At 65.1% G+C, this 222,524-nt stretch carries 218 protein-coding genes, 5 tRNA genes, 1 pseudogene and 1 riboswitch (1 of these 225 running past the window's edge); of the genes and pseudogenes, 103 read left to right on the top strand and 121 right to left on the bottom strand.

Annotation, left to right across the window (positions count from 1 at the left end; translation table 11 throughout):
• Positions 1-57: 57 nt before the first annotated feature.
• The 3 genes from ASE82_RS19035 to ASE82_RS14335 all read left to right on the top strand — a co-directional run bounded on the left by ASE82_RS19035 (position 58) and on the right by ASE82_RS14335 (position 3,516).
• Positions 58-1,298 (top strand): IS3 family transposase gene (locus tag ASE82_RS19035; protein WP_156348905.1). Its coding sequence is split into 2 segments (ribosomal slippage): positions 58-402 and positions 405-1,298, totalling 1,239 coding nucleotides; the frame shifts between segments, so codons are not numbered across the junction.
• Between the two features lie 477 nt (positions 1,299-1,775).
• Complete coding sequence (locus ASE82_RS19530) at positions 1,776-2,288, top strand: hypothetical protein (RefSeq protein ID WP_156348904.1); 513 nt, start codon at positions 1,776-1,778, stop codon at positions 2,286-2,288.
• A gap of 202 nt (positions 2,289-2,490) precedes the next feature.
• Positions 2,491-3,516, top strand: coding sequence for an IS110 family transposase (locus ASE82_RS14335; RefSeq protein ID WP_056064820.1), 1,026 nt, complete (start codon positions 2,491-2,493; stop codon positions 3,514-3,516).
• 659 nt (positions 3,517-4,175) lie between these two features.
• Here the strand turns inward: ASE82_RS14335 and ASE82_RS20130 are convergent.
• The 6 genes from ASE82_RS20130 to ASE82_RS14310 form a co-directional block, all read right to left on the bottom strand.
• Positions 4,176-4,562 (bottom strand): hypothetical protein, encoded by a 387-nt coding sequence (locus tag ASE82_RS20130; RefSeq protein WP_235524712.1) that lies wholly within the window; start codon positions 4,560-4,562, stop codon positions 4,176-4,178.
• A 348-nt stretch (positions 4,563-4,910) separates the two neighbouring features.
• Positions 4,911-6,107 (bottom strand): MFS transporter, encoded by a 1,197-nt coding sequence (locus ASE82_RS14330; RefSeq protein WP_056064629.1) that lies wholly within the window; start codon positions 6,105-6,107, stop codon positions 4,911-4,913.
• 93 nt (positions 6,108-6,200) lie between these two features.
• Positions 6,201-6,626, bottom strand: a complete 426-nt coding sequence (locus ASE82_RS14325) for a hypothetical protein (RefSeq protein WP_156348903.1) — start codon at positions 6,624-6,626, stop codon at positions 6,201-6,203.
• A gap of 41 nt (positions 6,627-6,667) precedes the next feature.
• Entirely contained in the window at positions 6,668-7,507 is an 840-nt protein-coding gene (locus ASE82_RS14320; protein ID WP_056064623.1) for a hypothetical protein, read from the bottom strand.
• Positions 7,504-7,722 carry a helix-turn-helix domain-containing protein gene (locus tag ASE82_RS14315; RefSeq protein WP_056064619.1) on the bottom strand — a complete coding sequence of 73 codons (219 nt, stop codon included), beginning with the start codon at positions 7,720-7,722 and terminating at the stop codon, positions 7,504-7,506. Before ASE82_RS14315 ends, ASE82_RS14320 begins: the two co-directional genes overlap by 4 nt.
• The gene (locus ASE82_RS14310; RefSeq protein WP_162236752.1) at positions 7,722-8,183 is read right to left on the bottom strand and encodes a DUF2975 domain-containing protein; all 462 of its coding nucleotides are present in this window, start codon (positions 8,181-8,183) and stop codon (positions 7,722-7,724) included. Before ASE82_RS14310 ends, ASE82_RS14315 begins: the two co-directional genes overlap by 1 nt.
• Before the next feature lie 562 nt (positions 8,184-8,745).
• Here ASE82_RS14310 and ASE82_RS19025 point away from each other — a divergent pair.
• From ASE82_RS19025 to ASE82_RS20275, 3 genes are all read left to right on the top strand, one after another.
• The gene (locus ASE82_RS19025) at positions 8,746-9,483 is read left to right on the top strand and encodes a Crp/Fnr family transcriptional regulator (protein WP_082441517.1); all 738 of its coding nucleotides are present in this window, start codon (positions 8,746-8,748) and stop codon (positions 9,481-9,483) included.
• Between the two features lie 220 nt (positions 9,484-9,703).
• The gene (locus tag ASE82_RS19525; protein WP_156348902.1) at positions 9,704-9,844 is read left to right on the top strand and encodes a hypothetical protein; all 141 of its coding nucleotides are present in this window, start codon (positions 9,704-9,706) and stop codon (positions 9,842-9,844) included.
• A 539-nt stretch (positions 9,845-10,383) separates the two neighbouring features.
• Positions 10,384-10,506 carry a hypothetical protein gene (locus tag ASE82_RS20275; protein ID WP_268795433.1) on the top strand — a complete coding sequence of 41 codons (123 nt, stop codon included), beginning with the start codon at positions 10,384-10,386 and terminating at the stop codon, positions 10,504-10,506.
• 231 nt (positions 10,507-10,737) lie between these two features.
• Here ASE82_RS20275 and ASE82_RS20400 read toward each other — a convergent pair whose 3' ends face one another.
• The 3 genes from ASE82_RS20400 to ASE82_RS14300 form a co-directional block, all read right to left on the bottom strand.
• The gene (locus ASE82_RS20400) at positions 10,738-10,944 is read right to left on the bottom strand and encodes a DUF6980 family protein (protein WP_082441516.1); all 207 of its coding nucleotides are present in this window, start codon (positions 10,942-10,944) and stop codon (positions 10,738-10,740) included.
• Positions 10,945-11,475: 531 nt separating this feature from the next.
• Positions 11,476-12,141 (bottom strand): VC0807 family protein, encoded by a 666-nt coding sequence (locus tag ASE82_RS14305; RefSeq protein WP_235524711.1) that lies wholly within the window; start codon positions 12,139-12,141, stop codon positions 11,476-11,478.
• Positions 12,138-13,535: an 8'-apo-carotenoid 13,14-cleaving dioxygenase gene (locus ASE82_RS14300; protein WP_056064612.1), complete on the bottom strand. Its 1,398-nt coding sequence runs from the start codon at positions 13,533-13,535 to the stop codon at positions 12,138-12,140. Before ASE82_RS14300 ends, ASE82_RS14305 begins: the two co-directional genes overlap by 4 nt.
• A gap of 54 nt (positions 13,536-13,589) precedes the next feature.
• Here ASE82_RS14300 and ASE82_RS14295 point away from each other — a divergent pair, with 54 nt between their 5' ends.
• Positions 13,590-14,126, top strand: a complete 537-nt coding sequence (locus tag ASE82_RS14295; protein ID WP_056064609.1) for a TetR/AcrR family transcriptional regulator — start codon at positions 13,590-13,592, stop codon at positions 14,124-14,126.
• Positions 14,127-14,179: 53 nt separating this feature from the next.
• Here ASE82_RS14295 and ASE82_RS14290 read toward each other — a convergent pair whose 3' ends face one another.
• Both ASE82_RS14290 and ASE82_RS14285 read right to left on the bottom strand, forming a co-directional pair.
• Complete coding sequence (locus ASE82_RS14290) at positions 14,180-15,658, bottom strand: S41 family peptidase (RefSeq protein ID WP_056064606.1); 1,479 nt, start codon at positions 15,656-15,658, stop codon at positions 14,180-14,182.
• A gap of 45 nt (positions 15,659-15,703) precedes the next feature.
• On the bottom strand, positions 15,704-16,798 hold the full coding sequence (locus ASE82_RS14285; RefSeq protein ID WP_056064603.1) for an AraC family transcriptional regulator: 1,095 nt from the start codon (positions 16,796-16,798) through the stop codon (positions 15,704-15,706).
• Positions 16,799-17,012: 214 nt separating this feature from the next.
• Between ASE82_RS14285 and bla the strand changes: the two genes are divergently transcribed.
• Positions 17,013-17,939 (top strand): class A beta-lactamase, encoded by a 927-nt coding sequence (bla, locus tag ASE82_RS14280; protein WP_082441515.1) that lies wholly within the window; start codon positions 17,013-17,015, stop codon positions 17,937-17,939.
• An 80-nt stretch (positions 17,940-18,019) separates the two neighbouring features.
• Here the strand turns inward: bla and ASE82_RS14275 are convergent, their stop codons facing one another.
• Complete coding sequence (locus tag ASE82_RS14275) at positions 18,020-18,487, bottom strand: hypothetical protein (protein ID WP_056064597.1); 468 nt, start codon at positions 18,485-18,487, stop codon at positions 18,020-18,022.
• Between the two features lie 402 nt (positions 18,488-18,889).
• Between ASE82_RS14275 and ASE82_RS19015 the strand changes: the two genes are divergently transcribed.
• Entirely contained in the window at positions 18,890-19,627 is a 738-nt protein-coding gene (locus ASE82_RS19015; RefSeq protein WP_156348901.1) for a Crp/Fnr family transcriptional regulator, read from the top strand.
• Between the two features lie 129 nt (positions 19,628-19,756).
• Here ASE82_RS19015 and ASE82_RS14265 read toward each other — a convergent pair.
• Positions 19,757-20,185 (bottom strand): annotated as a pseudogene (locus ASE82_RS14265) (integrase core domain-containing protein); the annotation flags it as partial.
• Positions 20,186-20,261: 76 nt separating this feature from the next.
• On the opposite strand from ASE82_RS14265, the gene ASE82_RS19010 reads away from it, so the two are divergent.
• Positions 20,262-20,702, top strand: a complete 441-nt coding sequence (locus ASE82_RS19010) for a VOC family protein (RefSeq protein ID WP_082441513.1) — start codon at positions 20,262-20,264, stop codon at positions 20,700-20,702.
• Here ASE82_RS19010 and ASE82_RS14260 read toward each other — a convergent pair.
• Complete coding sequence (locus ASE82_RS14260) at positions 20,662-21,177, bottom strand: helix-turn-helix domain-containing protein (RefSeq protein WP_056064588.1); 516 nt, start codon at positions 21,175-21,177, stop codon at positions 20,662-20,664. The genes ASE82_RS19010 and ASE82_RS14260 overlap by 41 nt on opposite strands.
• Before the next feature lie 515 nt (positions 21,178-21,692).
• Here ASE82_RS14260 and ASE82_RS14255 point away from each other — a divergent pair.
• Together ASE82_RS14255 and ASE82_RS14250 are read left to right on the top strand one after the other, a co-directional pair.
• Positions 21,693-22,310 (top strand): lasso peptide biosynthesis B2 protein, encoded by a 618-nt coding sequence (locus ASE82_RS14255; RefSeq protein WP_056064585.1) that lies wholly within the window; start codon positions 21,693-21,695, stop codon positions 22,308-22,310.
• Entirely contained in the window at positions 22,304-24,088 is a 1,785-nt protein-coding gene (locus ASE82_RS14250) for an asparagine synthase-related protein (RefSeq protein WP_056064582.1), read from the top strand. Before ASE82_RS14255 ends, ASE82_RS14250 begins: the two co-directional genes overlap by 7 nt.
• On the opposite strand, the gene ASE82_RS14245 is transcribed toward ASE82_RS14250, so the two are convergent.
• The 4 genes from ASE82_RS14245 to ASE82_RS14230 all read right to left on the bottom strand — a co-directional run bounded on the left by ASE82_RS14245 (position 24,011) and on the right by ASE82_RS14230 (position 31,293).
• Positions 24,011-26,575, bottom strand: a complete 2,565-nt coding sequence (locus ASE82_RS14245) for an alpha/beta hydrolase family protein (protein ID WP_056064578.1) — start codon at positions 26,573-26,575, stop codon at positions 24,011-24,013. The two genes, ASE82_RS14250 and ASE82_RS14245, sit on opposite strands and share 78 nt — an antisense overlap.
• Positions 26,576-26,617: 42 nt before the next feature.
• The gene (locus ASE82_RS14240; protein ID WP_056064577.1) at positions 26,618-29,668 is read right to left on the bottom strand and encodes a TonB-dependent receptor; all 3,051 of its coding nucleotides are present in this window, start codon (positions 29,666-29,668) and stop codon (positions 26,618-26,620) included.
• 144 nt (positions 29,669-29,812) lie between these two features.
• Complete coding sequence (locus ASE82_RS14235) at positions 29,813-30,778, bottom strand: FecR family protein (RefSeq protein ID WP_056064574.1); 966 nt, start codon at positions 30,776-30,778, stop codon at positions 29,813-29,815.
• Complete coding sequence (locus ASE82_RS14230; protein ID WP_056064571.1) at positions 30,775-31,293, bottom strand: RNA polymerase sigma factor; 519 nt, start codon at positions 31,291-31,293, stop codon at positions 30,775-30,777. The genes ASE82_RS14235 and ASE82_RS14230 overlap by 4 nt, the downstream gene beginning before the upstream one ends.
• Positions 31,294-32,104: 811 nt before the next feature.
• On the opposite strand from ASE82_RS14230, the gene ASE82_RS19520 reads away from it, so the two are divergent.
• Entirely contained in the window at positions 32,105-32,671 is a 567-nt protein-coding gene (locus ASE82_RS19520; RefSeq protein WP_156348899.1) for a hypothetical protein, read from the top strand.
• A gap of 81 nt (positions 32,672-32,752) precedes the next feature.
• Here ASE82_RS19520 and ASE82_RS14225 read toward each other — a convergent pair whose 3' ends face one another.
• From ASE82_RS14225 to ASE82_RS14215, 3 genes are all read right to left on the bottom strand, one after another.
• Positions 32,753-35,824, bottom strand: a complete 3,072-nt coding sequence (locus ASE82_RS14225; protein WP_056064567.1) for a TonB-dependent receptor domain-containing protein — start codon at positions 35,822-35,824, stop codon at positions 32,753-32,755.
• Between the two features lie 680 nt (positions 35,825-36,504).
• Entirely contained in the window at positions 36,505-36,831 is a 327-nt protein-coding gene (locus ASE82_RS19515) for a hypothetical protein (RefSeq protein ID WP_156348898.1), read from the bottom strand.
• Between the two features lie 215 nt (positions 36,832-37,046).
• Positions 37,047-37,123: transfer RNA gene (locus ASE82_RS14215), tRNA-Pro, on the bottom strand.
• 434 nt (positions 37,124-37,557) lie between these two features.
• Here ASE82_RS14215 and ASE82_RS19510 point away from each other — a divergent pair.
• Positions 37,558-37,719, top strand: coding sequence for a hypothetical protein (locus ASE82_RS19510; protein WP_156348897.1), 162 nt, complete (start codon positions 37,558-37,560; stop codon positions 37,717-37,719).
• On the top strand, positions 37,716-38,213 hold the full coding sequence (locus tag ASE82_RS14210) for a PAAR domain-containing protein (RefSeq protein ID WP_056064560.1): 498 nt from the start codon (positions 37,716-37,718) through the stop codon (positions 38,211-38,213). The genes ASE82_RS19510 and ASE82_RS14210 overlap by 4 nt, the downstream gene beginning before the upstream one ends.
• 273 nt (positions 38,214-38,486) lie before the next feature.
• Here ASE82_RS14210 and ASE82_RS20270 read toward each other — a convergent pair whose 3' ends face one another.
• The gene (locus ASE82_RS20270) at positions 38,487-38,618 is read right to left on the bottom strand and encodes a hypothetical protein (RefSeq protein WP_268795431.1); all 132 of its coding nucleotides are present in this window, start codon (positions 38,616-38,618) and stop codon (positions 38,487-38,489) included.
• Between the two features lie 147 nt (positions 38,619-38,765).
• Here ASE82_RS20270 and ASE82_RS14205 point away from each other — a divergent pair, with 147 nt between their 5' ends.
• Positions 38,766-38,942, top strand: a complete 177-nt coding sequence (locus ASE82_RS14205; RefSeq protein WP_156348896.1) for a hypothetical protein — start codon at positions 38,766-38,768, stop codon at positions 38,940-38,942.
• Positions 38,943-39,333: 391 nt separating this feature from the next.
• On the opposite strand, the gene ASE82_RS14200 is transcribed toward ASE82_RS14205, so the two are convergent.
• Positions 39,334-39,846, bottom strand: coding sequence for a helix-turn-helix domain-containing protein (locus ASE82_RS14200; RefSeq protein ID WP_235524723.1), 513 nt, complete (start codon positions 39,844-39,846; stop codon positions 39,334-39,336).
• Positions 39,847-40,223: 377 nt separating this feature from the next.
• On the opposite strand from ASE82_RS14200, the gene ASE82_RS14195 reads away from it, so the two are divergent.
• Positions 40,224-41,483, top strand: coding sequence for a tyrosine-type recombinase/integrase (locus tag ASE82_RS14195; protein ID WP_056064552.1), 1,260 nt, complete (start codon positions 40,224-40,226; stop codon positions 41,481-41,483).
• Positions 41,484-41,641: 158 nt separating this feature from the next.
• Here ASE82_RS14195 and ASE82_RS14190 read toward each other — a convergent pair.
• The 8 genes from ASE82_RS14190 to ASE82_RS19005 all read right to left on the bottom strand — a co-directional run bounded on the left by ASE82_RS14190 (position 41,642) and on the right by ASE82_RS19005 (position 46,395).
• A tRNA-Val gene (locus tag ASE82_RS14190) sits at positions 41,642-41,717 on the bottom strand.
• Positions 41,718-41,768: 51 nt separating this feature from the next.
• Positions 41,769-42,710: a hypothetical protein gene (locus tag ASE82_RS14185; RefSeq protein ID WP_056064549.1), complete on the bottom strand. Its 942-nt coding sequence runs from the start codon at positions 42,708-42,710 to the stop codon at positions 41,769-41,771.
• Between the two features lie 101 nt (positions 42,711-42,811).
• On the bottom strand, positions 42,812-44,311 hold the full coding sequence (locus ASE82_RS14180; RefSeq protein WP_056064546.1) for an NAD(P)(+) transhydrogenase (Re/Si-specific) subunit beta: 1,500 nt from the start codon (positions 44,309-44,311) through the stop codon (positions 42,812-42,814).
• Between the two features lie 27 nt (positions 44,312-44,338).
• Positions 44,339-44,656 carry an NAD(P) transhydrogenase subunit alpha gene (locus ASE82_RS14175; protein WP_056064542.1) on the bottom strand — a complete coding sequence of 106 codons (318 nt, stop codon included), beginning with the start codon at positions 44,654-44,656 and terminating at the stop codon, positions 44,339-44,341.
• 19 nt (positions 44,657-44,675) lie between these two features.
• On the bottom strand, positions 44,676-44,891 hold the full coding sequence (locus tag ASE82_RS14170; protein WP_056064539.1) for a type II toxin-antitoxin system HicB family antitoxin: 216 nt from the start codon (positions 44,889-44,891) through the stop codon (positions 44,676-44,678).
• Positions 44,888-45,136, bottom strand: coding sequence for a type II toxin-antitoxin system HicA family toxin (locus ASE82_RS14165; RefSeq protein WP_056064536.1), 249 nt, complete (start codon positions 45,134-45,136; stop codon positions 44,888-44,890). Before ASE82_RS14165 ends, ASE82_RS14170 begins: the two co-directional genes overlap by 4 nt.
• 10 nt (positions 45,137-45,146) lie before the next feature.
• Positions 45,147-46,268 carry an NAD(P) transhydrogenase subunit alpha gene (locus ASE82_RS14160; RefSeq protein WP_056064533.1) on the bottom strand — a complete coding sequence of 374 codons (1,122 nt, stop codon included), beginning with the start codon at positions 46,266-46,268 and terminating at the stop codon, positions 45,147-45,149.
• Positions 46,269-46,272: 4 nt separating this feature from the next.
• Entirely contained in the window at positions 46,273-46,395 is a 123-nt protein-coding gene (locus ASE82_RS19005) for an aa3-type cytochrome c oxidase subunit IV (RefSeq protein ID WP_082441508.1), read from the bottom strand.
• A gap of 140 nt (positions 46,396-46,535) precedes the next feature.
• Here ASE82_RS19005 and ASE82_RS14155 point away from each other — a divergent pair, with 140 nt between their 5' ends.
• A complete protein-coding gene (locus ASE82_RS14155) occupies positions 46,536-47,951 on the top strand; it encodes a sigma-54-dependent transcriptional regulator (RefSeq protein WP_056064530.1) in 1,416 nt (471 codons plus the stop codon).
• Positions 47,952-48,188: 237 nt separating this feature from the next.
• Positions 48,189-48,893 (top strand): hypothetical protein, encoded by a 705-nt coding sequence (locus tag ASE82_RS19505; protein ID WP_156348895.1) that lies wholly within the window; start codon positions 48,189-48,191, stop codon positions 48,891-48,893.
• A gap of 670 nt (positions 48,894-49,563) precedes the next feature.
• On the opposite strand, the gene ASE82_RS14150 is transcribed toward ASE82_RS19505, so the two are convergent.
• Positions 49,564-50,355, bottom strand: coding sequence for a DUF72 domain-containing protein (locus ASE82_RS14150; protein ID WP_056064527.1), 792 nt, complete (start codon positions 50,353-50,355; stop codon positions 49,564-49,566).
• A gap of 41 nt (positions 50,356-50,396) precedes the next feature.
• Complete coding sequence (locus ASE82_RS14145) at positions 50,397-51,062, bottom strand: Crp/Fnr family transcriptional regulator (RefSeq protein ID WP_056064523.1); 666 nt, start codon at positions 51,060-51,062, stop codon at positions 50,397-50,399.
• Positions 51,063-51,157: 95 nt separating this feature from the next.
• Here ASE82_RS14145 and ASE82_RS14140 point away from each other — a divergent pair, with 95 nt between their 5' ends.
• Together ASE82_RS14140 and ASE82_RS14135 are read left to right on the top strand one after the other, a co-directional pair.
• Positions 51,158-51,955 carry a class II aldolase/adducin family protein gene (locus tag ASE82_RS14140; RefSeq protein ID WP_056064520.1) on the top strand — a complete coding sequence of 266 codons (798 nt, stop codon included), beginning with the start codon at positions 51,158-51,160 and terminating at the stop codon, positions 51,953-51,955.
• A gap of 26 nt (positions 51,956-51,981) precedes the next feature.
• Positions 51,982-53,148: an alpha-hydroxy-acid oxidizing protein gene (locus tag ASE82_RS14135; protein ID WP_056064517.1), complete on the top strand. Its 1,167-nt coding sequence runs from the start codon at positions 51,982-51,984 to the stop codon at positions 53,146-53,148.
• A 10-nt stretch (positions 53,149-53,158) separates the two neighbouring features.
• Here ASE82_RS14135 and ASE82_RS14130 read toward each other — a convergent pair whose 3' ends face one another.
• The 6 genes from ASE82_RS14130 to ASE82_RS14105 all read right to left on the bottom strand — a co-directional run bounded on the left by ASE82_RS14130 (position 53,159) and on the right by ASE82_RS14105 (position 60,882).
• Complete coding sequence (locus tag ASE82_RS14130; RefSeq protein WP_056064514.1) at positions 53,159-53,344, bottom strand: Trm112 family protein; 186 nt, start codon at positions 53,342-53,344, stop codon at positions 53,159-53,161.
• A complete protein-coding gene (locus ASE82_RS14125; RefSeq protein ID WP_056064511.1) occupies positions 53,341-53,982 on the bottom strand; it encodes an LON peptidase substrate-binding domain-containing protein in 642 nt (213 codons plus the stop codon). The genes ASE82_RS14130 and ASE82_RS14125 overlap by 4 nt, the downstream gene beginning before the upstream one ends.
• Positions 53,979-54,875, bottom strand: a complete 897-nt coding sequence (locus ASE82_RS14120; protein ID WP_056064508.1) for a tetratricopeptide repeat protein — start codon at positions 54,873-54,875, stop codon at positions 53,979-53,981. Before ASE82_RS14120 ends, ASE82_RS14125 begins: the two co-directional genes overlap by 4 nt.
• Before the next feature lie 440 nt (positions 54,876-55,315).
• The gene (locus ASE82_RS14115) at positions 55,316-58,648 is read right to left on the bottom strand and encodes an error-prone DNA polymerase (protein ID WP_056064505.1); all 3,333 of its coding nucleotides are present in this window, start codon (positions 58,646-58,648) and stop codon (positions 55,316-55,318) included.
• Between the two features lie 13 nt (positions 58,649-58,661).
• On the bottom strand, positions 58,662-60,131 hold the full coding sequence (locus tag ASE82_RS14110; RefSeq protein ID WP_235524721.1) for a Y-family DNA polymerase: 1,470 nt from the start codon (positions 60,129-60,131) through the stop codon (positions 58,662-58,664).
• A complete protein-coding gene (locus ASE82_RS14105) occupies positions 60,100-60,882 on the bottom strand; it encodes an ImuA family protein (protein ID WP_056064502.1) in 783 nt (260 codons plus the stop codon). The genes ASE82_RS14110 and ASE82_RS14105 overlap by 32 nt, the downstream gene beginning before the upstream one ends.
• Positions 60,883-61,047: 165 nt before the next feature.
• On the opposite strand from ASE82_RS14105, the gene ASE82_RS14100 reads away from it, so the two are divergent.
• From ASE82_RS14100 to ASE82_RS14070, 7 genes are all read left to right on the top strand, one after another.
• A tRNA-Gly gene (locus ASE82_RS14100) sits at positions 61,048-61,122 on the top strand.
• Between the two features lie 119 nt (positions 61,123-61,241).
• Positions 61,242-63,449 carry a penicillin acylase family protein gene (locus ASE82_RS14095; RefSeq protein ID WP_056064498.1) on the top strand — a complete coding sequence of 736 codons (2,208 nt, stop codon included), beginning with the start codon at positions 61,242-61,244 and terminating at the stop codon, positions 63,447-63,449.
• A 63-nt stretch (positions 63,450-63,512) separates the two neighbouring features.
• A complete protein-coding gene (locus tag ASE82_RS14090; RefSeq protein ID WP_156348894.1) occupies positions 63,513-64,199 on the top strand; it encodes an ABC transporter ATP-binding protein in 687 nt (228 codons plus the stop codon).
• Positions 64,189-66,735: an FtsX-like permease family protein gene (locus tag ASE82_RS14085; protein ID WP_056064493.1), complete on the top strand. Its 2,547-nt coding sequence runs from the start codon at positions 64,189-64,191 to the stop codon at positions 66,733-66,735. Before ASE82_RS14090 ends, ASE82_RS14085 begins: the two co-directional genes overlap by 11 nt.
• On the top strand, positions 66,735-67,811 hold the full coding sequence (locus tag ASE82_RS14080) for a lipocalin-like domain-containing protein (protein WP_056064490.1): 1,077 nt from the start codon (positions 66,735-66,737) through the stop codon (positions 67,809-67,811). Before ASE82_RS14085 ends, ASE82_RS14080 begins: the two co-directional genes overlap by 1 nt.
• Positions 67,812-67,894: 83 nt before the next feature.
• Complete coding sequence (locus ASE82_RS14075; RefSeq protein ID WP_056064487.1) at positions 67,895-68,779, top strand: type 1 glutamine amidotransferase; 885 nt, start codon at positions 67,895-67,897, stop codon at positions 68,777-68,779.
• A gap of 27 nt (positions 68,780-68,806) precedes the next feature.
• Positions 68,807-69,112 carry a hypothetical protein gene (locus ASE82_RS14070; RefSeq protein WP_056064484.1) on the top strand — a complete coding sequence of 102 codons (306 nt, stop codon included), beginning with the start codon at positions 68,807-68,809 and terminating at the stop codon, positions 69,110-69,112.
• A 44-nt stretch (positions 69,113-69,156) separates the two neighbouring features.
• On the opposite strand, the gene ASE82_RS14065 is transcribed toward ASE82_RS14070, so the two are convergent.
• The 3 genes from ASE82_RS14065 to ASE82_RS14055 form a co-directional block, all read right to left on the bottom strand.
• A complete protein-coding gene (locus tag ASE82_RS14065) occupies positions 69,157-69,507 on the bottom strand; it encodes a response regulator (RefSeq protein ID WP_056064481.1) in 351 nt (116 codons plus the stop codon).
• A 91-nt stretch (positions 69,508-69,598) separates the two neighbouring features.
• The gene (locus ASE82_RS14060; protein WP_056064479.1) at positions 69,599-69,931 is read right to left on the bottom strand and encodes a hypothetical protein; all 333 of its coding nucleotides are present in this window, start codon (positions 69,929-69,931) and stop codon (positions 69,599-69,601) included.
• A gap of 14 nt (positions 69,932-69,945) precedes the next feature.
• Positions 69,946-71,415 (bottom strand): PAS domain-containing protein, encoded by a 1,470-nt coding sequence (locus ASE82_RS14055; RefSeq protein ID WP_235524710.1) that lies wholly within the window; start codon positions 71,413-71,415, stop codon positions 69,946-69,948.
• A 197-nt stretch (positions 71,416-71,612) separates the two neighbouring features.
• Between ASE82_RS14055 and ASE82_RS14050 the strand changes: the two genes are divergently transcribed.
• Entirely contained in the window at positions 71,613-71,981 is a 369-nt protein-coding gene (locus ASE82_RS14050; RefSeq protein ID WP_056064475.1) for a hypothetical protein, read from the top strand.
• Between the two features lie 4 nt (positions 71,982-71,985).
• Here the strand turns inward: ASE82_RS14050 and ASE82_RS14045 are convergent, their stop codons facing one another.
• The 3 genes from ASE82_RS14045 to ASE82_RS14035 form a co-directional block, all read right to left on the bottom strand.
• Positions 71,986-74,403, bottom strand: a complete 2,418-nt coding sequence (locus tag ASE82_RS14045) for a bifunctional diguanylate cyclase/phosphodiesterase (protein ID WP_056064472.1) — start codon at positions 74,401-74,403, stop codon at positions 71,986-71,988.
• 90 nt (positions 74,404-74,493) lie between these two features.
• Positions 74,494-75,888, bottom strand: a complete 1,395-nt coding sequence (locus ASE82_RS14040; protein WP_056064469.1) for a sensor histidine kinase — start codon at positions 75,886-75,888, stop codon at positions 74,494-74,496.
• Positions 75,878-76,543 (bottom strand): response regulator transcription factor, encoded by a 666-nt coding sequence (locus ASE82_RS14035; RefSeq protein WP_056064466.1) that lies wholly within the window; start codon positions 76,541-76,543, stop codon positions 75,878-75,880. The genes ASE82_RS14040 and ASE82_RS14035 overlap by 11 nt, the downstream gene beginning before the upstream one ends.
• 91 nt (positions 76,544-76,634) lie before the next feature.
• On the opposite strand from ASE82_RS14035, the gene ASE82_RS14030 reads away from it, so the two are divergent.
• The 4 genes from ASE82_RS14030 to ASE82_RS14015 all read left to right on the top strand — a co-directional run bounded on the left by ASE82_RS14030 (position 76,635) and on the right by ASE82_RS14015 (position 81,420).
• Entirely contained in the window at positions 76,635-77,711 is a 1,077-nt protein-coding gene (locus ASE82_RS14030) for an ABC transporter substrate-binding protein (RefSeq protein WP_056064463.1), read from the top strand.
• Positions 77,708-79,189 carry an OprO/OprP family phosphate-selective porin gene (locus ASE82_RS14025; RefSeq protein WP_056064460.1) on the top strand — a complete coding sequence of 494 codons (1,482 nt, stop codon included), beginning with the start codon at positions 77,708-77,710 and terminating at the stop codon, positions 79,187-79,189. The genes ASE82_RS14030 and ASE82_RS14025 overlap by 4 nt, the downstream gene beginning before the upstream one ends.
• A 229-nt stretch (positions 79,190-79,418) precedes the next feature.
• Positions 79,419-80,720, top strand: a complete 1,302-nt coding sequence (locus ASE82_RS14020) for a CitMHS family transporter (RefSeq protein WP_056064457.1) — start codon at positions 79,419-79,421, stop codon at positions 80,718-80,720.
• 40 nt (positions 80,721-80,760) lie between these two features.
• On the top strand, positions 80,761-81,420 hold the full coding sequence (locus tag ASE82_RS14015) for an alpha/beta fold hydrolase (protein ID WP_056064454.1): 660 nt from the start codon (positions 80,761-80,763) through the stop codon (positions 81,418-81,420).
• A 251-nt stretch (positions 81,421-81,671) separates the two neighbouring features.
• Here the strand turns inward: ASE82_RS14015 and ASE82_RS14010 are convergent, their stop codons facing one another.
• Positions 81,672-82,709 carry an MBL fold metallo-hydrolase gene (locus ASE82_RS14010; protein ID WP_056064451.1) on the bottom strand — a complete coding sequence of 346 codons (1,038 nt, stop codon included), beginning with the start codon at positions 82,707-82,709 and terminating at the stop codon, positions 81,672-81,674.
• 68 nt (positions 82,710-82,777) lie between these two features.
• Here ASE82_RS14010 and ASE82_RS14005 point away from each other — a divergent pair, with 68 nt between their 5' ends.
• Positions 82,778-83,353, top strand: coding sequence for a DUF4337 domain-containing protein (locus ASE82_RS14005; RefSeq protein ID WP_056064448.1), 576 nt, complete (start codon positions 82,778-82,780; stop codon positions 83,351-83,353).
• Positions 83,354-83,482: 129 nt separating this feature from the next.
• Here ASE82_RS14005 and aguB read toward each other — a convergent pair whose 3' ends face one another.
• The gene (gene aguB, locus ASE82_RS14000; protein ID WP_056064445.1) at positions 83,483-84,331 is read right to left on the bottom strand and encodes an N-carbamoylputrescine amidase; all 849 of its coding nucleotides are present in this window, start codon (positions 84,329-84,331) and stop codon (positions 83,483-83,485) included.
• Positions 84,332-84,507: 176 nt separating this feature from the next.
• Here aguB and ung point away from each other — a divergent pair, with 176 nt between their 5' ends.
• Positions 84,508-85,203: a uracil-DNA glycosylase gene (gene ung / locus ASE82_RS13995; RefSeq protein WP_056064442.1), complete on the top strand. Its 696-nt coding sequence runs from the start codon at positions 84,508-84,510 to the stop codon at positions 85,201-85,203.
• Positions 85,203-85,502, top strand: coding sequence for an alkylphosphonate utilization protein (locus tag ASE82_RS13990; RefSeq protein ID WP_056064439.1), 300 nt, complete (start codon positions 85,203-85,205; stop codon positions 85,500-85,502). Before ung ends, ASE82_RS13990 begins: the two co-directional genes overlap by 1 nt.
• Positions 85,503-85,538: 36 nt before the next feature.
• Here ASE82_RS13990 and ASE82_RS13985 read toward each other — a convergent pair whose 3' ends face one another.
• Positions 85,539-86,393 (bottom strand): hypothetical protein, encoded by an 855-nt coding sequence (locus ASE82_RS13985; protein ID WP_056064436.1) that lies wholly within the window; start codon positions 86,391-86,393, stop codon positions 85,539-85,541.
• 215 nt (positions 86,394-86,608) lie between these two features.
• Here ASE82_RS13985 and ASE82_RS13980 point away from each other — a divergent pair, with 215 nt between their 5' ends.
• Positions 86,609-86,863 carry a type II toxin-antitoxin system Phd/YefM family antitoxin gene (locus ASE82_RS13980; RefSeq protein ID WP_056064432.1) on the top strand — a complete coding sequence of 85 codons (255 nt, stop codon included), beginning with the start codon at positions 86,609-86,611 and terminating at the stop codon, positions 86,861-86,863.
• Positions 86,860-87,126, top strand: a complete 267-nt coding sequence (locus ASE82_RS13975) for a Txe/YoeB family addiction module toxin (protein ID WP_056064429.1) — start codon at positions 86,860-86,862, stop codon at positions 87,124-87,126. Before ASE82_RS13980 ends, ASE82_RS13975 begins: the two co-directional genes overlap by 4 nt.
• Positions 87,127-87,181: 55 nt before the next feature.
• Here ASE82_RS13975 and ASE82_RS19000 read toward each other — a convergent pair whose 3' ends face one another.
• From ASE82_RS19000 to ASE82_RS18995, 8 genes are all read right to left on the bottom strand, one after another.
• Positions 87,182-88,681 (bottom strand): AAA family ATPase, encoded by a 1,500-nt coding sequence (locus tag ASE82_RS19000; RefSeq protein ID WP_162236749.1) that lies wholly within the window; start codon positions 88,679-88,681, stop codon positions 87,182-87,184.
• A gap of 35 nt (positions 88,682-88,716) precedes the next feature.
• Positions 88,717-90,642, bottom strand: coding sequence for a phosphomethylpyrimidine synthase ThiC (thiC, locus tag ASE82_RS13970; RefSeq protein ID WP_056064426.1), 1,926 nt, complete (start codon positions 90,640-90,642; stop codon positions 88,717-88,719).
• A gap of 39 nt (positions 90,643-90,681) precedes the next feature.
• Positions 90,682-90,791, bottom strand: a riboswitch (TPP riboswitch).
• Between the two features lie 373 nt (positions 90,792-91,164).
• Positions 91,165-92,043, bottom strand: a complete 879-nt coding sequence (locus ASE82_RS13965; RefSeq protein ID WP_082441505.1) for an outer membrane protein — start codon at positions 92,041-92,043, stop codon at positions 91,165-91,167.
• A gap of 79 nt (positions 92,044-92,122) precedes the next feature.
• Entirely contained in the window at positions 92,123-93,172 is a 1,050-nt protein-coding gene (locus ASE82_RS13960; RefSeq protein WP_056064420.1) for a ferritin-like domain-containing protein, read from the bottom strand.
• A 49-nt stretch (positions 93,173-93,221) separates the two neighbouring features.
• Complete coding sequence (locus tag ASE82_RS13955) at positions 93,222-94,214, bottom strand: ferritin-like domain-containing protein (RefSeq protein WP_056064415.1); 993 nt, start codon at positions 94,212-94,214, stop codon at positions 93,222-93,224.
• 390 nt (positions 94,215-94,604) lie between these two features.
• Positions 94,605-95,447 (bottom strand): MipA/OmpV family protein, encoded by an 843-nt coding sequence (locus ASE82_RS13950; RefSeq protein WP_056064411.1) that lies wholly within the window; start codon positions 95,445-95,447, stop codon positions 94,605-94,607.
• Positions 95,448-95,537: 90 nt separating this feature from the next.
• Complete coding sequence (locus ASE82_RS13945; RefSeq protein ID WP_056064807.1) at positions 95,538-95,927, bottom strand: DUF2141 domain-containing protein; 390 nt, start codon at positions 95,925-95,927, stop codon at positions 95,538-95,540.
• On the bottom strand, positions 95,824-96,123 hold the full coding sequence (locus ASE82_RS18995) for a sterol desaturase family protein (protein WP_435368538.1): 300 nt from the start codon (positions 96,121-96,123) through the stop codon (positions 95,824-95,826). Before ASE82_RS18995 ends, ASE82_RS13945 begins: the two co-directional genes overlap by 104 nt.
• Positions 96,124-96,303: 180 nt before the next feature.
• Here ASE82_RS18995 and ASE82_RS19865 point away from each other — a divergent pair, with 180 nt between their 5' ends.
• The 3 genes from ASE82_RS19865 (at position 96,304) to ASE82_RS13930 (ending at position 99,034) form a co-directional block, all read left to right on the top strand.
• The gene (locus tag ASE82_RS19865; RefSeq protein ID WP_200910723.1) at positions 96,304-96,741 is read left to right on the top strand and encodes a hypothetical protein; all 438 of its coding nucleotides are present in this window, start codon (positions 96,304-96,306) and stop codon (positions 96,739-96,741) included.
• A 12-nt stretch (positions 96,742-96,753) separates the two neighbouring features.
• The gene (locus ASE82_RS13935; protein WP_056064408.1) at positions 96,754-98,715 is read left to right on the top strand and encodes a glycoside hydrolase family 127 protein; all 1,962 of its coding nucleotides are present in this window, start codon (positions 96,754-96,756) and stop codon (positions 98,713-98,715) included.
• A 118-nt stretch (positions 98,716-98,833) separates the two neighbouring features.
• Positions 98,834-99,034 carry a hypothetical protein gene (locus ASE82_RS13930; protein ID WP_056064405.1) on the top strand — a complete coding sequence of 67 codons (201 nt, stop codon included), beginning with the start codon at positions 98,834-98,836 and terminating at the stop codon, positions 99,032-99,034.
• A gap of 10 nt (positions 99,035-99,044) precedes the next feature.
• Here the strand turns inward: ASE82_RS13930 and ASE82_RS13925 are convergent, their stop codons facing one another.
• Complete coding sequence (locus ASE82_RS13925) at positions 99,045-99,578, bottom strand: GNAT family N-acetyltransferase (protein ID WP_056064402.1); 534 nt, start codon at positions 99,576-99,578, stop codon at positions 99,045-99,047.
• 461 nt (positions 99,579-100,039) lie between these two features.
• On the opposite strand from ASE82_RS13925, the gene crtY reads away from it, so the two are divergent.
• The 4 genes from crtY to ASE82_RS13905 all read left to right on the top strand — a co-directional run bounded on the left by crtY (position 100,040) and on the right by ASE82_RS13905 (position 104,522).
• Complete coding sequence (gene crtY / locus ASE82_RS13920; protein WP_056064399.1) at positions 100,040-101,206, top strand: lycopene beta-cyclase CrtY; 1,167 nt, start codon at positions 100,040-100,042, stop codon at positions 101,204-101,206.
• Positions 101,203-102,681, top strand: a complete 1,479-nt coding sequence (locus ASE82_RS13915) for a phytoene desaturase (RefSeq protein WP_056053615.1) — start codon at positions 101,203-101,205, stop codon at positions 102,679-102,681. The genes crtY and ASE82_RS13915 overlap by 4 nt, the downstream gene beginning before the upstream one ends.
• A gap of 196 nt (positions 102,682-102,877) precedes the next feature.
• Complete coding sequence (locus tag ASE82_RS13910; protein ID WP_056064396.1) at positions 102,878-103,459, top strand: TIGR00730 family Rossman fold protein; 582 nt, start codon at positions 102,878-102,880, stop codon at positions 103,457-103,459.
• A gap of 112 nt (positions 103,460-103,571) precedes the next feature.
• Complete coding sequence (locus ASE82_RS13905; protein ID WP_056064393.1) at positions 103,572-104,522, top strand: phytoene/squalene synthase family protein; 951 nt, start codon at positions 103,572-103,574, stop codon at positions 104,520-104,522.
• A 129-nt stretch (positions 104,523-104,651) separates the two neighbouring features.
• On the opposite strand, the gene ASE82_RS13900 is transcribed toward ASE82_RS13905, so the two are convergent.
• Complete coding sequence (locus ASE82_RS13900; protein WP_056064390.1) at positions 104,652-104,882, bottom strand: hypothetical protein; 231 nt, start codon at positions 104,880-104,882, stop codon at positions 104,652-104,654.
• A gap of 121 nt (positions 104,883-105,003) precedes the next feature.
• Here ASE82_RS13900 and ASE82_RS13895 point away from each other — a divergent pair, with 121 nt between their 5' ends.
• On the top strand, positions 105,004-106,833 hold the full coding sequence (locus ASE82_RS13895) for an ABCB family ABC transporter ATP-binding protein/permease (protein ID WP_056064388.1): 1,830 nt from the start codon (positions 105,004-105,006) through the stop codon (positions 106,831-106,833).
• 354 nt (positions 106,834-107,187) lie between these two features.
• Here ASE82_RS13895 and ASE82_RS13890 read toward each other — a convergent pair whose 3' ends face one another.
• A complete protein-coding gene (locus ASE82_RS13890; protein ID WP_056064385.1) occupies positions 107,188-108,261 on the bottom strand; it encodes a type I restriction endonuclease in 1,074 nt (357 codons plus the stop codon).
• A gap of 96 nt (positions 108,262-108,357) precedes the next feature.
• Positions 108,358-109,329 carry a hypothetical protein gene (locus ASE82_RS13885; RefSeq protein ID WP_056064382.1) on the bottom strand — a complete coding sequence of 324 codons (972 nt, stop codon included), beginning with the start codon at positions 109,327-109,329 and terminating at the stop codon, positions 108,358-108,360.
• Between the two features lie 140 nt (positions 109,330-109,469).
• Between ASE82_RS13885 and recQ the strand changes: the two genes are divergently transcribed.
• The 4 genes from recQ (at position 109,470) to ASE82_RS13865 (ending at position 114,000) form a co-directional block, all read left to right on the top strand.
• On the top strand, positions 109,470-111,239 hold the full coding sequence (recQ, locus tag ASE82_RS13880; protein ID WP_056064381.1) for a DNA helicase RecQ: 1,770 nt from the start codon (positions 109,470-109,472) through the stop codon (positions 111,237-111,239).
• Positions 111,236-111,664: a TIGR01244 family sulfur transferase gene (locus ASE82_RS13875; RefSeq protein ID WP_056064377.1), complete on the top strand. Its 429-nt coding sequence runs from the start codon at positions 111,236-111,238 to the stop codon at positions 111,662-111,664. Before recQ ends, ASE82_RS13875 begins: the two co-directional genes overlap by 4 nt.
• Complete coding sequence (locus ASE82_RS13870) at positions 111,661-112,059, top strand: hypothetical protein (RefSeq protein WP_056064374.1); 399 nt, start codon at positions 111,661-111,663, stop codon at positions 112,057-112,059. The genes ASE82_RS13875 and ASE82_RS13870 overlap by 4 nt, the downstream gene beginning before the upstream one ends.
• A gap of 84 nt (positions 112,060-112,143) precedes the next feature.
• Positions 112,144-114,000 (top strand): AsmA family protein, encoded by a 1,857-nt coding sequence (locus ASE82_RS13865; protein WP_056064373.1) that lies wholly within the window; start codon positions 112,144-112,146, stop codon positions 113,998-114,000.
• 92 nt (positions 114,001-114,092) lie between these two features.
• Here the strand turns inward: ASE82_RS13865 and ASE82_RS13860 are convergent, their stop codons facing one another.
• From ASE82_RS13860 to ASE82_RS13815, 10 genes are all read right to left on the bottom strand, one after another.
• A complete protein-coding gene (locus ASE82_RS13860) occupies positions 114,093-114,752 on the bottom strand; it encodes a cell wall hydrolase (RefSeq protein WP_056064370.1) in 660 nt (219 codons plus the stop codon).
• A gap of 153 nt (positions 114,753-114,905) precedes the next feature.
• Positions 114,906-115,232, bottom strand: coding sequence for a DUF1491 family protein (locus ASE82_RS13855; RefSeq protein ID WP_056064367.1), 327 nt, complete (start codon positions 115,230-115,232; stop codon positions 114,906-114,908).
• Positions 115,229-115,714 carry a PaaI family thioesterase gene (locus tag ASE82_RS13850; protein ID WP_056064364.1) on the bottom strand — a complete coding sequence of 162 codons (486 nt, stop codon included), beginning with the start codon at positions 115,712-115,714 and terminating at the stop codon, positions 115,229-115,231. Before ASE82_RS13850 ends, ASE82_RS13855 begins: the two co-directional genes overlap by 4 nt.
• Positions 115,704-116,171, bottom strand: coding sequence for a PTS sugar transporter subunit IIA (locus tag ASE82_RS13845; RefSeq protein WP_056064361.1), 468 nt, complete (start codon positions 116,169-116,171; stop codon positions 115,704-115,706). Before ASE82_RS13845 ends, ASE82_RS13850 begins: the two co-directional genes overlap by 11 nt.
• Before the next feature lie 101 nt (positions 116,172-116,272).
• On the bottom strand, positions 116,273-116,872 hold the full coding sequence (gene hpf / locus ASE82_RS13840) for a ribosome hibernation-promoting factor, HPF/YfiA family (RefSeq protein WP_056064359.1): 600 nt from the start codon (positions 116,870-116,872) through the stop codon (positions 116,273-116,275).
• A 61-nt stretch (positions 116,873-116,933) separates the two neighbouring features.
• Positions 116,934-117,626 (bottom strand): DNA polymerase III subunit epsilon, encoded by a 693-nt coding sequence (gene dnaQ / locus ASE82_RS13835; protein WP_056064356.1) that lies wholly within the window; start codon positions 117,624-117,626, stop codon positions 116,934-116,936.
• Positions 117,627-117,641: 15 nt separating this feature from the next.
• Positions 117,642-118,217 carry a dephospho-CoA kinase gene (gene coaE / locus ASE82_RS13830; RefSeq protein ID WP_056064354.1) on the bottom strand — a complete coding sequence of 192 codons (576 nt, stop codon included), beginning with the start codon at positions 118,215-118,217 and terminating at the stop codon, positions 117,642-117,644.
• Positions 118,214-119,026 carry a shikimate dehydrogenase family protein gene (locus ASE82_RS13825; RefSeq protein ID WP_056064351.1) on the bottom strand — a complete coding sequence of 271 codons (813 nt, stop codon included), beginning with the start codon at positions 119,024-119,026 and terminating at the stop codon, positions 118,214-118,216. Before ASE82_RS13825 ends, coaE begins: the two co-directional genes overlap by 4 nt.
• A gap of 261 nt (positions 119,027-119,287) precedes the next feature.
• Positions 119,288-119,881 (bottom strand): Maf family protein, encoded by a 594-nt coding sequence (locus ASE82_RS13820; RefSeq protein ID WP_156348913.1) that lies wholly within the window; start codon positions 119,879-119,881, stop codon positions 119,288-119,290.
• Entirely contained in the window at positions 119,875-120,708 is an 834-nt protein-coding gene (locus tag ASE82_RS13815) for a pyruvate, water dikinase regulatory protein (protein ID WP_056064348.1), read from the bottom strand. Before ASE82_RS13815 ends, ASE82_RS13820 begins: the two co-directional genes overlap by 7 nt.
• Positions 120,709-121,036: 328 nt before the next feature.
• Here ASE82_RS13815 and hemE point away from each other — a divergent pair, with 328 nt between their 5' ends.
• From hemE to ASE82_RS13795, 4 genes are all read left to right on the top strand, one after another.
• Complete coding sequence (hemE, locus tag ASE82_RS13810) at positions 121,037-122,086, top strand: uroporphyrinogen decarboxylase (protein ID WP_056064345.1); 1,050 nt, start codon at positions 121,037-121,039, stop codon at positions 122,084-122,086.
• The gene (locus ASE82_RS13805) at positions 122,083-122,544 is read left to right on the top strand and encodes a CopD family protein (protein WP_056064342.1); all 462 of its coding nucleotides are present in this window, start codon (positions 122,083-122,085) and stop codon (positions 122,542-122,544) included. Before hemE ends, ASE82_RS13805 begins: the two co-directional genes overlap by 4 nt.
• Positions 122,545-122,826: 282 nt before the next feature.
• Positions 122,827-124,083: a transcription termination factor Rho gene (gene rho / locus ASE82_RS13800; protein WP_031395107.1), complete on the top strand. Its 1,257-nt coding sequence runs from the start codon at positions 122,827-122,829 to the stop codon at positions 124,081-124,083.
• 248 nt (positions 124,084-124,331) lie between these two features.
• Positions 124,332-125,051: a TerC family protein gene (locus ASE82_RS13795; RefSeq protein ID WP_200910727.1), complete on the top strand. Its 720-nt coding sequence runs from the start codon at positions 124,332-124,334 to the stop codon at positions 125,049-125,051.
• Positions 125,052-125,233: 182 nt separating this feature from the next.
• Here the strand turns inward: ASE82_RS13795 and ASE82_RS13790 are convergent, their stop codons facing one another.
• Together ASE82_RS13790 and ASE82_RS13785 are read right to left on the bottom strand one after the other, a co-directional pair.
• Entirely contained in the window at positions 125,234-125,935 is a 702-nt protein-coding gene (locus tag ASE82_RS13790; RefSeq protein ID WP_056064338.1) for a dienelactone hydrolase family protein, read from the bottom strand.
• Positions 125,932-126,402 (bottom strand): methylated-DNA--[protein]-cysteine S-methyltransferase, encoded by a 471-nt coding sequence (locus ASE82_RS13785; protein ID WP_056064799.1) that lies wholly within the window; start codon positions 126,400-126,402, stop codon positions 125,932-125,934. The genes ASE82_RS13790 and ASE82_RS13785 overlap by 4 nt, the downstream gene beginning before the upstream one ends.
• A 56-nt stretch (positions 126,403-126,458) precedes the next feature.
• Between ASE82_RS13785 and ASE82_RS13780 the strand changes: the two genes are divergently transcribed.
• The 6 genes from ASE82_RS13780 to ASE82_RS13755 are packed head-to-tail and all read left to right on the top strand — an operon-like array spanning position 126,459 to position 132,159.
• Positions 126,459-126,692: a DUF6489 family protein gene (locus ASE82_RS13780; protein WP_056053820.1), complete on the top strand. Its 234-nt coding sequence runs from the start codon at positions 126,459-126,461 to the stop codon at positions 126,690-126,692.
• A gap of 7 nt (positions 126,693-126,699) precedes the next feature.
• On the top strand, positions 126,700-127,977 hold the full coding sequence (gene mnmE / locus ASE82_RS13775) for a tRNA uridine-5-carboxymethylaminomethyl(34) synthesis GTPase MnmE (RefSeq protein WP_056064334.1): 1,278 nt from the start codon (positions 126,700-126,702) through the stop codon (positions 127,975-127,977).
• Between the two features lie 54 nt (positions 127,978-128,031).
• Positions 128,032-129,867: a tRNA uridine-5-carboxymethylaminomethyl(34) synthesis enzyme MnmG gene (mnmG, locus tag ASE82_RS13770; RefSeq protein ID WP_056064331.1), complete on the top strand. Its 1,836-nt coding sequence runs from the start codon at positions 128,032-128,034 to the stop codon at positions 129,865-129,867.
• Positions 129,864-130,484: a 16S rRNA (guanine(527)-N(7))-methyltransferase RsmG gene (gene rsmG / locus ASE82_RS13765; RefSeq protein WP_056064328.1), complete on the top strand. Its 621-nt coding sequence runs from the start codon at positions 129,864-129,866 to the stop codon at positions 130,482-130,484. The genes mnmG and rsmG overlap by 4 nt, the downstream gene beginning before the upstream one ends.
• Positions 130,481-131,263, top strand: coding sequence for a ParA family protein (locus ASE82_RS13760; RefSeq protein ID WP_056064325.1), 783 nt, complete (start codon positions 130,481-130,483; stop codon positions 131,261-131,263). The genes rsmG and ASE82_RS13760 overlap by 4 nt, the downstream gene beginning before the upstream one ends.
• Positions 131,260-132,159: a ParB/RepB/Spo0J family partition protein gene (locus ASE82_RS13755; RefSeq protein WP_056064321.1), complete on the top strand. Its 900-nt coding sequence runs from the start codon at positions 131,260-131,262 to the stop codon at positions 132,157-132,159. Before ASE82_RS13760 ends, ASE82_RS13755 begins: the two co-directional genes overlap by 4 nt.
• Before the next feature lie 335 nt (positions 132,160-132,494).
• Here the strand turns inward: ASE82_RS13755 and holA are convergent, their stop codons facing one another.
• The 4 genes from holA to ASE82_RS13735 are packed head-to-tail and all read right to left on the bottom strand — an operon-like array spanning position 132,495 to position 137,159.
• Positions 132,495-133,514 carry a DNA polymerase III subunit delta gene (gene holA / locus ASE82_RS13750; protein ID WP_056053835.1) on the bottom strand — a complete coding sequence of 340 codons (1,020 nt, stop codon included), beginning with the start codon at positions 133,512-133,514 and terminating at the stop codon, positions 132,495-132,497.
• Entirely contained in the window at positions 133,511-134,041 is a 531-nt protein-coding gene (gene lptE / locus ASE82_RS13745; RefSeq protein WP_056064318.1) for an LPS assembly lipoprotein LptE, read from the bottom strand. Before lptE ends, holA begins: the two co-directional genes overlap by 4 nt.
• A complete protein-coding gene (leuS, locus tag ASE82_RS13740; RefSeq protein ID WP_056064315.1) occupies positions 134,038-136,716 on the bottom strand; it encodes a leucine--tRNA ligase in 2,679 nt (892 codons plus the stop codon). Before leuS ends, lptE begins: the two co-directional genes overlap by 4 nt.
• Positions 136,717-136,727: 11 nt before the next feature.
• A complete protein-coding gene (locus ASE82_RS13735) occupies positions 136,728-137,159 on the bottom strand; it encodes a DUF3576 domain-containing protein (RefSeq protein ID WP_056053843.1) in 432 nt (143 codons plus the stop codon).
• A 290-nt stretch (positions 137,160-137,449) separates the two neighbouring features.
• Here ASE82_RS13735 and ASE82_RS13730 point away from each other — a divergent pair, with 290 nt between their 5' ends.
• Complete coding sequence (locus ASE82_RS13730) at positions 137,450-138,157, top strand: hypothetical protein (protein ID WP_192976718.1); 708 nt, start codon at positions 137,450-137,452, stop codon at positions 138,155-138,157.
• Between the two features lie 129 nt (positions 138,158-138,286).
• Here the strand turns inward: ASE82_RS13730 and ASE82_RS18990 are convergent, their stop codons facing one another.
• On the bottom strand, positions 138,287-138,793 hold the full coding sequence (locus ASE82_RS18990) for a thiamine phosphate synthase (protein WP_235524719.1): 507 nt from the start codon (positions 138,791-138,793) through the stop codon (positions 138,287-138,289).
• A 73-nt stretch (positions 138,794-138,866) separates the two neighbouring features.
• Between ASE82_RS18990 and ASE82_RS13725 the strand changes: the two genes are divergently transcribed.
• Both ASE82_RS13725 and ASE82_RS13720 read left to right on the top strand, forming a co-directional pair.
• On the top strand, positions 138,867-139,541 hold the full coding sequence (locus ASE82_RS13725; protein WP_056064314.1) for a YggS family pyridoxal phosphate-dependent enzyme: 675 nt from the start codon (positions 138,867-138,869) through the stop codon (positions 139,539-139,541).
• Positions 139,538-140,218, top strand: coding sequence for an HAD family hydrolase (locus tag ASE82_RS13720; RefSeq protein ID WP_200910722.1), 681 nt, complete (start codon positions 139,538-139,540; stop codon positions 140,216-140,218). Before ASE82_RS13725 ends, ASE82_RS13720 begins: the two co-directional genes overlap by 4 nt.
• Before the next feature lie 136 nt (positions 140,219-140,354).
• Here ASE82_RS13720 and ASE82_RS13715 read toward each other — a convergent pair whose 3' ends face one another.
• The 6 genes from ASE82_RS13715 to ASE82_RS13690 all read right to left on the bottom strand — a co-directional run bounded on the left by ASE82_RS13715 (position 140,355) and on the right by ASE82_RS13690 (position 147,665).
• Positions 140,355-140,837, bottom strand: a complete 483-nt coding sequence (locus ASE82_RS13715) for a YdcF family protein (protein ID WP_056064309.1) — start codon at positions 140,835-140,837, stop codon at positions 140,355-140,357.
• Between the two features lie 29 nt (positions 140,838-140,866).
• Positions 140,867-141,913 carry a GTP cyclohydrolase II gene (ribA, locus tag ASE82_RS13710; RefSeq protein WP_056064307.1) on the bottom strand — a complete coding sequence of 349 codons (1,047 nt, stop codon included), beginning with the start codon at positions 141,911-141,913 and terminating at the stop codon, positions 140,867-140,869.
• Complete coding sequence (locus ASE82_RS13705) at positions 141,910-142,692, bottom strand: exodeoxyribonuclease III (protein WP_056064788.1); 783 nt, start codon at positions 142,690-142,692, stop codon at positions 141,910-141,912. Before ASE82_RS13705 ends, ribA begins: the two co-directional genes overlap by 4 nt.
• Before the next feature lie 335 nt (positions 142,693-143,027).
• Positions 143,028-143,657 carry a LolA family protein gene (locus ASE82_RS13700; protein WP_056064304.1) on the bottom strand — a complete coding sequence of 210 codons (630 nt, stop codon included), beginning with the start codon at positions 143,655-143,657 and terminating at the stop codon, positions 143,028-143,030.
• A gap of 82 nt (positions 143,658-143,739) precedes the next feature.
• On the bottom strand, positions 143,740-145,128 hold the full coding sequence (locus ASE82_RS13695; RefSeq protein WP_056064302.1) for a carbohydrate porin: 1,389 nt from the start codon (positions 145,126-145,128) through the stop codon (positions 143,740-143,742).
• Positions 145,129-145,352: 224 nt separating this feature from the next.
• Positions 145,353-147,665 (bottom strand): DNA translocase FtsK, encoded by a 2,313-nt coding sequence (locus tag ASE82_RS13690; RefSeq protein ID WP_056064299.1) that lies wholly within the window; start codon positions 147,663-147,665, stop codon positions 145,353-145,355.
• Between the two features lie 143 nt (positions 147,666-147,808).
• Between ASE82_RS13690 and ASE82_RS13685 the strand changes: the two genes are divergently transcribed.
• Positions 147,809-149,023 (top strand): UbiH/UbiF/VisC/COQ6 family ubiquinone biosynthesis hydroxylase, encoded by a 1,215-nt coding sequence (locus tag ASE82_RS13685; RefSeq protein WP_056064296.1) that lies wholly within the window; start codon positions 147,809-147,811, stop codon positions 149,021-149,023.
• A 141-nt stretch (positions 149,024-149,164) separates the two neighbouring features.
• On the opposite strand, the gene ASE82_RS13680 is transcribed toward ASE82_RS13685, so the two are convergent.
• A complete protein-coding gene (locus ASE82_RS13680; protein ID WP_082441501.1) occupies positions 149,165-149,914 on the bottom strand; it encodes a uracil-DNA glycosylase in 750 nt (249 codons plus the stop codon).
• Positions 149,915-149,936: 22 nt separating this feature from the next.
• On the opposite strand from ASE82_RS13680, the gene folK reads away from it, so the two are divergent.
• The 3 genes from folK (at position 149,937) to ASE82_RS13665 (ending at position 151,271) form a co-directional block, all read left to right on the top strand.
• The gene (gene folK / locus ASE82_RS13675) at positions 149,937-150,446 is read left to right on the top strand and encodes a 2-amino-4-hydroxy-6-hydroxymethyldihydropteridine diphosphokinase (protein WP_056064293.1); all 510 of its coding nucleotides are present in this window, start codon (positions 149,937-149,939) and stop codon (positions 150,444-150,446) included.
• 21 nt (positions 150,447-150,467) lie between these two features.
• A tRNA-Lys gene (locus tag ASE82_RS13670) sits at positions 150,468-150,543 on the top strand.
• A gap of 227 nt (positions 150,544-150,770) precedes the next feature.
• Positions 150,771-151,271, top strand: coding sequence for a phosphatase PAP2 family protein (locus ASE82_RS13665; RefSeq protein WP_082441500.1), 501 nt, complete (start codon positions 150,771-150,773; stop codon positions 151,269-151,271).
• Here the strand turns inward: ASE82_RS13665 and galE are convergent.
• A complete protein-coding gene (gene galE, locus ASE82_RS13660) occupies positions 151,268-152,266 on the bottom strand; it encodes a UDP-glucose 4-epimerase GalE (RefSeq protein WP_056064291.1) in 999 nt (332 codons plus the stop codon). The two genes, ASE82_RS13665 and galE, sit on opposite strands and share 4 nt — an antisense overlap.
• Before the next feature lie 59 nt (positions 152,267-152,325).
• On the opposite strand from galE, the gene msrA reads away from it, so the two are divergent.
• The gene (msrA, locus tag ASE82_RS13655; protein WP_056064289.1) at positions 152,326-152,868 is read left to right on the top strand and encodes a peptide-methionine (S)-S-oxide reductase MsrA; all 543 of its coding nucleotides are present in this window, start codon (positions 152,326-152,328) and stop codon (positions 152,866-152,868) included.
• Positions 152,869-152,964: 96 nt separating this feature from the next.
• Here msrA and ASE82_RS13650 read toward each other — a convergent pair whose 3' ends face one another.
• Entirely contained in the window at positions 152,965-154,002 is a 1,038-nt protein-coding gene (locus ASE82_RS13650) for an L-threonylcarbamoyladenylate synthase (RefSeq protein ID WP_056064286.1), read from the bottom strand.
• A gap of 46 nt (positions 154,003-154,048) precedes the next feature.
• Between ASE82_RS13650 and ASE82_RS13645 the strand changes: the two genes are divergently transcribed.
• Both ASE82_RS13645 and ASE82_RS13640 read left to right on the top strand, forming a co-directional pair.
• Complete coding sequence (locus ASE82_RS13645; protein ID WP_056064283.1) at positions 154,049-155,761, top strand: acyl-CoA dehydrogenase; 1,713 nt, start codon at positions 154,049-154,051, stop codon at positions 155,759-155,761.
• A gap of 633 nt (positions 155,762-156,394) precedes the next feature.
• On the top strand, positions 156,395-157,210 hold the full coding sequence (locus ASE82_RS13640; RefSeq protein WP_056064279.1) for an arylamine N-acetyltransferase family protein: 816 nt from the start codon (positions 156,395-156,397) through the stop codon (positions 157,208-157,210).
• A gap of 264 nt (positions 157,211-157,474) precedes the next feature.
• Here the strand turns inward: ASE82_RS13640 and ASE82_RS13635 are convergent, their stop codons facing one another.
• Positions 157,475-157,831 (bottom strand): GntR family transcriptional regulator, encoded by a 357-nt coding sequence (locus ASE82_RS13635; RefSeq protein ID WP_056053547.1) that lies wholly within the window; start codon positions 157,829-157,831, stop codon positions 157,475-157,477.
• 37 nt (positions 157,832-157,868) lie between these two features.
• Positions 157,869-158,444 carry a nitroreductase family protein gene (locus tag ASE82_RS13630; protein ID WP_056064276.1) on the bottom strand — a complete coding sequence of 192 codons (576 nt, stop codon included), beginning with the start codon at positions 158,442-158,444 and terminating at the stop codon, positions 157,869-157,871.
• Between the two features lie 117 nt (positions 158,445-158,561).
• On the opposite strand from ASE82_RS13630, the gene ASE82_RS13625 reads away from it, so the two are divergent.
• The gene (locus ASE82_RS13625; protein WP_056064273.1) at positions 158,562-160,355 is read left to right on the top strand and encodes a peptide MFS transporter; all 1,794 of its coding nucleotides are present in this window, start codon (positions 158,562-158,564) and stop codon (positions 160,353-160,355) included.
• A 75-nt stretch (positions 160,356-160,430) separates the two neighbouring features.
• Here ASE82_RS13625 and ASE82_RS13620 read toward each other — a convergent pair whose 3' ends face one another.
• Positions 160,431-161,423: an aldo/keto reductase gene (locus ASE82_RS13620; RefSeq protein ID WP_056064270.1), complete on the bottom strand. Its 993-nt coding sequence runs from the start codon at positions 161,421-161,423 to the stop codon at positions 160,431-160,433.
• Positions 161,398-162,660, bottom strand: coding sequence for a dicarboxylate/amino acid:cation symporter (locus ASE82_RS13615; RefSeq protein WP_056064267.1), 1,263 nt, complete (start codon positions 162,658-162,660; stop codon positions 161,398-161,400). The genes ASE82_RS13620 and ASE82_RS13615 overlap by 26 nt, the downstream gene beginning before the upstream one ends.
• Before the next feature lie 68 nt (positions 162,661-162,728).
• Between ASE82_RS13615 and glmM the strand changes: the two genes are divergently transcribed.
• From glmM to ASE82_RS13580, 7 genes are all read left to right on the top strand, one after another.
• On the top strand, positions 162,729-164,069 hold the full coding sequence (gene glmM, locus ASE82_RS13610) for a phosphoglucosamine mutase (protein ID WP_056064264.1): 1,341 nt from the start codon (positions 162,729-162,731) through the stop codon (positions 164,067-164,069).
• A complete protein-coding gene (locus ASE82_RS13605; RefSeq protein ID WP_056064261.1) occupies positions 164,069-164,284 on the top strand; it encodes a DUF1272 domain-containing protein in 216 nt (71 codons plus the stop codon). Before glmM ends, ASE82_RS13605 begins: the two co-directional genes overlap by 1 nt.
• 313 nt (positions 164,285-164,597) lie before the next feature.
• Positions 164,598-165,404, top strand: coding sequence for a bifunctional hydroxymethylpyrimidine kinase/phosphomethylpyrimidine kinase (thiD, locus tag ASE82_RS13600; protein ID WP_056064257.1), 807 nt, complete (start codon positions 164,598-164,600; stop codon positions 165,402-165,404).
• A complete protein-coding gene (locus ASE82_RS13595) occupies positions 165,392-166,030 on the top strand; it encodes a ribonuclease HII (RefSeq protein WP_056064254.1) in 639 nt (212 codons plus the stop codon). Before thiD ends, ASE82_RS13595 begins: the two co-directional genes overlap by 13 nt.
• A 176-nt stretch (positions 166,031-166,206) precedes the next feature.
• Complete coding sequence (locus ASE82_RS13590; protein WP_056064251.1) at positions 166,207-167,346, top strand: site-specific DNA-methyltransferase; 1,140 nt, start codon at positions 166,207-166,209, stop codon at positions 167,344-167,346.
• A gap of 126 nt (positions 167,347-167,472) precedes the next feature.
• Entirely contained in the window at positions 167,473-168,522 is a 1,050-nt protein-coding gene (gene folP, locus ASE82_RS13585) for a dihydropteroate synthase (RefSeq protein WP_056064248.1), read from the top strand.
• Between the two features lie 80 nt (positions 168,523-168,602).
• The gene (locus tag ASE82_RS13580; RefSeq protein WP_056064245.1) at positions 168,603-169,487 is read left to right on the top strand and encodes a bestrophin family protein; all 885 of its coding nucleotides are present in this window, start codon (positions 168,603-168,605) and stop codon (positions 169,485-169,487) included.
• A 304-nt stretch (positions 169,488-169,791) separates the two neighbouring features.
• Here ASE82_RS13580 and ASE82_RS20125 read toward each other — a convergent pair whose 3' ends face one another.
• Together ASE82_RS20125 and hemC are read right to left on the bottom strand one after the other, a co-directional pair.
• Complete coding sequence (locus ASE82_RS20125; RefSeq protein ID WP_235524708.1) at positions 169,792-171,450, bottom strand: uroporphyrinogen-III synthase; 1,659 nt, start codon at positions 171,448-171,450, stop codon at positions 169,792-169,794.
• Entirely contained in the window at positions 171,447-172,352 is a 906-nt protein-coding gene (gene hemC / locus ASE82_RS13570; protein WP_156348891.1) for a hydroxymethylbilane synthase, read from the bottom strand. Before hemC ends, ASE82_RS20125 begins: the two co-directional genes overlap by 4 nt.
• 64 nt (positions 172,353-172,416) lie before the next feature.
• On the opposite strand from hemC, the gene tsaD reads away from it, so the two are divergent.
• The 3 genes from tsaD to ASE82_RS13555 are packed head-to-tail and all read left to right on the top strand — an operon-like array spanning position 172,417 to position 174,972.
• The gene (tsaD, locus tag ASE82_RS13565; protein ID WP_056064778.1) at positions 172,417-173,442 is read left to right on the top strand and encodes a tRNA (adenosine(37)-N6)-threonylcarbamoyltransferase complex transferase subunit TsaD; all 1,026 of its coding nucleotides are present in this window, start codon (positions 172,417-172,419) and stop codon (positions 173,440-173,442) included.
• Positions 173,439-174,416: an NAD(P)H-dependent glycerol-3-phosphate dehydrogenase gene (locus tag ASE82_RS13560; protein WP_056064238.1), complete on the top strand. Its 978-nt coding sequence runs from the start codon at positions 173,439-173,441 to the stop codon at positions 174,414-174,416. The genes tsaD and ASE82_RS13560 overlap by 4 nt, the downstream gene beginning before the upstream one ends.
• A 58-nt stretch (positions 174,417-174,474) precedes the next feature.
• Positions 174,475-174,972 carry an MmcB family DNA repair protein gene (locus ASE82_RS13555; RefSeq protein WP_056064776.1) on the top strand — a complete coding sequence of 166 codons (498 nt, stop codon included), beginning with the start codon at positions 174,475-174,477 and terminating at the stop codon, positions 174,970-174,972.
• A 145-nt stretch (positions 174,973-175,117) separates the two neighbouring features.
• Here ASE82_RS13555 and ASE82_RS13550 read toward each other — a convergent pair whose 3' ends face one another.
• Positions 175,118-175,726 (bottom strand): ankyrin repeat domain-containing protein, encoded by a 609-nt coding sequence (locus ASE82_RS13550; protein ID WP_056064235.1) that lies wholly within the window; start codon positions 175,724-175,726, stop codon positions 175,118-175,120.
• Positions 175,727-175,805: 79 nt separating this feature from the next.
• On the opposite strand from ASE82_RS13550, the gene ASE82_RS13545 reads away from it, so the two are divergent.
• Genes ASE82_RS13545 through ASE82_RS13535 form a run of 3 tightly spaced genes read left to right on the top strand, consistent with a single transcriptional unit; the run spans position 175,806 to position 177,508 of the window.
• Entirely contained in the window at positions 175,806-176,387 is a 582-nt protein-coding gene (locus tag ASE82_RS13545) for an SCO family protein (RefSeq protein WP_056064774.1), read from the top strand.
• Positions 176,384-176,818, top strand: a complete 435-nt coding sequence (locus tag ASE82_RS13540) for a YcgN family cysteine cluster protein (protein ID WP_133020171.1) — start codon at positions 176,384-176,386, stop codon at positions 176,816-176,818. The genes ASE82_RS13545 and ASE82_RS13540 overlap by 4 nt, the downstream gene beginning before the upstream one ends.
• A gap of 15 nt (positions 176,819-176,833) precedes the next feature.
• Entirely contained in the window at positions 176,834-177,508 is a 675-nt protein-coding gene (locus tag ASE82_RS13535; RefSeq protein WP_056064229.1) for a M48 family metallopeptidase, read from the top strand.
• Here ASE82_RS13535 and ASE82_RS13530 read toward each other — a convergent pair.
• The 5 genes from ASE82_RS13530 to ASE82_RS13510 are packed head-to-tail and all read right to left on the bottom strand — an operon-like array spanning position 177,484 to position 182,953.
• Positions 177,484-179,658, bottom strand: a complete 2,175-nt coding sequence (locus ASE82_RS13530; RefSeq protein ID WP_056064227.1) for a transglycosylase domain-containing protein — start codon at positions 179,656-179,658, stop codon at positions 177,484-177,486. The genes ASE82_RS13535 and ASE82_RS13530 overlap by 25 nt on opposite strands.
• 44 nt (positions 179,659-179,702) lie before the next feature.
• Positions 179,703-180,113 carry a peptide-methionine (R)-S-oxide reductase MsrB gene (msrB, locus tag ASE82_RS13525; RefSeq protein ID WP_056064224.1) on the bottom strand — a complete coding sequence of 137 codons (411 nt, stop codon included), beginning with the start codon at positions 180,111-180,113 and terminating at the stop codon, positions 179,703-179,705.
• A 31-nt stretch (positions 180,114-180,144) separates the two neighbouring features.
• The gene (locus ASE82_RS13520; RefSeq protein ID WP_056064222.1) at positions 180,145-181,233 is read right to left on the bottom strand and encodes an NAD(P)/FAD-dependent oxidoreductase; all 1,089 of its coding nucleotides are present in this window, start codon (positions 181,231-181,233) and stop codon (positions 180,145-180,147) included.
• Positions 181,212-181,892 carry a methyltransferase domain-containing protein gene (locus ASE82_RS13515; protein WP_056064218.1) on the bottom strand — a complete coding sequence of 227 codons (681 nt, stop codon included), beginning with the start codon at positions 181,890-181,892 and terminating at the stop codon, positions 181,212-181,214. Before ASE82_RS13515 ends, ASE82_RS13520 begins: the two co-directional genes overlap by 22 nt.
• Entirely contained in the window at positions 181,889-182,953 is a 1,065-nt protein-coding gene (locus ASE82_RS13510; protein ID WP_235524707.1) for a type III polyketide synthase, read from the bottom strand. Before ASE82_RS13510 ends, ASE82_RS13515 begins: the two co-directional genes overlap by 4 nt.
• Positions 182,954-183,449: 496 nt before the next feature.
• Between ASE82_RS13510 and ASE82_RS13505 the strand changes: the two genes are divergently transcribed.
• The 6 genes from ASE82_RS13505 (at position 183,450) to ASE82_RS13480 (ending at position 192,287) form a co-directional block, all read left to right on the top strand.
• A complete protein-coding gene (locus tag ASE82_RS13505) occupies positions 183,450-183,911 on the top strand; it encodes a hypothetical protein (protein WP_056064771.1) in 462 nt (153 codons plus the stop codon).
• A gap of 428 nt (positions 183,912-184,339) precedes the next feature.
• Positions 184,340-185,236 carry a hypothetical protein gene (locus ASE82_RS13500; RefSeq protein WP_056064211.1) on the top strand — a complete coding sequence of 299 codons (897 nt, stop codon included), beginning with the start codon at positions 184,340-184,342 and terminating at the stop codon, positions 185,234-185,236.
• An 11-nt stretch (positions 185,237-185,247) separates the two neighbouring features.
• Positions 185,248-185,721, top strand: coding sequence for a DUF11 domain-containing protein (locus ASE82_RS13495; protein ID WP_056064208.1), 474 nt, complete (start codon positions 185,248-185,250; stop codon positions 185,719-185,721).
• 59 nt (positions 185,722-185,780) lie between these two features.
• A complete protein-coding gene (locus ASE82_RS13490) occupies positions 185,781-186,902 on the top strand; it encodes a DUF11 domain-containing protein (RefSeq protein WP_056064205.1) in 1,122 nt (373 codons plus the stop codon).
• Between the two features lie 84 nt (positions 186,903-186,986).
• The gene (locus ASE82_RS13485; protein WP_082441499.1) at positions 186,987-192,017 is read left to right on the top strand and encodes a DUF11 domain-containing protein; all 5,031 of its coding nucleotides are present in this window, start codon (positions 186,987-186,989) and stop codon (positions 192,015-192,017) included.
• Between the two features lie 18 nt (positions 192,018-192,035).
• The gene (locus ASE82_RS13480; protein WP_056064202.1) at positions 192,036-192,287 is read left to right on the top strand and encodes a hypothetical protein; all 252 of its coding nucleotides are present in this window, start codon (positions 192,036-192,038) and stop codon (positions 192,285-192,287) included.
• A gap of 92 nt (positions 192,288-192,379) precedes the next feature.
• Here the strand turns inward: ASE82_RS13480 and ASE82_RS19860 are convergent, their stop codons facing one another.
• Both ASE82_RS19860 and ASE82_RS13475 read right to left on the bottom strand, forming a co-directional pair.
• Positions 192,380-192,532, bottom strand: coding sequence for a hypothetical protein (locus tag ASE82_RS19860; RefSeq protein WP_165886441.1), 153 nt, complete (start codon positions 192,530-192,532; stop codon positions 192,380-192,382).
• 77 nt (positions 192,533-192,609) lie between these two features.
• Positions 192,610-192,696: transfer RNA gene (locus ASE82_RS13475), tRNA-Leu, on the bottom strand.
• A gap of 112 nt (positions 192,697-192,808) precedes the next feature.
• Between ASE82_RS13475 and ASE82_RS13470 the strand changes: the two genes are divergently transcribed.
• On the top strand, positions 192,809-194,173 hold the full coding sequence (locus tag ASE82_RS13470; RefSeq protein ID WP_056064198.1) for an MATE family efflux transporter: 1,365 nt from the start codon (positions 192,809-192,811) through the stop codon (positions 194,171-194,173).
• Here the strand turns inward: ASE82_RS13470 and ASE82_RS13465 are convergent.
• The gene (locus tag ASE82_RS13465; RefSeq protein WP_056064195.1) at positions 194,170-194,937 is read right to left on the bottom strand and encodes an MJ0042-type zinc finger domain-containing protein; all 768 of its coding nucleotides are present in this window, start codon (positions 194,935-194,937) and stop codon (positions 194,170-194,172) included. The genes ASE82_RS13470 and ASE82_RS13465 overlap by 4 nt on opposite strands.
• Before the next feature lie 165 nt (positions 194,938-195,102).
• Here ASE82_RS13465 and ftsE point away from each other — a divergent pair, with 165 nt between their 5' ends.
• The 4 genes from ftsE to ASE82_RS13445 are packed head-to-tail and all read left to right on the top strand — an operon-like array spanning position 195,103 to position 197,922.
• Positions 195,103-195,819, top strand: coding sequence for a cell division ATP-binding protein FtsE (ftsE, locus tag ASE82_RS13460; protein ID WP_056064191.1), 717 nt, complete (start codon positions 195,103-195,105; stop codon positions 195,817-195,819).
• Positions 195,819-196,712: a cell division protein FtsX gene (locus ASE82_RS13455; RefSeq protein WP_056064189.1), complete on the top strand. Its 894-nt coding sequence runs from the start codon at positions 195,819-195,821 to the stop codon at positions 196,710-196,712. Before ftsE ends, ASE82_RS13455 begins: the two co-directional genes overlap by 1 nt.
• On the top strand, positions 196,709-197,245 hold the full coding sequence (locus tag ASE82_RS13450; protein ID WP_056064186.1) for a YdcF family protein: 537 nt from the start codon (positions 196,709-196,711) through the stop codon (positions 197,243-197,245). The genes ASE82_RS13455 and ASE82_RS13450 overlap by 4 nt, the downstream gene beginning before the upstream one ends.
• Positions 197,242-197,922, top strand: coding sequence for a lysophospholipid acyltransferase family protein (locus tag ASE82_RS13445; RefSeq protein WP_056064183.1), 681 nt, complete (start codon positions 197,242-197,244; stop codon positions 197,920-197,922). Before ASE82_RS13450 ends, ASE82_RS13445 begins: the two co-directional genes overlap by 4 nt.
• A gap of 162 nt (positions 197,923-198,084) precedes the next feature.
• On the opposite strand, the gene ASE82_RS13440 is transcribed toward ASE82_RS13445, so the two are convergent.
• A complete protein-coding gene (locus ASE82_RS13440) occupies positions 198,085-198,993 on the bottom strand; it encodes a prephenate/arogenate dehydrogenase family protein (protein ID WP_056064181.1) in 909 nt (302 codons plus the stop codon).
• Entirely contained in the window at positions 198,993-200,102 is a 1,110-nt protein-coding gene (gene hisC, locus ASE82_RS13435; RefSeq protein ID WP_056064178.1) for a histidinol-phosphate transaminase, read from the bottom strand. Before hisC ends, ASE82_RS13440 begins: the two co-directional genes overlap by 1 nt.
• A gap of 228 nt (positions 200,103-200,330) precedes the next feature.
• Between hisC and metX the strand changes: the two genes are divergently transcribed.
• From metX to ASE82_RS13415, 4 genes are all read left to right on the top strand, one after another.
• Entirely contained in the window at positions 200,331-201,497 is a 1,167-nt protein-coding gene (metX, locus tag ASE82_RS13430; RefSeq protein WP_443025112.1) for a homoserine O-acetyltransferase MetX, read from the top strand.
• Entirely contained in the window at positions 201,494-201,928 is a 435-nt protein-coding gene (locus ASE82_RS13425) for a GNAT family N-acetyltransferase (protein WP_056064175.1), read from the top strand. The genes metX and ASE82_RS13425 overlap by 4 nt, the downstream gene beginning before the upstream one ends.
• A complete protein-coding gene (gene metW / locus ASE82_RS13420; protein ID WP_056064172.1) occupies positions 201,925-202,524 on the top strand; it encodes a methionine biosynthesis protein MetW in 600 nt (199 codons plus the stop codon). The genes ASE82_RS13425 and metW overlap by 4 nt, the downstream gene beginning before the upstream one ends.
• Before the next feature lie 93 nt (positions 202,525-202,617).
• Positions 202,618-203,004 (top strand): response regulator, encoded by a 387-nt coding sequence (locus ASE82_RS13415; protein ID WP_056064169.1) that lies wholly within the window; start codon positions 202,618-202,620, stop codon positions 203,002-203,004.
• Here the strand turns inward: ASE82_RS13415 and ASE82_RS13410 are convergent.
• The 6 genes from ASE82_RS13410 to ASE82_RS13385 form a co-directional block, all read right to left on the bottom strand.
• A complete protein-coding gene (locus ASE82_RS13410) occupies positions 202,994-204,526 on the bottom strand; it encodes a sensor histidine kinase (protein ID WP_435368539.1) in 1,533 nt (510 codons plus the stop codon). The two genes, ASE82_RS13415 and ASE82_RS13410, sit on opposite strands and share 11 nt — an antisense overlap.
• A 5-nt stretch (positions 204,527-204,531) precedes the next feature.
• Positions 204,532-205,134 carry a single-stranded DNA-binding protein gene (gene ssb, locus ASE82_RS13405; protein ID WP_056064165.1) on the bottom strand — a complete coding sequence of 201 codons (603 nt, stop codon included), beginning with the start codon at positions 205,132-205,134 and terminating at the stop codon, positions 204,532-204,534.
• 8 nt (positions 205,135-205,142) lie between these two features.
• Complete coding sequence (gene feoB, locus ASE82_RS13400) at positions 205,143-207,017, bottom strand: ferrous iron transporter B (RefSeq protein WP_056064162.1); 1,875 nt, start codon at positions 207,015-207,017, stop codon at positions 205,143-205,145.
• 9 nt (positions 207,018-207,026) lie between these two features.
• A complete protein-coding gene (locus ASE82_RS13395; RefSeq protein WP_056064160.1) occupies positions 207,027-207,302 on the bottom strand; it encodes a FeoA family protein in 276 nt (91 codons plus the stop codon).
• 128 nt (positions 207,303-207,430) lie between these two features.
• Complete coding sequence (locus tag ASE82_RS13390; protein WP_056064157.1) at positions 207,431-208,084, bottom strand: COQ9 family protein; 654 nt, start codon at positions 208,082-208,084, stop codon at positions 207,431-207,433.
• On the bottom strand, positions 208,081-209,073 hold the full coding sequence (locus ASE82_RS13385) for a DMT family transporter (RefSeq protein WP_082441498.1): 993 nt from the start codon (positions 209,071-209,073) through the stop codon (positions 208,081-208,083). The genes ASE82_RS13390 and ASE82_RS13385 overlap by 4 nt, the downstream gene beginning before the upstream one ends.
• Positions 209,074-209,124: 51 nt before the next feature.
• On the opposite strand from ASE82_RS13385, the gene ASE82_RS13380 reads away from it, so the two are divergent.
• Positions 209,125-210,213, top strand: coding sequence for an alkene reductase (locus ASE82_RS13380; protein WP_056064152.1), 1,089 nt, complete (start codon positions 209,125-209,127; stop codon positions 210,211-210,213).
• A 218-nt stretch (positions 210,214-210,431) separates the two neighbouring features.
• On the top strand, positions 210,432-210,920 hold the full coding sequence (locus tag ASE82_RS13375; RefSeq protein ID WP_056064149.1) for a hypothetical protein: 489 nt from the start codon (positions 210,432-210,434) through the stop codon (positions 210,918-210,920).
• A 7-nt stretch (positions 210,921-210,927) separates the two neighbouring features.
• Here ASE82_RS13375 and ASE82_RS13370 read toward each other — a convergent pair whose 3' ends face one another.
• The 11 genes from ASE82_RS13370 to gltX form a co-directional block, all read right to left on the bottom strand.
• Positions 210,928-211,302, bottom strand: a complete 375-nt coding sequence (locus ASE82_RS13370) for a hypothetical protein (RefSeq protein ID WP_056064145.1) — start codon at positions 211,300-211,302, stop codon at positions 210,928-210,930.
• Positions 211,303-211,463: 161 nt separating this feature from the next.
• A complete protein-coding gene (locus ASE82_RS13365; RefSeq protein ID WP_056064142.1) occupies positions 211,464-212,279 on the bottom strand; it encodes a DUF1206 domain-containing protein in 816 nt (271 codons plus the stop codon).
• A gap of 382 nt (positions 212,280-212,661) precedes the next feature.
• Positions 212,662-212,859 (bottom strand): DUF4169 family protein, encoded by a 198-nt coding sequence (locus ASE82_RS13360; RefSeq protein ID WP_056064139.1) that lies wholly within the window; start codon positions 212,857-212,859, stop codon positions 212,662-212,664.
• On the bottom strand, positions 212,852-213,397 hold the full coding sequence (locus ASE82_RS13355; RefSeq protein WP_056064135.1) for a GNAT family N-acetyltransferase: 546 nt from the start codon (positions 213,395-213,397) through the stop codon (positions 212,852-212,854). The genes ASE82_RS13360 and ASE82_RS13355 overlap by 8 nt, the downstream gene beginning before the upstream one ends.
• A complete protein-coding gene (gene ribH / locus ASE82_RS13350) occupies positions 213,394-213,816 on the bottom strand; it encodes a 6,7-dimethyl-8-ribityllumazine synthase (protein ID WP_056064133.1) in 423 nt (140 codons plus the stop codon). The genes ASE82_RS13355 and ribH overlap by 4 nt, the downstream gene beginning before the upstream one ends.
• Entirely contained in the window at positions 213,816-214,970 is a 1,155-nt protein-coding gene (gene ribB / locus ASE82_RS13345) for a 3,4-dihydroxy-2-butanone-4-phosphate synthase (protein WP_056064130.1), read from the bottom strand. Before ribB ends, ribH begins: the two co-directional genes overlap by 1 nt.
• On the bottom strand, positions 214,954-215,565 hold the full coding sequence (locus tag ASE82_RS13340) for a riboflavin synthase (RefSeq protein ID WP_056064127.1): 612 nt from the start codon (positions 215,563-215,565) through the stop codon (positions 214,954-214,956). Before ASE82_RS13340 ends, ribB begins: the two co-directional genes overlap by 17 nt.
• Positions 215,565-216,524, bottom strand: coding sequence for a bifunctional diaminohydroxyphosphoribosylaminopyrimidine deaminase/5-amino-6-(5-phosphoribosylamino)uracil reductase RibD (ribD, locus tag ASE82_RS13335; protein WP_056064124.1), 960 nt, complete (start codon positions 216,522-216,524; stop codon positions 215,565-215,567). Before ribD ends, ASE82_RS13340 begins: the two co-directional genes overlap by 1 nt.
• A 20-nt stretch (positions 216,525-216,544) precedes the next feature.
• Complete coding sequence (locus ASE82_RS13330; RefSeq protein ID WP_056064121.1) at positions 216,545-216,892, bottom strand: hypothetical protein; 348 nt, start codon at positions 216,890-216,892, stop codon at positions 216,545-216,547.
• Positions 216,893-216,947: 55 nt separating this feature from the next.
• Positions 216,948-217,613, bottom strand: a complete 666-nt coding sequence (locus ASE82_RS13325; protein ID WP_056064118.1) for an energy transducer TonB family protein — start codon at positions 217,611-217,613, stop codon at positions 216,948-216,950.
• Positions 217,614-218,142: 529 nt separating this feature from the next.
• Positions 218,143-219,468, bottom strand: a complete 1,326-nt coding sequence (gene gltX / locus ASE82_RS13320) for a glutamate--tRNA ligase (RefSeq protein ID WP_056064759.1) — start codon at positions 219,466-219,468, stop codon at positions 218,143-218,145.
• Between the two features lie 97 nt (positions 219,469-219,565).
• Between gltX and ASE82_RS13315 the strand changes: the two genes are divergently transcribed.
• Positions 219,566-220,504, top strand: a complete 939-nt coding sequence (locus ASE82_RS13315) for a ribose-phosphate pyrophosphokinase (protein WP_056064113.1) — start codon at positions 219,566-219,568, stop codon at positions 220,502-220,504.
• A 183-nt stretch (positions 220,505-220,687) separates the two neighbouring features.
• Here the strand turns inward: ASE82_RS13315 and ASE82_RS13310 are convergent, their stop codons facing one another.
• A complete protein-coding gene (locus tag ASE82_RS13310; protein ID WP_056064110.1) occupies positions 220,688-221,017 on the bottom strand; it encodes a PilZ domain-containing protein in 330 nt (109 codons plus the stop codon).
• Positions 221,018-221,357: 340 nt separating this feature from the next.
• On the opposite strand from ASE82_RS13310, the gene sucC reads away from it, so the two are divergent.
• Positions 221,358-222,524: the 5' portion of an ADP-forming succinate--CoA ligase subunit beta gene (gene sucC / locus ASE82_RS13305; protein WP_056053980.1), read on the top strand. It continues 36 nt past the right edge of the window; only the first 1,167 of its 1,203 coding nucleotides appear in the window; its start codon is at positions 221,358-221,360; the stop codon falls past the right edge of the window.

The following is a 222,524-nucleotide window of genomic DNA, read 5'->3' as shown; positions in this document are numbered from 1 at the left end:
TGAGGTGGCCCCCTAAATGACCTGACAGGGCCCCGCTCTTAGATAAGAGTGAGGCATATGACTGACGGTACGACCAGGCGTTACAACGATGGCGAGGTTCTCTCCGGTGTTCAGCGCCGGAGGCGGTGGACACCGGAGGAAAAGGTCCGGATCGTCGAGGAGACGTATCTACCGGGGATGAGCGTGTCGCTCGTCGCCCGCCGGCACGGCATTGGCGGCAATCAGATCTTCACCTGGCGGCGCCTGATGGCGCAGGGTGCGCTGACCGCCGCGGCAGCTGGCGAGGAAGTGGTGCCGGCGTCCGACTACCGTGCCCTCGAGGCGCAGGTGCGCGAACTACACCGGTTGCTCGGCAAGAAGGCCATGGAGAACGAGCTGCTCCGCGAGGCCGTGTCCCGGGCCGCAGGCCCAAAAAAACTGCTGTTGCGCTCGACCTCGTTGCCACGGGATGGACGGTGAGCGCGGTCGCCGAGGCGGTCGGCATCGCTCGCCCACACCTGTCCGCAATGCGCCATCGCCCAGCGCCCCGGCCACGCGGACGACCACCACTGCCGGATGCTGAGCTGGTCGCCGACATCCGCGCGCTCGTCGCCGATCTGCCAACCTATGGCTATCGCCGCGTTCATGCTCTGCTGCGCCGGGAGGCCGAGAAGACCGGGCGCGAAGCGCCCAATCCGAAACGCGTCTACCGCGTCATGAAGGTGCACGGGCTGCTCCTACAGCGAGGCGGCGAACGCCGCGAGGAACGGCGTCACGACGGCCGGGTCGCCGTCGACCTCCGCAACACCCGCTGGTGTTCCGACGGGTTGGAGATCACCTGCGACAATGGCGAGAAGGTGCGTGTCGCCTTCGCGCTCGACTGCTGCGACCGTGAAGCCATGGGACACGTGGCGACGACGGGCGGCATCACCGCCGAGGACGTCCAGGACCTGATGGTCGCCACGGTCGAGCATCGCTACGGCCAGGTGAACCGCGTGCCCGAACCAATCGAGTGGCTCACCGATAACGGCAGCTGCTACACCGCTCGCAACACACGTGCGTTCGCCCGGGGCATTGGGCTGATCCCGCGCACGACCCCGGTCAGCAGTCCTCAATCGAATGGCATGGCTGAGGCGTTCGTTCGCACCCTCAAGCGCGATTATGTCCGTGTGAACCCCAGGCCAGATGCGCAGAGTGTCATCGACCAACTGCCTGGCTGGTTCGCCCACTATAACGAGGTGCATCCGCACCGCGCTTTGCGCTATCGATCACCCCGCGAGTTCATCGCGCGAACCTGCGAGGCCCTGTCAGGCCTTTAGGGGGCAACAACANAACGAGGTGCATCCGCACCGCGCTTTGCGCTATCGATCACCCCGCGAGTTCATCGCGCGAACCTGCGAGGCCCTGTCAGGCCTTTAGGGGGCAACAACAAGGGCTCCGGCGATGCAAAAGACTGATGCAACTGGGAGATCCGTTCAGAGGTCGGTTTCCTGAAGTGTGGCATCCAAAGCGGAAGGTCCGCTTTCCGCCCATATCGGCCATTCCGCTATCGCCCAAATGCCGGACGCTCGGGTTGCAAAATACGGCTCCCGAAAGCGGTCATCCGTTCAGCGCGATCTTTTCCGTCCGGTCACCCCTGATGCAAAAGTCAGGCTGGATAATCTTGTTTACGGTGGGCAAGGGGTTAGTTTGGGACGATGGAATAAAAATTGCCATATGGCACTCCTTTCCCGGCAACGCCGACCACTCTGAAACGCGTGACGTTTAGATTTATCATGATATTCTAGGGGTAGGTAATGAGAAATATCAGACTATGTTCAGATTTTCTCGTAGTGGAGATGGTTCGCCGTGGTTTTTATACTATTCTAGATGATAGCGAGCCGCTCTTTTTCTATAAATGTGCCAATGGGTTTTATAGATTTATTCAGGTTGAATTCTTGTCTCGTCGTGAAGGAATTCGGGTTGGGGGGTCACTCGGCATCGCCCTCAATCCTTTGGCAACCTGTGAAGAGAATCAAGCGAGGCGCACGCTTGATTCTCGAAATGGCCTATCAATTTCGGTTAGAGTCGAGAATTTCCCTGATGTTATGGTCGCAATGGTCTTCAAGGAAGTTACCACAGCCGCAGCCGCCATGGTGGCCGATCATATATCCGCCCTAATAGAAAAAGAAGTTCCTGCAGATAGGGCGGACGCAAAAGCAAAAATGGAAAGTAACATTGGATGGCTGTCTGCCATTAAAATAAGCAAAATTCATCCCGGGAATGAAAACTGGCATATTGGAGATAAGTTATTTGACGCAATCAGATAGTTCGCCGCCTAAGAGCCCCTAACTATCACGTCGTGCCGTTCCGGCGGTTCCGAGCCGACCGGATTACCCGAAAGCCGACGGACCGCTATCGAGCAGGAAAGCTGCCGGACGGCTCCCGCCCACTTGCGTTGGGGTGGACGCCCCCTGACGGCATCGATGTGCCATAGTGGAGGTGTTGAAAACACCACTGAAGGAGGCGTCCATGGGTGAGGTTAGCACAGTCGGCATCGATCTGGCCAAGTCGGTTTTCCAGGTTCACGGCTCGGATCCGAGCGGTGCTGTCATCTTCCGCAAAAAGCTTCGGCGTGATCAGGTTCTGTCATTCTTCTCGACCTTGCCACGATGCGTGGTGGCAATGGAGGCCTGTGCGAGCGCCCATTACTGGGCTCGCGAGATCGCCGCGGTAGGTCATGACACGCGGCTCATTCCGCCAGCCTATGTGAAGCCGTTCGTGAAGCGACAGAAGAACGACATGGCTGATGCTGAAGCAATCTGCGAGGCAGCACAGCGCCCGACCATGCGGTTCGTGCAAGGCAAGAGCGCCGAAGCTCAGGCATCCGGCGTAATCTTCCGTACGCGCGACCTGCTCGTGCGCCAACGCACGCAGCTGATCAATGCCCTGCGCGGGCACCTTACCGAGTTTGGCTACATCGTTCGGCAGGGCGTCGGACACGTCGCCAAGCTGGTCGATATTGTCGGCGACCCTGCTTCTGAAATTCCGACCGAGGCCCGACCGGTGCTCACCGTTATCGCAGAGAGCTTGCAAGCGATGCAGGCGCAGATCGCTGTGTTGGACCGCGAAATCGCAAGCCGGGCAAAAGCTGATCCCGTGGCGAAGCGGCTTACGACGATACCTGGTGTTGGTCCCGTGATTGCGACGGCGCTGGTTGCGCTGGCGCCGGCCGCCAGTACTTTCCGCCGCGGGCGAGACTTTGCAGCCTGGCTCGGCCTCGTCCCACGGCAGCACTCCAGTGGCGGCAAGGAGCGGCTGGGGCGAACGACCAAGATGGGCGAGCGCAGTTTGCGACGACTTCTGATCCTGGGCGCGAGCTCGGCAACCAAGGTTGCGGCCCGTGACCCCGACAAAGCCGGAGCGTGGTTGGCCGGCATGCTGGCGCGTAAGCCTCGCATGCTGGTCACCGTCGCGCTGGCCAACAAGATGGCGAGAACCGTCTGGGCGCTGATGGCGCACGGCGGCTCCTACAGAGCTCCGGCCGCGGCGGTGTAACCGCCGAGGCTTGAGGCGTCAGGGACGCAAGGAAAGGTCAGTAGAGAGGTATGGCGCAACGGTCAGAAGACGGGGTCGGGAAAACCAGTGAAATGTCCAGGCGCCTCGAGCGCGCACTTGCGGTCTGGACCCGATCCGCGATCTCCATACAGGCCAGCAGCCGTGATGATGGCTGCATCAACAGGCCGGACACACGGAAGCACCTGAACCTGCGCGTACAAATCTCTCGAAAACCCCCTTGTATCCAGCGGGGCGTCCACACACGGACATTCCTTAATTCCCGGAGGATGCCGGATGAACAGCAGCGATAAGGTAAACGTAGGGACGGTCGAGCGCTTGGTGCGATGGGCACTGTGGCCCGCATTATTCCTAACCGTGGTGTGTATTGCTATGCTCTATACGGGAGTACCAGACAAGACATGGCAATGGTTTTTGCCTGTGTACCTGCTTGTGGGCACGCCAATCGTAGTGGGGTCGTTCGTAAGCGACTTCGAGGGTTTGCGAAGTATTTTGCGTTCTCGGAAGGGGAATGGCGAGGACCGTTGGTAATGTCCGCGATCCCTCCCATTTCGGCCATTCCGCTTCCGCCCAAACTACGACATTCAAGCACATCGGGATAATTTCAAAAGCGGTCGGTAATTCAGCTAGCCGCTTATTGTCTATGGAGTGGTCCGGCGCAGGTCGGGAACGAACACAACCGGCCGGGTATGGATACTGTATATCGCGTTACCGTTTGAATCGATCGAGAACGGGTCTGCCCGGCGAAGCATCTCTGCATAACGAAGCTGAATTCGATCGAGTTTGACCTGTAACTGAGCGCGATGTTCGGGGGTTAGGGTTCCTCCGTCAATAGCCTGCATCTCGAGCGCTTCGGTACGAAGTGCCGCCAGGCGGGTACTGTGCGTCGTGTCCGCTGAAACAGTGAGCGGCGTTGGCATGTAGAGAATGCCAATCGCTGGATTGGGAGGACGTGCATCCACATCCCGATTCGGTAAGACGGTGAGAGCGTTTGACGCTACAGCAGCGGCGAGCAGAATGGGAAGCATCGAGTCCTCCGGTTATCGTCAATCGTTGAACATCAGCGACATCATTCGTACACAACGCGCCGAAGTGTCAAATTGCTGCCAGCGCCGGCGTTTGTCGGGCAATTTTGTTAACTGGCCCTCTACTCTCTGCACTGGGATCGGAGCGGCCACCCCCCGGACACTCTGTATAGTACGCGGTTGCTCACAAATCGGTGATCCTCAACGTCCGCTTTCCAGTATATCGGCCCGAAAGCCGCCCGTCCGGTTTCCTTCCCAACCCGGACATTCCCGAAATTCGATCGATTCCGGGAACGCCTATGACGTCTTGCTATCCGTTCCGTTCAGGACTGCGTAAGCTGTTAGTCCTGACTAAATGTCTTTTGGTTTGGAATGGCGATAAAGCAGCCAACCAGCGAAACCAGAGAGAACGCCGAGAGTACCTCCGAAGACGTACGCGCTTGTGGCATTGTCTGGCGTGAAGAAACCGCCAGTCATATAGCCAAGCATGGCGGCCGCGCTTGTTCCAGCGCTATATATCGCTGCAACCTTGCCACGTGATTCTGCTGGGCCTTCTCGTTGTAGCATTGTGCGAACTGCAACATTTTGCAAGCTGTTGGCTGCACCGCCGAACACGAACGCAATGCCTATAAAGACGATCCCACCCGCCAACGTCAGAGCGGCGATACCAATTGCCAACATCGTTGCGCCCATCACTACCGCGGAAACGAATGCGATCGGAGCAGGACGCGGCATCGCCAACGTACCTGAGGCGATAGCACCGGCCATCATCCCCCCGGCCCAACACGCGGTCAGCAAACCAAACGCGGTCGGTCCGGCCGCTAGCGTAACGGTGATGAGGAACACGAACGCCACATCCGCGATCGAGATCGCGTAGACCTCGAGCATCAGCGCTCCGATCATGACCGTGGTTCGCCGGTTTCGCAGAACAGGCATATATTCCGACAACAGAGTCCGCTTTTCGGCGTCCTTCGGTTCGACCGGGCGACGCAATCCGCTTCCCAGCACGACGGCAGCTAATAGCGCGAAGCTGGCCGCATCAATCAGGAGCGCCCTTCCGACACCTCCCCAAGCCACGAGAGTGCCGCCCACCACCGGTCCCGCCAACATCCCGGCACTGCGGACAAACTCCAACACTGCATTTGCTCGCGGTAGCGTCATTCCAAGTCGCTCGGCCAAAACCGGAATGAGAACGAAGCTCGCGGTCCCGCCGATCGCGAATGATATGCTGAGAACGCTGGCTCCGAGGATAGTCGTTACCACATCAGGATGCCAAGCTATCCATGCTATGACGATGGCATCGATCAACGCCGTTACCGTCAGCAGCCGGCCGGCATCACGTGCATCCACAAGCCGACCGATGAATGGTGTCGCAATCAACCCCGGCAACAATTGCGCGACGAGCAGCATCGGCACGGCGAACGGCGTACGATTTTCAGCGGTCCGGAACATGAGAGTTATCAGCGAAATTTCGTCGCCGATGGTCGAAAGCGTGATCGCGCCCAGAAGTAGCCAACCCCATCTCTTTCTGACATCGATTGCCTGCATGTTCGCACTCCAAGCGCCAACCTCAACATCGCTAATATTCACGGTGGTATGATTGAATGAGGTGGTGCCTGGACTGATGGGCAACCGTTCGTTTTAGGCCGCTAGCGACAGCTCCGCCCCATCCTCATCGTCGTTCACGGGCGAAGCGCAACTGCGGCGCAGATTGCGGCGAACCCGTCTAGCCTTACCCTTTGCAAGTGCAGCAGAGCGAAAAGGAAGGATCGCAAGTACCGCTGAGACGCTCACTCGGCGTATAGCCCCCCATGCTACTGCGAAACCAGTAGCCATCTCAATAACGGTGCTGATTTCGAAGGTTGTAAGCCAAATTGTCAAGTCAGGGACGGCCAAGCCCGCCATCCGGATTCGATCACCGTCTTCCGCAGTTACGTGCAGTACGATCAACAACAGAACGGCGATCGCAATCGCGACGTTGCCCCGCGTAAGCCGGTTTGCCGCAACAGCAGGTTGCTGCACCATCACACTGTGCAGCGACCGCCCGATCTGCGTGTCCTTGGCCACGGTTAAAGCTGCCCAGCACATTAAGAACAGAGCTATCGGCGTCATATAACCGCACCCCGTTTTGCGCCTTCGGGGGTATGAACATTCGACGGGTTCAGATCGCTAGGATGCACGGTCCAGCCCCGCCAGGTCAGCCCGGTCCTCACTCCGACGAACATTGCAGAGCCGACCAGCGCTGCAAATAGTCCGACCCACAGTGCATCGAAGAGCATGAGCATCCACACGATCGGCAGTGGCCGTCCCAAAGCCAGCTTGTGGTTTGCCATGTGAAGCGCCTGCGATGGCGCGAATGCCACGGCGACCAGCACGCTGAGCATGATCGCGGCGGGCAGCAGCGACGTCATAGCGCGCTTCGGCGTCACGGACACGTCCTCTACCAACGCGCCAATGACGTAGATCAGGAAGCCCCCCTGAATTACGGCAGAAACGATCTGAAGAGGTATGTTGATCACGGGTGACAAGCCTTGCTTTCCCAGCCAACCGAACGGCCACGCAACCGCGAACCCTATGATCAACCCCGCTGCGACGCGCAGCAGAGTTGCTGGCGGGACCAGTAGTGTTCGGGGGATCGACCTCACCGACCAGAACCGCGCGACAGCGAGCATGGCGATCATGAACCCTACCAGCTTCACGTAACCGAAACCCCAACGAAGGGGATCGTTAGCAAGCGCACGGAAACGCCCTGCAGAGTCGAACATACCCAGATGGATCTCCGCGACATGCTGCATCAATTCCGGCAGCACGGCGATGCCTAGGATCAGCGGCGCGGTCACCACCGTCCGCCCGCCATGCTGATAGGTTTCGAGTACGGCAAGCCCTACGCCACGAAGCGCGCTCCCAATCCCCCTTCGCGTACCGGCTTTCTCCGCATGGTCGATCAATCCGTTTCCCCCATTTGCGTGAAACTAAGGATGTCACCCGGCTGACAGTCGAGCACCTCGCAAATCGCCTCTAGGGTCGAGAAGCGGATCGCCTTCGCTTTGCCAGTCTTCAGGATCGATAGGTTCGCCATTGTGATATCGACCGCTTGCGATAACTCGGTCAACGTCATCCGCCGAGCCGCAAGCATGTCGTCGAGTGTGACGACGACGGGCATCAGACGGTCATCGCCAGATCGTCACGCATCGCCGCACCGACGCGGAACACGCGGGCAAGCACGAAGAGCATCACCACGCCGATCCAGCCGGTAAAGCCGGGAACCCAAGTCGCGTGATCGATACCAAGACGATCAAGCGCGAACACGATGGCACCGAACGCTAGATCAAGCACCTGAATGGCGAATAAGGCCCAGCCAATCCGCTGAAGCCGATCCGCGTTGGCAACGATGAACGGATCGCCCGCGCGCACCGTTTCCATGATCGATAACAGGCGGCTGAAGAGCTGATAGACTGCGACGCAGACGACAACGCTGAGTAAGCCTGTGGCCCGCAGCAAAGTGATCGTCTCAGCTACATGGCGGCCGTGATATTTTGTGGAAATCTGCGCGGACAGCGCGTCGCCGAAAACGAAGGACAGGACGACCGCGATTATAAAGCCGATTGCTACCGCCCAGTTCAACCAGTGCGCGAACCGTACCAATCCGTTTGCGACGACGAGAATTCGATCCTGCACAAAGGCCTCCGTTTATCGAAAAGCGATATGTATCGTTTTTCGATAAACGTCAATCATGTGGGCTCCACGCCTAGGTTTGATCGGGTAGTATCGGCTCGCATGAGCGGGAAGCTATATGCCTCCTGCATTCCAAACGGAGCGCCCAGAGAGTGAGGGCGAGGTTTTCTCAAAACACCATCCTATTTCGAGAACCAAAGCTGGCACGAGCCGCGTTGCAAAAGGGGTCCCTTTTGCGACGGCCGGAACCGCCCATATCCGGACACCCGGGCATGCGATCCAAGCTCCCTATAAAAGCCACTCGTTCAGCACATCTTTCTCGGTTTGGAGTTGCCCAATATGCCCCAACCTGCTGCCCCAACTTTCACTGTCCCATGAAAGTCGTCGTGCAAACTAACTTAAATCAAGTTATGTTCGGCAACCTATGGTATAAATCATAAATTGCTGACCGATCGCGGCCCTTGGCAACTGAGAGACGCAATGCTCCCGCCAATGTTACGGGAACCCTGTTTTGATCTCGGAAATTGACCCTCATGGTCTGATTGCGAAAAGCCTATCGGCGTATTCGCGGATACAAGTTTTTGACAGCGAAGCTTTAGGCCGTCTGAAAGCTCGAACAAAAACGTTTGAGTCGGGAAGCTACGTATTCAGGGAAGGCTTGTCATCTTCCGACTATGTGTTTGTAATATCGGGCTATCTATTTCGTCAAAAGCAAACATTGGACGGTTATCGACAAATTGTATCGCTGATAATTCCCGGAGACATGATTAATCCGGAAAGCAGATTTGTGAATAGTTTGGACTACAATGTGGTTTGTGCAGAAAAATCGAGCATCATCTACGTTCAAAGATCCGAGTTTGAAGAATTAATAGATTCACACCCATCCATTCGGTTGGCTTTGGATCTAAGAACAATTGCGGAGTCGCGACAACTGCGGGAGTGGTTGTTGAATATTGGTGGGCGTTCCGCACGGACTCGTGTAGCTCATTTTTTGAACGAATTTGCCGCCAGGACTAGGTTACGGGGCTTAAGTGATGGGTTGCGTTTTTCCTTACCTATGTCGCAGGAGCAGATGGGGGATAGCGTCGGAATCACACCTGTCCACGTTAATAGGTCTATCAGGTCGCTAGTCGAAAGTGGCTTAATCAATCACGCCAACCGAAAATACGAAATAATTGATCTCGACGGCTTTAGGCAAGCTGGTCAATTCTCGGAAAGGTTTCTTTTGGTCGATGATTTGCCTCATTAATTTGCCATGTGGTGGATACCATGATGGCCGACGTTCGACGAAAAAACGCCAGTAATGTGTTAACTGCGTTCGGCCGGTCCCTGGACCCATCGAAGACGGCGCCATAGTCAACCGACTTGATCCAGATTAATCCTATATTGGTAGGGTCATCTCGCTTTCTTAATCTAGGTTATTTCCGGTGCTCACGGTACATGTCGGAATACTAGATAGGAGGCCGGGGATGACGTTCGACCAACAGGAAAAATTGAAAGCGCTCCTGCTGGAAGCGCTGGTCATAGCCGACAAAATGGAAGGGCGTGGTGTTCTCGCCCTCTACATTGTTCAGGCACTAGATACCCTAACGCCCAAGGTTCGGCGTTAAGCGGTTTAATGTCCGTTATCGCCGCCTGCCTCACGATAAGAGGACGGTCCGCTTTCCTTCCCATTTCGGCCATTCCGCTACCGCCCAATCTCAGGCATTGCCGCGACGATTATGAGGAGGCACAAGTGCGCCGGCTATGGCGTGGAGAACGGCGATGCATAAACGCGGTGTCACATTCATGGGAGACCTTCGCGCTAACCGCTGGGGCTATGCGGCCACATCAGTGAGTATCGGAACGTATTTTGGTTTGGTGGCGCTAAGAGCTAACCTCTGGATTACCGTCGCGGTTCCTGTCCTGATTGCTACCGGCCTTGGGTTCGTGATTGGACGCCATCGATAGGTATTTGGCGATCTCTACTAACGCCCAAACGCGGACGATCGAGCCGCCTATTGCCTCTCCCGATAGCGGACGTATCATTTCGCTATGAAGCGAGGCGTTCCAGATAAATTAGCGAATAAAATAAAGCGCTGGCTTGACGGCAACTCGCCATCTGACGGGATAGCTCTGGTCCGCCACCTTGCATTGCGAGGCGATCCCGATGCCATCACGGAACTGGACCGGCTCGCGGTTGATCGCCGATCATCAGCGACGGCGCTTTCTGCGGCTGGAATGGCTCACCGGGCAGCAGAGCGAGGCCATCAGCCGGCTGCGTACAATCTAGCTATGCAGCGCTTCAACCAAGGGGATCTGCGAGGCTATAGGTATTGGCTACGCCGGGCGGCCCGGGCAGGCGACACTGATGCAGGCAACCAGCTTGCTCGCTTCGAAGTTCGACGGCCTCATGGCGCAGCCAGAGACATCCATCGGGGGCGACCATACAAGCCTTACGACTAGACGACTCCGCCCATTCTCAGGCATTCGTACTTACCGCTACCGTCGGCGACAGCGGACGTCATTGGTCCATCGAGGGTAAACCGGCACCGCACCAAGGGCAGAACGCGATTTCAACGGCGCTGCTACCGCCATCGTGAACCATCAGGCCGTAGCCTCCGTTCATTTCCGCGATGAACGCATCGGGACAGTCCGACCGATCCGCATGAATCGTACAAACTCGGTTCAAATCTTCGGCCGTTCGGGCACAGCATGGAGTCGAGGTCATGCCGCTGTTTGGCGCTTACCTAGCCGTGTAAGCAATGTCCGTTGTCCCAATGGCGTTCGCCAAAAGCAGCCAGTCCGCTTTCCTCCCCAACCCGGACATTCCCGAAATTCGATACTCTTGCCGTATCGGTCACGCTGCAGCAGACCGTGGGGATGCGGTTCTTTTCCATTCTCCTTTTTGCCTTGGCGGCTTTTGTCACCGGCTGTGCGGTCCTGTTCTACTTTTACCTGTCAAACTTGGCATGTGGCTATTCGTCAGGTGCCTCAAGCTGCCATGCCTGGCCTTGGGATCTTGGAAACGATGACAGGTTCTGGCTGGTACAAATACCGGCAGGTATTGTGGTTACCCTGATAGTTGGTGGCCTACTGCTCCGCCGTAAGGCGGCAATGAGACGAGCGCGACAGACTAGCTGAGGACTTGGGTCGTCGCATAGCATTGCCGCTGCCCCGGTGGTTTGGGAAGCGCCCGCGGGGCTATTCTTTGCCCGTGACGCTTCCCGAGGTTTGATCCCGTAGAGAAGACTCCAGCGATTCAACGTGCCGCCCGGCGTTGTGCGAGACGCCTGTACCAGACGGTCCAAAGCGCGAGCGCGCCCATTGAGCCGTAGCCGACAAACGGGCTGACCAGCATGTAATCGTGAATGCTGAGGACGAAGACGAGCACGCAGGCGAGCGCCGACGACGTGAGCAGGCCGACACCCCAGACCAGCGTCATGATCGTCATCACGCGACGGAAGCGGGGCGTGTCACGCTTGGCCTCGAACGCCGCGACCTCGCCCGGCGATTTGCGCGCCAGGCCGGCACGAGCCAGTTGATAGATCAGCGGGCGACCGATCGCAGCCGATCCAAGGAATACAAGGCCGATCAATGCCGACACGAGGTTCTCGCGTAATTGAAGAAAGCGGACGGACCCGCCCCCGAGCATGGCGAGCAGCGACAGCGCAATGCCGGCCAGCACAAGGATCGACAGCGCATCGACACGACGGCGACGAACGAACTCGACGAGCGACCAGAGCAAAGGCGGCAGCGAGGAGGCCATCAGCGCGATTACGTCGCCTGACAGCGGCGCCACGCGATCGTAGATCAGCAGCGGTAGCCCGAAATTGACGCCGGCTTCGATGGCGAGAAGGCCGATGCGGCTGCCGGTTTGGCGGTTCATTACAGTGCTGTCCTTCATGGTCGTGACGATCGTGTTCATTGTGCTTCTCCCCCGTTGATCCAGTTGCCGTGAAAGCCCGGCGGGATGCGGTGCGGCAGGCGGATCGTGGCGACCGGCGCGTGCTCGAACCGGCTTGCATCGAGGATGACCAGCTCGGTGGTGTCGTTCGGTGCGTCGATGACGAAGCCCATCAGCCATCCTTCGTCTTCATCCGCAGTGTCGTGCGCGGGAACGAAAACGAATTCGCCAGGATGACGGCCGGGGCCGAAGTCGTGCACTTGCCGGCCGCCCGCTACGAGGTCGTGTTTGTAGAGCCGGCTAGCGCTCTGGAAGCGTCGGTCCGATTGTGTGCCCATGGCATAGGCATAGCGGTAGGCTTGACCGAACCGGCGCTCGTCGACGCGGGGAAACTCCTGCGGTGTGGCATCGATAGTGCGGATCGCTGTCGTGCCGGTAGCAGGATCGAGCGTCCAGCGCTCCAGCCCGCGCGAGGCCACGTCCGGGCCACCAGGCACACCGGCGAACATCGTCGGATATGCACAAACGTCGAGCACCACCCGACCATCGGGTAGGTCGAAGGCGTTAGCGACGTGGAAGACATAGGCCGGATCGACGTCACACCAGATGATGGCATGCTGATCGCCGTCGCGCGGCATCAGTCCGACGCGGGCACGATGCACAGGGTTCCAGGCATAAGGCAGCGGCTGGCCAGCCAGATGGGTTGCCAGCGAGAAGGTCACCGGGAGGTCGAGGATGACGACGTAACGCGCGGTGACCGCGCAATCGTGAATCATTGGGCCATGCTCGACCGCGATCGGCGCCTCACGGACGACCTTGCCGGTGGCATCGAGGACGACGTGGCGGATCTCGTCGAGACGCCTGCCCTCATAGCAGATGCCGTGATACTCGCCGGTTAGCGGGTCGCGGTGGGGATGCGCGGTGAACGACCCGACGAGCGAACCAGCGAAATCGTCGTAGCGCTGCTCGTCGAGCGTATCGGACAGTGCAACGGGGTAACTGCCGCCTTCGACGACCGCGAAGACGCGCCCGGCCAAATCTATTACATTGGTGTTCACCGTGTCGCTGGAACCGTGCCGCGGCCCTGATGCCGGCGTCGTTCCGCGGGCAGCCGCGTTGCTGCGCGATCCGATCCAGCGATTGCGATACCACAGGGCCTTGCCGTCGCGGATCGCCAGGCCGTGAACCATGCCGTCGCCGGTGAACCAGTGGTACGATGCGGGATCGGCTGCGACCGGGTTAGGACCGGTCCGCAGATAGCGACCCTGCAATGCTGGCGGGATGGTGCCGCGCACCGCCAGCTCGGTCAGCGTCAATTCCTCCGCCATCGGCCGGTGGATGCCAGACAGAAAGGGGTGCCCCGTCCGAGGCCCCTCCCCGTTTCCATCATCAATCTGCGCCAGAACGCTAGCCATGCCCGCCTCCAATGTTTACATCGTGAGCATAGTTGAGAAGGTAACAGTGTCAACATGGAAAAACGCTATCATCATGGCGATCTGCGGGCTGCGCTGATCGAGGTCGGGCTGCTGCTGTTGGCGGAACGTGACGTGGAAGGCGTATCGCTGCGAGAGATGGCGCGCGAGGTCGGGGTTAGCGCGACGTCGGTCTACCGACATTTTCCCGACAAGGCAGCGTTGATGCGGGCGCTCGCTCGGGAAGGGTTGGACCGGCTCGCGATTGCCCAGCGAGATGCGTCAAACGGCAAGGACGGTGCTGCTGCGTTTGCCGCGACCGGCCGGGCCTATGTGCGTTTCGCACTCGCCAATCCGGCCCTCTTCCGTCTGATCTTTACCTCGTCCGCGCAGTTGCAGGCCACGGGTGAGATAGAGGCGCTACAGATGTTGCGCGTTAACGCCACTTCGGCATCGGCGAACGATGCTGGTTTGGATCAAGTGGAGAATGGCGCGCTACGAGCCTGGTCGCTGGTTCATGGCCTCGCCATGCTGATGCTCGATGGGCAACTCCCTGCTGAAGACCGGCTTATCGACACGCTTATTCAAGGATGACTAAGGCTCGCGAACATTCTCGAAACGCGATCCCAATCGGGAAGGCTGATCGTTCAACTTACCGCGATGACCGCCCGCATTAGCGCGATATCCCGTTCGGCTTGAATATCGGCAATTCGGGCCGACACGGTGATATCGGGCATGGTTCCAGCATCCGGCTGCGGCGTCTCAGGCCAATAGGCGATCAGCGGCAGATCGACCTCGACGCCCGATGCCGGCAGCCCGACGAAGAAGAAGGCACCGCCGTTGATACCACGGCGGTTGCCGCCGGTCTGCTCACCAACCAGCGTTCCCAATCGCTGACGCTGCATGAGGCCTGCGAAACCGAAGGTGGCCGAAGCGTTCTTCGGGCCGACGAGAACGGCGACCCTGCCGGCGAACCGGCGACCCTTGGGCTGGATAGTGTCGGTGTCGGAGGCGTCGCCGGGACGGGTAAGAGTGTAGAAGCCGGCCGCGTCGGGACCAATCGCCGACGCTCCCCAATCCTTGAAACTGCGGTCCCAAGTCTTGAGGTAGGGAGCCAGCCGGTCGGGTATCTTGCGGTAGCGTACATGGCGGGAATAGCTGTCTACGGTCAGGGGCGCTTCGATCAGGCGGGCGACGATCGCCGCCCCGCAATCGAGGCCTCCCCCGTTATCGCGCACGTCGATAACGATGCCCGAGATCTGGCGATCGACCGCGGTATCCAGACTGGTGTCGATGAAGCCCTGCCAATCCCATTTTTCATGGAAGACCGCCCAGGTCGGCATGGTCAGGATGCCGACCTGGCCGCGCACCTCGAACGTCCAGCCATAGGGGGAATCCTTGGAGGGATGGCGCAACGCACTGTTGCGCGCTGCGGCCGTCATCAAGGGGCAAACGATCGTTTTGCCTCTGCCGGAGATCCGCACCATGACACGGGCCGAGGGGCCGGACGATGGGAACAGCAGCGCCCGGAGCACGTCGAATGTCGGCTCATCGGCATCGCCGGGTATGCCGAGGTCGGCGACCTTCCGCGCATCGTTGCTGCCGTCCGTGCGGGCATAAGGGAGCATTTTCGCCAGCATGTCGCGTGCGCTGATACCGTCGATCGCGACGACCTCGCTTCCGATCGGCAGATGATGCCCGCTGCCGAGATCGGCGGTGACGATCATGCGCTGGTCCAGCCATCTGAAGGCGAACGGTAAGCGATCGGGCTTGCCGAACAGTGCCGACGCGACGGCCGGAGTCTGGTTGGCGGGATTAGGAAAGCTGTGACCGCACCGGACGCTTGCGGTAAACCCCGACAGCGCCAGGTAGAAGTCTCCCAGCGTATGGGGAGTCGCGGCGAAGCGATCGAGGCGCTGGCGCTCGCGCTGGAAGTTCGCTGGGCTCAGATAGCGATAGAGGCCGGGATGCAGACTGGCATAGGCGTCGCACAGGATAGCGATATCTGATCGCATCGCCGCGGGTGGCAGCAGCGTATCATTCGCCTTGGCTGGAGCGGGCAGAAAGGCGGTGGCGACGAAGCCTGACGCTCCCGTCAGAAGGTGCCGGCGATCGAGGTGTATCATGGTGTTGCTCCGAGCGGGTATGCCCCGAGCCGATGCCGTCGCAAGTCAGGCGGTGCGCTGCAAATCCGGGTGTTCCGCGTCGTTTTTGTCGGTTGAGACGCGGCGATAAGCCGAGGGCGTGATGCCGAACCGATCCTTGAAGACGCGGTTGAAGGTCGCCTTCGACCCGAAACCGGCATCGATCGCGAGCGTCAGGATATCGCTATTGGAGCCGTCCCGCAGCCGGGCAGCAACATGCTCGACGCGAAGCCCGTTGATCGCTTCGGCGAACCCCAGCCCCAGCCCCTCGTTGAGGCCGCGGGACAGATAGGCGGTGTTGGTCCCCAGCCTGCGGGCCAGCTCGGCAAGATCGAGGTCTGGATCGCGCCACCATCCATGCGCTTCGATCCGGTCCATCCACCCGGCCGCGATCGGCCGCCAGTCGCGCTCGATCGGTTCCACGATCGGCTGCGGTCGGGCGTCCGCCTGCCGCCAGCCCTCGATCGCCAGGTAATTGCCGACGACTGCCAGCACGACGTAGAAACCGAACATATCGAAGTAAGAGAGCGGCGCGATTAACGTATCAGCGATCAGGTATCCCGTCCGCACCGTTACGATCGCGGCGTAGGCGATCAGCACGGCCCGCACGCGCCTTGCCGCGGCGAGGTCGGATCGGCGCGCCACGAGCCAGCCTCGATGCCGGCGCAGCTCACGCAGGGCTGCAACGGCATATCCGACCATCGACGCGAGCAGCAACGCCGCCAGGATTGGATCAAGCCAGGGGCGTTGCACCTGTCGGTCGAACGCGCCGCGCAGATCGAGCGGCAGGCAGAAAGCGACAGCCTGATAAGCGAACTGGGCCACTGGTAACGCGGCGTGCCAACGGGGTATCGGGCGATCGAAGATCAGGGCGTTCAGGTGCGCGTAGAGCAATGGCCCCATCGCCAGAGGAACGGCGAACGGCGCGAACGAAAGCCACGGCCATCGATCGTAGAAACCTGCATAGCCGATAGTGAACGGCGTCAGCACGCCGCACAGGACGATCAGCAACGCTCCGAGAGAGCGTCGCGCCATCCCGCCCTGCCCGATGATGGCAGCCGCCAGCACAAGCATTTGTGCCTCGAACAGACCGAGGATGAGGGACATGGGACCGATGCTCATATGACCATCAGCCCCGCCCCACCGACAACGTCAATGGGTGATCGAAGTGGACAGGCGCAGGCGTTAGGGTTCTCCAAATACGGGGCTGGGCGGCTTGCGAGAACACTGGCGATTTATCTTTTCCCGATCCCTTTGAGAAAGCGCCGGCCCTCCTGATCACCGTTCGTTTGCGGTAATATAGCCTTCGCGATCTTAACGATGATATGCCGCTTTTATGCAAGCTCCCCCCTACACATCGCTGACGTTCGATCGGCGTACTACGCTGATGGGTGGGGCTGCCCTGCTGCTTCCCGGCTGCCTATCACATGCGCGAACGATACTACCGGAAACCACCAGCATCGGCGAACTTCGTGCGCTTGAGCAGAACGCGGATGGTCGTCTCGGGGCGTATGTTCTCGATCCTGTGCGGGGAACAGCGTTTGGCTGGCGAGAAAACGAGCGTTTCACCCATGCCAGTTCGTTCAAGATGTCCTTAGCTGCCATGCTGCTCGCTAAGGCCGACGCAGGCCAAATCGATCTGAGGGAAACTCTTCATTGGACGAAAGAGGATATGCTCTCCGTCAGTCCGGTGACCACGGTGAACCTGGGCAAAGGTCTTTCCGTCCAGGAGTTAGCTCGGGCGGCACTTGTCACTAGCGACAATACGGCAGCTAATGTCCTGATGCGTCGGTTCGGCGGTCCATCGCAACTCACAGCGTTCTGGCGATCGATCGGCGACAAGAGTAGCCGGCTTGACCGATACGAGCCCGAACTTAACGTCACCCCGCCGGGGACCGATCTCGATACATCTACACCCGCCGCCATGGCCGCAACGACGGCCGCGATCGTCCATGGCACCATCCTCACCGCAGATAGCCGCGCGATGCTCCGGGCATGGATGGCAGAAGTCAAAACAGGTCAGGACCGGATCCGTTCGGGCTTCCCTACCAACTGGATCTCCGGAGATAAAACGGGGACCGGGATTGGTAAGACGAAGCACATCTACGTCGATCTCGCCTTTGGTGGACCGGCCGGGCGGAGCCCCCTGATCGTCACGGCTTATTTTGAACCGGCGCGACTTGCCGAACCAATGGCCCGGGATGCCGTTGCCGTGCTTGCAACAGTTGGGCGCATCGCAGCCGCGAGTTTGTCCGACACCTGATCCTCAATTTCCAATTACGGACTTTCCCATAATTCGATCCCAATCGAGAAACCAGACCTGCAGAAATCATTCCCGGGCACTTATGGGGCGGGCAGAGTAGGGAGAGGCTCGTTGGCTAGCCTGACAATCTCCGCGGCTAGATCGTCGGATGATGCTGCCGCCTTAGGCCAATAAATTATGTCGCAGATAGGTACGTTAGGGAAAGTGCGCTCAAGAATACCGAGGCAAAAGCTGCTCCTTGGTTCGTCCGCAGCTTCGATGACGCCGATGCATTCCGCAACTTCCTGAACGGTAAGGTCGGGGATGCCTGGAGGAGGTCCCATCGCTGCCAACACCGCAAAATCACGTTCGCTGGTCCAACTGTTCAGGTTGCTAAACGTGATGCTATCATACCCCTGCGATCCCGCCAGCGCATCGGCTTCGGCGATGAGCGCGTCGCACTCCTCGTCAGCATCCAAACAATCGACGATCCGAAGGATGAGATTCTGCAATGCGTCGATCCGCTCCGGCGGGGGCGTCGGTATCAGCGCCTCAATCCTGCTGGGCATCGAACCTCTCCTAACCTTCGAATAATATCCGACCATGAACACCGCTGTCGAATAATCTCAATTCATCGAGCCTAGCTATTCGTTGCCGACATTCCGTTTCCCATTTCTCGATCCCTCGCGAGAATGTCGGCTCGGGCAAGAACGCCCATGTGTGGACACCCGGGCATGCGATCCAAGCTCCCGATAACGGCCACTCGTTCAGCGCATCTTTCTCGGTTTCGAGTTGCCAATATGCCCAAACTGCTGCCCTAACTGCCGCTGTCCCGTGGAAGTCGGCGTGAAAGTTAACTTAAATCAAGTCCTATTCGGCAACCTTTGGTATAAATCATAAATTGCTAACCGATCGCGGCCCTTGGCAACTGAGAGACGCAATGCTCCCGCCGATGTTACCGGAGCCTTGTTTTGATCTCGGAAATTGACCCTCACGGTCTGATTGCAAAAAGTCTATCGGCGCATTCGCGGATACAGGATTTTGACAGCGAAGCTGTGGGCCTTTTGAAAGCTCGAACAAGAACGTTTGAGTCAGGAAGCTACGTATTTAGGGAAGGCATGTCATTTTCAGACTATGTGTTCCTAATATCGGGTTATTTATTTTGCCAAAAGCAGACATCGGACGGTTATCGGCAAATTGTATCGTTGATAATTCCCGGAGATATAGTTAATCCAGAAAACAGATTTGTGAATAATCTGGACTATAACGTGGTTTGTGCAGAAAAATCTAGCATCATCTATGTTCAAAGATCCGAGTTTGAAACGTTAATAGATTCCCACCCATCCATTCGGTTGGCTTTGGACCTAAGAACAACTGCGGAGTCGCGACAATTACGCGAGTGGTTGTTGAATATAGGTGGGCGTTCCGCACGGACTCGTGTAGCTCATTTTTTGAACGAATTTGCCGCCAGGACCAGGTTACGGGGCTTAAGTGATGGGTTGCACTTTTCCTTACCTATGTCGCAGGAGCAGATTGGGGATAGCGTCGGAATCACACCTGTTCACGTGAATAGGTCTATCAGGTCGCTGGTCGAAGGTGGCTTGATCAATCACGCCAACAGAAAATACGAAATTATCGATCTCGACGGCTTCAGGCAAGCTGGTCAATTCTCGGAAAGGTTTCTTTTGGTCAATGATTTGCCTCATTAATTTGCCATGTCGTGGATACCATGATGGCCGACGTTCGGCGAAAAACGCCAGTAATGTGTCAACTGCGTTCGGCCGGTCCCTGGACCCATCGAAGAGGGCGCCATAGTCAGCCTGACCTGCTCCCCGTTTTCAGGCCGCTGATAACTTAGCTTCGGTGTCCATATGCCCCTGGCGGGGGCGGTTCGTAAACTCGGCGGGAGCCATCCCGCCAAGACTGCTGTGCGGACGCACGGTGTTGTAGTCCGTCCGCCATGCCTCGATGATCCGTCTCGCCGCAGCCAGCGAGGGGAACAGGTGTTCGTTCAGACACTCGTCGCGCAAGCGACCATTGAACGATTCCACAAAGCCATTCTGCTGCGGCTTCCCCGGGGCGATGTAGTGCCACTCGACCCCGGTGTCCTGACACCAGGCGAGGACGGCATGACTGGTCAGCTCGGTGCCGTTGTCGCTGACCACCATGCATGGCAGCCCGCGACGCTCGGCGATGGCGCTCAGCTCGCGAACGACCCGCCGACCCGACAGCGAGGTGTCGACAATGCATCCCAGGCATTCCGCTGTCGACCAATGCCGTGCGCTTGATCCCCCGCTCACGCGGCCCAATAGCGGACGCGAAACAAACACGGATAGATGACGCATGAAAGCACGCATAAACGGGTTGAACCACGTTACGCTGGCATTTGCCGACGTCGAACGGTCCTTAGCGTTTTACAGAGACGTTCTCGGCTGTGCCGTACGGGCGGTTTGGGCAGATGGCGCATATCTTGAGGCCGGATCGTTATGGCTCTGCCTCTCACGTGACGAAAACACGCGATCATCACCCCATCTGGATTATAGCCACATCGCATTTAGCGTGCCTGACGTCGATTACGTCGCGCTGAGCAAGCGTGTGACAGCCGAGGCCATAGTTTGGAAGGAGAACAAGAGCGAAGGCGCCTCTACCTACTTCCTCGATCCGGACGGACATAAGCTCGAAATTCACCTTGGCCTGATCGGCAAAGGTCCCGCCGCGTTTCGGCACCGCGGCGTGACCGAGTTCAGGGCGGGGGCCGGTTCTTACGCGACAACAGGCTTTTGATCGATATCCCCCATGCGACCACGGACGAACGTTTCGACGCCGTCCAGTTTTCGGCGAAGGGGTCCGGCTTTCGGGCCGCTGCGATCAGGCCCGCCTTGAGTTGATCGAAACCGGCAATGATCGTGCGTGAATCGAGGTCGCCGATCCCATCCCCCAGTTCGTCGAACAGTTCTTCCATGGAGAGCAGGTTGATCATCATCAGCTTGTTTTCGCAGCACGCCATGGCCATGGCGTCGGAGCCGAACATCGTGCTCGTCTGCATCGCGACCGGATCGACATCGGCAAAGGCGGCGAAACGCTTGATCCGCTCGAAATGGATGCGCGCGTTACCGGCTTCGAGATTGGTATAGGTCCGGGGCGGCATCCCCAATGCCTCTGCGACCTGGACGACGCTCAATTTGCGATGCTGCCGCAAGCGACGGAACACACGTCCCAGCAGGGCGGGATCAGGTTCGTCGGTGCTGTCGATTGTCATGTTCGACCTTCCCGCAGCCGATCTGCCTGGTTGCCTGCGCGCCACTCAACGCTCTGTCGTGACCTGAGCATATCCGTGATCGTGCAGCGCTGCCACGCGAATCAGGGCACGCGCCAATGTCTGGCCAACGGCTCCCAACAATCGGCCACGGTGAGCCATGTGATGGGATCAGGCCGGCCATGATGTCGCGAGCTTCGGCCAGAAGATGGCCAGTCACCTATAAACACACCGTTCTTGGCGATTTATCCTCGCCTGCAGGAACGCCCCGTTCGAACGTTGATTGCCGCACCGACGCGGCGACTTCGACAAAGGACTGACACAATGGATACGAAAAAGCCCACGCTGCTCGTCTATCTCGGCAAGGTCTCGAAGGAGACCAAGGCCCCGGCGATGTTCGGTTCGCCCGAGATCGGCAATCTCATCTACGCCTACCGCGTTTGACAGTGGTGGACGGGGAGCGGTCCGCCGCTCCCCGTTTCTCGGCTGTCCTCTGTTTCACCGCGCGGGAGCTTTCGATGATGACGATCGTCGATGTCGATGGCGACATCGTTCTGATGGACACGGCTGCGGATGCGTATCTGTGCATAGGCCGCGAACATGCTGTCGACAATGGCACCGCCGACGGCCAAGCGACTGGCGAGTTTTCTGCTTATCCTGTCGCCGAGAGTCTCGCCGCTGCGGGTCTCAGTCCCGCGCAATGGAAATGGGCGGACCCAGCCCTTGCCCGCGAGCGGCATGACGTGATCCATGTCGAACGGGTTGATGCGTTTCGGATCATGACCGCCGTGCCGCGCATGATCGTCGCCGGCATAATCACGCTCATACGCTTGCGAGGACCCGTCGCCCACTATCACAGTCGTTCGCCCGGTCGGATGCCAGCGGACCGCGCGCAGGTTGGCGCACTTGTAGCGATCTTCGACGCGCTGCGTCCCTTCATCCCAAAGCTCGGCCGATGCCTACCGCACAGTCTGTATCTGCGTAACTTTCTTGGCCTGCACGGGATCGCGGCGACGTTAGTGTTCGGCGTTCGTACACACCCGTTCGAGGCACATTGCTGGGTCGAGCATGACGGATGTGTTCTCAACGATACCGCCGATCACGTCGCCTGGTTCACCCCGATCTACGCATGCTGACGCCGTCCGCCCTTCGCTTCCTGGCATTCCTGCCAGACCATGCGGGCAATCCGCTTCACTTTGGCAGCGACGTGGCAAAGGCCGTGACCGACCTCACCAAGAGCATCACTCGACATGATCCGGATCTCGGGCCGCTTCGCAACGTGGCGGGATGCCTGCTGTGGACGGCGGTGCGGCCGGTCGACGTTCCGATCCTGGTTTCCGCTGACGGACGTTCGTGCTCCGTCGGTTGGAGTTTCGACGATACGCGGCGCGCTTCGTCGGTCGGCCGATGGGGCGGGTTCGTCACGATTGCCCGAGATCCTCAAGGACGTTGGTCGGTATATCGGAGCGCGGACGGCGTGATGACGGCGTGTGCGATCAGGATCCGCGGGGGGCTGATCGTTGCGTCGCAGATGCCCGCGTGGCTGCTGAAGGCCGTCGGCATTGTACCAGACATCGATTGGAACGTGATCGCCGCGGTGCTCGGCGATCCGACCATCACCGGGCATCAGTCCGCACTGCGCGGCGTCGTCATGATCCCGCCAGGCTGTCGAATGGACGGGGATGTGTCAGGTGGAGATGTTGTGGGTGCCCACGCGGCAAGACATCTACGGATCAAGACGATCTGGGATCCCTGCGCGATCGCTCGCAAGGCGCGCGCGATGCCCGTTGCCGTAGCGGAAAAGACGCTCCGCGGGGCTGTGGACGAAGCCGTCGGCGCTTGGGGAAGCGTTGCTGATCATATGCTACTGGAGTTGTCCGGTGGTCTGGATTCCTCGATCCTCGCGGGTACGCTCGGGACTCTCTTGCCGGACCGCCGGATCACCCTCGTCAACGCCAGCACGATACAGGCGGGCGGCGACGAACGTCGCTATGCGCGCGACGTTGCGAAACTGTGCAAGCGGCAGCTTGTCGAAATCGACGCCGACCGCCGCGTTCTCGATGTTGCCGAGCTACGTGATCTCGCACATCCCTCGGAGCCGATCCTTTACGGGCTCGATGCAGGTCATGACATGCAGATGACGGCGCATGCCCATGCGGTTGGCGCAGACGCGATCTTTACCGGGCAAGGCGGCGACGCGATCTTCTACCAGATGCCCGACCTTACAATCGCGGTCGACGCCTTCAAGCTCTGGGGATGGCGTGCGGTGTTTTCTACGCGCACACGCGACATTACCCGCCGCGCACAGCGTTCGATATGGTCGGCATGGGCGTCAATGCTTGCCGACCAGTTCGGTCGATCGTCGTCTTCCGAACGGTTCCCCTCGCCAATGGCAACGCCGGCTGCAGCGGAACAGGCAGGAACCTACATACATCCCTGGCTGACTGGTCTGAAGGACCTGCCACCCGCGAAAGCGCGACAAGTCGAGGCGATCGCGCATTCACAGATCTTTTACGGACCGACCCTGCGGGCGCAATCAACTCTGTTCGTGCATCCCTTACTGTCACAGCCCGTGGTCGAGGCCTGTCTGTCGATACCGATCCCCATATTGACCGGCGGGCGCGGCGATCGCCAGCGCGCGCGCGCAGCCTTTGCCGATCGGCTGCCGACGTCCGTCGCACAGCGCCATTCGAAGGGTGAGGCCGCAAGCCATTACAGCCTCGCCGTGATGAACGCCGTCGCGGACCTGCGGTCGCTTCTCCTGGACGGTCGTCTGGTCGCACAAGGGCTGCTGGATCGGGATGCGTTGCACGCGGCGTTGAATGCCGACACCTTGCTATGGAAGGACGTCGCCCGTCCGCTGATGCTCTATGCGTCGATCGAGGCGTGGATCCGCTACTGGGAGCGCGCCTGACCCTGGCTTGGGGCCGGGATCAACCGCGAACGATGCGGTGGTCGGCATATTCATCCGGTCAAGCCATGTGAAGATATGTCGCCACTCGTCTCGAATATTAGCCGGGCTACGGATCGTATGCCCCTCCGCCGCATACCGCAGTAGAAACGCCGTCTTGTTCTGCCGGTAGAGCGCCATGAACATCTGCTCAGCGCCCGCCACGGGAATATAATCGAACTCGCCGTGAATGAGCAGAGTTGGAACGGTCATCGCACCAGCCTGAAACAGTGGAGAGGCCTCAATGTAGCGCTCGGGCGCAACCCAGGGCGGTGCACCAAGCATGCCCTGCCCGCCTTCGAACCACCCAAACGCTATCGTGGTCGAGATGCCGCCATCTTGCGTTTTCGCGCGAGGGTCGATGACCCCGTAGGCTGCGACAAGGTTGCTCGGCGCGGCCGAGGCAATGACGGACCGGACGACATTGCCGTGCGTGGCCATCGCTAGAGCGGCGTAGCCGCCATAGCTGTGGCCGTAGACCGCAACCCGTGTTCGATCGATCCGCCCGGTGGCCACCGCGACCTTGATCGCTCCTGCGATCTGATCGGCAATTCTGTCGAGCGAGCTGATCTTCCCCTCCGCCTGCGCCACCGTCGGCAGCGGCATACTCGGTTCGAGCACCGCATATCCTTTCGACACCAGCAGTTGGACGTTCGCGACGGGCATGAACGTCGCTACATCAAATGCGGGCGCGACCGACGGGAGAACGGTTCCGGGATAAGGCAGGACGACAAGCGGTAGAGCGCCGATGCGATGTGGCGGAAGGTAGAGATAATGGTAGATCGGGTGCCCGTTCTGGTCCTGATCGCTCAATACGACCGCGGGCACGGGTATCACGTCGCTCAGGTTGCGGTTGATCGTCCCGAACCTGGTAACGTGGCCCGGCGCAAGCAGCGCCAGCGTACTGGCCCCACCCGTAAGCTTGGCGATCTCCAGCACGGCGTTCTGCGCGGGAAGCGTCGCAATGATCTGCACAGTCGATGGCAAATCCGCATAGCGGTGCCGCACGTCCCCGGTTCTGGAAAGGTCGATGGGCGTGGACGTTGCCCCGTGCCGGACGACCAGCGAGGCCCCGTTCGGATCAGGATTGAGTATTTGCCGCGTCCCGTCGAGTAGCGGATCGAGTGGCACGATCGCCGCCTCGATATGATCGTCAGACAACAGCGGACGCGGCGGACCTTCGGGCGTACCGCGCAACAGCCGGCCTTTCGCCAGATAGGTGAGATGGCCCGAAGCGCTCGCCAGCACCTGCGCAGATGAACCGGCGCCTGCGGTCAGTGGCTGAAATCCGTGCGATCCCGAAACATACCAGTCAGTTACTGGCCTCGATACGGCTAACGACCTCGAGGGCGTTCCCAACAGGACAGGCTGCTCTCCCATCCACCGGGCGTGAACGGCGACCACGCCCGGCGCTGCCGGATCGATCAGCGCGGTGAAGTTGGGAAAGGGCGTTGCTGGGCGCGCCTTGGGGTCGCCATCGCGGTTGGTCGCAACGAGCAGCGCGCCCTTCGACCAGGACGCACCCGGCGACCGTGCGTAGAAGAGCAGCCGGACGCTTGATGGTGACCAAGCCAGCAGATTGGGCAACACGTCGCAGTGATCGCAGGCGGCCGTGATGCGTCCGGTTGGCAGGTCGACCAGATCGAGCTGGTGGGCGCGGGTAAGGTCGGCCGGGTCGGCGGGATTCGTCTGATCGATTTTCAGATCGCCGCTCTCGCGGACAATCGCTGCACGGCGACGATCGGGCGATAGCAAGACGTCGGCAATGTCACCTTGCAACAACCGTCTGACGCTGCCCGAACGAAGGTCGTAGATCGTCAGGTCGCGGGGCGGCGCACGGTCGCGTTGGCCAAGCATGTAGCCACTGCCCAACGCCGAAACCGAGGCGCGCAGGCCTTTCGAGGTCTGCTCCCACGCTGCTGGCGATCGGCGTGCAGGCTCGAATGCGAAATCGAACATCGTCGGGAGACTGCGATCGGGACGCGTGACAAGCAGCAGATGGTCGTCGTCGAGCCATGCCGGATTGGGGTTCGCATAAGGCATATCGGGCGCGACCCTGGCCCAGCGGACAGTACGCCGCGCAAGATCGACTACGCCCAAATCGAGCCAATTACGCCTCAGCCGGAAGACCGCAAGGCGCTGACCATTGGGAGACAGGCCCGCTGCCCAATATCCCGTACCGGTCTCGCCGCCGAGAAGTCGGACGAGAGTCGGCCGCGCGGCCGTAAAGGTCCACAACTCCGACAGGGCGCGGCGCGTGAACCAGTCGTACCGATAGTCGTCGCCATTCTTGTAGGGGCGCGTGCGGCCGACCACGACGACGCCTGCACGCGGTGCCGACAAGACCTGCGTATATTGCTCGTTGGCGAGCAGGTCTTCCACCGTCAGCCCTCGGGCGTGCGCGGTGGTGGTCAGAATGCAGGCGAGCGGCAACAGCCACGCTGGACGCATGGAATACTCCTTGGCGACTTCGGATGGGTGGAGAGGCTGGCGCTACCAGCGTTTGACGAGTTGCAGCGCGGCCTGTCGCCCGAGCGCACTGGCGTTGGTGGCGTCGTAACCAATGCCGTTTGCGGCGTTCACGAAGGGCGGATCGGTCGCAAGCAGGTTGGTGACCGTGACCCCGAGCGAGACGCCGTTCAGGGCGCCAGCCTCCGGACCAAAGGTGCGCGAGACCTGCAGATCCAGCGTCGTCCAGCTGCCGATGCGCTGTGGCGGCGACGATACCCGGTCGCGCGAGCGCGAGACGTAATTTGCGGCCAGCAACGTGCTCCACGTCTTGCCGTCCCAGCCAACGGTCGTACGTATACGCAGACGTGGCGGATAGCCGTAGGTCCCGGCGCGCTGCACCGCCCGCGCCTCGCTCGTCGTCTTGTCATCGAAACCGAGCAGATAGGAGGCGTTGGTCGCCAGCGCTGCTCGGCCACTGCCCAAAGCGAACCCGCCATGCGCACTGACGTCGAAGCCCCGCACGCTCACCGAGGATGCATTGACGTAGCGTCCATCGACGACCGCGCCGAAGACCTCGGCCGGGAGCCCCGCCGGTACCAGCGAGTTCGGATCGGCGAGCAGGCCTTCGACCAGGGTACGATCGGCGGCGTTCGACAGTGGCGACACGATCCGCACGAATGGCGTGAGCGAAGCGTCGATCAGCCCCTGAGCGATATTCTGATAGGCCGGTTGTGAAATGCGCTGGGTAAAGCGGGTCGAGGACACGTTGGCCTCGATGCCAACGCCGCCGAGGCGGCTGGGCGCTACCGTGAAACCCAAGGTTTTCGACGTTGCCCGCTCAGGCGTGAGGTCGGGATTGCCGCCCGACAGGAACAGCACGAGTGTGCTTGATCCGTTCGCCGTCGGTAGCTGCGTCGCGCTGATCCGTACCGGGTCGCGTGTCTCGCGCAACGATGGTGCCCGAAAGGACCGGCCGTAGCTTGCGCGAACCGCGATGCCACTTGCGGGTTCGTAACGCAGCCCGACCTTCGGATTCGTGCTGCTGCCGAAGTCGGTATAGCGTTCGTGGCGGACCGCGAGCGACAGTCCAAGTCGCGATACGCCCGGCATCGCATTGCCGTCGCCGATGAGCGGGACCGCCAGTTCGCCGAAGATCGCATTGATGTCACGGCTGCCCTCGACCCGCGCCAGAGGTCGTGGCGCATCGGAGGCATAGAGGCTCGTGCCGTCGCGCAGAAGCGCTTCGCGACGGCGCTGGGCTCCTACCGCAAGTCGGAGTTTGCCACCTGGCAGCGACAGAAGCGAGCCGTCTCCCTGCAGGTTGATCGTCGATATGCGGCTGCGTACCGCTTCATTCGAATAGCCACCGCCAATGAAGGCGAGGACCGCCGGGCTGTTGACGACGCCGACGCCGTAAGGATTGAAATAGCCGTCCCGCTTAGGGTCATAGCCAGAGCCAGCATCATCGGCGCCCCCGAGCGCCTCGGCGACATGCATCTGGTTGGCCAGACCCGATAGCTTGTTGACCGAGCGTTCCTGCGCGCGACTATAATAGCCATCCACATGCCAGTCGGGGCCGATCTCGGCGGTCGCACCGCCGGTCAGGCTGTAGGATTTGACGGTACCGTCTGCACGCGTTGCGCCGAGTTCGTCCCCGAACGAATAGGCGATCAGTGATGAGGGCGATCCGTCGGGGCTGACGAAATAAGGATTGCGCGCGTCGATTGATAGGAAGCCGAGATCGGGCGCTCCGCGGTAGGAGAAACGACGATAGGCCCCGCGCCCTTCGGCATAGAGCGAAATGCCGCGCCCCACTTGCTGCTCGGCCGTCACGTAAAGCGCGTGCCGCTTCTGGTCGGGTAGGAGATCGGTTCCTTCGCGCTGATTTTGCAGATTGCCATGACCGGGCACGAAGTCCGAAGGCGTCAGTCCGACACCGGACGTGCTGGCGGGGATCGCATAGGTCGGGACATAGCTGTTGCTGACGGGGTCGTAGCCGAGGATCGTGCCCGGGCGGGCGAAATAGGACCGCCAATCGGAGCCGCCGAGAGCGCGGAGATCGGTGGTGCGGGTATAGTCGCGTGCGGCACTCGGGAGCCGCTCGCGACGCTCATACTCATAGGCACCGAGCACGCGGCCCGTCTGCCAGACCGTTCCCGCGACCTGGCCGACCTGATATTCCTGCATGCCGCCGCTCGTCGTCGTGCCGGCTCGCAACCGAGTCTCGGCGCCGCGATAGGTCTTGCGCAGGATGATGTTCACCACGCCGGCCACCGCATCGGACCCGTAAAGTGCGGAGGCACCGTCGGTCAGCACTTCGATCCGGTCGACCGCCGCGAGCGGGATGGTGGACAGATCGCTGAAGTCGCCCTTGCCGCCCGAACCTGCGGTGCGGCGTCCGTTGACCAGAGTCAGCGTCGCGTCACTGCCGAGACCGCGCAGATTGGCACTCGAGGCCAGACCCGTATTGTCGACGGTGCGGTCCGTACCGGTGAGGCTCGTCTCCTCGTTGCCTGTGCCGCCGAAATTCTGGGGTAGTGTCGACAGCACGCCGGCGATCGTGCCGCGGCCGTTGCGGTCGATGGCGGCGCGATCGATAGTGATGACCGGCGAGGTCCCTGCACTTTCGCCGCGTATATTTGAGCCCGTTACAACGATATCCGCTCTCGATGCTGCGCCGGGGTCGCTATCAACGATCACGGAGCGTTCGGACGAACGCGGCGGGCGCGGCTTCGGGCTTGTGCGGGTGACCGAGGTAGGGCCCCGTGGTTCAGCGGTATCTGTCAGGACGAGAAAGCTGGTTGGCCCGGTCTGCCGCATCGAAAGCCCCGTGCCCTTTAAGATACGTCGCAGGGCATCTTCGCCAGAAAAGCGCCCGCGCAGTCGAACGCTGCGGCGCCCCTCGACCACGCCGCTGGCGAACAGGATCTGCAATCCCGTCTGACGTCCGAGCTGGATGAGGGCGGCATCCATGGCCCCCGCTGGCACGTCGATGGCGGCAGCAGCGGTACCCTGCGCAGACGCAGGTGCCGCCGCTATGAAAACCAGTGCCATTGCTGGCGCGGCGAGGCCCTTTGCCGAAAACGCGCTCATGTCGATCCCCCTGTGCGATCCGGCGTCGCGGCACACGGCCACGGCATTTCCGGTCATGAAGAGGAAACGCTTCAGGGCTGGCGCAACCCTAACACGTGTCTGAACGATTATTCGGTATCGAGCACATAGCGACCGCTCTGTTCCTTATCGGGGTGCAAGAACGATCGCGCCGTCGGACCGCGTGTCACGTAGATTGAACATCGCCGCGACCGTATCGGCAAAGGTCTGTCCCTCACGCGCCGTAAATGTTCCGCTAATCGGCTCACCGAGAAGACGCGGATCGCTCACCACGATCTTGCGCATGGAGTACCGGTTGATCTCGGCGATCGCCGTGCCAAGCGGGGTGTGAGAGAAGACGACCCGGCCCTCGCTCCAATCAGCTGCACCCGCCGGGATCGTCGCTACTGCGCTTGGCACACCGGCTGCGACCGTCACGCTTTGCCCCGCCACCAGATCGCGGTGTTTGGCCGGCTCGGTTTTGGATTGAACCCGGACGGTGCCGTCAAACAGTGCGACCGATATGGCGACGCCGTCGGCGCGAACGTCGAACCGCGTGCCGGTGGCGATCACGCGTGCGCCCTCGAAATCGACGGTAAACGCGCGCGGGTCGCCGTGATGAACGCTGAATCGGGCCCGGCCGTGGCCGAGCGTCACACCGCGCGTATTCTTCGTGTATCGGACGGTCACGTCGCTATCGGCATCCACGAGGATACTGGATCCGTCATCAAGGCTCACAGTGCGCTGCTCACCAACACGGGTCGTGAAATGATCTGGTTGCAGGAGAAAGATCCAGAACGCGAGGCCGACCGCGAGTATCAACGCACCGATTGCCCAGTGCGCGGCAAATATCGGGTTACGCGCCGACGTCGCACTTGCTGCAACCGCGTCTGCGACCGCGGCACGGATCGCCGCATCATCGCCGAGGTCGCCACTCTTGCGCCAGACGGCTTCGGCGCGAGCATAGGCTTGCGCGTTCCGGGACTCACGACGCCATGCGTAAAAGGCCGAGATCGTGTCCGTCGAAACGGTTGGCGTGTTGAGGGCGACGAGCCACTCCGCCGCTTCACGCGACGCGGCTGCCCCCAATTCTTCTTCGCTCGGTGCGGTCACCGGTCCTCGCCCTCATGGTCGATATGCGTTGCGCACATCTCGACCGCTCTGCTGATACGCCATTCGACCGTTTTCACCGAGATATTAAGCCGCGTGCCGATCTCCTTGTTTGTCAGCGGCGTGAATCTGCTCATCAGGAAGGCGTCACGGTACAAGGGTGGGAGCGACAGGATTGCATCGCGAAGCGCCAGATCGGCTTCCTGGCAGGCGGGCGTACTCGCATCGCCCCGCCTGGCGCTATCCTCGGCGAAGCGCTGGGCGCGGCCAATACGACGCATATAGTCGTAAGACAGGTTCACGCCGACGGTGCCCAGCAAGGCGCGGGGATGACGCCCGGCGTCATCGGTCGCATAGCGCGCGATCCGAATATACGCGTCCTGTGCTATGTCCTCCGCTGCATCGGCATGACGTCCGAGCACACGCCGGAGACGACGCACCAGCCATGTCGAATGCTCCCGATAGAGCGCTTCCAGTCCCGCTCCGTCGGGAGGATCCCACCCTGTGTCGCTGCTCATCTCGACCCGCTCCATCTCGTGGACGTGAAGAGGCGCACCCCGAACGACGCAGGGTCGGAAAACACGCTGGTGCGCGGACGGTTCGTCCGGGGACATGGCTCTGCCGAGAACAGGCCCCCTATCGAGAACGAGCAAGGTCAACGCCTCCGATAAGGATGCCGACACGACCCACACACAGAGGTTTCCACGCCTCTATCACCGCGGCTGCGATGATGTCCCGATGATGAACTACGTAAACCATCAGTGCAATAGAGCGGATCCCGAACGGCGGGAGGTATCCGCGCCATCACGACCAAGCGTCGTCGATGCACGACCTGAGTTGGGGCCGGGTGTTGGAACCTCTGTGTAAAGGCCCGTTATTTGGATCGAACCCTCGCGCCATAACCCAGGCACATCAAAGGAGCGCCCTGCATCACGGCACCCGGCGATCGAATGATATGCGGCACGAGCGCGCGGGGCAACTGATAGCTTTACACCGATGAAGCCTCAACCGCGGGACAGCGAGGTGTCGGTCCGCACGATCGATTGGCAAGTAATCGTACTCGTTTGAAACCAACTTGGCATAGCGAAAACGCAAAACGAGTAGGTGTTGAAAAGGCCATCGCTTAGTTCGATATGTCTGTGTCGGCGTTATTTTACAAACCGTTCACACGCGGCACTGCTTATTTAGACTTATGTTTCTCGGCTTAAATTTTCATCCCTGTATCGTCAGAACAGTCAGATTTATTAAATTAAATTAAGATTTATAAATAATAGTTACGACCTTTGATGACGAGCGGTTTCTTGCCCAAAGAAAAACGGGACAGCAAAAATGACAAATACAGACATGTATATCATGAATGACGATACTGCTTGGTGCGCTGTGCAAGTTTACGGACCAAAATCACAGATCACTCGCCTGAAGCGGCTTTGTATCACGCCAAATCTCTCCGGTACCAAAAAAATCTATTGGGACTTCTCTATCCGACAATTATTCCCAACAGCGAGTAGCAGCTTTCCGTCCGTGCAGGCATCCAGGTTCGAAGCGCGTCCAGATCATGACCCCAATCATTACGCCTTCAAATTCGATACTAGTAACCAATTTCCGAGTGATGTTTTCAAACACCTCGCTGTATTTTTCACGGAATTAGCGTTCGATTGTGATTGCATCGACTCCCTGGATGAATTCATGGGCTACGGCTGGTTCAACCCACCCTCCGGAGGGGAAAATTTCAGACAAAATATGCGGGTTCCATCGAATTACTGGACAACCGGCCCCGGCTTCAAACGCTCCCCGGCCAAACAAAAGATGCATCAGGATCGCATCGCAAAGCTGCTCATGGAACTACGCAATGCCAGTTCAAAAAAAGCCATGCCGACGTCTAAAACAGTACGATGATAGATATAATCGCCCCTCCGCGCCGTTTCTACGAAAAGGGCCCGCCGTTGCCGACGAGCCCCGTAAACTTCGCGTCGCGCTTTAGAACCGGATGGTAGCGCCAACCGCGATGTTACGACCGAGCGAGTCGTAGCGCGCGGGGATCGTGTTACTCCGTGCGAGGCTGATGTCGTACGAATTCGCGAGGATCGGCGGAGTCTTGTCGAGCAGGTTATTGGCAATAAACCGCAGCGAAAAGTCCTTGGCGATCGCAAACGAGAGCGCCAGATCGAAATAGCTGGCCGGTGCGATGTGGTAGAAGGTCGTGCGTGCCCGATCCGGCGTGCCGCCGATCGCTTCGTCGCCAGAATTATCCGCGCTGGTCAACGAACCGACATAGCGCCAATTGAACGACGTGCTGAAGATGCCATCGCCCGTGGTATAGGTGGTGCGCAGGCCGTGCGACCATTTCGGCAGCAGCTGACTGCAGCCATTGCCGTAATAGCCGGCGCAGTTGCGCTTGGGCAGGAGCGGCGAATCCTGGCTACCGGCAAAAGTCGTCAGCGACCCGTTGAAGTTCCAGTCGACCTTGCCCGCGCCGCCAAGAGCGAGCGTGTATTGCGCCTGGAAATCGATCCCGCGTGAGATCGACTTGTAATAGTTGGTCGTGCCCTGGCGAATGAAGCCGCTGGTCGGGTTGCTGCTGGCCGGTGCGTAGAGGATGCCCGTGCCCGGCTGGCGAACGATGCCCGAGCAGAAGAACGGATCACCGTTCGAACGCTGGCAGCCGTCGGTATAATAGGTATAATCGTTATACCCCAGCGAGTTGTCGATCCTGATCTGGTAGCGATCGACCGAGAAGACGAGCCCGCGGATGAAGCTTGGCTTCACCACCAAGCCATAGGTCAGCGTGTAGGCGGTCTCCGGGTCCGCGGTGTAGCCACCCGACTGGACGGTGCACTGGTTGCCGTCGCCCTGCGCGCACAGCAGCGTCGGACTGCCGTACAGTGCATCGGACAGGCCGGTCGCGCGGCAGACGTCACGCGATGCGACCGGCGTTCCATAGGTAATGGCACCGGTCGCCGGGTTGGTGGTGACGGTCGGTGCACAGAAATCGTTCTGCGAGCCGCCCTGAAGGCCATAGCTGACGTTCTTCGCCTGGCCGATCTCGATCACGGTCGGCGCGCGCTGCGCCTTGTTGTACGAACCACGGAAGGTCAGGTCGCTCACAGGGGCGTAGATGCCCTCTATCTTCCAGGTGTTGAAGGTCTTCGGGTTGCTGCTGTATTTCGAGACGCGGTAGCCGCCGTTCGCCTGCAACAGATGCGCGAACGGCCGATCCTCGATCAGCGGCGCCTGGACTTCGATGTTTGATTCCCAGACGTGTTGCGAGATATCCAGATCGCTGCCGCCGTTAAGCGCGCGATAGTCGGCATCAGCGGTCGAGGTGTAGTTGTCGTTGCGGTATTCCGCGCCCAGAGCGATCGCCACGCCCTGGTTGGCGAGCGGCGAGGTGATGCCGTATTTGCCGAGATCGCCTGTCACCGAGATCAGCCCGTCCCATAGCGTGCCGACGCCTTTGGTCTTGCCGCCGGGGGTCGTAAACAGCCAGTCGACAAGCGGCTGGCCCAGCGTGTTGGCGGTGAAGGCGTTGAACGGAACACAACCCGCCACGCCTCTGGCGCAGGTCGGCACGCCGTTGACGTTGACGACGTCGAGCGACTGGTTGATGCGATCGTAATTGGGCAGGACGCCGGCTTCGACGACCTGCTGGTTGCGCGCGTAGACGCCACCGAAATCCCAGGTCCACGCAGCGCCGACCTTCCCGCGGAACCCACCGGTCGCGCGCACGCCGCTGTTGATGTAGATGTCAGGAACATCGGGAACGTCGTTGAAGCGATAGCGCAGTTCGAGTGGCGCCTTCGTCGCCGTGCCGGCGGCGGCGCCGCAGATCGCGGTCGCCTGCGAGCCCGACAGATACGGGTTGTTGCAGTTCACCTGATAGGGCTGATCGCCATAGACGGTGTAGCTATAGATCCGCGCGGGAAAGACGTTCTCGGACTTGTCGCGGAACCAGATCGCCGATCCATAGGCCTCGATGTCGGAGGTGATGTCGGCGCTGACGAAGCCGCCTGCGTTCCACCGTTCGGAGGCGCGCTGATAGGAATAGCCGTCATACGGGTTGGCCGCATTGCCCGCGCCGACGCCGTAGGGGACGAAGGTCCGTGAACCGTCAGGGTTGTTGACATAGGCGGCACCGCTATTGGCACCCGAGCGCGGCGAGACGTAGCCGCTCCGCGAATAGGTCGACAGCGAGCACGACAGCGGACCGTCCTTGCCGGTCTGGATCAGCTGACACGCTGACGTCGAGCGCGCATCGTAATCGACGGCGTCGGTGTGGCGATAATTGACGAAGCCGGACATGCGGAGCTTGCCGTCGAACAACTTCTTGCCGGCGGTCACGGTGATGTCGGCACGACCGCCGTCGTTGGTCATGCCGCGCGGGCTGCCGAAACTGTTCGCGCGCGCCAGCGACGACACGATCGTGTCCTTGTTGTCGTGGTTGTAGAAATTGTAGTTGCCGTCGATCTGGAGCCCTTCGAAGTCCTTCTTCAGGATGAAGTTGACCACGCCCGCAACCGCGTCCGAGCCATAGACCGACGAGGCGCCGCCGGTCAGCACGTCGACGCGCTCGAGCAGCGACGGCGGGATGATGCCGACGTCCCCACCATTCTGCGTGCCGATGCGCTTGCCGTCGATGAGCGTCAGCGTGCGCTCGAAGCCGAGGCTGCGGAGCTTGATGCGCTGGCGCCCGTCGGAATCCTGATAATTCTGCTGCGCGTCTGGCGCGATCTGCGGGAGGCGGTTGAGTACGTCTTCGATGTTGGTCGGCGCTTGCGCGCGAATGTCCTGTGCGGTGACCGACGTAATCGGCGCGGCGGACGTCATGTTGGGGCGCTGAATGCGGGATCCGGTCACGACGACCGTGTCATCCGATACGGACGCAGGATTGGGTGCGGCAAGCGCGGTCGCGGCATCCGCTTCGACCTTAGCCTGTGCCGGTGTCTGAGCGGAATCCGCTGCAACATCCTGATTTTGCGCCGTTGCCGGGACAGCGCAGAACAAAAGCGACCCCGCAAGAGCGATACGCGACACAGTTTGGTCGAAGTTCATATACTTACCCCTTATCCGGCTGCGCCCTAACGCTTTGACCGTTTCGAACGACAGATTTCGTTAATTTGTCATATCAGTCAATACCCAAACAATACCTTTTAGATACATTTATGCTGAATTGTTGCGCAATAGTATCCTCTATTCGCTCAATGTCGTACGCGCACGGAGGGTCGCTCTCGACGCGCTAGAGGCGGAAGTCCGGTTATGTTCTCTCAGCGCCAAAACCGACAGGCGGGTCTCCACAAGGGTCTGGCCAATCAGCCTCTTGGTACCGCTCGCTGAACGAACGGCAGCTTACCGCTGATCGCCACCGTATCCGGACAGGCCGCTATCCTTCCCAACCCGGACATTCACGGCCGACGACGCATCAGATTTCTGCATCAACCGATGCCACGATTTCCGCGGCTTCGCGGCTGATGCATATCTCGTGATTTTTGCATCGTGACCCGCTGATTGCTTCGTTAGGTGTTTAGTCCCGGAACCCTGATCAGAGGCTTCCCATTCAGCACATGCATATCCACGAACACGTTTTGGTCATTCATCTGCGTGCGCGGACAAAGGCGCGGGTTCGCGCGAAACGTCAGGTCCGCTCGCATTCAATCCGGCCTCTCATACCGGTGAGTTCGGATACTGTAGAACAGAGAACGTTATCTGTCCGTCACGCCAGCCGGACGTCAACATTAACGATGTAGTTGCTGGTTGGAGAGGATGGCCGTCAGAAACAGCGACAGCGTGCTCCGGTTTAGGAAACGAAGGCCCACCGACGCGCAGCCGAGTGCGAATGGCGCCCTGGTCATGCGCAGGAAGGGCGCGACCCTGGCCTTCGCCATCATGGACGCGAGTTCCAAGGCCTCGACGATGCCTGTCGGATCGGTCCTGCGACGGTCGAAGGTGTAGGACGAATCGCCGTTGGCTGCCGAACCGAGATCTCGGCGTGGTGTCGGCGGTTTCTGGATGTGACCGGGGAGGCGACGATGTTCGCCGCCGGGTCGGCTCCCTGAGGTCATGCCGCGACCTCGTCGAACGATGTGCGGATCTCGGTCCGGCAACCGCTGGCGAGGACCCCGCGATCCAGAGGCCCAGCGATAAAGACTACGTTTCCACGCAGTCTCTCCTCGTTGATGAGGAAGCTCAGATAGGTCTTTTGGGAAATCGGAGGGCACATTTTTCAGCCGCAGCTTTCGCAAACGGACCGCAGGTATGCTGCTGTTGCACAATCAAATGGTCGGGGAGACAGGATTCGAACCTGCGACCCCCTGGTCCCAAACCAGGTGCGCTACCAGCCTGCGCCACTCCCCGACAGCGCTGCGGTTAGGGAAACATGGCCAAATACGCAAGCGTCCTGTCATCGCAAAGCCAGAATGCCGCGATGACGATCCCCCGTCGGCGTAGAAGATACCGTACATCACTTCCGCCGCCACCGCTTCTCGCCGATGGCCTGAAAGATACCGAGCCGGTCCAGCCCCGTGAAGGCGCCGGATCGAAACGTAAGGCAATGCGCAGAGTAGGAGTGCGAAACTGATCCGGTTTTCCGGCCGGCGTCGCCGGTCGATATGGATCAGGTCGTCCGTCAGGATCCACTACCGCAGCAGCGACGCCTCGTCGGTTGGCAGATCGAGCAACGCTAACCGCTGCCGGACGCCTGAATATTGCATCTTGGCGTCAGCGAGTGTCGCGGTTGAACAGGTATCTGTTTTGGACAACATTGACCACACGCAGATCATGGGTCTTCGATGCCCTATTCCAAGAAGGTTCAATTGGGACAACGCGCCGCCCTATATGCCCACGTCTGGACCGAGCGTGCCGGCTATGACGTGGTCGAGGTGGTTCGGGAAACTGAGTCCGGCATGAAGGCCAACCGCTCGCGGGCCAATCGGGAAGGGGCAATCGCATGAGCGATCATCCTGCCGCACGCGTCACCGACACGTTCGGCCACGATGCGAAGCTGGAAGGCCTTGCCGTCGGGATCGCAGTAGACGCGTTGCTCGCGGCAGGCGTAATTGCGACCGGTGGTCTGAGCGCGATCGCGGTCCGAGCAGCGTTAGCCACAGGCGGCACCACCGCTTTCGCAAGAGAGGCAATCGGCAAGCAGCTGATGGGGCCTGCGACGGGCATACTAACGGCAGGCTCGAACAACGTGGTTATCAACGCCCTGCCTGCTGCGATGGTCGAGCTGGCAAGTGACGACTGCTACAAGGATACCGGTAGCCCGCGTCGGGTCGCGGACGGATCGTCCACGGTTCTTATCAACGGAAAGCCTGCTGCCCGCGTCTCGGAGACAATGGACTTCGGTGCGGTGATCCTGACCGGCTCACGCAACGTGACCATCGGTGGGCCGCGCCAGTCGGCGGTATGCACCGCCCTTCGTGGCGAGGCGGCCACGTTCTAGCGCTTTTGAATCGATGCCCAAGCCGCGAGTGCAGCTTATGAGACGCCGGAGACACGCAAGCGCCCGAGGGTTACTGTAACGCTACGACGGAGGATTTGCGCAAGCTGGGTTTAATGCCCGACATCTCGATGATCGGTGCCGTCATGACTCCAGAGCCGAAAGGTTCGTGAACTCGCCGCCAAAGGCATCGGCCTCAACGAACGTGCGCCAGAAGATCAATCTACTCCGATGACCAATGCCGCGCAGACTGATCAATGGCCAGTGATCGAAATCCTAATCGACCACGGCGCGGATGTCTGGCCGCATGACGAGTTCGGCATTACCGCCGCCCAGCGCACCATCACCAGCCGCATTCTGCGGCTCGGACGAGGACAAGGCGCGGCTGCGCGTGATCGAGAAGCTCAAGGCGCGGGGCTATCCTTTCCCGCCACCCGGCCGTGATGAAATTCTCGCACTCTACGAAACGGGCAATTGGCCGCCTGTGGGTGCGTGCCAGTTACCCGCGTGCAGGGCATGACCATCGAGTGCCCAGAAGGATGGCAGGACAAATCGATGCTCGTACTATTGGCCGATCCCGGTACGCTTGGCATCGCCCCCAGCTTCGTCGTAACGCACGAGATCACGCCCAGCGACCTGCCCGCCGATCGTACGAAACGTCTGGAGGCCTTCGCCGACCGACAGGCCGAACAGATGCGCGACACGCTCCGGTCGAGGTTCAACGACGCCTAGCCTATATCCCCGGTTCAGTTCCCGAACTCCGCCTCGACTGGATATCGAACGGCATCCCGATCCGGCAGTGGATCACTTATACCAACGCTCCGGACGGCAGCGTGATGATCTCCACCGGCACCGCCGCACGTGCAGATTATGACATGGCAGATCCAGTATTCCGCACCATTCTCAATACCTTCCGTCTCACCTGATCGGCGGATCGGCATCGATGGTCTATATTGCAGCACTTAGGGTGTCATTGCGCATTTAGCCGGAACCGAACCTAGGACGCCTGATGCCTGGGTCCGCGGCCTAGGCATGCCAAAGCCGCCCGTTACCCTCGTAAATACAGCCATATCATCAGCGGGCAGATCCGTCTGTCGAAGGGTTACTTTCTCTGCACAACCGATCAGGTTTCGACGCCGATTTCATCGCCAAGATCCTTCGCGCAGGCGAATCCTAGAGCTAACGCATAATCGTCGGTGATAAAGTCGGACCATCCTACTCGGGGACGACAGAGGCCGCGTTCAATACGCGAGAGCGTTGCTTCGGTGACATTCCCGAGCATCCATGCCAGAAGGGCTAGACGTAGCGGCCCGCGGGCGCGACGCAGATCGCGCAGTCGTCGCCCAATTGCGACGTCGCTCATGTCGCGATCTGCGTCGTCACCGCCTTCGGCGGTCGGCGGCAGAAGCCCCAGCGCATGCTGCAGTGCCAGCTTGCTTTCCGACGATACGGGAGCACCCGCCTCGATTCTCGTCACGGTACGGGGCGCCAAGCCCGCTCTCGACGCTAGCTCGCGCTTCGTCAGACCGAGGCGCGATCTTCCTTTGGCTACGCGGTCGGCAAAGGTGATGCCTGAATCAACTACTGCCGTGCCGCCGGATACCGCGGAACGTACGCGCTTCTCCGCTCTCAACATCATAGCACCCTGCCGAAAATAGTTCGGGCAGATGGCTCAAGCCCAAAAAAATGACATATCAGACAGGACTTTCTTACACAAGGTCCGAGGAAGCCGACCCTTGTTGCTAGAAGGATGCACCCGTCGAGGCGTGGTCGGGAAGGGTCGGGCATGGAAACAGGATCGATGAAAGAGTGGAGAAGCAAGGAGGTCAGCGCGCTGCAAGCGTCAGCCGGCCCGGCGTCCGGCCAAGCAACCGCCTCAACGATAGCGCACAAGTATCGACGCGCACTGAAGAACGGCACCGGGGCTCACCTGACGCTGCCTGAACTTCAGTTGCTCGCGCACCTGGGCGCTCTGGATCTCGTGACCCGTGCAGAAAATGAGGAGCTCACGAATTGGCAAGAAATACTAGCCCGTATACCGTCGGGGACCACTGGCTCGACCAACGCCGCGATGGGAAAGCCGCCGGCATCTGGCAGATCGTCGCAAAGTCCCGCGACGGACGATCGATCGTATATAAAAGCACTCGGACTCGCGACCTAGAGGTCGCCAAGGCAGCGATTCACGCATTCGTCGAGACCAAACGCGCCATGGGGCTTCAGAGCAGCGAGGACGCCGAGGTCCTCCCCCATCTGTTCCTGTACTGGAAGGAACACGGTCGGCACACGCGAAATCCGGACACAATCGCTGGAAGCCTCCGGGCGTTTATCGGCTTCCTTCTACAGGACCCGGTCCGCGCGCGGGTACGGTTCTCGGAACTCACGCGCACCGTCTTCAGGCGCTTCATAAATTGGCGGATGAAGCCCCACTCCTTCACCGTCGACTGGCTAGGGCGAGAGATGCTCCTCGTATCCAAGGGCGTTAAGGGCGAGAGCGCTCAGCGAAACATCGACGACGTTCGAGCCGCCTTGAACCACGCCGTGGAGATGGAGCGGGTACCGTCCGCGCCAAAAGTGCCCAGCGTAGCGAAGGAACATCGCTCGCCTCCGAGAGACGTAAGGATGTCGCTCGATGAGTTGGGCGCCATTGCAGGGTACGCTTCGCAGGTGTCGTCGGACACCGACGACAAGGGCTTTGGCCGGTGGTTCTGGCTCATGATCGGAACCGCTTGCCGTCCGGACGCGGCACTGGCTTTCGATCCGCTCGTGCAGTGGAAAGAAGGACTTGTGGACACTCATCCAGAGGGTGCACCTCGAACAAAGAAGCACAATCCCGTCGTCGCCGCCGCACCCGCACTTGCAGCGATGCTTGACGCCTGGCGCGAACAGAGTCTGGCCGAACGTAAGAATAGCCCGCCGCCAAAATCGAGAGGCAGGGCTTGGCGGACCATGCGACGGGCGTTGGGGCTGCCAGACCAGTACATTCCGAAAACAATCCGCCACACCGTGGCCACAGAACTGCGGCGCAGAGGTGTTCCGGCGGAACAGATTTCGGTCCTGCTCGGTCATCGACCGGCCGATTTGGAACGTATGACTGCCGTCTACGCTAAGTACGATCCACGCTATCTCGCTGAAGCGGTCACCGCGCTTCAATCGCTACTGATAGAGGTAAACCAGAAGGCGAAAAATTGGTCCGCGGGACATCGTGTCGTCAAGATTGGGAACGCGCCGGTAGCAGTCATCGTGGTGGACGTCATCGACCAGCAGCCATCGTAATCATTTTCGAAGGCGGAGACGCGAAAATCGAGGTCGCAATCCATGCGACTCATTCCAATCGACGGTCCGTTTGCTGACCATTTGCTGTCCATCGGGAGATTTCCTAGATCGGAGCAGACCCACTATAGCCAGCAAAGTATTGATTTTACCGGAGATTTTGGTGGGCGATGACGGGCTCGAACCGCCGACATTCTCGGTGTAAACGAGACGCTCTACCAACTGAGCTAATCGCCCCTCTCGGGTGGACGTCCGATGCCAAAGCCGGGCGGCCGGGGCAAGCTAAAATCACGGAATGCGAAGGTCGGCGCCCCTGGTGGCCACGATATACCCACGCATCGCCTCGCTCGCGCGATCGGAGAGAACCATAAAGGCGCGGCGACGGTCGAGCAGGTCAGGGCGGCGTTCGAACAGCCCGGTGTCGGTCATTCGCGCGATCCAGCGCAGCGCGGTCGTCGGTGCGACTGCCGCCGCGATGCACAGGCTCGACACCGACACGCGGCCCCGCTCCAGCTCAGCGGCGTAGAGATCGAGCAGCATGTCCCAGCCGGGATCCTCGAACAATGTCGCGCCGAAGAACTGGTCCCGCAATCGGCGCGCGCGGATTGCTCGACGGACATCCGCCGCGCTCGGCTCGACCAAGGCGGGCGGTGCGCCGTAGCGATTGGTGCGGTCGCCGACGATCGGCGCGGCGGGTGCGTCGCCCTCGATCTCCGCCCGCGTCAGTTTGGCGAGCGCTTCGGCGATCCGCGCGACCTCGGTGTTCAGTCGCTCGAGCCGGGTGCCGTCGGTCTCGCGGTGGAAATCGAACACGCCCGCCGGCGTGCGCGCAGCTTCCGCCGCGACCACGATCGCCGCGACACAATCGCCGACGGTGGGATCGACCAGCAACCGCGTGCTGCCGCCGAGCGTCGCCGCGGCGACAACGTCGATCTCGTCGACGCTCAGGGCGACCACCAGTCCCGCCTGCATCGAAGCCGCCTGATGGACGATTCCGGGCAGGCGTTCGGCTAGTATCGCGGGGTCGACGCCGGCCGCCTCGACGACGATCACCTGCGGCGTCGCATGATCACCGAAGCCTGCCGGCCAGTCGAAACGGGCGACGATCCGACCATTTAGCGCGGCGAGGGCCACGGTCAGCCGGTCCGGCGCGCCGGGCGCGGCGATGAGGATCGCGTCGATCCCCGTGTCGTAATTCGCCGCGTCAGGCGGGCCGTCAGATAGGGTCATCAAGGTCTCCGCTGTGATGCGGAGACTAACCTGCGTCAGGTGAGGAGTTACACCCGAACTGGATCGAGTTCCGTTGCAGTTGGGAACCCTACGCGAACAACTCAGTCGAGCGCCTTGACGATATCCTCGACAATCTTCTTCGCGTCGGCCAGCAGCATCATCGTATTGTCGCGGTAGAACAGTTCGTTATCGACGCCTGCATAGCCGACGCCGCCCATCGATCGCTTGATGAACAGCACGGTCTTGGCCTTCTCGACGTCGAGCACCGGCATGCCATAGATCGGCGAGGTCTTGTCGGTCTTGGCGGCGGGGTTGGTCACGTCGTTCGCGCCTATCACGAACGCGACGTCGGTCTGTGCGAACTCGCTGTTGATGTCCTCCAGCTCGAACACATCGTCATACGGCACGTTCGCCTCCGCCAGCAGGACGTTCATGTGCCCCGGCATGCGCCCCGCGACGGGGTGGATCGCGTATTTCACGCGGACCCCCTCCGCCTTCAGCTTGTCGCCCATTTCGCGGAGGACGTGCTGCGCCTGCGCGACCGCCATGCCGTAGCCGGGGACGATGATGACCTGTTCGGCCTGGCTCATCAGGAACGCGGCATCTTCCGCCGAGCCGCGTTTCCACGGCCGATCGACGGCTGAGCCGCCACTTCCCGCGCCTGCATCGCTCGTACCGAAGCCGCCGGCGATCACGCTGATGAAGCTGCGGTTCATCGCGCGGCACATGATGTAGCTGAGGATCGCGCCCGAGCTGCCGACCAGCGCGCCGGTGATGATCATCGCGCTGTTGTGCAGCGTGAAGCCCATCGCGGCGGCGGCCCAGCCCGAATAGGAATTGAGCATGCTGACCACCACCGGCATGTCCGCGCCCCCGATCGGGATGATCAACAGGAAGCCGATGACGAAGCTCAGGATCACGATCGTCCAGAAGATCCACGGCTCTTGGTTCGTAACGAAATACGCGATCAACCCGAGGATGCCGGCGAGCAGCGCGATGTTGATGACGTGCCGGCCGGGCAGCATGATCGGCTTGCCGCCCATGTTGCCGTTGAGCTTCAGGAACGCGATCACAGAACCGGAGAAGGTGATCGCACCGATCGCCACGCCGAGGCCGAGTTCGATCCGGCTGACGGGGTGGATCACCGCGAACGGCTGGCCGATCAGCGGAATGACGAGATCGGAAATCCCGAACGCCTGCGGGTTGAGATAGGCCGCGACGCCGACCAGTACCGCGGCGAGACCGACGAGGCTGTGGAATGCGGCGACAAGCTGCGGCATGGCGGTCATCGCAATCCGGCGAGCGGTGACGAGGCCGATCGCCGCGCCGACGCCGATCGCCGCAAGAATTTCGACGACCGTGGTCCAGTCGATAGCGCGCACGGCTATCGTAGATCCGGTGTCGGAAACGAGAAGGTGCTGAACGAATGGCACATGCGTCACCAGCGTCGTCACGACCGCGATCGTCATGCCGATGATGCCGAACCGATTGCCGCGCTGGCTTGAGGCCGGGCTCGACAGCCCACGCAGCGCGAGGATGAAGCACATCCCCGCCACCAGATAAGCGAGCGATGCCCAGGGGCTGACCGTCAGTTCATGCATCGCGCGTCCCCTTCACGTCCGTATCGCTCACTTGCTCGCAGCAGGCGCGACCGGCCGTTCCTTTTTCTTGTACATCGCCAGCATCCGCGCGGTGACCGCGAAACCGCCGAAGATGTTGATGCTCGCCAGCACCACCGCCAGCAACCCGAGCGCCTTTGCCACGCCCGATCCGGCGCCGATGCCAGCTGCGGCGGCGGCGATCAGCGCGCCGACGATAATCACCGAGGAGATCGCGTTGGTCACCGCCATCAATGGCGTGTGCAACGCCGGCGTCACTGCCCAAACCACGAAATACCCGACGAAACACGCCAGCACGAAGATCGACAGGATCGCGATAAAGTCCATTGTTCGGTCTCCGATTCTCTCAGGCTGCCGCGCGCGCAGCGGCGGGGATAGTGCGTCCCATGTCTTCGGCAGCTTCGATCCAGCAGGCGATCGCATCATAAGCATTGGCAAGCGCGTCCTGCGGCGTGTCGCCGTCGGACTTGCACCCAGGGAGTGCCGGGACAACCGCAAGATATCCCCCACCAGCTGAAGGCGACAGCGGCCGAATCACGACCTCATAATCTTGCGGGCTCATCGTTCCGTTCTCCGCACCGCATCGATGAACCTGACGAGATCGCGAATATAGACCGGCTTGATCGGCCGGTGCGCGGGGATCGTCAGGATTTCGACCTGGCTTGTATGCTTCACCTTGTAGTGTGAGCCGTTGCGGGGTGGGCTGCAAGATATCCCCGCCTCCGCACACGCAGCGACGACATCCTGGATACGCCAGTCCCGCGGATTGGCCCGCATCGCATCGAGAAGCCGCTCGCCACGGGTCATGCTCTCCGGATCATGTCAGCAGCCTTGGGTTCACGATCTTGCCACCCTGCGTCAGCCGGATCGCATCGCCGATCTCGGCGTCGAGCACGGGTCGCCCCGCCTCCTTGTCCCAGAAGGCGTTGAGGAAATTGAACAGGTTGCGCGAGAACAGCGCGCTGGCGTCTGCCGCCAACCGCGACGGCACGTTGCGGTGGCCGACGATCTTAACGCCGTTTACCACGACCACTTCACCCGCGACCGAGCCCTCGACATTCCCGCCCTGCTCGACCGCAAGATCAACGATCACCGATCCCGGTTTCATGCTGGCCACTTGCGCCGCCGAAATCAGCCTAGGCGCAAGACGCCCAGGGATCAGCGCGGTGGTGATGACGATATCCTGCTTGGCGATATGACCCGACACCAATTCGGCCTGCGCCGCCTGGTATTCGGGGGACATCTCGCCGGCGTAGCCGCCCGTCCCCTCGCCTTCGATCCCCGCGACGTTCTCGACGAAGATCGGCTTTGCACCCAACGACTGGATCTGCTCGCGAGTCGCAGCGCGCACGTCGGTCGCCGACACCTGCGCGCCGAGCCGCCGCGCGGTCGCGATCGCCTGGAGCCCCGCCACGCCGACGCCCATCACGAACGCCTTGGCCGCCGAGATCGTCCCCGCCGCGGTCATCATCATCGGAAACGCGCGGCCATATTCGGCCGCCGCGTCGAGCACCGCCTTGTAGCCCGACAGGTTGGACTGCGACGACAGGATGTCCATCGACTGGGCGCGCGTGATGCGCGGCATGAACTCCATGGCCAGCGCTTCGTAGCCCGCCGCGGCATAAGCCTCGACTCGCGCACGCTCTGCAAAGGGATTGAGGCTGGCGACGATCCACGCCCCAGGCGTCACGCCTTCCAGCGAAGCGGGATCAGGTCCCTGCACACCGAGCACGATATCCGCCCCCGCCAGCGTCGCCGCACGGTCGCCCACCGACGCGCCCGCATCCGAATACGCGGCATCGGCGATCGAGGCGGTCTCACCCGCGCCCGCTTCCACGGCCAGCGTCGCCCCCAACGCAATGAATTTCTTGACCGTTTCCGGCGTCGCGGAAACCCGCCGCTCGCCGTCCGCTTGCTCTTTCAGGACGGCGATCTTCATGGCGTTACGAGATCAGCCAGATCACGAGCGCGACGACCAGCGCACACCCGACTGCGCCCCATTTCATCATTCCCGTCACGCTCGAATAGGTCGCGACGTGCGCCTTCATGTCCCCGTTGCCGGCCATGGTTCGTGCCCCAATCCTGTCAGTGCCATCCTCTATGGCCGAGACCTTATCGCGCGTATCCTGGAACGCCAAGCAGGACATTTAAGTCGCTCTTTACTTGCGCTAGCTATTGCACGTGCCGGACCGGGACAGGATTCGCCATGACGCGCAATGGCCAGCGCCTATTATTGCTGATCGACGATGAGCCCGCACAGCGGCGGCTGGTGGCTGCCCTCGCGGCGCGCGGCGGCTGGCGCGCGGTCTTCGCGGCGGACGACGAGACCGCGATCGCCACGCTCGGCACGCAGGACGGCATGCAGCTCGATGCGATCGTGATCGATCACTGGGCGCCCGACGAGGATGCGACCACCCTGATCGCGACCCTGCGCGAGCGGCGCCCGGCGCTGCCGATCCTGGTCATCACGGCGAACGGATCGGTCGCGCACGCGGTCAGCGCGATGCGCGCCGGCGCCACCGATTTCCTGGTCAAGCCGCTTGCCCCCGATCGCCTGCTCGCGGCGCTGGACGCAGCGGTAGCCGGCAAATCGTCGGGCGAGCTCCGCCCGCTGACCGAGAAGATCCCCGCCCTGCTCGCCTTCGACGAGATCGTCGGCTCTTCCCCCGATTTCCGCGCTGCCCTCGCGATCGCCGCGAAGGCCGCCCGCGCCCGCGTCGCGATCCTGCTCGAAGGTGAGATCGGCGTCGGCAAGGACGTCATCGCCGAGGCGATCCATGCCGCCTCCCCGCGCGCGAAGAAGCCGATGATCAGCGTCAATTGCGGCGCGATCCCCGCGAACCTGATCGAATCGGAAGTGTTCGGTCACGAGAAGGGCGCGTTCACCGGCGCGTTCGAGCGCAAGATTGGCCGGTTTCACGATGCCGATGGCGGCACGCTGTTCCTCGACGAGGTCGGCGAGATGCCGCTCGAGGCGCAGGCTAAGCTGTTGCACGTCCTGCAAACCGGCGAAGTCCTCGCGATCGGTGCCCGCCACCCGCGCGAAGTCGACGTCCGCGTGATCGCCGCGACCAATACCAAACTGCTGGACGAGGTCGAGGCCGGGCGCTTCCGCGAAGACCTGTATTACCGCCTCAACGCCGTCCAGGTGACGATCCCCCCTTTACGCGAACGCACCGGCGACATCCCCGCGCTCGCCCGCCACCTGCTCGCACGGATCGCCGAGCAGCCGGGGTTGCGACCGCTCGGCATCACCGATTCCGCGCTCGCTCTGCTGGTCCAGTACGACTGGCCCGGCAACGTCCGCCAGTTGCAGAACGCGCTCTTCCGCGCCGCCGTGCTGTGCGAGGATACCGCGCTCACCGAAGAGGATTTCCCGGAGATCGCCGCGCTCGGCACGCGCGAGCGTCCATCCGCGCCGGCAGCGGTCGGTGGCGGCGGCGTCACGCTGTTCCGTCCCGACGGCAACCTCCGCGCGCTCGAGGAGATCGAAGCCGACGTCATCCGCCTCGCGATCGGCCACTACCGCGGCCGCATGACCGAAGTCGCCCGCCGCCTCGGCATCGGCCGCTCGACGCTCTACCGCAAGCTCGGCGAACTCGGGATCGACAACGCGGCGTGATGTAGCGGCTGGGTTGGAGAGGAAAGCGGACCGTCCACTTTGAGGTCCAAACATGAGGAAACCGGCCAGTGAACGGGCACCCCCGCTGCATTAGTCTTTAGCATCGGCGAATCCGACGGTTTCTCGCCGTTCTTTGGTCAATGCATAACCTGTGATTTCTGCATCATGCCGACTGCCAACATGTCGGCTGGCTCTTTGCCACCGCGGTCGTAAGTTGCTCCGATCAGGGAGTAGCAGATGAATATCAAGGCATCAGCATTAGCCCGCGCAAGCGCGGGGATTACCATAGCCGTCGCGGCGATCAGCGCTCAGGCGCAGTTTGTCCCGCCCGCCGGATACAGTGGTAACGGATCGCGACCAGGTGTCGCGGTGCCATCAGATCCCAGCGCACCGTCACTAGCTCGCATCCCTGATGCGGCGGTATCAAACGTGTTCCGCGTTGATCCGGCTTACAAGCGCGGCTTGGCTGTAGGCCGTGCCAAGGTTGTTGGCGCATTTGCGATAGCCGAAACGAGCAAAGCGCATGTCGTAACGGCATGGTCCCCAGGTTTTCTGCCCGTCACTCTCTCATTAAGCGATGGTCGCTGCTACGTGCTCCAAGCTGATTATGAGGGAGGCACACTCTCTAACGGCCGGTTGAGCAAAGCAGGATGCGAGGGCCCACGACAGTTTTATGAGCCAGCCGTTCCTCCGCCACCTCCCGGCCACTCACTACGGTTCATAGGGGCAGCATGGGGTTACGGCGCCTGGGTCGATGATCGGGCAAAGGTCACCATTGTTACCGCGCCGGGAGCAACAACCTTCAAACCTCTTTTCACGGCCCAAATGACGTCCAGCACCATCATGGCAATGAACAGCCCTGACTCGCCTGGTGGCAACGTGACGTTGGTTGGCAAAATCAAAGGTCGGCTGACGGTCGTGACGCTGGAAGTAGGATACTAACATTGATGCAAAATTTTTGATTTCTCCATCAGGAATGACCGGGATGGGAAAGATAGCCCTGAACGAATGGCTGCTTTCGGCTGGCGAGCCGACTACCTGAGCGTCCGGGTGTGGGTGAAACGGTCGGTTTGACTCTGGAGCAGCTACAAGACCTTCCAACCACAGCACTTAGAGCCGTAAGTACGGATCACTCGCTTTGTAGCGGACCGAAGCCCCCTTCGCGTCGAACACGTGCTTGAATACACGACCTTTTGACGCGTATGCGACGGACAATTGGCCGGGTGCCGTCCAGACGACCTTCAGCCAAATGGCGCCTCCTGGACCTTCCGCGGCCGCCCCATGGTTGCTGTCTGCAACGAAAACTTCCGTTACGGCCGATTGTGGTTCGCTCGCGCGACCGATGCGCACGATGGTCGCATAGCCAGTCGTGGCACCACAATTCCGTGTCGCCGTAACAGTATAACGGTCGCTCCCGATATCACGCGCGACGCGTATCACATCGGAGGAAACAGAGCGGCTCCGCCCCACACCCGGCCAAGCTCAAAATAGCGAAGCACCACGGGCGCGCCATCTTCATCGCCGCAACCTGACCAAGCGGCAGCTTGGCGCAAGCTCAGTCGGACAACGCTGATCGGGCAACTACGAAGCGGTGTGCGAATGACCGCGTTATTTACCCCCGCACTCGATCGATCAGCGCCATCGCCGCATGGGGGGCACGAACCTTCGCGCCGTTGATGAAGAACACGAACGTCTCTCGCGGCGTCTTCGCCGGCGCGGTGTCCTCGACATAGGGCAAACCCTCGGGTCGTCCGCCGGCTGCCCAGGTCTTCGCCTTGTCCGCCCATTCGTCCAGCGCGGTCGGCGCGTAGCCGGCGACGAAGCGCTCCTCGGCATCCTCCAGTCGCGTATAAACGAAGTCGCCGGTCACGTCGGCGATCGCGGGATATTCGGCCGACTGCGCGAAGACGATCGCGACGCCGGCGTCGCGGCACATCGCCACGAACTCCGGCACCGCGAAACTCTCGTGACGAACCTGTATCGCATGGCGCAGCGCGAGCCCGTCCTGCTTGGCGGGCAACAGCTTGAGGAATGCGGCGAAATCGTCGGCGTCGAATTTCTTGGTCGCCATGAGCTGCCACAGGATCGGCCCGAGCCGGTCGCCGAGCTCGACGATCCCCTGCCCGGTGAACTTGGCGATCGACTCCCCCGCCTCGGCCAGCACCTTCCGGTTGGTGCAATAGCGCGACGCCTTGAGCGCAAACACGAACCCGTCGGGCACCGCCTTCGCCCAGGATGCGAACGTCGCGGGCTTCTGGCTGCCATAATAGGTGCCGTTGATCTCGATCGCGGTGACGTGCTCGGCGGCATAGTCGAGCTCGCGCTTCTGCGGCCATTTCTCCGGATAGAAGGTCCCGCGCCACGGCTCGTAGGTCCAGCCGCCAATACCGATTCTGATGGTCATGGGCGGGAGTGTAGCGCGCGGGAGAAGCGCTTGGCGATGCCCTATTCGGTGATGACGCCACGCAGCCCCGGCAGGTCGAGAATACGGACCTGCGCATAGGCCACCGCGACCATGCCATCGCGCTCGAACCGCTTCAGATGCCGGTTGAGCGTCTGGCGCGCGATACCGACGACGCCGGCGAGCTCCTCCTGACGGATCGTGATCCGACCATCCCCCGCCTGCGACGCGCGCATCAGCGCCTGCGCCAGTCGCACGCGGATCGACTGCCCGACGCTCTGCGCGATGAACCGCAAGGCGGTGCGCTGATGTGCGCACACCAGCAGCCCGAGATCGCGGTAAAGCTCCGGGTCCGCCGCCGCCGCCCGCGCGAACGCCGCCACCGGCACATGAAGCAGTCGCGCCGTGCCGAACGCCGTCGCGTCGTGCGGCCTCGGATGCCCGTCGAGCGTCGACAATTCCCCGAACCATGTTCCCGGCCGCACGATCAGCGCGAGCAGTTCGGCACCATTGGCGGACAAGCCCTTCAACCGGACCTGCCCGTCCAGCACCGCCCACAATCCGTTCGGGGGATCGCCCGAGCCGTAGATCCGCGCGCCGTTCTCCAGCACCTCGACTCGCGCCTCCTGCAACAGGCGCTCGCGACGGCCCGCCGGTATCGCGCCGAACCAGCTGTCGGTGGCCAGTATCGCGTGATCCGGATCGTGCATCGCGCAAGGCTAGGCGAAATTTCGAGATTGTCACCATCGAGACAAAGTTTGTCGAAGGCCGGTCGTACAAGGGGCCAAACATAAGGAGGCGGATAATGGCAACGGCATTGAAGGCGATGGAACCGGCGGCAGCGGCAACGACGATCAAGGACCAGGTGTCGGCCGAGGAATGGGCGCTGCGCGTCGATCTCGCCGCCGCTTACCGGCTGGTCGCGCTGTACGGCTGGGACGATCTGATCTTCACGCATCTGTCCGCGCGCGTCCCCGGCCCCGAGCATCATTTCCTGATCAACCCGTACACGCACATGTTCGAGGAGATCACCGCATCGTCGCTGGTCAAGATCGACGTCGATGGCAACAAGGTCATGGACACCCCCGCCCCGGTCAACCGCGCGGGCTTCGTGATTCACTCGGCGGTCCACGCCGCGCGTCATGACGCAGTGGCAGTGCTGCATCTCCATACCCCGCACGGCCAGGCGGTATCGGCGATGGCCGAAGGGCTGCTCCCGCATACGCAGACGGCGATGATTGCCGGGCACGACGTCGCCTATCACGACTTCGAGGGCATCGCGACGGAGCTGGAGGAACGCGAGCGGCTGGTGCAGGATCTCGGCACGAAGAACGCGATGATCCTGCGCAACCACGGCACGCTGACGGTCGGCGAATCGGTGCCGCAGGCGTTCCTGCGGATGTATTTCCTCGAACGCGCCTGCGAGGCGCAGGTCCTGATGCTGAGCGCCGGTCGCGAGAATTTGAACAACCCCAACCAGGGCGTCGCGGAAAAGGTCGAGGGCCAATCGAGCGGTGCAGGCATCCGCATGCTCGCCGACGGGCTCGCCTGGCCGGCGCTGTTGCGCAAGCTCGACCGCGTCAATCCGGGCTATCGGGACTGACCGCCACCAGTCTGGGAGGGCAGCGCATGGCGCATTACGGCGATTACCAGAACGAAATCTATTTCGCCGGGCTCGCCGGTGTCGTCCCGACGGTCCCGGTCGACTTCGCATCGCTCGAGGCTCGGGCGGCAGCGGCCTTGCCACCGTCGGTGCTTGGCTATCTGCAGGGCGGGTGCGGCGACGAGTTCACGCAGCGCCAGAATGCCGACGCGTTCCGGCACTGGGGCATGACGCCGCGGATGATGGTCGATGCCACGCGTCGCGACCTGTCGATCGACCTGTTCGGGATGACGCTGCCCAGCCCGATCTTCATGAGCCCGGTCGGGATCAACGGGCTGTGCACGCAGGACGGCCACGGTGATCTCGCCGCCGCGCGGGCTTCCGCGCTGACCGGCGTCCCGCTGATCCAGTCGACGCTGTCGAACGATCCGATCGAAGACGTCGCCGCGGCGATGGGCGACACGTCCGGCTTCTTCCAGCTCTACACGCCCAAGGACAAGCCGCTCGCCGAAAGCCTCGTCCACCGTGCCGAGGCGGCCGGATACAAGGCGATCGTCGTCACGCTCGACACCTGGGTCACCGGCTGGCGCCCGCGCGACCTGAACGTCGCGAACTTCCCGCAGCTGCGCGGCCATGTGCTGGAGAATTACTTCAGCGATCCGGTCTTCCGCGCGATGCTTGCCAAGCCACCGCGCGAGGACCTGCCCGCGGCGGTGCGGCAATGGGCCGGGACGTTCGGCAAGGTGCTGACGTGGGACGACATGCCGTGGCTGCGGTCGATGACCAAGCTGCCGATCGTCCTGAAGGGAATCTGCCATGCCGACGACGCGCGGCGCGCGATCGATCTGGGGGCGGACGCGATCTACTGCTCGAACCACGGCGGTCGCCAGGCGAACGGCGGGATCGCCGCGATCGACATGCTGCCCGCGGTGGTCGCGTCGAGCGGGACCGTGCCGGTGCTGTTCGACTCCGGCATTCGGTCAGGGAGCGACGTGGTCAAGGCACTCGCACTCGGCGCCACCGCGGTCGGGATCGGTCGGCCCTACACGTACGGCTTGGCGCTCGACGGCGCGAACGGCGCGGCGCATGTGCTGAAATGCATCCTCGCCGAAGCCGACCTGCTGATGGCGGTGAACGGCTACCCGACGCTCGCTGCCGTACGGGAGGCTGGCGCGACGCGGATGGGGTATTGAAGCAAGACGATCAGGCGGCGGTTTCGTCGAGCCGGCGGGCTTCCTCGACCAGCATCACCGGCACGCCGTCGCGGATTGGGTACGCGAGCCCGGCAGCGTCCGAAATCAATTCCTGCGCGGCTTCGTCATAGCGGAGCGGCGTGCGCGTCATCGGGCAGACGAGACGTTCGAGCAGCCACGGATCGAGCGCGCTCACTGCAACGTCACCGATTCGTCGCCGTCGTGCCGCCCGAAGAACTGCATCAACTGGATGATCAGCTCGGCGCGCTGCTCGATGTCCGGCGCCTCGAGCAACGCCTGTTTCGCCGCGGCATCGAACGGTGCGATCTGCGCGATGCCGTTGACCAGGCTCTCGTCGTCGAGCCGTCCGACCGCATCCCAGTCGACCGCATAGCCCTGCATGTCCGCGAACCGACGCGACTCCAGTTCCAGCGATGATCGCCGGCCAAGCGACAGCGCGTCGTCCTCGATCAACGGCAGCAACTCCGCCTCGACCTGGCGGAATGCGGTCGTCACGTCCAACTCGCGGACGATCCGGAACAGCGCGATGCCCTCCAGCACGACGTTGTACCGCCCGTCGTCCAGAGCCTCGACCTCCGCGATCTTGCCGACGCAGCCGATGTCGTACAGCGCGTCCGCGTCATCATGCGGTCCGCCCCGCGGCTGGATCATCCCGATCCGCCGGTCGCGCGCCATCGCATCGCTGATCATCGCCCGATAGCGCGGCTCGAACATGTGCAGCGGCAGGTGCATGCCGGGGAACAGCAGCGCCCCCGGCAACGGGAAGATCGACAGTCGCGTGGTGGCGCGCGGGGGGGCGGACTCGGTGGTCATCCGAACAGGATCGCAGACAGGCGGCGTCGCTGTCCAGACACCCACGGGTCTTCGAGTCCGACGACCTCAAACAATTTCAACAACTGCGTCCGCGCCGCGCCCTCGTTCCAGTCGCGCTCGGTGGCGATGATGCCAAGGAACGTGTCCGCCGCCGCATCACGGTCGTTCGCCGCCATCTGCCCGTTGGCGAGCGCGAACCGGGCCTGCAAGTCGTCGGGGTTCGCCTCGACCGCGGCCAGCAGCGGCGACAGATCCTCGACCGGAGGGGCCGACTGCGCGAGTGCGAGCGCCGCCTGTGCGCGGGCGATCGCCGGGTCCTTGGCGATCGCCGGATCGAGGTTCGTCAACCAGTCCGAGGCCTCGTCGAGCTGCCCGGTCGCGACCAATGCGCGAACGAAGCCGGCATGAACCTGCGGATGCTCGGGCGCGATCTCGGCGATCTCGCGGAAGATGCCGAGTGCGCGCTCGCCGTCATTGGCCGCGAGCGCCTCTTCACCGATCGCGATCAACGGCTCGACGTCGGGCACCGCGTCCGTAGCGCCCGCTTCGATCGGCAGCTGCTTGAGCAACTGGTCGAGGATCACGCGCAACTGCGATTCGGTGCGCGCACTGGTCATGTCGGCGACCAGCTGACCCTGGAACATCGCATAGACGGTCGGGATCGACTTGATCTGGAATTGCGCGGCGATGAACTGGTTCTTGTCGGTATCGACCTTGGCCAGCACGACGCCCTTGTCGGCATAATCCGCGGCGACCTTCTCCAGCGTCGGCGTCAGCGCCTTGCAGGGCCCGCACCATTCCGCCCAGAAATCGATGATCACGAGCTTCGTCATCGACGGTTCGACGACATCGCGACGGAACGCCTCGACGGCATCCTTCTCCGCGGGGGACATTCCAAGCGTGGCCAAGTTCAACTCCCGTGTAATCCAGACGCGCTATCTGGGGCGCGCCCGCGGCGAATGCCACCTTTAGGATGGATGGGCATGCACGACAAACGTGCCTTGGCATTCGGCTCGCGCGTCGAGGCGTCATTTGTCTTGCTTGCGGTTCCGACATCCATGGGTGCGCATGGGCATAGATACGGCCTTGCGAGACGGTGCTCCCCAAAATTGGCCAGCATTTCCATCTTCAGACAAGCCACCTCCCCGGCGAAGGCCGGGGTCCAGTTGGAAAGGTCGCAGTTACGGAGCGCAGCCTTTATCAGCAGCGTTTCCCAACTGGACCCCGGCCTCCGCCGGGAGGTGCCGCTATTCGGAGGGGTAGGCGCCAAACCGGTCCGGGTGACAGAGCGTTCGGCGATGTTGGGCACCACACCAACGAGCACCGATAAAGCTCAATGAAAGTCGCGCGACTTGGGGAGGACACGCACATCGCGAGGATGCGTCGCCCGCGGATGGTGCGCCCGAGCATCGGGACTCCGCGTGAGGACGGGCCGGATAACCTCGTCCACCCGCGCCAGCGGCGGCTCCAGCGCGTGATCCTCCGACAACAGTCGCAGCATCTCGGTGCGGTCCTGCACCCGCGACGTCATCAGGTGTGTCACGCCTTCCTCGCTGCGCTGGATCACGCCCTCCAGCACCATCAGCCGCGACGCCATCACCGCGCGGCGGTTCGCCTCGAAATCGCGCGCCCACATCAACCCGTTAGTGATCCCGGTCTCATCCTCGATCGTCACGAAGATCGCATTGCCCTTGCCCGGCCGCTGGCGGACCAGCACCACGCCCGCGACCTTTGCGCGGCGCCCGTCCTTGGTCGCATTGGCCTGCGCACTCGAAAGGATTCCTTCGGCGGCAAAGCGTTCGCGGAGGAACTGCATAGGATGCGCCTTCAACGACAGCCGCGTCGTCTGGTAATCCGCCGCGACCTGCTCGGACAGCGGCATCGCCGGCAGATGCGCGTCAGGCTCCACGCCAAGCTCGGGTACCTCTGCCGCCGCGAACAGCGCAAGCTGCTTGGGCGGCGTCCGACGCACATCCCACAAAGCCTCGCGCCGCTCCTTCGCCACCGACCGGAACGCATCCGCATCGGCCAGCAGGTTCATCGCCCGCTGCGGCAGGTTCGCCCGCCGCGCCAGATCCTCGATGCTAGCAAACGGCGCAGTCCGAACGCGAACGATCTCGTCGGCCCAATCCTTCCGAAACCCATCCACCTGCCGAAACCCCAGGCGCAGATCCGCGCCCCCGGCTTCAAGCGAGTTATCCCACCCACTCGCATTCACGTCGACCGGCAGCACGCACACCCCGTGCTCGACCGCATCGCGCACCAATTGCGCCGGCGCGTAAAACCCCATCGGCTGCGAATTGAGCAGCGCGCAGCAGAACACTGCCGGATGAAAGCATTTGATCCACGATGACACATACACCAGTCGCGCAAACGACAGCGCATGGCTCTCCGGAAACCCGTAGGACCCGAACCCCTCGATCTGCTTGAAACAGCGCTCCGCGAACTCTGCCTCATACCCCCGCGCAACCATCCCACCGATTAGCTTGGCCTGGAAATTGTTCATCCCTCCGACCTTGCGAAACGTCGCCATCGATTTCCGAAGTTCGTTGGCCTCATCGGGTGTGAACTTCGCCGCGACGATCGCAAGCTTCATCGCCTGTTCCTGGAACAACGGCACGCCGTATGTCTCGCCGAGCAGCACTTCGAGTTCGTCGCTTCGGCCATGCTCGGGCGATGGCGAGGGATAGACCACCACTTCCTTCTTCGCCCGCCGCCGCAAATATGGATGCACCATATCGCCTTCGATCGGCCCGGGCCGGACGATCGCGACCTGCACCACCAGATCGTAGAGTTTGCGGGGTCGCAGGCGAGGCAGCATGTTGATCTGCGCGCGGCTCTCGACCTGGAACACACCGATGCTGTCCCCATCGCACAGCATGTCATAAACCTTGGAATTCTCGTCGTTGGCGATCGTCTTCAGTTCATGATCGCCGAGCCCGTGCTCCCGCATTAGATCGAAGCTTTTACGGATGCAGGTCAGCATGCCGAGCGCGAGAATGTCGACCTTCATCAGGCCAAGGCAATCGATATCGTCCTTATCCCATTCGATGAACGTGCGGTCTTCCATCGCGCCGTTGTGAATTGGCACGATCTCGTCGAGCCGGCCCTGCGTCAGCACGAACCCACCGACATGCTGCGACAAGTGGCGCGGGAATTCGAGCAACCGTTCGACCATGTCCTGCAACCGGGCGATTTCCGGATTGGCGATGTCGAATCCCGTTTCGGCAAAACGCCGTTCCGGGAATCGGTTCGAGAAACTGCCCCACACCGTGCTGGTCAGCCGTTGTGTGACGTCCTCTGTAAAGCCCAGCGCCTTGCCGACTTCACGCACCGTACTACGCGACCGAAAATGGATGACAGTCGCTGCGATCGCCGCGCGCTCCCGACCGTAGCGCCCATAGATATACTGCATCACCTCTTCGCGCCGCTCATGCTCGAAATCAACGTCGATATCGGGCGGCTCGCTGCGTTCAGCCGAGACGAAGCGCGAGAACAGCAGATCGTGCTTCATCGGATCGACCGACGTGACGCCGAGCACGTAGCAGACCACCGAGTTGGCGGCCGATCCGCGCCCTTGGCACAGGATCGGCGGATCGGCGCTGCGTGCGAACCGGACGATGTCGTGGACCGTCAGGAAGTAATAGGCGTATTCCTGTTGCCGAATCAGCGCGAACTCGTCGCGCAGCGATGCCAGCAGCTTGTCCGGCACATAGCCGTCATATTGGTCGATCGCGGATTGCCAGGCGAGATGCTCCAGCCATCCCTGAGGGTCCCAGCCTACGGGGACGGGCTCATGCGGATATTCGTATTTGAGCTCGTCGAGCGTGAAGTCGATCCGCGCGAGCAGCTTTGCCGTCTCGGCGATGGCGTGCGGCCGGTCGCGGTAAAGGTGTGCGATCTCATCCGCATCCTTCAAATGGCGTTCGCCATTGGCACCGAGCCGTTTGCCGGCTCGCTGAATCGTCGTGCCCTCGCGAATGCAGGTGACGATGTCGTGAAGCGAGCGATCGTCCGCTACCGCATAGCGTACGTCGTTAGTCGCGAGTATCGGCACGCGCGCCTTGGCAGCGATTCGAGCAAGCCGGGTCTGGCGCCGCCGATCGCGACCGCCGTGCGGCATCGTCACACCGAGCCATATCGATCGCCGTACATATGGGCGCAGGGCGACGAGCGTGGCTTCAAGACCGGGATCGGCGCGCTGGGGAAGTGTGACGTCCTTCAACGCAACCACGGGCCTTGCCGTGCACTCTGGCATGACGATCAGCAGGATCTCACCCAAGTGCTCGATCAGATCGTCCAGACCGAGGATGCAGCTGCCTTTCTCGGCCCGCCGGTTGCCCAGCGTCAGCAGCCGCGTCAGCCGTCCCCACCCGGCACGCGTCGCGGGGTAGGCGACGATGTCGGGCGTACCATCGGCGAACACCAGACGTGCGCCGACCACCAGCTTGAAGTCGAACGGCGGTAAATTCGCGCCGAGCTGACCTCGTTTTGCACGTTCCAGCGCATCATAGGCGCGGACCACTCCGGCGACCGTGTTGCGATCGGCTATGCCAATACCGGCCAGTTTCAACTCGATAGCACGCCCGACGATATCGCTGGGGTGGCTGGCGCCGTCGAGGAACGAGTAGTTGGTCGCGGCAACGAGCTCGGCGAACCGGGTCATGGCGCCGCGCCGTTCACGCGAAGACGCCGTGGAGGTACCAGCGCGGCGCCTCCATCTCGGAATACAGGCCGTGGCGGAAGATCCAGAAGCGGCGGCCGCGGCGGTCTTCGATGCGGTAGTAATCGCGCGTCGGTATGTCCTGGCGTCGCCACCATTCGCCGGCGATCCGCTCCGGGCCTTCGCTGTGCGCGACGTCGTGCACGGTACGTCGCCAGCGGAAGCGGTGCGGGGGCCCGTCGGGGACCTCGGCCATCATCGATTCGATCGGTTGCGGCGGATCGAACAAATAGATCGGGCGCAGCGGCGGTTCGCCCGTCTCCGGCGCAGTCCACGGCGTCGGGGCGGGCGCCTCGGCGGCGGGCAGCATCAGCTCCGCCTGTTCGGGGATATGACTATCGCGCGCCGAGAACCGGCGGACGCGGGTTCGCCCCAGTCGCGTGCCGAGCTGGTCGACGAGTTGCGCGACCTCCCCCTTCTGTGCCTCTCCGCCCTCAAGCTTCAACTGCGACGCATCGAGCTTCTCCGCTAACGCAACATCGAGGCGGACGAGATCATAGCCGAACCCCGGATCGAGCGGGTCGGCGAGGCTGTCGATCCGCTCGCGGAACAGCCGCATCAACAGCGCCACGTCGCGCGTCGGCTGGCCGGTCTCGATCCGCAACCGCTGGACGAGGCCGTCCGCACGGAACAGGCGCGCCTCCCACCGCCGGCCACCTTCGTGACGGTCGGCAAGCTGAGCCGCCGCTTCGGTGGCGAGTTCGGCGAGCATCTCCAGCGCGTATTCGGTGCGCGCGATGGGTTCGGCGAAGCGGCGTTCGACACCGATCTTGGCCACGGTGCGTCGAGCGACGATCGGTCCCTTCACCGACCCGTCGAGCCGGCGGATCATCATCGCCGCCTCCCCCCCGAACCGCGCCGCGATCGTTGCGAGCGGCCGCGCCATCACGTCGCCCACCGTCTTCAGCCCGGCACGCGACAAGGCGGTCGTCGCATCCTCATCCAAGCCCAACGCCGCCACCGGCAACCGCTTCACCGCCCGCTTTTCATCCGGCGCCGGCGCCCCCGCATACCGCGCCAGCGCCCGCGCCGTATCGGGGGTGTCGCCGAACGCATGACGCACCAGCAGCCCGCGCCGCGCAAGGCGCTCCTCCAGATCGGCCGCCAATCGCCGCTCGCCCTCGAACTCGTGCACGCACCCGGCGATGTCGAGGATCAGCCCATCGGGCTCATCGAGCGCGACCGAGGGCGTGTACCGCTGGCACCCATCCGCGAGCCGCTCGAGCCATTCGTGATCGGCATGCGCGTCATGCTCGTACACCTCCAGTTCGGGCACCCGCGCCCGCGCATCCGCCAGCGTCAGCCCCGGCTGGAGTCCTGCCCGCACCGCCTCGCGGTCGAGCGCCTTTAGTCGCACCCCGCCCGAGACCGTCTCGACGAACGCGATCGGCGTCTCAGCCCGTCCGACGAACAAATGCGGCCGCATCGTCCGCAGCCGCTCGATCGGCAGCCACGGGAATACCAGCGCCAGGTAACGCCGCGGAATCGTCAGAGGCGAAGGCGGTTTGGTCGAAGATGTGCGCGTCACGGTCCCACTCCACACGCCAGCGAAGCCCGGCCTGGCCTCCGCGTCGACGCAGCAATTCGATGTCGAAGGCAGGTTTGCCCGGTGCGTCGGCTTCCAGCGGCCGCGAGCGACACGCGGCAACCTGCCAGCGCGACGCGGCCGCACTCGGCACCGGTTCGGCACCGATGCGAAGGCTTAGGATAGTCACACCCGACGCTTCCGCGGCCAGCATCAGCCGCCGCGTCGCGGTCAGGTCGATCTTCGGCGCACGTCCCCAAGACTCGATCAGCAACGTGCCGAGCCCGTGGCACCGCGCAGCATCGGCGGCGGCGCGCAGCAAGCTCGCCTCGTCCTCGACCAGCCCCAGCACCAGCGACGTCACGTCGAGCCCCATCTCGACCAGCCCGGTCGCATGCAACCGCCCGCCCTGGCGCTCGCTTGCCTCGGTGCGCAGCCACATTACCGGCGCCGCCTTTGCCGCCAACACCGAAGCGATCGCGAACCCCGCGCCACTCGCCGAATCGTCGACCGTCGCGAAAATCTCGTGCAGCTGCGCCTTCGCCATCCCCTGCGTCAGCCACGCATCGTCCGCACGGCCATCACCCTGAGTCGGCATCCCCGTCGTGGCAATCCGCTTCAGGCGGGCTATCAAGGCAAGCGACTCGTTCACAATTGTTCTTGTAATGTTCTAGTGCAGGAGTCGCCAAGCGGAATCTCGTTTGCGTCGAATTTCATGCGAAAGTTGAAAAGGCGCTTGCCGTCCCGGAAACACCGGGCTAACAGCGCGCCTCACCCAGTCACCGTGTCGCTTCAGACCGGAGACATAGGCGCCAGAGCGGGCGTAGCTCAGGGGTAGAGCACAACCTTGCCAAGGTTGGGGTCGAGGGTTCGAATCCCTTCGCCCGCTCCAGTTTTCTCAGGAAAACAGCGGTCCAGCGCGAGGCGACGTAGCCTCAGCCTTCCGCTCCACCATCTTAATCACCGTCACTACGCATGGCATTTCCCATGCGGTCGCCTTACGCTCGGCACATGGCAATCCCTCGGCACGCGCGTCACCCGTTGATCCTGTCGGCCCTGCTGCTGGCCACCCCCTCCTCCGCCACCCCCATTTCGGCGCCCACCGACATGCAGCGATGGCAGGCGCAGGCCAAGCGCGTGACGATCACCCGCGACGACTGGGGCATCCCGCATATCAAGGGTCGGTCGGATGCCGATGCGGTGTTCGGGATGATCTATGCGCAGGCGGAGGACGATTTCCCGCGGATCGAGGCGAATTACCTGACCGCGCTCGGCCGGACCGCCGAGGCGGCGGGTGCTGACGTGGGAGAGGACGCGGTGTGGGCGGACCTCCGCCAGCGGCTGTTCGTCGATCCCGTCGCGTTGAAGGCGGACTACACCACGAGCCCGGCCTGGTTGCGCACGCTGATGCAGGCCTGGGCGGATGGTCTGAACTATTATCTCGCGACGCACCCGCAGACAAAGCCCCGCGTGCTGACCCGGTTCGAGCCGTGGATGGCGCTCAGCTTCACCGAAGGCAGCATCGGCGGCGATATCGAGCGGATCTCGCTCAGCGACCTGAAGACCTTCTACGGCCAGCCGACCCCGCCGACGCCGGAGGAACTGGGGATGATTCCGCGCGAGCCGTCCGGCTCCAACGGCATCGCCATCGCGCCCCGGCTGACCGCGAACGGTCACGCGCTGCTGCTCATCAATCCGCACACCAGCTTCTATTTCCGGTCCGAGGCGCAGATGACCAGCGACGAGGGGCTGAACGCGTATGGCGCCAGCACCTGGGGCCAGTTCTTCGTCTACCAGGGCTTCAATCCGAAGGCCGGGTGGATGCACACCTCGGCGACGGTCGACAACGTCGACGAGTTCGCCGAGCGGATCACGCGGCGTGGCGGCGACTATGCCTATCGCTACGGCAAGACCAGCCGGCCAGTCGTCGCACGCACCGTTACGCTGCGAGTCCGCCAGCCCGATGGGACGATGGCCGAGCGCAGCTTCACCACCTATCGCACGCATCACGGCCCGATCGTCGCCTCCAAGGCCGGCAAATGGATCGCCACCGCGCTGATGTGGCGCCCGGTCCCCGCGCTCGAACAAAGCTACCTTCGGACCAAGGCGACCGATCTCGCAGGATACATGAAGGTCGCGGCGCTGAAGGCGAATTCGTCGAACGACACGCTGTTCGCCGACAGCAAAGGCGAGATCGCGTTCCTGATGCCGCAGTTCATGCCGATCCGCGACGATCGCTTCGACTATACCCGCCCGGTCGACGGCAGCGACCCCGCGACCGACTGGCATGGCCTGCATACGCTCCCCAGCCTGCCGAGCGTGCTCAACCCGCGCATAGGGTGGGCGCACAACACCAACGACTGGCCGTGGAGCGCGGCGGGGCCCGACAGCCCCAAGGCGGCGGACTATCCGCGCTACATGGACCAGGTCGGCGGCAATGCGCGCGGCGTTCATGCCGACCTGTTGCTGACGGGGAAGACCGGCTGGACACCCGACACGCTGCGGGCCGCCGCGTTCGATCCCTATCTCCCCGCCTTTGCGCGGCTGCTGCCCGGATTGGTCGCGGCATGGGACGCGCTTCCCGCCAGCGATCCGCGTCGCGCTGCGCTTGCCGCACCGATCGCGTTGCTCAAGCGCTGGGACCATCGCTGGGCCTATGATTCCACCGCGACCAGTCTCGCGGTCTTCTGGGGCGACCAATTGTGGCGCGAGGTCGGCAGCTTCGCGCAGGCGGAGCGGCTGAACGTGCCCGACTATATTGCCACGCGAGTCGGCCCGGATGCGAAGCTCGCCGCGCTGAGCACGGCCGTCACTCGACTCAAGCAGGATTTCGGCGACTGGCGGACGCCGTGGAAGGACATCAACCGTTTTCAGCGGCTCGACGATTCGATCGCGCCGCATTTCGACGACAGCCGCGCCTCGACCCCGGTGCCGTTCACCTCGGCGCAGTGGGGAAGCCTCGCATCGTTCGGCGCGAAGCCGTGGCCGGGGACGAAGCGCTATTACGGCACCAGCGGCAACAGCTTCGTCGCGGTGGTCGAGTTCGGCCCGCGGGTGAAGGCGATGGCGGTCATGGCCGGCGGCCAGAGCGGCGACGTCCGATCGCCGCATTTCGCCGACCAGGTAGCGCGCTATGCCGAGGGACGGTTGCGGCCGGTCTATTTCCATCCCGACGAACTGACGGGCCACGTCGAACGAACCTATCGGCCGGGTAACTGATCTACCGCATATCCGGCGATGTCGACGCTTGCGGAGCCTCCCAGGCTATTGCACGGACTGGATATGCCTGACGCCCCTCCCCTTCTCGCGGTCCGTGCGCTCGGTAAGTCGGTACCGGGGCCGCGGCGGTTGTTCCGGCACCTGGATCTGGAGGTCGGCGCGGGCGAACTGGTCGCGATCATCGGCGAATCCGGGGTCGGCAAATCGACTTTGCTCAACATCCTCGCCGGGCTGGACGAGGCGGACGAGGGCAGCGTGGCGATCGACGGCATCGACCTCGGCATGCTCGACGAGACCGCGCGGACCCGATTGCGGCGCGAGCGGATCGGCTTCGTGTTCCAGGCCTTCCACATCCTCCCCTATCTGACGCTGCGCCAGAACGTCGCACTGCCGCTCGCACTCGTTTCGCCGGATAATGCCGCGGCATCGACGCGCGCGGAAGAGATGCTCGATGCCGTCGGCCTGGACGGTCGCGGCGACGGGTATGCTCGCGATCTGTCGGGGGGCGAATTGCAGCGGGTGGCGATCGCCCGTGCGCTCGTCCACCGCCCCGCGCTGATCCTCGCGGACGAGCCGACCGGCAACCTCGATCCGGAGACCGCCGCGCGCGTGCTGTCACTGTTCGCCGATGCGGTGCGCGGCAACGGTGCGGCGGGCGTGATGGTGACGCATTCGGACGCGAGCGCGGCGATCGCCGACCGCGTGCTGACGCTGGGTGCCGAGGGACTGGTGGAGCGGCGTGACGCCTAAGCCTGGCCTGAAGTCCGGGTCCGGGCTCTGGTCGGGACGGCTGGGACTCCGCTGGCTGATCGCGGGCGAGTGGCGGTTCCACCCTGCCCGCTTCCTGTTGACGGCGGTCGCGATCGCGGTCGGCGTGGCGCTTGGCTTCGCAGTGCATCTCGTCAACGGATCCGCGCTGGCGTCGTTCGATGGCGCGATGCGCGGCGTCAGCGGTGCCGCCGAACTGTCGGTCCGCGCGACCAGCCCGCTCGGCTTCGACGAACGCCTCTATCCCCGCGTCGCGCGTGCCGATGGCGTCGGCGATGCCAGCCCGGTGCTGCGGATCGATGCGCGGATCGGCAAGGCTCGCCTGACGCTGCTGGGCGTCGACGTGATCCGGGCGGCCACGGTGACACCGTCGCTGATCGGCATCCGCCCGCGTGGTCCCGATACCGGCAACGATACGGCGTTCGACGAGTCCGCGCTGTTCCTGTCACGCGCGGCGCTGACCCAGGTCGGCGCGAAGATCGGCACGCGATTGGTCGTCGTCGCCAATGGCCGGTCGGTGCCGTTGCGGGTGGCGGGCACGCTGCCGGCGACGGACGAATCGACCGCGGTCGGCGTCATGGATATCGCCGCGGCGCAGTGGCGGTTCGGACGTCTCGGGCGGATCGATCGGCTCGACCTCGCGCTGTCGGATCGCGCGATCGCGGAGCCGGCGTTGCGCGCGATCCTGCCCGCGGACGCTATCCTGTCGACCGCCGAAACGCAGAACGCGCAGGGCGATGCCCTGTCGCGCGCGTACCGTGTCAATCTCGACATGCTGGCGCTGGTCGCGCTGCTGACCGGCGGTTTCCTCGTCTATTCGGCGCAGTCGCTGTCGGTGGTGCGGCGGCAACGCGCGTTCGCACTGCTACGGACGTTGGGCATGCCGCGCGCCGGGATCATCGCCGCGGTCGTGATCGAGGGGCTCGCGATCGGACTGGTCGGCGCGGCGGCGGGACTGGCGGCAGGATACGGCCTGGCATGGGCGGCACTCCACTGGTTCGGCGGCGACCTCGGTGCGGGCTATTTCGGCGGCAGCACCGCGCGCGTCGTGATTCAGCCCGGTGCCGCGATCGGGTTCTTCGCGCTCGGCCTGCTCGCGGCGATCCTGGGCAGCGCGTTGCCCGCACGCGTCGCGGCGCGGGCTGCACCGGCCGCCGCACTCAAGAACGCCGGCGACGTACTCGATCCTCGGCGGCCGGTCGCATGGTGGCCCGCCGCCGCGTTGCTCGTCGCGGGAGGCGCCGCGTCGCTGTTGCCCGCGATCGCCGGGCTGCCGCTGTTCGGATTCCTGGGGATGGCGCTGATGCTCGCGGGCGGCGTCGCGGGGGTGCCGTGGTTCGCGCGCACGCTGCTGACCCCGCTGGCAAGGCGGACGCGAGGCAGCGTGCCCGGCCTGCTTGCGGTCCGTCACCTTCACGGCGCGCCCGGCGAAGCGGCGACCGCATTGTGCGGGATCGTCGCCTCGACCGCGCTGATGATCGCGATGGCGACGATGGTGACCAGCTTCCGCGGCGCAGTCGACGAGTGGCTCAACCAGGTGCTCGGCGCGGACCTGTATCTGCGCACCACCGCCGGCGCGACGTTCGATCCGGCGACCCGCACGCGTATCGCAGGCACGCCGGGTATCGCCCGCCTCGCCTTCAGTCGGCAGATTCCGCTGACCATCGCCGCGGATCGCCCACCCGTCAGCCTGATCGCGCGACCCGAGCGCGGTGGCCGCGATCCGCTACTGGTGCTGATCGATCGCGGGCCGCCTGTACCGAAGGAGGCGGTGCCGATCTGGGTCTCCGAGCCCGCGCACCGCCTGTACGGCTGGGATGCGGGCGAGCGCATCACGCTGCCGATCGCCGGCCGCACGCAGTTCACCGTCGCCGGCATATGGCGCGACTACGGGCGCCAGGCGGGCGCGGTGCTGATCGACGAGGGCGATTACCAGCGCCTGACGGGCGACGATCGCCGCGACGAGATTTCCGCGACGATCCTGCCCGGTGCGGATCCGGCCAAGGTCGCGCGCGCGATGACCGATCGCCTGCCCGCCGACCTGCGCCCCCAGGTCGAGGTCGGCCAGCCGGCGACGCTGCGGAAACTCGCGCTGACACTGTTCGATCGCAGTTTCGCGGTCACCTATCTGCTGGAGGCGGTGGCGATCCTGGTCGGGCTGGCGGGCGTGGCGGCGACGATGTCGGCGCAGACGATCGCGCGCGAACGCGAGTTCGGAATGCTCCGGCATCTCGGCCTCACCCGCGGCCAGCTCACCAGAATGCTCGCGACCGAGGGTGCGATCGTCGGGCTTACCGGCGCGCTCGCGGGGATCGGGCTCGGCCTGGTCCTGTCGCAAGTGCTGATCCACGTGATCAACCCGCAGTCGTTCAACTGGACGATGACCACCCGCATTCCGCTCGGCACGCTGATCGGCGTCGCGACCGCGCTGACGGGTGCGGCGGCGGCGACCGCGATGCTGGCGGGGCGGCGCGCGACGGCGAGAAGCGCGGTACAGTCGGTGCGGGAGGATTGGTGATGCTGCGACCTTGGGCCCTGCTCGGCTGGATCGCCGCGATCGGTGTCGCCGCGCCCGCCGCCACGCCGCCCGCTACCTATCCGGTCGTGCGGCCGGGGATCAGCTTGCGTTTCCCCGCGGATCACGGCGCGCACCCGGCGTTTCGCACCGAATGGTGGTACGTCACCGGCTGGCTGCGGACCGAGGATGGCAAGGATCTCGGTTTCCAGGTCACCTTCTTCCGCACCCGCCCGCCGGTCGATCCGCGCAACCCGAGCCGGTTCGCCGCACGCCAGGTCCTGTTCGCGCACGCCGCGCTGTCCGATCCGACCACCGGCAAGCTGCTTCACGGCGAGCAGGCGGCACGCGAAGGCTTCGGTCTCGCGCAGGCGCGCACCGGCGATGCCGACGTCGCGATCCGCGACTGGCGGTTGCGCCGCGCGGGGAATGGCCGCTGGACGACGCGTGTAAACGCGGACGGCTTCGGCCTCGCGCTCGATTTCCAGCCGACCCAGCCTCCCCTGCCGCAGGGGATCGGAGGCTATAGCCGCAAGGGGGCGCGCCCCGAGGAAGCGAGCTATTATTACTCGGTGCCGCATCTCCGCGTGACCGGCCGCGTCCGCAAAGGTGGCGGAACGGTCGCAGTAACCGGCGAGGCGTGGCTCGATCGCGAATGGTCGTCCAACTACCTCGCCCCCGCCGCGCAAGGCTGGGACTGGACCGGGCTCAATTTCGACGACGGCTCCGCGCTGATGGCGTTCCGCATCCGGCGCAAGGGCGGCGGCACGGTCTGGACGGGCGGCTCGCTCCGTCGCGCCGACGGCAGCATGACGGTGTTCGGCCCCAACGACGTCGCCTTCCGCCCGCTCGCGACATGGCGCAGCAAGGCGACCGGCGCGCTCTACCCGGTCTCGCAGGAACTGAGCGTCCGCATCGCGGGCAGCATCCAGCGCTGGCGCCTCGTACCGATGTTCGCCGCACAGGAACTCGACGCCCGACGCAGCGGCCTGCCGGTCTATTGGGAGGGCGCGGTCCGCACCCGCGGCGGTCGTGGCTATCTCGAACTCACGGGGTATGAGCGCGCGCTCGAAATGTAAGCGCGCAAAATTTGCGGCGGCGGCGGACGAAACGCGTGCCAGCGCGTTGAGGTCGCTCGAACCGAAACGGGAGAGGACCGGGTTTGCCGCATTTACTGGTTGCCGAAAGCGAGACTGCGGACGAGCGCGAGGCGCGTCGTCGCCATGCCGGCAAAAGCTCGGGCGAAACCTATGCGTCGACGCTTCGTCAGCTCCGTCCCGATGCCGAGATCACGATCGTCGCGCCCGCCGACGACGATGCACAAGTCTATGAGGCCAATGCCCTTGGCCTGTTCGACGCGGTGTTCATCACCGGATCGCCGCTCCACGTCTATGACGACAGCCCGGAGGTCCGACGACAGTTGACCTTCATGCGATCGGTATTCGCATCGGGCACGCCGTCGTTCGGATCCTGCGCCGGGCTGCAGCTCGCGGTCGCCGCCGCCGGTGGGAAAGTCCGCAAGATGCCGCAGCGGATGGAGGCCGGGATCGCACGCCGCATCACGCCGACCGACGCCGGCCGCGATCATCCGCTGCTCGCCGGCCGTGCTGCCAGCTGGGACGCCCCCGCGATCCACGGCGACGAGGTCGAGACGCTTCCCGCCGACGCCACTCTGCTGGCGAGCAACGCCGTCACGACGATCCAGGCCGCCGAGATACGCCACGACGGCGGGACGTTCTGGGGTGTGCAATATCACCCCGAACTCGCGCTCGGCGAGATTGCAGTCGCGCTGCGGCGCCAGGCCGAGGACATCGTCGAAGCCGGGCTTGCGGAGACGGCCGACGATGTCGAGCACCGCGCGGACCAGCTCGATGCGCTCCACGACGATCCCGATCGCCGCTCGCTGCTATGGGCGCTCGGCGTCGACCGCGAGTTCGCCGACGAGGCGCGCCGCCGCACCGAACTGACCAACTTCCTCGATCACCTCGCGGACATCGACGCCAGCGATCGCGCACACGCCGCATCGCCCGATCTGTGTCCCGCCTGACCTTTTAACCGCAACTAGGAGCGACCAATGTCCACCACTCTCAAGGCAAAGTTCGATACCCGCCGCGAAGCCGAGATGACCGTCGAGCGCCTGGTCCAGGAGCAGGGCATCGAGCGGACCGACATCTTCATCACCACCGACGGCGCGGACAACAGCGTCGGCGACGAGAAAGCCGGTTCGGATACCGAAGGCAAGAACCCAACGCCGGAATCACGCGACGATGCGGCGCTGGAAGGCAAGATCGTCGTCTCGGTCGACATCGCGGACGATGCCCGCGCCGCCGAGGTGAAGGCCGCGTTCAAGGAATTCGACGCGAGCGATATCCAGGGCTGAAAGCCAATCGGGGTACGGCGCCACCCTGCCGTACCTCGCACCAATCAGTGCGGGGCGAGTCTTCGGAATGTCGCGATGACCGCGGACTCCATGATCGGCTTGTCGAGCACTTCGGCCGGCGGATCGCAGGGCATGCAGGCTTCGGGTGTCCCGGTTATGAACATCACGGGTATGTTGCCGTGCGCGGCGATGATCCGTTGCACCGCCAGCGGCCCGGTCCCCTCGCGCAGCCGGACGTCGGACACGATCATGTCCGGGATGCGCGCGCCCGCAGCGAAGACCGCGTCGGTCTCGCAATCGGCCTGATCATAGGATGTCGCGCCCGCTTGCTCGATCAAGCTGATGATGTGATCCGCGATCAGCCAATCGTCTTCGATCACAAGTACGTGGCACATCTACGTTTCCCGGATACCTAGGGTCACTCAACGCGCCGGCTGCCGGTCGGACCCAGCCTTGACATAGATTAAGTCGAATTGCGTAATTTGGTTACGATGCGTCATCCACTGTCGCAAACCAGTCGGCATAGGGCGTCGTCCGCGCCATGTGCCGGTTCAGGTCGGGCGCACCGTCCGTCCACCACACCGGCCCGCGCTCGCCCAGACCATGCTTCGCCGCATCGACCGCGGACCGCGCAGCCGCCTCCGCCGCGCTGTCGCCGCCCCGCTTCGCCGTGGCGACGCCCCGCCGCCCGTCCATCAACGCCGCGACCAGTCGAGCGCGTTCGTCGTCCGACAAGCCGGGGTTAGCGGTACGCCAAAGCCGTCCGCGCACCACGATATATCGTCCGTCGGGGGTCGTCAGCGGGGGCGGTTTCGGCATCGACGCAAGCGAGCCTAGAGCGGCGCGTCGATCGTGAAGACGACGCCGGTGTCGCGATACTCGATCCGGGCGGTGCCGCGCATGTGCTGTGCAAGCACGCGTTCGATCATCCGCGATCCAAACCCTGTACGTGTCGGCGGGGTGACCACCGGGCCACCGGTCTCCTCCCACATGAAGGCCAGCCTTCGTCCGCCTTCACCGATGCCGACGCTCCATGAAATCGTGACATGCCCGCCCGCGACGTGGAGCGCGCCATATTTGGCGGCATTGGTCGCCAGCTCGTGAAGTGCCATCGACAAGGCAAGCGTCACGCGCGGCTCGAGCCGGACATGCGGCCCCTCGACCGAGAACAGGCGACCGCCGCCATCGTCGAACGGCGCCATTACCCCGGCCACGATATCCGCGATCGTCGCACCCTCGACCTCGTCGCGCAGCAACAGGTCGTGCGCGACCGCCAGCGATCCGATCCGCGCCCCGATCGTGTCGCGTGCCTCGGACATCGACGCGGCATCGCGCAACGTCTGGTTGACGATCGCGCTGACCGTCGCGAGCGTGTTCTTGACCCGGTGCGTCAGCTCGCCCGCCAACAATGCGCGATGTTCCTCGGTCCGCTTGCGCTCGGTGATGTCGGTCGAGAAGCCGGTCATCGACAGCGCCGTGCCATCCGCGCGCGTCAGCAATTCGCCGCGGATCGCGACCCAGCGAACCTCGGCCGTCGGCGTCACGATGCGGTATTCGATATCGTAGTCGCATCCCGTCGCGATCGTCTCCTGGATCGCCTCGACGACACGCGCGCGATCCTCCGGATGGATCGTTTCGAGGAACTCGGGATAACCGAACGCCGCGCCCGGATCATAGCCGAAGACGATCTTGCAGCCGTCCGAGGCGTCGAGATGCTGGCTGGCGGGATGGAAGGTCCACGCCCCCAGCCGCCCCGCCTTCAACGCGAATTGCAGCCGCGCGGCGCTGTCGGCGAGCCGAACCTGCGTCTCCGCTGCAGACGCCTCGAGCTCGCGCTGCTCAGCCTCCAGCAGCGCGAGCGTTTCGCGTTCGAGCGTCACGTCGTGCTGGGACGCGACGTAATAGCGAAGATGCCGGCCGCGATCGAACACCGGCGCGACCAGCAACCGGTTCCAGAACGGCGTCCCGTCCTTGCGATGGTTGAGCAGGTCGATCTCGATCCGCTCGGACCGCCCGATCGCATCCCGCAGCCGCGACACGTCCTCGGGATACGTCTCCGGCCCTTGCAGGAACCGACAATTCCGCCCGACCACCTCGTCGCGGGCATAGCCGGTCAGACGCTCGAACGCCGCGTTCACGTGAATGATCGGGTTGTCGGGAAGCGTCGGATCGCTGATCGCCATAGGCAAGATCGCTTCGTTGAACCCGACAACGAAAGGATCGGCCGCGTCCAGCGAACGGCCGAACGCCGCCATGATCAGCGTATGATCCGCGTCCTCGTCCCGCAAGGACGTCTGGTTCACACTCTGTTCCAAGCGACTATTTGCTACCCAAAGTCTGACACGTCCACAATAGCATACCGTCATTACGGCGAAGCAATTCAACGGCCTGACATTATTCGCGACGTGACACTATTTCATGGGACGTGCACAACCACCGTTCAGGTTGATCGCGGTAGCGCGCGTGCCGCACCGATGGGGTGCGTGGCAGGAGAGCAATCGTGAAAAGTCTCATGTTCGTCGTCTTGGCGGTCGGCGCGACCGGTGCCGCGGCGCAGACCCCGCGACAGGATTATCCGAGCTGCAACCGGACCGAGCAGCACGCGGTCGAGGGCGAGCTAGGTGGATCGATCAAGGACCCGCGCCAGGCGCATATCTCGGTGCGCGCGAACATCCTCCAGGCGGATATCGGCACCGCGCGGAAAGCCCGCCGGATCACCGAGCGTCAAGGCACGCAACTCTGGCAGCGAGTCGACAGGGTCCGCCGCGCCACCGACCGCTTCGTCGCAAAACAGGGCTTCCTGAGCACGGCCGAGCGCGCCAGCTACGACCGCGAACTCGACGCGATCGCGCTGCGGATCTGCCGGTAAGGGGTCAGGCGGCGATCCGTGCGACAGCCGCCGGATCGTCGCCTGACGGGCTGGGGACCATGCCCACCGCCGCTGGCACGAGTGTGGCGACCGCATCGGTGAACGGCACGACCGGCCGCCCGACCAGATAGCCCTGCACCGCGTCGCAGCCGATCGACCGCAACAGTTCGAGCTGTTCGCGCGTCTCGACTCCCTCCGCGTGCGTCAGGACGCCGAGTTCCTGGCCGATCGCGACGGTCGCGCGCAACACCGCCATGCACCGCGCGTCGGAGCCCGCCTCGATCACGAAGCTTCGGTCGATCTTGATCCGGTCGAACTGGAAATCGCGAAGATGCGCGAGCGACGACTGGCCGGTGCCGAAATCGTCGAGCGCGACCTTGATCCCGGTCCGGCGGATGCGCGCCAGCATCGCCGCCGTGCGCGCGGCATCGTCGATCAGCGCGGTCTCTGTGATCTCGACCTCGACCCGCTCCGGCGCGATACCATAGACCAGGATCGCCTGCGTCAGATGGTGCAGCAGCGCGTCCGACTTCAGCTGTCCCGCAGACACGTTGATCGCGACATGCAGGTGCGACGACCAGCCCGCCAGCTGGCGGCACGCTTCCATGATAACCCACCGCCCGATTTCCTCGATCAGGCCGCAATCCTCGGCGATCGGGATGAAGGTATCGGGCGATATCCAGCCGCGCGTCGGGTGGTTCCAGCGGATCAGCGCCTCGTATCCCGTCGTGATGCCCGACGACAGCGCCACCACCGGCTGGAACGCGAGCGAGAAGCCGCCATTCTGCACCGCTTCGTACAGGTCGTCGGTGATGTGCTGCCGTTCGACCAGGCGCTCGGCGAGGCCCGAGACATAGGGTTGCGCACGCCGGCGCCCGCGTCGCTTCGCCTCGTAGAGCGCCATGTCGGCGCGCTTCATCAGTTCGTCGGGCGTCAGGTCGTTGGCAAACCCGGCGATGCCGATGCTGCATCCGGGCAGCAGCCGGCGTTCGTCGATGATCACCGGCGCGCTCAGCCGGACGACGATCGTGTCGGCCAGCGCGGTCGCCGCGTCGCCCAGCTGCGTGGCGATGATCGCGATCTCGTCGCCGCCCATCCGCGCGACGAAGCTGTCGTCGGGCAACAGGCTGGTCAGCTCGGCCGCGACATGGATCAGCAACGTATCGCCGACCGCATGGCCGTACGCATCGTTGATCCGCTTGAAATCGTCGAGGTCGATCAACAGCAGCGAGAACGGCTCGCCGAGACCGATCCGTGCCTCCTTCTCCTCGCGCAGCGCGCGGCGGTTGCGCAGGCCGGTCAGCGGATCGTGATAGGCGAGATGCGTGAGGTTATCGAGCGCACGGCGTTCGGCGCTGACGTCGTTGAACGTCAGCACGATGCCCTGTCGCGGGATCGACCGGCACTGCATCTGATAAGTGCGGCCATCCTCCATCTCGCACTCGCGGTCGAAATCGTCGTCGAGCTGCACCCACTGCTTCATCGCGCCCCCGACCAGCGTACGCTTCTCCGCTGCCCAGCCGCGGCATGTCGCGATGACGTCGAGGAACTGGTCGATCGTCAGCCCTGGGCCGATCGCGTCGACCGGCGTGTTGAACAGGTCGAGGAAACGCCGGTTGAAATGACGCAGGCGGCCTTCGCGGTCGATGAACACCAGCCCGTCGGACATGCTCTCCATCACCGACTTCAGCGTCTGCGCCTCTTCCTCGCGCGTCGTCTTGAACCGCGCGAAGGTCAGCAGGCTGCCGAGGCAGGTGACCGACACCGCGAAGGTCATGCAGGCCGCGACCAGTCCCGGCGACAACACGCTGCCGGGCACGTCGTTTATGCTGCCGAGGACGAGGTCACCCGACAGCGACAGGAAATGCGTGACGCAGATCGACAGCGCGAAAACCAGGCACCCGATCGGCCGCGAGCGCGACCATCTGCGGTTGATCTGCCACGACGACAGCAGCAGCGTCCCCATGATCAGCCCGGCGGCATTGGTCGGCCACGAAAAGACGTGGATACAGTCGGTCATGCCGGTGATGCCGACCGCGTGCATGCACCAGATCCCCGCCCCCGCCGCGCCCGCGGCGACGATCCGCCCGTTGTGCGACCGCAACCGCGTGATCGCGACGATCGGCACGCCGACGGTCAGGATCCCGACCAGCGCCGACACCGTCGTCACCAACGGGTCGTACCGCAGCAGCAGGTCGGGCCGATATGCGAGGATGGCGATGAAGTGCGTCGCCCACACCCCCAACCCGGCGGCCAGCGCCAGCGCGCCGTGACGCCAGCCGAACGGCTCGCGCTGCGAGGCGTTGGCCATATCGGTGGTCAGCAGCGACACCGACCAGCTCGCGGTCAGGCAAATTCCGATCGCGACGACGACCAGGTAGCCGGAGTGCTGGAAATGGAGATTGAAGAGAGTGGGTAGCATGGTCGCTCGGTCGTTTTTTCCCGAGTGACACGAACACCTTAACGAAAAGGCACGCGCCGCTGCCCGCGTGTTGAGCCGCGTTGATGCAGGTTACTCGCTCGCGTGAAAGAACCGCAGGATCACGCTCGTGCCACTGGCCACCTCGCCGAACGCCACGGTCGCGTTGAGGCGAGTCGCCGCCGACCGCACGATCGCCAGGCCGAGGCCGCTTCCCTCCGGACTCCCGGGCGCGCCGAGCCGGACGAACCGGTCGAACGCCATCTCGCGCTGGTCGATCGGTATCCCCGGCCCATCGTCGACCACCGCGATCGTCGTCTCCAACGGCGTCGTCTGGAGCCTCACCGACACGGTGCCGCCGCGCCGGTTGTAGCGTATGCCGTTGTCGATCAGGTTCGACACGATCTCGAAGATCAGCGTCCGGTGGCCGGGAACGACGTGGCTGACCTCGGGGTCGCCCTCGATCGTCAGGTCGATGCCGGCTTCGATCGCACGGTTGATCTGTCGCGTGATGACTGCGGCCGCCACTTCGCGCAGATCGACCGCCTCGAGTGGCGCGGACACGCCGGCCTCCTCGGCGCGCGCCAACGCCAGCAACTGCGTCACCAGGCGTTCGAGGCGCACCACCGCGTCGGCGATCTCGTCGAGCGCGACGCTGCGTTCAGGACCCGAGCCGCGGCGGGCGAGTGCGACCTGGACTTTCAGTACCGACAGCGGCGTTCGCATCTGGTGCGAGGCATCTGCGGTGAAGCGGCGGACGCCGACAGTGGCGGTGTCGAGCTGCGCCAGGAGCCGGTCGAACGCGCCGGCGAGCGGGCGGAGTTCGCTGGGGAGGGGCCCCGTGTCGAGCGGCGAGAAATCGGGGCGCGCGCGTCCGTCGCGCGCCTCGACCGCGCCGCGCAGGCGGGCAAGCGGGCGGAGGCTCCAGCCTAACGCAGGCCGGATGAGCAACGCCGCGGCACCGACGAGGACGCATTCACCGATCAGCAACGCCAGCATCAGGCGCCGAGTGAGCGCACCGCGGTTGTCGAGCGTCTCGGCGATCTGGACGATCACGGGCTTGTCGATGCGGGGGAGCGAACGACGGACCTCGGCGATGCGGATCTGCTGGCCGCGGTAGTACGCGAAGCGATAGCGCGGCACGTCGATGTCGAGCGTCGCAGGATCGGGGGCGGGCAAATCCGCATAGCCGGTCAGCAGGTCCGGCCCGACGGCGACGCGGTAATAGACGTTGTCGCGTTCGGTGTTCTCCAGCATCCCGAACGCGGCGGAGGGAAGGTCGAGCGTCACCTCGCCGCGTTCGACCTGCACCGTCTCGGCGATCGCACCGAGCGCGCCACCGAGCACGCGGTCGTTCGTGCGGCGCACGACGTCGGCGATCAGCGTCGCACCGACCACGCCGATCAGGATCGCCGCCGCCAGCAGCGGTCCGAGCACCGCGACCAGCAGGCGCGTACGCAGCGCTGGGGTACGCGTCTCAGCCGGCATCGAGCATGTAGCCGACCCCGCGGACAGTGCGGATACCGGGGCCGTCGGGCGCTAGCTTGCCGCGGAGGCGCGTGACATGGACCTCGATCGCGTTGTCGCCGACCGGCTCGTCGAACCCGAACACCTCGCCGATCAGCAATTCGCGCGGGACGACGCGGCCGGCGCGCGTGGCCAGCGCCTCCAACACCGCGCGCTCGCGCCGACGCAGGTCGAGCGCGCGGCCGGCGATGTCGGCGTCGCCGGTCGAGCGGTTGATCGTCAGTGTACCGACGCTGAGCACCGGCAGCGGATCGCCGCCGCGCCGCCGGCCGAGTGCGCGCACGCGGGCTTCGAGTTCTTCGGGTTCGAACGGTTTGCGGAGGTAATCGTCGGCGCCGAGGTCGAGCCCGCGCACGCGGTCGTCGAGTGCATCGCGCGCGGTCAGCATCAGCACCGGCACGCGCTCGCCGCGCCGTCGCAGCGTCTCCAGCACGGTGAACCCGTCGATCCCGGGCAGGCCGACGTCGAGGATCACCAGCGCATAGGGTTCGCCCGCGACGACCGACAGTGCGTCCTCGCCGGTCGCGACGTGATCGACTGCGTTGCCGCCGGCGCGCAGCAGGGCCGCGATGCTGCGCGCGAGGGCCGCGTCATCCTCGATCAGCAGGATGCGCATGAAAAACCATGAAAGGTTGGTGACAGGTTCGCTTCGTACTCCACCGTTGCAGTCTATCCGAACACAGAGACGGAAGGCGAGGAGAGTGATGATGGCACGAATTTTTATGATCGCAGTGCTGGCAGCTACGTTCACCGCGACCGCCGTCGTGGCGCAGCGTCCGGCCAGTTATCCGCGATCCTACGACCAGCTGATCTCTGACGCGCGCGCCGAACGGCAGGTCCGGATCTACGGCAATGCCGATCGCGCCGAATTGCTGCCGGTCGTCGCCGCGTTCCGGAAGCGGTATCCGGGGATCACCGTTCTCTACGCGGACCTCGGCTCGACCGAGATGTACCGCCGCTTCGTCACCGAAACGCGCGCGAAAAAGATGTCCGCCGATCTCGTCTGGTCGTCGGCGATGGATCTCCAGGTCAAGCTGATCAACGACGGCTTCGCGCAGGGCTATGCGAGTCCCGAAAAGCCCGCGCTGCCGCCGGTGTCGGTGTGGAAGAACATGGGCTTCGGCGTCACCGCGGAGCCGATCGGGATCGTCTACAACAAGCGTCTCGTGCCGACCGGACAGGTGCCGCGCACGCACGCCGCGCTGGAAACATGGCTGCGGAAGAATGCGCGCGCGCTGACCGGGCGCGTTACGACGTTCGATCCGGCACGCTCCAATGTCGGCTATCTGTACCTGTCGGAGGACCTCGCGATCACGCGCGATACGCGGTCGCTGCTGGAAGCGATCGCGGCGACCAAGCCGGTGTTGTCGCGGACCAGCGAGCCGATGTTGCGCGGCGTCGCCGAGGGGCGGCAGGCGATCGCGTACAATGTCATCGGCTCGTACGCGGTGGAACGCGCGCGGACCGATCCCCGCATCGGCGTCGCGTTCCTCCAGGACTATACGATCGTCACTTCGCGGATCGCGTTCATCGCGCGCGAGGCCGCGCACCCGGCGGCGGCTAAACTCTTCCTCGATTTCCTGCTGTCGCGCGAAGGCCAGTCGCTGCTCGCGAAACGCAGCCTGTGGCCGGTCCGCACCGACGTTGCCGCGCGCCGTCTTCCCTCAAGCCAGGCGCGACCGATCCGCGTCGGTCCACAACTTCTCGTCAACCTCGACCGCGTCAAGCGCCAGCGTTTCCTGCGCGACTGGACCGCGATTCTCGCCACCGGAGCCCAACAATGACTCTCTTCCGTACCGGGTGCGCCGCACTCGCGCTGATCGCCGCGACGCCGGCGCTGGCCCAAGCTCCGACCGACGCCGACCTCGCGGCGCTGGTCCGTGCGCAGGCCGCCGAGATCGCTGCGCTGAAGTCGCGGCTCGACCGGCTGGAGAACAATGCCGCCGTCGCGCAGGCGTCCGCTCCGGTCGCGCCGTTGCAGCCGGCACCGCAGGCGGTCGCGCAGAACAACGAGCCGCGCCGCACCCTGCCGTTCGCGCCGCAGCTTGCCCCTCCCGGTCCCGCCGATCGCAGCGTCGCGCAGGCGGTCGCCGCACGCGACAATCCTTCGGGCGTGACCACCGAATGGGGCGCCGGCCTGCCCGTCTTTCACTCGGCGGACGGCGTCTACACGTTCAAGCCGCGCGGCCGCATCCTGACCGACGTCAGCTCGAGCTTCGGCTCGAAATACGACGGCCGCAACATCACGACGACGGGCATGCGCGCGCTGCGCCTCGGCCTCGAAGGCGGCGTCGGCACGCATTTCTTCTACCAGTTCGAGAGCGACTTCTCGGAGAACGAGGTCGACGTCGTCACCGCGTTCGTCGGCTGGCGCAACAAGATCAAGCCAGGCCTCGATTACGACGTCCGCGCCGGTCACCTGTTCAACGATCGCGGCTTCGAAGGCTCGACCGGCTCGGATTCGACCCCATTTCTGGAGCGCACCACGGTCGCCACCGCGATCATCCCGCAGCGTGGCTTTTACGGCATCGGCGTGATGCCACGCATCTTCTGGAAGACCGGCCACGCATCGGTGACGATCACCGGCGACCGGATCGACGGGACGCAGACCGTTGGCGACAGCCGCACGGTGCTCGGCCGCGCGCACTGGAACCCGATCAAGTCCGATACCGGCGTGCTCCATCTGGGTGTCTGGGGCTTCGACGAGTCGCTCTCCTCGGTCGCCGGAACGCTGACTCGCAACACGGTGATCGGCGGGCGCTTCAACGGGGCGCTGCGCGTGTCGACCGGGCCGCTGATCGGCGGCACCGGCACGACCGGCTACGGCGTCGAGCTCGGCGGCTATCGCGGTCCGTTGTGGGTGATGGGCGAAGCGGGCCGCCGCAACGCGCGGCTCGACGGCGGGCGTCCCGATTTCGTCAGCAAGGCGTGGAGCGTCTCGGGCGGGCTGTTCCTGACCGGCGACCTGCCGCCGTACAACCCGCGGCTCGGCAGTTTCGGCCAGCCCAAGGTGTTGAAGCCGACCTTCGACGGCGGGGTCGGCGCGATCGAGCTGACCGCGCGCTACGAAAGCCTCGATTTCGACAATCTGCTGACCGGTGGTGACGGCTGGGCGGCGACGGTCGGGGTCAACTGGTACCTGAACAGCTTCACCCGCTTCCAGGTGAACGCGATCCAGTGGAACACCGACAACCGCGCCGGCGACTATGTCGGCAACGACAGCGGGCAGACGCTGAGTGCCCGCGTTGGAGTTACGTTCTGATGCTGGCCGGCATGCGATCTGCCACGACGGCCCGGCCCCACCGCTCCGTCATCCTGACGAAAGTCAGGATCCAGAGCCACGAGGGACCACGCTCCGTAACCCTGGATCCTGACTTTCGTCAGGATGACGGGGTGCTTGCGGCTGCCCGTGTGGCGGCTCCCGCGACAGTAACGTCTGCGACGTCTGCCACCCCCCCCCCCCTATTCACGCCCTTTTCTAGGACGATGCGATGAACCTTGCCCTGCTCGGCTTCCTGATGGTCGCCACGTTCATGACGTTGATCATGACCAAGAAGATGACGCCGCTGGTCGCGCTCATCGTGATCCCGTCGATCTTCGGCGTGTTTGCGGGCGAGGCCGCGGGTCTCGGCCCGATGATGATCGACGGAATCAAGAACCTCGCGCCAACTGGCGTCATGCTGCTGTTCGCGATCCTGTTCTTTTCGACGATGACTGACACGGGCCTGTTCGATCCGCTGGTCGGGCGGCTGATCCGGATGGTCCACGGCGATCCGATGCGGATCCTGATCGGGACGGTCGTGCTGTGCGCACTCGTCAGCCTCGATGGCGACGGCTCGACCACCTACATCATCACGATCGCCGCGCTGCTGCCGCTCTACAAGCGCTTCAACATGAACCGGTTGTACCTCGTCTGCCTTTTGATGACGACGAGCGGGATCATGAACCTGACGCCGTGGGGTGGCCCGACCGCGCGCGCCGCAAGCGCACTGAAGCTCGATCCGGCGACGCTGTTCCTGCCGCTGATCCCCGGCATGATCGCCGGGCTCGCCTTCCTGATCGGTCTCGCCGTGTATTTCGGGCGCAAGGAGCGCGTCCGGATGGGCGAAGCCGGCATCACCGCGGACACCGAGTTCACCGGCATGGCCGTCTCGCAATATCCCGAGGCACGCCGCCCGAAGCTGATCTGGTTCAACGCCGCGCTCGTCATCACGCTGCTGACGTTGCTGGTATGGGGCATCCTGCCCTTGTCCGTGCTGATGATGCTGGCGTTCGCGATCGCGATGATCGTCAACTATCCCGGCGTCGCCGACCAGAAGGAGCGCATTTCCGCGCATGCCGGCAACGTGCTGGCGGTCGTTTCGCTGATCTTCGCGGCGGGCATCTTCACCGGGATCCTCGGCGGCACGGGCATGGTCGAGGCGATGAGCAAGGCGGTGGTCGGCGTGATCCCGCCCGCGCTCGGGCCGTACATGGCACCGATCACCGCGGTGCTGAGCATGCCGTTCACCTTCTTCATCTCGAACGACGCGTTCTATTTCGGGATGCTGCCGATCCTGGCGGAGGCCGGCGCGCATTACGGTGTCGCACCAGAGGCGATCGCCCGCGCGTCGCTGATGGGCCAGCCGGTCCACCTGCTCAGCCCGCTGGTGCCGTCGACCTATCTGCTGGTCAGCCTGGTCGGCATCGACCTCGCCGATCACCAGCGCTTCACGCTCGTGCCCGCGATCGCCGTTTGTGTGGTGATGACGATCGTCGGCATGATCGCGCTCGCCTTCCCGTTCGTCGCCTGAGGTGAGCATCCCCGCAACCCGCCGCTACCGGAGATTTCGCATGGTCCGACCGCGTACACCGTTGATGCTGCTCCCCGCGATGGGCTGCGACGGGCAGCTCTGGGCGCGCCAGATCGTCGACCTCGCCGCCGTCGCTCAGGTCGATTTCGGCGACCTGTCGCAGGACGATACGCTGTCCGAAATGGCCGCGCGCGTGCTCGCCAGCGCACCGCCGCGGTTCGCGGTCGCCGGCGTCAGCCTTGGCGGCTACGTCGCGATGGAGATGGTGCGGCAAGCCCCCGACCGTATCGAGCGGATCGCGCTGTTCGGCACGCGCGCGTCGATGGAGGTGCGCCCGCGCACCGTCGTCGGCCAGGGCCTGCTCGCCACCGCACCGCACGCCGACCCCCGCCTGACCGCGATCGTCGCCGGCCCCGCACAGGCGATGGCGGAGCGCGTCGGCCAGACCGTCTTCGAACGCCAGCAACGCGCGCTGCTTGCACGCCCCGACATCAGCGAGGCGATCGCCGCGATCCACGTCCCGACGCTGGTAGCCGTCGGCGACCGCGACCTGATCTGCACCCCCGACGACGCACGCGCGCTGAGTGCCCGGATCGAGGGTTCGCGGTTCCACATGCTGCGCTCCTGCGGCCACCTCGCGCCGATGGAGCGTCCCGGCGAAGTCACCGCACTGCTCCGCCAGTGGCTGAAGACCGGCTGATCGATTAGGAAGGCCTTTGCCAGGACCGTCCAGGCGTCGTTCGCTCAACGGTCGGCACGGACCCTGCCCTTCGATGAGGATGCATCGTGACCTCAACCGACGACCGGCGTCCCGTATCGGCACCTCTGTGGTCAATCGGGCTCGTGCCCGCCGTCGTCCCCCGCTCACGACAGGCGTTTCCCAGCTAGGCGCCTGCCTCTGCCGAGGAGCTGTGAAACGGTCGGCTCCTGTATAACTCCGGGGAATGGAAGCTACTCGATCACCCAGGCCTCGCCGACTACGGGCGTGCGAAAGCGGTTGATCGGGATGTGTTCGCGTAGCAGCGCCGCGCGGAGGTGGTCGGGGGGTTCGTTGATACCCTCTGACGTCAGTTCGAACGTGCCCCAGTGGACGCCGATCGCATAGGCTGCGCCGAGCTGTTCGAACGCGGTCACCGCCTGGTCCGGGCCGATGTGGTTGTCGGTCTCGTGACCCGCGAAATGATACGCGCCGATCGGCAGGATCGCGAGGCGGACCGGGCCGGCTGCGCGCGCTTCGGCTGCCCAGCGCATGTCGCCGGGGCCGGTGTCGCCTGCGAAATAGAGGTTGCCGCTGGGCAGCGTCACGGTGAAGCCAGCCCAGAGCGTCTTGTCGCGGTCGCCGGGGTCGTATTCGCTCCAGTGGTGCGCGCGGTCGACGATCACGTCGATGCCGGGACGTAGCGTCACCCGGCCGCCCCAGTCGCGCGCGACCGCACGGACGCGGCTGCGCGCGAGGATCTGGTCGTTGCCGAGGCCGGTCACGATCAGCGGCTTGTCGCGGTGCCAGAGCGTTCGCATCGCACGCATGTCGAGGTGGTCGCGGTGGTTGTGACTTAAGAGGATGAGGTCGATCTTCGGCAGGTCCGCGAGACGCACGCCGGGCTGGCGGACGCGCTTCACGCCGACGAACTGGACCGGGGACGAGCGCTCGAGCCACATCGGATCGGTCAGGATGTTGAGCCCCTGGGTCTGCACCAACACGGTCGAATGTCCGATCCAAGTGACGCGCATCGTCTGGCCCTCGACGCGCGCCGGCGGGCGCGTCGGGGTTACGGGGACTTCGGGCCAAGTTCGGTAGGGCGGCTTCACCAGGTTGCGGAGCAGCGCGACCGGGCCCTGCTTCTGCTCGCCGGTGCTGCCCTGCACGCCGTCGGGGTTGAAGAAGCGCGTGCCGTTGAAGTGATCGCTCGGCGGAATGGTCTTCACGGACGGCGTCGCGCAGCCGGCGAGGAGCGCGAGAGCGAGCAGTATCGAGCGAGTGCGGATCATTTCGCGCTGACGACTATGTCACGCGATCATCAGCGTCCAGTCACGCGCGGAGGGCCATAGCGACCAACATGGATGATGATTTCGAAGTGCGCGGGTTGCATGAGCAACTGTCGGAGGAGCGCGCGGCCCAGGGTGAGGCGTTCGACCAGCGGATCGCGCTGTTCACCGCGATCCTGGCGACGCTGGCGGCGGTGACCAGTTTCCTCGGCGGGCATACGCAGAACGAGGCGTTGCTCCACAAGAACGAGGCGGTGCTAATCAAGGCTCAAGCGTCGGATGCGTGGGGCTATTACCAGGCGGAGGATTTGAAGCGGCATATCGCGCAGATGGAGGTCGACCTCGCGCCGGTCGGGTTCGGTGCGACGCAAATGGCGGCGCACCGGGCGGATATCGCGCGGTACACGGCGCGGGGGACGGCGTTGAAGCGGGAGGCGGAGACGCTCGATCGGCGATCGGCGGCGGCGGATGGGGAGTCGGACGAGGCGCTGCGGCCGCATACGAAGCTGGCGCTGGCGGTGACCGCGATCCAGGTGGCGATCGCGCTGGCGTCGATTACCGCGCTGACCGGGCGGCGGTGGTTGCTGTGGGTTGCGGGGGCTGCTGCGCTAGTGGGGGCGTTGTTGGCGGGGTTGGCTTGGTTGTGATCCTCCCCCGCCAGGGGGAGGTGTCGCCGAAGGTGACGGAGGGGGAGGACACGGAACCTCGGTCACCCTTTCCTCCCCCTCCGTCTGGCAAGCGCCAGCCACCTCCCCTGGCGGGGGAGGATCGATGGGTCAGATGTCCTGGACCAGACGGCCGTACAGATCCGGGCGGCGATCGCGGAAGAAGCCGAAGGCGGCGCGGTGGCGCTTGACGATGTCGAGGTCGATCGTGGCGGTGATCACGCCTTCGTCGTCGCGGCCGAGTTCGGCCAGGATGTCGCCGCGCTCGTCGGCGATGAAACTGGTGCCGTAGAAGGTCTGGCCGTGTTCCACGCCGACGCGGTTGGCGGCGACGATCGGCACGACGTTGCTGACCGCGTGGCCGACCATGGCGCGACGCCAGAGCCGGGCGGTGTCGAGCGAGGTGTCGTGCGGTTCGCTGCCGATCGCGGTCGGGTAGAACAGCACCTCGGCGCCCATCAGCATCATCGCGCGCGCGGTCTCCGGATACCATTGGTCCCAGCAGACGCCGACGCCTAGCTTCCCGGCAGGGTGCGGCCAGACCTTGAAGCCGGTGTTGCCGGGGCGGAAGTAGAACTTTTCCTCATAGCCGGGGCCGTCGGGGATGTGGCTCTTGCGATAGACGCCCTGGACGTTGCCGTCGGGGCCGATCATCGCGAGGCTGTTGTAATGGTGCGGGCCGTCCGCTTCGAAGAAGCTGGTCGGGATGGTGACCTTGAGCGCCTCGGCGAGCGCCTGCATCGCGAGCACCGCCTTGTGCTCGCCGACCGGGGCGGCGTTGGCGAACAGGCCCTCGTCCTCGACGCGGCAGAAATACTCGCCCTCGAACAGCTCGGGGGGCAGGATCACCTGCGCGCCTTTCGCGGCGGCCTCGTGGACGAGGCGCGACACGTTGGCGATGTTGCGGTCGATGTTGGGCGTGAAGCCCAGCTGCAGCGCGGCGACGGTGATCTCGGTCATGGGCGCGCATATAATGGCGGGTGCTGGGAAGTGCGAGCCTTTCGCTTTGCCGTTCCCCCGCGGAGGCGGGGGTCCAGGGTCTCGGGCGGTACCGTGTGTGATCCTGGGCCCCCGCCTCCGCGGGGGAACTAGAGCGGCGATTGACACTCCCCTGCCCTGTCCGACATGCGGCAGGGATGATCGATCATACGCTCCCCGCAAGTTGGCAGGCGCTCGCTGCCGAGTTCGACGCGCCGTACATGCGGGCGCTCGATGCGTTTCTGGAGGCTGAGCGGGCGGCGGGGGCTCGGGTGTTTCCGGAAGTTGCGGACCGGTTTCGAGCTCTGGAGCTGACGCCGCTGGATCAGGTGCGGGTCGTGATTCTGGGGCAGGATCCGTACCACGGCGAGGGGCAGGCGCATGGGCTGAGCTTCTCGGTGCGCAAGGGCGTGCGGACGCCGCCTAGCCTGGTGAACATCTACAAGGAGCTGGAGGCGGATCTCGGGATTCCGCGGGCACGCCATGGCATGCTGGATCATTGGGCCGCACAAGGCGTGCTGTTGCTCAACGCGGTGCTGAGCGTGCGGATGGGGGAAGCTGCGTCGCACCAGAAGCGCGGGTGGGAGCGGTTTACTGACGCCGTTATTGCGGCGGTGAACGCGCAGGACAAACCGGTCGTGTTCCTGCTGTGGGGGGCGTATGCGCAGAAGAAGGCGGCGTTCGTCGATGACGTTGCGAAGGGCGGGCGGCATCTGGTGATCCAGTCCGCGCACCCGTCGCCGCTGGCGGCGCGGACCGGGTTCTTCGGATCGCGGCCGTTCAGCCGGGCCAACGACTTTCTCGAAACCCATGGGCGCGCGCCGATCGACTGGGCGCTGCCGGAGACCGACTAATGAGCGACGAATATGTCTATGACGAAGCGACCGGCGAGTGGGTTGCGGGCGGTGCTGCGACCGCGGTGGCGGCGGATGACGGCGCGGTCGTGGTGCGGGATTCGGTCGGCAACATGCTGGCGGACGGCGACCAGGTGACGTTGATCAAGGACCTGACCGTGAAGGGCGCGGGGCAGACGCTGAAGCGCGGGACGGTGATCAAGTCGATCCGGTTGACCGGCGACGCGCAGGAGATCGACTGCCGGTACGAGGGGATCAAGGGGCTGGTGCTGCGCGCGGAGTTCGTTCGGAAGCGTTAGGTCGGGAGATAGCCGGCGCCAAAGGTCACGATAAAGTTACGCTCGGAAACGGCGCCGGCCAGGACCTTCATGGTTATCCTCACCTTCCTGGAAGCGGACCCTCTCGGGATATTTGGGCGGGATCGTCGCCTTCGCGGCGGCGAGTTGCGCCTCGAACGTCTGGACGGACGGTGCGGAACCGGCTGACGCGGGACGGCGCCTGGCGACGGGTTCGGCGCGGATATCGGCGACTTCGAGCGCCATCACCAGCGCCTCGGGGGCCATCAGGCGGTGCGGTTCGGCGGGCATCGGCGGCGCAAGCGCGGCTAGCGTGGTATCGACCGGCGGTACCGGGATGGGCGCCGGCGCAGGCGACTGGCCGGGGGTGCGATAGCGATCGGGTTGGTGCGCCCGCAGGAGGAACATCAGCAGGCGATCGTTGTAACGGACGCGCTGGCCGACGCGGTTGCCTTCGCGGTCGAACACCGGCTCGGGCGATCCGTTGATCGCACGATCGAAGGCGAGATCGACCAGCCGCAGCGACGCGGTCTGCACCGCCGCATCCCACGCCGCCGCGAACGCCGCGCCGTCGGCCGCGCGGCGCAGGCGGTAGCAGGAGGTGGCCGACATGTTCACCTCGCGCGCGGCCTGCGTGACCGAGCCGGTATCCGCCAGCACGCCGATGAACGCCTGCTGCGTCGCGACCGTCCAGCCATCGTGCCGCACCTTCCGCCGGACTGGCACCCAGTCGTATTCGGCGAGGTCGAAGTCCTCGACCGTCGGGAGGTGCTCCGCCTCGATGATGGTCATCGCGGTGGTCTGTGCGGTTGGCTCGGGAGCGGCTGGTTCGAGAGCGGGGGCGATGTCGGGCATGACATCGCGGCGAGCGCGCGTGCGCGTGGGTTTGGTCATGGCCGGAGCGGATCAGGCGGGCGGCGTGTAGGACAGCGTTTGCGTGGGCTGTTGGACCGATTTGTGCGTGGTGTTGCCGTGGGGCATCCATCACGCTGCGCTGTGTGCCGAGGTGCAACGTCGGGCGGTCACTTTTCACGAGATACCCTTTTCGTAGAAAATGAGTGGGATCGATGGGGTTTGACATTGGACAATATACTGTCCACCTTCCATGCATGCAGACCGTCACCTACTCCGAAGCACGCGAGAACCTGAAGTCCGTGATCGACAAGGTCGCGGCGGACCGCGCGCCCGTGATGATCACGCGCCAGCGCGGGGAGAATGTCGTGCTGATCTCGGCGAGCGAATGGGCCGGGATGGAGGAGACGCTCTATCTGTTGCGCTCGCCCGCCAATGCAAAGCGGTTGCTGGAGAGCATCGCCGAACTGGATGCCGGTGGTGGCGAAGTCCACGCGCTAGTCGATCCTTGAACGTCCAGTTCTCATCGCGCTCCTGGGCCGAATATGGCGACCTCAGGACGAGCGATGCCAAGCTGTTCGACAAGCTGAACGCGTTGATCGAGGAATGCCGCCGGCATCCGTTCAAGGGCACCGGCAAACCCGAACCGCTCGGCGGCAATCTGTCGGGCTGGTGGTCGCGCCGGATCAACCATGAGCATCGGCTGGTTTACCGCGTGACGGGAAGTGGTGACGCTCAGACGGTGCAGGTTGCGCAGTGCCGGTATCATTATTGAGATTGGGCGATCAACATATTCCGAATGATACCCCGTATTCATTTTAGATCACAAACTATATAAACGGCCCAAAACTTGACATTGCCGTACTTTTGTTTTGAAGGACAAAGTCCTGAGCAAAAGCGTCGCAAAGAATTTTTCTAATCCTAGCTTGATCGCATCCAAAATTCTTCGACAGCTCTAAAATTAATTCTTTTAAAACTCTTTTTGCCATGTCTCGTAATTGCTTTCCCGCAAGTCCGTCCATCTTTTCAAATTCGACAAGCGACAGTTGAAATTGGCTATCCATAAACTCGGTACGAATCTTTGACCTGTAATAGTCTTTGTTCGACATCATTGAAGCGCTCAAAGCTACTTCAGGAGTCCAGGGCAGGAAGTGAATTCGATCTTTTATTTTTTTAAACTCGGCAAGCCTAGCACTATCCCCCTGAGTAGTCCAATTCTTCAACGATTCGCTTTTTACGTCTTCATCAAGAGCGGCCATTTGCGACACATGAGCTGGCAGATTTCCTAGATTCATCCGAAGAAATTTCACAACGGCATGAAACGCGCCGATCGGCAATACCCGGACAGTTGGAGCTAAGTCATTGCCGTTGTATTTCTGAAGTATGCAAAGTTTTAATATTGGCTCAACTATGTTTAAAGCCATTTCGTCTTCTACATATACAATGGAATCTGGCAGCCTTTCTTCATCGAGCGCGATATTTCCCAGAGCAAATGTTGGAAAGCAACCATTTACTACCTCGACAGTACCACTTCCTGTATTATTCAGAAGAATAATTTGAGATCTTTGTACGGCTTTTAGCAAACTTACGGAATGTGTCGAGAAAATGACAGTCAATGATTTTCTTGAAGCTTCCGCCGTTAGGAACCTGAGAAGTTCTATCTGCGCTCGAGGATGTAGAGCTAGCTCTAGCTCATCAATAAGTAGTAGTGAATTATTTGGACAGTCGACAAGCTGTTTAAGCAGATTGAGTATGCACAACTCTCCCATACTGAAGTTTTTTTCAGAATGATAGGTTTTTGGGCTGTCCTCATGCCCCATTACAAAAGCTTGATTACCAGCGCCCCGCGTTACGTTCACAGTCCGAAGATCAGAAAATCTATCGGTCGCAAAAATCGTGTTTGCATTGTCGACAATATAGCGTTTTGCTCGCGCCGTCCTTCTTACGTCGAAATCCTCCGGTCGAGGAGTAATCCTATCGGCATTCGCGGCTATATATAACACTCTCTTGAAGCCAAAATTATCGAGCACCTCGCCGCCCTTTTTCGGCGTAGGAACCCATCTAACGCCACTATAGGCGTAGACAACAGAGTCGCCATTAAGCTCATATGTGATTTTAGCGCCCGAGAAGCTATCCAATTTATCAGATCGCTGAGAACCGGGAAAATGAATCGGAAATGCCAAACGGTAGCCTATACGCCTAAGACACGCCAAAAGAGAACTTTTCCCGGCGCCGTTGCCGCCAGTTAACAGCCAAACTCCGCGATCGGGAATCGCAAAGTCCAGTTCTGAAACGCTACGGATATTTTCAAGCTTGATCTTTCCTGGCACCCGAAACCCCACCTTTTTACGCTACCTGCCATATGTCACGATCGTGACGGAAGATAAATCTCCCCTCCGTTCTCGTTGAACATATTGCTCATCGCCGCCATGCCCTTATCGGCATCGGCATGCGTAACGCCCTTTGCGAAAACTGCGCGAGGATTATCGGCCTTAGAGATATCCCCGGCGGACAAGAACGTATTTACCGGAGCATTCTGCTTCGCTGCAAAGTCCCTCACTTCCTGCGTGATCTTCATCGAGCAGAACTTCGGGCCGCACATCGAGCAGAAGTGGGCGGTCTTGGCGCCTTCTGCGGGGAGCGTCTGGTCGTGGTATTGTTCGGCGGTGTCGGGGTCGAGGGAGAGGTTGAACTGGTCTCTCCAGCGGAACTCGAAGCGGGCGCGGGAGAGGGCGTCGTCGCGCATCTGGGCGGCGGGGTGGCCTTTGGCGAGGTCGGCGGCGTGGGCGGCTAGTTTGTAGGTGACTACGCCGACCTTGACGTCGTCGCGGTCGGGGAGGCCTAGATGCTCCTTCGGCGTGACGTAGCAGAGCATCGCGGTGCCGTACCAGCCGATCATCGCGGCGCCGATGCCGCTGGTGATGTGGTCGTAGCCGGGGGCTATGTCCGTCGTCAGGGGCCCTAGCGTGTAGAAAGGCGCCTCTCCACATACTTCGAGTTGCTTGTCCATGTTCTCCTTGATCTTGTGCATCGGCACGTGGCCGGGGCCTTCGATCATGACCTGGACGTCGCTCTTCCACGCGCGGTGGGTGAGTTCGCCTAGCGTGTAGAGTTCGCTGAACTGGGCTTCGTCGTTGGCGTCGGCGATGCTGCCGGGGCGCAGGCCGTCGCCGAGGCTGTAGGCGATGTCGTACGCCTTCATGATCTCCGTGATCTCGTCGAAGCGCTCGTAGAGGAAGCTCTCCTTGTGGTGGCTGAGGCACCATTTCGCCATGATCGAGCCGCCGCGCGAGACGATGCCGGTGACGCGTTTCGCGGTCATCGGGATGTAGGCGAGGCGCACGCCGGCGTGGATCGTGAAGTAATCCACGCCCTGTTCGGCCTGCTCGATGAGCGTGTCACGGAAGATCTCCCAGGTGAGGTCCTCGGCGACGCCGCCGACCTTTTCGAGCGCCTGGTAGATCGGGACGGTGCCGATCGGGACGGGCGAGTTGCGGAGGATCCATTCGCGCGTGTCGTGGATGTTGCGGCCGGTGCTGAGGTCCATGACCGTGTCCGCGCCCCAGCGGATCGACCAGACGAGCTTGTCGACTTCGGCGGCGACGTTGCTGGCGACCGCGCTGTTGCCGATGTTGGCGTTGATCTTGACGAGGAAGTTGCGGCCGATCGCCATCGGTTCGGATTCGGGGTGGTTGATGTTGTTGGGGATGATCGCGCGGCCGCGGGCGATCTCGTCGCGGACGAATTCGGGGGTTACGAAGTCGGGGATGCTTGCGCCGAAGGATTCGCCGTCTCTCGCGTAGTCTTTCAGCATGGCGCGGCCGAGGTTTTCTCGGGTGGCGACGTATTCCATTTCGGGGGTGATGATGCCGCGGCGGGCGTAGTGCATCTGGCTTACGTTGGCGCCGGCGCGCGCGCGGAGGGGGCGCTTGATGGTGGCGGGGAACTGGGGGACGCCTCCCGAGCGATCGGGGCCTAGCTGGCCGTTGTCTTCGGGCCGGAGTTCTCGGGCTTCGTAGGATTCCACGTCGCCTCGGGCTTCGATCCAGGCTCGGCGGAGCTGGGGGAGGCCGGCGTTGATGTCGATTTTCGCGCGGGGGTCGGTGTAGGGGCCGCTGGTGTCGTAGACGCGCAGGGGGGGCTCGCTGCAGCTCGGGTCGAGGACGATTTCGCGCATGGCGACGCGGACGTCGGGACTGGACGGGACCGCGACGTGGATTTTGCGCGAGCCTCGGATCGGGCCGGTGGTTACGCCGATGTCTGCGGTCTTGGATTGCGTATCGATGGCCATGCGCTTGCTCCTACGGGTCTCGGAGCAAGGATTGCGGTTCTGTGGCGACCGCTCCCTCCCTCCGCCGGTATCAACCGGATCAGGTTCAGCGGGTCGAAGGCTCCTGCCTTCCTCTCAAGCGCGGATAAGCGCTCCCCCGGGGTGGGGTGAGCATAGGGGGGTTGGGGTGGGGTGCAATGGGAAACTTGGGGGCTTGGTGCGCGGGGTGTGCGAGGTTCAATGATCATCGCAACGTTCGATATGCTCCACCCCGGCGGAGGCCGGGGCCCAGTTGGGGGACGGCGGTAACGATCGGCGGTCCTCCATTATTTCCACCTTTCCAACTGGGCCCCGGCCTTCGCCGGGGTGGTAGCGGTGTAGGTGGTGGGTGGTTGATCTTAAGCGCACGTTTGCTGAAACGAGAAAAGGCCGCTGCCCGGTTTGGGGCAGCGGCCTTTTCGACGTGCATACGCGATCGCCTCCCCCTCCCCGTTCGTCCTTCGACTTCGCTCAGGGCGAACGGGAGGTGGGGGGTGCTTCTACTTAAAAGCGGAAGCTCACCGTGCCGCGCAGCGAGTGCCAGCGGAAGTTTTCGTCGCTGCGGCGGAAGGCCGTGCCGGCGGTGTTGGGGGCGAGGACGAACGGGTTGTTCGCGAGCAGGACCGGGCTGCCGGTGATCGCGCTGCCAGCGGTGACGAGGACGCGGGCGTCGTCGTCCTTGTACTGGTGGTAGGTGTATTCCATGCCGATCGAGATGTTCTTGGTCAGCTTCTGCTCGATGCCGCCGCCACCGACATAGCCCCACTTCTTGTCCGAACCGGTGGCTGCGAACGCGTTGGCGGTGTTGGTGGTAAAGAACAGATTGTCGATCTTGGCATAGCCGGCGCCGCCGGTGGCGTAGAACAGCGTGTTACGCGCGGCGAGACCGGCGCGAAGGCGGGCCGAGCCTTCCCACTTCAGCTTGCGCGCCATCGTGTAGCTGGCGGGCGTGGTCGAGAAGGCGGCGACGCTGTCGGTGATCTCGGACTTGCCGAATTCGCCGACGATGCCGACCACGAACGCACCGCGCTGCACGTCGAAGCCTGCGCGGCCGTAATACGACCAGCCGTCATCGTCGTTGCGGCAACCATAGGCCGGCACCGCGGTGCGGGCCGAGCCGTTGCAGAAGCCCGGCGAGAAGGCGTTGGCGCCGGTGATGGTGTTGACGCTGTCGCTGAAATTGCCGTCGTTGTTGCGGTCGAACAGGATCGACGAGCCGACGTCGTTGCCCTGGACGTCATAGCCGCCGGCCGCGCCGATATAGACGCCCGAGAACGGATTGCGGTCGCTGTCCGTCGTCATGTCCTGCGCGGCGGCCGGAACGGCAAAAATGCCCGCGGCGGCGAGACCGGCGAGCATGGTGAGCTTCGTTAGGTTTTTCATGGTCGTTCCCCAAACGAGGGCCGCGGCGCTCCCATTGCTCGCCGCGGCCCAAGGTTTCAGTTTCAGGCAGTGATCGCGATCACGCGTTGGCGCCGCTGGTCCGCAGCGAGTCGAGGCGGTTGTTGGTCCCGTTCGGGAAGAAGCCGCCGCCGATCTTCGCAGTGGGCGTCAGGTAGACGATGTTGTGCACCTGAGCGACCGAGCGGCTGTAGGCCAGGCCGTTGGCGTCGGTGGGCACGATGTTCGAGATCGTCGGATCGGACCCGGTGATGCCCTGGTCATCGTCGCCGATCACGCCAGTCGTCGCGTTGGTGACGGTGCCGTCGAGGCTGTCGCGTGCGTCGCTGATCTGGTTGGCGGCGGTGATGAGCGACGGGATCGGGTTCGGCGTCTGCAGACCCTTGCGGTACAGGATCGTGCGGATCAGGCCTGCGTGATACGCCTCTGCCGCGAGGATGCCGGCGGCCGCCTCGAGATAGGTCTTGTTGGCGATCAGCGGTGCTGCGCCCTTATAGGCCGAAACACCGACGTCCTCGAAGATGTACGCGCCGAGCAGGAAGCTGTTGTCGTCGGCATAGGGGTTGAACACACCCGTCGCACCGGTGACGCCAGCCGCACGTGCGGCAGCGGTGAACGCACCCGGAGCGGCTGCCGTGCCGACCGAGATGTCGATCGCAGGCTGGGCGACGGCCGCGCTGCCGAGGGCCGAGCGCAGGAAGGCGACATGTGCGACTTCGTCGATCGCGATTTCGCGCGCGTATTCACGGACGACGGTGTCCTGGAACGGCACTTGTGCACCGCCGGTGACGGCACCCTGCGTACCGATGCCGGTCAGCATGTTGGCGTTGAGGCCGACACCGAATGCCGCGAACGCGTAGAACTGCGCTTCGAGATATTCGAGGTTCAGTGCGACGTTGAGCACGTCGGCGTCGTTGAGTGCTGCGACCGGCGCCGGTCCCGGAGTCGGGGTCGGTGCGAGATCGGAATCGTCGCTGCCGCATGCCGAGAGCAGCGTGGCGCCGCCGATGGCGAGCGCGGAACCGCCGGCGAAGCGCAGGAAGTTACGACGTTCGTTGCGACGGCTGGCGATCGCGTCGAATATTTCCAGCTTGGTATTGAGATCGGTCATTGGGTTAATCCCCTGAATATCGAAGAAGAGCGGGTGATCGGATGACCGATCAGCTTGCCGCGATGCTCGTCTTGATGTTGCCGTTCATGCCGTTCGGGTAGAACCCGCCTGCCGATGCCGCACCCTTGTTGAGGTACACGATGTTGAGCACCTGGCTGGCCGAGCGGCTGAAGGCGACGCCGTTCGCATCGAGCGGAACGATGTTCGACGCGGTGACCGCGGCCTGCGTCGTGCTCAGGTTGATCGGCGTCTGCGAGATGGGCGAGATGCCCTGATCGAGATCGGTCGTACCGTCGAGGCTGTCGCGTGCGTTCGAGATCGCGTCGGCCGACTGGCGCAGCGACGGGGTCGCGATGCCCTTGCCGTACAGCGTCGTGCGGACGATCGCGGCGTGATACGCCTCGACCGCGAGCAGGCCGGCGGCGGCTTCGAGGTAGGCCTTGCTGGTGAGCAGCGGGGCAGCGCCCTTGTATGCGGTCACGCCGACGTCTTCGAAGATGAACGCGCCGAGCAGGAACGCTTCGTCCGAAGCGTACGGATCGAACGCGGTGCCGGCGGGGACGAGGCCAGCAGCCTGGGCCGCGAGCGAGAACGCGCTGGTCGGCGAGACGCTGACGTCGATCACCGGCTGCGCAACGGCGGCGGTGCCGAGTGCGGTGCGGAGGAACTTGACGTGAGCGATCTCGTCCTGCGCGATCTCACGTGCGTACTGGCGCACGATCGGGTCGGTGAAGTTGACCTGACGGCCACCGCGAACCGCACCCTGCGTGCTGGTACCGCTGAGCAGGCTGTTGTCGAGGCCGGTGCCGTAGGCGGCGTAGGAATAGAACTGCGCCTCGAGATATTCGAGGTTGAGTGCGAAGTTCAGGACGTCCGCATCGGTGATCGTCTGTGCCGACGCCGACGTGGAGAAGGACAGCGCGGTCGCACCGGCTGCGGTCATCGCAGCGGCGCCCAGCGCGGTCTTGAAGAATTCACGTCGCTCGCTGCGGCGTTCCACTCGCGCATCGAGGGCTTCGATCAGGTGCACGCTCTCGGTCATATCAGGGTCCTCCCCTTGCTGTTGCGGACGTCGAAATGCTCTGCGGCAGTCGCGCAACGGAGCATGCCCCGATCAGGTCGATTGCTCGAATCCCGCTCGTAACGCGCTCAATTACGGACATAAAAAAAGCCGTCCGTGGCGAGGAACGTACGCGGATGAATAATGGATGCACGGTTCAAGGGGGTGCGATGAAATAAATTTCACGACCCGACAGAGAGGCTTACCTGCTTGCGATGATTGGGGTTTTGGTGGCGGCTACATGCCGGCTTCACCTTTCCCTGGTCTTCCCGGAAAACGCCCGGCAGGCCCCTTCTCTCTCCCTACGGTAAAGGGAGCAGAGGTAACGCGTTCGGCGGATCGGACCGAGCCGGATCCGCCGAAATCGATAGCTTAGAAGGTGTAGGTCAGGCCGAGGGCGTAGAGCCACTGGTCCGCGCTGCCGACGTCGGCGACGATCGGCGTGTTCTTGTACTTGCCGAGCATGCGACCGTAGAGGACGCCGGCACCGACGCCGAAGCCGTGACGCAGATCGCCCGAGAGACTCTGCACGACGAACAGCGAGGCGTTCGCGCGACGGAAGCCGCTGTCGTTGATGTCGTAGGTGCGCAGGCCGCTGTTCAGCGTACCGATCGGCGTCACGGCCGCGTAGGTGCGGCCGAAGCCCTTGCCGGCGTAATCCGCCGACACGCCGAGCGAGACGAGCGTGCGGACCGACAGCGGCGTGGTGTAATTCACCTGCGGGGTGATGACGTAGCTGTCATAGGTACCCGAGACGTCGTGGACGTACGCGACGCGCGCGGTGATCGTGTCGTAGTCGCTGGTGATGACGCCGGTCTTGCCGATGCCGACATAGCCGCCGAGCTCGTACGCGGTATCGATCTTGCCGAGCGCGCGGACCTGGCGGTTGTCGATGTCGCCGGTGCGATCGCGGCGGATGCCGCCGATGACGCCTACTTCGTAGTTGATGCCGACTTCGCCCGTGTTCGGGATCAGGTTGAAATAGAGCTGCGTGCCGCGGAGGAAGAAGTCATGCCCGCGCACCGTGCCGACGATCGCGCCGGCGGGGGTGAAGGAATTGCTGTCCGCACCCTCATAATCGGGCATCGACACCGCACCGACCGCTATGGTGATACGGTTGTTGTCGCGCGGATCGGTGATCGTTGGCGACGGGTTCGGATCGGTCTGGGCGAGCGCCGGGGTGGCGGTTGCCAGCACCGCGATTGCGGCAGACATGAGAAGGGTGAATGCGCGCAAGGAAATGCTCCGGAGAAAAAGGTTCCACGTCGCAACGCGGTAAAACCGTTTTCGGTCCGCTGCGATCGGTCAGAAGATGTAACGCATTTTTACCTGTTGCATTTCGGCATCACCGGCAAGCATGAACCGGGCGGCATCGAAACGCGGCGGGCCGAAGCGGACGGCGGCATTGCGCGAGAAACCATAGCCCTCGCGCGGGATGCCCGCGATCGTATCGAGCTTCGCGTTGCTGTTCTCGTCATGGATGATCGCGAGCGCATAGCCGCGCTGCGGCAGGCCCGAAAAGCTGGTGGCGTGGATGCTGGCGGGCAGCGTGCGCGTCAGTGCCTTGGCATCGTTGACGCAGGCGGGAAAATTATCGGGGTCCGCGGTGAGGCAGATCCGGATCATCCCCTTCGACGAGCGGAGATTGTCGACCTGGACGTCGAGCCGCGTGACGGGCGCCGCCGCCGACAGCATGGCCCACGTCGTTGCAGCCGCCACGACCAACAGCCGCTTTCGCATGCGCGCCGGCAAGATCGCCGCGTTGCTTGTCGGTGCCGCAGAGCCGATCCCAGAAGCGGAAATTGAGGCCATAGTTGCACCCGTGTCGTTCGTGATGTCGCCGATGATGGCTCGCCGTGATCAGCCAGCCGCCCCATGCGCCTCGCCACATGAACCGGGGGAAAACCTCCCCACGTCATGCGATGCGTTACCCCATAGCCGTCGTGATCGTCAGTACCAGACCCGGCGCACCGATGTTGATCGGAATCAACCGCACCCGTAGCGGAATTACCACAGCGCCGGTGATTGGCGCGCCTCGACCAGGGGGGCCGCGAGACGTCGTCGCAGGTGCGTGATAGTCTCGGGCGATTACATGATGGAGACGTCGATGGTTCTGCTCGCGCTGATCCTGACCGTGACCGGGTATTCCGGTATGCCCCCCGCGACCCGTGCAGGGTTCGAGGCGCTGGGGCGGCGTACCGACAGGCTGTGCCCGGCACGCCGTGTTCGGACGATTACCCCCGGCGACCTCGATTATCTCCAGGACGGGTTCGAGCGGAGTCTGTCGCGGCTGGACCGCGCGCGGCTGGCTGCCGTCAATACCGCGGACCGGCGTTGCGCCCACCGCGACGGGCTGGCGTGCCAGACCTCGGCGACGATCGGCGCGATGCAGACGACGCGGCTCGTGCCCCGGTTCGCCGGCTACGTCTGCGCGCACCGGGTACCCTGCCCCTCTGCCTCTTTCGCCTGCACGGCCCGCCTGCTACTCAGACAAATAATGAGAGCATAAGAGGGTGACGTTATGGTCGAGCTGTGCCGCGGGGGCCAATCCCGCCGGAAATTCCTGACGGGTGTCGCGACCGGTGCGCTGACCGCGGGCTCGCTGTCGATCGGTTCGCAGGCGTTTGCGTTCGTGCCGCCAGAGGTGCTGCCCGTGACGGTGCCGACCGCGACATTGCAGGCGTTCGACCTGGCCGACGTCACGCTCGGCGAGGGGCCGTTCCTGCATGCGCAGCGCAAGACCGAGGCGTATCTGCTCGCGCTGCAACCCGACCGGATGCTCCACAATTTCCGGGTGAATGCCGGGCTGGCACCGAAGGCACCGGTCTATGGCGGCTGGGAATCGGATCCGTTGTGGGCGGACATCAACTGCCACGGGCATACGCTGGGGCATTATCTGTCGGCGTGTGCGCTCGTCTATCGATCGACCGGCGACCGGCGGTTCAAGGCGCGGATCGACCATATCGCGCGCGAACTGGCGGCGTGCCAGGCGGCGTCGGGGACCGGGCTGGTCTGTGCGTTCCCGGACGGGCCGGCGCTGGTGGCGGCGCATCTGCACGGCGATCCGATCACCGGCGTGCCGTGGTACACGCTGCACAAGGTGTATGCGGGCCTGCGCGATGCGACGCTGCTGGCGGACAGCGACACGGCGCGCGCGGTGCTGCTGCGGCTGGCGGACTGGGCAGTGGTCGCGAGCCGGCCGCTGAGCGATGCGCAGTTCGAGACCATGCTGGATACCGAGCATGGCGGCATGAACGAGGTGTTCGCCGATCTCTACACGATGACCGGGACCGCCGAGTATCGGACGATGGCGGAGCGGTTCTCGCACAAGGCGATCCTCGCGCCGCTGGCCAAGAGCCGCGACCATCTCGACGGGCTGCACGCCAATACGCAGGTGCCGAAGATCGTCGGTTTCCAGCGGGTGTGGGAGGTGACGGGGAAGCCCGAATACCGCGAGGCGTCCGAATTCTTCTGGAAGACGGTCGCGCTGACGCGGTCGTTCGCGACCGGCGGGCACGGCGACAACGAGCATTTCTTTCCGGTCGCCGATTTCGCCGAGCATGTCCTGTCAGCGAAGGGATCGGAGACGTGTTGCCAGCACAACATGCTGAAGCTGACGCGGGCGCTGTTCCTGCACGATCCACAGGCGGGCTATGCCGATTATTACGAGCGGACGCTGTATAACGGGATCCTCGCGTCGCAGGACCCGGACAGCGGCATGGCGACGTACTTCCAGGGTGCGCGGCCGGGGTACATGAAGCTGTATCACACGCCCGAGAACTCGTTCTGGTGCTGCACCGGCACGGGGATGGAGAACCACGTCAAATACCGCGACTCGATCTACTTCCACGATGCGTCCGCGCTGTACGTGAATTTGTTCGTGCCCTCCGCCGTGCGGTGGAAGGACAAGGACGCGGTCCTGACGCAGGTGACGGCGTTCCCCGATACCGCGGCGACGACGCTGCGCTGGACGTTGAAGCGACCGACCGAGCTGACGCTGAAGCTGCGCCATCCGGGGTGGAGCCGGACTGCGGTGGTGCTGGTGAACGGGGTCGAGGCGATGCGGTCGACCAGTCCGGGGCGGTATCTGGAGCTGGCGCGGGGGTGGCGCGACGGTGATACGGTGGAGATGCGGCTGGATATGCGCGCCGGGGTCGAGCGATCGCCGGCGGCGCCGGATATCGTCGCGTTCACCTATGGGCCGCTGGTGATGGCGGGGAGCTTTGGGCGTGATGGCCTGGCGCCGGGATCGGACATCATCGTCAACGAGCGCAAATATGGCGAGTATAACGCCGCGCCGTTTACACCGCCGACGCTGGCGGGCGATCCCGATACGATCGCGGAAGGGATGCGTGCGGGGGACCGGCCGCTGGAATTCACGATCCTTGCGGCGGACCGGCAGCCGGTGCGGATGGTCCCGTATTTCCGCGTCGCGCATGAGCGGTATGCGACCTATTGGCCGATCGCGCCGGGATTGGCGTAGGTCGGGCGGTGTTTTCCCGGCGCGTTCGATGCGGTTGCATTAGCCTCTATGCAGTGCGGCGAAACCTGATAGCCTCCCTTTCCAGAGCAGGACGACCTGCCAATACGGAGAGAGATGCATGGCACATCAAAACGCCGCGCGCGGGGATACCGGCACGAATACCAGCGCCCATTCCGGCAGGGATCACAAGAGCCTGATCTATGTGATCGCGGGGAGTATATTGGCACTGGGGCTGGTGTTGATGGCGTTCTACGATCGGGCGGGCGATCCCATGCCGATCGCGTCGGTGCAGACTCCGGTGGTTACTGCGCAGAAATAACGTCGGGTCTTTACGACGCCGCGGCTCGGTCGAAGATCAGGATCGGGGCGTCTCGGTAAGTGCCCGTGGTGCGCAGGCGGTAGCCTAGCCGTTCCGCGAGGCGGATCGAGGGGGCGTTGGCGGGGTTTATGATGCAGGTCGTCGCGGGGATGCGCGCGTCGGTCCAGGCGAGGATCGCGGCGAGCGCTTCGGAGGCGTAGCCTTTGCCTTGCGCGTCGCCGGCTAGGGTCCAGCCTGTTTCCGGAATTGCGTCGATCGAGGGTTCGATGGCTCTGCGCGCCTCGATGAGGCCGAGTTCGCCGATGAGGTGGCCTGTGGCGGTGTCTCGGGCGATCCAGCTGCCGTAGCCGAACAGCGACCATTGGCCGATCGAGCGGAGCAGGCGGATCCAGACGTCCTCGCGCGATCGGGGCTGGCCGCCGATCATCGTGTAGACGCGGGGGTCGGTCCACATCGCGGCGCAGTCTTCGAGGTCGGTGGCAGTGTGGGCGGTTAGGGTCAGGCGGGCGGTGGTTAGCGTGGGGGCCGATGTGGGTGCGGGCATTCTTACTGTCTACGGCGGATCTTGGTTTAGGGGTATCCGTCGCTGCGCACTCTCCCCTCCCTGGAAGGGAGGGGGCGGGGGTGGGTCGGCCCGCTTGAGCCGCTCGCGTTCCGGTTTGCGGAGGCCAGCCCCCCTACCCCCAGCCCCTCCCTTCCAGGGAGGGGGGCAGGTTGGGCTTTTTCTCGTCGTACGGTTTGCACAGTTCAGGCGTGGCGATGATCCATCGTTTGATCCTCCCCCGCCAGGGGGAGGTGTCGCCGAAGGTGACGGAGGGGGAGGATGCGGAACGGAGGTTTCCCTTTCCTCCCCCTCCGTCTGGCTAGGGCCAGCCACCTCCCCCTGGCGGGGGAGGATTGAGGTGAGCCCCTCCCCTGCCCTCCCCCGGCAACGCAGGTTGTCTTCGCGGGCGATTGGTTCGGAAAGGTTGTTTTCGTGTCCTCCGCTTTGCGCTAGTCGGAGGCATGGCATCGACGATCTCCTGCGACGTTGCGATCGTTGGCGCGGGTTTGGCCGGCGGGATGATCGCGCTGGCGCTCAAGGCCAAGCATCCGGCGCTCGACGTGCGGCTGATTGATTCAGCGCAGACGGTCGGCGGCAATCATCTCTGGTCGTTCTTCGGCAGCGACGTGGCGCAAGGAGACCGCTGGATCGTCGCGCCGCTCGTGGTGCATGCGTGGCGCGGATACGATGTGCGTTTCCCGGCGCATGAGCGGACGATCGACGCGACCTATTATTCAATCGAGAGCACGCGGCTCGACCGCGAAGTTCGCCGCGTACTTCCTGCAGATGCTTTGATGCTTGGGCGGAAGGTCTCGGGGGCTAGTGCGACCGCGGTTGTGATGGCGGATGGCGACCGGATCGAGGCGACTGGCGTAATCGACGCGCGGGGGGCGGGCGACCTGTCGCTGCTCGATCTCGCGTGGCAGAAGTTTCTCGGGCGCGAACTGGCGTTGAGCGTGCCGCACGAAAGCCCGCGGCCGATGGTCATGGATGCGACCATTCCGCAGATTGACGGGTATCGCTTTGTCTACTGCCTGCCGTTCTCACCCGAGCGGATGTTCGTCGAGGACACTTACTATAGCGACACGCCCGATCTTGATATTCCGGTGCTGGGCGCGCGGATCGATGACTATGTCACGGTACGCGGCTGGTCGGTCGAGAGCGTCGTGCGCGAGGAGTCCGGCGTGTTGCCGGTCGCGATGGGGGGCGATTTCGAGGCGTATTGGCGGTCGGGCGGTGCTCGGGTGGCCAAGGCCGGCATGCGCGCGGGGATGTTTCATCCGACGACCGGCTATTCGTTGCCCGACGCGGTGCGGACCGCGGCGATGCTTGCAGGGCTCAGCGATTTTTCGGGCGCGAAACTCCACGATGCGACGCATGCGATGGCGCGGGCGACGTGGAAGAGCCGCGGGTTCTACCGGATGCTCGACACGATGTTGTTTCGCGCCGCCGAGCCGGAGGAACGCTACCGCATCCTCGAGCGCTTCTACCGCCTCTCCCCCTCGCTCATCGGCCGTTTCTACGCCGGACGCTCGACGCTTTCCGACAAGGCGCGCGTTCTGACCGGCAAGCCCCCCGTCCCCATCGTGCGCGCCGTCCGCGCCATCGCAGGCAGTATGTCATCATGAAGACCGCAATAGTCATCGGCGCAGGTTTCGGCGGGCTGGCGCTCGCGATCCGGCTGCAATCCGCGGGCGTGCAGACGACGATCGTCGAGAGCCGCGACAAGCCGGGTGGGCGTGGGTATTTCTGGGAACGCGATGGCTTCACCTTCGATGCGGGGCCGACCGTCATCACCGATCCGGATTGCCTGCGCGAGCTGTGGGCGCTGACCGGGCGCGACATGAGCGAGGACGTGACGCTCGATCCGGTGCTGCCGTTCTACCGCCTGAACTGGCCCGACGGAACGAACTTCGACTACACCAACGACGACGTGCAGATGCGCGCCGAGATCGAGAAGCTGCATCCCGGCGACTGGGCGGGGTACGAGAAGTTCCTGCAATATTCGGCGGGTGTGTTCCATGAGGGCTATGAGAAGCTCGGCCATGTCGCGTTCCTCGACTTCGGGTCGATGATCAAGGCGGCGCCCGCGCTGGCGAAATACCAGGCGTGGCGGTCGGTCTATTCGATCGTGTCGAGCTTCGTGAAGTCCGAGAAACTACGCGAGGCGTTGAGCTTCCACACGCTGCTGGTCGGCGGCAATCCGATGACGACGAGCGCGATCTATGCGCTGATCCACAAGTTGGAGCGTGATGGCGGGGTGTGGTTCGCACGCGGCGGGACCAACCGGCTGGTCGCGGCGCTGGTGACGCAGTTCGAGCGCTTAGGCGGCGTGCTGCGGCTCGACGATCCCGTGACGTCGATCGAGACTCTGGGCGACCGGGCGACGGGCGTGACGTGCGCTAGCGGCTGGTCGGGTCAGGCGGATGCGATCGCGGCGAACAGCGACATCATGCACACGTATCGCGACCTGCTGGCGACGTCGCGCAGTGCCAAGCGGAAAACCGGGTCGCTCGAGCGGAAGAAATATTCGCCGTCGCTGTTCGTGGTGCATTTCGGGATCAAGGGCACGTGGCCGGGCATCCCGCACCACATGATCCTGTTCGGGCCGCGCTATAAGGGGCTGCTCGAGGACATTTACGACCACGGCGTTCTGAGCGAGGACTTCTCGCTGTATTTGCATCATCCGACTGTGACCGATCCTTCGTTGGCGCCGGAGGGGCATTCGACGTTTTACGCGCTGGCGCCGGTGCCGCATCTCGGGAAATTCCCGGTCGACTGGGACGAGATCGCGCCGATCCTGGAGAAGCGCATCCTCGACGAGATCGGGCGGCGGTTGATCCCGGATATCCATGAGCGGATCGTGACGAAATTCTCGTACGCGCCGAAGGATTTCGCGGAGGATCTGAATGCGCATCTGGGTAGCGCGTTCTCGCTGGAGCCGGTGTTGACGCAGAGTGCGTATTTCCGCGTGCACAACCGCGACGAGCATATTCCGAATATGTACTTCGTGGGCGCTGGGACTCATCCGGGGGCGGGCATTCCGGGGGTAGTCGGGAGTGCGAAGGCTACGGCTCGGTTGATGCTCGAGGGCGAGAAGTAAGGTTGGTTCACGCGGAGACGCGGAGACGCGGAGGTGTTGCGCTTGTCGCGTAGCGACCGTGTCTCCAACGGGTTACGGAACGAGCATGAAGACAGCGCGAGCGCTGTCCGGAACGCGACACCTCCGCGTCTCCGCGTCTCCGCGTGAACCCATTCTTCTCTTGCGACACCCCGCGCGCTTCCCCTAGCGGTGCGGGATGAAGAGACTTGCTGTGTATTGCGGGTCGGCTACGCCGGCTGATCCCACCTATATCGAAGGCGCTCGGGCGCTGGGGCTGGCTTTTGCCGAGCGGGGTATTGGCCTCGTTTATGGCGGTGGGCGGACCGGACTGATGGGCGCGATCGCGGATGGGGCGCTTGAGGGTGGTGGCGAGGTTATTGGGGTTATTCCTCAGGCGCTGGTCGATGCGGAGGTTGCGCATCGGGGGCTGACCGAGTTGCACGTCGTCAGCGGCATGCATCAGCGCAAGCAGATGTTCACCGATCTCTCCGACGGGTTCGTGACGATCCCGGGTGGGACGGGGACGATGGACGAGCTGTGGGAGGCGCTGAGCTGGGCGCAGCTTGGCTATCATGCGGATCCGGTCGGATTGCTGAATACCGCTGGGTATTACGATCACCTGATCGCGTTCTGGGCGAAGATGGGCGAGGTTGGGTTTTTGCGGCCGCAGCACCGGGATTTGTTGATCGTGGCGGATACGCTGGACGTTCTGCTCGACCGGATGGCGGAGCATGTGCCGACGCAGCCGATCGTGCGGATGAACGCGTCGGATTTGTGAGCTTGGAGACGGTGAACTTCGCCGCTTCTTGTTCTCCCGCGAAGGCGGGAGCCCAGGAGTCGCGGGCGGCGCGTTTGTGGTCCTGGGCCCCCGCGTTCGCGGGGGAACTAGAATGAGCCAGGCACTCCCGAGCCGCGAGGCGATCGTCGCTACCGCGCATGAGTCGATCTCGCGGGGGTCGAAGAGTTTTGCGGCGGCCAGCTTGTTGTTCGATAAGCCGACGCGGGAGCGGGCTTGGCTGCTGTACGCGTGGTGCCGGCGGTGCGACGATATCGCCGATGGGCAGGATCATGGCCACGGCATGACCGTGGTCGACGACGCGCCGGCGCGGTTGGTGCAGTTGTCGGCGATGACCGAGCAGGCGCTGGCGGGCGAAGTGGTTGGCGAGCCGGCGTTCGATGCGATGCGGATCTTTGCGGCTGAAACCCGGCTGCCGAAGCGGTTTGCGCGCGACCTGATCGAGGGATTCGCGCTCGATGCGCGCGAGTGGCGGCCGCGGTCGGAGAACGACCTCTACAAATATTGCTACCATGTCGCGGGCGTCGTCGGGTGCATGATGGCGATCGCGATGGGCGTCGATCCCGACGACGAGGATACGCTCGATCGCGCGTGCGACCTGGGGATGGCGTTCCAGCTCGCCAATATCGCGCGCGACGTGGAGGAGGATGACCGGGTCGGGCGGTGCTATCTGCCCGAGGAGTGGCTGGTCGAGATGGACTTCCCGCCTGGGCAGCACATGAAGCCGCCGTTCCGGTCGCGCCTTGCGGTGTTGACGAAGCGGATGGCGGATCGCGCTGCGGCGTTCGAGGCTAGCGCGCGGGAAGGGACGCCGGCGCTGTCGTTCCGTTCGGCGTGGGCGGTGCTGTCGGCGGCGGGGATCTATGGGGCGATCGGGCGGACCGTGGCGGCTCGGGGGGAGCATGCGTGGGATCACCGGGTGACGACGTCGGGGATGCAAAAGCTCGGGTTTATCGTGACCGCGGCGTGGGAGGCTGCGCGGCGGAATACGCTGTATCCAAGGACTGTGCGCAATGCTCGGTTGTGGACGCGGCCTCGGGTTTGATTTTTCGCTCCCGTCCCACCCCCATCCGTTCGTCCTGAGCGAAGTCGAAGGACATGAGACTCAAGTGCTTCGACTTCGCTCAGCATGAACGGGGGTGTGGTGCCCGCGCGTTGCAGGAACCGATAAACCTCAGCCCTGCGACTTCGCCTTGCCGGTCTTCGCCATCAACCGGCCTTGCGCGCGGCAATTCGCGCCGATCATCGGGTACGGAACGTCGGTGTTCTGCGCCAACTGATCGGGGAGCGCCGCGCGGCACTGCGCCATCGTCTCGTAGCGTGCCGGGATCACCCGCGCCTCGGTGCAGTTCACATTGCCGTCACCGCAGCCCATGATGGCCATGACGTAGAACAGCGGTTCCATTTCATTCTCCAGTGGATCGCGGTGGCCGACATCGGACACGGTAATTAAAGCGACGAAGTGGCAGGATTGTTCCCCCAACTGCTTTCGCCGGGGCTTGACTGCGCCTACATCGCATCGATCCATGCCACCTGACACCTACACCTCCACCCGCGCGGACCAGCCCTTGCTGCCGACGCTCCGCCGCTTCCTGCCGTTCCTGTGGCCGGCGGGGCAGCCCAAGCTGAAGGCGCGGATCGTCGTCGCGATGCTGCTGGTGATCGCGTCGAAGCTGATCCAGGTCTTTGGCGCAGCGTTCACATTGAAATACGCTGTCGACCGGATGGCGGGGAACGATCGCGGGGCGCTGACCTTGGTCGTGCTGCTGGTGGTCGGGTACGCGGCGTCGCGGTTCGGGACGACGCTGTTCGACAATCTGCGCAACGCGGTGTTCGAGCGCGTCGGGCAGGACGCGTCGCGGCGGCTCGCGGCGCAGGTGTTTCGCCATCTGCATGCGCTGAGCCTCGACTTTCACCTGTCTAGGCGGACGGGTGCGGTCACCAAGGTGGTCGAGCGCGGCACCAAGAGCATCGACACGATGCTGTATTTCCTCCTGTTCAACATCGCGCCGACGGTGTTCGAACTGGTGCTGGTACTCGGGCTGTTCTGGACCAAGTTCGGCTGGCCGCTGGTCGTCGCGACGGTCGTCATGGTGGTCGGCTATATCGCGTTCACGCGGATGGTGACCGACTGGCGCAATGCCTTGCGCGCGCGGATGAACGACCTCGATACCGGCGCCGTCGCGCATGCGGTGGATTCACTGCTGAACTTCGAGACGGTGAAGTATTTCGGCGCGGAGGAGCGCGAGGCCAAGCGTTACGACAGCGCGATCACGGCGTATTCCGAGGCGGCGGTGAAGAGCGAGAATTCGTTGGCGTGGTTGAACCTCGGCCAAGCGCTGATCACGAATGTGATGCTGGCGGGCGGGATGGGCTTCGTCGTGTGGCGGTGGAGCCGCGGCGAGGCGTCGGCGGGCGACGTGGTGTTCGTGTCGACGCTGCTGGCGCAGCTGTTCCGGCCGCTCGACCTGCTGGGGATGGTGTATCGCACGATCCGGCAGGGTGCGCTCGACATGGCGGCGATGTTCGACCTGATCGATACGCCCGCGACCGTGGTGGATGCGCCGGGTGCGCCTGAGCTGGCGGTGAGTACGGGGCATGTGCGGTTTGAGAACGTGTCATTCGGGTATGATGCGGGGCGGCCGATTTTGCGCGATCTGGAGCTGGACGTGCCGGCGGGATCGACGTTGGCCGTGGTCGGGCCTTCGGGGGCGGGGAAGTCGACGCTCGCGCGGTTGCTGTACCGGTTTTACGACCTGACGGGCGGGCGGATTACCGTCGACGGGCAGGATATCGCGCAGGTGCGGCAGGCGTCTTTGCGCGCCGCGATTGGGATCGTGCCGCAGGATACGGTGCTGTTCAACGACACGATCGGGTACAACATCGCCTATGGCCGCGAGGGTGCGGAGATGCCTGAGGTCGAGGTTGCGGCGAAGGGCGCGGCGATCGCCGGGTTCATCGAGCGCCAGCCGCTGGGGTATGAGACGCGGGTCGGCGAGCGTGGGTTGAAGCTGTCGGGCGGCGAGAAGCAGCGCGTGGCGATCGCGCGGACGCTGCTCAAGAACCCGCCGATCTTGATTCTCGACGAGGCGACGTCGGCGCTGGATAGCCGGACCGAGGCTGAGATCCTGGATACGCTGGAGGCGATCGAGCGCGGGCGGACGACGATCGTGATCGCGCACCGGCTGTCGACCGTGGTGCATGCGGACCAGATCGTCGTGCTGGAGGCGGGGCGGATCGTCGAGAAGGGGACGCATGCGGATCTGTTGCGGCATGGCGGCGTGTATGCGGAGATGTGGAACCGGCAGGCGCAGGAGCGCGCCGGGGATGATGATGGGGCGCTGGCGGCGGAGTAGGTTGGGGTAGTCGGTGAGGAATGCTCGCCACGCCCTACGTAACGTCAGATGCTTGCGGCATTTGGCTCGTAACACCGGGGCGGCCGCGTTTCACCGGTAGCTTACCCCTCCTTGTTCTCCCGCGAAGGCGGGAGCCCAGCCTGGGTCCCCGCCTTCGCGGGGAAACAAGATTGGCGACAGCGTCTTGGAACTCGGGTGTTCCCCCGTCAAACGCCACCCCGGCGAAGACCGGGGCCCAATTGGGGGACGTTGCTAACGACGACTGCGCTCCGTTACTCCTACCTTTTCAATTGGGCCCCGGCCTTCGCCGGGGTGGTAGGTCTTTGGATGCGGGGGAACGATCGGGAGCGCGCCCTACGCTGGGATCGAGGGATCCAACTCGCGCAACCTTGCCTCGATCGCATTCGAATATTGATAGATGTGCGTCAGGTCCGATAGCAAATGCCGCGTTTCGTCCTTGCCCGCGAACATGCCGAGATACTTGGTGGTAATCCCGTTGAAATGCATCCGCGCGATCGTCTTGCGGTTATTGTCGTCGAGCAGGATCGCGCAGTACGACTTCGCATCGCGGACGATCACGCGTTTGGGGTCGACCAGGCGCGACGCGATCGCCTGGATGATGTGGAAGCCGGAAATCTCCTCCTGCGTGGTGACGATGCCGTCGCCATCGGACGGGTCGTCGTCAGCGCCTAGCGGCAGGTCCTCGACCGGGCTCGACGCCTTCAGTGCGGACGACAGGCGTTCGTTGACGAAATCGCGGATCAGCGCGGCGATCGCGGGGGCGAGGAGCTTGGCGAAACCGTCCTTGATTGCGGGCGTCAGGCGCCCGCCATGGACGCGTTGCGCCATCATCCGGACGAACTCGTCGGAGGGCTCGGCGAACTCCTTTTCGAGTTCGAGGCGGATCAACGACTGCGTCTTGAGGTTGCCGGCCTCCTGGACGATCTTGTCGATGTCGAACGCGGCCTTGGTGAATTTCTCGAGCGTGCGGATGTCGGCGGGCTTGATCGCGTCCATCGTGAAGGTGAAGAACGGCTTGTCGTCCATCTTGTTCGGGCGCTCGATGTCCGAATAGAATTGGTAGACGACGCCGTTGGTCAGCACCGCGAGCCGCGCGTCGGTGACGCTGAAATAGCGGAACAGCTGGCCCGCGTGGTTGACGTTGAGCTGGACCGAGGACGGCTTGCACTCGATCAGGATCGACACCTTCCCGCCGGCGCAGATCGCGTAATCGACCTTCTCGCCCTTCTTGGTGCCGACGTCCGCTGTAAATTCGGGGACGACCTCGGACGGGTTGAAGACGTCGTAGCCGAGCGACTGCAGGAACGGCATGACGAGCGCGGTCTTCGCCGCCTCTTCGGTCAGCAGGACTTCGCGGTGTTCGATCGTCCGCTTTTGCAGCTCGGCCAGCCTGATGTTCAGTTCCATGCGCGTCTCCCCCCGGATTGAACGTGGGAGGATGCAGGCACGGAGGGTCGCGGTCCATGATCGGACCGCGATAGACTGGCCGGATATCGACCGAGTCTAGCCGCAGGTCAGGCGGATCTGCTTGGCGGGTTTGTCGAAGACGATGGCGGAGCAGCGATCGAGCAGGTCGGCGCCGATCGTCAGGCGATCGCGGTTGGCGTCGCGCTTGCCCTTGGCGATGACGACGATCTCGTCGGGGTCGGGTGGTGGCGCGTCGGCCTCGGGGATCCCGGCGGCGCTGCCGACGTCGGTGGTGCGGACGCCTAGCGACGATAGCGCGAGCGGGCCGACGAGGAGCGGGGTGGCGAGCGTCATCGTGCGGACGGGTCGGGCGATACCGAAGGCGATCTCGACCGGTGCGGTGAGGCCGGCCAGCGTGCCGCGCTGCGCCTGCGCGATCAGCGTGGCGGCGTTGGCGGTGACGGTCGTGCTTGGATGATAGGGATCGAAGCGGACCCGGATCGGCTGGCCGCCGATCGTGATCTGCGCGAAGGTCCCGGAGAGTTTGCCCAGCAGGCCGCCGCCGTCGACCATCGGCAACGCGACGGTCCGCTCGCCGGCACGCGGCGCGTTCAGGAGGATGCGCACGACGGGTTCGGGTAGCGACGCCGGGCCGATGCTGCCGTCGCCGACATCGGCATAGGGCCGCCCGACCCAGCGGGGGTCCGCAGCCTTTCCCTTGGCCTCGTGCTTGCGGCTTGGAAAGCCGATCCGCCGCTTCACCGCATCGATCCCGAACGTCATCGGGCGGACCGTCGTCGCCTGCATCGCGCCTTGCCCGCCGACCGAATAGCCCAGTCCCAATGCGCCGCCCTTCAGCGCAAGTCGCTCGGCGACCGCGGTCGTGACGAAGACCAGGCCAGGCGCGGCGGGGTCGACGCGCAGCGTGACGGGCTTGCCGTCGATCGTTGCGGCGATCATCCCGCCGACCGGTACGTCGCGGATGGCCGGGGCCGTGTCGCCGGCTAGCGCGACGCTGCTCACGAGCACCGATGCCGCCACGCCGGTTCTAAGGATATTGGCGATCATCGTGAGGTCTCCGGCGTCAGGCGCCGCGATCTTGCCGCGTCATATCGTATTCGCAACGAATTTATAATCGGTAATGATTGGATAACCAATGCAGGCTCGCCCCTCGACGGGCGACTGCGCGACGCCTAGATCGCATGGCAATGGCACTCGACCCCCTTCCCGATCTTCAGCGCATCTTCGGCTTTCCTGATTTTCGTGGCGTGCAGCGCGATGTCGTCGATCGGGTGCTCGCGGGGCAGCGGACGTTGGCCGTCATGCCGACGGGGGCGGGCAAGTCGCTGTGTTACCAGTTGCCGTCGACGATGCTGGAGGGGACGTGCGTGGTCGTGTCGCCGCTGATCGCTTTGATGCATGACCAGTTGCGGGCGGCCACTGCCGTTGGGATCAAGGCGGCGACTTTGACCTCGGTAGATACCAATCGCGAGGAGACGATCGCGCGGTTTCGGGCTGGCGATCTGGACCTGCTGTATGTCGCGCCGGAGCGGGCTTCGAACGAGAGTTTTCGCAATCTCCTGTCGCAGGCCAAGCTGTCGCTCTTTGCGATCGACGAGGCGCATTGCGTATCCGAGTGGGGGCATGATTTCCGGCCAGACTACCGGTTGCTGCGGCCTCTGCTCGACAGTTTTCCGGACGTGCCGCGCCTCGCGCTGACGGCGACCGCGGATGCGCATACGCGGGCGGATATCCTCGAGCAGCTGGGGATTTCGCAGGAGGGGCTGATCGTGTCGGGGTTCGACCGACCGAACATCCGCTATGCGATTTCGGGGCGCGACAACGTCAACCGGCAGATCGCGGACATCCTGGAGAAGATCCCGGGGCCGGGGATCGTCTATGCGCAGACGCGCGCGGCGACCGAGAAGCTGGCGGAGGCGCTGGGGCGGAGCGGGCGGCCGACGCGGGCGTATCATGCGGGGCTCGATCCACAGGTGCGCGCGAAGAACCAGGCGGATTTCGTCGCGAGCGAGGACATGGTGATCTGCGCCACGGTCGCGTTCGGGATGGGAATCGACAAGCCCGACGTCCGGTTCGTGGCGCATGCCGGGCTGCCGAAGTCGATCGAGGCCTATTATCAGGAAACCGGGCGCGCTGGGCGTGACGGCGATCCGGCGATCGCGCATCTGTTCTGGGGCGCGGAGGATTTCGCGCGTGCCCGGCAGCGGATCGGTGAGGTCGAGCCCGAACGGCAGGCGGGTGAGCGGCAGCGGCTGACCGCGATGGGCGGGCTGGTCGAGACGGCCGGGTGCCGGCGGCGGATCCTGCTTAAGCATTTCGGCGAAGAGCGGCTAGAGGATTGCGGGAATTGCGACAATTGCCTCGGCAATGTCGATGCGGTGGACGCGACCGAGACGGCGCGGAAATTCCTGTCGGCGGTGTTCCGGACCGGGCAGATGTACGGCGTAGGATATATCGAGGGCATCCTGACCGGGGTGTCGTCGGAGCGGAGCCTGATGAACGGGCACGAGGCGTTGTCGGTGTACGGGATCGTCGAGGGCGACGAGGTCGCGCTGCTGAAGCCCGTGTCGCGCGCGTTGATGCTGAAGGATGCGCTCAGGACCAATCCCCATGGCGGCCTCGAGTTCGGGCCGGCGGCGAAGGCTATCCTCAAGGGAGAGGCGGCGGTGTCGATCGTCGTGCCGCCGAAGCGCGAGCGGCGGCGCAAGGGGGCGGTTGGCGCCACGCCGAACCCCGTGGACGATCCGCTGTTCGAGGCGTTGCGCGTGCGGCGGCGCGATCTGGCGAAGGAAGCGGGCGTTCCGCCGTATGTGATCTTCCACGATTCGGTGTTGCGTGACATTGCGCGGCAGCGGCCGGCCTCGCGTGCCGAGTTGAGCCTGTTATCAGGCATTGGCGCGCGCAAGCTCGACGCCTATGGGGATGCCTTCCTCCAGGTCATCCGCGAGTCCGCATGATACGGCAAATAAACGAAAGTATTTCGGTCGCGCCACAGATCGCGGTCGAGCAAGTCGCGGAAATCGCTGCGGCGGGGTTCAAGACGATCGTCAACAACCGGCCCGACGACGAGGATGCAGGGCAGCCTTCGGGTGATGCGATCCGCGCGGCGGCGGAAGCGGCCGGGCTGAAATACGTCTCGATTCCGGTGACGCATGCGGGGTTCTCGCATCCACAGATCGACGCGATGACGCAGGCGCTGACCGATTCGGACGGGCCCGTGCTGGCCTATTGCCGGTCGGGGACGCGGAGCTGCAATTTATGGGCGCTGGCGGCGGCGAAGGCTGGGCGCAACCCGAACCTGCTGCTCGCGCAGGCCGAGGACGCCGGGTATGACCTGCGCGGAATCCGGCCGATGCTGGACGCGCTCGCAGGGCCGCGATGACGCCTGCGATCGTCGGCGGCATCGTGGCCGTCGTTGTGCTGTTGCTCGCGGGCCTGGCCTGGGTGGTCGTGCGGATGCGGCGGGTCGTGAAGATCGAAACTCCGGAAGAGGCGGCGGACGCGGCGCAGGCGCAGCTTCGCGGGTTTGCGGTGGCTGGTGCTGTCGTCGGAGCGGACGGGCAGGGCGCGCTGGCGATCGCCGACGATGGGCGGGTTGCTGCGGTAAAGCGGATCGGCAAGACCCTGACGGTGCGCGAGGTATCGTGGCGGACGGTGCGCGCGACGCATGAGGGGATATTGGTCGAGACCGGGGACAAGGCGCTGGGCGCGGTGATGCTCGCGCAGGTCGATGTCCTCGACATCCGCCGGTTGGCGCCGAAGAGCGTGCGGGTCTAGCGAGCCAGACGCGCCGCGGTCATTCTGCGGCAGCGGTCCTGACGCTTGCGGAACGTTTCTCGTTTCGACGCGTCGCCGCAGTAGATGAGAAGATGGGTCGCCAAGCGCTGGGTGAAAGTCACCGGCATCGTCGTCGTGGCCGTGATGGCCACGGTCATAATCGGGCTCGCCGTGTTCCCCTGGGGATCGCTGAAAGGCGTGATCGAGCGGCAGCTGACCGCGCGCTTCGGGCGGCCGGTGACGATCGGCGGGATCGAGCGCGTCGACGGGTTCGGTTTCTCGCCGACGATCCGCATCACGCAGGTGCGTATTCCGCAGGCAGCCTGGGCCGGGACGGGCGATTTCGTGCGGTTGCGTGAGGCGGAGGCGACCTTCTCCGCGCTGTCGCTGTTGAAGGGCGGGTTCGGGCCGCGCGACGTGAAGGCGTCCGGGCTGTACCTCGCGCTGGTGCGTGACAAGCAGGGGCGGACCAACTGGGATCGGCCGGGCAAGGCCAAGAGCGGCGGCAGTTCGAACGACCTGCAAGGGCTGGTCATCCGCGACAGCGTGGTCTCGTACCGCGATGCCAAGCAGGGGCGGCAGGTCACCGCGCGGTTCTCCTCCGATCCGGTTACGGGCATCCGTGCGAACGGCACCGGCACCGTGCGTGGGGCGGCCGTTCGGATCGCGGTCTCGGGGCCGTCGATCGAGCGATCGCAGGGCAAGCCGTGGCCGTTCACAGCGTCGATCGTCGGGGACAAGCTGTCGATCTCGGCGAAGGGCGTGATGGACCGGCCGCTGGATACCGACGTGATGACGCTCGACGTGACGGCGCGCGCGACCGACCTGAAGCTGATCGACGCTGTGATCGAGGCGGGGCTGTTCCGGACGCAGCCGGTGTCGTTCAGCGCGCACGTCCGCCACGATGCGCCGAAATGGGCGATCACGCAGCTGAAGGGCGTGGTCGGGCGGTCGGACTTTGCGGGGCATGTGACCGTCGACAAGCGGGACGGACGGAGCAAGGTGAACGGCGATATCGTGTCGCGCCAGTTCGACTTCGCGGACCTGTCGTCGGACGAGGCGCAGGCGAAGGGCGCGGCGCTAGAGCGTGCGATCGGGCCGAGACTGGTGCCGAATACGCGGATCGACATCGGCAAGATCGACACGACCGACGCAGAGTTCGGGTTCCGCATCCAGCATATCGTCGCGGCCAAGGGGACGTCGCCGATCGTGTCGGCCAAGGGGACGATCGCGATCGATCACCAGCTGCTGACGCTGGATCGGCTGATCGCGAGGCTGCCGCAGGGAACCGTTACCGGCAAGGTCACGGTCGACCAGCGAGGCGATCGCAAGACGCCGACCGTGGCGATCGACCTGCGGTTGCGGGGGAGCAGCGTCCAGGCGCTGGCAGGCGGGCGCGGCGATTTCAGCGGGAATGTGAGTGCGCGCGTGCGGCTTAAGGGACTAGGGGAGACGATCCGGGCTGCGGTCGGGAACGCCGATGGCAGCATCGGGTTCGTCGCGCAGGACGGGCAGTTGCCGCAGGGGATCGCCGCCGCGCTGGGGTTCGATGCGGCGCGTGCGTTGCTGGCGAAAGATGGCGAGCGCGCGGGCTTGCGCTGCGTGGTGGTGAAACTCGACGTGACGCGGGGGCGCGGGCGCGTCGATCCGATGATCGTCGATACCACCGCCAGCCAGCTGCACGGGCAGGGGAGCGTGGTGTTTCCATCCGAAGCGATCGACATCCGGCTGAGCGGCGCGCCGAAGCAGCATGCGCTGCTGCAGTTGCCGGGGTCCGCGTACATGACCGGGACGATCCAGCAGCCGCACGTGACGATCCCGCCGGAGGTGAAATCGGTGGGGAATATCTTCAAGGCGATCGGGCGTGCGATCACGGGCAAGCAGGGTCCGACGGCTAGCGATGCGGATTGCGCGGGGTTGGCGGCACGAGTGCTGCGATAGGCCGAGGCGATAGACTGGGCGTTGGCGGATATGAGAAACCCCGCCCCGCTGGGTGCGGGACGGGGTCGAACTTTAGCGTTATCCGGGGGATATCAGCGATAGAAGATGTGGTTGCCGATCGAGGCGACCTTGATCGCGCGGACGCTGGGACGGCGATCGGGGGTGTTGAAGTAGAGCGCCTTGTCGGCAGGGCTGTTCCACGCATCGGCGAGCGCGACCTTGGCGACTGCAATCGCGGTGCGGTAGGCGGTGCCGGCGTTGATGTTGGGAATCTGGCCACCGCGGACGAAGCTGAACTGGCCGCGCTGCTTGACGACGGCGCAGACGTTGGCGGGAAAACGACCCGACTTGGCGCGATTGATGATGACTTCGGCGACCGCGAGCTGGCCGGTCAGCGGCTCACCCTTGGATTCGAAGTAGATCGCGCCGGCAAGGCACTGAAGCGCTTCGTCGGCGGCGGCGCTATCCTGCGCGGCAACGGCCTGGGCGAGCGTGTCGAATTCTTCGGCTTCTGCGACCGCGGGGCTTACGGCAGCGTTCTCGGCGTTCGTCTCGACAGGTGCGACGGTGGTGGCAACTGGAGCGATCTGCGGAACATTCTGCGGCGAGAGCGCGTTTAGATTGGCGAGAGCAGTGAGATTGGTGGTCGAGCGATCGATACCGGTTGCCTGACCGGGAGCGCTGTTGCCGAGCAGGCCGGCGAGAGAGAAGGTCATGACCGCGATCGTCGCAGCCCGCTGAAGAATCGTCATTCAAACTTATTCAGATGCGGTTGGACCGCGGAAGCAATCGTACGAGCCGATCGTCCAGGCATCCCCCCGACTGCGTAACTGATCCGGATCGCACCCGTCCCAGCACAACGCCAATCAATGTTGCAATTCCCCTCTATTGGGGGGGCTTTCGAGTCAATCGTCGAGGATCGTTTCAGCGGCGAACCGTTCCGCCGCTGCGATGTCCACCTCGATTACCCAGAGATCCGGGTCGCTTGCGCGGCGACGACGCCAATATCCGTCGAGGTCTTCGAGAGGGGTGGAGTCGATCAGCGCGGTCCGTCCGTCGGGTCCGATGCCGCGTTCCAGCAGACGGGGAAGGGCGCCCTTGTCGACCGCGATGACCAGGATCGCGCCGCCTTGCGGGTCGCCTTTCGCCATCACCGCACCGAACCCGCCGGCATCGTTGACGCGCCGCAACAGCGCGCTGACGAGGACTCCGCTGGGGAGACGGCCACTCATGCTGCGCTGCGGTATCCGGGGAGACCGGCGAGCGCGATCCGCGAGCGCATGAAGGTGCCGGTGCCTCTTGCCGCTTCTTCGCCGTCCGCATCGATCAGCCGCGCGTCCGCGACGAACACGCGTCGCTTGCCGCTGATCCAGCGTCCTTCGGCGATCACCGGGCCGATCTTCAGCGGGCGCGTGAGCAGCAGGTTGAAGGCGGTGGTGAGCAGGAAGCGGTCGGTGACCAAGCTGTTGCAGGCGTAGAAGGCGGCGTCGTCGAGCATCTTGAAATAGCTCGTGCCGTGCGCGGCACCGCCGGCGTGGTAATGGCGCTCGTCGATCGTGAAATGGATGCGCGCGACGCCGGCTTCGGGGATTTCGAGCGAGGAGTCGAAGAAGCGATTGATCGGCGCTTGCGCGTAGAGCGACTCCAGTGCGCGGAAATGCGCGTCTGCCCCGGCTGTGTTTGGGGCCGAACTGGGAGCCAACTCAAGCTGCATCGCGGACCTCGTCGGCGGTGAACAGCGCATAGACCGCGTCGGGCGAACCGCCGCCGCGCAGTTTTTCGAGGAACGCCTTGTCGCGCAACCGCCGCGAGACGCGGGCGAGCGCCTTCAAATGGACCGCGCCGGCATCGGTGGGGGAGAGCAGCATGAAGACGAGATCGACGGGGAGATCGTCGACCGCCTGGAAGTCGACCGGCTCTGCCAGCCGCGCGAACACGCCCGTTACCTGCGCGAGCCCTTCGAGCTTGGCGTGCGGAATCGCGACGCCGCCGCCGAACCCGGTCGAGCCGAGCTTCTCGCGCGCAGCCAGCCGGTCGGCGATCATCTTGGGGTCTGCATCGAGTATCTCAGACGCAACCGTGGCGAGATGCTGGAACACTGCCTTCTTGTTTTTGGCGATCACGCCCGTCTGCACTGCGTCGGGACGCAGCATGTCACTAAAATCGGTCATTGTGTTCAATGTCTCAAGCGCCCCCGCGCGCGTCCGCCTTAGCGGGTTGCGCGGGGGCGTAAAGGCGCGGCCTTGAGACCCGCGCCTTTATGGACCCTTCTTTATTGGGCCGGGGTGGCCGCTGCTCGCTGTGGCTCGACCCAACCGATCGTGCCATCGCCGCGACGATAGACCATGTTGTGCGCGCCGGTGCCCGCATTCATGAACAGCAACGCGGCGGTGTTGCGCAGGTCGAGCATCATCACCGCGTCCGATACGCTGGCCTCGGGGATATCGACGCGCGTTTCGGCGATGATGAGCGGTGCGTCCGCGACATCGTCTTCCTCGATGCTTTCCTGGAACAGCGTGTAGCCGGCATTGTCGTAGCCGTTGCTCTCGGCAATCGCGACTGCTTCGCCGGCGTGGCGATCCTTCAGGCGGCGCATGTAGCGGCGGAGCTGAGTCTCGATCTTGGCGGCGGCGGCATCGAACGCGGCGCGCGCGTCATAGGCGTCGCCGTGGCCCTTGATCACGAGGCCCTTCATCACGTGCGAGACGATGTCGCATTTGAAGCCGGCGTCGTGCGGGCCCTTGCCGAACGTGACCTCGGCCGAAATGGCGCGCGAGAAATACTTGTCGGCGATACCCTGGAGTCGGTCTTCCACGTGGCTGTTGAGTGCTTCGCCAGTGTCAACCTGATGACCAGAAATCCGGATATCCATTGTCGTCTCCTTGTCGGCGTTACAGTCTTCGGGCGGTCCTATTGGCTCCACCCTGCCAGCGTCATCCGGACGCCACGGCCCCCCAGATCGGATCCTTGATCCCCTTCATAAACGCAGCATGGGCCGCAAGGTCTCCCTCGCTCACCGCGAAAACGCGCGCTGGGCGAACGACCCGAGGCGCCTGTGCGACGATCGGAGTCGACGCGGTGCTGCCGGTATCGCTCAGCAGGCCTAGGCCGATCTGGCGACCGCCCATCAGCTCGACATAGACCTGCGCGAGCAACTGCGCGTCGAGCAGCGCGCCGTGCAGGACGCGGTGGCTGCGATCGATTCCGAAGCGCGAGCAGAGTGCGTCGAGCGAATGCTTGGCGCCGGGGTGACGGCTGCGCGCGATCTGCAGCGTGTCGACCATCCTCTTCATGTGGACGATCTGGCGCCCGCACTTGGTCAACTCGCCGTTGAGGAACGAGAAATCGAAGCCGGCATTGTGCGCGATCATCGGCGCGTCACCGACGAATTCGAGCAGGTCCTCGACCGCGTCGGCGAACTTGGGCTTGTCGGAGAGGAACTGCGCGCTCAGCCCGTGGACGTTGAACGCCTCGACCGGCATGTCGCGCTCGGGATGATAATAGGCGTGGAAGGTGCGGCCGGTCTCGACCCGGTTGAGCATCTCGACGCATCCGATTTCGACCATGCGGTCGCCGCCGGAAAAACTGAGCCCGGTGGTTTCGGTATCGAAGACGATCTCACGCATCCCGATGGTATCGGCTCAGATTTCCAAGGATGCAAGCACCGCCCGGACTTGCGCGCGTGTTGCTTCGAAGCTGGTGTCGGTGTGGATGACGTGATCCGCGCGGGCACGTTTTTCGGCGTCGGGGGTCTGGCGGGCGAGGATCGCGGCGAACTTCTCCGCGGTCATGCCGGGGCGGGCGAGGACGCGGGCGCGCTGGACGTCGGGGGCGGCGGAGACGACGACGATCACGTCGACGTTGCGGTCGCCGCCGGTCTCGAACAGCAGGGGGACGTCGAACACCACTCGCTTGCCGACGTGTTGGGCGAGGAAGGCGGCGCGTTCTTCGCCGACGGCGGGGTGGACGATCGCTTCGAGGCGCTTGATCGCGGCGTCGTCGCCGAACACCGCCGCGCCGAGTTTCGCGCGGTCGACTGCGCCGTTGCCGGTGGTGCCGGGGAAGGCGGTTTCGATGGCGGGAACGAGTCGCCCGCCGATGCCTTGCAGTCGGTGGACGGTTGCGTCGGCGTCGAACACGGGGACGCCTTCGTCCGCGAACATCGCGGCGACCGCGGATTTGCCCATGCCGATCGAGCCGGTGAGGCCGATGATCATTTGGTCAGGAGCGCGCGGAGGTCGTCGTCGCGGTCGCGCGGTGGTTCCACGTGGAACAATATCTCGAACGCGACGGCGGCTTGGCCGATCAGCATCTCCAGGCCATCGACGGTCTCAAGGTCGCGCGCGCGCGCCGCTTTCAGGAGACCGGTTTCGAGCGGGGAGTAGACGATGTCGTAGACCAGCGAGTCCGGATCGAGCGCGCCGAGATCAATGTCGAGCGGTGGCTGACCGGCCATGCCCAGCACGCTGGCGTTGACGAGCAGTCGCGAGGGCGGGGCGGCGGGGCCGATCGGGAGCGCCTGGCCCTTGAGGCCGAAGTTCGACAGCAGCGCCGCGCCCTTCAGCGGATTGCGGTTGAGGATGGTGACGGGGCCGACCCCCATTCGCGACAGTGCGAACAGGATCGCTCGGGCGGCACCGCCGGCACCGATCACCGTGACGGGTTGGCCGGCGATGTCGAGGTCGTCGATCGGTGCCCAGAATCCGGCGGCGTCGGTGTTGGTACCGATGCAGTCGCCCGCCTGGTTGCGGAACACGGTGTTGATCGCGCCGATCGTCCCCCGGACGTTGCCAGGGTCGGAGACGTGGTCGAGCGCGGCGAGCTTGTGCGGCATCGTGATATTGCACCCGCGCCAGGCGGAGTCGGCTTTGCGTTCGGCGAAGTAGGCGGGGAGGGCGTCCGGGGTGACGAGCTTGTGGCGGTACTCCGCGTCGATCCCGAGCGCGTCGAGCCAGAAGCCGTGGATCAGCGGCGATTTCGACTGTGCGATCGGATCGCCGATCACTTCTGCATAGGGACGGGTCATTCGAGGCTCCGTGTTTCCCCGCGGAGGCGGGGATCCAGTCTGGGCACCTGCCTTCGCGGGTGAACGAGGTTTAGTCTAGCGCGGGCGGATTGCCATGTGCAGCTCCTACTCAATCCTCCCCCGCAAGGGGGAGGCGTCGCCGAAGGTGACGGAGGGGGAGGACACGGAACGCGGGTTTCGCATGCCTCCCCCTCCGTCTGGCAAGAGCCAGCCACCTCCCCCTGGCGGGGGAGGTTTACAGTGCGCCCTCCCGATTTTAAATTACGCCGGCAACTCGCCGCGGACGCGGAGGAAGTCGAGGACGTTGAGTAGGGGCATGCCGAGTACCGTGAACTGGCTGCCCTCGATCTTGGCGAACAACTGCGCGCCGGGGCCTTCGATGCGGTAGCAGCCGACGCAGCCCGAGATCGCGGGCCATTCCGCATCGAGGTAGGTCTCGATGAACGCGTCGGACAGCGGTCGGACGTGCATCTTCGCGCGCTCGACGTAGCGCCAGATCGCCTGGCCGTTCTCGGCAATGACCGCGGCGCTCCACAGGTCGTGGCGCTTGCCGGACATCAGTCGCAGGTGGGCCGCCGCGTCGGCGCGGTCCACGGGCTTGTCGAGGATACTGCCGTCTTCCAGTGCGACCAGCGAGTCACTGCCGAGGACGAGATAGCCTGGCATCCGCGCGGAAACCTTTAGCGCCTTCAGTTCGGCCAGCGCATCCGCAAGATCGCGCGGGGACAGGTCGCGCAGCGCCGCCTTCGCCGCATCCTCGTCGACGCCGGCGAAGGTCGCCTCGAACGGCACGCCGGCGGCGGTCAGCATCGCGCGACGCGAGGCGCTTTGCGAGGCGAGGATCAGACTCACAATTCGACCTTCGGAGCGGCGTCGGCGCGGCGCTGGTTGCACAAGGCGATGATTGCCGCCGCGGTTTCCTCGATCGAACGCCTGGTGACGTCGATTACCGGCCAGCCATTGTCGGCGAACATGCGGCGCGCAAAGGCGAGTTCGCGCATCACCGCTTCCTCCTCGACATAGGACGTGTCGGGCTGCTGGTTGAGCGACAGCAGGCGGTTGCGGCGGACCTGGATCAGTCGGTCCGCACTGGTCGTAAGGCCGACGATCAGCGGGTTGGTAAGCTTGTAGAGATTCAGCGGCGGTGGGCTTTCGACCACGATCGGAATGTTGGCGGTCTTGTAGCCACGATTGGCGAGGTAGATCGAGGTCGGCGTCTTCGACGAGCGCGATACACCCGCCAGGACGATATCGGCCTCCTCCCATTCTTCCGAGGCGATCCCGTCGTCGTGCGCGATCGTCCACTGGATGGCGTCGACACGGGCGAAATAGGCGGCATCGAGGACGTGCTGGCGTCCCGGCCGCGCCTTCGCCTGCTGTCCGAGCAAGCCGGAAAGCGCGTCGTTGACCGGGTCGAGAGGGGCGACTGCGGGCAGCCCTAGCGCGAGGCACCTTTGCTCCAGGATGCGCCGGGTCGCGGGGTTCACCAGCGTGAACACGACCAGCCCCGGGTTCTGCGCGATCTCCTGGAGGATGCGCTCGAGATGCGCTTCGGTGCGGACCATCGGCCAGAAATGGCGGACCGTCTCGACGTCGTCATATTGCGCCAACGCCGCCTTCGCGATGTTCTCCAGCGTCTCGCCGGTCGAATCCGACAACAAATGTAGGTGGAGCCGCATCATCGGCGTTTTATCCCCAGCGGGTGGGCCTGTGGGCGTGAATCTGTGGATAACATGGGGAGAACGGCTAGCGTAACTCGTCCGCCTCGCCAAGCGACGGGTTCGCCGTGGATAACACCGATTCTATCCACACCGCCGCGCACAGGGCCGGATTTTATCCACAGGCTGTGGGTAACGGGGAGCCTTGAATCGAATCAGCGTGTTTGTGGCGGTGCGCGAGGGTCAAGCTGTTGGCAATTCCGGGATCACCGCATAAGTCCCGGGTTCAACCGCCCAACCACTGCAACAACCTATTTCTTGAATCTTCTTATAGTAGAAGAAGGGTGCTCCGCTGACCGATCCGACCCCCAATACGCCTGCCTTCAAGCCTCTCCTGGCGACTCTTCGCGGGGAGCGTCAGGCCGTGCCACCGCTGTGGCTCATGCGGCAGGCGGGGCGGTATCTCCCCGAATACCGCGAACTCCGCGCGGAGAAGGGCGGGTTCCTCGCGCTCGCGACCGATCCGGATGCGGCGGCCGAAGTCACGCTCCAGCCGATCCGCCGGTTCGGGTTCGACGGATCGATCCTGTTCTCGGACATCCTGATGATCCCGTGGGCGCTTGGGCAGGATCTGAGTTTCGGGGTCGGCGAGGGGCCTCGGCTCGAGCCGGCGCTGGTCGATCATGCGCTTGATCGGTTGCAGCCGGTGATGGGGCGGCTGGAGCCGGTCTACGGCACCGTCGCGAAGGTCGCGGCTGCACTGCCTCCCGAGACGACGTTCCTGGGCTTTGCGGGGTCTCCCTGGACGGTCGCGACCTATATGGTGGCGGGGAAGGGTTCGAAGGATCAGTCCGAGACGCGACGCTTCGCCTATTCCGACCCGGCGGCGTTCGGTGCGATCATCGATGCGATCGCCGACAACACCGTCGAGTATCTCGCGCGGCAGGTCGAGGCCGGCGTAGACGTGGTGCAGCTGTTCGACAGCTGGTCGGGCTCGCTATCGCCCGCGCAGTTCGAGCGCTGGGTGATCGCGCCGACCGCGTCGATCGTCGAGCGCCTGCACGCGCGCTGCCCCGGCGTGCCGATCATCGGCTTTCCGAAGGGCGCCGGGGGTAAGCTTCCGGCTTACGCGCGTGAGACCGGCGTCGATGCGATCGGGCTGGACGAGACGGTCGATCCGGTGTGGGCGCATGCGTCGTTGCCGGCGGACATGCCGGTGCAGGGCAATCTCGATCCGCTGGCGTTGATCGCGGGCGGCGCGGATCTCGATGCGGCGATCGACCGGATCCTGGCGGCGTTCGTCGAGCGTCCGCACGTCTTCAACCTCGGCCACGGCATCCTCCCCGACACGCCGATCGCGCATGTCGAGCAGCTGATCGCCCGCGTAAGGAGCACGACATGAGCGGTTTTCTTGGGGGCACGTATGACTGGGTGAAGGCCGCGCATCTGATTTTCGTGATCTTCTGGATGGCGGGGCTGTTCATGCTGCCGCGCTATCTCGTCTATCATCAGGAGGCGCTGGCGGCCGGCAACACGACCGAGGCGGCGAACTGGGTCGAGCGCGAGAGCAAGATTCGCCACATCATCCTGACGCCGGCGATGATCGTCGTGTGGGTGCTGGGGATCGCGCTGGCGCTGAACCTGGGGCTGGCGGACGGCGCGCCTGGGCTGGGGTGGCTGCACCTGAAGCTGGTGCTGGTGCTGCTGTTGTCGGGGTATCACGGCTGGGCGGTCGGCTATGCGAAGAAGCTCGCCGCGGGGAAGCCGACGCTGGCGGGGAAGCAGTTGCGAATGCTGAACGAGGTGCCTGCGCTAGCGGTGACGCTGATCGTGGTGCTGGTAATCGTTAAGCCGTTCTGATCTTCCCCCCTCCCTGGAAGGGAGGGGCCGGGGGTGGGTCGGCCAGTTTGAGCTAAAACGCGTCCTTCATGCGGAAGCAAACCCACCCCCAACCCCTCCCTTCCAGGGAGGGGGGTAAAGGCCTGCTTGACTAACCCGCCCCCCAATTCTAACTCCTTCTCCCAACACGGCCTCCTGGCGTCCTGCCCGGTCGTGCCTTGCCAGACTCGTCTCGCCCAGTTCCGCTTCCCAAGCGCACCGCCGACCGAGCGTTCTCCCGTTGATTGCTATCCGGAAATCCCCATGCATCTCAAAGACCTGAAGAAGAAGAAACCCGCCGAGCTGGTCCAGCTGGCCGAGGAACTGGGGGTCGAGAGCGCCTCGACGCTGCGCAAGCAGGACCTGCTGTTCGCGATCCTGAAGGTGCAGGCGGACAATGGCGACCAGATCATGGGGCTCGGCACGATCGAAGTGCTGCCCGATGGCTTCGGCTTCCTGCGCTCGCCGGAATCGAACTATCTCGCCGGCCCGGACGACATCTACATCTCGCCGAACCAGGTCCGGAAGTTCGGCCTGCGTACCGGTGACACGGTCGAAGGCGAGATCCGGGGGCCGAAGGATGGCGAACGCTATTTCTCGCTGGTGAAGCTCACGGCCGTCAATTTCGACGATCCCGATGTCGTCCGCCACCGCGTCAATTTCGACAACCTCACGCCGCTCTACCCCGAAAGCAAGCTGACGCTCGATCCCGCCGACCCGACCGTCAAGGACAAGTCGGCGCGCGTGATCGACATCGTCTCGCCGCAGGGCAAGGGCCAGCGCACGCTGATCGTCGCCCCGCCGCGCGTCGGCAAGACCGTCATGTTGCAGAACATGGCCAAGGCGATCACCGACAACCACCCCGAGGTGTTCCTGATCGTCCTGCTGATCGACGAACGCCCCGAGGAAGTCACCGACATGCAGCGCAGCGTGAAGGGCGAGGTGGTCAGCTCGACCTTCGACGAACCCGCGCAGCGCCACGTGCAAGTCGCTGAAATGGTGATCGAAAAGGCGAAGCGCCTGGTCGAGCACAAGAAGGACGTCGTGATCCTGCTCGACTCGATCACGCGTCTGGGTCGTGCCTACAACACCGTCGTGCCGTCGTCGGGCAAGGTCCTGACCGGTGGTGTCGATGCGAACGCGCTGCAGCGTCCCAAGCGCTTCTTCGGCGCCGCGCGCAACATCGAGGAGGGCGGTTCGCTCTCGATCATCGCGACCGCGCTGATCGATACGGGCAGCCGCATGGACGAGGTGATCTTCGAGGAGTTCAAGGGCACCGGCAACTCGGAAATCGTGCTCGATCGCAAGGTCGCGGACAAGCGCATCTTCCCGGCGCTCGACGTCGGCAAGTCGGGTACCCGCAAGGAAGAGCTGCTGGTCGACAAGGCCAAGCTCAGCAAGATGTGGGTCTTGCGCCGTATCCTGATGCAGATGGGTACGATCGACGCGATGGAGTTCCTGCTCGACAAGATGAAGGATTCGAAGACCAACGAGAATTTCTTCGACAGCATGAATCAATAACCGAGTGCGGCCTGCGCCAAGCTGGCGCAGGACTCGCACCGGTTCGGCCGGCGGGGGCGGGAGCCTCCCGACCGACGACATGGGCCCAACTTAATAGAGGGGGCCCATGTCCGGCCAAGCAGACCAAAGCGGCACGCGAGAGCATGGCTTTCGCGTGCCGCTTTGCTATTAATCACTATGAAACCGTCACCATCGCTCGCCGCTGGTGACCCACGTCACCGGGAGCTGACATCTTGAGTATCATCGCCATGCTGGCCGCCGCCGCACCGAGCACCGCGGGCCCCGGCTCGCCGCTGGAAATCTGGCAGCATATCGTCGCCGACTTCTCCAACCTGGGCGACCCGAAGGCGCTCGCCGCGTTCGGATCGGTCCTGATGATCGACCTCGTCCTCGCGGGCGACAACGCGATCGTCGTCGGCGCACTCGCCGCCGGGCTGCCGACCGACCAGCGCAAGAAGGTCATCCTGATCGGCATCGGCGCCGCGCTCGTGCTGCGCATCTTCTTCGCGCTGATCGTGACGTGGCTGATGGGCATCGTCGGCCTGATCTTCGCAGGCGGCCTGTTGCTGCTCTGGGTCAGCTGGAAGTTCTGGCGCGAAATCCGCGAGGGCGCGGAGAACGCCGGCTCCGAGGAGATCGAGGGCGACGAGCGATCGGGTATCCGCTCCTCGAAGGGCTTTGCGAGCGCGGCCTGGGCCGTGGCCGTCGCCGACGTCTCGATGAGCCTGGACAACGTCCTGGCGGTCGCAGGCGCGGCGCGTGAGCATCCCGGCATCCTCGTCATCGGCCTGCTGCTGTCGGTCGCGATGATGGGCCTCGCCGCGAACTACATCGCGCGCGTCATCAACAAGTATCGCTGGATCGCGTATATCGGCCTCGCGGTGATCCTCGTGGTCGCGCTGAAGATGATCTACGAGGGCTGGGTGGGCACCGGCGAGACGCTCGGGATCATCTCGCTGCTGCGTTGATCGCGGTGCGGTTGGGATAAGGAAAAGGCCTCGCCGGGATCGTCCGGCGAGGCCTTTTTCATGTCTGTCTTCGGCGCCCCGTCATGCCGGGCTCGTTCCGGCATCCACCGTTCCGCACGCTCGATAGTCGTGAGTATGTGGAACCGTGGACCCCGGAACTAGTCCGGGGCGACGGAGGGGTTTTAGGCGAGGTTCTCCGCGAAGAATTTTGCCGTACGCTCGTCCGCCAGCTTGGCCGATGCATCCGAGCGACGCTCGCCGAACTCGGTCGCGAAGCCGTGGTCTTCGCCGGCGTAATCGTAGATCGTCACCTTGGGGTGATCGTCGAGCCCCGCGTGCATCGCCGCCTGCGCGTCCTTGTCGACGAAGTGATCTTCCTCCGGCACGTGCAGCAGCACCGGATGTGCGATCGCGTGCTTTTCGCCGAGCAGGCCGTCGATCCCGACGCCGTAATAGCCGACGCTCGCATCGACGTCGGTCCGCGCCGCGGTCATGAACGCCAGGCGCCCGCCGAGGCAGTAGCCGACTACGCCGACCTTTGCGTCGTCACCGAGTTCCGACCGGACCGCGCGGATGCTCGCTTCAATATCGGCGACGCCCTTGTCCTGGTCGAACTGGCCCATCAGTTCGAGTGCACGGTCGAACTCGGGCTTGATGTCCGGATCGAGCTCGATGCCGGGCTCCAGTCGCCAGAACAGGTCGGGGGCGATTGCGAGATAGCCGGCCTCGGCGAGCGTATCGCACTTGCGGCGGATCCCTGCGTTCACGCCGAAGATCTCCTGGATCACGACGATCGCGGCCTTTGGTGTGCCTGCCGGAGTCGCGCGATACGCGGTGAATTCGCCATCGCCCGCGAGCGTGGCGATCTTGGTAGTGTTCGTCATAACAGTCCTCCTGGCGGCCGCTCATGGTCGAGCAGCCGGGATTTGGTGATCGGGCCTTCCCCCGCGGAGTACGCACCAAGCGCTCCGCCGGCTCCAAGGATTCGGTGGCAGGGGACGATGATCGGAAAAGGATTGCGTGCACACGCCTGGCCGATCGCGCGCGGGCTCGATCCGATTGCCTTGGCGAGCGCGCCGTAGCTGGCCGTCGTGCCGTAGGCGATGTCGACGATAGCCTGGCGGACGTCGGCGCCGCGCGGGGTAGGGGAGAGCGCGAGGGGCAGGTCGAACTCGGTCAGCCGTCCGGCGAAATACGCGTCGATCTGGCGGAGTGCTTCCAGGATCGCGGGCGCGTCGCTGGTCGAACCATCCTCCACGCCGATATCGATCGCGTCGATCCGGTCCCCGGTGCCGGTCACGCGGACCAGACCGATAGGCGTTGCGATCGAGGCGGCATCGCGCGCATACATTCCCCCGCTATGCAGCGCCGCGATGGACCGCTCAAGCGCCATCGAGGGTGCGTCACATGAAGATGAATATCGAGATCGAATGCACGCCGGAGGAGGCGCGCCGCGCGGTCGGGCTGCCCGACCTGACGCCGATCCACGATCGCTATATCGCGATGATGATGGAGGCGATCCCGGACGGCCAGATGAAGCCGGAGATGCTCGAATCGATGATGCGCGGCTGGCAGCCGATGGGCGAGGCGGGAATGGCGATGTGGAAGCGCCTGTTCGACAGCGCGACGAAAAGCGGCTGAGTTTCCCGTGAAGACGATTTTCGCGGTATCGAGCGGACGACCGCCAGCGGCGATCGCTGTCGTCCGGGTGAGCGGTCCCGAGGCATTTGCGGCGGCCGAGGCGTTGGCGGGACCGCTGCCGGCGCCGCGCCATGCCGGCCTCCGGGGATTGCGGGACACCAATGGGGCGTTGCTCGATCGCGCGCTGGTGATCGTGGTTCCTGGACCCGCGACGGCGACCGGCGAAGACTTGGTCGAGTTTCACTGCCACGGTGGTCGCGCGGTGATCGCCGCAGTCGAGCGTGTGTTGTCGGTAATGCCCGGCCTTCGTCATGCCGACCCGGGGGAGTTCACGCGTCGCGCGCTGACCAATGGCCGCATCGACCTGACCGAGGCCGAGGGGCTCGCCGACCTTCTCGAAGCCGAGACCGAGAGCCAGCGTGTCGCGGCGATGACCGCGGCGGAGGGGCGGGTGAGCCAGGCGGTTCGCGGCTGGATGGACTCGGTCGCCATGCTGTCCGCGCGGATCGAGGCGATGCTCGACTTCGCCGACGAGGACGACGTCGCGAGCGATACCGCGGCGTTCGATGCGATCGTTTCTGATATCGACGCACTCGCCTCGGAGATCGAGGCGGTGGTCGACGCACCGCCGGTCGAGCGGCTGAAGGATGGGCTGCGGGTCGTCATTGGCGGTCCGCCGAACAGCGGCAAGTCGACGTTGCTCAACCTGCTCGGCGAACGGGACGCGGCGATCGTCTCGCCGATCTCGGGAACGACGCGTGACCGCATCGACGTGCCGGTTACGCGGAACGGGGTTGCCTATGTACTGACCGACACCGCGGGCTTGATCGATACGCTGGACCCGATCGAGGCGATCGGCGTCACGCGTGCGGAAGGTGCGCTCGCCGCGGCGGACATCGTGATGTGGCTGGCCGATACAGCGCCGCCCCGCGCCGATGCGATCTGGATTCATGCGCGCGCCGATCTGCCGGGGCGGGGAGAATTACCGTCTGGTCGGACATTGGCGGTCTCACAAAACGACCGGGAATCGCTCGATGCCCTTTGGGGTGAACTGCATCGGCGAGCGATTGCGATGCTGCCTCGTGGCGATGAGATCGCACTGAAGCAGCACCAGCGTCGGCAGTGCGCTGCGGCAGTCGAGGCCCTGCGGTATCGAAGCTCGGACGCGCTTATCGTCGCGGAACACCTTCGACAGGCTCGCGCGATCCTTGCTGGCGTGCTGGGGCTTGATGCGACCGGGGAGATGCTCGACGCGCTGTTCGGACGTTTCTGCATCGGGAAGTGATGTTCCACGTGGAACATCTTTGACGCGTCGGTCGCGGCGTTCTACGGCCGTGACATGTTCGATGTAGTGGTGGTTGGCGGTGGCCATGCCGGAACCGAAGCCGCAGCCGCGGCGGCGCGGAGGGGCGCGCGTACCGCGCTCGTGTCGTTCGACGCTGCGCATATTGGCGCGATGTCGTGCAACCCGGCGATCGGTGGACTCGGTAAAGGGCACATGGTTCGCGAGGTCGATGCGTTCGACGGGCTGATCGGTCGCGCGGCCGATGCGGCTGCGATCCACTATCGGATGCTCAATCGGAGCAAGGGTTCGGCGGTGCAGGGGCCTCGGGTCCAGGCTGATCGCCGTCTCTATTCCGGTGCGATCCAGGCGATGCTTGCGGCCACGGAAGGGCTGTCGATCGTCGAGGGCGAGGCGACGGCGTTGCATTTCGAGGGCGATCGCGTGGCGGGTGTCGTGCTGGCGGATGGCGCGATCGTGGCAGCACGAGCGGTCGTATTGGCGACCGGCACTTTCCTTGGGGGACGTATCTTCCGGGGGGATGACCGCGAGGAAGGGGGCCGGATCGGCGAGCGTGCCGCCAAGCCACTCGCGGACCAGTTGCGCGCGCGGGACCTGCCGATGGCGCGACTTAAGACCGGGACACCACCGCGGCTCGATGGCCGGACGATCGACTGGGCCGCACTTGCCGAGCAGCCGTCGGACCTCGATCCCTGGACGATGTCGCCGATGACTCGCGCGCGTCCGCTGCCGCAGATTGCATGTGCCATAACGCGTACGACCGATCGGACGCATGCGATCATCCGCGACGCTTTCCACCGGTCGCCGTTGTTCACGGGCGCAATCGAAGCGGCTGGCCCGCGCTACTGTCCGTCTATCGAAGACAAGGTGCATCGGTTTGGCGACCGGGACGGGCATCAGGTTTTCCTCGAACCCGAAGGCCTCGACGATGCGACGGTCTATCCGAACGGGCTGTCGACGTCGCTGCCGGTCGAGGTTCAGGCGGCGATGTTGGCCAGCATTCCTGGGCTCGAGCGCGTGACGATGACGATGCCGGGTTATGCGGTCGAGTATGATTATATCGATCCGCGTGCGCTCGATACGCGGTTGGCGCTGGGTGCGATCGAGGGCGTGTTCTGCGCGGGGCAGATCAACGGCACGACGGGGTATGAGGAAGCGGCGGGGCAGGGGCTCGTCGCTGGGCTCAACGCGGCGGCACATGCGTGCGATCTGGCGCCGGTGATCCTGGATCGTGCGTCGAGCTATCTTGGGGTGATGATCGACGACCTGACGCTGCAGGGTGTGACCGAGCCGTATCGGATGCTGACGGCGCGGGCGGAGTTCCGGTTGTCGTTGCGCGCGGATAACGCCGAGACGCGGCTGGGTGGAATTGCGGAGGCCGCTGGGTGTCTTGGACCCGAGCGGTTGGCGCATCAGCATGCGCTAGCCGAGGATCGTGCTCGTTTCCGCTCGGCGCTCGATTGCGAGCGGACCGCGACCCACGTGGCCGATCAGGGTGTGGCGATTGGCCGGGATGGTGCGCGGCGGACGGCTTTCGACTGGCTCCGGTTCGAGGGGGTAACGCTCGCGCATGTCGCGCCGAACGCTGCGGCGGGAATCCCGATGGCGGTCGTTGACGAAGTGTTAGAGGACGCGCGCTACGCTCCGTATATCGAGCGGCAGGCGCAGGAGGTCGCGCGGTTGCGCGCCGACGAGGCGATCCGTTTGCCGAAGGACCTTGCCTATGACCGCGTGCCCGGGCTGTCGAACGAGATGATCGATCGCCTGAGCGCGGCGCGGCCGACGTCGCTGGCGGCAGCGGCGCGGGTGCGGGGTATCACCCCGGCGGCGTTGTCCGCGGTATTATTGCATACGAAACGAGTGCCAGCATGACCGAAGACGACGCACAGAGCTGGACGACCGAGCGGTTCGGGGCGGAGGCTACCGAGCGGCTGACAGCGTTCGTGGCGATGGTCGTCGAGGAAGCGCCGCATCAGAATCTGATCGCACCGTCGACGATCCCGACGATCTGGGATCGGCACGTGGTGGACTCGCTCCAGCTCGTCGCGCTTGCGGGCGCGGATACGTCGGCGAAGCGGTGGCTCGATATCGGCACTGGCGGGGGGTTTCCCGGCATGGTCGTTGCGCTGGTTCGCGAGGGGCCGGTCGATCTGGTCGAGCCCCGTCGGCGACGTGCGGACTTCCTCCAGCTTTGTGTCGCTCGGCTTGGGCTTGGCGAGCAGGTCCGCGTTCACGGATCGAAAGTCGAGAATGCCACGGCCGACGCTTCGATCATTTCCGCTCGTGCGGTCGCGTCGCTGCAAAACCTTTTGCGTGGCGCGGCGCACTGCGCCACAACGGAGACGCGGTGGTTGCTTCCTCGGGGGCGTTTCGACGAGGAGGAGCTGGCCGCGCTCAAGCAGCACTGGCGGTTTATGTTCCACGTGGAACAAAGCGTCACGAACCCGGAGTCGTCGATCGTGGTTCTGGATCGGGTAAGCGCGCGATGATCACCATCGCGGTCGCCAATCAAAAGGGCGGGGTGGGCAAGACCACCAGCGCCATCAACCTCGCGACCGCGTTGGCCGCCACAGGCATGCGTGTGCTGCTGGTCGATCTCGATCCGCAGGGCAACGCGTCGACCGGGCTCGGCATCGGTCATTCGCAGCGCGAGCGGTCGAGCTATGACGTGCTGGTCGGCGAGACGTCGATCGAGGACGCGGTGGTGCATACACGCGTGCCGCGCCTCGATATCGTCCCGGCGACGGTCGACCTGTCGGGCGCGGAGATCGAGCTGGTCGATTTTGATGCGCGCACGCACCGGCTCGATCGCGCGGTGAAGGCGGCGCAGGGGCCGTGGGATATCGCGCTGATCGATTGCCCGCCGTCGCTGGGGCTACTGACGATCAATGCGATGGTCGCGGCGGACTCGCTGCTGGTGCCGCTGCAATGCGAGTTTTTCGCGCTCGAGGGGTTGTCGCAGTTGTTGAGTACGGTCGAGCGGATCCGCCAGCGGTTCAATCCTGGGTTGTCGATCCTGGGGGTCGCGCTGACGATGTTCGATCGGCGGAACCGGCTGACAGATCAGGTCTCGGCGGACGTTCGCGCGGTGCTGGGCAAGGTCGTGTTCGAGACGGTGATCCCGCGCAACGTGCGACTGTCGGAGGCGCCTAGTCACGGATTACCGGCCCTGATCTACGACCATCGGTGTTCGGGGTCGCAGGCGTATATAGCGCTAGCCCGTGAGCTTATCGGGCGGCTTCCGGCAACTGCGCAGGTTGCGGCATGAGCGACGGTAACAAACGCGGTCGTCCTGGGCTGGGCAGGGGGCTCAACGCGCTGCTCGGCGAGATGGCGCGCGAGACTCCGGTGTCGGCTGATGGTGCGGCGCAGCAATCATCGGGTGTGCGGATGCTGCCGGTCAGTTCGCTGTCGCCGCATCCCGATCAGCCGCGGCGGCATTTCGACGAGGCGATGCTCGACGAGCTGGCCGCGTCGATCGCGTCGCGCGGGCTGATCCAGCCGATCGTGGTTCGGCCGCACGGGCATGATTATCAGATCGTCGCGGGCGAGCGGCGCTGGCGGGCGGCCCAGCGCGCGCGGCTGCACGAGGTGCCGGTCGTCGTCCGCGACTTCGACGATGCCGAGACGCTCGAGATCGCGCTGATCGAGAACATTCAGCGCGAGGACCTCAACGCGATCGAAGAGGCGCAGGCGTATCAGCGGCTGGCGGGCGAATATGGGCATACGCAGGAGGTGCTCGCCAAGATCGTCCACAAGTCGCGCAGTCATGTCGCGAACCTGCTGCGGCTGCTGGAGCTGCCGGCACAGGTGCAGTCGCAGGTGGTCGATGGATCGCTGTCGATGGGGCATGCTCGGGCGTTGCTGGGGTCGCCGGATGTGGAGTCGCTGGCGGATCAAGTCGTGTCGCGGGGGCTGTCTGTGCGCGAGACCGAGAAGCTGGCGCGTGATGCGAAGCCTGGGCGGAGCCGTGGCGGTGGTGGGTCGTCCGAGCCTCGGGTGCCGGATGCGGATATCGCGGCGTTGGAGCGGCAGTTGGCGGATCTGCTCGGGCTGCAGGTGAGGGTGGCGCATACCGAGACTGGGGGGACGCTGACGTTGAGTTACTCGACGTTGGACCAGCTGGATATGGTTTGTCAGCGGCTTACGGGTGGGGCGATCTAGGTCGCGGACCAACCTGAGCCAATTACCCCCCGGCCCGTTCGTGCTGAGCGAAGTCGAAGCACCTGCATCCCGGAGCATCCTTCGACTTCGCTCAGGACGAACGGGGATAGGGGAGCGTGGAGGGGAGAGGGTGGACCAATACTCTCCGTCATCCCGGTGGAAGCCGGGACCCATGGTTGCGGTCCGCTTCGTTGGTGATCGCACGCTATCCATGGGTCCCGGCGTACGCCGGGATGACGGAAGGTGGGGGGCGGAAAGAGGGAAGCGCAAGCGGAGGCAGACGCAGACGCAGACGCAGAACCAGACGCGAATGCGGTTGCAGACTCGGGTGCGCGTTAGTTTCGCCGTGCGATCGCTTGGGATAGCGCCACCACCGCTGCCTCCGCCACAACCCCACCAGCATTCCCCGACGCCATGATTGCGCGCTCGGCAGTCCGGACGCGCTGGATCGCGGTGGCGAGCATCACCGGCGACCAGCGGCGCAAGGACCGCGCGGTGCTGGCCTCTTCCTTGAAGAACACGCGGTGGCGTTTCATGACCGCGTCGACCGCTTCACCGCGGTCGATTTCGCCACGCATATCGGCGAGCGCGATCAAGCGGCGGACGAGTTGGCGGAGCCACGGGATCGGCGAGGTGCCGGCTTCTTCGAGCACCGCGAGTTCGGCGCCGAGATCGTCGACCCGGCCTTCGATGACCGCATCGATCGCACGGCTCATTTCCGCATCGCCGAGGTCTGCGCCGACCGCATCGAGTGCGTGGTGATCGAGGTCCGCAGGCCGATCGGGTGCGGCGTCGAGGTATAGCGCGAGCTTCTCGATCTCTCGCGAAATGACGGCGCGGTCGCCGCCGGTCGTATCGACGAGGCGGCGGGCGACGCCGGGGGCGGGGCGGAGGCCGTTCTCGTTGGCGATCGTCGTCGCGAGGCGTTCCGCGTCCTGCGCGGTCGGGGCGTAGCAGGCGAACGCCATCGCGCGCGGGGAGTCGATCGCGAGCTTGACGATCTTGGCGGTGGATTTGACGGTCGGGGCGATCGCGACGACCGGGTTGCCGACGCGTTCGGCTGCGAGGAGGTTGGTGAAGGCTTCGAGGCTTTCCTCGCCGGCCGACGCGACGCGGACGAACCGGGCCCCGGCGAACAACGATAGCGAGGCGGCTTCGTCGGTCAGCCGACCAGGGTCGCTTTTGAGCGTCGAGCCGTCGAGATCGACGCGTTCGGCATCCGCGCCCATCGCCTTGGCCAGTACGCGGGCAAGGTCGCTTGCGCCGGCCTCGTCGGGGCCGTGGAGCAGGTACAGGCGGATGTCGCCGCCCGGTTTGGCCAGCGCACCGCGGATCTGGCCGGCGCTGGCCTTCACTTGGCGGGCGGAGTGGCCTGCGCCGCGGCGACCGCAGGCGTGTTGCGCGCATACAGCGCAACGCGCGCGACGATTTGGTCGGCGACGATCTGCGACAGGCGTTCGAGCGCGGTGTTCTCGGCGGCGATCGTCGCATATTCGGAGCGGACGACGTCGATGCCGGCGTCGGAGCCGGCGGTCGCGTCGAGCAACACCGAGTTGTCGCCGATCCGCACGAGTTGGTAGCGCGCGCGCAACGTGCGGCGTTCGCGCGAGACGCTGTCGTCGGTGCGGACGCCGAGGCCGCTGATCGTGTCGTCGAGGCGGATGTCGATCCGGTAGAGCGCCGGTGCGCCGTTCGAGGGCAGGCGGTCGCGCAGCGCGGTGGCCATCAGCCAACCGTTCTTCCCCGCGATCGGTGCGATCTCAACCTGGCCGAGCGCGCCCGCGACCGGACCGCTGCTGCCGCCCGAGTAGAGCGGGTGCAGGCCGCAGCCGGACAGCGCAGGGGCCAGCGCGAGCGCGCCAAGGATCGCTAGGCGCTTCATGCGACGATGTTCACGAGACGGTCGGGCACGACGATCACTTTCCGGGGCGGCTTGCCCTCGAGCAGGCGGACGATCTTCTCGGAGGCGAGCGCGGCGGCTTCGACCTCATCCTTCGGTGCGCCCTTGGGGAAGACGAGCGTGTCGCGCAGCTTGCCGTTGACCTGCACCGCGATCGTGACCTCGTCGTCGACCAGCATCGCCGGATCGACGATCGGCCACGCGGCGTCGGCGATCAGGCCGTCGTTGCCTGCGGTCGCCCAGGCTTCCTCGGCGACATGCGGGACCATCGGGCTGACCAGCAGCAGCAACGTGCGGATCGCCTGTTCGCGGTCTGCGGAGGGCGCCGCCTTCTCGATCGCGCTGCACAGGCTGTAAAGCCGTGCGACTGCCTTGTTGAACTGCAAGGCGTTGATATCGCTCTCGATACCGACGGTCGTGCGGTGGCAGAGTTTGCGTAAGGCGATGTCTTCGCCCCCGGCCTTGGCGGCATCGTCGGACTCGATCAGGCGCCAGAGACGCTGGACGAACCGCCACGCGCCTTCGATGCCGGACTCGCTCCAGGGGAGATCGCGCTCGGGGGGCGAGTCGGAGAGCACGAACCAGCGCACCGCGTCTGCGCCGTACTGGTCGACGATCGGCTCGGGATCGACGGTGTTCTTCTTCGACTTCGACATTTTCGTCACGCGACCGACCGTCACGGGGCCTCCGGTCGCGATCTCGATATATCCCGCATCAGTCTTGCGGACCTCGTCGGGAGACAGCCACTTCGTCTTCACCGGTGCGTCGCTCGAATCGTCGTCGTCGGTGTCGACCTCCGGCTGCACGTCGCCGGCGTCGCCTCGGCTATACGTCTCGTGCGTGACCATGCCTTGCGTGAACAGCCCGGCGAACGGCTCGGCGATGTCGAGCATGCCGATATGCTTCAGCGCGCGCGTCCAGAAGCGGGCGTAGAGCAGGTGCAGGATCGCATGCTCTACGCCGCCGATATACTGGTTGACCGGCAGCCACTTCTCCGCACCCGTCCGGTCGAACGGTTTGGCGTCCGGTTGGCTGGCGAAGCGGATGAAATACCACGACGAATCGACGAACGTGTCGAGCGTATCGGTCTCGCGCCGGGCAGGGCCTGCGCAGGACGGGCAGGGGACGTGCTTCCAGGTCGGATGGCGATCGAGCGGGTTGCCGGGAACGTCGAAGCTGACGTCCTCGGGCAGGACGATCGGCAGTTGGTCCTTGGGCACCGGCACCGCGCCGCATGCGTCGCAGTGGATGATCGGGATCGGCGTGCCCCAGTAACGCTGGCGGCTGACGCCCCAGTCACGCAGGCGGAACACGGTCGTGCCCTTGCCCCAGCCTTCGCCCTCGGCGCGCTCGATCACGACGCGCTTGGCGTCCTCGATGTCGAGCCCATCGAGGAAGTGCGAGTTCACGATCGTGCCGGCGCCGGTCCAGGCGGTGTCGCCGACGAACACGGGGGCCTCGTCATCGCCTTCGCTGACGACGCGCTTGACGGGCAGGTCGTATTTGCGCGCGAAATCGAGATCGCGCTGGTCGTGCGCGGGGACGCCGAACACCGCGCCGGTGCCGTATTCCATCAGCACGAAGTTCGCGATGTAGACGGGAAGGTGCCATGTCTTGTCGAGCGGATGCACCGCGCGAATGCCGGTGTCGAAGCCGAGCTTTTCCTGCGTGTCGAGTTCGGCCGCGGTGGTGCCGCCACGCTTGCAGAGTTCGATGAAGGCTGCGGCGTCGGGGTTCGTCTCGGCGATGGCGCGCGCGATCGGGTGATCGGCTGCGACCGCGACGAAGCTGGAGCCGAACATCGTGTCGGGGCGGGTGGTGAACACCTCGACGCTCTCTATTCCCCTTCCGCTTGCGGGAGGGGTCAGGGGAGGGGAGGCATCCTCGGACGCTGCCGCGTTCGTGTCAGGCCCTCCCCCGACCCCTCCCGCGAGCGGGAAGGGAGCAGTGAGGTCGAACTTGAACTGCAGGCCTTGGCTGCGGCCGATCCAGTTCTCCTGCATCAGCTTGACCTTGTCGGGCCAATGCTCGAGCGCGCCGAGGCCGTCGACCAGTTCGTCGGCGAAGTCGGTGATCTTCAGGAACCACTGTGACAGTTTCCGCCGCTCGACCAGCGCGCCCGAGCGCCAGCCGCGGCCGTCGATCACCTGCTCGTTGGCGAGCACGGTCATGTCGACCGGATCCCAGTTTACCGCCGATTCCTTGCGATAGACGAGGCCGGCCGCGAACAGGTCGAGGAACAGCGCCTGCTCATGCCCGTAATATTCAGGCTCGCACGTTGCCAGCTCGCGCGTCCAGTCGAGCGCGAAGCCCAGCCGCTTCAGCTGCGCCTTCATCGTCGCGATGTTGGCGCGCGTCCAATTGCCCGGATGGACGCCCTTTTCCATCGCCGCGTTCTCGGCGGGCATGCCGAACGCGTCCCAGCCCATCGGATGGAGCACTTCCATGCCCTTCATCCGACGGAACCGCGCGAGCACGTCGCCCATCGTGTAGTTCCGGACATGCCCCATGTGGATGCGCCCCGACGGATAGGGGAACATCTCGAGCACGTACGATCGCGGCTTGGTCGACAGGTCGTCGGCGGCGAACGTCTTGCGCTCGTCCCAGACCTTCTGCCACGCCGCGTCCGCCTTCAACGCATTGAAACGCGACGCCATTATATCAGTCCTCAGCCCGCGATCGAGGCGCGGCGCAGGTCGCGGGCCTTGGTCAGGATGATGTCCTCAAGCTTCTGCGTGGTCGCGGCCTGCACCGGCGACGAGACCCACTGGCCGTTGCGGTTGACTTCGCGAAGGGCAGCGACACGCAGCGCATCGGCGCGCAGATCCTGGTCGAGGATCGAGACGGTGACCTTCATGCGCTCGGTCGGGGTCTGCGGGTTGATGTACCAGTCGGTGACGATCACGCCGCCGTTGGAATCGGTCTGCAGCAACGGCATGAAGCCCAGCGTGTCGAGGCTGGCGCGCCACAGATAGCTGTTCACGCCGATCGTCGTGATCTTCGACGCGGCGAGATCCGCCTTGGGACGCGCCGATCCGCCGCCGCAAGCGACGAGAGGCAGGGCAAACAGCACGACTGCGATACGCGAGCGGCGGAACATGGGCATCATCCTGGCAAGAAAATCAGCCCTTGCTCTACAGGCGAGCCCGCGCGCCCGCAAGCAGACGCCGGCGTGCGCGACGAGCGTATGCGCGGGGGCGGCCCCGACTGGGAGAGCAACCGATTCGGTAGCGCTATCGCGGCGATCTGTGTGCTGATTGCAACACTGTCCGACAATTCGGCGACGAAGGGTGGGAATGGGCGGTTCTGCGGCCTTTGCTGTGGATCAATTCATGTTAGATGCGGTTTAACAGGATCCGATTACGGGATTCGAAGGACAGATTCGTTGTGATGACGCGTGGGGGAATAGTTGGGGTGGTTGCCGGGGCGCTTGTCGCCACCGCCGCAATCGTCGCGCCTGCCTTCGGCGCCAGCGAACAGCCCGCCCGGATCGCCAAGCATAACGTCGCCGCGGTTCGCGGTATCGGATCGTTTACGCCGGCCGCTGCCGACCCCCGCCTTGCCGCGATGTTCGCGCGCGGTGGCTTCGACGCCGGCAGCTTCAAGTTCACGCCCGCCGAAACTCGGCAGGACAACCGGGCGGTGACCGTTGCGGTCCGTGCGCAGACCAACCGCGGTGTCGCCAACACGGCCAGCCTTGCTTCGACCACGCCGACCGTCGGTATTGCGCCGATCGCCTACAACCTTGGCATGTCGGTCGGCTGGAAGCGATTCGCGATCTCGGGTGACGTGAACAAGCTCGATCTCGGCGTGATGCCGGGTGGGCGTGAGGCGGCTGACCTTGCGGTGAGCTATAGCGCCAAGCGCTTCAGCGGGACGGTGAAGGCTGCGGCGGATCGTCCGCTGTCGAGCGCACCGCGGCTTGTGGAAGATGCGCCGAGCTATTCGGTCGATCTTGGCGGGTCTTACGCGTTGACGCGTAGTCTCGCGGTGACGGCTGGCGTGCGGTATCGGTCGGATCGCGAGCGTTTCGTGAAGGTCGATGACGACCGTCGTGACAGCCAGGCCGTGTATCTGGGCACCGCCTTCCGCTTCTAGGCGTCCGACGCAGCTAGGCTCGTCGGAAATCAAGACTGATCGTCGCGAGCTGGATCCGAGGGGCGCAGCTCTCCCTTCCCGTCATCCTGACGAAAGTCAGGATCCAGTGCCATGAGACCCAGCGATCGATTACTCTGCATCCTGACTTTCGTCAGGATGACGGCGTACTATAGGCAGCCAGGCATCTATCGCGGCCCAGCCGTGGAAGCCGAACCGCCGGATGCGCCGCCAGTGCGAATCGGTCATTCCGCCTAGCGCGATCATTGGTATCCCAAGTCCTCTTCCGAACCGCATAGCCTGCGCCGAGCCGATGCCGGCCGTGCCGTCGTGCGACCGGGAGGGATGGATCGGCGACACAAACAGGGCAGCAGCTCCGGCGCGCTTACCAACCAAGGCCTCGCCCCTCGAATGCGCTGGCCAGGTTCTGATCCCGTGAGTCCGTGCCCGACCATGCACCCCGTTGGCGTCGATCGTAGACTTTCCGGCCACTACCACGGTCAACCGTCGTGCGTGCGCGACGCGAATAACCCGCCGCAGCAATTCCCGCCGTTCCCGCGCAGGGGTAGCATAATGCCGAAACACCACGCCGGATCCCGGCGGCAATCGCCTGAGCGCAGGCCACAAGGCGTCGCCCATCCGCTCGTCGGTCATCAGCCAGCGCGCGGGAATGGGGTTACGACGGGCCACGCCGCTGCCTATAGCGCGCCGCATGATTGCTGACGACACCACCAAATTGCAGGCCATCCGCAGCCGGATCGCCAAGGCCGCCGAGATCGCCGATCGCCGCGCGGACGACGTGACGCTGATCGCGGTCTCCAAGACGCATCCGGTCGAGGCGATCGAACCGCTGCTCGTCGAGGGTCAGCGCGTGTTCGGCGAGAATCGTGTGCAGGAAGCGTCCGAGAAATGGCCGGCGTTGCGTGAGAAATATCCCGACGTCGAACTGCACCTGATCGGCCAGCTTCAATCGAACAAGGCGGCCGAGGCGGTGGCGTTGTTCGACTGCATCCACGCGGTCGATCGCCCGTCGCTGGTCGCCGCGCTGGGCAAGGCGATGGAGGCGAGCGATCGTCGGCCGGACTGCTTCCTTCAGGTCAACATCGGCGACGAGCCGCAAAAGGGTGGCTGCGCGATCGCCGACCTGCCGGCGCTGGTAGAACAGGCGCGCGCCGCCGGCCTGCCGATCGCCGGGCTGATGTGCCTGCCGCCTGCGGACATCGAGCCGGCGCCGTATTTCGCGCTGCTGGCCAAACTCGCGCGCGATCACGGGTTGACCGGCCTCAGCATGGGCATGTCCGACGATTTCGAGACCGCGGTGACGATCGGCGCGACTCATGTCCGGATCGGCAGTGCGTTGTTCGGCGCGCGGGGGACGGGCGCGTGAGCATTGCGGTTCGGTTCGACGCGCTGTTGTTCGATTTCGACGGGGTTTTGATCGACAGCGAAGCCTTCGGCAACCGCCACATTGCCGAATGGCTCACCGCTGCGGGGCACCCGACCAGCGCCGAAGATTCGATGGCGAACTTCATGGGGCTCGCCGGGCCGCAGTTCATCGACGCGGTCGAGCGCTGGATCGACCGACCGCTCCCCGAGGAGTTCTACGCCGCGCGGAAGGCCGAGGACGAGCGCGTGATGGCGGCTGGCGTCGACGCGATCGAGGGCGCGGTGGCGTTCGTGCGCTCGCTCCCTGCCGACTTGCCCAAGGCGATCGTGTCGTCGAGCCCGGTCTCGTGGATCGCGCGGCATCTGGAGCATATCGGCTTGCGCGATGCGTTCGGCGATCACCTCTATAGCGGCCGCGAACACGTGACGAACGGGAAGCCCGCACCCGACCTGTATCTGTTCGGCGCGCGGCAGTTGGGCGTCGATATTGCGCGTACGGCTATCCTGGAGGATTCGCCGGTGGGTGCGACGGGGGCCGTGGCTTCGGGGGGCTATGTCATTGGTTTGTCGGCGGGATCGCATTGCAATGCCGAGCATGGTGCTCGGCTGAAGGCGATCGGTGTTGACGCGCTGGCGGAGAGCTTCGACGACGTGGCGCGGTTGATTGGAAGCATTTGATCGGAGCCCTGGGGTCTCCTGCCTCCTTGTTCTCCCGCGAAGGCGGGAGCCCAGCCTGGGTCCCCGCCTTCGCGGGGAAACAAACTAGACGACGGCCAAGCGTGCTCCGCTCGACCAGCGTGGAGGCGATGATCGCTTAGCCAACCCGCTTCCGCCGCCAGATCGCACCGATCCCCGCGACCAGATCATACGGGATTGCCGCCGCTTCCCGCGACCGCATTTTGAGCTGGTACTGTCGGCTGCCGCCATGCGGCACGTGGATCGCGCTTGCGGGCATGCCGAGCATCGCGAACAGCATGCGAATGCGGGGCTGGTGATAGCCATCGGTGCAGATCATGCACTGCGCATATTGGCCCGCGCGCGCGAAGGCGGTCGCGGCGACGACGCTTTGCAACGTGTCCACGCTGGCTTCGTCGAGATGGATCCGCGACCGGTCGACCGTTTCTGCCAGCACATCCGCCATCACCGAGGCTTCCGAAGGCCCATGCGTGCCCTTCGCGCCCGAGCAGAACAGGTCCGCATCGACGTAGCGCGCCGCCGCCGCCGCTGCGAACGCGATGCGGCGGGCGAGGGTGGGGCTTGGGTTGCCATCGGGACGAACCGCCGCGCCGAACACCACGATCAGGCGCCGTGAGGGAGGAATGTCGGTCAGAACTGATGCCCCGTGCGATCGCGCTTGGTCGCGAGATACTGCGCGTTGTGCGGGTTCGAGGGGAGGAAATGCGGCACGCGTTCGATCACCGTCACGCCCGCCGTTTCGAGCCCGGCGACCTTGGCGGGGTTGTTGGTCAGCAACCGCACCTCACGCTGTCCGAGCAGCGTCAGCATCCGGGCCGCCACACCGAAATCGCGCGCATCGACTGCGAACCCGAGCCGCGTGTTCGCATCGACTGTGTCGAAGCCTTGGTCCTGCAACGCATACGCGCGCAGCTTGTTGACGAGGCCGATCCCGCGGCCTTCCTGTCTCAGATACAGCAGGATGCCCCATCCGCCATGCTGGATCGCGTGGATTGCGGCGTGCAACTGTGGCCCGCAGTCGCACTTTAGGCTGCCGAGCACGTCGCCCGTAAGGCACTCGCTGTGGAGGCGGACGAGCGGCGGCTGGCCGTTGGGTTGGCCGATCAGCAGCGCGATGTGCTCGTCCGCGCTTTCGGGGCTGCGGAAGGCGACGATCTCCGCATCCTCCGCGCCCTCGACCGGAAGCCGCGCGCGTGCCGCGAGCGTCAGGCGGTTCGCGTCTTCGTGTGCGTCGATGTCTGCGCGGGCGATGCGGACCTCGGGTTCGCCGGTGCCGAGGAAGAACGCCGGCAGCAATCCCGCGATCCGGGCAAGTCGCAAGGCAGCTGCCGCCGCGTCCGGATCGGCGAGCGGGAGCGTCTGGAACGGACCCTTGAGGGGGGTGGCCAAGTCGAATTGCGGATCGGCCAGCGCGGTCGCGGCGGCAAAGTCGATCCAGGGGGCGCGATCGACGAGTACGGGCTCGGTCGGATCCGCGGCCGCGAGCTGGTTCGCGAGCTTCAACGTCGCAGCACGCCCCGACGAGATCAGTACGCCGCCATTCGCGTCGGGATCGAACGCCGCCAACCGCTCGGCATCCGCCGTCTCGACCGCGAGCAGCACTAGCCCGTCGATCGCGATCGGCCAGCCGCGCCTGAGCGCGTCGACCGCGCGGGCGGCGGCGCGGGGATTGCTCAAAACGCGAACTCGGTCATGATCGGGACGTGGTCGGACGGCTTCAGCCAGCTCCGGCAGCGTTCGTAGACGTGGTGCGACACCGCGGCTTCGGCGGCGGCACCGGTTGCCCACATATGATCGAGCCTTCGCCCGCGATCCGAGGCCGCCCAATCCTTGGCGCGGTAGCTCCACCAGGTGAACAGTCGGGCGGGGGCGGGGTGGAAATGGCGGCCGAGATCGACCCAGTCGCCTGCCGCCTGCAACTTGCCGAGTGCCTCGACCTCGATGGGGGTGTGGCTGACGACGTCGAGCAGCTGCTTGTGGCTCCAGACGTCGGATTCGAGCGGGGCGATGTTGAAGTCGCCGACGAGGATTGTCGGGCCGGGCAGTGTTTCGGACCAGGTCGTCATGCGGTCGATGAAGTCGAGTTTCTGGCCGAATTTGGGGTTCACCTCGCGATTGGGGACATCCCCGCCGGCGGGGACGTAGACGTTTTCGAGCCGTACGCCGTTCTCGAGCCGCACGCCGATGTGACGCGCCTCGCTGTTCGCCTGCCAGTCGAAGCGGTCGTCCTCGACGATCGGGACTCGGCTGAGGATCGCGACGCCGTGGTGCATGCGCTGGCCGTGCAGGACGATGTGCTCGTAACCAAGCGCGCGGAACGCCTCCAACGGGAAGTCGCCGTCGATGACCTTGGTCTCCTGCAGGCACAGGATGTCGGGCTGCTCGTCGCGCAGAAACTGTTCGACGATGGCGATCCGAAAACGGACCGAGTTGATGTTCCAGGAGACGATCTTCACCGGCGCGATGTAGCGTTGCGGGGGGGTGGGGACAAGGAAGCGGGTGCGGACCTTGAAGAAGGGAGAAGGCGCCATCGGCAAAGCCGCTGTCGTCGACCGGGCTTTGCCCGTCGGCCGCGCTTGAGCGAGTCAGGCAAATCTTTTTGCCTGCCGCTCTACGCGAATGACCCCCGCTCCGGGGGCATGGAGCGAGGGCCGACTCAGCGTTCGTCACGCAGGCGAGAGGTGAGGAAACCATCCGGGCAACAGGGGGAAAAATCCCGAATGCCCCACATCCGCGAGCCACTCTCTAGGGGGCCGAACCTGTCGCTTGCATGAATGACACAAATTTTATGTTATTTTCTTACACCCGTGCGGCGCGGATCGTTCCAGCGGAAGCTGTTGTCGCTGACAGGTTCGCCGAACTTCTGGTTGGTCAGGCGGATCGTCGTGCGGTTGTTCTGGCTGTCGAGCGCGACCCAGCCCTGCAGCATCAGCCCGCCCGGCGCACTCGCGTTGCGGACGAAAACCAGCGTGATCCGGCCATATTCGGGATGCTTCGGATCGTTCGCCTCCACCGACACGATCCGCTGGTCGTAGCCGGGAACGAGTTTCGCATACCGCGTGATGTCGCGGGTCGGATCGAGCAGCACGCCGAGCGGCGAGTTCTTGATCGGCCAGCGCTGCACCTGCTTCACCGAATAATCGATGAAGGTCAGCGCGCCGCCCTCCGCGACGATCAGGATCGGCACGCCCTTCTCATACTGGAAACGCAGCTTGCCGGGCTTCTTCAGCGTCAGCACGCCGGTCAGCACCTTGCCATTGCGATCCGCCTGCGAGAAACTGGCGGTCATCGTCTCGACCGATTGCAGGTGCTTCTGCACGGCGGCCAAGTCACCAGTCGCCTGCGCGGCGATCGGCGCAGGCACGGCGGCGACGGACAGAGCGGCGATCGTCGCGATCACCGCGGGGCGGGTATTGAACATCGAAATCTCCTCAAGGCGCGACCGTTGCCCGCCTGCGCTTGAACCGCCACTGAATTCGGCGGGTTCCGTCAGGGCGCGCGGACTACAGCGTAATCGCGCCCTTCAGTCCGAGCACCGCGACGTCGTTTGCGTCGTGCACGCCGCCGGGGTTGTGGATGAACTGCACGTTCGGGCGCAACTCGAGCCACTTGGTCGGATGCACGCTGTAATAGATCTCCGACGCGTACTCCGCATCCTGCACCGCGGGCCGCGCCGGATCGAGTTCCTGGCCCTTCGCCACGCGCCCGTTCACGTTGGTCCGCGCCACGCCAAAGCCGAGGATGTCGTTCGGCCGCCACGGCACCAGCCCCTTGTAGAACAGCCCCGCGGCGATCTGGTTGTCGGTGGTCGAGGTGGCACGATCGGCCTGCGTCGCGTTGAGGAACACGCTGAGCCCGGTGACCGACTTGCCGTCCTTCGAGGTGCCGGTGACCTGTTGCTGGATGTTGAAATACACCCCGTAGCGCGCGCTGCGGCGGAGCGGTTCGAGCCCGGTGATCGCGATCGGCCGGCGGTTCAGATCGTAGAACACGTCGTCGCCGTTCGAGGTGTTGACCCAGCCGCCGACCTTGTACGCGCCGACCCGGCCGTCGTCATCGCCGCGTCGCCATTCGGCCTCGACGGGGATCAGAGCGCCGGTCGCGCCGTGGAAATGGCCGATCACGAAGTCGTTATCGAGGTTGCGCGGGTTCACTTCGTAGGCGGCGGTCTTCAGTGTCAGGTGATCGTTGACGTCGTAGCGCAACCGCGCCCCCCATTGGCTGATTGGCCAGTTCTGCCAGTAATCGCCGTTCAGATTGCCCGGCGGCGCACCGCAGAAGCTGAGGTTCTGGAAATAGCACGAGAAGGACGCGAAATCCTCGCCCGGATTGGTTCGGCCGATCTTGAGTTCGAGCTTTTCGCCGAGCATTTGCTCGTACCAGAATTGCGTCAACCGGACGGTCTGCCCGCGGCCGTACACTTCCTGCACCTGTTGCAGCACGCCGAGATTGGCGTCCGCACCCAGATCGCGGCCACGGCGGTAGGTAACGGTCGCCTGGAACGCGCCGCCCCTAAGGCCGACGACCTTGTCGAGATCGAGCAGCACGCCGACGTCGAACTGGCCGGTCTCGCGCAGCAGCTTCCGGTCACCGCCGGAGAAATTATACGCGCTTTCCGAGGCATAGCGTGCGCTGAGCCCGATGCCGCGATCGGCCAGACGTTTGCGGATATCGAACCAGTCGGCGAACAGGCCAGGCGGCGGTGTACGCTGCGTATCGGCGGTCAGCGCGGAGGGCGACAGATCGCTGTCACGGCGCACGCCGGAGCGCGGGCGGTGCTGCGTGTCGGTCGCACTGCTGCCGGGGGTCTGCTTGGCGGTGTCCTGCGCGGAGACCTGACCGGGTAGGGCGAGCGCCACCGCTGCCGCTGCACAGAACCGCCGATACCCCATCACGCCCACCTGTTTTTCGGAACTTGTATCAGCCCCGTATACCGAGCGTCGGCGGTCCGAAACCCTCGACAAGCCAAAGGGACTTTAGGAATCCTCCCCCGCCAGGGGGAGGTGGCTGGCACTTGCCAGACGGAGGGGGAGGGGGCGACAACGTAGGTTCCGTGTCCTCCCCCTCCGACACCTGCGGTGCCACCTCCCCCTGGCGGGGGAGGATCGATCCGACCTTAGATCGCATGCCCCTCGGTATCGCGCAGCACTTCGCGGCGGCCGACATGATCCGGGCGGCCGACGATGCCGTCTTTCTCCATCCGCTCGATTAACCGCGCGGCCGAGTTGTAGCCGATCCGCAACTGCCGCTGGAGCCACGAGGTCGACGCCTTCTGCGACTCGCACACCAGCTGGATCGCCTGGCGATATTGCTGGTCTTCCGCGGAATCCTCACCGGTCGGCGAGCCCTCCAATGCGAAGCTCTCCTCGGGCTCCTCGGTAACGGAGGAGATATAATCCGGCAGCCCCTGCGAGCGCCAGTGATCCGCCACCAGCCGCACTTCGTCGTCGGTCACGAACGGGCCGTGGACGCGGACGATGCCCTTGCCGCCCGGCATATACAGCATGTCGCCCTTGCCGAGCAGCTGCTCCGCGCCCTGCTCGCCGAGGATGGTGCGCGAATCGATCTTCGAGGTGACGTGGAAGCTGATCCGCGTCGGCAGATTGGCCTTGATGACGCCGGTGATGACGTCGACCGACGGCCGCTGCGTCGCCATGATCAGGTGGATGCCCGCCGCGCGCGCCTTCTGCGCGAGCCGCTGGATGAGGAATTCGACCTCCTTGCCCGCGGTCATCATCAGGTCGGCGAGCTCGTCGACGATCACCACGATCTGCGGCAGCACGTCGTATTCGAGCTTTTCCTCCTCGTACATCGGCGCGCCGGTATCCGGGTGATAGCCCGTTTGCACCTTGCGCCCGAGCGGCTGCCCCTTGGCCTTCGCGCCGCGCACCTTGTCGTTGAAACCCGCGAGACTGCGCACGCCGACGGAGGACATCTGGCGATAGCGATCCTCCATCGTCTCGACCGCCCATTTCAGCGCGCGCACCGCCTTGGCCGGGTCGGTCACCACAGGCGACAACAGATGCGGAATGTCGTCGTACATGCTCAGTTCGAGCATCTTCGGATCGATCATGATCATCCGGCACTGGTTCGGCGTCAGCTTGTAGAGCAGCGACAGGATCATGCTGTTCAGGCCGACCGACTTACCCGAGCCGGTGGTGCCCGCGACCAGCAGATGCGGCATCGGCGCGAGATCGGCGATCACCGAATCGCCCGCGATGTTCTTGCCGAGGATGATCGGCAGCTGCGCCGACTGGTCCTCGAACGTCTGGCTGCCGACGAGTTCGTGTAGGCTCACCGCCTCGCGCCGCGCATTCGGCAGCTCGATACCGATCACGTTGCGCCCCGGAATAACCGCGACGCGCGCGGAGATCGCGGACATGTTGCGCGCGATGTCGTCGGCGAGCGCGATGACGCGGCTCGCCTTGATACCCGGCGCAGGTTCGAGTTCGTACATCGTCACGACCGGGCCCGGCCGCACCTCGATGATCGATCCCTTGACGTGGAAGTCGTCGAGCACGTTCTCGAGCAGCCGCGCGTTGCGCTCCAGCCCCGCCTTGTCGATCACATTGCCCTGGCTCGGCGGCGACGGCGTCAGCAGGTCGAGGCTCGGCAGCGTGAAATTGTCGCGCAGGTCGAGCGACGACTGGCGCTCCTTGGGCTTGGCCTGCGACGGTGCGTTCTGGCGGTCCGCGATGACGGGAGCGGGACGCGGGTCGGGCTCGGCGACCGCGCGCGGCTCGACCGGTTTGCGCGTCAACGTCAGCGGTTCGTCGTCGTCCTCGTCGATCTCCGCAAAGCCGTCATAGCCAAGCGCTTCGGTGCGATTGCGGCGGGGCAGGCGCCATTTGCGCTCGCCGAGATCGATCTCGATGCTCTTGCCCCAGACGATCGCGCCGGCGATCGCGGCGACCAGCCCGATCGCGCGCGCGGACCAGAGCTCGGCGACCGGCTGGCCGATGAAGCTCAACGCCCAGTGTACTGCGCTGGAGACCGACAGGCCGATCACGCCGCCCCAGCCGGCTGGGAGCGCCAGCACCGACGTGCCGGACACGAACGCCAGCGCGCTCGCCATCAGCGCGACGCCGATCGCCGCGCCGCGCACCATCCGCACCCAATGCCCGAGCGGCGCGTCACGCCACAGTCGCATGCCCAGAATCGGCCCGATCGGCAGCAGCAACGCGACCGCGGGTCCGAACAGCGTGAGCGCGATATCCGCGAACCATGCACCCGGCGGCCCGACCAGGTTGGCGGGGTCGCCGCCCGATGCGGTGTTGAGCGCGGGGTCGCTCGGGTGATAGCTCGCCAGCGCCAGCGCCATCAGCAGCGTGCCGACGAACAACGCGATCGCCGCGATCAGCGCGCCGCTGCGGACGGCACCCGCCTTCACCGTCTCACGCCACAAGGCTGGCTGCGCGCGGCTGGCCATGACCCGTATTCTCCAGATTCACTTTGATAGTGATCTTGCATCGCGCTGGGTTGCTCGGACGTCAAGCAACCACGCTGAAACACGGGTTAAACCGCGTCGGGAACGTCGTTGGCAGCGACCCGCGGTCGGGATAAAGCGGCGGCATGGACACAGATGTAATCATCCTCGGTGGCGGGCTGGTCGGCGCGACGCTCGCCGTGGCGCTCGACGTGCACGGCATCTCGACGATCGTGATCGACCCCGCCGACCCGGCGGTGACGCTGGCGCCGGGCTTCGACGGCCGCGCCTCTGCGGTGGCGAGCGCGAGCCACCGGATGCTCGACGCGATCGGCATCGGCGCGACGCTGGCAGGGCAGGGCTGTGCGATCCGCCAGATTCGGGTGAGCGATGGCCTCGAACCCGGCGCGCTCGATTTCGTCCCCGCCGCGGACGATGGCGCGCTTGGCACGATGTACGAGAACAAGCTGCTCCGCCGAGCGCTGTTCGACGCCGCGACCGTCGCGCCGCATGTCGACCTCCGCATGAAGACGCGCGCGACGTCGGTCGACCGTGCCGAATCGGGCGTCACCGCCACGCTGGACTCGGGCGCCGTCATTCGCGCGCCGCTGTTGATCGCCGCGGAAGGCCGCAACTCGCCGACGCGCGAAGCCGCGGGGATCACGATCGCCCGCTGGTCGTACGAGCACACCGCGATCATCGCCGCGTTCCACCACGAGCGTTCGCACGAGGATGTCGCGTACGAGATCTTCTACGCAAGCGGCCCGTTCGCGCTGCTCCCGCTGCCGGACGATGCCGATGGCCACCGCTCCGCGATCGTCTGGACGGTCGACGCGAAGAACGCCCCCGGCATGCTCAAGCTCGGCGACCGCGCGTTCCTGGCCGAAGCGGAAAAGAGCATGGGCGGTTTCCTCGGCGCGCTATCGATGGCGACACCGCGGTCTAGCTACCCGCTCGGCTTCCACCACGCCGCGCGGATCACCGACCAGCGTCTCGCATTGGTCGGCGACGCCGGCCACGGCATCCACCCGATCGCCGGACAAGGCCTCAACCTCGGCTTCCGCGACGTCGCGACGCTCGCCGAAGTGCTGGTCGAGGGCAAGCGGCTCGGCCTCGACCTCGGCGACGCGGCGCTGCTCGCGCGCTACCAGCGCTGGCGCGGGCTCGACACGTTCATGACCGCCGCCGCCACCGACACGCTCACCCGCCTGTTCGGCCTCCCCGGCAAGACTGCCAGCGCCGTCCGCCGGTTCGGCATCAGCGCCGTCAACGCGATCCCGCCGCTCAAGGACAGCTTCATGGCGGAGGCACGCGGTGAAAGCGGCGATCTCCCGAAGCTGTTGCAGGGTCTCAAGATCTGAGACGGGCGATCTGCCGCTGATCAGCGGCAGCGCTCTGTCACGACGATCTCACCAACTGGACCCCGACCTCCACTGGAAAAATGCGTCTGTTCTACCGCGAGAGGCACTTACCGTATTGGCGGCCGGAATTAGGTGAGCGTTTCAAACCGCCCCACGTAACTCCAGCGCCCGCGCAAACACCGCGTCGAACATCTCCGCCGTCAGTACGCCCGTATTCACGTTGTACCGCGAGCAATGGAAGCTATCGATCAGCACGCGACCATCGGGCATGACATGCTCGGCACCGTGTGCGAACCGCGCCTTCGGCAACCGCCCGCCGAGCATCTTCACCGCCGACTGATGCGCGATATGCCCCAGCGCCACGAACACCCGCGCACTAGGCACCGCATCCGCCTGCGTCTCGAGGAATGGGCGGCAGGTGCGGATTTCCTCCGGCGTCGGCTTGTTCTCGGGCGGCAGGCACTTCACCGCGTTGAGGATGATCGCGCCGTCGAGCGCCAGCCCGTCCTCGGCCTTCGCACCATATGTCCCGGTCGCAAGCCCGAACCGCCCAAGCGTCTCGTACAGGAACTGCCCTGAATAATCGCCGGTGAACGCGCGGCCCGTGCGGTTCGCGCCATGCTTACCCGGCGCGAGGCCGATGATGCCGAGCCACGCGGCCGGATCGCCGAACGCAGGGACCGGTGCGTTCCACCATGTCGGGAACTCGGTCCGCAACTGCTCGCGCACCGCGACGAGCCGCGGGCAGAGGGGGCAGTCGTGTGGCGGCTCGGTCTCGGGCAGTGCGGAGACCGGCGCAAAGACGGTCGTGACGTCGATGTCGCCGGCGAGTTCGTCGGCCGAGTCGATCGCGTGCTCGGGAAGCTCGGTGCTGTAAGGTGTGGAATCCATGGGATTGCGCTAGGCGGACCAAATGTCGCCTGCAACCCCGCTCCCGACGATCGCGCCTGCCGCAACGACTTACGCGATCGCGCTCGGCTCCAACCGACGCGGACGTCACGGCGCACCAGCGCGCGAGATCGCCGCCGCGCTGGAAGCGCTCGGCGATGTCGTCATACGATCGCCGACCGTCGCGAGCGCTCCACTAGGTCCCTCGAACCGCCGCTACGCCAACGCCGTCGCGTTGATCGAGACGGCTGAAGATCCCGCCACGCTGCTCGTCCGCCTGAAAAGTATCGAACGCGCATTCGGCCGTCGCTCGGGACGCCGCTGGGGCAGCCGCGTGCTGGACCTCGACATCGTCCTGTGGTCGGGCGGCGCATGGTCGTCACCCGGCCTCACCGTACCGCACGCGGCGTTCCGAGAACGCGGGTTCGTCCTCGCCCCCCTCGCAGGGCTCGTCCCGACATGGCGCGATCCGCTCACCGGCAGAACGATCCGGCAATTGGCGCAATCGGTTGACCGAAAGCGGCCACGCGATTAGGTGCGCGGTCCACGATGGCGGGGGTCCGTAGCTCAGTTGGTAGAGCAAGCGACTTTTAATCGAGAGGTCCCGGGTTCGAGCCCCGGCGGACCCACCATCGATGCCTCGGGCGATGCGCCGAGCAGGCGGCGGCATGTCCCGGCGATTCTTGCGGGCGCCTCGGTCGCCGCGGTCGGCATCATCTTCATCCTGCTGGTCGGTCTCGCGGTAGATCATTGGCCGTTCGCGTTCGACCGTGCGATCATCCTCGGCCTGCGCGCATGGCACGGGCCGTCCTGGCTGCCGAACGTCGCGATAGACGTCACCGCGCTCGGCGGCGGCATCGTGCTGACGATCGTCGTGGCCGTCGTCACGGGCCTGCTGGTCGTCCAGCGGCTATGGCTGACCGCGCTGGCGATGCTCGCATCCAGCATCACCGGGGGAGTGATCGTCGATTTCGTCAAGGCGCAGGTCAACCGCCCGCGGCCCGATATCGTCGAGCACCTCGTCACCGTCTCGAACATGAGCTTCCCGAGCGGGCATTCGGCGAACAGCGCGATCGTCTATCTCACGCTCGCCGGCCTCGCCTCGCAGGTGACTCGGGACCGTGCGACCCGAGCGTATCTGCTCGTCGTCGCGATCCTGCTGGTCGGCGCGATCGGCTGCAGCCGGGTGTATCTCGGCGTCCACTGGCCGAGCGACGTGCTGGCCGGGTGGAGCTTCGGCACGCTCTGGGCGCTCGCCTGGTGGCTGGCCACCGCCCGCGCGCGACGGGCGATCGGCGGCGAGCGCCACGCGTTCGGCACCCCGCCCGCCGATCCGCCCCCCGATCTGTCCGCGTCCTAGCGGCCCTTCTCGGCGAGCGCCCGCTCCCATGCCAGCGCATCGCGGACGATGCCGTCCAGATCGGCATGGCGCGGCGTCCAGTCGAGCGTCTCCAGGATCGCGCGATTGTCCGAGATCAGCATCGCCGGATCGCCCGCGCGACGCCCTTCGAGGCGACGTTCGATCGTCCGGTTGGTAACCTTGTCGACCGCATCGAGCACCTCGAGCACCGAGAAGCCCTTGCCATAGCCCGCGTTGAGCGTGTGGCTCTTGGCGGGGTCCGCGACCAGGACTTCCAGCGCGGCGACATGCGCGGCGGCAAGGTCGGTGACGTGGATGTAATCGCGCACGCCGGTGCCGTCGGGGGTGTCGAAGTCGGTGCCGTAGACGCCTACCGCGTCGCGCTTGCCGGTCGCCGCCTCGACCGCGATCTTGATCAGGTGGGTGGCACCGACCGTCGACTGGCCGCTGCGCCCCTGCGGATCGGCGCCGGCGACGTTGAAGTAGCGCAATGCCGCATAGTTCATCGGATGCGCCGCGGCGACGTCGCGCAGCATTGCCTCGGTCATCAGCTTCGACATGCCATACGGGTTGATCGGCACGGTCGGATCGCCCTCGGCCACCGGCACCTTCTCGGGCGTGCCGTAGGTCGCGGCGGTCGACGAGAAGATGAAGTGGGCCACGCCCTCGACGACCGCGCTCTCGATCAGCGCGCGGCTGGCGGCGGTGTTGTTGCGGTAATATTTGAGCGGATCGCTGACCGATTCGGGGACCACGACCGAGCCGGCGAAATGCATGATCGCGCGGACGTTGTGCTCGCGGATCGCCGCGCGGACCTTGGCATCGTCGGCGACGTTCGCTTCGACGAGTGCGGCACGAGGATCGACCGCCCAGTCGAACCCGGTGACCAGATTGTCGAGCACGACGACCTCGTATCCCGCATCGAGCAACGCCAGCACTGCGTGGCTGCCGATATAGCCGGCCCCGCCAGTCACCATAACCTTACCGTCAATCACGCGCGTCTCCTCTTTGTTGCGGGGTAGCGACTTCCTACATTGGCGGAAAGGAGATCGTTATGACGGATTATGTAACGCTGGCCGGCGGCTGCTTCTGGTGCACCGAGGCTGTGTTCAAGGACGTGATCGGCGTCGAGTCGGCCGAGAGCGGTTATATCGGCGGGCATGTCCCTGACCCGACGTACAAGCAGGTGTGCGGTGGCGACACCGGCCATGCCGAGGCAATCCGCATCGGCTTCGACCCGGAGCAGTTGAAGCTCGGCGACCTGCTCGACATCTTCTTCGCGACGCATGACGCGACGACGCTGAACCGGCAGGGCAACGATGTCGGCACGCAGTATCGCTCGGCGATGTTCCCGGCGGACGATGCGCAGAAGGCCGAGATGGAAGCAGCGCTGGAGCGGGCTCAGGCGGATTCGCCGAAGCCGATCGTCACGACCATCGAGCCGATGGACACCTGGTACGAGGCCGAGGGCTATCACCAGGATTACTGGGAAACCTCGGGCCGCTCGAACCCGTATTGCATGGCGGTGATCCCCCCCAAGCTGCAGAAGCTCCGCAAGAGCTTCGCCGCAAGGTCGAAGGCGGCAGTGAACGCGTAGATTGGACCGATAGCCGTTCCCCCGCGGAAGCGGGGGCCCAGCTAAATACCTTCATCCGACCTGACTCCTGGACCCCTGCGTGCGCAGGGGAACGGACTATCGATGTGCGGCACGGCGCAAGCGGTCGTTGATCGCTTCGCCGATGCCTTCAGGCGGGATCGGCGCGATGGCGATCGTTGGACGTTCATTCGCATCGGCAGCGTGGAGCAGATCGAACAGCTTCGCCGCCGCTTCGACCAGGTCCCCCGATGCGGAAAGGGTCACGTCGCCCGCCACTTCGCCGAAACCGATCAGCCATTCGTTCGACGCTGCCTCGGTAGCATTTAACCGCAGCAGCTTCTTGGGAGCATAGTGGCTCGCAAGCTGCCCCGGAGCGATTATCCCACCGTCACTCCCCCCCGGCGAAGGCCGGGGCCCAATTGGGGGACGGTTATGCTTGGCGTTGCGCGCAGTTATCTCAGACGTTTCAATTGGGCCCCGGCCTTCGCCGGGGGGGGGCTGTTCACCGGGGGGGTGGTGGAGTTGCGCCAGAAGCGCCTCCGCCGTCACCGGCCCCGGCCGCAACACCGTCCGCCCAGCCACGATCGTCGACTCCAACCCAGCCTCGGTAGCCCCGTCGTCGAGGATCAACGGTACGTTCCCCCCCAAGCTTCCCGCAACATGCCCGGCGGTAGTCGGACTGATCCCCCCGCTCGCATTGGCCGAAGGCGCCGCCAAAGGCCGCCCCGACGCCGCAATCAACCCCTGCATCGCCCGATGCCGCGGCACCCGGATCGCGATCGTATCCAACCCCGCCGTCACCAGCGCAGCGATCCCCGAATCCCCCCTTACCGGCAGCACGAGCGTCAAAGGCCCCGGCCAGAACGCCGCCGCCAACGCCCGAGCATCCGCATCGAACACCGCAATCCGCTCCGCCGCCGCCAAGTCCGCCACATGCACGATCAGCGGATTGAAACTCGGCCGCCCCTTGGCTGCGTAAATCCGCGCCACCGCCTCCGCGTTGGTCGCGTCCGCGGCAAGCCCATACACCGTCTCGGTGGGCACCGCGACGATGCCGCCATCGCGAATCAGCGCAGCGGCTTCGGCGATCGCGGCCGTGCCGTAGGGTAAAATTCGAGGGTGTGGACGGGTCATTCCACAGGCGTATAGCGGGTCCAAACCGTAGCGATAAGAGGATGCGATGGCCTTCACTCCAGCAACCACCGAACAGCGTTTCGTGCTCGACCATGTCGTGCGGATCGGCGAGATCGCCGCGACCGAACGCTATGCCGCCGCCAGCGACGATGTCGTCGACGCGGTCCTCGAAGGCGTGGGGCAACTGGCGTCGGGCGAGTGGGCCCCGCTCAACCGAACCGGCGATACCGTCGGCGCGAAATGGACCCCAGACGGCGTGGTCATGCCCGACGGCTTCGCGCAGGCGTACAAGGATTATGTCGAAGGCGGCTGGGGCGGAATCGGCGTCGAGGAGGAATGGGGCGGGCAGGGCCTGCCGTTCGCGATCCAGACCGCGGTGCTCGACACATTGGGCTCGGCCAACATGGGCTTCGCGCTCTGCCCGACGCTTACCGTCGGCGCGATCGAGGCGCTCCAGCATCACGGCAGCCCCGAGCAGCAGGCGCTCTACCTCCCCCATCTCGCGACCGGCGAATGGACCGGCACGATGAATCTCACCGAGCCGCAGGCCGGCTCCGACGTCGGCGCGCTCCGTGCCACGGCCACCCCGCTCGGCGACGGCAAATGGAGCATCAAGGGCACCAAGATCTACATCTCGTTCGGCGATCACGACATGGCACCGAACATCGTCCACCTCGTCTTAGCGCGGACCCCCGGCGCCCCCGCGGGCACGAAGGGCATCTCGCTGTTCCTCGTCCCCAAGTTCCGCCTCCAGGAAGATGGCACGCCGGGCGAGTTCAACGACGTCCGCGTCGTCTCGATCGAGCACAAGATGGGCCTCCACGCGTCCCCCACCTGTGTCTTGAGCTTCGGCGACAACGACGACTGCATCGGCGAACTGATCGGCGCCGAGCTCGGCGGCATCCGCGCGATGTTCACGATGATGAACAATGCGCGATTGAACGTCGGCCTCCAGGGTGTGCAGGTCGCCGAGGGTGCGACGCAGGGCGCGGTAGCCTATGCGCTCGACCGCGTGCAATCGGCGCGCGCCGGCTCGCCGAACAAGGACTCGGTTAAGATCGTCGAGCATCCCGACGTCCGCCGCATGCTGATGCGGATGAAGGCGCAGACCCAGGCGGCGCGCGCGCTCGTCTACTACGCGGCGGGGCAGGTCGACCGCGCCAACCTCGGCGATTGTGCCGCGCGCAACCGCCTCGAACTCGTCACGCCGCTCGCCAAGGCGCACGGCACCGATCTCGGCAACGAAGTCGCGTCGCTCGGCATCCAGGTCCACGGCGGCATGGGCTATGTCGAGGAAACCGGCGCCGCGCAGTATTTCCGCGATGCCCGCATCACGCCGATCTACGAGGGCACGAACGGCATCCAGGCGGCGGACCTGGTTGGGCGGAAACTCGGCCTCGACAATGGCGGCGCGTTCGCCACACTGATCGCCGACATCCGCGCTGAAGCGAAGGACGAGCGGCTCCTGGCGCTGGTCGACGCGTGCGAAGCGATCGGTCGTAAACTCGCCACCGCGGACGCGGACGACAAGCTCGCCGCGAGCTACCCCTTCCTCACGATGCTGTCGGTCGCCACCTGCGGCTGGCTGATGGAGCGGCAGGGCGGCGTCGCCGGCACCGACGACTTCGGCCGGATGAAGGCGGCAGCGGTGCGCTTCTACCTCGACCAGATCGTCCCCGAGGCGATGGGCCTCAACGCCGCTGCCAACGCCAGCGCGGCAGTGCTGTACTCGATCGAGCCGGAACTCTTCGCGGCCTGATCTCTCGCGGGCCCGTCTTCCCCCCCCGGCGGAGGCCGGGGCCCAATTGGGGGACGGTCGCGATCAGCGCGGTCCTCGGTTACATCCGACGTTCCAATTGGGCCCCGGCCTCCGCCGGGGAGGTAGCTAGTGGGAAGGCGGTACAGGCTGTCGCGGAGGGGCACCCGGGCGGCCCCCTCGATCCTCCCCCGCAAGGGGGAGGTGGCACCGAAGGTGACGGAGGGGGAGGAACACGCAACGAAAGTGGCCCTTCCGCCCCCTCCGTCTGCCAAGCGCCAACCACCTCTCCCTGACGGGGGGGATCGAGAGGGACGCCTCTGTTCGCGACAGCCCCAAACAACCGTCATGCCGGGCTCGTTCCGGCATCCACCGTTCCGCAGACCCGAGAGAAATGAGAACGCGGAACTGTGGTCCCCGGAATAAGCCCCGGGCAATGGAGCAAGCAGGGATGTCGCCCCGTTTCCCGTTCGCCCTGAGCGTAGTCGAAGGGCATGCCCAACGCGCAGGTGCTTCGACTTCGCTCAGCACGAACGGGGAGGGGCACTGCGTCACATGCAACATCCGGTGCCCCGCACTCGACGCCCCCGCCCAACGGACGGTATGGGGAAACAGAAATCTGTGAAAGCCCGACCGATGTTCGACCTCGACGCCTATCTCCTCCGTGTCGCGATGCCCGCGCGCCCGACGCTCGACTCGATCGGCCTCGGTCGCCTCCAGCACGCGCACCGTCTCGCCATCCCGTTCGAGGATCTCGACGTCGTCCTCGGCCGCGGCATCGCGATCGACACCGATTCAGTCTTCGCCAAGCTCGTCACCGCACGTCGAGGCGGCTATTGCTTCGAGCATAACCGGCTGTTCCTGGATGCGCTCAAAGAACTCGGCTTCACCGCCCGCCCGTTGCTCGCCCGCGTGTGGATCGCCGTCACAGACGTACCGCCGCTCACCCACACCTTTGCGCTGGTGACGATCGATGGCCAGGACTGGATCGCCGACACCGGCTTCGGCGGCAGCTACACGCCCGTCCTCCCGCTCGCCGACGGCGCCGAGGCGACCGCCCCCGACGGCGCCCGCTTCCGCCTCGAAGCGACCGAACAAGGCTGGATGCTGCTCCGCGACGGCGATCCGATGACAACCGACGGTCGCGGCGAGACGGGAGGATTCCAGCCGCAATACAGCTTCACCCTCGCGCAAGTGTTCGACGCGGACCTGGCAATGTCGAACCACTGGACCTCGACCGCACCGTCCAGCCGCTTCACCCACACCCCGATCGCCAGCATCGTCCTGCCGAACGGCTTCGCGTCGCTGATCGGGCGGAACTACCGCCGGCGCTCGGGGACCGACACGACCGTCGGCGAGATCACAGACCCGCGCGTGTACCGCATCCGCATGAGCCTGTTGTTCGGGATCGACCTGAGCGTCGAGGACGTCGCCGCGCTGGGATTATTCTGAAGCGCGGGGGCTGGCTCCGAGTATCGCCCTGCCCCACCGTTCGTGCTGAGTAGCGACCGAGTAGCTGCGTCAGCAGCGTATCGAGGGCGCGTATCGAAGCATGGGTTCCCCGCGCCAACCTGTCCTTCGATACGTCCTCTCGATATGCCGCTTCGCGCCTACTCGATGACTACTCAGGACGAACGGGGGAGGGGGAGCACGAACGGGACAGGGTGCAGACAAACGCAAGGGGCAGGGGAGGCGAAGGAAATCGCTCGCAGCGACTCAGGCCCGCTCGCGCTCCAAAAGATCATGCGCATCCAATCCCAACAGATCGATATGCCCCAAGATCCGCGGCCACTGCGTCGTCACGAAATTCTCGCGCTCCGCCACCCGCAAAGCCTCCGCCGCACCCGGCATCACGAACATCCCGACCCCGCGCCGAACCTCGACATACCCGTCGTCCTGAAAGCTCTGATAGGCCTTGGCGACCGTCAGCGGATTCGCCCCCTGCTCGGCAGCGAACGCGCGGACCGACGGCAATTGATCGCCCGCACGATAGTCGCCGCGCAAAATCCCCGCAGCGATCGTGCTGCGAAGGCGGATATATACGGGGCTGTCGTCGCTGCTGAGCGCTGTCATGCTGTTCTAATACAGCAATCTGGCGGAAAGTCGAGGCTCAAGATTCCCAATGGCTTACGAGCCGTGCCATATCCGGGCGAGGCCGTTCGTCGAGCGCCCGCGACGGCGTGCCGATGAACATGAACCCGGCGATCCGCTCCGCCGCGGACCCGAAGGCATCGCGCACCAAGTCAGAATAGGCCGGCCAACCGGTCAGCCAGCCCCCCGCAAACCCCTCCGCATGCACCGCATGGAGCAGGTTCATGCAGGCCGCCCCCGCCGAAAGCTCCTGTTCCCAAAGCGGAATCTTGCTCTCCTTCGGCGACGACAGCACGACCACCAGCGTCGGCGCCTGATGCGCGAACTGGTCGAGCGACTCGAGTTCGGTCCGCGACGCTGAAGGCCGTTCCGCGAGGTACGCATCCGTGATCAGCGTCGACAGTGCCGCGCGGTGTTCGTCACCCACGACGACGAACCGCCACGGCGCGAGCTTGCCGTGGTCGGGCGTTCGCGCCGCGATCTCGAGGATCGTCGCCAGCTGGTAGGAATCGGGGCCGGGCGCGATCAGGTCGCGGGGCTTTCCCGATCGGCGGGTGGCGAGCAGCGAGAGCGGCGTGGAGCGGTCGTTGAGCATGTCCCGGAAGATAAGCCCTGATGTGCGATATTTACAGGCCGAGCTTTGCCGCTAGGTTGCGCGCCATAACGGCCCCGCGTTCGACGGCGGCCAAGACGAGTATCAGGGAGCGTAAGAATGGTGGACACCCCGACCGCGGATACCCCGCGAGAGCCGGATATCACCCATATCAACCCGGCGTCCGGCGAAACCTGGTTCGGGCACCCCCGCCAGCTCGCGCGGCTGTTCACCACCGAGGCGTGGGAGCGGTTCGGCTATTACGGCATGCGCGCGCTGCTCACGCTGTACCTCACCAAGCATTTCGTGTTCGGCGACCGCGAGGCGACCGGGCTCTACGGTGGCTATACCGCGCTGGTGTATCTGACGCCGCTGGTCGGCGGCTATCTCGCGGACCAGTATCTCGGCTCGAAGCGCGCGGTGAAGTTCGGCGCGATCATCATGGCGCTGGGCTATCTGCTGCTCTGCTTCGGCGGCGAGACCGCCAAGCCGTACGCCACGATCGCCAACCAGCGTTACGCGATCGAAGTTGTCGACCAAGCCGATAGCGAAGTCCGCTATCTCGTCGACGGCGCGAACAAGCTGAAGATCAAGGGCAACGACGACGGCACCGTCTCGCTGCTCGCCCCCGACGGCTCGACCGCACGCACGGTCGAGAAGGGTGGATTCGAATCCGGCGCCGAACGCAGCAGCTTCTACGTCACCATCATGCTGCTCGCGCTCTGCATGATCTCGGTCGGCAACGGCTTCTTCAAGCCCAACATCTCGACGATGGTCGGCGAACTCTACGCGCAGGGCGACAAGCGCCGCGATGCCGGCTTCACGATCTTCTACATGGGGATCAACCTCGGCTCGCTGTTCTCGCAGCTGCTCTGTCCGTTCCTCGCGGTCGCGGTCGGCTGGTGGGCAGGCTTCGGCCTCGCCGCGATCGGCATGCTCGCCTCATGGACGCTGATCCAGTTCGATGGCGGCAAGCTCAACGGCTACGGCGAGCCCCCGGTCCGCACCGGTCCCGACCGCGCGCTCGGCATCTACGCGCTCGCGCTGCTCGGCATCCCGATCTTCTACCTGCTGTTCGTCAACCTCATGAACGCGGTGCCGCCGGTGCCGGGCTCCGGGATCGTCGGCTACATCGCCTCGCTGTCGCTGATGGGCAAATTGCTGTTCGGCACGTTCCTGATCGCGGTGCCCGGCATCCTGATCTGGTCGTTCATCAACGGCGAGCGTCGCGAGTTCCAGATGATGCTCGCGGCGATGGTCCTGATCGTGTTCAACGTCGTGTTCTGGACGCTGTTCGAGCAAGCCGGGTCGTCGCTGACGCTGTTCGCGGATCGCAACACCGACCTCAGCGTGTTCGGCCTCTTCAGCATCTCGGCCGGCCAGACCCAGTTCTTCAACGCGTTCTTCATCGTCGCGCTGGCGCCGGTGATGTCGATCCTGTGGACAAAGCTCGCCGCCAAGGGCCTGGAGCCGTCGATCCCCGTCAAGTTCGGCATCGCACTGATCGGCGTCGGCGTCGGCTTCCTGTTCCTCGTCTGGGGCGCAAGCATGGTCGGGCCGACGTTCAAGGTCGCGATCTGGTGGCTCGCCGGGCTGTATTTCATCCACTCGTTCGCCGAGCTCTGCATCTCGCCGGTCGGTCTCAGCATGATCACCAAGCTGTCGATCGCGCGCGTCGTCGGTCTGATGATGGGCGTGTGGTTCCTGTCGATCTCGGTCGCGCAATATGTCGCCGGCGTCGTCGCGCAGGTCGCGAGCGTCGAGACGGTCGGCGGCCAGGTGACCAATTTGAAGGTCAGCCTGGATACCTATGCCGGCGTGTTCTGGACGATCGGGCTCGTGTCCGCCGGGATCGGCGTCGTGCTGCTGCTGATCTCGCCGCTGATCAAGAAGTGGATGCACGGCGTTCAGTGAGCGACTGTTCCCCTCCCGCTTGCGGGAGGGGTTAGGGGAGGCCCCGACCCCTCCCGCAAGCGGGAGGGGAGGCCGTCAGATCCGCGTCATCGACATCGCCCTCTCGCCGTAGCGCGGCCCGGCAGTCCCACCCCGCGGCGCGGCCGCATCCAGCTTCGCCAGATCGTCGGCCGACAGCGCAACGTCCGCCGCTTTCATGCTGTCCTCGAGCGTAACCCGGCGCTTCGACCCCGGGATCGGCACGATATCGTCGCCTTGCGCCAGCAACCAGGCGAGCGCCACCCGTGCCGGCGAAGCCCCATGCGCATCGGCAATCGACTTCACCACCGCCACTATCTCCATGTTCTTGGCGAAGTTCTCTTCCGAATAGCGCGGGTCATTCCGCCGGTAATCGCCCTCGGGCAGATCCGACCGCGCGGTAATCTGCCCCGTCAAAAACCCGCGCCCGAGCGGCGAATACGGCACGAACCCGATCCCCAATTCACGACACAACGGCAGGATCGCGTCCTCGACGTCCCGCTCCCAAAGCGAATATTCGCTCTGCAGCGCCGCGATCGGATGCGTCGCCGCAGCCCGCCGAATGGTGTCGAGCCCAGCCTCCGACAGCCCGAGATGCCGCACCTTGCCCTCGCGTACGAGGTCGCCCATCGCCCCGACCGTATCCTCGATAGGCACGCCCGGATCGACACGGTGCTGGTACAGCAGGTCGATCGTCTCGACCCCGAGCCGCTTCAGCGATCCCTCGCACGCCCGCCGCACATTGGCCGGCGTCGAATCGACCCCGGTCATCCCGTTCTCGTCATAGCGAAACCCGAACTTCGTCGCGATCACGACGCCGTCGCGCTTGCCGCGGATCGCCTTGCCGATCAGCTCCTCGTTGACCAGCGGGCCATAGATCTCGGCGGTATCGAACAGCGTCACGCCCAGCTCGATCGCGCGGTGGATCGTCGCGATGCTCTCGTCGGCGTTCGCCTCGCCGTACATGCCCTTGCCGATGCCGGCCATTGGCATACAGCCGAGACCCAGCGCGGAAACCTCAAAATCAGGGCCGAGCGTGCGATACTTCATGCGGAATCTCCTGTGAGCCACTGCGGGCTGAAACGGAGATGGTGACGGCGGTGTCCATCGTCACGTTGCCGACGGTACGAAATAGGTCGGGCACGGTCTCGACTGCGATGAACAGCCCCAACGCCTCGATCGGTACCCCCATCGCGATCGCGACCGGCGCGACCGAGGCGATGAAGCTCACCGTACCCGGCAGCGACACCGAACCCATCGTCGTGATCGCCGCGGTTGCGATCCCTGCGGCGAGCTGCCCCGGCCCGATCGGCACGCCGACCAGATGCGCGACGTAGAGCGCCACTGCGAGGTTCATCGCCGGACTCGTCGCACGAAAGACGGCAACCGCAAGCGGGAGCACGATCCCCGCGGTGGCGGGCGAAGCCCCCAGCTCGACCGACCCTTTCAGCATCGCCGGCAGCGAGGCGAGCGACGACTGCGTGCTGATCGCCACCGCCTGTGCGGGCGCGACCGCGCGCGCAAAGCGCCCGAACCGCACGCGTCCGCCGATCATCCCGACCGGATACGCCGCGATCAGCACGACCACGCCGATCGCCGAGACGCAGACGATGTAATGCACCAGTGCACCGAACGCCGCGGTGCCGGTCCGCGCGCCGACACCGTAGGCGAGCGCGAAGATGCCGATCGGCGCGAGCTTCAACACCCAGCCGATCACGATCAGCAGGGCGTCGACCACCGCCTGGAAAAACCCGGTCAGGATACTGCGCTGCGCTTCGGGCAATTGCGTGACCGCGAACGCGAACGCCAGCGCGAACACGGTCAGCGGCAGGAACGCGTCCCCCGCCGCCGCCGCGACGACGTTGGTCGGCACGATCGTATCGAAGAACGCACCGATCCCCGGCACCGACCCAACCGGCGCGGTGGTCGTCAGCGCGGTGCGCAGTGCGCCCGCGAGCCCAGTGGGCAACGGCCACGCTTCGAGCAGCAACGGCGTCACCAGTGCGGACATGATCGTCACCGCCCACAGGATCGCGACCATCATGACCAGCGCGCGGATCGTGATCCGTCCCGCGCGTGCCGCCTCGGCCGTCGCTCCGATTCCCGTAACGAGCAATGAGACGATCAACGGCACGATCACCATCTGCAGCCCGTGCAGCCACGCCGAGCCGATCGGCTGCGTCACCGCGGTGACCGCGATCGCCTGGGACGGCGCGAGCGCGGCGGCGAGGATGCCGATCGCGATGCCGCCGATGAGGGCGATCAGGATCCGTGTAGCCTGCGACATGCTCGCCCTTCGTGGTTTACCGCGCTATCAACGGTGCAAACCCCGATACCGGACGGAAAGCACGTGTGATGGCAAGGAAATATTTCGGCACCGATGGCATTCGTGGCGCCACCAACGTCTCGCCGATGACCGCAGAGATGGCGATGAAGGTCGGCATGGCCGCCGGCGCATACTTCCTGCGCGGCGATCACCGCCACCGCGTCGTGATCGGCAAGGACACGCGGTTGTCTGGCTATATGCTTGAATCCGCACTGGTTGCAGGGTTCACCAGCGTCGGCATGGACGTCGTCATGGTCGGCCCGATGCCGACACCCGCCGTCGCGATGCTCACCCATTCGATGCGCGCCGATATCGGCGTCATGATCTCTGCTAGCCATAACGCCTACGCCGACAACGGCATCAAGCTGTTCGGTCCAGACGGCTACAAGCTGTCGGACGAAGCGGAGGAAGCGATCGAGGCGCTGATCGACGGCGACATCCCGCTCGTACCGTCGAGCCAGATCGGCCGCGCGCGCCGCATCGACGATGCGCAGGGCCGCTACATCCATTTCGCCAAGTCGACCTTCCCCGAGAATCTCCGCCTCGACGGGATGCGGATCGTGATCGATTGCGCGAACGGTGCCGCCTACAAGGTCGCACCGTCGGCGCTTTGGGAACTCGGCGCGGACGTCGTCGCGATCGGCGTCACCCCCAACGGTACCAACATCAACGACGGCGTCGGCTCGACCGCCCCGCAGACGCTCGCCGAGACGGTGGTCGCGAGCGGCGCGGACATCGGCATCGCGCTCGACGGCGACGCGGACCGGTTGATCGTCGTCGATGAGACCGGCACCATCGTCGACGGCGACCAGCTGATGGCGACGATCGCGGCAAGCTGGGCGCGGCAGGGGCGGCTTGCGGGCGGCGGCCTCGTCGCGACGGTGATGTCGAACCTGGGCCTGGAGCGCCACCTTGCGGCCCAGGGCCTCGGCCTCGTCCGGACCAAGGTGGGCGACCGCCACGTGCTCGAGAAGATGCGCTCGAGCGGCTACAATGTTGGCGGCGAGCAGTCGGGCCACATCATCCTGTCGGACTATGCGACAACCGGCGACGGACTGGTCGCGGCGCTGCAGATCCTGGCGGAGGTCAAGCGTTCGGGCGCACTGGCGAGCGAAGTGCTGCACCGGTTCGAGCCGCTGCCGCAGTTGCTGAAGAACGTCCGTTTCGCCGGTGGCAAGCCGCTTGACGATGATGCTGTAAAGGCGGTGATCGCGCAGGCCGAGGCCGAACTCGCCGGCAACGGACGTCTGGTCATCCGTCCATCGGGCACCGAACCGGTGATCCGCGTGATGGCGGAAGGCGACGATCCGTCACAGGTCGAGCGTGTCGTCGACCGCATCTGCGACGCCGTCCGGAAGGCTGCCGCCTGATGCTCGAGATGCGCCCCGCCTGCGAACGCTGCACCACCGACCTTCCCGCCGACGCGCCGGGCGCATTCATCTGCTCGTTCGAATGCACCTTCTGCGCGGAATGTGCCGATGCTCTCGACGAGCGCTGTCCCAACTGCGGCGGCGAATTGCTCGACCGCCCGACGAGGCTGGGCGAGGCACCACCGCAAAAGCCGGCGGGCGCGCGGCGGCACTAGGAACGGTTCGAGTAAGCGCCACCCAACCACGTCTACCACCCCGGCGAAGGCCGGGGCCCAATTGGGAAGGTCGAAGTAACGGAACGCAAACCTCAGTCAGCAACCTCTCCCAACTGGGCCCCGGCCTCCGCCGGGGTGGTGAAGAGAGCTGCACCCCTGTCCTACATCCGACCGATCACGCCATAGCCGATCCCATGACCGCCAACCGCGCCAACCCCAGTCCGGTATCCCCATTCCAGCCCTGCCTCAGGCAAGGTGCAGACCCGCTCCAGCGTCTGCACTTCGTGCACTTCGCCCCGATCTGGGACACTTAATGACAGCGCGGGTTCTCATAATAGCCGGCTCCGACTCGGGCGGTGGCGCAGGAATTCAAGCGGATATCAAGACGGTAACCATGCTCGGCGGCCACGCGATGACCGCCGTCACCGCGATCACCGCACAGAACACGCTCGGCGTTCAGGCGGTCCACCAGATCCCCACCGAGATCGTCCTTGCGCAGATAGACTCCGTCGTCTCGGACATTGGTGTGGATGCGATAAAGATCGGCATGATCGGCTCCGCTGAAACCGCGAATGCGGTCGCCGAATATCTAGAGCGTTTTTCCCCCCTCCCTGAAAGGGAGGGGAGCAGACTTCCCATCATTTTCGACCCGGTGATGATCGCAACCAGCGGCTCCGTCCTCGCCGACGCCGCCACTATCGCCGCCTTCACCCGCCTCATGCGGATCGCCACGCTCGTAACCCCCAACCTCCCCGAACTCGCAGCCCTCGGCGGGGAGACCGCAATCCGCGCGCTAGGCCCGGCCGTCCTCATAAAAGGCGGCCACGCCGAAGGCCCCTCCGTCATCGACCGTCTCGTCACGGACGCCGGCGAAACCCGCTGGACCAACCCCCGCATCGAAACCCGCCACGCGCATGGCACCGGCTGCACGCTCGCCAGCGGCATCGCCACCGGGCTGGCCCAAGGCCTGCCGCTCGACGCCGCAATCGAGCGCGCCATCGCGTTCGTCCGAGCCGCGCTTGCCAACGCACCGGGGCTAGGCGCAGGCCACGGCCCGATGGGCCACGCACTCGGCACCAGTCCGTTCGACCAGTTGAAAGACCGCCAATGCCCGGCATGAAACACGAAAAGCTCTGCGTCGGCCCCGTCGCCGGTGTCGACGAAGCCGGTCGCGGTCCGCTCGCCGGGCCAGTCGTAGCCGCCGCCGTGATCCTGCCCGCCAAAGGCGTCCCCCGCGGCATCGACGACTCCAAGAAGCTCTCCGCCTCCGAGCGCGAACGACTCTGCGCGCGCCTCACGCGCTGCGCGATCGTCGGTATCGGCATCGTCCAGCCGGACGAGATCGACACGCTCAACATCTACTGGGCGACGATGAAGGCAATGACCCTCGCGGTCGACGCGCTGGCGGTCGAACTCGGCCAGGCCCCCGGCCACGTCCTCGTCGACGGCAACCGCTTGCCCCGCTGGACCTACCCCGCCACGCCGCTCGTCGGCGGCGATGCGAAGTCGCTGTCGATCGCCGCCGCCTCGATCGTCGCCAAGCACACGCGCGACCTCATCATGATCGCCGCCGCCGACGTGCATCCCGAATATAACTGGCATTCGAACAAGGGCTATGGCTGCGCGCACCACATGAAGGCGCTCCGCGAACACGGCCCCACGCCGATTCACCGCCGCAGTTTCGCCCCCGTCGCCGCCGCCTATCTGGCGCGCGAGGGACTTTTCGCACAGGAAACGACGAGCTGAGTCTTTCGCGCCACACCCCAAGGGCTTGAGCCGCGAGTCTCCCACGACTCAACATCTGGGCAACGGCGACTCGATTGGTCGCAGCGACGGAATCACGCCGAAACGCCGTTAACGAATGTTTGCTTGACGGAGTCGGACAATTCCGCCGCTATGGGCGTCGATAAGGGGCGGAAAACATGGGTTTGATCGACACGATCGCACGGCCGCGTGCGAAAAAGGCAGGGGAGCCGGCGGTTCAAGCCGTCCTTCCGCTCGACCAGATCCTGCGCGGCGACTGCATCGAGCACATGAAGGCGCTCCCGTCGAATTCCATCGACATGATCTTCGCCGACCCGCCCTACAACCTCCAGCTCGGCGGCGAACTCTATCGTCCCGACGGATCGCATGTGGATGCGGTCACCGACGACTGGGACAAGTTCGACACCTTCGCCGCGTACGACCGCTTTACCCGCGCCTGGCTCAAGGAAGCACGCCGCATCCTCAAGGACGACGGCGCGCTCTGGGTCATCGGCAGCTATCACAACATCTTCCGCGTCGGCGCGGCGGTGCAGGATCTCGGCTACTGGATCCTCAACGACATCGTCTGGCGCAAGACCAACCCGATGCCCAACTTCCGCGGCACCCGCTTCACCAACGCGCACGAGACGCTGATCTGGGCGTCGAAGGGGGAGAAGGCGAAGTACCACTTCAACTACCGCGCGATGAAGACGCTCAACGACGAGCTCCAGATGCGCAGCGACTGGGAATTCCCGACCTGCGGCGGCGCCGAGCGGCTCAAGAAGAACGGCACCAAGGTGCATCCCACGCAGAAACCTGAGGCGCTGCTGTACCGCATCCTGCTGGCGTGCACGAAGCCCGGCGACGTCGTGCTAGACCCGTTCTTCGGCACCGGCACCACCGGCGCGGTCGCCAAGCGTCTCGGCCGCAACTGGATCGGCATCGACCGCGAAGGCGACTACATCGAAGCCGCGCAGGAACGCATCGAGGCCGCACTGCCGCTCGACGAATCGGCACTCGCGACGATGATGAGCCCGCGCACGCAGCCCAAGGTCGCGTTCGGCGTGCTGGTCGAGAACGCGTATCTCGCCCCCGGCGCGGTGCTGACCGACTCGAAGCGTCGCTGGCGTGCCACCATCCGCGCGGATGGCTCGCTGCTCAGCGACTGCGGCACGATCGGTTCGATCCACAAGCTCGGCTCGACGCTCCAGAACGCCCCCGCCTGCAACGGCTGGAGCTTCTGGCATTACGAAAGCGACAAGGGGCTGAAGCCGATCGACGACCTCCGCCAGACGTATTTGCTGGCGAACACGATCTGACTTTTGCTCCCCTCCCGGGAAGGGAGGGGCTGGGGGTGGGTTGGCGGCTTGGCGGGCGATACGTAAACCAATCGGCAGACCCACCCCCGACCCCTCCCTTCCAGGGAGGGGAGCAGGAGAACGATCATCCACCTACGCCCCGTCCAGTTCGTCGACACCCCGATCGGCTACGAAGACAACAGCGTCGCGCGCCTGGCGGGCGGCCTGCAGTGGTTCGCCGCGTACGAAGTAATCGAAGGCCGCGCCCGCCGCACGATCCCCGTCGCCGATGTCGCGACGCTGGGCGAGCGCGCCGCGCACCTCCACGCCGCTATCATTGCCCCCCGCGCGCGCCTCCAGCTTGGCGAACGCACGCTCCGCTTCGACCAGCCGATCATCGCCGGCATCCTCAACGTAACCCCCGACAGCTTCTCCGACGGCGGCAAGCATGTCGATGACCCCGCCGCCGCCGCGGCCGCAGGCATCGACATGGCCGCCGCTGGCGCGACGCTGATCGACGTCGGCGGGGAGTCGACCCGCCCCGGCGCCCCCGCGGTCTGGGAAGGCGACGAGATCGCGCGGCTCGTCCCCGTCGTCGAGCGTCTCGCGCGCGCCGGTGCGATCGTCTCGGTCGACACGCGAAAGGCCGCGGTCATGGAGGCGACGCTCGCCGCCGGCGCGCACATCGTCAACGACGTCGCCGCGCTCCTCTGGGATGACCGCGCACTTGATGTGGTCGCAAAAAGCGGCTGCCCGGTCGTCCTGATGCATTCGCCCGACCCCAAGAAAGGCGGTCACGGCGACGGCGGATACACCAACGTCCTCACCGACGTGTTCGACTGGCTCGAAACCCGGATCGCCGCGGTCGTCGCGGGTGGTGTCGACCGGTCGCGGATCATCGTCGATCCCGGCATCGGCTTCGGCAAGACGCTCGCCGAGAACCTCGCGCTGCTCAACGGCCTCGCGATCTTCCACGGGCTCGGCTGCCCGATCATGCTCGGTGCCAGCCGCAAGCGTCTGATCGGCGCTCTCTCGAACGAAGCGCCGGTCGACCAGCGCCTCGCCGGTTCGCTCGCGCTGGCACTTAAGGGCGCCGAGGCCGGCGTCCAGATCCTGCGCGTCCACGACGTCGCAGAGACGGTGCAGGCGGTAAAGATCTGGCGCGGTCTGCGCGATCAGTCGCTCGTTGGCGGCTAAGCGGGGCGGCTGATCGTCGCTGCATTGCAGCGAAACGCCTCTTCGCGCATTAAAAGCCCTGTTAACAAGGGAGCTTTCGTTTGATCGTCACTGCAACACCGCGCCTCAGTCAAATCTTGAGCGAGGTCTGGCGCCCGCTGCTGGGTCTTTTCGTCTGGGACGTCGTCGTCACGATCACCTATTACGTCTTGCCGTTTCATGCGCCGGCCCTGCCCCTGACGCTGTTCGGTACCGCGCTGGCGCTGTTCCTCGGCTTCCGCGACAACTCCGCGTATCAGCGCTGGTGGGAAAGCCGCGGGCTGTGGGGCCTGATGATCAACGCCTCGCGCAACTTGGCGCGAATGGCGCGCAACATGCTGCCCGAGCCCGAGGGCCACGATATGAAGCGGACGATCGTGCTCCGCCAGATCGCGTATGTGAACGCATTGCGCTGCCAGTTGCGCAAGCAGCCAGCGCCTCCCGAAGTGTTGCGCTTCCTGTCGAAGGAAGAGGCGTCGTTCGCGCTCGATCGCACCAATATTGCCAACGGCCTGCTCGACGGCACCGGCCGCCGGATTGACATTGCGCGGCGCAACGGCTGGATCGACACCATCCAGCAGACGCAGTTCGAGGCGATCCTCGTCGATATTGCCAACGCACAGGGTGGCATGGAGCGTATCAAGAACACGCCGCTGCCAAACCAGTATCGCTTTTTCCCCAGCATCTTCACGCGTCTGTTCTGCATCCTGCTGCCGATCGGCCTGGTCGAGACGCTTGGGTTCGCGACGCCGATCGGCTCGACGATCGCCGGGTTGATGTTCCTCGCCGTGCTGCAGATCGGTGACGATCTGGTCGACCCGTTCGCGGACACGATCCACGACGTCCCGCTGAACGCAATGTGCCGAACGATCGAGATCGATCTGCTTCAAGCAATCGGCGACGAGGCTCCAGAGCCGTTGCAGCCTGTCCGCGGCGTGTTGTGGTAGGAAAGACAGGGGTCGACGCTATGGAGCGTCGACCTCCTCTACAGAACGGCTGTCCCACTGGCCGCGTTGAAGAAGATAAAGCCGGATCAAGCAAAGTCTGTCCCGGACTGTCGTAGATCGAAACACACCGCCGACTTCAGTGCGTGACCCCGAGGGTGTTCCCGAAACGATCCGTCCGTACGCCACTATTCCACAGCTATCCTGCAATGGGAAAGAGATCGAACGGTCTCGCCGTTGAATCTCGGACAGGCGAATGAAAAGCCATTGGCCGTAGATCGCTGTTCACAAGCGAGACGAGTTCGGCTCAGATACCCGACGGGTCCGGGGCGGTGTCCGTTTCGGTTGCCGTTTGTGGCGTTGGCATGACGACCGGCGCCGGCTGGGGCTGTCCCGCCTGGCCGATCAATGCCGTGTTCTCGATCAGGTCGAGCGCCTGGTGGGCCACGACGTAGCGGCGGGCCGCGTCGATCCAGTTGCCGGCTTGCGCGGCGCCGGGCAGGCGGGCGACTTCGGCGCGGGCTGCCTCGACCTGACCGGCACCAAGCAGCCGCCGCGCGCGCGCGAGGCGGTCGGCGGGCATCGGCGACGGCGTTCCCGCCTTGCGCAGCACTATCAGTGAGTCGATCTGATGCTGAATCGTGTCGAGCCAGTTCTCACTGGTCGAACTCGTGATGTCCGGCGCAATCGCATCGAGGCCCTGGCGTAGGTCCTCGAGCGTCACCGGCTGGCGCGCGGCCTGGATAAGCAGCATCGTTGCACGCGGCTGGGCCTGGCCGAACCGCAGGCGCAATTGCTCCTCCAGATACCCAAGGCCGACCCCGCGATCGAGCGCACGCCGCACGGCGAAGGCCACCAGCAGGCCTTCCGCCCGCGTCGCCTGCGCGCCAGCAGCGGCTGCGTCGGTGGTGATCGCCGCGGTGCGCGCCTCGAGCGCGGTCAACTGGCCCGCCAGCGTCGCCTCGCGCGTTGCCAGCACGGCGGTGTCGACCGGCGCGGCTGCCTGGGGCTGGCCATCCGGGCCGAGTGGTTGCGACGGGATATACCCGGAATTGCTCGCGCCGGCTTTCTGGCCCGCGACGGGTGCGCCAGCGGTGGTCGACGCCGTGGCGCCAAACCAGGGCAGCTTCCTCGCGGCATAGGCCATCAGCGCCAGTCCGGCGATGAACGCAAGCGCGGTCAAGGCGATGATGACGCCCATTTTGGGTCCGCGTGCCCGTGGGCGATCGGTCGGCACGTAGTCGCTCATGGCGTGCTTATCCCCGCCGCGCACCGGATGGTCAATCGCGCGTATGTTCGCACGCGCAGCAGCCAGCGCGACGAGCGCCGGATCGCTCGGTTGCGGGGCGATCGAGACGGTCGCCCAGCCGGTTCCGGCCGCTTCGGCGACGGCGGCGCTGATCGCGGCGATCTCTATCCCGGACCGGTCGATGCCCGCCGTATCGAGCATAGCCTTCAACCGGATCGCGGCGCGTTCGGAGTGGAGCAACACGACGGCATCGGCGAACGACTGCGCCACCGTCGCGTCGATCGGCACATCATCGCTCGCGTAGACCGTGAGGGCCTCGATCCCGTCGCCGGTCGGGGCACGATCGCGCCCGGCCAAGTGCAGCAGTCGCGCAAAGCCGCGATCGCGCGCTTCGGAAACGGCGTCGCGGGCATCGCCCGATCCGGTCACCGCAACCGCAAAGCCCGCGTCGATCGCTGCTGCGGCAGTCGCCGCGCCGACCGCCACCACCGGCAGGCGCTTTAACGCGTCCAGTCCCGTGCCGCCGTGCCGTACCGCGTTCGCGCTGGTCAGCAAGAGCCCGTCGAACCCTGCCGGATCCGGCACGCTCCAGTCGACCGGCGTCACGGCGAACAGCGGAACCTGCCGTACGTCGAGCCCGAGGGTCCGCAGAGCCGCCGCAGTCCGCGCATTGCCGGGCTCCGGCCGCACGACGACGACCGCGTGAGGCGACGTCATGCCGCGAACAGCCGGCGGACGCTCGCGGGCGCCCTCGTGAGCAGGTCGACCGCCAGCATCGTACCCAGGTCTTCGCCCGCACTGCCCTCGATCGATCCGGCGACGTAGCACGTCCCGTCCTCGGCGATCAACTCGGCGCGCAACGTGAGCGTCTCGCCCGCCAGCGACGCGAGCGCCGCGACCGGCGAGTGGCAATCCGCGCCGAGTCGCGCGAGCAACGCGCGCTCGGTGAGAACGCAAAGGCTGGTGTCGGCATGGTCGATCGCGGCGACGATCGCGTGCGCGGTACTGCCGTCGAGGACCTCGATCCCGACCGCGCCCTGCGCCGGTGCGGGCAGCATGATGTCGGTCGGGATCGCATGGCCGTCGTCGCGCCCGAGGCGATCGAGCCCGGCGGCGGCGAGCAGCGTGGCGTCCATCTCGCCGCTCGCGACGCGACCAAGCCGCGTGTCGACGTTGCCGCGGATCAGCACGATCTGCAGGTCGGGCCGCAGCCGCAGCATCTGCGCGCGGCGTCGCGGCGAACTCGTGCCAACGACGGCGCGCGGGCGCAGGTCGGCGAAGGTCTCCGCACCGATCAGCCGATCGCGCACGTCGGCACGCGGCAGCATCGCGGCGATCCTCAGCGTGTGCGGCCGGATCGTCTCGACGTCCTTCATCGAATGCACCGCGCAGTCGATGTCGCCGTCGTGCAGCGCGCGATCGAGCTCCTTGGTCCACAACGCCTTGCCGCCGATCTCGGCGAGCGCGCGATCCTGCACGCGGTCGCCGGTGGTGCGGATCACGACCGTCTCGACCTTGTCCGCCGACCAGCCATGCGCTGCGCAAAGGGCATCGCGGACCAGGCCTGCCTGGGTGAGCGCCAGCGGCGAACCGCGCGTACCGAGCCGAAAAACTGTCATCCTGCGTGCCATGCAGAAAGGGGCCCCCTTCGACAAGCTTCACGCAGGCCTATACAGACACGCGATGATCATTCTCGGCATCGAATCCTCCTGCGACGAAACCGCCGCCGCGCTCGTCACCGGCGACCGGCAGGTCCTCGCGCACCGGTTGCTCGGGCAGGAAGCGGCGCACGCCCCGTTCGGCGGCGTCGTCCCCGAAATCGCCGCGCGTGCGCATGTCGAGGCGCTGGAGCCGCTGATCGTCGCGGCGCTGGCCGACGCGAAGCTGACGCTGGCCGACGTCGACGCGATCGCCGCGACCGCGGGGCCGGGACTGATCGGCGGGGTGATGGTCGGGCTCGTCACCGGCAAGGCGCTCGCGCACGCGGCAGGCAAGCCGTTGATCGCGGTCAACCATCTCGAAGGCCACGCGCTCTCGCCGCGGCTGTCGGATCCGGACCTGGAGTTCCCATACCTGCTGCTGCTCGTGTCGGGCGGACATTGCCAGTTGCTGCTGGTCGAGGGCGTTGGCGCGTATCGGCGCCTTGCCACAACGATCGACGATGCGGCGGGCGAGGCATTCGACAAGACCGCCAAGCTGCTCGGCCTCGGCTTCCCCGGTGGCCCTGCCGTCGAACGCGCCGCGGCGTTGGGAAATCCCAAGGCCGTCCCCCTGCCGCGCCCGCTGAAAGGTTCGGCCGAGCCGCATTTCTCGTTCGCCGGCCTGAAGAGCGCGGTCGCGCGCGTCGTCGGCCAGTATTCGCCCGAGGATATCGCCGCCTCGTTCCAGGCGGCGGTAGTGGACTGCCTGATCGACCGCACGACCAAGGCTTTGCGGACATCGCATGGCGCCACCGCGCTCGTCGTTGCGGGTGGAGTCGCGGCCAACACGGCGGTCCGTACCGCGTTGCAGGGGCTCGCTACGGCGCACGGTCTCCGCTTCGTCGCGCCGCCCTTGTGGCTGTGCACCGACAACGCTGCGATGATTGGTTGGGCGGGGGCCGAGCGGTTTGCCGCTGGCCTCACCGATCCGCTCGATGTCGCCGCCCGCCCGCGCTGGCCGCTCGATCCGAATGCAGAGGCGGTTCGCGGCGCGGGGGTTAAGGCATGAAAATCGGCGTCATCGGTGGGGGGGCGTGGGGCACGGCACTCGCACAGGTCGCTGCCTATGGTGGTCGCGAGGTGATCCTGTGGGCGCGCGAGGGCGCGGTGGTCGAGTCGATCAACACCGCGCATGAGAACACGCTGTTCCTTGGCGGCGTCGCGCTGTCGCCGACGATCCGCGCGACCGACGACCTCGCCGCGCTCGCGGACATGGATGCGATCCTCGTCGTCGCGCCCGCCCAGCACGTCGGCAGCGTCCTCGCCGCCGCCCCGATCGGCCGCATTCCGCTTGTGCTGTGTGCGAAGGGGATCGAGGCGGGGAGCAAGCGGCTCGTCGGCGAGGTCGCGCGCGCGGTGCATCCCGATGCGCCGATCGCGGTTCTCTCGGGGCCGACCTTCGCGCACGAAGTCGCCGCCGGACTACCGACCGCGGTGACGCTGGCCTGTGAGGATGCGGAACTCGGTGAGCGGCTCGCGACCCGTCTCGCGGCGCGGCATTTCCGGACCTATGCCTCGACCGACGTCGCGGGTGCGGAGATCGGTGGCGCGGTGAAGAACGTCCTCGCGATCGGCTGCGGCGTGGTTGAGGGGGCCGGGCTGGGCCAGAACGCCCGCGCCGCGTTGATCGCGCGCGGGTTCGCCGAAATGACGCGGTTCGGCTTGGCACGCGGTGCGCTCGCGGAAACGCTGGCGGGGCTTTCGGGGCTGGGCGATCTCGTGCTCACCTGCTCCTCGACGAGTTCGCGTAACTTCTCGCTGGGTGTCGGCCTCGGGCGCGGAGATTCGGCGGCGACATTACTGGCGGATCGCCGAACCGTCGCGGAAGGCGCCTTTACCGCCCCCGTCCTGCGCGAAGCCGCCCGTGATGCGCGCGTCGACATGCCGATCACCGAAGCCGTCTGCCGCCTGCTGGAGGGCGCGCCGGTGAGCGACGTGATCGGCGACCTGCTCGCCCGGCCGCTGAAGGGCGAGGCGGGCTGACCGGCAGGCGATCCGCGAATGGGCTTGCCTCGTTCGCGGATTGTTCTATTTCCGGCGCATGCTCGATATGCCGCCGGACTCCTGCATCGACGAACCTGGATCACCCTTATGTGCGGCCGACGTGGCGCGCGGCGTGATCCGGATGTTGCTGCGCCACGACCTCACCGCGATGACCGAAGTGCCGCTCGACGGTGGCCGTCGCGCCGACCTGATGGCGGTGGACGCGCGTGGCCAGATCGTGATCGTCGAGATCAAGGTGTCGCGCGCGGACCTGCTAGGCGACGGGAAGTGGCCCGATTATCTCGGGCATTGCGACCGGTATTTCTGGGCGGTCCCGGCAGGGTTCGACGTCGGGCCCCTGAACGGGCCGGCGTTCCTGCCGGAGCGGACGGGGATTATCGTCGCTGATCGCTATGACGCGGCGATCGTGCGGGAGGCGCATACCGTGCCGCTGCCGGCGCATGTGCGAAAACGGTGTACGCTCGCGTTCGCGCGACGCGCGGCGCGGCGGCTGATCGCGCAGATGGACCCGGATGCCGACGGGCTGGCATTCTGACACTAAATCCTCCCCCGCCAGGGGGAGGTGGCACCGCAGGTGACGGAGGGGGAGGAACACGCAACGACCGTGACCCTTTCCTCCCCCTCCGTCTGGCAAGCGCCAGCCACCTCCCCCGGGCGGGGGAGGATCAGAAGTTCAGAACTCAGAACTTCGGACCCGACACGGCTTTCCGCACCTTCTTCGGCGCATCTTCCAGCAGCTTGCTCACGATCGGGTTGCGCCCATCCTGCTTGGCATAGGCGCGCGCGGACATGCCCGCCATGATGTCCGCCTGATCGGGATCGGCGTTCTCGGCCAGCAGCACCCGGATCATGCCCACGTCACGGCGCTGCACCGCGCGGATCAGGGGAGTCTCGCCCGCCGAATTGGCGAGGTTCGGATTCGCCCCTGCCGCGGTCAGGATCGGGATCATGTTCGTCTGGCCCAGCGTCACCGCGAGCAGCAGCGGCGTGTTGCCCTTGCCGTCGCGCAGGTTCGCGTCCGCACCCTTTTGCAGCAGGAAGCGCAGATACACCTCGTCGCCCCGCTTGATGACGATGTGCAGCGCGCCTTCGCCGCTGGTCACGTCACGCGTGTTGATGATGTTGCTGCCGGGTTTGCCGAGCATCTCCAGCACGTCGTTGTTCTTCGCATCGCGCACCGCGGACAGGAACTTGTACCCCTCCGACTGGCCTTGCGCGAACGCGGGCGCCGCGACGCAGGCGAGCGCAGGCGTCAGGAGGGTAGCGGCGAGCATCAGGCGGATACGCATCGAGAGACTTCCTTGGTTCGTCCTGGATATCGGGTGACGCTTGCGCCGCAGTAGCGAACAGATCAAGGCTGGCGGCACCATGACCCTCCGTTTCCTTCTCATACCGGCACTCGCCTTATCGGCGTGCACCGCCTCGGCACCGCCCGCCAAACCGCCGCTCGAAGGCGCCAGGATCGGCGGCGCCTTCACGCTGACCGACCAGAACGGACAGACCGTCAACGAGCAGGCGTTCGCGGGCAAATACCGGATCATGTATTTCGGCTACACCTTCTGCCCCGATGTGTGTCCGACGGATGTCCAAGCGATCGGCGCCGCGGTGAAAAAGCTCGAAACGAGTGATCCCGTGCTGGCCGCGAAGATCGTGCCGGTGTTCGTGACGGTGGATCCGGCACGCGACACCCCCGCGGTGCTCAAGCAGTTCGTTTCGGCGTTCCACCCGCGGATGGTCGGGCTGACCGGCACCGACGACCAGATCGCCAGGATCAAGACCGAATACGCGGTGTATTCGAGCAAGGGCGACGCCTCCCCCGGCGGCGGCTACCTCGTAAACCACTCACGCCAGGCCTATCTGATGGACCCGGACGGCAAGCCCCTCGCTTTGCTGCCGCAGGAACAAGGGCCCGACGCAGTGGTGACGGAAATCAAGCGCTGGGTCCGGTGAGCGCGCGCTTCTGGGAAGATACGCCGATCGACCAGCTCGATCGCGGCCAGTGGGAAGCCTTGTGCGACGGCTGCGGCAAATGCTGCATCCACAAGCTCGAGGACGAGGATACCGGCGAGCTCGTCGCGACCAACGTCTCGTGCCGCCTGCTCGACCGGCGCAGCGGGCAATGCTCCGATTACCGCCACCGCCACGCCTATGTGCCCGAATGCGTGCGGCTGACGACCGGCAACGTCCGCGGGATCGACTGGCTGCCGTCGACCTGCGCCTACCGCCTGCGCGCAGCCGGCGAGCAGCTGCCCGAATGGCATTACCTCGTCTGCGGCGACCGCGAAGCCGTCCACCGCGCCAAGCAATCGGTGCGCGGCTGGACGATCAGCGAGGACGAGGCCGGCGAGCTCGAATATCACGTGATCGACCGCGAGCTCTGACCCGGTGACAGCCCGATGATCGAGGGCCTGGAGATTGTCCGTCACCCGCGCGCACGCCGCGCGCGTCTGTCGATCGATCCCGCGAGTGGCCGGGCGCGCCTCGTCCTCCCCAAGCGTGCGGCGTTGAAGCAGGCGCTGGCCTGGGCCGAGGACAAGGCGGGCTGGATCGCCGAACAGCGCGCGTTGCTTCCTCAGCCGCACCCGTTCGTGCCGGGCGCGGTCCTCACCGTTGCCGACGAACCGCTGACTATCGAGTGGACGCCGGGCAGCCGCCGAACCGTGGTTCGTGAGGGCTCGGTCCTGTCGCTGTCTGGCCCTTCCGAAACGATCGCCCGTCGCGTCGAAGCATGGCTCAAGCGTACCGCGCTCGCCGTCCTGGAAACCGAAACCGCAGAATACGCCGCCAAGGCGAAGGTCAGCGTCGCGCAGGTCGCGGTCGGCGATGCCAAGGGTCGCTGGGGCAGCTGCGCATCGAGCGGCGTCATCCGCTACAGCTGGCGGCTGATCCTCGCACCAAGCTGGGTCCGCCGCGCCACCGTCGCGCACGAAGTCGCACACCGCGTCCACATGAACCACGCGCCGGTCTTCCACGCACTCGTGGAGCAATTGTACGGCGAAGACCCGACGCCCGCGAGGGTCTGGCTACGCACGCACGGCGCGGGGCTTCACTGGTTCGGACGCTCTTCCTGATCGCTCTGGAAGCGCTGCGTCTGCACCTGATCGCGCGGCACATCGCGTTGGAGCGGTTGCCGCCCCGCGGGTGACGGCTCACGCCGCTCACGCCCGATCACTCGGTCGATCCAATCCTGGTTCATCTGCTGTTGAGGCGGAGCAGGTGCCACCTCGGGCTGATCCGCATCGGGCCGCGGGATCGTGTCGCCGGTCTGCGCATCGGTCGGGACCGGCGGCTGGCCCTGCTCGATCGGATTGCCATCCGCGTCGACTGCCATCTGGCCGTTGTCGGGCTGCCCGAAATAGCTCTCCTCGTCCGGCTCCAGCTGCCATTCGGGTAGCGTGACCTTCGTATCGAACTGCTCGATCGGACGGTTGGCCGTCGCTGGCTTCATGAACGCCGCCCACGCCTTTGCCGGCGCGGTGCCGCCGTGCAGGCCGGCGATCGGCTTGGCATCGTCGCGACCCATCCACACACCCGTGGTGATCCCGCTGGAGAAGCCGAGGAACCAGCCATCCTTCGACGAGCTGGTCGTCCCCGTCTTGCCCGCGACCGGACGGCCGATCTGCGCCGCACGCCCGGTGCCGGTGTTGACCGCGGTCTGCAACAGGTCGGTCATCTCGGCGGCGACATAGGGCGCGACGAGCACATGGCTGCGGTCGACCTCATGCGTGTAGATCGTCTGGCCGTTCGCCGTGACGCGCGTGATCCCGTACGGCGTCACCGCAACGCCCTTGCTCGCGACCGACGCAAACGCGCGCGTCATGTCGATCACTCGGACTTCGGAGGTGCCGAGCACCATCGACGGGTGCGTGTTGACCGGCGTCGTAATGCCGAACCGCCGCGCCATGTCCGCGACCGTGTTGAAGCCGACCTCCTGCCCGAGTTTGGCCGCTATGGTGTTCAACGAATAAGCGAACGCTGTGCGCAACGAGACCGCGCCGGAGTTGCGCCGCGAGTCGTTTCGCGGGCTCCAGCCCTGGATCGTTACGGGTTCATCGACGATCGAATCCTCGGGCTTATGCCCTGCTTCCAGCGCGGCAAGATACACGAACAGCTTGAACGACGAGCCCGGCTGGCGGACCGCCTGCGTCGCGCGGTTGTAGATCGACGAGACGTAGTCCTTGCCGCCGACCATCGCACGCACCTCGCCGCCGCGATCGAGTGCGACCAGCGCGCCCTGCGCTCCGGGGGGGGCATTCGCGCGGATCGCATCGTCCGCCTGGCGCTGCATCGTCAGGTCTAGCGTCGTCCAGACCTCCAGCGGTTCGGTGGTCTCGTCGATCAGCGTATCGAGCTGCGGCAACGCCCAGTCGGTGAAATACCGCACGCTGTTCTGCTTCGGCTCGGGCGCTAGTTTCAGCCCGGACACGTCCGCATCGGCAGCCTCGGACGCGGTGATCGCGCCGGTTTCCTGCATCGTCTCCAGCACGACACCGGCGCGGCCCATCGCGGCTTCGGCATCGGCGGTCGGCGAGTAATTGGACGGCGCCTTGACCAAGCCGGCGATGACCGCAGCCTCGGCGAGGCTCAGGTGATCCGCGCCGTGGCCAAAAAACTTCCGCGAAGCCGCGTCGATCCCGTAGGCGCCGCCGCCATAATAGACTTTGTTCAGATAGAGTTCGAGGATCTGGTCCTTCGAAAACTTCCATTCGAGCGCGAACGCCAAGATGCCCTCGCGGAATTTACGCCCGAACTTCTTCTGGTTGTTCAGGAAGACCGTCCGCGCGAGCTGCTGCGTGATCGTCGAGCCCCCTTGCGTCCAGTGTCCGCGATCGAACCGTACCTTCACCGAGCGCGCGATGCCGACCGGATCAACGCCGATATGCGAGCGGAAGCGGCGATCCTCGACCGAGACGGTCGCGTCGCGCATCACCTTGGGGATCTGTCCGTAGGGCAGCCACTCGCCGAAACTCGGCCCCATCGACACGATCACCGTGCCGTCGGCGGCATGGACGCGGATCATCTGGCCGTTGGGCGAGGACTTCAGGCTGTCGAAACTGGGCAGCTGCGACATCGCAATATACACCGCGATCGCCAGCGCACCGAGCGCGAGGATGCCGATCCCGACCATGACTTGGAGAAAGACGACCAGCCGCCGCCGCCAGCGTGACGCCGGGGGAGTTGGGGACCGACGGGACGGGGGAGCAGAACGCGTACGAGCCATGTGGCCGCAGAATTACGCGCGATGGTCCCGCCCTACAAGCGACATCAGGCCGCGACGTTCGCTTTGCGCGGCCGGAATTCGAGCGAGAGCGAGTTCATGCAATAACGCTGCCCGGTCGGCGGCGGACCGTCCGGGAAGACGTGCCCCATATGGCTGTCGCAGCGCGCGCACCGCGTCTCGATCCGGGTCATGCCGTGGCTGCGATCAGCGTGATCGGTGACCGCATCGGGGCGGGTCGGCTGGGTGAAGCTCGGCCAGCCCGAGCCGGAATCATACTTGTCCGCGCTGTCGAACAGCTCGTTGCTGCAGGCCGCACACCGGTAGATCCCGTCGGCCTTGTTGTCGTTCAGCACGCCCGCAAAGGCGCGCTCGGTGCCGCCCTCACGCAGAACATGATATTGCTCGGGTGTGAGCCGCTTGCGCCATTCGGCCTCGGAAAGATTGAGCTGGTCCATGGACATGCATCTCGTGCTGGCGGGGCGGTTTTCAAGATTGCCCCAATCTGGTTGCGTTGGCGATGACCTGGATCAGTGTGGGGCGCAGGAAAGGAAGCAGCCACGCGGCGCGTTCGCTCTCGGCGATGTGGCGGACGATGCTGGCGATGCCGATCGGGCGGGCGAGGCGGCGGGCGAAATCCTCCTGCCATGACGCTGCGGCGGCGGGGCCACCGTTCTCGTAGGCGCGCGCGGCTGAGACTCCGCTGGCGAGCGCGATGCCCATGCCTTCGCCGGCGAGCGAGGGGATCACGCCGGCCTGATCGCCGAGACGGAAGAGCGCGTCGGCGCCGGTGCGTTGGCGCCAGCCGTAAGGGACGTTGGCGATCGCATCGATCTGTGCGCTCGGGTCGATCAGCACGACCCATTCGCCGAGCGCGGGCATCTCTCGGCCGAGGGCTTCGAGCAATTGCGCAGGGGATCCGGCTGCCTGAAGCCTTGACCGGTGAACCGCCATGCAGAGGTTCGCGGCGCCGTCCTCCTGCATCGCCAGGCCGGCATAGCCGCGGTCGAACAAATGAAGCTCGATGCCACCAGCGAGCGATTTGCTCAGCGCAGGCGAGGGGGCGATCCTCACCCGGATACCCAAGGTCGGGTCGGCACCGCGCGCATCGTCAGGGCGCGCCATGCCGCGAACGTCGTGCTTGCCGCTGGCGAGGAAGAGCGCGTCGGCCGCGATCGTCGCGCCGTCCGCGAGCCGTGCGCTCGTCGCGGCGATCTCGCGTACGGTGACGCCGCGCTCGACCGGCGTGCCCAGCCGTTCGGCTTCAGCCAGCAGGACCGTATCGAGCCGGTGGCGGGTAACCGAGACCGCCGGATGGGGCAGGGCAGCCTCGGCGCGGCGACTGCCCGCGAAGATGCGCGCACGCGTCACGCGTTCGGGGTTGAGCGTGTCGGGATCAATCCCGAGCCCGGCTAGCGTCTCCAGCGTCCGCCAACTCAGGAACCCGCCGCAGATCGCATCACCGGTCTCGCGCGATCGCTCGACAAGCAAATGCGGCAGGCCGGCACGCGCCAACCGAATCGCGGTCGCGGCGCCGGCGAGCCCGCCGCCGACGATCAGCGCAGGCGTTCGACGCATAACCGGAACGGAAAGACGCGACGGACCTTCGCCTCGGTGATGCCGGCCTCGGCCAGCAGCGGCGGCCATTCGTCGGGGCGATAGCTGCGTGCGATCGACAGCGTGCCGTCGTGCCGGACGATGCGGTGCCAGCGCGCGATCGTCGCAAGCACTGGAAAACCCCAATGCGCAAAGCCGTGGCGGTGGAGGTCGTTGACGAACCACCCCGCGCTCGCATGTCCTTCCATGAAGCGCAGGAACGCGATCAGCTGGTCGTGGCTCATATGATGCGCGACCAGGCTGCTGACGATCACGTCCCATGGCTCATGCGCAAGGTCGGCATAGTCGCCGGTCACATAGCGGATCGCCCCGCCATGCGCCCGTGCCGCCTGCTCACTTCGCGGGTTGAGGTCGACCCCGACCAGTTCCGCCTCGATCCCCTTCGCCTTCGCCCAACGCGCGACCCGCCGCAGCATGTCGCCATCGCCGAACCCGACGTCGAGCAGCCGGAAGCTTTTCCGCCCCTTGGTCGCACGCGCAAGGAAGTCGAGCGTCGGGCGGCGCGCCATCGTCACCGTGTTGACCGTGGCGAGATCGCCGACGACGTCGGCATAGGTCGCTGCGTCGAGGTCGTCGGCGTCCATCAGCTCTTCGGCCTGGCTGCGAACCGCGAGGCTCATGCCGCGCTCCGGAACCCGAAGCCCTCCGCTGCCAGCCCTGGCCCGAACGCCAACGCAACGCCGTGTTCGACCGGCGGCCCGGCCAGCAATCGCTCGAGCACGAACATCAACGTCGCTGACGACATATTGCCGTTGTCCGCAAGAACCTGCCGCGATGCCGCCAGCGCCTCGGGCTTCAGGTGCATCGCATGCTCGACCGCATCGAGGATCGATCGCCCACCTGCATGCACCGCCCAACCGTCGATCGATTCGGGTGGCTGGCCGGCACTCACGATCGCACGAAACTCCTCGTCGGACAGCGCGGCGGCGATGCGCGCCGGCACCTCGCCCGACAAATGCATCGCAAAGCCGGCATCGGTGACGTCCCAGCGGATCAGTTGCTCGCTATCGGGCAACGATGCGGCGAACGGTGCTTCGAGCGCGAACCCGGTCGCATCTGCCGTCACCAGCGCCGCCGCAGCCCCATCGCCAAACTGCAGCATCGCCAGCAGTGCCTCGATGTCGTTGGCCGGTTGCAGATGCAGCGTGGAAAGCTCGACCGTCACCACCAGAACGCGGGCGTCAGGCTCGGACCGCACGATATGCCGCGCACTCCGCAACGCGACGATTGCCGCGTAACAGCCCATGAAGCCGATCAGCAGCCGCTCGACGCTCGATGAAAGGCCAAGCCGACGCGCGATGATCTGGTCGATCCCCGGCGCGACGAACCCGGTACAGCTAGCGACGACCAGATGCGTAATGCCCTCGACCGCGACTTTCTCGCGCAAAGCCTCGATCGCGCGGATCGCGAGGTCGGGCGCATGCTCCGCGTACAGCGTCATTCGTGCGGCCGTCCCCGGATGCGGCTCGCCGGCGTAGAAGCCGGCATCGTCGACCGGTGAGCCACCGTCCGCGGTCGGCGGCAACACCGACCAGCGGTGCCCGATCCCCGACCGCGACGCCATCCGGTCGAAGACGCGTTCGGCACGGGCATCGACGCGCGATCGCGCCCAGGCGATGAACGCCGCGTGGATATCGTGACCGGGAACGGCGGACCCTACGGCATTGAGATAAGCGGACACGATACCCTTTCCTGCGATCGACGTCCAACGCATGGCACGTTCGATCGGACTATGGGACGCACGCTATATCTGTTCGTCGCAAATCGGTTTCGCGTCTGAAGCGATATGTTGGCCGTGAAGCATCCTCAACGCCAACTTGCGCGTTGTTATGAACATAGCGGTTCGTGGTTCTCATCCAAACCCAAAACGGACTGCTAGGTAACTTATAAGACCCATAACGATTTGATTAATATAAAATAAGTTTGAATATCATACCTAGATATAGTTCTATTTGTTGACGTGCGTTTTCGCATTTAACAAATCGGCAGGACGGCGCTGAAGTTTTGGCGTCTAGTTCGAGGGGCGGGGTGTCTCAGCCTTTATCTGGGGTGGTCGAGGATTGACGTGCGATAGCAGCGACAGGTTGCGTGCATGGCGGTTCCGATCGAGGGTCGATGGTAACGGGTCGATGGTAACGGGTCGATGGTAACGGGTCGATGGCAATGGGGAGCCTTTGGTGAAAAACGAAACCGTCGTGGAATTGATCAAGGATCTGACTGCAAAATTGTCGGCCGTCGCCGAAGAATTCAACGGACGCGTTGCCAAGGCCGCGGAACCGGTGCCGGCGGGGAACGAACCGAACGATGCCGCGCTCGTCGAGCATGCGAATGCCGTGCTCGAACAACGGCGACTGCGGCGGAAGTTCCTGCCTGGCGAGCTGTTTCACGAACCGGCCTGGGACATGCTCCTGGCGCTGTTCGCATCGCGCGACGACCGTATGCCGATGAACATCAAGGCGCTGGTCAGCATGTCCGACGCGCCCGTCACCACGTCGCAGCGCTGGATCGAGCATCTCCACAAATTGAAGCTGATCGACCGCGTCACCGACCCGACCGACCGGCGGCGCGTCGAGATATCGCTGAGCTATACCGGCGATCAGCAGATGAAGGCCTATCTGCGCGCGCTTCTTCGCGGCTAACTCGATCACTACGCCTGTCACGGCCGGCCATGACGCGTCTTGTCCAGGGACGTCGTCTGGCCGGTCTTTTTGCGTCTCGACGGTATCTGCATAAATAAAGCCACTACGGTTCTGGATTGCTCAACAATAGAACAGAAATGACGATAGATACCGTTTTGATATGTTATGTAACAACCGATCATCTGAAAACGGATGTTGTCACATTAACTATCATAGTTTGGCTTTATGATCCCATTATGATTTCGTAGTATTTGATTAAGTGGCTTCGGACAATTTGTTCCCGATCGAAGGGAAGAAAATTGATTCGTCTGATGTCACAGCATGGAGGAAAGAGCGGGCGGTTTCGACGCGCTGCGGCACCTTGCCTGCTGTCCTGCATACTGAGCGCGGGATTGCCGCAGCCGTTGCTTGCCCAGACGCCAGCGACAGTGACGCCGATCGGCACGCCAGCGGGTACGCCGATCGTCAATACCGCCGGCCTGCGGTACGATGCCGATGGTACGGCGCAGTCGACCAGTTCGAACACCGTGACGATCATCGTCGCCGAGCGGCTCGACGTGGCGCTGGTCCGCGACGGCCGGGGCGCGGTCGTCGTCACCGCGCAGCCGGTCGCCATTCCCTTCACGCTGACCAATCTCGACAATGGTGCCGAGTCGTTCGTGCTGGCCGCCTCCGTATCGCCCGGCGCAGCCGTGTTGCGTACGCTGGTGATCGATACCGACGGCGATGGCCTCTACGATCCTGCCAAGGACGTCGCGCCGGTCGATGGCAAGACGCCGCTCCTGACACCTGGCCAGTCGATCAAGCTGCTCGCGATCCTGGTCGCGACGCCGGACGGTGGCGCCACGAACGCCGTGCTGACCGTCACCGCGCGCTCGACGACGGGATCCGGCGCGACGGGCAACGTATATCCGAGCGCGGGTGATGGCGGTGGCGATGCGGTGGTCGGACCGACCGGCGCCCTCGCTACCGTCTCGGTCCCGCTCGGCACCGCGCTCGCGGGCCCGGTGCTGCTCAAGAGCCAGTCGGTGCGGGCCGCCGACGGATCGCAGACCGCGGTGCGCGACGCGGTCATCACCTACACGCTGGAGGCGCGCTTCACCGATGCCGTCACCGGCGCGCGGATCGCCGACCCGATCCCTGTCGGCACCGTCTTCGTCCCCGGCAGCCTGACGCTCGACGGTGCGCCGCTCAGCGATGGCGCCGACGACGATGCCGGACGCTTCGACCCGAGCGCCGCGCAGGGCGCCGGCGTCACCGTCGCGCTCGGCCGGGTCGCCGCCGGATCCAGCCACACCGTCCAGTTCAAAGCCAAGATCCAATGAGGAGCCAAGCCATGATTACGCGTCCAATGACTGCCGCCGTTCTGGTCGCCACGGCCGCCGCAGCCTCCGCGGCTGCCGGTCCGTTGCAGGTCAGCAGCAGCATCCTCGTCGAGGCCCGCAGCGCCGCGGCCGACGGCACCACGCGGGTTACGCTGGTGAAGCCGACCAAGGTGACGCCGGGCGACAAGGTGATCTTCGTTCTCGCCTATCGCAACAGCGGCGCGCAGCCGCTGGCGAACGTGGTGCTCGACAACCCGTTGCCGCGCCAGATCGCCTATCGATCGGCCAATCCCGGTTCGCCCGCGCCCGACGTCTCGGTCGACGGCAAGACTTACGGTTCGCTCGCCACCCTCCGCGTCCGCAGCCCCGACGGCAGCACGCGCGCGGCGAGCCCCAACGATGTCACCAGCGTCCGGTGGCGCCTCGCGAGCCCGTTAGCGGCGGGTTCGCAGGGCCAGTTCGCGTTCCAGGCCGTCCTCAAATGATCCGGCCGATCTCTCTCTCCACACCCGACCAAAACCATCACAGAAGGAAGACCTAAACGATGTACGCAAAAGGGGTAATACGCACGCTGCTGGCCGGTACGGCCGCCATCGTGTCGGCCGGTACCGCCATGGCACAGACCGGACCGGGACCAGCAGGTACCGCCGCCGGGACGACCGTCACCAACACCGCGCAGGCGAGCTATCTGGTCAACGGCGTCCAGCAATCGGCGACGTCGAACGCCGCGACGTTCGTGGTCGATCGCAAGGTCAACCTGACAGTCGCCACCAACCAGCCCGCCAACACGCAGGTCTCGGTCGGCCAGGCGGGCGCCGTCCTGACGTTCAAGGTGACGAACAACACCAACGGCATCCAGGATTTCCTGCTGTCGACCAGCCAGACGCCGATCCAGGGGCTGTTCACCGGCGACAATTTCGACGTGACCAACATCAAGGTGTTCGTCGATTCGAACGGCAACGGCACCTATGACGTGGGCGCAGATACCGCCACGTACATCAACGAACTCGGTGCCGATCAATCGGCGATCGTGTTCATCGTCGCGGATGTGCCCAACGTCCAGGCGGTCTCGCTCGCGGGTGTCACGCTGATCGCGCAGGTCGCGGCGGGCGGCGATGCGGCGGCGCAGGGCGCGGCCCTGGTGCCCAGCCTTCTCGCCAACGACGACAACGCGGTCGACGTGGTCTTCGCAGACAATGATTCGGATGGTCTCGGCCCCGATATCGCCAGCAACGGCTATGGCCGTGCGGCACTCGGCTATGAAATCACGACGCGCAACGTCAACCTGACGGTGACGAAGTCGTCGGTGGTGATTTCCGATCCGGTCTCCGGCCTGTTGCTGCCGAAGGCAATTCCGGGCGCGGTCGTGCAATATTGCCTGGTCGTCAACAACGCGACGCTGCTGGTGCCTGCGAGCAACATCAACCTCACCGATATCATCCCGGCCAATACGACCTATCAGCCGGGATCGATCACGATCGGTGGGCTGGGCGTCGGCGGAGCATGCGTGCTGAACGGCTTCCCTGCGAACGACGACGGATCGGCGATCCCGCTGACTCCGTTCACCGGCTCGTACAATGCCGGCACGAAGAAGGTGACCGCGACGATTCCGACCCTGCTCGGCGGGACGTCGGTGGCGGCAAGCTTCCGCGTGACGATCAACTAAGTCCCACCACCCAGACTCCGCTCCTCACGAACAAGGAACGACCGATCCCGGCGCGTGGAGACGCGCGTCGGGAGAGGACCCTTCATGTCCAGCTTCCGTCGCCTTTCGCGCCTTTGCGCCCTGTTCCTGACGCTCCTGCTTGGGCTGATCGTCGGCACCCTGCCGGCGGCCGCGCAGACGGGTGTCCAGACGACTCGTATCCAGAATACCGCGACGCTGTCGTTCGACGACGCGGCCAGCGATTCCGGCGTAGGCACATTGCCGTCCAATACGGTTTCGCTCGACGTGAACCGGGCCAAGCGCCCGACCACGCTCACATTCCACCTGCCGCCGCCCAATTACGACCTGACGGGCGCGACGTGCCAGACGACCCCCAGCTTCCAGTTCACACCCGCGCCGATCGATGCCGCGACCTTCGCCAAATCGCCCTGGGTCGCGGCGATCGACATCTATGCCGATATGATCCTGGTGCTCGACAACCAGGCCGGCAACCACGACCCGGACGTGCGCGAGACCGCAGTCATCGCGGTCGATGTCGGTAAGATCCACACGACGCTGACGCTCACCGAGACCGCAGCCGACAGCGGCATCTTCGCGGGCGGCATCCCCGCGAGCGCGACGGGCAAGCATCCCGAACTCGCCGCCTGCGACATCCGCAACATGCGCGGCGCGACGATCAAGCTGAGCTTCGCCGAGGATGGTTACAGCCTCGCCTCGATGGCGTCGCTGCTGATTGATCCGGCCGGCTACACCTTCGATTCGCGGACCGGTGCGCTGGTCGACGGCACCACCGTGTCGCTGGTCGACGATGCCGGCCAGCCTGCCACCGTGTTCGGCGACGACGGCGTCAGCCGCTATCCCTCCACCGTCGTTACCGGCGAGAGCGTCACCGACGCCAGCGGCCGCGTGTACCCGGGCGAGACCGGCCGGTACCGATTCCCGCTCACCGCACCGGGCCGCTATTACCTGAAGGTGACGCCGCCCGGCACCTACACCGCGCCATCGACCGTCGATCGCGCGACGCTCGCCGCGTTGAAGGACCCGCAGGGCACGCCGTTCATCCTCAACGACACCAGCTTCGGCGGATCGCTGACGCTGTCGACGCCCGAGCCCTTCTCGGCCGACATCCCGCTCGACAGCCCCGGTGCGGGAACGTTGTTGCTGACCAAGGTGGCATCGGTGCGTGAAGCGGCGCCGGGCGATTTCGTCCAGTACCTGTTGCGAATCACCAACCGCGATTCGGTCCCCGCGCGCGGACTCCACGTCGCCGACACGCTGCCCAAGGGACTGCGCTACGAACGCAATTCCGCGCGCGGCGGTGACGAGCCGACCGTGTCGACCGACGGCCGCAGCCTCGACTTCGTCATACCCGTGCTCGCCGCGGGTGCGTCGGCCGAGCTGAAATACGTCGTCAGCATCGCTCCCGGCGCACCCACCGGCGAAGCGCTCAACCGCGCGCGTGTCGTCGGGCAGGGCATCGTCACCAGCAACGAAGCCGCGGCATCGGTCCGCCTGCGCCCGCTGCTGTTCACCGACGCGATGACGATTATCGGCCGCGTGACCGAGGGGAATTGCGGCGATCCGGTCGACAAGCGCAAGGGCGTGCCCGGAATCCGCCTGCTGATGGAGGACGGCACGTTCGTCTCCACCGATCGTGACGGGCTGTACCATTTCGAGGGCGTCCGCGCCGGGCGCCATGTCGTCCAGATCGACACGTCGAGCATCCCCGCGACGCACGCACCGGTCGCCTGCGACATCGACACGCGTCAGGCGAACAGCCCGATCTCGCGCTTCGTCGAGGGCGACGGCGGCCTGCTCAAGCGCGTCGACTTTCAGCTCAAGCCGACCGGCAAGGCTGCGTCGGCGGACGCGGGCCTCCCCATCACGGTCGCCGATGCCGCCGTCGCGGCCGGCAGCCGCGACTGGCTGGCGGGCGAGCAGACCGCCGGCATCGACTGGCTGTTCCCACAGGCCGACCACAACCCGCGCGCACCGATCGTTCGCGCGGTCGTCAAGCACGCGCCCGGCCAGCGTGTCGCGCTGACCATCAACGGCAAGCAGGTCGAGCCGCTCGCGTTCGACGGCACCGATCAGCGCGACGGCACCGACATCGCGGTCTCGCGCTGGACGGGTATCCCGTTGATCGACGGCGACAATCGCCTTCAGGCACGCGTGCTCGCCGCCGATGGTAGCGTGGTGAAGACGCTCGACCGGGTGGTGCATTATTCCGGGCCCGGCGTCCGCGCGGTGTTCGATGCTGCCAGCAGTCGCCTCGTCGCCGACGGCCTTACCCGCCCGCTGATCGCGGTGCGCGTGACCGACAAGACCGGTCGTCCGGTGCGCGCAGGCACGCTGATCCCCTTCACCGTCGACCAGCCCTATACCGCGGCGGTCGAGGCCGAACTCGAACAGGGCCGCCAGCTTGCCGGTCGCGAGCGGTCGTCCACTACCGCGCAGGTGGTCGGCGACGACGGCCTCGCCTTCATCGCGCTCCAGCCGACCACGCAGGCCGGCGCCGTCCACGCGATCGTCTCGCTGACCGAGGACAAGATCGTCCACAGCAGCGAAGTCCGCGCCTGGCTGGCCGCATCGCAAAAGGATTGGGTCGTAGTCGGGTTCGGCGCAGGCTCGCTCGGCTACGACATGCTCAGCAAGCGGCAGTCGGGCCTGCCGCGGTCGCAGCGGAACAGCGTCGTCACCGATGGCCAGCTTGCTTTCTATGCCAAGGGTCGCGTCAAAGGCTCGTGGCTGGCGACGATCGCCTATGACAGCGACCGCAAATACGATCCCGACCGCGGGCTGCTCGGCACGATCGACCCCGACCGCTATTACACCGTATACGGCGATGGCTCACGCCAGGGCTATGACGCTGCGACCCGGCGGAAGCTGTACTTGCGGCTCGAGCGTCGTGAGTTCTACGCGCTGTTCGGCGATTTCGAGACCGGGTTCACCGATACGCAGCTGACGCGCTACAACCGCACGCTCAACGGCATCAAGACCGCGTATGAGGGCAAGCGCGTGCGTGCGACCGGATTCGCCGCGCATACCGACACGCTGTATTCGCGCGACGAAATCCAGGGCAACGGGCTGAGCGGTCCCTACCGCCTGTCGGGGCGTAACATCGTGCCGAACAGCGATAAATTACGACTCGAAACCCGCGATCGCTTCCGCTCCGAACTGATCGTCGCCAGCACCGAACTCACGCGGCACATCGACTACGACATCGACACCTCGATGGGCACGGTCCGCTTCCGCCAACCGATCCTGAGCCGCGACGGCAACCTGAATCCGATCTTCATCGTCGCTGACTACGAGGTCGAGGGCGGCAGGTCGGCGAAATTGGCGGCCGCTGCGCGCGTCGCGACCAAGCTCGCGAACGGCCGCGTCGAAGTTGGCGCTGCGGTGATCCGCGACGAGACCGTCGGCAAGGCCACCGTGCTCGGCGCAGACATCAAGGCGCACGTCACCGCCAATACCGAACTGCGCGGCGAGATCGCCAAGGGCGGTCGCGGTGGGCTTGGGCGTGGGCTCGCCTATCTGGCCGAGGTCGATCACCACGGCACCAAGCTCGATCTGCTCGCCTATGCGCGCCAGCAGGATACCGCGTTCGGCGTCGGCCAGCAGAACCTCGTCGAGGCGGGGACGCGCAAGTTCGGGCTCGACGGCCGACTGCGGCTGACCGATCGGCTGAGCGTGACCGGGGTTGCCTGGTACCAGCAGCAGTTGACCAACCCCGGCACGCGCGCCGCCGGCGAGGCCCGCCTGGAATATCGCCGCGACACCGGCACGATCTTCGTGGGCGGCCAGTTCGCGTCGGATCGCGGGATGGACGGCAAGAACCGCGACAGCCGGCTGCTGACGGTTGGCGGCACGCAGGCGCTGTTCGGCAATGCGGTGACGCTCACCGGGCAAACGCAGTTCGCGCCCGGCGGCGACAGTGACAGCGTCGACTTCCCAATCCGCCACCAGATTCAGCTCGCCTACCGCATCAAGCCCGGCATCCGCCTGATCGGCGGGTACGAGATTGCGAACGGCGACGGCTATGTCGCGCATACCAAGCAGTTCGGCGTCGACGTAGCGCCGTGGACCGGTGCCAAGCTGATGAGCACGCTCAACCAGCAGGCGATCGGCGAGAACGGCGCGCGGACCTATGCGCAATACGGGCTCAGCCAGTCGGTGCCGCTCGGCAAGAACTGGACCGTCGATGGCACGCTCGACGCGAGCAACACGCTCAAGGGCGAGATTCCCACGGGCGCGGTGGTCAACGCGTTCCAGCCGGTCACCTCGGGTGGCTATGTCGGGCAGGACCAGACCAATGGCGATTACGCCGCAGTGACGCTCGGCGCGACCTACCGCCAGGCACGCTGGTCGGTGAACGGGCGCCTGGAATATCGCAACGCCGACAGCGGCGATCGCTGGGGGATCACGACCAACTTCCTGCGCACGCTGGGGCAGGGCAAGACACTCGCGTCGAGCATCAAGGGGTACACGATCAAGGACAAGACCGGTGCGGTCGCGACCTATGCCACCGCCGACGTCGCGCTCGCGTTGCGTCCGCTCGACAGCCGCTGGTCGGTGCTCGAACGGCTCGAGCTGCGGCACGAGAGCGCGGATGCCGGGTTCTCGGACTCCAATTCGCTCGGCGTGCCGGCGTACGGAGGCGGCGACCAGGTGACGTCGCGGATCATCAACAACCTGGCGGTCAACTATCGCACCGGTCCGGAAGGGCTCGGCCACGGCACCGAGGCGACGCTGTATTACGGCGCGAAATACGTCGCCGGACGCTTCGCCGACGATACCTATGACGGGTATATCGACGTGACCGGGTTCGAGTTGCGCCAGGATATCGGCACGCGGTTCGACATCGGCGTCAGCGGTTCGGTCCAGCATGCGTGGGAGCGCGGCGCGTGGTCGTGGAGCGGCGGGCCGTCGGTCGGCGTGTCGCCCGCGCAGAACACGTGGATCAGCGCCGGCTACAATGTGTCCGGCTACCGCGACCGCGATTTCGAGGACGACCGCTACACGCGGCAGGGGCCGTACGTCACGATGCGGCTGAAGTTCGACCAAGCCTCGATCAGTGGCGCCACGCGCGCGCTGTTCGGTGGTCGACGTTAATTACAGGGAGAAAGACCTATGCCGATGCCGAGCCAGCCGACACCCATGCCGCTGCCGCGCGACTTCACGGACCACGGTCCGTGCGTCGAGGACCTCGCACGGGCGTTTGCAGCGCAGGATGCGGCGACGAGTGAGGCGCTGATAGAGACGCTGGCGACTCAGGCGATCCGCCAATGGCGGCTCGACGACGCGACGTTCTGGCAACGCGTTAAGTTCCAGGCGCGGATGATCCGGGCGAGGCAGGGGTCAGGGAGTTCGGGGAAGCACTGAGCGACAAACACACGATCTCGCTGCTTCCCCCCTCCCTTCCAGGGAGGGGCGCGCGTCGGCTTATCGGTCGGGAATCCGAACCCCAGCCACCGCTATTTCTCGTCGGTGGTCAGCTTCACCTTGTTAGGCAGCTTCTTCCCCTTGGTCCGGCGCGAAGGCAGCTGGACCGGGTTCTTCTTCTTCCACTGCGCAAACGTCATCGGCCCCTCGGGCGTGTCGATGATCGTGTCGTCGATCGAACTCATGCAATGCCTCCGCCAAGCCCAACGCACGGCCGCGAAAGGGGGACCCTCGAAGGGGGTGTTTACGCTAATCTGAAAAATGGTGCGGCCAAGAAGACTCGAACTTCCACGGGCTTTCGCCCACAACGACCTCAACGTTGCGCGTCTACCAGTTCCGCCATGGCCGCCCATGAAACATCACCGGGCGGACCCGGCATCTGGTAGGCGAGCGCCACTAGCAAGGGTTTGAACGCTACGCAACGCCCTTTGCGAAAAAGCGTTCGTCCAGTACCGCAAACAATGCCCGCGCCCTTTCTCTCGAACGATACGCAGGCTGAAACACGGCGCATCCTCGCACTGGCTTGGCCGGTGATGCTGACGAGCCTCAACTGGACGATCCTCCACGTCACCGACGTGATCGTCGTCGGGCTTGTCAGCGCGCATGAGGTTGCGGCGCTGGGTGCCAGCCGGTCGCTGACGTTTATCGCGATCGTCACCGGTCTCGCATGGCTGTCGGGCGTGCTCGTTCATACCGCGCGCGCCGACGGGGCAGGGGATCTGCCGCGGACCGGGCAGGTACTTCGCGAAGGACTGGTGCTGGGGCTGCTGCTCGGGCTGGTGGTCGGCGGCGTGATGTTCGTGTTCGCGGACGCGATGCTCGCCGGGATCGGCGTCGCGCCCGCGCTGGTCGAGCCGGCCGGGCGGGTCGTGCGGGTCATGGCGTTCACCTATCCGCCGCAGTTGATGATCGTCGCCGCGAGCTTCTTCCTGGAGGGCGTCAGCCTGCCGCGCCGTGTCGCGGTGGTGAATTTGTCGATTCTTCCGCTGAACGCCGTACTCGCCTGGGCGATGTCGGGCGGTCATCTCGGGCTGCCGGCGATGGGGGCTGTCGGGGCAGCGACGGCCACCGCGATCGCGTCGGGATTGGGGGCGGTCGGGATGATCGCCGCGGCGCTGACCTTGCCGCGCGCAAAGGAGCGCGGCGTTCGGCGAATCGATCTGGCCGCCTGGCGCGGGGTGCCAGCCGGGATCGCGGCGCTGGCGGTGTTCGGGATCGTGCCAGCCGTTGCTTCCGGCCTGGAGCTTGCCGGCTTCTCGATCCTGATCGCACTGTCGACGCAGTTCGGCGACGACGTCGCGCACGCGTTCCAGATCGTGTTCTCGGTCCACAACGTCACGTTCGGGTTGGCGCTTGGGCTTGGCTCCGCGTGTGGCGTCCGTGTCGGCAATGCGGTGGGCGAGGGGGATCCCAAGACCGGTATCTCGCGCGCGCTGATCGCGACCGGGCTGTCGATGCTCGCGCTGGGTGCGTGCGGGATCGTGCTGATCGTCGCGCGGGGGCCGATCGTCGCGGCGTTTCCGGCCGATGCCGCGACGCATGCGGTCGCGCTGGCGATGCTGCCGGTATGGGCGCCGTTCATCCTGTTCGACGGGGCGCAGGTGGTACTGGTCTACGCGCTCCGCTCGCTCGGCTATCAGGTCGTGGCGGGCGTGAACAGCATCGTAGCGTATTTCATCGTCACCGGTGGCGCGGGCTGGTGGCTTGTTCGCGCCGGCGTGGGGCCGATGGGGCTGGTCTATGCCTCCGGTCTGGGGATGCTGACCGCCGCGCTGTTGCACGGCGCGCGGTTCTGGATCGCAAGTCGGCGTTTGCGGCGCGCCTAGCGCGTTGCCTCGCCGGCAAAGCTCAGCTCGAGGCGCTTCGAGTTCGCGGGCACGTTCAGCGTCGCGGAGTTGAAGTCGATCGCACCGCCCGGCGCCAGCGTCCGCTGCTGCGGGGTGATCGTCCAGCTATAGACCAGCCGCCCCTGCGCATCGCGGAGTTCAGCGCGGATGTCGGGCACGCGCTGGCGCTGGTTCGACGGGTTGGTGACCTGGCCACTGACCGCGAACAGCTCGGAGCCGTTGTCGAGTTCGCGGCGCTCGATCGGATTGTCGCGCAGCCGTAGCGGTGTCTCGTCGCTGCCGGTCCCGAGACCGAGCTTCGCCGCGACGCCGGGTGCACCGAGATATACGATCGCTCCCGCCGCGATCAGCATCAGCAGCCCGGCAAGTACCGCAACGATCGTCCAGCGCCGCGTCGTGTTGCGACGCAGGCGAACCGGCAGGTTCTCGATCTGCGGCGTTGCGGGCGGAACGAATGTGGGTGCTACCACCGCAGGCTCGGGCGCGACCGGTGCGGCAGGAGCGAACGGCGCGAACCGTTCGACCGGCTCCGCGATCGGCGGCCTTGCCAGCGGGGCCAGCGGTGGCGGTGCGGGCGCCAGCGGGGTAGATTCCGGGAGCTCCAGCGCATCCTCGACGTCCGGTGCGGCGGCCTGGAACCAGCTATGCTTGCAATTGGCGCAGCGCACGGTGCGCCCCTCGGTCCCGATCGCGCTGTCGGGGACCAGATAGCGCGTGCTGCACTCGGGACATTGGAGGATCATGGGTACGCTTCACCAGCGGCCGCCGGAGCGCGACCGTATCTCGTGGCGAATAAGCACGCGGCCCGCATATGTGGCAAGCTTGAAGCGGCGCGGGCTTTCATGGCAAAGCGCCGATACGGGCATTGGCACGGGCATCAAGCGGGCGAGAGCGGGCGCAACCACGTCATGGCGAATATCGTCCAATTCGAAAACGTCGGGCTTCGCTACGGCACGGGCCCCGATGCAGGGCCGGAGACGCTGGCGGACCTCAGCTTCACGCTGCGCAGTGGTGCGTTCTACTTCCTCACCGGCGCGAGTGGGGCGGGGAAGACCTCGTTGCTCAAGCTGTTGTACCTTGCACAACGCCCAACGCGCGGCGTGATCCGGCTGTTCGGCGAGGATGCGGTGGTGTTGTCGCGCGACAGGTTGCCCGGATTCCGCCGGCGGATCGGCGTCGTCTTCCAGGATTTCCGGCTCGTCCCCCATCTGTCGACCTGGGACAATATCGCGCTGCCGTTGCGCGTGGCGGGGATGCCAGAGGCGGACATCGAGCAACCGGTGCGCGAGATGCTCGCTTGGGTCGGGCTGACCGAGCGTGCGGATGCGCGGCCGGCAACATTGTCGGGCGGCGAGCAGCAGCGCGTCGCGATCGCCCGCGCGGTGATCGCGCGCCCCGAGATCCTGGTCGCGGACGAGCCAACCGGCAATGTCGATCCCGACATGGCCGAGCGACTGCTCCACCTGTTCGAATCGCTCAACAAGCTGGGGACGACCGTGGTGGTCGCGACGCACGACTTCCACCTGCTTGGGCGGATTCCGGGCGCGCAGATGATGCGGCTCGATCGCGGGCGGCTGCTCGATCCGACCGGCTCGCTCCGCTATCCGCCGACGCGGCCCGAATGATGGGGGTGTCGAAGGCGCGATCATCGGTCGAGCGCCGCGTGCTCGACGAAGCGGGCGGCCTGCGCGCAATGACGTGGGTGATGGCGATCATGCTGTTCCTGACGATGCTAGCCGCCGCCTTGGGACTGGCGACCGCGGGCGCGGCGCGCTTGCTCGATCGGCAACTGGCGGGCCGGCTGACGGTGCAGGTCGTCGATGGCGATCCGGTCCGTCGTGACGCGGTTGCGGCGCGGGTGCTAACGGCGTTGCGGACGATGCCGGCGGTGGCGACGGCAGCGCCGGTCGATCGCGCCGAACTCACGCGGCTGCTGCAACCCTGGCTCGGGTCCGACGGCGCCGATCCGCAATTGCCGGTGCCTGCGATGATCGACGTTGACCTAGCTGATCACGACGAAGCGGCCGCGGCGCGGGTCGCGACCAGTGTCCGCCGCCTGAGCCCGATCGTCCGTGTCGATCGCCACGAAAGCTGGATGTCGCCGGTCAACGACGTGATGCGTTCGCTGACGTTCCTCGCGCTGGCGCTGGTTCTGCTGATGGCGAGTGCGACCGCCGCGGTCGTGGTTCTGGCCGCACGCGCAGGGTTGGAGACGCACCGCGAGACGATCGCGGTCATGCACATGCTCGGCTCGACCGATCTCCAGGTCGCGCGTCTGTTCCAGCGGCGGATCGCGCTCGACGCGACCATCGGCGGACTCGGCGGCGGTGTCGCGGCGTTGCTGGTGGTCGCGTTCGTCGGGATCCGGTTGCACGGACTGGGTTCGGAACTGCTCGGCGGGGTGACGCTGGGCGGAGTCGACTGGGTGGCGCTGGCGATACTGCCGATCGCGTTCGTCGTCCTCGCCACGCTCGCCGCCCGCGTGACGATCGTCCGCGCGCTGAGGCATATCCTGTGATCGTCCGGCTGTTCGGCATCATGGCGCTCGCCTGGGCGTTCGGGTTCGCGCTGTTCATGCTGCTGCTGCCAAAACCGCTCGACGGGTTTACCTCGGACGCGATCGTCGTACCGACCGGTGGGGCAGGGCGGATCGATCGCGGTATCGCGCTGCTCCGCGATCATCAGGCGAAGCGAATGCTCGTGACGGGTGTAGCGCCGGGGGTGCGGCCGATCGATCTTGCGCTGGAATATCGGACGTCGCCCGCATTGTTCGCATGCTGCATCGATCTCGGTGCAGACGCGGTCGATACGCGCTCCAATGCGGAGGAGACCGCGCAGTGGGTGCGTGTGCACAAATACCGCTCGGTGCGGCTAGTGACCTCGGATTGGCATGTCGCGCGCGCGCGGATGGAACTGGCGGCGGCGCTCGATAAGAACGTCGTGATCCTCGGCGATGGCGTGCCGGGGACGCCGCGGCTTGGGACTTTGGTCAACGAATATAACAAGTTGATCCTTCGCCGGATCGCGTTGTGGATTGGATATGGCGGATGATCTGGCTGCGTAACTGGGCGTTCATGCTCGTTTTCTACACGATCTCGGTGCCGATCGTGGTGACCGTGCCGATCTCGGCGCTGTTCGGCTCGCGCGCGGTGATCGTGCATTCGACGATCTGGACGCGCTTCCACAGGTGGTGTGCGCGGTGGATTCTCGGTGTGCATATCCGCGTGGAGGGGACACGGCCGACCGGGCCGGCGTTCTATGCGTGCAAGCATCAGGCGATGTTCGAGACGCTCGAGTTGCAGGCGCTGCTCGACGGTCCGGCGATCGTGTTGAAGCGCGAACTGGCGGATATCCCGGCCTGGGGTTGGGCGGCGCGGCGCTACGGTGCGATCGTCGTCGACCGCGAGGCGTCGGCGAAGGCGATGCGGAACATGATGCGCGAGGCGACCGCGGCGAAGGCGACCGGACGCTCGATCCTGATCTTTCCGGAAGGGACGCGGGTGTCGCCGGGTGAGCATCCGCCATTGAAGCCGGGGTTTGCCGGGCTGTATCGCGCGCTGAAAATGCCGACGGTGCCGATCGCGTGCGACAGCGGGCTGGTGTGGCCGAAAAAGGGGCCGAAGGTGCCGGGGGTGATCACCTTCCGTTTCGGCGAGGTGGTGCCGCCGGGCCTGCCGCGCGAGGAAGCGGAGCAGCGGGTCCACGCGGCGATGAACGCGCTGGACTAACGTCGGGGGAGGCACCCCCCCAGCAGTCCACCACCCCGGCGAAGGCCGGGGCCCAATTGGGGGACGTTTTAATGTGCGTTGCTCGCGGTTACTCGAGCCTACCCAATTGGGCCCCGGCCTTCGCCGGGGGGGGCATTCTTAGGTACTGCGCGGGCTCAGCCCTTACCCGTGCGTACGCCCGAAATCCTGGACGTCATCGTCCTGCCCCTGCTCGACGATGCTCCGCCGGATCGCCCGAGTCCGCGTGAACAGGTCGAACAGCGCATCGCCATCGCCCCAGCGGATCGCGCGCTGGAGATGGCTCAGGTCCTCCGAGAAGCGTTGGAGCATCTCCAGCACCGCCTCGCGGTTGTTGAGGAAGATGTCGCGCCACATCGTCGGGTCCGACGCCGCGATCCGCGTGAAATCGCGGAACCCGCCGGCGGAGTATTTGATGACCTCCGACTGCGTCACTTCCTCGAGATCGCCCGCCGTGCCGACGATCGTATAGGCGATCAGATGCGGCAGATGGCTGGTGACGGCGAGGACACGGTCGTGATGCTCGGGCGCCATCGTCTCGACCTGCGCGCCGAGCCTGCGCCAGAATTCCGACACGCGCTCGACTGCGACGGGGTCCGCGCCTTCGGGGGGCGTGACGATGCACCAGCGATGGCGGAACAGCGTCGCAAAGCCGGCTTCGGGCCCGCTTCGCTCGGTACCGGCGACCGGGTGCGCGGGGATGACGGTCGCGTTGGGCAGTGCTTCGGTGAGCGCGCGGACGATTTCGGCCTTGCAGCTGCCGACGTCGCTGACGATCGCATCCGCGGGAAGCTCAGCCGCGAACTCGGCGGCGACCTCGCCCATGATCCCGACGGGCACGCACAGGATCACGAGGTCGGCGTCGATTACCGCCGCGCCGGCCGAATCCGCGACGTCGTCGCAGAACTGCAGTCGGTCGGCGGCTTCGCGCACGGTCGCATCGGCATCGTAGCCAGTGACGCGGACCGTCGGCATCGTCGCCTGCACCGCGCGCGCCACCGACGAGCCGATCAGTCCCAGCCCGATGATCGTGACGCGCGCGAACGGCAGCATCAGGCCGCTTCGACCAGATTACGCAGCGCCGCAGTGACGCCGCGCGTTTCCGCCTCCGTGCCGATCGTGATGCGCAGTGCGTTGGGCAGGCCCTGTCCCGGCAGCCAGCGGACGATGTAGCCAGCGTCCATAAGCCCGTGATACGCGGCATCGGCGGTCAGCGTGCCCTCGAACAGCACGAGCACGAAGTTCGCCTTCGACGGCACCGCACGAAGCCCCGCATTGCCCATCTGCCCGATCTGCTCGACGAACCAGCCGCGCCACGTGTCATTGTGCGCGCGCGTCGCGTCGACGAAAGCGGTGTCGCCGATCGCGGCGACCGCCGCCGCTTGGCCCGCCGTCGTCACGTTGAACGGTGCGCGGATGCGGTGCATCGCGTCGATGATCGGCGCGCAGGCATAGCCCCAGCCGATCCGCTCGGCAGCCAAACCGTGAATCTTCGAGAAGGTCCGCGTGACGAGCACGTTCGCCTCGGTCATCGCCAGCGCGAGGCCGGCATCGTCCTCCTCGGGCGACAGATATTCGGCATAGGCCTGGTCGAGCACGAGCAGCACCGACTTCGGCAGTCCCGCATGCAGCCGCGCGATTTCCGCCCGCGGCGTGAACGTGCCGGTCGGATTGTTCGGGTTCGCGACGAACACCACGCGGGTGCGCTCGGTGACGGCAGCGAGGATCGCGTCGACGTCGGTCGCATAGTCGCGGTCGTCGACGATGACGGGCTCGGCGCCGACGCGGCGCGTGGCGATCTCGTACACCGCGAATCCGTAGCGGACGTGGATGATTTCGTCGCCCGGGCCGGCATAGGCGCCCGCGACAAGATGCAAGATCTCGTCGGAGCCGGTGCCGTAGATCACGCGCGCCGGATCGAGGTCGTAATGCGCCGCCAGTGCCTCGCGCAGTTCGACCGCGCCCGCATCCGGATAGCGTTCCAGCGTGCGGTCGGCGGCATCGAACGCGGCTTTCGCGGCAGGGCTGGTGCCGAGCGGGTTCTCGTTCGACGACAGCTTGATCACCGAGCGGCCATCGTCGGTCGTCGAACGGCCGGGCGTGTACGGCGCGATCCCCAGAATCCAGGGCTTCGGCGCAGGGGCGGGCGTGATGTTTGTCATGGCCGCGGGACATAGCGGGCGGTGTGGCGCGGTGGCAAATCTTTGTGCGTGGCAAGGACGGAGTTCACGATCCTCCCCCGCAAGGGGGAGGTGGCGCTGAAGGCGACGGAGGGGGAGGGTGACGCAACAGCTGTTTTCCTTACCTCCCCCTCCGTCTGGCAAGGGCCAGCCACCTCCCCCTTGCGGGGGAGGATCGAGGAAGCGGCGCTGGCATGACGGCCGCCGCTTATGGTAGCGCGCGGCATGCTCGACACGCCTGCCATCGACTCCGGGACCCGCCATGACACCGACCAGCGCTTTGGTCTCGCGCGGCGCGTCACGTTGCCGGGGCCGCTCAGGCTCGATGGCGGCGTGCTGCTGTCGCCAGTGGATATTGCGTACGAGACCTACGGGACGCTCAACGCCGACGCCTCGAACGCGGTCCTGATCTGTCACGCGCTGACCGGCGACCAGCACGTCGCCTCGCATCACCCCCGCACCGGCAAGCCCGGTTGGTGGACGCGGATGGTCGGTGAAGGCAAGCCGATCGACCCTGCGCGGCACTTCGTCGTCTGTGCGAATGTGCTCGGCAGTTGCATGGGCACTTCGGGACCCGCGACGATCAACCCGGCAACCGGACGGCCGTGGGCGATGAGCTTCCCGGTCATCACGATCCGCGACATGGTGCGTGCGCAGGCGATGCTGCTCGATCATCTCGGCGTCGGCGTGCTCCACGCAGTGGTCGGCGGATCGATGGGCGGGATGCAAGCGCTGAGCTGGCCCGCGACCTTTCCCGACCGCGTGAAGGCCTGCGTCGTGATCGCCTCGACCGCGCGGCATACGGCGCAGAACATCGCGTTCCATGAGGTCGGGCGCCAAGCGGTGATGGCCGATCCGAACTGGCGCGGCGGTGAGTATCACGACGACGACGCGCCGACCGCCGGGCTCGCGGTCGCGCGGATGGCGGCGCACATCACCTATCTGTCGGAGGCAGGGCTGACCGAGAAGTTCGGGCGTCGGCTTCAGGCGCGCGACGCGAAGTCGTTCGGGTTCGACGCGGATTTCCAGGTCGAGAGCTATCTGCGCCACCAGGGGCTCGCGTTCACCGACCGGTTCGATGCGAACTCGTACCTCTACATCACGCGCGCGATGGATTATTTCGATCTCGCGGAGGAGCATGGCGGGCTGCTCGCCAACGCGTTCCGCGCCACCAAATCGCGGTTCTGCCTCGTCAGCTTCGACACCGACTGGCTCTACCCGACCGCCGAATCGCGCGCGATCGTCCAGGCGCTCAACGCTGCCGGCGCGCCGGTCAGCTTCGTCGAGCTGTCGAGCCCGTATGGTCACGACGCGTTCCTGCTGGAGGCGCCCGATCTCAACCGCGTCGTCGACGGCTTCCTGAGGGCCGGCCGATGACGGTCATCCTGTCCGACGACGCAGGCAAGTTGCAGGTCGACCGCGTCCACGGCTGGCTTGCGAGCAGTTACTGGTCGCCAGGGATCGAGCGCAGTCTGGTCGAGCGCGCGATCGCCGGGTCGCATTGTCTTGGCGCGTACGAGAACGAGCAACAGGTCGGCTTTGCGCGAATGATTACGGATCACGCGACGTTTGCGTGGCTGGCGGACGTCTGGGTCGACGAGTCCGTACGCGGGCAGGGGCTCGGGCGGCGGATGGTGAACTGGTTCCTGGAGCATCCTTCGTTTGCCGGGTTGCGCAGGTTTGGGCTCGTTACCGCCGACGCGCACGGCGTGTATGCGGACCTTGGTTTCCATCCGCTGGTTCATGCCGATCGCTACATGGAGAGGCTCGCACCGGGCCTCGCCGAGCAATTGCGGAGTGCGCCATGACGCCCCCTGAGACATTGCGGACCGACCTCGCCGTCATTGCCGAGAACGTCGCGCAGGGTAGCCGCGTGCTCGACATCGGCTGTGGCGATGGCGCGCTCATGGCCGCACTCCGCGATACCCGCGACGTCGACGCCCGCGGGCTGGAGATCGATGCGCACAACGTGGCGTCGGCGGTCGCCCGCGGGCTGTCGGTGATCCAGGGCGATGCGGACATCGACCTGGCCGGCTACCCCGACGCCAGCTTCGATTACGCGATCCTGAGCCAGACGTTGCAGACCGCACGCGCGCCCGATCTCGTGCTCGATCACCTGTTGCGGATTGGCCGGCGCGCGTTCGTCAGCTTCCCCAATTTCGCGCATTGGCGCGTGCGGTTGTCGCTACTCTGGGGAGGGCGGATGCCGGTGACGCGGCAGTTGCCCGAGAGCTGGTATGACACGCCCAACATCCACCACGTCACGATCGACGATTTCCGCGCCTTCGTGAATGCACGCGGGATCATCGTCGAGGATGCGTGGTTTTTGTCGGGCGACAAGCGCACCGGCGCGGGCGGTGCCAACCTGCTTGCCGAGCATGCGGTGTTCCTGCTGCGACGGTAATCGTTTGTAAGAGTTGGACCATATCGGGACGAACCGTTGATCCAAATCACCAAAATTGCGGAACCGATCGGTGGGCGACTGGTTACTCCGCCGATGACCAAGACCGCCCTCATTGTCGAAGACGAGATTTTCGTTGCGCTAGATCTCGAGAGAATCCTCATGGATGCCGGCTACGGCGTCGCGGGGATTGCGGCTGACCGCGACAGCGCGATCGCGGCGGCACCGGGATGCAACTTCGCGTTCGTAGACATCAACCTGCGCGACGGACCGACCGGGCCGGAAATTGCCAAGCGGATGGCGCAGGATTACGGCGTCAAGGTTGTGTTCGTGACTGCCAACCCTGCGCAGATCGGCGATGCGGAGTGCCTCGGGTACATCCGCAAGCCGTTCAGCGACGCAGCAATTTTGGCCGCGGCGGCGTTGGCCTGCAACGACGATCCTACCGCCCATGACGACGTGATTCGGGTCGCTAACGGCTGAACGCAGCTTTCGGGATCATCAGGTCCACGATCAGCCCCTCGTTATTCCAAGTCCGACTCACGCTACCACCCAACTGGCGTACGGCGCTCATCTCGATCAATTGTGTGCCGAAGCCCGCTGGCGTCATCGGCGTCGTGACGGACGGGCCACCCTGCTCACACCAGTTCAGCGCCACCGTCTCGTCGTTGGCCGTGACAGTGATCCGAACCGTGCCGAGTTCGGTCGCCAGCGCCCCGTATTTCGTCGCGTTGGTCGCAAGCTCGTGGAACATCAAAGCAAGCGGCGTGGCCGAACGATCGTCGATGCTGACGTCGTCGCCCGTCACGCTGATACGCGCGCCGTCGATCCGCTGATACGGTTCGAACAATTCCTGCAACAGGCCGTGCAGGCTGTTCTGCGCGGCGGCGGGACGCGAGTTCGCGCTGTGCGGGCGGACGAAGTCGTGCGCGCGGCCAAGCGCGTTGATCCGGTGGCGGAGATCGGTCGCAATCCCCGCGAACTCGGGTTTTCCCCGTGCGGAAAACGCGATCAACCCGGCGATCACCGCAAAGATGTTCTTGATGCGGTGGCTCAGCTCCTGGCTGATGACCTCGCGCTCCTCATAGGCCAGCTTCTGTTCGTGGATGTCGGTACAGGTGCCGAACCAGCGCGTAATGGCGCCGTTTTCGTTACGGACCGGCAGCGCGCGGCCGAGCACCCAGCGGTACGTGCCGTCGAAATGCCGAAGCCTGTATTCGATGTTGTAAGGCTCGCCGGTGTCGAGAGACTGGCGCCAGATCGCCCAGGCGCGATCCTGGTCGTCGGGATGGAACATGTCGTTCCAGCCTTCGCCATCGGTCGTTCCTACGGGCGTGCCGGTAAACTCGTACCACCGCGCGTTGAAGTAATCGTGGAAGCCATCGGGCAGCGTCGACCACACCATCTGCGGCATCGTGTCGGCGAGCGTGCGAAACTTCAGGTCGCTCGCCTCGAGCGTACGACGCGCCTCGGCCTCGGCCATCGCCTGCTCGCGTGCGGTACGGCGGTCGTCGAGCCGGCCCATCGCCGCCTTGGCCAGCAGCGTGAGGCCGTCGCGCTGGAACCGTGTGAGGCCTTCGCGAGGCTCGTTCGCGAGCACGCAGAGTGCGCCCAGCGGCACGCCCTCGCTGGAGACGAGCGGCGCGCCGGCATAGAACCGCACATAAGGCTCGCCGGTCACCAGCGGGTTGTCGACGAACCGCGGATCGGCCTGCGCGTCGGGCACTTCCATCACCTCGTGATGGTGCATCGCGTGCGCGCAGAACGACATGCTGCGCGGAGTCTGCTCCAGGTCGAAGCCGGTCCGCGCCAGAAAACGCTGATATTCCTCCTCGACCAGGCTCAGCAACGCGACCGGGGCGCCGCAGAGCTCGGCTGCGAACGCCACGATGTCGTCGAGCTGGCCCTTCGCGCGCGCACCGGCAACGTCGTAGGCCGAGATCACGCGAGAGCGCTCTGCCTCGTCGAACGTGGCGGTATTGGGGACGGAATACAGCGTCGTCACGGAGATCAGAACGGCACGTCGTCGTCGAGATCGTCCGAGAAGCCGCCGGTCTGGCCGAAGCTGCCGCCCCGTGCGCCGCCACCGCTACCGCCACCCGAGGGTGCGCTGCCGCCACGACCACCGCCACCGCCGCCGTAACCGCCGCCGCCGCCCGACGAACCACCGCCGAAGTCGTTGCCGCCACCGCCGCCGGCCCAGTCGTCGCCACCGCCGCGGCTACCACCGCCGCCGCCTGCACCACCGCCTGCGCCGCCGTTGGGACCGTCGAGCATCGTCAGGACGCTGTTGAAGCCCTGCAGCACGATCTCGGTCGAATATTTGTCCTGGCCCTGCGCGTCCTGCCACTTCCGGGTCTGGAGCGCGCCCTCGATATAGACCTTCGAGCCCTTGCGGAGATACTTCTCGGCGACGTTCGCGAGACCTTCGTTGAAGATCGCGACCGAATGCCATTCGGTCTTTTCCTTGCGCTCGCCCGACATCTTGTCCTTCCAGGACTCGGATGTCGCGATGCGCAGATTGACGACCTTGCCGCCGTTCTGGAACGCCTTGCTCTCCGGGTCGCGACCCAGATTGCCGACGATGATGACCTTGTTGACGCTGCCTGCCATGATGCCCCTCAGAGGCCGGCGAACACCGCCAGCCAGTATGTAATGCCAGCCATGATGTAGGCGGCGGCGAACAAATAGCCAACCATGAAGGCGGGCCATTTCCACCCATTGGTCTCGCGACGGGTGACGGCGATCGTCGAAATGCACTGTGGCGCGAACACGAACCACATCAGGAAGGCGAGCGCGGTCGGCAGGCTCCAGCGACCGCGGAGGTTCTCGATCATCGCCTTTCCGCCCTGGTTGCTGTCGGGGTCGTCGATCGCATAGACGGTGCCGATCGCGGCCACGGCGACCTCGCGCGCGGCCATCGCCGGGATCAGCGCGAGGACGATGTCGCGGTTGAAGCCGATCGGCGCGAAGATCGGCGCGATGCCGTTGGCGATGCGGCCCGCGACCGAATAATCGACCGCCGAGATCTTCGGAGCACCGGCGGGCTGTTCGGGCGGCTTGGGGAAGCTCAGCAGCACCCACAGGATGATCGTCGAGGTCAGGATGATGCCGCCGGCACGCTTCAGGAAGATCTGCGCGCGGCTCCACAGGCCGATGCCGACGTCGCGCCACTGCGGCCATTGGTATTTCGGCATCTCCATCATGAAGCCCGACGACACGCCCTTGGTCACCGTCCGGCGCAGTACCAGCGCGGCGACGAACGCACCGACGATGCCCATCACGTACAGGCCGAGCATCACCAGCCCCTGCAACCCGACGAACGGCAGCACCTGCGTGTTGGGGATGAACGCGCCGATGATCAGCGTGTAGACCGGCAGGCGCGCGGAGCACGTCATCAGCGGCGCGATCAGGATCGTGGTCAGCCGGTCCTTCTCGTCGTCGATCGTCCGCGTCGCCATGATGCCCGGAATCGCGCAGGCGAAGCTCGACAGCAGCGGGATGAACGCGCGGCCGGAGAGCCCGACGCTTGCCATCACCCGGTCCATCAGGAACGCCGCGCGGACCATGTAGCCGCTCGCCTCGAGGACGAGGATGAAGAGGAACAGGATCAGGATCTGCGGCAGGAACACGATCACCGCGCCGACGCCTGCGATCACGCCGTCGACCAGCAGCGAGCGGAGCAGCGAATCGGGCAGTTCGGCGGTCAGGAAGCCCTGCAACGCGGTGAAGCCCGCATCGATCGCGTCCATGAACGGCTGTGCCCAGCTGAATACCGCCTGGAACATCAGGAACATGATCGCGAGCAGCAGGATCGGGCCAGCCACAGGATGCAGCGCGACCGCGTCGAGCATGTGCGTCCAGCGACGGACCTGCGTCTCGGATACGGTCGCGGACGTGGCGATCTGGCGGGCGCGGCGCTGGAGCGTGACGATGTCGTCCTGCACGCTGCCGTCGGATTTGCGGAGGCGCATCGGTCCGTTGACGACGATGCCGGACAAGGCCGCCTTCAACTCGTCGAGGCCACGCTTGCGCACCGCGACGGTCGGGATCACCGGCACGCCGAGTTCGCGTTCGAGCACCTTCGGATCGAGCTTCAGGCCATCACGCTCGGCGAGATCGACCATGTTGAGCGCGACCACGACCGGCAGGCCGAGCGCGATCAGTTGGAGCGTGAAGCGCAGGTGGTTATCGAGATTGGCGGCATCGACGACGACGACCAGCGCATCGGGCAGGCGCTCGCCGTCCTGCGTGCCGGTGACGACATCGCGCGTCACGCGCTCGTCGGGGGAGGAGGGTTCGAGGCTGTACGCGCCGGGCAGGTCGACCAGTTCGATCGGCCGCCCGTCGTCGAGCATCAGCCGCCCGACCTTCCGCTCGACCGTGACGCCCGGATAGTTGCCGACCTTCTGGCGCGCACCGGTGAGCGCGTTGAACAGCGCACTCTTGCCGGCATTGGGATTGCCGACCAGCGCAACCAGCGGTGCTGCGTTCATTTTAAAGGATTATTCGGCCGCGGCAGGCATGGGAGAGACCTGGATCGCGCCGGCGACGGCACGACGGAGCGCGACGGTCATGCGACCGATCCGGCAGGCGATCGGGCCCTGGCCGAGCGTTGCGCGGTGCAAGACCTCAACATCGACACCCTCGTCGAAGCCCAGTTCGCGTAAGCGACGCGCCTCTGGCCCCGCGAGCCGCGCCCACTCGATCGCCGCAACAACGGCGTGCTGCTTGCGCGGCAGGGTTTCGAGGCTGACGGAACGATCGGGGCGAGTGTCCATGATGCGAGTGATTATCAGTAACGCCCGGGGAAGGGAAGCCCTAACCGTCGTGGGTTACGACCGTCTCAACGCCTCGCGATCCCAACGAAAGCTTGGCGCCAGAGACACTTAGTCGAAGGTTGGTGGCTTCAGGCAGTCGGATAGCGCAGGCGGCCGACGAATCGCGACAGGCTGAAGCCGTGTTCGGTGCGCTTGAGGAAGCCGGCCTTGGCCTTTTCGAACTGAATGATCCCATCGATCCGGCGACCGAGGAACGCGCGCGTTTCGGCCAGACCTTCGCTTTCGTCGTCGAGGAACACCGTGATCGTGGATGCATACACGCCGAGCAGGATCGTCCGCTTGGTGTAGTAATTATAGTCGGTCGAGACATCGCCGGCCGCGCGCCAGATCGTGTCAACCGTCCGCCAGCCGAGCCGCGTAGCCTTCGCAAGATTCTGCGGAAGCGCGAGGATTGCCAGCGCGCGCCGCAGCGATTCGCGATCGATCGACGTTGCGTCGAGCCGCGCCTCGATCAGCGCGGTGATCTTCTCGCGAATCTTCATCAGCGCGAGCCGCTCGGGGGGCATCGTGGCGAGCATCACGCCATCGATATGCGCGAACCATGCGTCGATCATGTCGACCGGGCCGTCCTTGAACGCGAGCGCGGCGATGTCGGTGTCGATCCCCTCGGCCTGCGCGGCCATGTCGCGCGCGGCGTCGCTCCAGCCGTCGAACGCCGCGTTGGCGGCGATGCCGGGGGCGAGCTTTGCGCGGATTTCGTCGAGCGTAAGGTCCTGGGTCATACCGTCTCCTGCCGTTCAAAATCAGGCGTATCAAGCGTGTCTTCAAGAGGTAATTCGGGGGGAGGGCCCTGGCGGACGAGCACCAGCGCGACCGCGACCATCACCACCCCGACCAGATCCGCCGCGCCGAGCCGTTCGCCATAGACCAGCCAGCCGACCAGCCCCGCCACCACCGGCTGGATCAGCAACGCGATCCCGATCACCAGCGGCGTGAACCGCCCGAGCGCATAGATCATCAGCCCTTGCCCGAGCACCTGGCTGCATAGAGCGAGTCCGATCAGCGGCCCCCAGTGCGCCGGCATCACGCGCTCGCCCATCGCCAGCGCGAACAGCAGCAGCGGTACGATCCCCGCCAGCGTCGACAGGGTCAGCGCGGACAGCGGCGCGAGCGTCGCCCGCGCGCGCGCCATCAGGATGAAATAGACCGTGTAGAGCAGCCCCGCGAGGATGCAGAGCAGGTCGCCCACGAGGTTCTTCGCATCGAGTTGATACGACCGCCCGAGCAACAGCGCAGCGCCCGTCGCCGCCAGCACCAGCGCCCAGCCCTGAGTACGCGTTGGCCATGTCTTCGCGATCAGGAAGCCGTAGATAGGGAAGATCAGCGTCGCCGCATTGCCGAACAGCGTTGCATTGGCGAGCGTCGTGCGCCGGATGCCGAGATGCCACGCACCGAGATCGGCCGCAAAGCACACGCCGCCGACGATCAGCCCGATCCATACGCCACGGCTCAACCGGGTCGGCCGTGCGCCCTGCTGGACCGCCAATGCGATCAGGAACGGCACCGCCAACGTCAGCCGCCAGAACCCCGCGGCCACCGGGCCGACCTCGGTCGCACGGACGAACCACGGCCCGAACGCCAGCGCAACGTTCGCCACCACCAGCGCGGCGAAGGCGATAAGTCCCGGCGCGGCAACACTTTCCGCAACCGGCGTCAAACCGTGCGGCGTATCGGGCACGCTAGATAATCTTTGCGGGTCGGGGCGATGCATGCCGCCCTGTAGCCTCCTATCTTCCGCCCGTCAGGCCAATAAGGAGCTTCCATGCCTAGCCTATTCGATCCGATTACCCTTGGTGCCGTCGACGCGCCGAACCGCATCATCATGGCGCCGCTCACCCGCGGGCGTGCCGACAGGGATGCGGTGCCGACCGACATCATGGTCGAATATTATACGCAGCGTGCGAGCGCCGGCCTGATCATCTCCGAGGCTACCGGCGTCAGCCGTGAAGGCCTCGGCTGGCCGTTCGCGCCGGGTCTGTGGACCGACGCGCAGGTTGCCGCCTGGAAGCCGGTCACCGACTCGGTCCATGCCGCTGGTGGCCGGATCGTCGCGCAGCTCTGGCACATGGGTCGCCAGGGCCATTCGTCGGTCTACGAGACGCAGCCCGTGTCGTCGTCGGCAACCGCGACCGAAGGCCAGGCGCACACCTTCGAGGGCAAGAAGGACTTCGAGGTCGCGCGACCGCTCGAAACCAACGAGATTCCGCGCTTGCTGGCGGACTACGAGCTGGCAACCAAGAACGCGCTGGCAGCAGGCTTTGACGGCGTGCAGATCCACGCGGCCAATGGCTATCTGATCGACCAGTTCCTGCGCGACAACGCGAACTTCCGCACCGACGAATATGGCGGCTCGATCGAGAACCGCGTCCGCCTGCTGCGCGAAGTGGCCGAGCGCGTGATCTCGGTCGCCGGCGCCGACCGCGTCAGCGTCCGCCTGTCGCCTAACGGTGATTCGCAGGGTGTCGACGACAGCAACCCCGAGGCGCTGTTCACCGCAGCCGCCAAGGCACTGTCCGATCTCGGCATCGCGTTCCTCGAACTGCGCGAGCCCGGCCCCGATGGTACGTTCGGCAAGACCGACGTGCCCAAGCTCAGCCCGGCGATCCGCAAGGTGTTCAACGGCGTGCTGATCGTGAACTCGGACTACACGACCGTCGAAGAGGCGCAGGCCGAGCTCGATTCGGGCAATGCCGATGCGATCACCTTCGGCCGTACGTTCATCGCGAACCCGGACCTGCCCGAGCGCCTGCGCACCGGCGCACCACTCGCACAGGACGACGCGAAGACGTGGTACAGCCAGGGCCCCGAGGGCTACATCGACTACCCCGCGCTCGAAACTGCGAACGCGTAAGCTTAATCCTCCCCCGCAAGGGGGAGGTGGCAGGCGCCAGCCTGACGGAGGGGGAGGCACGCGCGAACCGTCGTTCCGTGTCCTCCCCCTCCGTCACCTTCGGCGACACCTCCCCCTGGCGGGAGAGGATCGTCAGGGCCCTAGTCACTGATGATGTCATCGCCTAGCAGCGCGCTTCCGCGCCTCTAGGTGGCGCACCGGTGACGACAGGATTAGACATGACCGACGGCTGGGGCTGGCCGAAAAGCGACAGGCTGGCGGGGACGCCGCTGTTCGAAACATCCGACCGCGCCGCACGCCGCGCGGAGGATCGAGACCGCCGTGCACAGGAACGCCTTGCCGCTGCCGAGCAGCGTTCGGAATCGCGGATTGCCCAGCGTGATGCGCTAACCCAGGAACGCGAACGTGCCCGCGAGGCGCGCCGGATCGAGGAATCCGCGCGGCACGAGGCGCGACTGAACGCGCCGCCGACCAACGATGTCGAAGCGCTAAAGATCTCGAAGCGCCGCCGCTCGGGCGCACTCGCGCGGAGTGGCGAGGAGACGAAGAAGGAGCGCGATACGCGCGGCTACACCACCATCGTCGATCCGAAGCGGATACGGACCTTGGCGGATCGCGGCGCGTCGCCGTCGGCGCTCGCGGGGGCGTTCGGTATCAGCGTCGAGGAGGTCGAGGCGGCTTTGCTGGAAACGGCCAGCGAAGGCTGACCGCGACTCAGGCGGGCGGGTGATCCCCGGCCAGCCACGCCTTCGCCTCGTCGATGTCGAGGAACGTCCGGCAATTCTCGGCCTTCAGATAACGTTCGGTCTGGAGCTTGGCCAGATGCGAGGCGACTACCGCAGCGATCGGTGCCGACGTCACCTTCAGCGCCTTGGGCATCATCGCCTCCAGCGCATCGACGACCTTCAACGGCTGGATCGCGGCCTTGCGCAGGTCGGCGAGCACGACGAACCGGCCGTGATACAGCCGCGCTGCCGATCCCCGGGCTAGCAGTTCCGCCGAGAACGCCGCCGTCGTCGCGACCGACCAAAACCCCTCGGTGACGATATTGAGTGTCTTGGTCGGGACGTCGAAGTTGATCGTGTACATAGTGGTTTCCGGTAACATCAGCGTCTTAACGAGACCCTGATGACTAGGGATCTTTCGCCGCCGGCTATCTTTCTTGTTCTCCCGCGAAGGCGGGAGCCCAGGGTCACGAACGCCGTCGTGTCCCGCCTGTGCGGGGGAACGGATATGGGGATAAGAAAGCTCTAATCGGTACCCGGCAGGTCGACATGGATCCGGCGGAAGCGCGCCTCGACCAGGCTGTACGCACCGAACAGCGCCAGCCCGATACCGGTCAGCGCCAGCAGCCACTTGCCGCCCGGTTGCGATTGCAGCCGCTCCAGCGCCTCCGCGACGCCGCCCGCGTCGCTCGCATGCGCAGTCCAGGCGGCGAGCGCGAACAGCCCCGCGACGATCAGGAAGACGAGCGCGCGCGCGCCGTAGCCGATTCGGCCCATCGTGCAGACATAGCCCGGCGCAGGGGCGTCGCCGCGCAGGTCGTGGATGAAGTCGCCGCGCCACGCCTTCTGCGCCTGCTGGAACGCCGCAACGAGGATCCCGACTGCGACCGCGCCGACCAGAACGCGCCCGGCCGGCTGGTCGAGCAGCAACGCGGTCCAGTCGCGCGCGCTCTCGTCGCCGGGCGAGACGGCGGCGTCGCGCGATCCGGTCTTCATCGCGAGCTTCGCGGCGGTCCAGGCCAGAATCAGGTGCGCGATCCCGCTGATGACATGACCGATCCGCTTGAGGCTGCCCTTGACGTCGCTGCCGATCTGCTCGGGATTGGCCGCTGCCTCGGTCAGCCGCCAGATCGCGTAGCCGAGCAGGCCGGCGGCGACGATCGCGAGCAGCACCGGGCCGAACGCCTCGTCCGCGATCGACCCGATCGCGCCCTGGTTGTCGGCGATCTTGCCACCGCGCAACGCCGCGTCGACCGCGAACCAGCCGACGAGCATATACACCACCCCGCGCGCGGCGAAGCCGAGTTTGGCGAGCAATGTCGCATTCGCATCCGAAATCATGAGCGCCCCTTTGTTACGGAGGCATAACGGCGCGACGCGCGTGACGTTCCTGTGATGAGGCAGTTGAGGACGGTTGGCTCGACACCTGATGATCTTGTTTCGCGGGAGAACAAGGATGGCATCATGCCGCACAACTACCGACACGTACTCGCTCAACGGACATCGGCACCGTGGTTGTTGCGGGCGGCGCGGCTTAGGGTTCGAGGGCCGACCTGCCTTCGGTCCCACCAAAGCTATCACCATTTTTGCCGTTCTAGGGCGCAGACCTGATCAATCCTCTTCTGGCGGGGCAGGATTTTAAATCGGACGTTGGTTCGGTTTGACGCTGCCAAGGGAAAGGGGGCCCGGCGACGACTTCGCTGTCGGAAGGGTGAGGGCGAGGTTATTTCTCGAACGTGTCGGAGGTGGAATCGAGCTTCGCGCCGTCGAGCGTCCTATCGATCCGAGTCTTCGCGGCCGCGTCCGCAGCCTTCTGCGCCATGGTCCGCCCGAACAGCCTGCGGTTCCGATCCGCCTTCGATGAAGCCTCGTCACGAGTCCGCTGCTTCCGAACGAGGCGCAGGTTGATCACGTCACCCACGCCCTGCTCTCCGCGCCCGCCAGTCGGCGGCGCTCTGGCCCCAATCGTCCACCGGCAGCGATTCGAGCGGCGGGGGAAGTGTCGTTCGACCGCGGTTGGTCGACCCGAGCCGCTGCGCGAGCGCGATCGACTCGGCGTTGTCGGGTGCGATGGTGTGGATGATGTCGGTCCAGCCGAGCACATCCACCGCATAGTCGATCGCCGCCGTCGCAGCCTCGAGCGCGAACCCGCGACCGGCGAACTGCGATGCCAGTCCCCAGCCGATCTCCGTACCCGGCCAGTCTTCGGGCTGCCACGGACCAACGCGGCCGATCCATTCGCCGGTATCGCGTAGCGTCACCGCGAACATCGAGAAGCCGCGAATGCTCCACGCACCTGCCATCGCGCACAGACCACGCCAGGCGACGCTGCGCGACTGCACGCCGCCGAGATGGCGCATCGTGACGGGATCGACGTGGAACGCATACCACGCCTCGGCATCCTCCGGTCCCAAGGGTCGGAGCAACAGGCGCTCCGTCAGGAGCACCGGCGCGGTCATGCGATGAAGCGGTCCTTGAGTGCGAGCATCGCCAGCGCCGCGTTCGCCGCGCCACCGCCCTTGTCGCCTTCGGTGGGCTTTGCGCGGGTCAAGGCCTGCGCCTCGTTCTCAGTCGTGAGGATGCCGTTGCCGATCGGCAGGCCGTCCATCGTCAGCTGCATGATCCCGCGTGCGCTCTCGCCCGCGACGATCTCGAAATGATAGGTCTCGCCGCGGATCACCACGCCAAGCGCGACATACGCGTCGAACGTCTCGCTCTCGGCCGCCAGCGCGATCGCGCCAGGGACTTCGAGCGCGCCGGGCACGGTGATCGTCTCGTGGGTGTGGCCGGCGGCTTCGATCGCGGCCTTCGCACCCTCGACCAGCAGGTCGTTGAGGTGATCGTAGAACCGGGCTTCGACGATGAGGAGATGCGCCATCAGTTGCTCTTTTCCGTGTTCAAAGACGCGATCGGGCGCTCGCCGACGATCGACAAGCCATAGCCGTCGAGGCCGACCAGCGTATGATGCGTGTTGGTGATCAGCACCATGTCGTGGACGCCGAGCTCGGTCAGGATCATCGCGCCGACGCCGTAGTCGCGCAGTTCCTCCATGTCCGGGGTGATCTCCGCGCCCGCCTTCTTCATCACCGCCGAGGTGAAGGTGTTGCTGCGCGGACGGTTGATCACGACGATCACGCCCGCGCCCTCGTCCGCGATCATCTGCATCGAGCGCGCAAGGATACGGCCGCGTTCGCCCGATTCGCCGAAGATGTCCGCGAACGGCGACAGTGCATGCATACGGACGAGCGTAGGCTTGGCGGGGTCGATCTTGCCCTTGACCAGCGCGACCTGTTCGGTGCCGGTCGCCTTGTTCCAGAACGTCAGCGCGCTCCAGTCGCCGCCCCATTCCGACGTGAATTTGGCCTCGGCGCGCTTCTCGACGAGGTGATCGTGGCGGCGGCGATACGCGATCAGGTCGCGGATCGTGCCAATCTTGACGTTGTGGAACTGCGCGAAGGTGACGAGGTCGTCCATCCGCGCCATCGTGCCGTCCTCGTTCATGATCTCGCAGATCACGCCCGAGGGGTTGAGCCCGGCGAGCCGCGCGACGTCGACTGCCGCCTCGGTATGGCCGGCACGGATCAGCACGCCGCCATCGCGCGCGACCAGCGGGAAGACGTGGCCGGGGGTGACGATGTCCGGCTTGCCCTTGGTCGCATCGACCGCCACCGCGATCGTGCGCGCGCGATCCGCGGCCGAGATGCCGGTGGTGACGCCTTCGAGCGCCTCGATCGATACGGTGAACGCGGTCTCGTGCCGGGTGCCGTTGTTGCGGCTCATCAGCTCGAGCCCGAGTTCCTCGGTGCGATCCTTAGTGAGCGCGAGGCAGATCAGGCCGCGACCGAACTTCGCCATGAAGTTGATCTTTTCTGGCGTCGCCATCTGCGCGGGGATGACCAAGTCGCCCTCGTTCTCGCGGTCCTCGTCGTCGACCAGGATGAACATACGGCCGTTGCGCGCCTCGTCGATGATCTCTTCCGGGCTCGACAGATAGCCGTGCTTGAGACGGGCTAATTCAGCTGGCTTTGACACGGTAATGCTCCATGCGTTGGAGATAGCGGGCGAGGACGTCGATCTCGATATTGACCGACTGCCCCATCTGGATCGTCCCGAGCGTGGTGACTGCCCAGGTATGCGGGATGATGTTGAGGCCGAACTCGACCTCGCCGTCGATGTCGCGCACCGTGTTTACGGTCAGCGAGACCCCGTCGATCGTCACCGAACCCTTGGGTGCGATGAACGGCGCGATGTCGGCCCCGGCGCGGATCGTGACGCGGTGCGATCCGCCTTCCTCCGCGAGCGCGACGACGGTGCCGAGGCCGTCGACATGACCCGTGACGATATGGCCGCCGAGTTCGTCGCCGAGCTTCATCGCGCGTTCGAGGTTGAACTTGCGACCCTCGGTCCATTGGTCCTTGGCGGTACGGCTGATCGTCTCGCCCGAAACGTCGACCGCGAACCAGTTTGGCCCCTTGTCGACGACGGTCAGGCAGACGCCCGAGCAGGAGATGGATGCGCCGAGATCGACGGTGGTGGTATCATAGGCGGTCGAGATCACGACGCGCGTGTCGCCAGGCGACTCCACGCTCGCGACAGTGCCGATGTCGGTGACGATTCCGGTGAACATTATGCCTCGTTTCGTTCGCGCTCGTAGACCTCGAGCCGGTCCATGCCAAGTTGCCGCGCATCGACGATCGCCCACCGGCCATGTGCTTTGGTCAGGTCAGTGAGGCCGATGTCGCGGAGTGCGGGCTTGCCGCCGCCGATCAGGATCGGCGCGCGGTAGAGTAGGAGCCGGTCGACCAGGTCAGCTGCGAGGAACGCCGACGCTACGGCCGCGCCGCCTTCGACGAGGATGTGGTCGACGCCCGGAAGCGTGGCGATGTCGTGCGGCGCGGCGATGACGGTCCAACCGGACATGTCTTGGACCGTCGAAGATAAAAGCACGCGCATCGGTCCGCGAGCTTCCAGCCCCGGTAGCCGCACGTCGAGTCGCGGCGCATCTGCGTCATACGTGCCGCGACCGACGAGGATCGCTTCGTGCCGACTCCGCTCGAGATGCGCGTGGGCGCGGGCCTGCGGGCCGGTAATCCAGCGACTCGACCCGTCCGCCATCGCGATACAGCCGTCGAGCGATGTTGCAAGCTTCAGGGTGACGTGCGGGCGGCCGAGCGCCTGCCGGGTGAGAAAGCCGGCCATCGAACGTCTAGCTTCGTTCGCGCGAACGCTGCGCGTCACGGCGATGCCAGCGGCCTCCAGCCGGGCAAAACCCTGCCCTGCCGTTCGTGCATCGGGGTCTTCGAGAGCGGCAACGACGCGCGCAACGCCTGCTTCGATCAGCAAGGTGCTGCATGCGGGTCCCCGCGGGGACTGATGCGCGCACGGTTCGAGTGTGACGTAGGCCGTAGCCCCCCGGGCGTTCGTGCCGGCCTCGGACAGCGCCATCGCCTCGGCATGCGGACGTCCGCCCGCCTGCGTCCAGCCGCGCCCGACCACGCGGCCTTCGCGCACGATCACGCAGCCGACATTGGGGTTGGGCACGGTCCGTCCTCGGCCGCGCTCGGCGAGTGCCAGCGCGGCGCCCATCCAGCGCGTGTCGGCCTGGGTCAGATCCCCATGGCCTTCAGCTTGTCGTCCAGCCGCTTGAACGACTCGCGCTGCGCGTCCTCGCGGGCCTTCTGCTCGGCGACCGCCTTGGCCTTGATCGGTGCGTCGATCTTCTGCTGAGCTTCGATCTGCGCATCGGTGCGGTCCGCAGGCCATTGTTCGACATAGATGATCTTCGGGCGGTATTCCTTCTCGACGTAGGAGTCCTTCATGAACGCGTAGATCAGGAAGCTGGTGACGCCGAGCGCCGCCACGAGAAAAAATAGCTCGTACGGCCGGCGCTGGCTGAAGAAGAGCCGCAGGTCCTGGTATGCGGCGATCGGCGAGAAACGACTGAAAAAGCCCATGCGCGCCAAGATAGGGGGGCGGAGCCGGCTAGGCCAGCCCCGCACCCCTCAAGCTTTAGTTCTGGAGCACGAACGTCAGCGCCATCGATCGCCATGCCTCGACCGGGACGCCGTCGCGCGTCGCCGGCTTGAACCGCCATTTCGCCAGCGCCCGGTCCAGCGTCGCGCGGTAGAACGCGTCGGTGGTCGCGCTGACTCGCTCGACCTGCTTCACGCGACCGTCGGTCCCGACCAGCACGCGGACCACGACCCGGCCCTCGCGTTCCGCGCGGCGTTCTTCGGACGGGTAGCTAGGCTGGAACTCGGCGGCATAGCGCGGGTCGATACCGGGCTGGACGAATACCGGTGAAGGCTTGGGCGGATCGACTGTGACGGTGCCCGTTCCGGTGCCTTCGATCCCGATCGGCGGTGTGTAGGGGAGCGGGTCGGGGGCGACTTGGAAGCCCTCGGTCGAGGGCGTCGGCATCAGCGGGCTCGGCGCGTCGGGACGCGGGGCGGGGCGCGGTTGCTGGCGGATCAGAGGATCGGTGGGCGGCACCAGCTCGGGCGGCGGCGGCGGGGTGTACGGCACATAGGTCACGAGGGGCTTGTCGGGCACGAACGGCAGCACGTTGGGCGCCGCGAAAAACAAGGCTCCGATCACCGCGCAGTTGATGGCCAGCGCGACGCCGAGGCTCCCGGGATTGAATCCGCCCGTTCGGTTCAGTCGATCCGCGTACATTACCGTCTCCTTCGCATCTCCTCGAGGATGGCGGCGAGATAGGTACCGCCGGTTGGGATGGTACATCATTACATTCTGGGGGCAAGGGGTTTGGAAAGAGGTGAGGGAATGTCTTGGGCGCTATTTTATTGGCGTTTTGTAAGCGCCAGATACGATCGCAGTTTGCTTGGCCAGGCGGAATGGTTCGACGCACAAATCGGACCAGTTTTGCAGCGGTCTCAGCCCCACCGCTACCACCCCGGCGGAGGCCGGGGCCCAGTTGGGGGACGTCGCTAACTGAAGCAGGCGCTACGTTACCGCGACCTTTCCAGCTGGGCCCCGGCCTCCGCCCGGGTGGCGGCGTTGGGGAGGGGCGGTGCTTCTTCGATCACGGGCAAAGTGACCCCCGGCAAAGTTATAGCCCGTTGCGATCGGATCGACCGTCAGCCCGCCCCTCCTTGTTCTCCCGCGAAGGCGGGAGCCCAGACTGGACTCCCGCCTTCGCGGGAGAACAAGCTTTCTGAAAGACCGGACTTGGGGGGACGCTTGATCAGCGCACCGCCAACCGCTCCAGCGCCCGCTCGTGCCCGATCAGCGGCAACAACGCCGCCATGTCCGGCCCGTGATCCCGCCCCGTCAGCGCCAGCCGCAACGGCAGGAACAAAGCCTTCCCCTTGCGCCCTGTCTCCGCCTTCAGCCGAGCGGTCAGCGCGTGCCAAGGATCGCCCGACCAGTCGATCTCCCCAGCCGCCGCGAACGCCTGATCGAGATACTCCCCGTCGATATCGCCCTCGACGGCAACCGGTCCCTCGATCACCCCCCACCAATCCGCTGCATCCGCCAGCGTCACCAGGTTCGGCCGCACCGCCTCCCAAGCCGCCAAATCCATGCCCTCCGGCAACCGCTCGGCCACCGCCTCGAACGGCAGCGCATGCAGGATCCGCGCGTTCAACGCCGCCAGTTCCACCTCGTCGAACCGCGCCGGCGCGCGTCCGAACCGCGCGAAGTCGAACCCCGCGATCAGCGGCGCAGCGTCGGCGATCGGCTCGACCGGGTCGCTCGTCCCGATCCGCGCCAGCAGCGCACGCACCGCCTGCGGCTCGATCCCGACCTTGCGGAAATGATCGACGCCGAGCGAGCCCAGTCGCTTCGACAGCTTGCCCTCGGCGCCGGTAAGTAGGGCCTCATGCGCAAACTGGGGTGCGGTCGCGTTCATGGCGGCGAACATCTGCAACTGCAGCGCGGTGTTCGACACGTGATCCTCGCCGCGAACCACGTGCGTAATCGCCATGTCGATGTCGTCGATCGCCGAGGGAAGCATGTAGAGCCACGACCCATCTGCGCGACGCACGACCGGATCGCTCATGGTCCGCGGTTCGAACGCCTGCGGCCCGCGGATCAGGTCGATCCAAGCGATGGGTGCATCATGATCGAGCTTGAACCGCCAATGCGGCTTCACGCCGTCCGCCTCCAGCTTCGCCCGCGCGTCGTCGTCCAACGCCAGCGCAGCGCGATCGTAGATAGGCGGCAACCCTCGCCCGGCCTGGATCTTCCGCTTTAGGTCGAGTTCCTGCGTAGTCTCATACGCGGGATACACGTGCCCGCTCGCAACGAGCGTCGCGAACCGCGCCTCGTACAGAGCGAACCGCGCCGACTGCCGTTCCTCCGCATCCGGCGTCATCCCGAGCCAGTCGAGATCGGCGCGGATCGCGTCGACGAAGCGCTCTTCGCTGCGTTCGGGGTCGGTATCGTCGATCCGCAGCACGAACTTCCCCCCATTGGCGCGCGCGAACATCCAGTTGTGGAGCGCGGTGCGGATGTTGCCGACATGCAGCCGGCCGGTGGGCGAGGGGGCGAAACGAGTGATCACGGTCATCCCGCCGCTGTACGGAGCGGCGCGGCGGCGGGCAAACCCTTCCACCACGCGATTCGTGCGCCTAAGGGGTGCGGAATATCGAGCGGGAAATAGCTTCATGAAACTGATGACCGGCAATTCGAACCTTCCGCTGGCGCAGGAAATCTCCGCCTATCTCGAGATCCCGCTGACCGACGTCAGCGTGCGGCGGTTCGCGGACGAGGAGGTCTTCGTCGAGATCAACGAGAACGTCCGCGGCGAGGACGTGTTCGTGATCCAGTCGACCGGCTATCCCGCCAACGACAACCTCATGGAATTGCTGATCATGATCGATGCGCTGAAGCGTGCGTCGGCGCGGCGCATCACCGCGGTGATCCCGTACATGGGCTACGCGCGACAGGACCGGAAGCCGGGCCCGCGCACGCCGATCTCCGCCAAGCTGGTCGCGAACCTGATCACCGTCGCTGGCGCGAACCGCGTGCTGTCGGTCGACCTGCATGCCGGGCAGATCCAGGGCTTCTTCGATATTCCGACCGACAATCTCTACGCGGCGCCGGTGATGTCGGCCGATATCCTCGCGCGATTCAAGGGCAAGAACCTGATGGTCGTGTCGCCCGACGTCGGCGGCGTGGTCCGTGCGCGCGTGCTCGCCAAGCGACTCGACAACGCCCCGCTTGCGATCGTCGACAAGCGTCGCGAGCGCGCGGGCGAGTCGGAGGTGATGAACATCATCGGCGAGGTCGAGGGGCGCTTCTGCATTCTGGTCGACGATATCGTCGATTCGGCGGGCACGCTGTGCAACGCGGCGGCGGCGCTGAAGGAGGCGGGCGCCGAGGACGTGGTCGCCTATGTCACGCACGGCGTGCTGTCGGGCGGTGCAGTGGCCCGAGTCGAGGGCTCCGAACTGCGCGAGCTGGTGATTACCGATTCGATCGGAAACCACGAGGTCATCAAGGACGCGCATGGGAAGATCCGGCATCTTCAGATCGCACCGTTGCTGGGTGAAGCGATCAAGCGGATTGCGGACGAGACCAGCGTGTCGAGTCTGTTCGACTGAAGAAAAATTGTTTCCCCGCGAAGGCGGGGACCCAGACTGGGCTCCCGCCTTCGCGGGAGAACACACTAAGGCAAGTTACGGTCGGCAAAGCCGCCGTCGGATGGGTTCGCTTGGGCGACCCACCGGCCGAGCCTGCGATTGCGCATCGCTAACGCTCGCGCATCGGCGCGGACGTAGCCGCGCCTATCGCTGGCTCAGTGCCACGATATGCTCGAACACCGCCGGATGCAGCGGCTTGGCGAATGCGCATCCGTATTTGAACTTGTCGCGCCACGCGACCACCGCCTCAAGCGCGGCCAACCCCGGCAGCGTCAGCCAAACCACCGTCCCAGGCCACAAGGTAAAGCTCGTCTCCGCGCGAAACCCCGAGAGCGACAAATCCGTCACCTCGATCTCGAATCGCGTCTGGCCCCGATCGCGCAGATGCGCGCGCATCTTGACGGCCTTGCGTAGCGCCTGACGGAGCTCCTCGCCGGTAGGTTCGGCGGGGGGGATGGGGACGGGCTGTGTCATGTCCGGAACACTGCTCCCCAAGTGGTTACTAATCTCCAAACGCCTTACGATTCGGCCGCTTGAGGTTTGGCCGCGCGTGGCTGGGCGAATGTACCACCGGCACCGGCGGGGTAACTGCGGAACGCAATGATGCGGAGTCGGATCGCCATGGCCCTCCTGTAGAGGTGGCGGGGCGCGACGCCAAAGGAATTGCTTTAGATCAGGGCACTCGTGGTCATTAAATCGATCTAATGATAACGACACGCAACTGCAAATGCCTTAAGGGTGGATTTGCTGGCCGCCCTGTGCTTTACGCCCAACCAATTCCCGAGTTTCCTAAAAATTGCGTGGAGCCTTCCCGATGAACATCCATGAATACCAGGCCAAGGAACTGCTGGCCAAGTTCGGCGTCCCCGTGCCTGCCGGTTTCGCGGCATTGACCGTCGAGGAGGCCGTCGAGGCCTCGAAGAAGCTCCCCGGACCGCTCTATGTCGTCAAGGCGCAGATCCACGCCGGCGGCCGCGGCAAGGGCAAGTTCGTCGAACTCGGCCCCGATGCCAAGGGCGGCGTCCGCCTCGCCAAGACCGAGGACGAGGTTCGTGCGGCGGCGACCGACATGCTCGGCAACACGCTCGTCACGATCCAGACGGGTGACGCGGGCAAGCAGGTCAATCGCCTGTACGTCACCGACGGCGTCGACATCGACAAGGAATTCTACCTCGCGCTGACGCTCAACCGCACCACCGGCCGGGTGATGATGGTCGTCTCGACCGAAGGCGGGATGGACATCGAGGCGGTCGCGCACGACACGCCCGAGAAGATCCAGTCGATCGACATCGACCAGGCGACCGGCTTCATGCCGCATCACGGCCGCGCCGTCGCTGCTGCGCTGAAGCTGACCGGCGATCTCGCCAAGCAGGCCGCGAACACCGCGTCGAAGCTGTATGACGCGTTCATGGGCACCGATGCCGAGCAGATCGAGATCAACCCGCTCGCGGTCACCAACGACGGCAAGCTGATGGTGCTCGACGCGAAGGTCGCATTCGATGGCAACGCGCTGTTCCGCCACAAGGACCTGCTCGAGCTGCGCGACGAGACCGAGGAAGATCCTGCCGAGCTCGAGGCGTCAAAGTACGACCTTGCCTACATCAAGCTCGACGGCGACATCGGCTGCATGGTCAACGGCGCCGGCCTCGCGATGGCGACGATGGACATCATCAAGCTCAACGGCATGTTCCCGGCCAACTTCCTCGACGTCGGCGGCGGCGCCAACAAGGAGAAGGTGACGGCGGCGTTCAAGATCATCCTCGCGGATCCGAACGTTAAGGGCATCCTTGTCAATATCTTCGGTGGCATCATGAAGTGCGACATCATCGCCGACGGCATCGTCGCCGCGGCGAAGGAAGTGAACCTGTCGGTGCCGCTCGTCGTCCGTCTCGAGGGCACGAATGTCGAGAAGGGCAAGGAGATCCTCGCGAACTCCGGCCTGGCGATCGTGCCTGCGAACGACCTCGGCGATGCCGCGAAG

Source organism: Sphingomonas sp. Leaf230, assembly GCF_001421745.1.
Taxonomy (GTDB): domain Bacteria; phylum Pseudomonadota; class Alphaproteobacteria; order Sphingomonadales; family Sphingomonadaceae; genus Sphingomonas.
The sequence above is the reverse complement of the archived record's forward strand: the minus strand, read 5'-3'. Positions and strand labels throughout refer to the sequence as shown.

Bases quoted from the DNA above. Each gene is read 5' to 3' on its own strand.
- ASE82_RS19530 (WP_156348904.1), top strand. From the start codon at position 1,776: ATGAGAAATATCAGACTATGTTCAGATTTTCTCGTAGTGGAGATGGTT.
- ASE82_RS14335 (WP_056064820.1), top strand. From the start codon at position 2,491: ATGGGTGAGGTTAGCACAGTCGGCATCGATCTGGCCAAGTCGGTTTTC.
- ASE82_RS20130 (WP_235524712.1), bottom strand. From the start codon at position 4,562: ATGCTTCCCATTCTGCTCGCCGCTGCTGTAGCGTCAAACGCTCTCACC.
- ASE82_RS14330 (WP_056064629.1), bottom strand. From the start codon at position 6,107: ATGCAGGCAATCGATGTCAGAAAGAGATGGGGTTGGCTACTTCTGGGC.
- ASE82_RS14315 (WP_056064619.1), bottom strand. From the start codon at position 7,722: ATGCCCGTCGTCGTCACACTCGACGACATGCTTGCGGCTCGGCGGATG.
- ASE82_RS19525 (WP_156348902.1), top strand. From the start codon at position 9,704: ATGACGTTCGACCAACAGGAAAAATTGAAAGCGCTCCTGCTGGAAGCG.
- ASE82_RS20275 (WP_268795433.1), top strand. From the start codon at position 10,384: ATGCCATCACGGAACTGGACCGGCTCGCGGTTGATCGCCGATCATCAG.
- ASE82_RS20400 (WP_082441516.1), bottom strand. From the start codon at position 10,944: ATGACCTCGACTCCATGCTGTGCCCGAACGGCCGAAGATTTGAACCGA.
- ASE82_RS14305 (WP_235524711.1), bottom strand. From the start codon at position 12,141: ATGAACACGATCGTCACGACCATGAAGGACAGCACTGTAATGAACCGC.
- ASE82_RS14300 (WP_056064612.1), bottom strand. From the start codon at position 13,535: ATGGCTAGCGTTCTGGCGCAGATTGATGATGGAAACGGGGAGGGGCCT.
- ASE82_RS14295 (WP_056064609.1), top strand. From the start codon at position 13,590: ATGGAAAAACGCTATCATCATGGCGATCTGCGGGCTGCGCTGATCGAG.
- ASE82_RS14290 (WP_056064606.1), bottom strand. From the start codon at position 15,658: ATGATACACCTCGATCGCCGGCACCTTCTGACGGGAGCGTCAGGCTTC.
- ASE82_RS14285 (WP_056064603.1), bottom strand. From the start codon at position 16,798: ATGAGCATCGGTCCCATGTCCCTCATCCTCGGTCTGTTCGAGGCACAA.
- bla (WP_082441515.1), top strand. From the start codon at position 17,013: ATGCAAGCTCCCCCCTACACATCGCTGACGTTCGATCGGCGTACTACG.
- ASE82_RS14275 (WP_056064597.1), bottom strand. From the start codon at position 18,487: ATGCCCAGCAGGATTGAGGCGCTGATACCGACGCCCCCGCCGGAGCGG.
- ASE82_RS19010 (WP_082441513.1), top strand. From the start codon at position 20,262: ATGAAAGCACGCATAAACGGGTTGAACCACGTTACGCTGGCATTTGCC.
- ASE82_RS14260 (WP_056064588.1), bottom strand. From the start codon at position 21,177: ATGACAATCGACAGCACCGACGAACCTGATCCCGCCCTGCTGGGACGT.
- ASE82_RS14255 (WP_056064585.1), top strand. From the start codon at position 21,693: ATGATGACGATCGTCGATGTCGATGGCGACATCGTTCTGATGGACACG.
- ASE82_RS14250 (WP_056064582.1), top strand. From the start codon at position 22,304: ATGCTGACGCCGTCCGCCCTTCGCTTCCTGGCATTCCTGCCAGACCAT.
- ASE82_RS14245 (WP_056064578.1), bottom strand. From the start codon at position 26,575: ATGCGTCCAGCGTGGCTGTTGCCGCTCGCCTGCATTCTGACCACCACC.
- ASE82_RS14240 (WP_056064577.1), bottom strand. From the start codon at position 29,668: ATGAGCGCGTTTTCGGCAAAGGGCCTCGCCGCGCCAGCAATGGCACTG.
- ASE82_RS14230 (WP_056064571.1), bottom strand. From the start codon at position 31,293: ATGAGCAGCGACACAGGGTGGGATCCTCCCGACGGAGCGGGACTGGAA.
- ASE82_RS19520 (WP_156348899.1), top strand. From the start codon at position 32,105: ATGACAAATACAGACATGTATATCATGAATGACGATACTGCTTGGTGC.
- ASE82_RS14225 (WP_056064567.1), bottom strand. From the start codon at position 35,824: ATGAACTTCGACCAAACTGTGTCGCGTATCGCTCTTGCGGGGTCGCTT.
- ASE82_RS19515 (WP_156348898.1), bottom strand. From the start codon at position 36,831: ATGACCTCAGGGAGCCGACCCGGCGGCGAACATCGTCGCCTCCCCGGT.
- ASE82_RS19510 (WP_156348897.1), top strand. From the start codon at position 37,558: ATGCCCTATTCCAAGAAGGTTCAATTGGGACAACGCGCCGCCCTATAT.
- ASE82_RS14210 (WP_056064560.1), top strand. From the start codon at position 37,716: ATGAGCGATCATCCTGCCGCACGCGTCACCGACACGTTCGGCCACGAT.
- ASE82_RS14205 (WP_156348896.1), top strand. From the start codon at position 38,766: ATGCTCGTACTATTGGCCGATCCCGGTACGCTTGGCATCGCCCCCAGC.
- ASE82_RS14200 (WP_235524723.1), bottom strand. From the start codon at position 39,846: ATGTTGAGAGCGGAGAAGCGCGTACGTTCCGCGGTATCCGGCGGCACG.
- ASE82_RS14185 (WP_056064549.1), bottom strand. From the start codon at position 42,710: ATGACCCTATCTGACGGCCCGCCTGACGCGGCGAATTACGACACGGGG.
- ASE82_RS14180 (WP_056064546.1), bottom strand. From the start codon at position 44,311: ATGCATGAACTGACGGTCAGCCCCTGGGCATCGCTCGCTTATCTGGTG.
- ASE82_RS14175 (WP_056064542.1), bottom strand. From the start codon at position 44,656: ATGGACTTTATCGCGATCCTGTCGATCTTCGTGCTGGCGTGTTTCGTC.
- ASE82_RS14170 (WP_056064539.1), bottom strand. From the start codon at position 44,891: ATGAGCCCGCAAGATTATGAGGTCGTGATTCGGCCGCTGTCGCCTTCA.
- ASE82_RS14165 (WP_056064536.1), bottom strand. From the start codon at position 45,136: ATGACCCGTGGCGAGCGGCTTCTCGATGCGATGCGGGCCAATCCGCGG.
- ASE82_RS14160 (WP_056064533.1), bottom strand. From the start codon at position 46,268: ATGAAGATCGCCGTCCTGAAAGAGCAAGCGGACGGCGAGCGGCGGGTT.
- ASE82_RS19005 (WP_082441508.1), bottom strand. From the start codon at position 46,395: ATGGCCGGCAACGGGGACATGAAGGCGCACGTCGCGACCTATTCGAGC.
- ASE82_RS14155 (WP_056064530.1), top strand. From the start codon at position 46,536: ATGACGCGCAATGGCCAGCGCCTATTATTGCTGATCGACGATGAGCCC.
- ASE82_RS19505 (WP_156348895.1), top strand. From the start codon at position 48,189: ATGAATATCAAGGCATCAGCATTAGCCCGCGCAAGCGCGGGGATTACC.
- ASE82_RS14150 (WP_056064527.1), bottom strand. From the start codon at position 50,355: ATGACCATCAGAATCGGTATTGGCGGCTGGACCTACGAGCCGTGGCGC.
- ASE82_RS14145 (WP_056064523.1), bottom strand. From the start codon at position 51,062: ATGCACGATCCGGATCACGCGATACTGGCCACCGACAGCTGGTTCGGC.
- ASE82_RS14140 (WP_056064520.1), top strand. From the start codon at position 51,158: ATGGCAACGGCATTGAAGGCGATGGAACCGGCGGCAGCGGCAACGACG.
- ASE82_RS14135 (WP_056064517.1), top strand. From the start codon at position 51,982: ATGGCGCATTACGGCGATTACCAGAACGAAATCTATTTCGCCGGGCTC.
- ASE82_RS14125 (WP_056064511.1), bottom strand. From the start codon at position 53,982: ATGACCACCGAGTCCGCCCCCCCGCGCGCCACCACGCGACTGTCGATC.
- ASE82_RS14120 (WP_056064508.1), bottom strand. From the start codon at position 54,875: ATGTCCCCCGCGGAGAAGGATGCCGTCGAGGCGTTCCGTCGCGATGTC.
- ASE82_RS14115 (WP_056064505.1), bottom strand. From the start codon at position 58,648: ATGACCCGGTTCGCCGAGCTCGTTGCCGCGACCAACTACTCGTTCCTC.
- ASE82_RS14110 (WP_235524721.1), bottom strand. From the start codon at position 60,131: ATGCGGCCGCATTTGTTCGTCGGACGGGCTGAGACGCCGATCGCGTTC.
- ASE82_RS14095 (WP_056064498.1), top strand. From the start codon at position 61,242: ATGGCAATCCCTCGGCACGCGCGTCACCCGTTGATCCTGTCGGCCCTG.
- ASE82_RS14090 (WP_156348894.1), top strand. From the start codon at position 63,513: ATGCCTGACGCCCCTCCCCTTCTCGCGGTCCGTGCGCTCGGTAAGTCG.
- ASE82_RS14080 (WP_056064490.1), top strand. From the start codon at position 66,735: ATGCTGCGACCTTGGGCCCTGCTCGGCTGGATCGCCGCGATCGGTGTC.
- ASE82_RS14070 (WP_056064484.1), top strand. From the start codon at position 68,807: ATGTCCACCACTCTCAAGGCAAAGTTCGATACCCGCCGCGAAGCCGAG.
- ASE82_RS14065 (WP_056064481.1), bottom strand. From the start codon at position 69,507: ATGTGCCACGTACTTGTGATCGAAGACGATTGGCTGATCGCGGATCAC.
- ASE82_RS14060 (WP_056064479.1), bottom strand. From the start codon at position 69,931: ATGCCGAAACCGCCCCCGCTGACGACCCCCGACGGACGATATATCGTG.
- ASE82_RS14045 (WP_056064472.1), bottom strand. From the start codon at position 74,403: ATGCTACCCACTCTCTTCAATCTCCATTTCCAGCACTCCGGCTACCTG.
- ASE82_RS14040 (WP_056064469.1), bottom strand. From the start codon at position 75,888: ATGCCGGCTGAGACGCGTACCCCAGCGCTGCGTACGCGCCTGCTGGTC.
- ASE82_RS14035 (WP_056064466.1), bottom strand. From the start codon at position 76,543: ATGCGCATCCTGCTGATCGAGGATGACGCGGCCCTCGCGCGCAGCATC.
- ASE82_RS14030 (WP_056064463.1), top strand. From the start codon at position 76,635: ATGGCACGAATTTTTATGATCGCAGTGCTGGCAGCTACGTTCACCGCG.
- ASE82_RS14025 (WP_056064460.1), top strand. From the start codon at position 77,708: ATGACTCTCTTCCGTACCGGGTGCGCCGCACTCGCGCTGATCGCCGCG.
- ASE82_RS14020 (WP_056064457.1), top strand. From the start codon at position 79,419: ATGAACCTTGCCCTGCTCGGCTTCCTGATGGTCGCCACGTTCATGACG.
- ASE82_RS14015 (WP_056064454.1), top strand. From the start codon at position 80,761: ATGGTCCGACCGCGTACACCGTTGATGCTGCTCCCCGCGATGGGCTGC.
- ASE82_RS14010 (WP_056064451.1), bottom strand. From the start codon at position 82,709: ATGATCCGCACTCGCTCGATACTGCTCGCTCTCGCGCTCCTCGCCGGC.
- ASE82_RS14005 (WP_056064448.1), top strand. From the start codon at position 82,778: ATGGATGATGATTTCGAAGTGCGCGGGTTGCATGAGCAACTGTCGGAG.
- aguB (WP_056064445.1), bottom strand. From the start codon at position 84,331: ATGACCGAGATCACCGTCGCCGCGCTGCAGCTGGGCTTCACGCCCAAC.
- ung (WP_056064442.1), top strand. From the start codon at position 84,508: ATGATCGATCATACGCTCCCCGCAAGTTGGCAGGCGCTCGCTGCCGAG.
- ASE82_RS13990 (WP_056064439.1), top strand. From the start codon at position 85,203: ATGAGCGACGAATATGTCTATGACGAAGCGACCGGCGAGTGGGTTGCG.
- ASE82_RS13985 (WP_056064436.1), bottom strand. From the start codon at position 86,393: ATGACCAAACCCACGCGCACGCGCGCTCGCCGCGATGTCATGCCCGAC.
- ASE82_RS13980 (WP_056064432.1), top strand. From the start codon at position 86,609: ATGCAGACCGTCACCTACTCCGAAGCACGCGAGAACCTGAAGTCCGTG.
- thiC (WP_056064426.1), bottom strand. From the start codon at position 90,642: ATGGCCATCGATACGCAATCCAAGACCGCAGACATCGGCGTAACCACC.
- ASE82_RS13965 (WP_082441505.1), bottom strand. From the start codon at position 92,043: ATGAAAAACCTAACGAAGCTCACCATGCTCGCCGGTCTCGCCGCCGCG.
- ASE82_RS13960 (WP_056064420.1), bottom strand. From the start codon at position 93,172: ATGACCGATCTCAATACCAAGCTGGAAATATTCGACGCGATCGCCAGC.
- ASE82_RS13955 (WP_056064415.1), bottom strand. From the start codon at position 94,214: ATGACCGAGAGCGTGCACCTGATCGAAGCCCTCGATGCGCGAGTGGAA.
- ASE82_RS13950 (WP_056064411.1), bottom strand. From the start codon at position 95,447: ATGTCTGCCGCAATCGCGGTGCTGGCAACCGCCACCCCGGCGCTCGCC.
- ASE82_RS13945 (WP_056064807.1), bottom strand. From the start codon at position 95,927: ATGCTGTCGGCGGCGGCGCCCGTCACGCGGCTCGACGTCCAGGTCGAC.
- ASE82_RS18995 (WP_435368538.1), bottom strand. From the start codon at position 96,123: ATGTGGCGAGGCGCATGGGGCGGCTGGCTGATCACGGCGAGCCATCAT.
- ASE82_RS13935 (WP_056064408.1), top strand. From the start codon at position 96,754: ATGGTCGAGCTGTGCCGCGGGGGCCAATCCCGCCGGAAATTCCTGACG.
- ASE82_RS13930 (WP_056064405.1), top strand. From the start codon at position 98,834: ATGGCACATCAAAACGCCGCGCGCGGGGATACCGGCACGAATACCAGC.
- ASE82_RS13925 (WP_056064402.1), bottom strand. From the start codon at position 99,578: ATGCCCGCACCCACATCGGCCCCCACGCTAACCACCGCCCGCCTGACC.
- crtY (WP_056064399.1), top strand. From the start codon at position 100,040: ATGGCATCGACGATCTCCTGCGACGTTGCGATCGTTGGCGCGGGTTTG.
- ASE82_RS13915 (WP_056053615.1), top strand. From the start codon at position 101,203: ATGAAGACCGCAATAGTCATCGGCGCAGGTTTCGGCGGGCTGGCGCTC.
- ASE82_RS13910 (WP_056064396.1), top strand. From the start codon at position 102,878: ATGAAGAGACTTGCTGTGTATTGCGGGTCGGCTACGCCGGCTGATCCC.
- ASE82_RS13905 (WP_056064393.1), top strand. From the start codon at position 103,572: ATGAGCCAGGCACTCCCGAGCCGCGAGGCGATCGTCGCTACCGCGCAT.
- ASE82_RS13900 (WP_056064390.1), bottom strand. From the start codon at position 104,882: ATGGAACCGCTGTTCTACGTCATGGCCATCATGGGCTGCGGTGACGGC.
- ASE82_RS13895 (WP_056064388.1), top strand. From the start codon at position 105,004: ATGCCACCTGACACCTACACCTCCACCCGCGCGGACCAGCCCTTGCTG.
- ASE82_RS13890 (WP_056064385.1), bottom strand. From the start codon at position 108,261: ATGGAACTGAACATCAGGCTGGCCGAGCTGCAAAAGCGGACGATCGAA.
- ASE82_RS13885 (WP_056064382.1), bottom strand. From the start codon at position 109,329: ATGATCGCCAATATCCTTAGAACCGGCGTGGCGGCATCGGTGCTCGTG.
- recQ (WP_056064381.1), top strand. From the start codon at position 109,470: ATGGCACTCGACCCCCTTCCCGATCTTCAGCGCATCTTCGGCTTTCCT.
- ASE82_RS13875 (WP_056064377.1), top strand. From the start codon at position 111,236: ATGATACGGCAAATAAACGAAAGTATTTCGGTCGCGCCACAGATCGCG.
- ASE82_RS13870 (WP_056064374.1), top strand. From the start codon at position 111,661: ATGACGCCTGCGATCGTCGGCGGCATCGTGGCCGTCGTTGTGCTGTTG.
- ASE82_RS13865 (WP_056064373.1), top strand. From the start codon at position 112,144: ATGAGAAGATGGGTCGCCAAGCGCTGGGTGAAAGTCACCGGCATCGTC.
- ASE82_RS13860 (WP_056064370.1), bottom strand. From the start codon at position 114,752: ATGACGATTCTTCAGCGGGCTGCGACGATCGCGGTCATGACCTTCTCT.
- ASE82_RS13855 (WP_056064367.1), bottom strand. From the start codon at position 115,232: ATGAGTGGCCGTCTCCCCAGCGGAGTCCTCGTCAGCGCGCTGTTGCGG.
- ASE82_RS13850 (WP_056064364.1), bottom strand. From the start codon at position 115,714: ATGCAGCTTGAGTTGGCTCCCAGTTCGGCCCCAAACACAGCCGGGGCA.
- ASE82_RS13845 (WP_056064361.1), bottom strand. From the start codon at position 116,171: ATGACCGATTTTAGTGACATGCTGCGTCCCGACGCAGTGCAGACGGGC.
- hpf (WP_056064359.1), bottom strand. From the start codon at position 116,872: ATGGATATCCGGATTTCTGGTCATCAGGTTGACACTGGCGAAGCACTC.
- dnaQ (WP_056064356.1), bottom strand. From the start codon at position 117,626: ATGCGTGAGATCGTCTTCGATACCGAAACCACCGGGCTCAGTTTTTCC.
- coaE (WP_056064354.1), bottom strand. From the start codon at position 118,217: ATGATCATCGGCCTCACCGGCTCGATCGGCATGGGCAAATCCGCGGTC.
- ASE82_RS13825 (WP_056064351.1), bottom strand. From the start codon at position 119,026: ATGACCCGTCCCTATGCAGAAGTGATCGGCGATCCGATCGCACAGTCG.
- ASE82_RS13815 (WP_056064348.1), bottom strand. From the start codon at position 120,708: ATGATGCGGCTCCACCTACATTTGTTGTCGGATTCGACCGGCGAGACG.
- ASE82_RS13805 (WP_056064342.1), top strand. From the start codon at position 122,083: ATGAGCGGTTTTCTTGGGGGCACGTATGACTGGGTGAAGGCCGCGCAT.
- rho (WP_031395107.1), top strand. From the start codon at position 122,827: ATGCATCTCAAAGACCTGAAGAAGAAGAAACCCGCCGAGCTGGTCCAG.
- ASE82_RS13795 (WP_200910727.1), top strand. From the start codon at position 124,332: ATGCTGGCCGCCGCCGCACCGAGCACCGCGGGCCCCGGCTCGCCGCTG.
- ASE82_RS13790 (WP_056064338.1), bottom strand. From the start codon at position 125,935: ATGACGAACACTACCAAGATCGCCACGCTCGCGGGCGATGGCGAATTC.
- ASE82_RS13785 (WP_056064799.1), bottom strand. From the start codon at position 126,402: ATGTATGCGCGCGATGCCGCCTCGATCGCAACGCCTATCGGTCTGGTC.
- ASE82_RS13780 (WP_056053820.1), top strand. From the start codon at position 126,459: ATGAAGATGAATATCGAGATCGAATGCACGCCGGAGGAGGCGCGCCGC.
- mnmG (WP_056064331.1), top strand. From the start codon at position 128,032: ATGTTCGATGTAGTGGTGGTTGGCGGTGGCCATGCCGGAACCGAAGCC.
- rsmG (WP_056064328.1), top strand. From the start codon at position 129,864: ATGACCGAAGACGACGCACAGAGCTGGACGACCGAGCGGTTCGGGGCG.
- ASE82_RS13760 (WP_056064325.1), top strand. From the start codon at position 130,481: ATGATCACCATCGCGGTCGCCAATCAAAAGGGCGGGGTGGGCAAGACC.
- ASE82_RS13755 (WP_056064321.1), top strand. From the start codon at position 131,260: ATGAGCGACGGTAACAAACGCGGTCGTCCTGGGCTGGGCAGGGGGCTC.
- lptE (WP_056064318.1), bottom strand. From the start codon at position 134,041: ATGAAGCGCCTAGCGATCCTTGGCGCGCTCGCGCTGGCCCCTGCGCTG.
- leuS (WP_056064315.1), bottom strand. From the start codon at position 136,716: ATGGCGTCGCGTTTCAATGCGTTGAAGGCGGACGCGGCGTGGCAGAAG.
- ASE82_RS13735 (WP_056053843.1), bottom strand. From the start codon at position 137,159: ATGTTCCGCCGCTCGCGTATCGCAGTCGTGCTGTTTGCCCTGCCTCTC.
- ASE82_RS13730 (WP_192976718.1), top strand. From the start codon at position 137,450: ATGACGCGTGGGGGAATAGTTGGGGTGGTTGCCGGGGCGCTTGTCGCC.
- ASE82_RS18990 (WP_235524719.1), bottom strand. From the start codon at position 138,793: ATGGGCGACGCCTTGTGGCCTGCGCTCAGGCGATTGCCGCCGGGATCC.
- ASE82_RS13725 (WP_056064314.1), top strand. From the start codon at position 138,867: ATGATTGCTGACGACACCACCAAATTGCAGGCCATCCGCAGCCGGATC.
- ASE82_RS13700 (WP_056064304.1), bottom strand. From the start codon at position 143,657: ATGTTCAATACCCGCCCCGCGGTGATCGCGACGATCGCCGCTCTGTCC.
- ASE82_RS13695 (WP_056064302.1), bottom strand. From the start codon at position 145,128: ATGGGGTATCGGCGGTTCTGTGCAGCGGCAGCGGTGGCGCTCGCCCTA.
- ASE82_RS13690 (WP_056064299.1), bottom strand. From the start codon at position 147,665: ATGGCCAGCCGCGCGCAGCCAGCCTTGTGGCGTGAGACGGTGAAGGCG.
- ASE82_RS13685 (WP_056064296.1), top strand. From the start codon at position 147,809: ATGGACACAGATGTAATCATCCTCGGTGGCGGGCTGGTCGGCGCGACG.
- ASE82_RS13680 (WP_082441501.1), bottom strand. From the start codon at position 149,914: ATGGATTCCACACCTTACAGCACCGAGCTTCCCGAGCACGCGATCGAC.
- folK (WP_056064293.1), top strand. From the start codon at position 149,937: ATGTCGCCTGCAACCCCGCTCCCGACGATCGCGCCTGCCGCAACGACT.
- msrA (WP_056064289.1), top strand. From the start codon at position 152,326: ATGACGGATTATGTAACGCTGGCCGGCGGCTGCTTCTGGTGCACCGAG.
- ASE82_RS13650 (WP_056064286.1), bottom strand. From the start codon at position 154,002: ATGACCCGTCCACACCCTCGAATTTTACCCTACGGCACGGCCGCGATC.
- ASE82_RS13645 (WP_056064283.1), top strand. From the start codon at position 154,049: ATGGCCTTCACTCCAGCAACCACCGAACAGCGTTTCGTGCTCGACCAT.
- ASE82_RS13640 (WP_056064279.1), top strand. From the start codon at position 156,395: ATGTTCGACCTCGACGCCTATCTCCTCCGTGTCGCGATGCCCGCGCGC.
- ASE82_RS13635 (WP_056053547.1), bottom strand. From the start codon at position 157,831: ATGACAGCGCTCAGCAGCGACGACAGCCCCGTATATATCCGCCTTCGC.
- ASE82_RS13630 (WP_056064276.1), bottom strand. From the start codon at position 158,444: ATGCTCAACGACCGCTCCACGCCGCTCTCGCTGCTCGCCACCCGCCGA.
- ASE82_RS13625 (WP_056064273.1), top strand. From the start codon at position 158,562: ATGGTGGACACCCCGACCGCGGATACCCCGCGAGAGCCGGATATCACC.
- ASE82_RS13620 (WP_056064270.1), bottom strand. From the start codon at position 161,423: ATGAAGTATCGCACGCTCGGCCCTGATTTTGAGGTTTCCGCGCTGGGT.
- ASE82_RS13615 (WP_056064267.1), bottom strand. From the start codon at position 162,660: ATGTCGCAGGCTACACGGATCCTGATCGCCCTCATCGGCGGCATCGCG.
- glmM (WP_056064264.1), top strand. From the start codon at position 162,729: ATGGCAAGGAAATATTTCGGCACCGATGGCATTCGTGGCGCCACCAAC.
- ASE82_RS13605 (WP_056064261.1), top strand. From the start codon at position 164,069: ATGCTCGAGATGCGCCCCGCCTGCGAACGCTGCACCACCGACCTTCCC.
- thiD (WP_056064257.1), top strand. From the start codon at position 164,598: ATGACAGCGCGGGTTCTCATAATAGCCGGCTCCGACTCGGGCGGTGGC.
- ASE82_RS13595 (WP_056064254.1), top strand. From the start codon at position 165,392: ATGCCCGGCATGAAACACGAAAAGCTCTGCGTCGGCCCCGTCGCCGGT.
- ASE82_RS13590 (WP_056064251.1), top strand. From the start codon at position 166,207: ATGGGTTTGATCGACACGATCGCACGGCCGCGTGCGAAAAAGGCAGGG.
- ASE82_RS20125 (WP_235524708.1), bottom strand. From the start codon at position 171,450: ATGACGTCGCCTCACGCGGTCGTCGTCGTGCGGCCGGAGCCCGGCAAT.
- hemC (WP_156348891.1), bottom strand. From the start codon at position 172,352: ATGACAGTTTTTCGGCTCGGTACGCGCGGTTCGCCGCTGGCGCTCACC.
- tsaD (WP_056064778.1), top strand. From the start codon at position 172,417: ATGATCATTCTCGGCATCGAATCCTCCTGCGACGAAACCGCCGCCGCG.
- ASE82_RS13560 (WP_056064238.1), top strand. From the start codon at position 173,439: ATGAAAATCGGCGTCATCGGTGGGGGGGCGTGGGGCACGGCACTCGCA.
- ASE82_RS13555 (WP_056064776.1), top strand. From the start codon at position 174,475: ATGCTCGATATGCCGCCGGACTCCTGCATCGACGAACCTGGATCACCC.
- ASE82_RS13550 (WP_056064235.1), bottom strand. From the start codon at position 175,726: ATGCGTATCCGCCTGATGCTCGCCGCTACCCTCCTGACGCCTGCGCTC.
- ASE82_RS13545 (WP_056064774.1), top strand. From the start codon at position 175,806: ATGACCCTCCGTTTCCTTCTCATACCGGCACTCGCCTTATCGGCGTGC.
- ASE82_RS13535 (WP_056064229.1), top strand. From the start codon at position 176,834: ATGATCGAGGGCCTGGAGATTGTCCGTCACCCGCGCGCACGCCGCGCG.
- ASE82_RS13530 (WP_056064227.1), bottom strand. From the start codon at position 179,658: ATGGCTCGTACGCGTTCTGCTCCCCCGTCCCGTCGGTCCCCAACTCCC.
- msrB (WP_056064224.1), bottom strand. From the start codon at position 180,113: ATGGACCAGCTCAATCTTTCCGAGGCCGAATGGCGCAAGCGGCTCACA.
- ASE82_RS13520 (WP_056064222.1), bottom strand. From the start codon at position 181,233: ATGCGTCGAACGCCTGCGCTGATCGTCGGCGGCGGGCTCGCCGGCGCC.
- ASE82_RS13515 (WP_056064218.1), bottom strand. From the start codon at position 181,892: ATGAGCCTCGCGGTTCGCAGCCAGGCCGAAGAGCTGATGGACGCCGAC.
- ASE82_RS13495 (WP_056064208.1), top strand. From the start codon at position 185,248: ATGATTACGCGTCCAATGACTGCCGCCGTTCTGGTCGCCACGGCCGCC.
- ASE82_RS13490 (WP_056064205.1), top strand. From the start codon at position 185,781: ATGTACGCAAAAGGGGTAATACGCACGCTGCTGGCCGGTACGGCCGCC.
- ASE82_RS13485 (WP_082441499.1), top strand. From the start codon at position 186,987: ATGTCCAGCTTCCGTCGCCTTTCGCGCCTTTGCGCCCTGTTCCTGACG.
- ASE82_RS13480 (WP_056064202.1), top strand. From the start codon at position 192,036: ATGCCGATGCCGAGCCAGCCGACACCCATGCCGCTGCCGCGCGACTTC.
- ASE82_RS19860 (WP_165886441.1), bottom strand. From the start codon at position 192,532: ATGAGTTCGATCGACGACACGATCATCGACACGCCCGAGGGGCCGATG.
- ASE82_RS13470 (WP_056064198.1), top strand. From the start codon at position 192,809: ATGCCCGCGCCCTTTCTCTCGAACGATACGCAGGCTGAAACACGGCGC.
- ASE82_RS13465 (WP_056064195.1), bottom strand. From the start codon at position 194,937: ATGATCCTCCAATGTCCCGAGTGCAGCACGCGCTATCTGGTCCCCGAC.
- ftsE (WP_056064191.1), top strand. From the start codon at position 195,103: ATGGCGAATATCGTCCAATTCGAAAACGTCGGGCTTCGCTACGGCACG.
- ASE82_RS13455 (WP_056064189.1), top strand. From the start codon at position 195,819: ATGGGGGTGTCGAAGGCGCGATCATCGGTCGAGCGCCGCGTGCTCGAC.
- ASE82_RS13445 (WP_056064183.1), top strand. From the start codon at position 197,242: ATGATCTGGCTGCGTAACTGGGCGTTCATGCTCGTTTTCTACACGATC.
- ASE82_RS13440 (WP_056064181.1), bottom strand. From the start codon at position 198,993: ATGCTGCCGTTCGCGCGCGTCACGATCATCGGGCTGGGACTGATCGGC.
- hisC (WP_056064178.1), bottom strand. From the start codon at position 200,102: ATGACAAACATCACGCCCGCCCCTGCGCCGAAGCCCTGGATTCTGGGG.
- metX (WP_443025112.1), top strand. From the start codon at position 200,331: ATGGTAGCGCGCGGCATGCTCGACACGCCTGCCATCGACTCCGGGACC.
- ASE82_RS13425 (WP_056064175.1), top strand. From the start codon at position 201,494: ATGACGGTCATCCTGTCCGACGACGCAGGCAAGTTGCAGGTCGACCGC.
- metW (WP_056064172.1), top strand. From the start codon at position 201,925: ATGACGCCCCCTGAGACATTGCGGACCGACCTCGCCGTCATTGCCGAG.
- ASE82_RS13415 (WP_056064169.1), top strand. From the start codon at position 202,618: ATGACCAAGACCGCCCTCATTGTCGAAGACGAGATTTTCGTTGCGCTA.
- ssb (WP_056064165.1), bottom strand. From the start codon at position 205,134: ATGGCAGGCAGCGTCAACAAGGTCATCATCGTCGGCAATCTGGGTCGC.
- feoB (WP_056064162.1), bottom strand. From the start codon at position 207,017: ATGAACGCAGCACCGCTGGTTGCGCTGGTCGGCAATCCCAATGCCGGC.
- ASE82_RS13395 (WP_056064160.1), bottom strand. From the start codon at position 207,302: ATGGACACTCGCCCCGATCGTTCCGTCAGCCTCGAAACCCTGCCGCGC.
- ASE82_RS13390 (WP_056064157.1), bottom strand. From the start codon at position 208,084: ATGACCCAGGACCTTACGCTCGACGAAATCCGCGCAAAGCTCGCCCCC.
- ASE82_RS13385 (WP_082441498.1), bottom strand. From the start codon at position 209,073: ATGCATCGCCCCGACCCGCAAAGATTATCTAGCGTGCCCGATACGCCG.
- ASE82_RS13380 (WP_056064152.1), top strand. From the start codon at position 209,125: ATGCCTAGCCTATTCGATCCGATTACCCTTGGTGCCGTCGACGCGCCG.
- ASE82_RS13375 (WP_056064149.1), top strand. From the start codon at position 210,432: ATGACCGACGGCTGGGGCTGGCCGAAAAGCGACAGGCTGGCGGGGACG.
- ASE82_RS13370 (WP_056064145.1), bottom strand. From the start codon at position 211,302: ATGTACACGATCAACTTCGACGTCCCGACCAAGACACTCAATATCGTC.
- ASE82_RS13365 (WP_056064142.1), bottom strand. From the start codon at position 212,279: ATGATTTCGGATGCGAATGCGACATTGCTCGCCAAACTCGGCTTCGCC.
- ASE82_RS13355 (WP_056064135.1), bottom strand. From the start codon at position 213,397: ATGACCGCGCCGGTGCTCCTGACGGAGCGCCTGTTGCTCCGACCCTTG.
- ribH (WP_056064133.1), bottom strand. From the start codon at position 213,816: ATGGCGCATCTCCTCATCGTCGAAGCCCGGTTCTACGATCACCTCAAC.
- ASE82_RS13340 (WP_056064127.1), bottom strand. From the start codon at position 215,565: ATGTTCACCGGAATCGTCACCGACATCGGCACTGTCGCGAGCGTGGAG.
- ribD (WP_056064124.1), bottom strand. From the start codon at position 216,524: ATGGGCGCCGCGCTGGCACTCGCCGAGCGCGGCCGAGGACGGACCGTG.
- ASE82_RS13330 (WP_056064121.1), bottom strand. From the start codon at position 216,892: ATGGGCTTTTTCAGTCGTTTCTCGCCGATCGCCGCATACCAGGACCTG.
- ASE82_RS13325 (WP_056064118.1), bottom strand. From the start codon at position 217,613: ATGTACGCGGATCGACTGAACCGAACGGGCGGATTCAATCCCGGGAGC.
- gltX (WP_056064759.1), bottom strand. From the start codon at position 219,468: ATGACCGTGATCACTCGTTTCGCCCCCTCGCCCACCGGCCGGCTGCAT.
- ASE82_RS13315 (WP_056064113.1), top strand. From the start codon at position 219,566: ATGAAACTGATGACCGGCAATTCGAACCTTCCGCTGGCGCAGGAAATC.
- ASE82_RS13310 (WP_056064110.1), bottom strand. From the start codon at position 221,017: ATGACACAGCCCGTCCCCATCCCCCCCGCCGAACCTACCGGCGAGGAG.